The 208174-nt window shown below is 60.6% G+C and carries 199 protein-coding genes, 2 tRNA genes and 1 pseudogene; 84 read left to right on the forward strand and 118 right to left on the reverse strand.

The annotated features are described in order from the left end of the window. Window positions 1-321: 321 nt before the first annotated feature. Window positions 322-2262 (forward strand): M23 family metallopeptidase, encoded by a 1941-nt coding sequence (locus AC13QY_RS25920; RefSeq protein ID WP_269244464.1) that lies wholly within the window; start codon window positions 322-324, stop codon window positions 2260-2262. 106 nt (window positions 2263-2368) lie between these two features. Here the strand turns inward: AC13QY_RS25920 and clpB are convergent, their stop codons facing one another. From clpB to AC13QY_RS25955, 7 genes are all read right to left on the reverse strand, one after another. Next, window positions 2369-4969 carry an ATP-dependent chaperone ClpB gene (gene clpB, locus AC13QY_RS25925; protein WP_269244465.1) on the reverse strand — a complete coding sequence of 867 codons (2601 nt, stop codon included), beginning with the start codon at window positions 4967-4969 and terminating at the stop codon, window positions 2369-2371. Window positions 4970-5343: 374 nt separating this feature from the next. Then, window positions 5344-6039: a DUF4167 domain-containing protein gene (locus AC13QY_RS25930; protein ID WP_095435959.1), complete on the reverse strand. Its 696-nt coding sequence runs from the start codon at window positions 6037-6039 to the stop codon at window positions 5344-5346. Between the two features lie 346 nt (window positions 6040-6385). Continuing rightward, window positions 6386-7261: a peptide chain release factor N(5)-glutamine methyltransferase gene (gene prmC / locus AC13QY_RS25935; RefSeq protein ID WP_488494209.1), complete on the reverse strand. Its 876-nt coding sequence runs from the start codon at window positions 7259-7261 to the stop codon at window positions 6386-6388. Then, a complete protein-coding gene (gene prfA, locus AC13QY_RS25940) occupies window positions 7258-8337 on the reverse strand; it encodes a peptide chain release factor 1 (protein WP_069612964.1) in 1080 nt (359 codons plus the stop codon). The genes prmC and prfA overlap by 4 nt, the downstream gene beginning before the upstream one ends. Before the next feature lie 93 nt (window positions 8338-8430). Beyond that, entirely contained in the window at window positions 8431-10698 is a 2268-nt protein-coding gene (gene ptsP / locus AC13QY_RS25945) for a phosphoenolpyruvate--protein phosphotransferase (protein ID WP_269244467.1), read from the reverse strand. 100 nt (window positions 10699-10798) lie between these two features. Beyond that, window positions 10799-12073 (reverse strand): aspartate kinase, encoded by a 1275-nt coding sequence (locus AC13QY_RS25950; protein ID WP_069612962.1) that lies wholly within the window; start codon window positions 12071-12073, stop codon window positions 10799-10801. A 171-nt stretch (window positions 12074-12244) separates the two neighbouring features. Beyond that, the gene (locus tag AC13QY_RS25955) at window positions 12245-12871 is read right to left on the reverse strand and encodes a hypothetical protein (protein ID WP_113332336.1); all 627 of its coding nucleotides are present in this window, start codon (window positions 12869-12871) and stop codon (window positions 12245-12247) included. A gap of 263 nt (window positions 12872-13134) precedes the next feature. Between AC13QY_RS25955 and ubiG the strand changes: the two genes are divergently transcribed. Beyond that, window positions 13135-13881, forward strand: coding sequence for a bifunctional 2-polyprenyl-6-hydroxyphenol methylase/3-demethylubiquinol 3-O-methyltransferase UbiG (gene ubiG, locus AC13QY_RS25960; RefSeq protein ID WP_488494210.1), 747 nt, complete (start codon window positions 13135-13137; stop codon window positions 13879-13881). A gap of 249 nt (window positions 13882-14130) precedes the next feature. On the opposite strand, the gene AC13QY_RS25965 is transcribed toward ubiG, so the two are convergent. From AC13QY_RS25965 to AC13QY_RS25980, 4 genes are read right to left on the reverse strand one after another with little or no spacing between them, the layout of a single operon-like run. Further along, the gene (locus tag AC13QY_RS25965; protein ID WP_113332339.1) at window positions 14131-14559 is read right to left on the reverse strand and encodes a DUF1178 family protein; all 429 of its coding nucleotides are present in this window, start codon (window positions 14557-14559) and stop codon (window positions 14131-14133) included. Next, window positions 14556-15413, reverse strand: a complete 858-nt coding sequence (locus tag AC13QY_RS25970; RefSeq protein ID WP_488494211.1) for a carbon-nitrogen hydrolase family protein — start codon at window positions 15411-15413, stop codon at window positions 14556-14558. The genes AC13QY_RS25965 and AC13QY_RS25970 overlap by 4 nt, the downstream gene beginning before the upstream one ends. 24 nt (window positions 15414-15437) lie before the next feature. Continuing rightward, the gene (gene grxC, locus AC13QY_RS25975) at window positions 15438-15695 is read right to left on the reverse strand and encodes a glutaredoxin 3 (RefSeq protein ID WP_069612956.1); all 258 of its coding nucleotides are present in this window, start codon (window positions 15693-15695) and stop codon (window positions 15438-15440) included. A gap of 30 nt (window positions 15696-15725) precedes the next feature. Further along, on the reverse strand, window positions 15726-16502 hold the full coding sequence (locus tag AC13QY_RS25980) for a ComF family protein (RefSeq protein ID WP_488494212.1): 777 nt from the start codon (window positions 16500-16502) through the stop codon (window positions 15726-15728). Between the two features lie 119 nt (window positions 16503-16621). Between AC13QY_RS25980 and AC13QY_RS25985 the strand changes: the two genes are divergently transcribed. After that, a complete protein-coding gene (locus tag AC13QY_RS25985; RefSeq protein WP_113354197.1) occupies window positions 16622-17506 on the forward strand; it encodes a methyltransferase domain-containing protein in 885 nt (294 codons plus the stop codon). Window positions 17507-17515: 9 nt separating this feature from the next. Here the strand turns inward: AC13QY_RS25985 and AC13QY_RS25990 are convergent, their stop codons facing one another. Both AC13QY_RS25990 and AC13QY_RS25995 read right to left on the reverse strand, forming a co-directional pair. Further along, on the reverse strand, window positions 17516-17698 hold the full coding sequence (locus tag AC13QY_RS25990; RefSeq protein ID WP_069612954.1) for a Flp family type IVb pilin: 183 nt from the start codon (window positions 17696-17698) through the stop codon (window positions 17516-17518). Window positions 17699-17873: 175 nt separating this feature from the next. Then, window positions 17874-18191, reverse strand: coding sequence for a hypothetical protein (locus AC13QY_RS25995; RefSeq protein ID WP_069612953.1), 318 nt, complete (start codon window positions 18189-18191; stop codon window positions 17874-17876). 384 nt (window positions 18192-18575) lie between these two features. Between AC13QY_RS25995 and AC13QY_RS26000 the strand changes: the two genes are divergently transcribed. Continuing rightward, window positions 18576-18902 (forward strand): hypothetical protein, encoded by a 327-nt coding sequence (locus tag AC13QY_RS26000; protein WP_069612952.1) that lies wholly within the window; start codon window positions 18576-18578, stop codon window positions 18900-18902. Between the two features lie 58 nt (window positions 18903-18960). Here AC13QY_RS26000 and mutT read toward each other — a convergent pair whose 3' ends face one another. From mutT to AC13QY_RS26020, 4 genes are all read right to left on the reverse strand, one after another. Further along, on the reverse strand, window positions 18961-19374 hold the full coding sequence (gene mutT, locus AC13QY_RS26005) for an 8-oxo-dGTP diphosphatase MutT (protein ID WP_488494213.1): 414 nt from the start codon (window positions 19372-19374) through the stop codon (window positions 18961-18963). Further along, window positions 19371-20150: a GNAT family N-acetyltransferase gene (locus tag AC13QY_RS26010; RefSeq protein ID WP_488494214.1), complete on the reverse strand. Its 780-nt coding sequence runs from the start codon at window positions 20148-20150 to the stop codon at window positions 19371-19373. The genes mutT and AC13QY_RS26010 overlap by 4 nt, the downstream gene beginning before the upstream one ends. A gap of 10 nt (window positions 20151-20160) precedes the next feature. Further along, window positions 20161-21402: a bifunctional glutamate N-acetyltransferase/amino-acid acetyltransferase ArgJ gene (gene argJ / locus AC13QY_RS26015; protein WP_113354431.1), complete on the reverse strand. Its 1242-nt coding sequence runs from the start codon at window positions 21400-21402 to the stop codon at window positions 20161-20163. Window positions 21403-21576: 174 nt separating this feature from the next. Next, window positions 21577-22500, reverse strand: coding sequence for a peptidylprolyl isomerase (locus AC13QY_RS26020; protein ID WP_069612949.1), 924 nt, complete (start codon window positions 22498-22500; stop codon window positions 21577-21579). A 246-nt stretch (window positions 22501-22746) separates the two neighbouring features. Between AC13QY_RS26020 and secA the strand changes: the two genes are divergently transcribed. Further along, window positions 22747-25467, forward strand: coding sequence for a preprotein translocase subunit SecA (gene secA, locus AC13QY_RS26025; RefSeq protein WP_113332346.1), 2721 nt, complete (start codon window positions 22747-22749; stop codon window positions 25465-25467). 127 nt (window positions 25468-25594) lie between these two features. Here the strand turns inward: secA and AC13QY_RS26030 are convergent, their stop codons facing one another. Next, window positions 25595-26224, reverse strand: a complete 630-nt coding sequence (locus AC13QY_RS26030) for a glutathione S-transferase family protein (RefSeq protein WP_113332347.1) — start codon at window positions 26222-26224, stop codon at window positions 25595-25597. Between the two features lie 251 nt (window positions 26225-26475). On the opposite strand from AC13QY_RS26030, the gene AC13QY_RS26035 reads away from it, so the two are divergent. Both AC13QY_RS26035 and AC13QY_RS26040 read left to right on the forward strand, forming a co-directional pair. Next, window positions 26476-27891, forward strand: coding sequence for a lipopolysaccharide biosynthesis protein (locus tag AC13QY_RS26035; RefSeq protein WP_269244471.1), 1416 nt, complete (start codon window positions 26476-26478; stop codon window positions 27889-27891). Between the two features lie 2 nt (window positions 27892-27893). Further along, window positions 27894-29165, forward strand: coding sequence for a GNAT family N-acetyltransferase (locus tag AC13QY_RS26040; RefSeq protein WP_269244472.1), 1272 nt, complete (start codon window positions 27894-27896; stop codon window positions 29163-29165). On the opposite strand, the gene AC13QY_RS26045 is transcribed toward AC13QY_RS26040, so the two are convergent. After that, window positions 29152-30792 carry an AMP-binding protein gene (locus AC13QY_RS26045; protein WP_269244473.1) on the reverse strand — a complete coding sequence of 547 codons (1641 nt, stop codon included), beginning with the start codon at window positions 30790-30792 and terminating at the stop codon, window positions 29152-29154. The genes AC13QY_RS26040 and AC13QY_RS26045 overlap by 14 nt on opposite strands. 255 nt (window positions 30793-31047) lie before the next feature. Between AC13QY_RS26045 and AC13QY_RS26050 the strand changes: the two genes are divergently transcribed. Continuing rightward, on the forward strand, window positions 31048-32028 hold the full coding sequence (locus AC13QY_RS26050; protein WP_488494215.1) for an aldo/keto reductase: 981 nt from the start codon (window positions 31048-31050) through the stop codon (window positions 32026-32028). A 548-nt stretch (window positions 32029-32576) separates the two neighbouring features. Continuing rightward, the gene (locus AC13QY_RS26055) at window positions 32577-33371 is read left to right on the forward strand and encodes a class I SAM-dependent methyltransferase (RefSeq protein WP_488494216.1); all 795 of its coding nucleotides are present in this window, start codon (window positions 32577-32579) and stop codon (window positions 33369-33371) included. Between the two features lie 6 nt (window positions 33372-33377). Here the strand turns inward: AC13QY_RS26055 and AC13QY_RS26060 are convergent, their stop codons facing one another. Beyond that, the gene (locus AC13QY_RS26060) at window positions 33378-33965 is read right to left on the reverse strand and encodes a TetR/AcrR family transcriptional regulator (protein WP_488494217.1); all 588 of its coding nucleotides are present in this window, start codon (window positions 33963-33965) and stop codon (window positions 33378-33380) included. Between the two features lie 232 nt (window positions 33966-34197). Between AC13QY_RS26060 and AC13QY_RS26065 the strand changes: the two genes are divergently transcribed. From AC13QY_RS26065 to AC13QY_RS26090, 6 genes are all read left to right on the forward strand, one after another. Beyond that, window positions 34198-35496, forward strand: coding sequence for an MFS transporter (locus AC13QY_RS26065; protein ID WP_069612940.1), 1299 nt, complete (start codon window positions 34198-34200; stop codon window positions 35494-35496). A 143-nt stretch (window positions 35497-35639) separates the two neighbouring features. Beyond that, window positions 35640-35724, forward strand: a tRNA-Leu gene (locus tag AC13QY_RS26070). A gap of 245 nt (window positions 35725-35969) precedes the next feature. Beyond that, window positions 35970-37229, forward strand: a complete 1260-nt coding sequence (locus AC13QY_RS26075) for an AAA family ATPase (RefSeq protein WP_269244477.1) — start codon at window positions 35970-35972, stop codon at window positions 37227-37229. Continuing rightward, window positions 37226-37849 (forward strand): retron system putative HNH endonuclease, encoded by a 624-nt coding sequence (locus AC13QY_RS26080; protein WP_269244478.1) that lies wholly within the window; start codon window positions 37226-37228, stop codon window positions 37847-37849. The genes AC13QY_RS26075 and AC13QY_RS26080 overlap by 4 nt, the downstream gene beginning before the upstream one ends. A gap of 396 nt (window positions 37850-38245) precedes the next feature. Beyond that, window positions 38246-38839: a YqaA family protein gene (locus AC13QY_RS26085; RefSeq protein ID WP_145636271.1), complete on the forward strand. Its 594-nt coding sequence runs from the start codon at window positions 38246-38248 to the stop codon at window positions 38837-38839. A gap of 15 nt (window positions 38840-38854) precedes the next feature. Continuing rightward, window positions 38855-39367 (forward strand): disulfide bond formation protein B, encoded by a 513-nt coding sequence (locus AC13QY_RS26090; protein WP_269244479.1) that lies wholly within the window; start codon window positions 38855-38857, stop codon window positions 39365-39367. A 271-nt stretch (window positions 39368-39638) separates the two neighbouring features. Here the strand turns inward: AC13QY_RS26090 and AC13QY_RS26095 are convergent, their stop codons facing one another. After that, window positions 39639-40196 carry an HNH endonuclease gene (locus tag AC13QY_RS26095; protein WP_015341304.1) on the reverse strand — a complete coding sequence of 186 codons (558 nt, stop codon included), beginning with the start codon at window positions 40194-40196 and terminating at the stop codon, window positions 39639-39641. Window positions 40197-40306: 110 nt separating this feature from the next. Then, window positions 40307-40996: a DNA-3-methyladenine glycosylase family protein gene (locus AC13QY_RS26100; protein WP_269244480.1), complete on the reverse strand. Its 690-nt coding sequence runs from the start codon at window positions 40994-40996 to the stop codon at window positions 40307-40309. Here AC13QY_RS26100 and gluQRS point away from each other — a divergent pair. Further along, window positions 40995-41876 (forward strand): tRNA glutamyl-Q(34) synthetase GluQRS, encoded by an 882-nt coding sequence (gluQRS, locus tag AC13QY_RS26105; protein WP_269244481.1) that lies wholly within the window; start codon window positions 40995-40997, stop codon window positions 41874-41876. The genes AC13QY_RS26100 and gluQRS overlap by 2 nt on opposite strands. Here the strand turns inward: gluQRS and AC13QY_RS26110 are convergent. Then, window positions 41841-42779 (reverse strand): YihY/virulence factor BrkB family protein, encoded by a 939-nt coding sequence (locus tag AC13QY_RS26110; RefSeq protein WP_145636277.1) that lies wholly within the window; start codon window positions 42777-42779, stop codon window positions 41841-41843. The two genes, gluQRS and AC13QY_RS26110, sit on opposite strands and share 36 nt — an antisense overlap. Before the next feature lie 100 nt (window positions 42780-42879). Here AC13QY_RS26110 and AC13QY_RS26115 point away from each other — a divergent pair, with 100 nt between their 5' ends. From AC13QY_RS26115 to AC13QY_RS26140, 6 genes are all read left to right on the forward strand, one after another. Further along, a complete protein-coding gene (locus AC13QY_RS26115) occupies window positions 42880-43713 on the forward strand; it encodes an SDR family oxidoreductase (protein WP_269244482.1) in 834 nt (277 codons plus the stop codon). Between the two features lie 121 nt (window positions 43714-43834). Further along, the gene (locus AC13QY_RS26120; protein ID WP_113332360.1) at window positions 43835-44038 is read left to right on the forward strand and encodes a twin transmembrane helix small protein; all 204 of its coding nucleotides are present in this window, start codon (window positions 43835-43837) and stop codon (window positions 44036-44038) included. A 111-nt stretch (window positions 44039-44149) separates the two neighbouring features. Next, entirely contained in the window at window positions 44150-44728 is a 579-nt protein-coding gene (locus AC13QY_RS26125) for a cob(I)yrinic acid a,c-diamide adenosyltransferase (RefSeq protein WP_269244483.1), read from the forward strand. 197 nt (window positions 44729-44925) lie between these two features. Next, window positions 44926-45675, forward strand: a complete 750-nt coding sequence (locus AC13QY_RS26130) for an electron transfer flavoprotein subunit beta/FixA family protein (RefSeq protein WP_113332362.1) — start codon at window positions 44926-44928, stop codon at window positions 45673-45675. Between the two features lie 21 nt (window positions 45676-45696). Then, on the forward strand, window positions 45697-46626 hold the full coding sequence (locus AC13QY_RS26135; RefSeq protein WP_113421398.1) for an electron transfer flavoprotein subunit alpha/FixB family protein: 930 nt from the start codon (window positions 45697-45699) through the stop codon (window positions 46624-46626). 144 nt (window positions 46627-46770) lie between these two features. Continuing rightward, a complete protein-coding gene (locus tag AC13QY_RS26140; protein WP_269244484.1) occupies window positions 46771-47649 on the forward strand; it encodes a 3-hydroxybutyryl-CoA dehydrogenase in 879 nt (292 codons plus the stop codon). A gap of 156 nt (window positions 47650-47805) precedes the next feature. Here AC13QY_RS26140 and tlpA read toward each other — a convergent pair whose 3' ends face one another. After that, a complete protein-coding gene (gene tlpA / locus AC13QY_RS26145) occupies window positions 47806-48471 on the reverse strand; it encodes a thiol:disulfide interchange protein TlpA (RefSeq protein WP_488494218.1) in 666 nt (221 codons plus the stop codon). A 23-nt stretch (window positions 48472-48494) separates the two neighbouring features. On the opposite strand from tlpA, the gene argH reads away from it, so the two are divergent. From argH to AC13QY_RS26170, 5 genes are all read left to right on the forward strand, one after another. Beyond that, the gene (argH, locus tag AC13QY_RS26150; protein ID WP_269244486.1) at window positions 48495-49895 is read left to right on the forward strand and encodes an argininosuccinate lyase; all 1401 of its coding nucleotides are present in this window, start codon (window positions 48495-48497) and stop codon (window positions 49893-49895) included. A 99-nt stretch (window positions 49896-49994) separates the two neighbouring features. Then, on the forward strand, window positions 49995-50189 hold the full coding sequence (gene lptM, locus AC13QY_RS26155) for an LPS translocon maturation chaperone LptM (RefSeq protein WP_015341316.1): 195 nt from the start codon (window positions 49995-49997) through the stop codon (window positions 50187-50189). 13 nt (window positions 50190-50202) lie between these two features. Then, a complete protein-coding gene (gene lysA, locus AC13QY_RS26160) occupies window positions 50203-51474 on the forward strand; it encodes a diaminopimelate decarboxylase (protein WP_488494219.1) in 1272 nt (423 codons plus the stop codon). Window positions 51475-51823: 349 nt separating this feature from the next. Continuing rightward, window positions 51824-54571 carry a TIGR02302 family protein gene (locus AC13QY_RS26165; protein WP_488494220.1) on the forward strand — a complete coding sequence of 916 codons (2748 nt, stop codon included), beginning with the start codon at window positions 51824-51826 and terminating at the stop codon, window positions 54569-54571. A gap of 55 nt (window positions 54572-54626) precedes the next feature. Continuing rightward, window positions 54627-55052 (forward strand): cupin domain-containing protein, encoded by a 426-nt coding sequence (locus tag AC13QY_RS26170; protein ID WP_488494221.1) that lies wholly within the window; start codon window positions 54627-54629, stop codon window positions 55050-55052. 45 nt (window positions 55053-55097) lie between these two features. On the opposite strand, the gene AC13QY_RS26175 is transcribed toward AC13QY_RS26170, so the two are convergent. The 3 genes from AC13QY_RS26175 to AC13QY_RS26185 all read right to left on the reverse strand — a co-directional run bounded on the left by AC13QY_RS26175 (window position 55098) and on the right by AC13QY_RS26185 (window position 56977). Further along, window positions 55098-55457 (reverse strand): response regulator, encoded by a 360-nt coding sequence (locus tag AC13QY_RS26175; RefSeq protein ID WP_488494222.1) that lies wholly within the window; start codon window positions 55455-55457, stop codon window positions 55098-55100. A gap of 159 nt (window positions 55458-55616) precedes the next feature. Next, window positions 55617-56165 carry a hypoxanthine phosphoribosyltransferase gene (hpt, locus tag AC13QY_RS26180; RefSeq protein WP_095435999.1) on the reverse strand — a complete coding sequence of 183 codons (549 nt, stop codon included), beginning with the start codon at window positions 56163-56165 and terminating at the stop codon, window positions 55617-55619. Between the two features lie 146 nt (window positions 56166-56311). Next, a complete protein-coding gene (locus AC13QY_RS26185) occupies window positions 56312-56977 on the reverse strand; it encodes a hypothetical protein (protein WP_488494223.1) in 666 nt (221 codons plus the stop codon). A gap of 210 nt (window positions 56978-57187) precedes the next feature. Here AC13QY_RS26185 and ftsE point away from each other — a divergent pair, with 210 nt between their 5' ends. The 4 genes from ftsE to AC13QY_RS26205 all read left to right on the forward strand — a co-directional run bounded on the left by ftsE (window position 57188) and on the right by AC13QY_RS26205 (window position 60584). Next, complete coding sequence (gene ftsE / locus AC13QY_RS26190; protein ID WP_004107686.1) at window positions 57188-57847, forward strand: cell division ATP-binding protein FtsE; 660 nt, start codon at window positions 57188-57190, stop codon at window positions 57845-57847. Continuing rightward, on the forward strand, window positions 57840-58883 hold the full coding sequence (locus tag AC13QY_RS26195) for a cell division protein FtsX (protein ID WP_488494224.1): 1044 nt from the start codon (window positions 57840-57842) through the stop codon (window positions 58881-58883). Before ftsE ends, AC13QY_RS26195 begins: the two co-directional genes overlap by 8 nt. A 69-nt stretch (window positions 58884-58952) precedes the next feature. Further along, window positions 58953-59675 carry a YdcF family protein gene (locus AC13QY_RS26200; RefSeq protein ID WP_488494225.1) on the forward strand — a complete coding sequence of 241 codons (723 nt, stop codon included), beginning with the start codon at window positions 58953-58955 and terminating at the stop codon, window positions 59673-59675. Window positions 59676-59780: 105 nt separating this feature from the next. Beyond that, a complete protein-coding gene (locus AC13QY_RS26205) occupies window positions 59781-60584 on the forward strand; it encodes a lysophospholipid acyltransferase family protein (protein ID WP_488494226.1) in 804 nt (267 codons plus the stop codon). Window positions 60585-60611: 27 nt separating this feature from the next. Here AC13QY_RS26205 and AC13QY_RS26210 read toward each other — a convergent pair whose 3' ends face one another. Beyond that, window positions 60612-61184 (reverse strand): gamma-glutamylcyclotransferase, encoded by a 573-nt coding sequence (locus tag AC13QY_RS26210; protein WP_113354222.1) that lies wholly within the window; start codon window positions 61182-61184, stop codon window positions 60612-60614. An 11-nt stretch (window positions 61185-61195) separates the two neighbouring features. On the opposite strand from AC13QY_RS26210, the gene AC13QY_RS26215 reads away from it, so the two are divergent. Continuing rightward, window positions 61196-62209, forward strand: coding sequence for a DUF2125 domain-containing protein (locus AC13QY_RS26215; RefSeq protein ID WP_145636297.1), 1014 nt, complete (start codon window positions 61196-61198; stop codon window positions 62207-62209). 3 nt (window positions 62210-62212) lie between these two features. Here the strand turns inward: AC13QY_RS26215 and AC13QY_RS26220 are convergent. The 4 genes and pseudogenes from AC13QY_RS26220 to AC13QY_RS26235 form a co-directional block, all read right to left on the reverse strand. Further along, a pseudogene (locus AC13QY_RS26220) lies at window positions 62213-62640 on the reverse strand (GNAT family N-acetyltransferase). A 27-nt stretch (window positions 62641-62667) separates the two neighbouring features. Then, window positions 62668-63597 (reverse strand): prephenate/arogenate dehydrogenase family protein, encoded by a 930-nt coding sequence (locus AC13QY_RS26225; RefSeq protein WP_269244493.1) that lies wholly within the window; start codon window positions 63595-63597, stop codon window positions 62668-62670. Next, window positions 63594-64703: a histidinol-phosphate transaminase gene (gene hisC, locus AC13QY_RS26230; protein ID WP_269244494.1), complete on the reverse strand. Its 1110-nt coding sequence runs from the start codon at window positions 64701-64703 to the stop codon at window positions 63594-63596. Before hisC ends, AC13QY_RS26225 begins: the two co-directional genes overlap by 4 nt. Window positions 64704-64805: 102 nt before the next feature. Next, entirely contained in the window at window positions 64806-65585 is a 780-nt protein-coding gene (locus AC13QY_RS26235) for a class I SAM-dependent methyltransferase (protein ID WP_069612917.1), read from the reverse strand. Between the two features lie 53 nt (window positions 65586-65638). On the opposite strand from AC13QY_RS26235, the gene gloB reads away from it, so the two are divergent. The 3 genes from gloB (at window position 65639) to AC13QY_RS26250 (ending at window position 68126) form a co-directional block, all read left to right on the forward strand. Next, the gene (gene gloB / locus AC13QY_RS26240; protein WP_113421404.1) at window positions 65639-66409 is read left to right on the forward strand and encodes a hydroxyacylglutathione hydrolase; all 771 of its coding nucleotides are present in this window, start codon (window positions 65639-65641) and stop codon (window positions 66407-66409) included. Next, window positions 66409-66834, forward strand: coding sequence for a cupin domain-containing protein (locus tag AC13QY_RS26245; protein ID WP_113333931.1), 426 nt, complete (start codon window positions 66409-66411; stop codon window positions 66832-66834). Before gloB ends, AC13QY_RS26245 begins: the two co-directional genes overlap by 1 nt. A gap of 134 nt (window positions 66835-66968) precedes the next feature. Continuing rightward, window positions 66969-68126, forward strand: coding sequence for an esterase (locus AC13QY_RS26250; protein ID WP_269244495.1), 1158 nt, complete (start codon window positions 66969-66971; stop codon window positions 68124-68126). Window positions 68127-68147: 21 nt separating this feature from the next. On the opposite strand, the gene yddG is transcribed toward AC13QY_RS26250, so the two are convergent. Continuing rightward, window positions 68148-69047 (reverse strand): aromatic amino acid exporter YddG, encoded by a 900-nt coding sequence (gene yddG, locus AC13QY_RS26255; RefSeq protein WP_269244496.1) that lies wholly within the window; start codon window positions 69045-69047, stop codon window positions 68148-68150. Between the two features lie 136 nt (window positions 69048-69183). After that, a complete protein-coding gene (locus AC13QY_RS26260; RefSeq protein ID WP_112336429.1) occupies window positions 69184-69960 on the reverse strand; it encodes a DUF3108 domain-containing protein in 777 nt (258 codons plus the stop codon). Between the two features lie 237 nt (window positions 69961-70197). On the opposite strand from AC13QY_RS26260, the gene rpmB reads away from it, so the two are divergent. Both rpmB and AC13QY_RS26270 read left to right on the forward strand, forming a co-directional pair. Beyond that, entirely contained in the window at window positions 70198-70497 is a 300-nt protein-coding gene (rpmB, locus tag AC13QY_RS26265) for a 50S ribosomal protein L28 (protein ID WP_069612914.1), read from the forward strand. A gap of 117 nt (window positions 70498-70614) precedes the next feature. Beyond that, window positions 70615-71250, forward strand: a complete 636-nt coding sequence (locus AC13QY_RS26270) for a queuosine precursor transporter (protein WP_113333929.1) — start codon at window positions 70615-70617, stop codon at window positions 71248-71250. Between the two features lie 98 nt (window positions 71251-71348). Here AC13QY_RS26270 and AC13QY_RS26275 read toward each other — a convergent pair whose 3' ends face one another. The 4 genes from AC13QY_RS26275 to AC13QY_RS26290 all read right to left on the reverse strand — a co-directional run bounded on the left by AC13QY_RS26275 (window position 71349) and on the right by AC13QY_RS26290 (window position 76293). After that, window positions 71349-72344 carry an esterase-like activity of phytase family protein gene (locus AC13QY_RS26275; protein WP_269244678.1) on the reverse strand — a complete coding sequence of 332 codons (996 nt, stop codon included), beginning with the start codon at window positions 72342-72344 and terminating at the stop codon, window positions 71349-71351. A gap of 110 nt (window positions 72345-72454) precedes the next feature. Next, complete coding sequence (cobT, locus tag AC13QY_RS26280) at window positions 72455-74356, reverse strand: cobaltochelatase subunit CobT (RefSeq protein ID WP_269244498.1); 1902 nt, start codon at window positions 74354-74356, stop codon at window positions 72455-72457. A gap of 17 nt (window positions 74357-74373) precedes the next feature. Next, a complete protein-coding gene (gene cobS, locus AC13QY_RS26285) occupies window positions 74374-75363 on the reverse strand; it encodes a cobaltochelatase subunit CobS (protein ID WP_095436016.1) in 990 nt (329 codons plus the stop codon). Between the two features lie 309 nt (window positions 75364-75672). Continuing rightward, complete coding sequence (locus AC13QY_RS26290; protein ID WP_069612909.1) at window positions 75673-76293, reverse strand: J domain-containing protein; 621 nt, start codon at window positions 76291-76293, stop codon at window positions 75673-75675. A 108-nt stretch (window positions 76294-76401) separates the two neighbouring features. Between AC13QY_RS26290 and AC13QY_RS26295 the strand changes: the two genes are divergently transcribed. Next, window positions 76402-76689 carry a BolA family protein gene (locus tag AC13QY_RS26295; RefSeq protein ID WP_113333926.1) on the forward strand — a complete coding sequence of 96 codons (288 nt, stop codon included), beginning with the start codon at window positions 76402-76404 and terminating at the stop codon, window positions 76687-76689. 15 nt (window positions 76690-76704) lie between these two features. On the opposite strand, the gene AC13QY_RS26300 is transcribed toward AC13QY_RS26295, so the two are convergent. The 3 genes from AC13QY_RS26300 to AC13QY_RS26310 are packed head-to-tail and all read right to left on the reverse strand — an operon-like array spanning window position 76705 to window position 79735. Beyond that, a complete protein-coding gene (locus tag AC13QY_RS26300) occupies window positions 76705-78015 on the reverse strand; it encodes an HlyC/CorC family transporter (RefSeq protein WP_113333925.1) in 1311 nt (436 codons plus the stop codon). Next, window positions 78015-79145 carry a 3-dehydroquinate synthase gene (aroB, locus tag AC13QY_RS26305; protein ID WP_113333924.1) on the reverse strand — a complete coding sequence of 377 codons (1131 nt, stop codon included), beginning with the start codon at window positions 79143-79145 and terminating at the stop codon, window positions 78015-78017. The genes AC13QY_RS26300 and aroB overlap by 1 nt, the downstream gene beginning before the upstream one ends. Further along, window positions 79142-79735: a shikimate kinase gene (locus AC13QY_RS26310; protein WP_069612905.1), complete on the reverse strand. Its 594-nt coding sequence runs from the start codon at window positions 79733-79735 to the stop codon at window positions 79142-79144. The genes aroB and AC13QY_RS26310 overlap by 4 nt, the downstream gene beginning before the upstream one ends. A gap of 160 nt (window positions 79736-79895) precedes the next feature. On the opposite strand from AC13QY_RS26310, the gene AC13QY_RS26315 reads away from it, so the two are divergent. From AC13QY_RS26315 to AC13QY_RS26335, 5 genes are all read left to right on the forward strand, one after another. Next, window positions 79896-80063 (forward strand): hypothetical protein, encoded by a 168-nt coding sequence (locus tag AC13QY_RS26315; RefSeq protein ID WP_488494227.1) that lies wholly within the window; start codon window positions 79896-79898, stop codon window positions 80061-80063. Then, window positions 80060-81049, forward strand: coding sequence for a site-specific tyrosine recombinase XerD (gene xerD / locus AC13QY_RS26320; RefSeq protein ID WP_113333923.1), 990 nt, complete (start codon window positions 80060-80062; stop codon window positions 81047-81049). Before AC13QY_RS26315 ends, xerD begins: the two co-directional genes overlap by 4 nt. Window positions 81050-81112: 63 nt before the next feature. Continuing rightward, window positions 81113-82066 carry an acetyl-CoA carboxylase carboxyltransferase subunit alpha gene (locus tag AC13QY_RS26325; RefSeq protein WP_113333922.1) on the forward strand — a complete coding sequence of 318 codons (954 nt, stop codon included), beginning with the start codon at window positions 81113-81115 and terminating at the stop codon, window positions 82064-82066. Between the two features lie 230 nt (window positions 82067-82296). Further along, window positions 82297-83610, forward strand: coding sequence for a L,D-transpeptidase family protein (locus tag AC13QY_RS26330; protein ID WP_113354435.1), 1314 nt, complete (start codon window positions 82297-82299; stop codon window positions 83608-83610). Next, window positions 83603-83836 carry a sulfurtransferase TusA family protein gene (locus AC13QY_RS26335; protein WP_113354234.1) on the forward strand — a complete coding sequence of 78 codons (234 nt, stop codon included), beginning with the start codon at window positions 83603-83605 and terminating at the stop codon, window positions 83834-83836. Before AC13QY_RS26330 ends, AC13QY_RS26335 begins: the two co-directional genes overlap by 8 nt. A 190-nt stretch (window positions 83837-84026) precedes the next feature. On the opposite strand, the gene AC13QY_RS26340 is transcribed toward AC13QY_RS26335, so the two are convergent. After that, a complete protein-coding gene (locus AC13QY_RS26340) occupies window positions 84027-85229 on the reverse strand; it encodes a CobW family GTP-binding protein (protein ID WP_488494228.1) in 1203 nt (400 codons plus the stop codon). A 15-nt stretch (window positions 85230-85244) separates the two neighbouring features. Then, the gene (locus tag AC13QY_RS26345) at window positions 85245-86411 is read right to left on the reverse strand and encodes a D-alanyl-D-alanine carboxypeptidase family protein (protein ID WP_145322054.1); all 1167 of its coding nucleotides are present in this window, start codon (window positions 86409-86411) and stop codon (window positions 85245-85247) included. Window positions 86412-86606: 195 nt separating this feature from the next. Here AC13QY_RS26345 and AC13QY_RS26350 point away from each other — a divergent pair, with 195 nt between their 5' ends. Continuing rightward, on the forward strand, window positions 86607-87767 hold the full coding sequence (locus AC13QY_RS26350; RefSeq protein ID WP_488494229.1) for a M20 aminoacylase family protein: 1161 nt from the start codon (window positions 86607-86609) through the stop codon (window positions 87765-87767). Between the two features lie 122 nt (window positions 87768-87889). After that, window positions 87890-87966, forward strand: a tRNA-Arg gene (locus tag AC13QY_RS26355). Between the two features lie 146 nt (window positions 87967-88112). On the opposite strand, the gene AC13QY_RS26360 is transcribed toward AC13QY_RS26355, so the two are convergent. Beyond that, window positions 88113-88379, reverse strand: a complete 267-nt coding sequence (locus AC13QY_RS26360; protein WP_113333916.1) for a BON domain-containing protein — start codon at window positions 88377-88379, stop codon at window positions 88113-88115. A 198-nt stretch (window positions 88380-88577) separates the two neighbouring features. Between AC13QY_RS26360 and dxr the strand changes: the two genes are divergently transcribed. After that, window positions 88578-89771: a 1-deoxy-D-xylulose-5-phosphate reductoisomerase gene (gene dxr / locus AC13QY_RS26365; RefSeq protein ID WP_113333915.1), complete on the forward strand. Its 1194-nt coding sequence runs from the start codon at window positions 88578-88580 to the stop codon at window positions 89769-89771. A gap of 120 nt (window positions 89772-89891) precedes the next feature. Continuing rightward, on the forward strand, window positions 89892-90521 hold the full coding sequence (locus tag AC13QY_RS26370) for a LysE family translocator (protein WP_269244505.1): 630 nt from the start codon (window positions 89892-89894) through the stop codon (window positions 90519-90521). 88 nt (window positions 90522-90609) lie between these two features. On the opposite strand, the gene hemA is transcribed toward AC13QY_RS26370, so the two are convergent. The 4 genes from hemA to AC13QY_RS26390 form a co-directional block, all read right to left on the reverse strand. Further along, window positions 90610-91821, reverse strand: coding sequence for a 5-aminolevulinate synthase (gene hemA, locus AC13QY_RS26375; RefSeq protein WP_113333934.1), 1212 nt, complete (start codon window positions 91819-91821; stop codon window positions 90610-90612). Between the two features lie 219 nt (window positions 91822-92040). Further along, window positions 92041-92835: an FAD binding domain-containing protein gene (locus tag AC13QY_RS26380; RefSeq protein ID WP_269244506.1), complete on the reverse strand. Its 795-nt coding sequence runs from the start codon at window positions 92833-92835 to the stop codon at window positions 92041-92043. A gap of 20 nt (window positions 92836-92855) precedes the next feature. Then, entirely contained in the window at window positions 92856-95201 is a 2346-nt protein-coding gene (locus AC13QY_RS26385) for a xanthine dehydrogenase family protein molybdopterin-binding subunit (RefSeq protein WP_269244507.1), read from the reverse strand. An 81-nt stretch (window positions 95202-95282) separates the two neighbouring features. Next, complete coding sequence (locus tag AC13QY_RS26390; protein WP_488494230.1) at window positions 95283-95771, reverse strand: (2Fe-2S)-binding protein; 489 nt, start codon at window positions 95769-95771, stop codon at window positions 95283-95285. Window positions 95772-96069: 298 nt separating this feature from the next. Here AC13QY_RS26390 and AC13QY_RS26395 point away from each other — a divergent pair, with 298 nt between their 5' ends. The 5 genes from AC13QY_RS26395 to AC13QY_RS26415 all read left to right on the forward strand — a co-directional run bounded on the left by AC13QY_RS26395 (window position 96070) and on the right by AC13QY_RS26415 (window position 104962). After that, entirely contained in the window at window positions 96070-96357 is a 288-nt protein-coding gene (locus AC13QY_RS26395; RefSeq protein ID WP_113333910.1) for a YMGG-like glycine zipper-containing protein, read from the forward strand. 325 nt (window positions 96358-96682) lie between these two features. Beyond that, a complete protein-coding gene (locus AC13QY_RS26400) occupies window positions 96683-98608 on the forward strand; it encodes an autotransporter assembly complex protein TamA (RefSeq protein ID WP_269244508.1) in 1926 nt (641 codons plus the stop codon). A 65-nt stretch (window positions 98609-98673) separates the two neighbouring features. Continuing rightward, on the forward strand, window positions 98674-102858 hold the full coding sequence (locus AC13QY_RS26405; protein ID WP_269244509.1) for a translocation/assembly module TamB domain-containing protein: 4185 nt from the start codon (window positions 98674-98676) through the stop codon (window positions 102856-102858). A gap of 329 nt (window positions 102859-103187) precedes the next feature. Next, window positions 103188-104123, forward strand: a complete 936-nt coding sequence (rocF, locus tag AC13QY_RS26410; RefSeq protein WP_113354439.1) for an arginase — start codon at window positions 103188-103190, stop codon at window positions 104121-104123. 362 nt (window positions 104124-104485) lie between these two features. Next, the gene (locus tag AC13QY_RS26415) at window positions 104486-104962 is read left to right on the forward strand and encodes a chemotaxis protein CheW (RefSeq protein WP_095436032.1); all 477 of its coding nucleotides are present in this window, start codon (window positions 104486-104488) and stop codon (window positions 104960-104962) included. 87 nt (window positions 104963-105049) lie between these two features. Here AC13QY_RS26415 and AC13QY_RS26420 read toward each other — a convergent pair whose 3' ends face one another. From AC13QY_RS26420 to AC13QY_RS26460, 9 genes are all read right to left on the reverse strand, one after another. Beyond that, window positions 105050-106711, reverse strand: a complete 1662-nt coding sequence (locus tag AC13QY_RS26420; RefSeq protein ID WP_269244510.1) for an OFA family MFS transporter — start codon at window positions 106709-106711, stop codon at window positions 105050-105052. A 103-nt stretch (window positions 106712-106814) separates the two neighbouring features. Further along, window positions 106815-107081, reverse strand: coding sequence for a formate dehydrogenase subunit delta (locus AC13QY_RS26425; RefSeq protein ID WP_113333905.1), 267 nt, complete (start codon window positions 107079-107081; stop codon window positions 106815-106817). Continuing rightward, entirely contained in the window at window positions 107071-107898 is an 828-nt protein-coding gene (gene fdhD / locus AC13QY_RS26430) for a formate dehydrogenase accessory sulfurtransferase FdhD (RefSeq protein ID WP_269244511.1), read from the reverse strand. The genes AC13QY_RS26425 and fdhD overlap by 11 nt, the downstream gene beginning before the upstream one ends. A 229-nt stretch (window positions 107899-108127) precedes the next feature. Beyond that, on the reverse strand, window positions 108128-111007 hold the full coding sequence (gene fdhF, locus AC13QY_RS26435) for a formate dehydrogenase subunit alpha (protein WP_269244512.1): 2880 nt from the start codon (window positions 111005-111007) through the stop codon (window positions 108128-108130). Between the two features lie 5 nt (window positions 111008-111012). Next, entirely contained in the window at window positions 111013-112569 is a 1557-nt protein-coding gene (locus AC13QY_RS26440) for a formate dehydrogenase beta subunit (RefSeq protein ID WP_269244513.1), read from the reverse strand. After that, window positions 112566-113045, reverse strand: coding sequence for a formate dehydrogenase subunit gamma (locus tag AC13QY_RS26445; protein WP_269244514.1), 480 nt, complete (start codon window positions 113043-113045; stop codon window positions 112566-112568). Before AC13QY_RS26445 ends, AC13QY_RS26440 begins: the two co-directional genes overlap by 4 nt. Before the next feature lie 160 nt (window positions 113046-113205). Beyond that, window positions 113206-114102, reverse strand: coding sequence for a LysR family transcriptional regulator (locus AC13QY_RS26450; RefSeq protein WP_183809767.1), 897 nt, complete (start codon window positions 114100-114102; stop codon window positions 113206-113208). 70 nt (window positions 114103-114172) lie between these two features. After that, window positions 114173-114511: an ArsR/SmtB family transcription factor gene (locus tag AC13QY_RS26455; protein WP_113333660.1), complete on the reverse strand. Its 339-nt coding sequence runs from the start codon at window positions 114509-114511 to the stop codon at window positions 114173-114175. A 101-nt stretch (window positions 114512-114612) separates the two neighbouring features. Next, window positions 114613-115383, reverse strand: coding sequence for an SDR family NAD(P)-dependent oxidoreductase (locus AC13QY_RS26460; protein WP_269244515.1), 771 nt, complete (start codon window positions 115381-115383; stop codon window positions 114613-114615). Between the two features lie 97 nt (window positions 115384-115480). Here AC13QY_RS26460 and AC13QY_RS26465 point away from each other — a divergent pair, with 97 nt between their 5' ends. Together AC13QY_RS26465 and glpD are read left to right on the forward strand one after the other, a co-directional pair. After that, entirely contained in the window at window positions 115481-116254 is a 774-nt protein-coding gene (locus AC13QY_RS26465) for a DeoR/GlpR family DNA-binding transcription regulator (protein ID WP_269244516.1), read from the forward strand. A gap of 114 nt (window positions 116255-116368) precedes the next feature. Further along, on the forward strand, window positions 116369-117880 hold the full coding sequence (gene glpD, locus AC13QY_RS26470) for a glycerol-3-phosphate dehydrogenase (RefSeq protein WP_488494231.1): 1512 nt from the start codon (window positions 116369-116371) through the stop codon (window positions 117878-117880). Between the two features lie 9 nt (window positions 117881-117889). Here glpD and soxR read toward each other — a convergent pair whose 3' ends face one another. Next, on the reverse strand, window positions 117890-118354 hold the full coding sequence (soxR, locus tag AC13QY_RS26475) for a redox-sensitive transcriptional activator SoxR (protein ID WP_488494232.1): 465 nt from the start codon (window positions 118352-118354) through the stop codon (window positions 117890-117892). Between the two features lie 73 nt (window positions 118355-118427). On the opposite strand from soxR, the gene AC13QY_RS26480 reads away from it, so the two are divergent. Together AC13QY_RS26480 and AC13QY_RS26485 are read left to right on the forward strand one after the other, a co-directional pair. Beyond that, complete coding sequence (locus AC13QY_RS26480; protein WP_488494233.1) at window positions 118428-119003, forward strand: NADPH-dependent FMN reductase; 576 nt, start codon at window positions 118428-118430, stop codon at window positions 119001-119003. Between the two features lie 166 nt (window positions 119004-119169). Next, complete coding sequence (locus tag AC13QY_RS26485) at window positions 119170-120381, forward strand: acyltransferase family protein (RefSeq protein ID WP_488494234.1); 1212 nt, start codon at window positions 119170-119172, stop codon at window positions 120379-120381. A gap of 36 nt (window positions 120382-120417) precedes the next feature. On the opposite strand, the gene AC13QY_RS26490 is transcribed toward AC13QY_RS26485, so the two are convergent. Genes AC13QY_RS26490 through AC13QY_RS26500 form a run of 3 tightly spaced genes read right to left on the reverse strand, consistent with a single transcriptional unit; the run spans window position 120418 to window position 124207 of the window. Further along, window positions 120418-121539, reverse strand: a complete 1122-nt coding sequence (locus tag AC13QY_RS26490; protein ID WP_488494235.1) for a mandelate racemase/muconate lactonizing enzyme family protein — start codon at window positions 121537-121539, stop codon at window positions 120418-120420. Window positions 121540-121560: 21 nt separating this feature from the next. Continuing rightward, window positions 121561-123060 (reverse strand): aldehyde dehydrogenase, encoded by a 1500-nt coding sequence (locus tag AC13QY_RS26495; protein WP_488494236.1) that lies wholly within the window; start codon window positions 123058-123060, stop codon window positions 121561-121563. A gap of 1 nt (window position 123061) precedes the next feature. Beyond that, window positions 123062-124207: an iron-containing alcohol dehydrogenase gene (locus tag AC13QY_RS26500; protein ID WP_488494237.1), complete on the reverse strand. Its 1146-nt coding sequence runs from the start codon at window positions 124205-124207 to the stop codon at window positions 123062-123064. A gap of 116 nt (window positions 124208-124323) precedes the next feature. On the opposite strand from AC13QY_RS26500, the gene AC13QY_RS26505 reads away from it, so the two are divergent. Beyond that, the gene (locus AC13QY_RS26505) at window positions 124324-125223 is read left to right on the forward strand and encodes a LysR substrate-binding domain-containing protein (RefSeq protein WP_269244525.1); all 900 of its coding nucleotides are present in this window, start codon (window positions 124324-124326) and stop codon (window positions 125221-125223) included. Between the two features lie 337 nt (window positions 125224-125560). Here AC13QY_RS26505 and AC13QY_RS26510 read toward each other — a convergent pair whose 3' ends face one another. From AC13QY_RS26510 to AC13QY_RS26535, 6 genes are all read right to left on the reverse strand, one after another. Continuing rightward, window positions 125561-125968, reverse strand: coding sequence for a F0F1 ATP synthase subunit epsilon (locus AC13QY_RS26510; RefSeq protein WP_095436050.1), 408 nt, complete (start codon window positions 125966-125968; stop codon window positions 125561-125563). Window positions 125969-126045: 77 nt separating this feature from the next. Beyond that, the gene (atpD, locus tag AC13QY_RS26515; protein WP_269244526.1) at window positions 126046-127476 is read right to left on the reverse strand and encodes a F0F1 ATP synthase subunit beta; all 1431 of its coding nucleotides are present in this window, start codon (window positions 127474-127476) and stop codon (window positions 126046-126048) included. A gap of 24 nt (window positions 127477-127500) precedes the next feature. Next, window positions 127501-128385 carry a F0F1 ATP synthase subunit gamma gene (locus AC13QY_RS26520; protein WP_015341388.1) on the reverse strand — a complete coding sequence of 295 codons (885 nt, stop codon included), beginning with the start codon at window positions 128383-128385 and terminating at the stop codon, window positions 127501-127503. 29 nt (window positions 128386-128414) lie between these two features. Next, complete coding sequence (atpA, locus tag AC13QY_RS26525) at window positions 128415-129944, reverse strand: F0F1 ATP synthase subunit alpha (RefSeq protein ID WP_113333649.1); 1530 nt, start codon at window positions 129942-129944, stop codon at window positions 128415-128417. Beyond that, window positions 129944-130510 carry a F0F1 ATP synthase subunit delta gene (locus AC13QY_RS26530; protein WP_069613404.1) on the reverse strand — a complete coding sequence of 189 codons (567 nt, stop codon included), beginning with the start codon at window positions 130508-130510 and terminating at the stop codon, window positions 129944-129946. Before AC13QY_RS26530 ends, atpA begins: the two co-directional genes overlap by 1 nt. Window positions 130511-130772: 262 nt before the next feature. Continuing rightward, complete coding sequence (locus AC13QY_RS26535) at window positions 130773-131156, reverse strand: AGROH133_08824 family phage infection protein (RefSeq protein WP_145636119.1); 384 nt, start codon at window positions 131154-131156, stop codon at window positions 130773-130775. A 257-nt stretch (window positions 131157-131413) separates the two neighbouring features. Between AC13QY_RS26535 and AC13QY_RS26540 the strand changes: the two genes are divergently transcribed. Beyond that, the gene (locus AC13QY_RS26540; RefSeq protein WP_269244527.1) at window positions 131414-132469 is read left to right on the forward strand and encodes a nucleotidyltransferase family protein; all 1056 of its coding nucleotides are present in this window, start codon (window positions 131414-131416) and stop codon (window positions 132467-132469) included. Between the two features lie 2 nt (window positions 132470-132471). Here AC13QY_RS26540 and AC13QY_RS26545 read toward each other — a convergent pair whose 3' ends face one another. Genes AC13QY_RS26545 through AC13QY_RS26555 form a run of 3 tightly spaced genes read right to left on the reverse strand, consistent with a single transcriptional unit; the run spans window position 132472 to window position 136859 of the window. After that, entirely contained in the window at window positions 132472-134703 is a 2232-nt protein-coding gene (locus AC13QY_RS26545; protein ID WP_269244528.1) for a primosomal protein N', read from the reverse strand. A gap of 49 nt (window positions 134704-134752) precedes the next feature. Then, a complete protein-coding gene (locus AC13QY_RS26550; protein WP_269244529.1) occupies window positions 134753-135889 on the reverse strand; it encodes an AAA family ATPase in 1137 nt (378 codons plus the stop codon). 25 nt (window positions 135890-135914) lie between these two features. Further along, on the reverse strand, window positions 135915-136859 hold the full coding sequence (locus AC13QY_RS26555) for a GNAT family N-acetyltransferase (protein ID WP_269244530.1): 945 nt from the start codon (window positions 136857-136859) through the stop codon (window positions 135915-135917). A 247-nt stretch (window positions 136860-137106) separates the two neighbouring features. Here AC13QY_RS26555 and AC13QY_RS26560 point away from each other — a divergent pair, with 247 nt between their 5' ends. Continuing rightward, window positions 137107-138042, forward strand: coding sequence for a tyrosine recombinase XerC (locus tag AC13QY_RS26560; RefSeq protein WP_488494267.1), 936 nt, complete (start codon window positions 137107-137109; stop codon window positions 138040-138042). A 148-nt stretch (window positions 138043-138190) separates the two neighbouring features. Then, complete coding sequence (locus AC13QY_RS26565; RefSeq protein WP_269244531.1) at window positions 138191-139282, forward strand: TraB/GumN family protein; 1092 nt, start codon at window positions 138191-138193, stop codon at window positions 139280-139282. Here the strand turns inward: AC13QY_RS26565 and AC13QY_RS26570 are convergent. From AC13QY_RS26570 to sdhC, 20 genes are all read right to left on the reverse strand, one after another. Then, a complete protein-coding gene (locus AC13QY_RS26570; protein ID WP_186449532.1) occupies window positions 139266-139772 on the reverse strand; it encodes a DUF2867 domain-containing protein in 507 nt (168 codons plus the stop codon). The genes AC13QY_RS26565 and AC13QY_RS26570 overlap by 17 nt on opposite strands. 101 nt (window positions 139773-139873) lie before the next feature. Continuing rightward, on the reverse strand, window positions 139874-142735 hold the full coding sequence (locus AC13QY_RS26575; protein ID WP_488494238.1) for a M16 family metallopeptidase: 2862 nt from the start codon (window positions 142733-142735) through the stop codon (window positions 139874-139876). A 112-nt stretch (window positions 142736-142847) separates the two neighbouring features. Then, a complete protein-coding gene (lpdA, locus tag AC13QY_RS26580; protein ID WP_112723517.1) occupies window positions 142848-144254 on the reverse strand; it encodes a dihydrolipoyl dehydrogenase in 1407 nt (468 codons plus the stop codon). A 28-nt stretch (window positions 144255-144282) separates the two neighbouring features. Continuing rightward, window positions 144283-144921, reverse strand: coding sequence for a LysE family translocator (locus tag AC13QY_RS26585; protein ID WP_145636103.1), 639 nt, complete (start codon window positions 144919-144921; stop codon window positions 144283-144285). A 17-nt stretch (window positions 144922-144938) separates the two neighbouring features. Next, window positions 144939-145694, reverse strand: a complete 756-nt coding sequence (locus tag AC13QY_RS26590; protein WP_488494239.1) for an SDR family oxidoreductase — start codon at window positions 145692-145694, stop codon at window positions 144939-144941. Continuing rightward, window positions 145691-146212, reverse strand: a complete 522-nt coding sequence (locus tag AC13QY_RS26595) for a hypothetical protein (protein ID WP_488494240.1) — start codon at window positions 146210-146212, stop codon at window positions 145691-145693. Before AC13QY_RS26595 ends, AC13QY_RS26590 begins: the two co-directional genes overlap by 4 nt. A gap of 2 nt (window positions 146213-146214) precedes the next feature. After that, window positions 146215-146964: a DUF4241 domain-containing protein gene (locus tag AC13QY_RS26600; protein ID WP_488494241.1), complete on the reverse strand. Its 750-nt coding sequence runs from the start codon at window positions 146962-146964 to the stop codon at window positions 146215-146217. 15 nt (window positions 146965-146979) lie between these two features. After that, window positions 146980-148227: a 2-oxoglutarate dehydrogenase complex dihydrolipoyllysine-residue succinyltransferase gene (odhB, locus tag AC13QY_RS26605; RefSeq protein WP_488494242.1), complete on the reverse strand. Its 1248-nt coding sequence runs from the start codon at window positions 148225-148227 to the stop codon at window positions 146980-146982. Window positions 148228-148251: 24 nt separating this feature from the next. Next, window positions 148252-148578: a YciI family protein gene (locus AC13QY_RS26610; RefSeq protein ID WP_113330699.1), complete on the reverse strand. Its 327-nt coding sequence runs from the start codon at window positions 148576-148578 to the stop codon at window positions 148252-148254. An 11-nt stretch (window positions 148579-148589) separates the two neighbouring features. Then, the gene (locus tag AC13QY_RS26615; RefSeq protein WP_069613388.1) at window positions 148590-151574 is read right to left on the reverse strand and encodes a 2-oxoglutarate dehydrogenase E1 component; all 2985 of its coding nucleotides are present in this window, start codon (window positions 151572-151574) and stop codon (window positions 148590-148592) included. A 174-nt stretch (window positions 151575-151748) separates the two neighbouring features. Next, window positions 151749-152651: a succinate--CoA ligase subunit alpha gene (gene sucD, locus AC13QY_RS26620; protein WP_095432963.1), complete on the reverse strand. Its 903-nt coding sequence runs from the start codon at window positions 152649-152651 to the stop codon at window positions 151749-151751. Window positions 152652-152663: 12 nt separating this feature from the next. Next, window positions 152664-153155: a DUF1579 family protein gene (locus AC13QY_RS26625; protein ID WP_269244538.1), complete on the reverse strand. Its 492-nt coding sequence runs from the start codon at window positions 153153-153155 to the stop codon at window positions 152664-152666. Between the two features lie 5 nt (window positions 153156-153160). Continuing rightward, on the reverse strand, window positions 153161-154354 hold the full coding sequence (sucC, locus tag AC13QY_RS26630; protein WP_488494243.1) for an ADP-forming succinate--CoA ligase subunit beta: 1194 nt from the start codon (window positions 154352-154354) through the stop codon (window positions 153161-153163). Window positions 154355-154381: 27 nt separating this feature from the next. Continuing rightward, a complete protein-coding gene (gene mdh / locus AC13QY_RS26635) occupies window positions 154382-155344 on the reverse strand; it encodes a malate dehydrogenase (protein WP_488494244.1) in 963 nt (320 codons plus the stop codon). 180 nt (window positions 155345-155524) lie between these two features. Beyond that, window positions 155525-156688: a cell division protein ZapE gene (zapE, locus tag AC13QY_RS26640; protein ID WP_488494245.1), complete on the reverse strand. Its 1164-nt coding sequence runs from the start codon at window positions 156686-156688 to the stop codon at window positions 155525-155527. Between the two features lie 65 nt (window positions 156689-156753). After that, window positions 156754-157281 (reverse strand): protease inhibitor Inh/omp19 family protein, encoded by a 528-nt coding sequence (locus AC13QY_RS26645; RefSeq protein WP_069613433.1) that lies wholly within the window; start codon window positions 157279-157281, stop codon window positions 156754-156756. A gap of 359 nt (window positions 157282-157640) precedes the next feature. Then, on the reverse strand, window positions 157641-158420 hold the full coding sequence (locus AC13QY_RS26650; protein WP_075853671.1) for a succinate dehydrogenase iron-sulfur subunit: 780 nt from the start codon (window positions 158418-158420) through the stop codon (window positions 157641-157643). Between the two features lie 17 nt (window positions 158421-158437). Beyond that, a complete protein-coding gene (gene sdhA / locus AC13QY_RS26655) occupies window positions 158438-160294 on the reverse strand; it encodes a succinate dehydrogenase flavoprotein subunit (RefSeq protein ID WP_112341366.1) in 1857 nt (618 codons plus the stop codon). A gap of 7 nt (window positions 160295-160301) precedes the next feature. Continuing rightward, window positions 160302-160682 (reverse strand): succinate dehydrogenase, hydrophobic membrane anchor protein, encoded by a 381-nt coding sequence (gene sdhD, locus AC13QY_RS26660; protein WP_113330705.1) that lies wholly within the window; start codon window positions 160680-160682, stop codon window positions 160302-160304. Between the two features lie 65 nt (window positions 160683-160747). Beyond that, the gene (sdhC, locus tag AC13QY_RS26665) at window positions 160748-161146 is read right to left on the reverse strand and encodes a succinate dehydrogenase, cytochrome b556 subunit (protein WP_069613380.1); all 399 of its coding nucleotides are present in this window, start codon (window positions 161144-161146) and stop codon (window positions 160748-160750) included. 302 nt (window positions 161147-161448) lie between these two features. Between sdhC and AC13QY_RS26670 the strand changes: the two genes are divergently transcribed. Next, on the forward strand, window positions 161449-161844 hold the full coding sequence (locus AC13QY_RS26670) for a hypothetical protein (protein WP_488494246.1): 396 nt from the start codon (window positions 161449-161451) through the stop codon (window positions 161842-161844). 6 nt (window positions 161845-161850) lie between these two features. Here AC13QY_RS26670 and AC13QY_RS26675 read toward each other — a convergent pair whose 3' ends face one another. Genes AC13QY_RS26675 through tsaD form a run of 5 tightly spaced genes read right to left on the reverse strand, consistent with a single transcriptional unit; the run spans window position 161851 to window position 165385 of the window. Further along, complete coding sequence (locus AC13QY_RS26675; RefSeq protein ID WP_113330707.1) at window positions 161851-162501, reverse strand: class I SAM-dependent methyltransferase; 651 nt, start codon at window positions 162499-162501, stop codon at window positions 161851-161853. Window positions 162502-162531: 30 nt separating this feature from the next. After that, window positions 162532-162963 (reverse strand): EVE domain-containing protein, encoded by a 432-nt coding sequence (locus AC13QY_RS26680; protein WP_113330708.1) that lies wholly within the window; start codon window positions 162961-162963, stop codon window positions 162532-162534. Window positions 162964-162966: 3 nt separating this feature from the next. Next, a complete protein-coding gene (locus AC13QY_RS26685; RefSeq protein WP_488494247.1) occupies window positions 162967-163260 on the reverse strand; it encodes a YciI-like protein in 294 nt (97 codons plus the stop codon). 41 nt (window positions 163261-163301) lie between these two features. Further along, window positions 163302-164291, reverse strand: coding sequence for an NAD(P)H-dependent glycerol-3-phosphate dehydrogenase (locus AC13QY_RS26690; RefSeq protein ID WP_488494248.1), 990 nt, complete (start codon window positions 164289-164291; stop codon window positions 163302-163304). Further along, window positions 164288-165385 (reverse strand): tRNA (adenosine(37)-N6)-threonylcarbamoyltransferase complex transferase subunit TsaD, encoded by a 1098-nt coding sequence (tsaD, locus tag AC13QY_RS26695; protein WP_145636079.1) that lies wholly within the window; start codon window positions 165383-165385, stop codon window positions 164288-164290. Before tsaD ends, AC13QY_RS26690 begins: the two co-directional genes overlap by 4 nt. Before the next feature lie 84 nt (window positions 165386-165469). Between tsaD and hemC the strand changes: the two genes are divergently transcribed. The 6 genes from hemC (at window position 165470) to AC13QY_RS26725 (ending at window position 171435) form a co-directional block, all read left to right on the forward strand. Further along, complete coding sequence (hemC, locus tag AC13QY_RS26700; RefSeq protein WP_145636077.1) at window positions 165470-166399, forward strand: hydroxymethylbilane synthase; 930 nt, start codon at window positions 165470-165472, stop codon at window positions 166397-166399. Between the two features lie 6 nt (window positions 166400-166405). Continuing rightward, entirely contained in the window at window positions 166406-167134 is a 729-nt protein-coding gene (locus AC13QY_RS26705; protein WP_488494249.1) for a uroporphyrinogen-III synthase, read from the forward strand. Window positions 167135-167214: 80 nt separating this feature from the next. Then, window positions 167215-168495 (forward strand): COG4223 family protein, encoded by a 1281-nt coding sequence (locus AC13QY_RS26710; RefSeq protein WP_488494250.1) that lies wholly within the window; start codon window positions 167215-167217, stop codon window positions 168493-168495. Window positions 168496-168510: 15 nt separating this feature from the next. Beyond that, window positions 168511-170118 carry a heme biosynthesis HemY N-terminal domain-containing protein gene (locus AC13QY_RS26715; RefSeq protein ID WP_488494251.1) on the forward strand — a complete coding sequence of 536 codons (1608 nt, stop codon included), beginning with the start codon at window positions 168511-168513 and terminating at the stop codon, window positions 170116-170118. A gap of 113 nt (window positions 170119-170231) precedes the next feature. Then, window positions 170232-170717, forward strand: coding sequence for a tellurite resistance TerB family protein (locus AC13QY_RS26720; protein WP_488494252.1), 486 nt, complete (start codon window positions 170232-170234; stop codon window positions 170715-170717). Next, window positions 170710-171435 carry a glutamine amidotransferase gene (locus AC13QY_RS26725; protein WP_152094813.1) on the forward strand — a complete coding sequence of 242 codons (726 nt, stop codon included), beginning with the start codon at window positions 170710-170712 and terminating at the stop codon, window positions 171433-171435. Before AC13QY_RS26720 ends, AC13QY_RS26725 begins: the two co-directional genes overlap by 8 nt. On the opposite strand, the gene AC13QY_RS26730 is transcribed toward AC13QY_RS26725, so the two are convergent. After that, window positions 171432-172061: a poly-gamma-glutamate hydrolase family protein gene (locus AC13QY_RS26730; protein ID WP_488494253.1), complete on the reverse strand. Its 630-nt coding sequence runs from the start codon at window positions 172059-172061 to the stop codon at window positions 171432-171434. The two genes, AC13QY_RS26725 and AC13QY_RS26730, sit on opposite strands and share 4 nt — an antisense overlap. Window positions 172062-172071: 10 nt before the next feature. Continuing rightward, window positions 172072-173328, reverse strand: a complete 1257-nt coding sequence (locus AC13QY_RS26735; protein WP_488494254.1) for an MFS transporter — start codon at window positions 173326-173328, stop codon at window positions 172072-172074. A gap of 106 nt (window positions 173329-173434) precedes the next feature. Here AC13QY_RS26735 and AC13QY_RS26740 point away from each other — a divergent pair, with 106 nt between their 5' ends. Both AC13QY_RS26740 and AC13QY_RS26745 read left to right on the forward strand, forming a co-directional pair. Then, window positions 173435-173758, forward strand: a complete 324-nt coding sequence (locus AC13QY_RS26740) for a YggT family protein (protein WP_085999183.1) — start codon at window positions 173435-173437, stop codon at window positions 173756-173758. Next, window positions 173755-174069, forward strand: coding sequence for a DUF167 domain-containing protein (locus AC13QY_RS26745; protein ID WP_488494268.1), 315 nt, complete (start codon window positions 173755-173757; stop codon window positions 174067-174069). Before AC13QY_RS26740 ends, AC13QY_RS26745 begins: the two co-directional genes overlap by 4 nt. Here AC13QY_RS26745 and ppa read toward each other — a convergent pair whose 3' ends face one another. The 4 genes from ppa to AC13QY_RS26765 all read right to left on the reverse strand — a co-directional run bounded on the left by ppa (window position 174070) and on the right by AC13QY_RS26765 (window position 178209). Further along, window positions 174070-174606 carry an inorganic diphosphatase gene (gene ppa / locus AC13QY_RS26750; protein ID WP_269244548.1) on the reverse strand — a complete coding sequence of 179 codons (537 nt, stop codon included), beginning with the start codon at window positions 174604-174606 and terminating at the stop codon, window positions 174070-174072. 161 nt (window positions 174607-174767) lie between these two features. Beyond that, window positions 174768-175274 (reverse strand): GNAT family N-acetyltransferase, encoded by a 507-nt coding sequence (locus tag AC13QY_RS26755; protein ID WP_069613362.1) that lies wholly within the window; start codon window positions 175272-175274, stop codon window positions 174768-174770. Between the two features lie 200 nt (window positions 175275-175474). Next, a complete protein-coding gene (typA, locus tag AC13QY_RS26760; protein WP_113330720.1) occupies window positions 175475-177292 on the reverse strand; it encodes a translational GTPase TypA in 1818 nt (605 codons plus the stop codon). 233 nt (window positions 177293-177525) lie between these two features. Then, window positions 177526-178209, reverse strand: coding sequence for a glutathione S-transferase family protein (locus AC13QY_RS26765; protein ID WP_183809707.1), 684 nt, complete (start codon window positions 178207-178209; stop codon window positions 177526-177528). Window positions 178210-178299: 90 nt separating this feature from the next. On the opposite strand from AC13QY_RS26765, the gene AC13QY_RS26770 reads away from it, so the two are divergent. Both AC13QY_RS26770 and AC13QY_RS26775 read left to right on the forward strand, forming a co-directional pair. After that, window positions 178300-178764 carry a MarR family winged helix-turn-helix transcriptional regulator gene (locus AC13QY_RS26770; protein WP_183809888.1) on the forward strand — a complete coding sequence of 155 codons (465 nt, stop codon included), beginning with the start codon at window positions 178300-178302 and terminating at the stop codon, window positions 178762-178764. Window positions 178765-178888: 124 nt separating this feature from the next. Continuing rightward, on the forward strand, window positions 178889-179338 hold the full coding sequence (locus AC13QY_RS26775; RefSeq protein WP_269244549.1) for a hypothetical protein: 450 nt from the start codon (window positions 178889-178891) through the stop codon (window positions 179336-179338). Between the two features lie 42 nt (window positions 179339-179380). Here the strand turns inward: AC13QY_RS26775 and AC13QY_RS26780 are convergent, their stop codons facing one another. Further along, window positions 179381-181444 carry a M3 family metallopeptidase gene (locus tag AC13QY_RS26780; RefSeq protein ID WP_488494255.1) on the reverse strand — a complete coding sequence of 688 codons (2064 nt, stop codon included), beginning with the start codon at window positions 181442-181444 and terminating at the stop codon, window positions 179381-179383. A gap of 97 nt (window positions 181445-181541) precedes the next feature. Continuing rightward, complete coding sequence (locus AC13QY_RS26785; RefSeq protein WP_488494256.1) at window positions 181542-182183, reverse strand: LysE family translocator; 642 nt, start codon at window positions 182181-182183, stop codon at window positions 181542-181544. Window positions 182184-182343: 160 nt separating this feature from the next. Between AC13QY_RS26785 and AC13QY_RS26790 the strand changes: the two genes are divergently transcribed. Then, complete coding sequence (locus tag AC13QY_RS26790; protein WP_113330724.1) at window positions 182344-182826, forward strand: MarR family winged helix-turn-helix transcriptional regulator; 483 nt, start codon at window positions 182344-182346, stop codon at window positions 182824-182826. 73 nt (window positions 182827-182899) lie between these two features. Here AC13QY_RS26790 and AC13QY_RS26795 read toward each other — a convergent pair whose 3' ends face one another. Together AC13QY_RS26795 and AC13QY_RS26800 are read right to left on the reverse strand one after the other, a co-directional pair. Next, window positions 182900-184123: an argininosuccinate synthase gene (locus AC13QY_RS26795; RefSeq protein ID WP_488494257.1), complete on the reverse strand. Its 1224-nt coding sequence runs from the start codon at window positions 184121-184123 to the stop codon at window positions 182900-182902. Window positions 184124-184679: 556 nt separating this feature from the next. Then, entirely contained in the window at window positions 184680-185333 is a 654-nt protein-coding gene (locus tag AC13QY_RS26800) for a hypothetical protein (protein ID WP_488494258.1), read from the reverse strand. A gap of 180 nt (window positions 185334-185513) precedes the next feature. On the opposite strand from AC13QY_RS26800, the gene AC13QY_RS26805 reads away from it, so the two are divergent. Both AC13QY_RS26805 and AC13QY_RS26810 read left to right on the forward strand, forming a co-directional pair. Continuing rightward, window positions 185514-186368, forward strand: coding sequence for an SDR family NAD(P)-dependent oxidoreductase (locus AC13QY_RS26805; RefSeq protein ID WP_488494259.1), 855 nt, complete (start codon window positions 185514-185516; stop codon window positions 186366-186368). Between the two features lie 63 nt (window positions 186369-186431). Continuing rightward, window positions 186432-187073 carry a LysE family translocator gene (locus AC13QY_RS26810; protein ID WP_113330727.1) on the forward strand — a complete coding sequence of 214 codons (642 nt, stop codon included), beginning with the start codon at window positions 186432-186434 and terminating at the stop codon, window positions 187071-187073. On the opposite strand, the gene AC13QY_RS26815 is transcribed toward AC13QY_RS26810, so the two are convergent. From AC13QY_RS26815 to AC13QY_RS26835, 5 genes are all read right to left on the reverse strand, one after another. After that, window positions 187057-187485, reverse strand: coding sequence for a hypothetical protein (locus tag AC13QY_RS26815; protein ID WP_488494260.1), 429 nt, complete (start codon window positions 187483-187485; stop codon window positions 187057-187059). The two genes, AC13QY_RS26810 and AC13QY_RS26815, sit on opposite strands and share 17 nt — an antisense overlap. A 5-nt stretch (window positions 187486-187490) precedes the next feature. Beyond that, window positions 187491-188726, reverse strand: coding sequence for a dual-specificity RNA methyltransferase RlmN (gene rlmN, locus AC13QY_RS26820; protein ID WP_488494261.1), 1236 nt, complete (start codon window positions 188724-188726; stop codon window positions 187491-187493). Between the two features lie 286 nt (window positions 188727-189012). After that, window positions 189013-189561, reverse strand: a complete 549-nt coding sequence (locus AC13QY_RS26825) for an invasion associated locus B family protein (protein WP_095432995.1) — start codon at window positions 189559-189561, stop codon at window positions 189013-189015. Window positions 189562-189893: 332 nt separating this feature from the next. Next, a complete protein-coding gene (locus AC13QY_RS26830; RefSeq protein ID WP_488494262.1) occupies window positions 189894-190283 on the reverse strand; it encodes a YkvA family protein in 390 nt (129 codons plus the stop codon). Between the two features lie 66 nt (window positions 190284-190349). After that, window positions 190350-190655: a 4a-hydroxytetrahydrobiopterin dehydratase gene (locus tag AC13QY_RS26835; RefSeq protein WP_113330731.1), complete on the reverse strand. Its 306-nt coding sequence runs from the start codon at window positions 190653-190655 to the stop codon at window positions 190350-190352. 137 nt (window positions 190656-190792) lie between these two features. Between AC13QY_RS26835 and AC13QY_RS26840 the strand changes: the two genes are divergently transcribed. Continuing rightward, entirely contained in the window at window positions 190793-191275 is a 483-nt protein-coding gene (locus AC13QY_RS26840; RefSeq protein WP_488494263.1) for a low molecular weight protein-tyrosine-phosphatase, read from the forward strand. Here AC13QY_RS26840 and thpR read toward each other — a convergent pair. Beyond that, entirely contained in the window at window positions 191206-191802 is a 597-nt protein-coding gene (gene thpR, locus AC13QY_RS26845) for an RNA 2',3'-cyclic phosphodiesterase (protein ID WP_069613347.1), read from the reverse strand. The two genes, AC13QY_RS26840 and thpR, sit on opposite strands and share 70 nt — an antisense overlap. Before the next feature lie 68 nt (window positions 191803-191870). After that, window positions 191871-192521 carry an arylesterase gene (locus AC13QY_RS26850; protein WP_488494264.1) on the reverse strand — a complete coding sequence of 217 codons (651 nt, stop codon included), beginning with the start codon at window positions 192519-192521 and terminating at the stop codon, window positions 191871-191873. An 82-nt stretch (window positions 192522-192603) separates the two neighbouring features. Here AC13QY_RS26850 and AC13QY_RS26855 point away from each other — a divergent pair, with 82 nt between their 5' ends. The 4 genes from AC13QY_RS26855 to AC13QY_RS26870 all read left to right on the forward strand — a co-directional run bounded on the left by AC13QY_RS26855 (window position 192604) and on the right by AC13QY_RS26870 (window position 197469). Next, entirely contained in the window at window positions 192604-193314 is a 711-nt protein-coding gene (locus tag AC13QY_RS26855; protein ID WP_145636036.1) for an ABC transporter ATP-binding protein, read from the forward strand. After that, window positions 193311-195857 carry an ABC transporter permease gene (locus tag AC13QY_RS26860; RefSeq protein ID WP_488494265.1) on the forward strand — a complete coding sequence of 849 codons (2547 nt, stop codon included), beginning with the start codon at window positions 193311-193313 and terminating at the stop codon, window positions 195855-195857. Before AC13QY_RS26855 ends, AC13QY_RS26860 begins: the two co-directional genes overlap by 4 nt. 195 nt (window positions 195858-196052) lie before the next feature. Beyond that, the gene (locus tag AC13QY_RS26865; protein WP_113330736.1) at window positions 196053-196793 is read left to right on the forward strand and encodes a Bax inhibitor-1/YccA family protein; all 741 of its coding nucleotides are present in this window, start codon (window positions 196053-196055) and stop codon (window positions 196791-196793) included. A gap of 118 nt (window positions 196794-196911) precedes the next feature. Further along, a complete protein-coding gene (locus AC13QY_RS26870; protein ID WP_269244559.1) occupies window positions 196912-197469 on the forward strand; it encodes a GNAT family N-acetyltransferase in 558 nt (185 codons plus the stop codon). 256 nt (window positions 197470-197725) lie between these two features. Here the strand turns inward: AC13QY_RS26870 and AC13QY_RS26875 are convergent, their stop codons facing one another. From AC13QY_RS26875 to acnA, 3 genes are all read right to left on the reverse strand, one after another. Next, window positions 197726-198127: a DUF2794 domain-containing protein gene (locus AC13QY_RS26875; RefSeq protein ID WP_113354346.1), complete on the reverse strand. Its 402-nt coding sequence runs from the start codon at window positions 198125-198127 to the stop codon at window positions 197726-197728. Between the two features lie 332 nt (window positions 198128-198459). Then, entirely contained in the window at window positions 198460-199203 is a 744-nt protein-coding gene (locus tag AC13QY_RS26880; RefSeq protein WP_113330739.1) for a DUF1223 domain-containing protein, read from the reverse strand. 256 nt (window positions 199204-199459) lie between these two features. After that, window positions 199460-202150 (reverse strand): aconitate hydratase AcnA, encoded by a 2691-nt coding sequence (gene acnA, locus AC13QY_RS26885; RefSeq protein WP_269244560.1) that lies wholly within the window; start codon window positions 202148-202150, stop codon window positions 199460-199462. 261 nt (window positions 202151-202411) lie between these two features. On the opposite strand from acnA, the gene ccmA reads away from it, so the two are divergent. The 5 genes from ccmA to AC13QY_RS26910 all read left to right on the forward strand — a co-directional run bounded on the left by ccmA (window position 202412) and on the right by AC13QY_RS26910 (window position 205593). Continuing rightward, window positions 202412-203059 carry a heme ABC exporter ATP-binding protein CcmA gene (gene ccmA / locus AC13QY_RS26890; protein ID WP_269244680.1) on the forward strand — a complete coding sequence of 216 codons (648 nt, stop codon included), beginning with the start codon at window positions 202412-202414 and terminating at the stop codon, window positions 203057-203059. A 253-nt stretch (window positions 203060-203312) separates the two neighbouring features. After that, window positions 203313-203972, forward strand: coding sequence for a heme exporter protein CcmB (ccmB, locus tag AC13QY_RS26895; RefSeq protein ID WP_269244561.1), 660 nt, complete (start codon window positions 203313-203315; stop codon window positions 203970-203972). 79 nt (window positions 203973-204051) lie between these two features. Further along, window positions 204052-204810: a heme ABC transporter permease gene (locus AC13QY_RS26900; protein WP_113330743.1), complete on the forward strand. Its 759-nt coding sequence runs from the start codon at window positions 204052-204054 to the stop codon at window positions 204808-204810. 1 nt (window position 204811) lies between these two features. Next, window positions 204812-204985, forward strand: coding sequence for a heme exporter protein CcmD (gene ccmD / locus AC13QY_RS26905; RefSeq protein WP_113330744.1), 174 nt, complete (start codon window positions 204812-204814; stop codon window positions 204983-204985). Continuing rightward, window positions 204982-205593: a DsbE family thiol:disulfide interchange protein gene (locus AC13QY_RS26910; RefSeq protein WP_269244562.1), complete on the forward strand. Its 612-nt coding sequence runs from the start codon at window positions 204982-204984 to the stop codon at window positions 205591-205593. The genes ccmD and AC13QY_RS26910 overlap by 4 nt, the downstream gene beginning before the upstream one ends. A gap of 356 nt (window positions 205594-205949) precedes the next feature. Here the strand turns inward: AC13QY_RS26910 and AC13QY_RS26915 are convergent, their stop codons facing one another. From AC13QY_RS26915 to ftsY, 3 genes are all read right to left on the reverse strand, one after another. Continuing rightward, window positions 205950-206540 (reverse strand): DUF2585 domain-containing protein, encoded by a 591-nt coding sequence (locus tag AC13QY_RS26915; RefSeq protein WP_112723486.1) that lies wholly within the window; start codon window positions 206538-206540, stop codon window positions 205950-205952. After that, window positions 206537-207214, reverse strand: a complete 678-nt coding sequence (locus AC13QY_RS26920; RefSeq protein ID WP_269244563.1) for a septation protein A — start codon at window positions 207212-207214, stop codon at window positions 206537-206539. Before AC13QY_RS26920 ends, AC13QY_RS26915 begins: the two co-directional genes overlap by 4 nt. Window positions 207215-207264: 50 nt before the next feature. Then, on the reverse strand, window positions 207265-208174 hold a 910-nt coding region (gene ftsY, locus AC13QY_RS26925), incomplete at its 5' end, for a signal recognition particle-docking protein FtsY (protein ID WP_488494266.1).

The raw sequence follows: 208174 nt of genomic DNA on the forward strand, positions 1-208174 counted from the left end.
CTATTTTGAAAAAAATCAAAAAACAAATAACTAATTGATTCTTATGTGAGTTTTGTGAAGATGCCCTGTAGTCATCGAAAATAGCCTGCAAAAACACCCACAGATATCCTGGATGAAGCGTCGGGCCGCCTGCACGATGACGGAACAAGCCGCAAAACCGCTTTTCTGCGTCCCATCTTCATCAGCGACCCTGCCATTTTATGGGAAACAGCATATGGATCGCCGCAAAAAACGCCCGGTTGATTTGACACCCCTGTCATAAATATGCACATCTTCGCCCCCAGCCTGCGGCTCGCATGAAGGAAGCGGATCACGATCGGCATGATGACGGACAAGATGATGCTCCGATCGCTCGGCAACGAGCCGCCTATCCTGGCCGATGGCCGGCGGGCGCCGGATCGGCGCGAAGTGTCTCTCCGTTGGCTTTCCGGCACCTTCCTGACAGGCCTGACGTCGAGTATCCTGATGGGCGTGGCCTTGTTTGCCGCACTTGACGGCCGCCAGCAGCTGGCGATCCCCGCGGAAGCCTATGCCACATCGGACAATCATAATGCCACCGACGACCAGGTCACCCGCGGCGGCCGGCTGATTTCCACCGCGATCGCCTCGAAGCCGTCCGACCGCAATATTCTCGAAGTTTCGACCGTTGTGCGCGATGGCGACAAGGAGGTGGTGCGCCGCCAGCCCTTCGCCCATGTGAAGATCGCGCTCGCCACCAATCGCATCGCCAGCGAAAGCTATCCCCCCTTCGATCCGCTGGCGATCTTTTCCGCCGACGAAAACATACCGCAGCCCGCCAACAAGACCGGCGCCATCTACGGATCGGACGTCGAATCCGAAGTCAGCCTGAAGACGATTGCCTTTCCCACCAAGGATATTCCCTTCCAGCTCGCCGGCTCCATGTCACTCGATGAGGTCGAAGAAAATGTCCGTTCCAACGGTTCGGTGCTGGCGGACGGCAATACCCAGCTTTCGGCGCTCTATTATGTCGACCCGCGCCGTTTCGCCAATGACGATCCCGACGTCGATCTGACGGCGGGCCTTGCAGCCCGCATCGTTGAAGAGAACATGTCGGTCTCCGCTCCGGAAGCCGTGACCGCGCAGACGGAAGAATTTGCCGACGACATCATTCCCGTCCGCGAAAACATGTCGATTGCCGCGGCGCTGACCGGATCCGGTTATCTGAAGGCTGACGCGGACGATGTCGCAGCCAAGATCCAGCCGCTCTTCGGTTCGTCCGATGTCTCCGCCGGCGACGTGTTGCGTATCGGCATCCTTCAGAAGGGTGAGCAGGCGAAAATCATCCGCGCCAGCATCTATCGCGGCACGAAACATCTGCTCACCATCGCGCAGAACGACCGCGGCGAATTCGTCGCCGGCAGTGCACCGCCGATGCTCGATGCCATCGCCACGGCCTTCGATAACGACTTGCCAGCTGTTGCGGCCGGCCGCGACCTGCCGAGCGTCTACGACGGCATCTACCGCGCCGCCCTTTCCTACGGCATGACCAAGGAGATGGTGGCGCAGATCGTCAAGCTGCTTGCGAGCAATGTCGATTTCCAGGCGCAGCTGAAACCGACGGATTCGCTGGAAGCTTTCTTCTCGGTCACCGACGACAAGGGACAGGCGACGGCCGATTCCGAACTGCTCTACGTCAACGCCAGATTCGGCGACAACGTCACCCGCTTCTATCGCTTCGAGGATCCGACCGATCATTCGATCGACTACTTCGACGAGAATGGCAAGAGCATCCGGCAGTTCCTGCTGCGCAATCCCGTTCCCACCGGCGTCTTCAAATCCGGCTTCGGCATGCGCCGCCACCCGATCCTCGGCTTTGCGCGCATGCATACCGGTGTTGACTGGTCAGCCCCGCGCGGCACGCCGATCATCGCTGCCGGCAACGGCATCGTCGAAAAAGCCGGTTGGGATTCAGGTGGCTTCGGCAATCAGACACTGATCCGCCATGCCAATGGCTACGTCTCCTCCTACAATCACCAGAGCGCGATCGCCAAAGGCATCGTGCCGGGCGCAAAGGTGGTGCAGGGACAGGTGATCGGCTTTATCGGCTCGACGGGCCTGGCGACCGGCCCCCACCTGCACTACGAGCTGATCGTCAACGGCACGAAGGTCGATCCCTTACGCATCCGCCTTCCCGGCGGCAAATCGCTGGAAGGCGATGCGCTCGCCAAATTCCAGGAAGAGCGCAAGCGCATCGATACGCTGCTTACAGACGAGAAAACGAAGCAGATCGCCAGCAAGTAGCCTCGGCCACTCGGCCTATTTCATGCTGAGCTATCAACACTACGCTACGGCCGATAGCAAAATGGCGGCCCGAAGACCGCCATCTGCGTTGACTCGGTCGGCCAGCTTACGCTGCTTCGTTTACCGCCTGACGCGGACGGAACAACAGCCGGTCCGAACCGCTGGTGACCTTGACGAGCGAGCCATCCGGAATCTGCCCGGACAGGATCTGTTCGGCTAGCGGATCCTGGACATATTTCTGAATCACCCGCTTCAGCGGCCGCGCACCGTAGACCGGATCGTAGCCCTTGTTGGCCAGCCAATGGCGGGCATCGTCGTCGAGTTCGAGCGTGATTTTGCGTTCCGACAGCAGCTTCAGCAGACGTTCGAGCTGAATGTCTACGATCGCGCCCATCTCATCGCGCTTCAGGCGATGGAACAGGATGATCTCGTCGATACGGTTCAGGAATTCCGGCCGGAAATGCGACCGGACGACTTCCATTACCTGCTCGCGCACCAGATCGCTGTCATCGCCGTCCTTCAGCTGGGTGAGATATTCGGCACCCAGATTGGAGGTCATGATGATCATTGTGTTGCGGAAATCGACCGTGCGGCCCTGTCCGTCCGTCAAACGTCCGTCATCCAGAACCTGGAGCAGGATGTTGAAGACATCGGGGTGCGCCTTCTCGATCTCGTCGAACAGCACGACCTGATAGGGCCGGCGGCGGACGGCTTCGGTCAATGCGCCGCCTTCCTCATAGCCGACATAGCCGGGAGGGGCACCGATCAACCGCGCCACGGAGTGCTTCTCCATGTACTCGGACATGTCGATACGCACCATTGCCGTCTCGTCGTCGAAGAGGAAGCGAGCAAGCGCCTTCGTCAACTCCGTCTTGCCGACACCCGTCGGACCGAGGAAGATGAACGAGCCGATCGGCCGGTTCGGATCCTGCAGGCCGGCACGCGAGCGGCGAACGGCACGCGACACAGCCTGAACGGCGTCACCCTGGCCGACGACCCATTTTGCCAGCTCGTCTTCCATCCGCAGCAGCTTGTCGCGCTCGCCTTCCAGCATCTTGTCCACGGGAATCCCGGTCCAGCGGGAAACGACCTGGGCGATATTGTCGGCGGTAACGACCTCCTGCACCATGGAATCGCGGGCACTATCCTGCTCTTCCGCGGCGTGCAATTCCTTCTCAAGATTGGGGATCACGCCATAGGCAAGCTCGCCGGCGCGCTGGAATTCACCCTTGCGCTGGGCAATGGCGAGTTCGTTGCGGGCATCGTCGAGCTGCTTCTTGAGATCGGCGGCAAGACCGAGCTTCTGCTTTTCGGCCTGCCAGCGCGCGGTCAGCGCATCGGCTTCCTCTTCCAGCGACGCAAGATCGCCCTCCAGCCGCTTCAGCCGGTCGGCGGAAGACTGGTCGGTTTCCTTCTTCAGCGCCTCACGCTCGATCTTCAGCTGGATGATGCGGCGATCGAGTTCATCGAGCTCTTCCGGCTTGGAATCCACCTGCATACGCAGACGCGCCGCTGCCTCGTCCATCAGGTCGATGGCCTTGTCCGGCAGGAAGCGATCGGTGATGTAGCGGTTCGACAGGGTTGCAGCAGCCACCAGAGCGGCATCGGCGATGCGCACCTTGTGATGCTGCTCATATTTTTCCTTCAAGCCACGCAGGATCGAGATTGTGTCTTCGACCGTCGGTTCCTCAACCATGACAGGCTGGAAGCGACGGGCAAGCGCCAGATCCTTCTCGACATGCTTGCGGTATTCATCGAGCGTGGTCGCGCCGACGCAGTGAAGTTCGCCGCGCGCAAGGGCCGGTTTCAGCAGGTTGGATGCATCCATCGCGCCATCGGCCTTGCCGGCACCGACCAGGGTGTGCATTTCATCGATGAAGAGAATGATCTCGCCGTTTTCCGACTGCACTTCGTTGAGCACGGCCTTCAGCCGCTCTTCGAACTCGCCGCGGAATTTCGCACCGGCAATCAGCGCGCCCATGTCGAGCGCCATCAGCTTCTTGTCCTTCAGCGATTCCGGTACGTCGCCATTGACGATACGCAGCGCCAAGCCTTCGACGATCGCCGTCTTGCCGACGCCGGGCTCACCAATGAGCACAGGATTGTTCTTGGTGCGGCGAGACAGGACCTGGATGGTGCGACGAATTTCGTCGTCACGGCCGATCACCGGGTCGAGCTTGCCTTCGCGGGCCTCGGCGGTGAGATCGCGAGCATATTTCTTCAGCGAATCGAAGCCCTGCTCCGCATTGGCGGAGTCAGCCGTGCGGCCCTTGCGGATATCATTGATGACCTGATTGAGGGCGACGGGCGTGACGCCTGCATTTTTCAGGGTTGCCGAGGTCGACGCCGTGGGCTCGATCGCCAGCGCCTGCAAAAGACGCTCGACAGTGACGAAACTATCGCCCGCCTTCTTGGCCGCATCTTCTGCGGTCGTGAAAACCTTGGCGAGCGGCTGTGAGAGATAGACCTGGCCGTCACCGCCGGAAACCTTCGGCAGCTTTGCAAGTGCGGCATCATTGGCAATGCGGGCAGCCTTGGCGTCGCCACCGGCACGTTCAATCAACGAGGCGGCCATGCCCTGGTCGTCGTCCAGAAGCACCTTGAGAACGTGCTCGGGCGTGAACTGCTGATTACCCTGTGCAAGCGCATTGGTTTGGGCGGATTGCAGAAAACCGCGTACCCGCTCGGAGTATTTTTCAATATTCATATGAGACCTCCATGAATCGCTCTGCCCGGACCCGGCACAGACCGATGATTGAGATTGAGCCCCCTCTAGAGGCAGGCCCCGCCTTTCCGCCATTGAGATTTGCGGCAAGACAACTGGAGGAAATATGGGAGGATATCTGGAGAGTTTAAAGGGTATAAAACGCGAAAAAAGCGCGAGATTTGTCACCACAGCCCGCCGACTTATTGGCCGCCTCATCCAGCTCAACCCCGGCTTCGACCGTCGGTGGACATCGAATCTTTCCTCTCGCGACCTGATGACCATTCCGCCCATAGCAAAACGGCAACGGTGGTGCCCACAGCACTGCCGTTGCCGTTTCAATATTGTGACCACCTGCGCCAGAAGGCGCAGAAGTCTTATTCAGAGGTTGCGTCCGCCAAGGCCGGAGCTTCGCCCGAAGCGGCTTCGCCCTCACCGTCGCCACCGGCAGCGCTGCGGCGCGGCTGGCGGCGCGGGCGGTTACCGCCGGCACTGCGGCGGCGCGGCTGGCGCTCGGTGGCGGCCACGGCCGGAGTTTCCTCTTCGATCGCCACTTCGGCCGGAATCCCTTCGATCACCGGCTGCGGACCGGTGCCATTGATGACCTCGGGCTCGCTGGCCGGAGCGGCAGCAACCGCTGGAGCAGCCTGCTGCTGGCGACCGTGGGGCTGAGCCATCTGCGGCTGATCGTCGATCTCCTGCGCATCGATATCGTCGATATCGCGCTCGGCATTATCGCGGTCATTGTAATTGTGATGATCGTCGCGCTGGTAGCGCTCCTGCATCTGCGCCTGGGCGCTGGCAATGATCCGATTGTAGTGCTCGGCATGCTGCAGGTAGTTTTCCGCCATGACGCGGTCGCCGGAGCTTTGAGCATCGCGAGCCAAGGCCGCGTACTTCTCGGCGATGTGCTGTGCGGTTCCGCGGATTTTCACATCGGGACCGGAGCTGTCGTAAGTCCTGGTCAGCGGGTTCGAGCCCTTGCGGTTGAAATTGTTGTTGTTATTTCCGCCGCCGCCGTTGTTGTTATTACCACGCCCCCGACCGCGCTTGTTTTGCTGTCCTGGCCTCATAGATCCTTCACCTGAATTCTCTTCGTTGGGATAAAATTATACACGGCACCTGCCGCCGCGGGTCGGATACTTCCGAACCGGGGCCTGCGTGCCGCAAGCAAACTGCGCTTTAGCGCTCGTCTGCCGCTCGACTACGTCAGATTAACTGATCACGCATTGGGTTATCTTCAACCTTTGACACTCTTATCAGAGAGCGGATCCCCGAGGCTGTCCAAGATGAGCGAATCGTCTCGTTCATTCCCAGCCGCCCAACGCGTGAGCGCAACCTATATTGCTTCCTCAGGAAATCCAAGCTTTTTCTTTGCGATAACAACGGGGTTCCACAAATCCGCTGCAAAATGTCACGTTAATGTTGAAATTCAAACACAAGAACCCGGTCGTTCTGGCCGTAGTCCCGAACCGCCTCGACAAGGGAAAATCCTGCTCCTTCAAAAACCGAAGTCACCGTTTCACGCTGATCGTAGCCGATCTCCACACCAATCATACCGTTCTGATATAGAAATCGAGCCGCATCCTTTGCGATCGCCCTGTATGCATCCAGCCCATCAAGGCCCCCATCAAGGGCCGTGGGAGGATCGAAATCCTTTACTTCTGGAGCGAGAGTGGAAACGACACTAGACGCAATATAGGGCGGATTTGAGACAATCACGTGAAAACGTTCGTGGATGGCTTCAAACCAGCTCCCTTGCACAGTTCTGAACCGCGCCGCCAGGCCATTTCGCTCCGCGTTCCCGCGAGCGGTTTCCAGCGCTTCGCTGGAAATATCGGAACCAACGCCCATTGCTTTAGGGCATTCATGAAGCAGGGCCAGGCAAATGGCCCCGGTTCCCGTTCCGATGTCCAGTATATGGATATTGCCGATCTGGGATTCAAGACGCCTGACATGTGGCAGCATCGTATCGACGAGAATTTCGGTATCGGGCCGCGGTTCGAGCGTCGCAGCCGAAAGCCGCAGCGAGAGACCATAGAACTCCCGTTCGCCGAGAATGCGATAGACCGGCTCATGATTAAGCCGGCGAGCGATCGCCGCGCGTATCATCACCACATCATCCTCAGATACGGGCTCGGAACCGTGCGTCACGAGGCCGGTCGCAGAAAGATGCAGAAGGCCGCCGACAAGAATGCGTGCTTCCGTGGCGGGATCGTCGAGATCGGCCCCGGCAAATCGGGCGCGCGCCTCCTGCAGGAGCTCGGATGCGGTCGGCCCCTGCCCGCCACTCATGCCTGTTCGCCGAGCTGGGCGAGCTGGCTCGCCTGATAATCCGCCAGCAGCGCATCGACCACCTCGTCGATCTCGCCCACCATCATCCGGTCGAGCTTGTAGAGCGTCAGGTTGATGCGGTGATCGGTGACGCGCCCCTGCGGGAAATTATAGGTGCGGATGCGCTCGGACCGATCGCCGGAGCCGACCTGGCTCTTGCGGTCGGCGGAACGCTCGCTGTCGGCCCGCTGGCGCTCCATGTCGAACAGGCGAGACCGCAGGACCTGCATAGCTTTGGCGCGGTTCTGATGCTGCGACTTTTCCGAGCTCGTGACAACGATACCCGAGGGAAGATGGGTGATGCGCACGGCCGAGTCGGTCGTGTTGACGTGCTGACCACCGGCGCCGGAAGAGCGCATGGTGTCGATACGGATATCCTCAGGCCGGATCTCGATATCGATTTCTTCGGCTTCCGGCAGCACGGCGACGGTCGCCGCAGAAGTATGAATACGCCCGCTCGCCTCGGTTTCCGGCACACGCTGCACGCGGTGAACGCCGGATTCGAACTTCAATCGGGAAAACACGCCCTTGCCGCTGATGGTGGCGATGATTTCCTTGAAACCACCCGCTTCGCCCTCGCTCGCCGAAAGCACTTCCACCTTCCAGCCATTGCTGGCGGCAAAACGCTCATACATGCGGAATAGATCGCCAGCAAAGAGGGCCGCTTCGGAGCCGCCGGTGCCGGCGCGGATTTCCAGGATCGCGCTCTTCTCGTCGGCGGCATCCTTCGGCAGAAGCTCGATCTGGATCGCCTTTTCCAGCGTCTCGATCCGCTCCTTAACCTCGGGCAGCTCCATTTCGGCAAGATCGCGCATATCGCGATCGACGGATTTATCGGAGAGCATGGTTTCGAGATCGGCAGCCTCGGCAAGGGCGCGCTCGTAATCGCGGATTTTGGTCACGACCGGCTGCAGCTCGGAATATTCGGAAGCAAGCTTCACATAGACATCTGCGGCCGGGCCGGCGGACATGCGCGCCTCGATCTCGCCGAAACGGCGTTCCAATTCGCGCATCTTTTCAACAGGGAGCTTCGCCACCCTCTACTCCAATTCTTCTTATTATCTCTGCTTTGATGTTGTGATGCGCATGATCCCGCCTGCAAACCGCTTCGTGCTTTTCAGGATCGCGCGCTAAAGCGGAATATTGTGGCTCTCGGCAAAGCGCACAAGGATATCCCGCATGGAACTCGTCGGCTGCTTGTCATCGAGTGCGGCTTCCATGACTTCGGACAAGGCCTTGAGGTCAAGCCCGAGCAGCATTGCTTTGACCGGCCCGATCGAGGCCGGCGACATCGAAACCGAGCGGAAACCGATGCCGAGCAGGGCCATGGCCGAAATCGTCTTGCCCGCCAGTTCGCCGCAAAGCGTTACCGGCGTCTTGTTGCGTTCGCCAGCCCGCACAATATCGCGCAGGATACGCAGAAACGGCCGCTCGAGCGGATCGAAGCGATCCGAAACGCGGGCATTGCCGCGATCGACCGCCATCGAGAACTGGAACAGGTCGTTGGAGCCGACCGAGACGAAATCGACCTCCGCCATCAGCTCGTCCAGCTGCCACAGTAGCGCGGGCACCTCGAGCATTGCGCCGAACTGCAGCTTGCGCGGCAGGCCGTGCCCGAAGCGCGAGAGGTGCTGCACTTCCTTTTGCAGGAGTTCACGCACGGCTCGGATCTCGGAGACTTCCGTGACCATCGGCACCATCATCTTCAATTCGCTGTCGGCTGCCGCCCTGAGCATAGCCCTGAGCTGCGTGCGCAACAGGCCTGGACGATCGAGCGAGAGGCGGATGGCGCGCCAGCCGAGCGCGGGGTTTTCTTCCTCATGCGCCCGGAAATAAGGAACGACCTTGTCGCCGCCGATATCGAGCGTGCGGAAAGTGACAACGCGGCCACCCGCCTGCTTCATGACATTGCGATAGAAGACTTCTTGCTCATCCGCCTTCGGCATGGTCGAGGCGATCATGAACTGCAGTTCGGTGCGGAACAGGCCGATACCCTCGGCTCCGGATTCCGCAAGTTGCGGCAGGTCTACCAGCAGACCGGCATTCATCAGCAGCGAAATGCGCTGCCCGTCCTTGGTGACCGGCTCGACGGAGCGCAACGCACGGAACTGCTCCTGCCGACGGGCACGGAATCGGACCTTCTCTTCATAGGAGCGCTGATGATCAGCCATCGGCCGCAGGTGTACATGACCACCGTCGCCGTCGATGATGACCGGATCGCCGTTTTCGGCCAGCGCAACGACACCTACCGCCTGTCCGACGACCGGAATGCCCATGGCGCGTGCCACGATGACGACGTGGCTTGTGACAGCGCCCTCTTCCAGCACCAGGCCGCGAATATTGGCGCGGGGATAATCGAGCAGTTCAGCCGCGCCCATCGCACGCGCGAAAATGACCGCATCGTTCGGGAAGCCTTCGGCGCTGGTACGGCCTGAATGTCCGATGAGCTGCCGCAAAAGCCGGTTTGCCAGATCCTCGAAATCGTGCATGCGTTCGCGCAGATAGGGATCGGTCAGGCGCATCATGCGCGCCTTTGTGTCGCTCTGCACCTTTTCGACGGCGGCTTCAGCGGTCAGGCCGTTGCGGACGGCTTCCTCGAGCTTGCGCACCCAGCCCTGGTCGTGCGCGAACATGCGGTAGGTCTCAAGCACCTCGCGATGCTCGCCTTCCATGGACACGTCACGGCGCGACAGCATGTCGTCGATCGAAATACGCAGCGAACCGAGGGCTTCAGCGAGGCGGCCGATTTCCTTGTCGGCATCCTCGTTCAAGAGATTGGTGACGACGATGCGCGGCTCGTGCAGCACGACATAGCCGAGGCCGATGCCTTCATTGTAGCTGTCGCCATCGATCGTAACGGAGCGAGTGAGATCGAGTTCCAGGCCAGGCTTGGTGATCTTCTTCAGCTCGCCGGTTGCGATCATCTCAGCCAGCACCATGGCCGTCGTTTCGAGCGCCTCCAGCTCTTCCTCGCGATAATTGCGGCTCGCCTTGTTCTGGACGACGAGAACGCCGAGCGAACGGCCGGTGCGCAGGATCGGCACGCCGAGGAAGGAATGATAGATCTCTTCGCCGGTTTCCGGCAGGTAGCGGAAGGCCGGATGCGATTGTGCATCGGAAAGATTGAGCGGCTGGGCGGATGCAGCAATCGTGCCGACCAGGCCTTGCCCCATCTTCAATTGCGAAAGGTGGACGGCCTCTTTATTCAGACCCTCGGTGGCATAAAGTTCAAGGACGCCGTCGGCGCGCAGCACATAGACCGAGCAAACCTCGGCAACCATATTGCTGGCAATCTGGCGGACGATCCGGTCAAGGCGCTCCTGCGGCTCCAGCGGCTCCGCCATCAATTCGCGTAGCCGCTTGAGCAGAACGCGTGGACCGCCGGATAGGTCTCTCATTGCGCCACTAGCTCCCGAATCAAGATGTCATGCCCGTCTTGCCCACGTCAGGGCCGGCCGAAACTCACCTCCGTCACGGTCCGTCGTCAGCAGTCGTGACTCAACTCTTATCCAGACCGTAGCAGGAATGCAAAGTCCTGACTGCGAGTTCTGCATAAGGACCGTCGATCAGGATGGAAATCTTGATTTCTGACGTCGTAATGGCCTTGATGTTGATGCCTTTTTCGGCAAGTGCCCTGAAAGCGGTCGCAGCTACGCCTGCATGCGAGCGCATGCCGATGCCGATGACCGAAACCTTGACCAGACCTGATTCGCTCTGGACGACGTCGTAGCCGATCTTTTCCTTGTTTTCGCCAAGAACGCGCAGCGCCTTCTCGACGTCGCCCGAGGGGACCGTGAAGGTCATATCGGTCTTGGAGCCGTCTTCGGAAATGTTCTGGACGATCATGTCGACATTGATGTGGTTTTCGGCCAGCGGCCCGAAGATCGCGGCGGAAACACCCGGTCGGTCGGCAAGACGACGCAGCGAGATCTGAGCCTCATCCTTGGCATAGGCAATGCCGGTGACTACTTCCTGTTCCACGATTTCTTCCTCGTCACAAATCAGCGTTCCGGGCGGGTTAAGCAGATCGCCCATGCCCGGAGCATCGGGATCCTCGAAAGAAGAGCGCACGAAAGTGCGGACCTTGAATACCATGGCGAGCTCGACCGAGCGCACCTGCAGCACCTTTGCACCGAGAGACGCCATTTCGAGCATTTCCTCGAAGGCGATCTTCTTGAGGCGGCGCGCCTTCGGCTCGATGCGCGGGTCGGTCGTGTAGACGCCATCGACATCCGTGTAGATATCGCAGCGATCGGCCTTCACGGCGGCCGCGATCGCAACGGCCGACGTGTCGGAACCGCCGCGGCCGAGCGTCGCGACGCGATTGTCGGGACCGAGACCCTGGAACCCGGCGACGACGGCGACCTGCCCTTCCTTCATGCGGCGGATCATGTCTTCGCCGTCGATGTCGAGAATGCGGGCCGCACCATGCGCATTGTCGGTGCGGATGGGAATCTGCCAACCCTGCCACGAACGGGCGTTGATGCCCATGGCCTGCAGCGCAATCGCCAGCAGACCGGAGGTGACCTGCTCGCCCGAAGCCACGACGGCGTCATATTCGCGCGCATCATAGATCGAATGATTGGCGCCGGAGACTTTCGGCATGTTCTGGACCCAGCCGACCAGTTCGTTGGTCTTGCCGGACATGGCGGAAACGACGACTGCCACTTCGTGACCGGCATCGACCTCGCGTTTCACATGGCGTGCGACGTTCTTGATACGGTCCAGATCCGCGACGGAGGTCCCGCCGAATTTCATCACGATGCGTGCCATGTGCCTCTACCAGTACCCTGCGCCGGGCGGCCGAATGCGGAAAGCCCGACATGCAAAATCGCCCTTCCGGTTCGGTAGCCGGAAAAGCGTGATCTCAATGGGGCCGTCTCTTAGCGAGTTTGTCGGGCAGGCGCAATAGCATCGGACGCCAGAGGCGACGAAAAGTTTACTCTAAAAATCCACTTTTAAGGTCGACCAGAGCTTGTCGAGAATGCCCCCTTCCTTGGGGATATTTTCTTTGTTGAGGAAGGTGGCGACAAGCACGCCGCCTTCCGGCCGGCCGGTCGCGACAATCTCATATTCCATGACGTCGTCGTCGGTGGTCGTCTCTGCCTTCACGCCCTTCAGCACGGTACCGCTCGGCAATGTGCGCTGGGTCGCTCGCTTGCTGATCTTCGCGCCGCCATTGATGCTCTCCTGCACCATCTGCTGGAGTACGACATCGGTATAGCTGGAAGGGTTGAGCCCCTTATAGACCTGCACGATGATGCCCGTGCCGATCGGCGTCATCAGCGCATATTGCTGCACGCCGTCGCCGAGATCCGTCTTTGCAACCGTGAACTTGCCATCATGATCGAAGGAGAATTTGCCGCCGGTGAAGGTCACCGTCTCGCTGCGCTGCAGCTCCACCGGGACCTTGCGGCCATCCTTCATGGTGACTTCGAGCGTATCGCCGGGATTGATGCCGACGCTGACTCCGTCGATCGTCAGGCGAAACCCCTTGCCGTCCCCGGCGCATGCATGGCTGGCCGCAAACCAGCACATGGCGACGACCGTCGCGAGACGGAGTGGTCTCATGAGGAGCTCCTCTACAGGCCAGTCGATCGCAATCGATCCCGGTTCCGAAAGTCCATTTCACAACCCGGCGATTGATCGGCCATAAGATACCGCCATGTCAACCTCCGCACCGCAATTCGCATCGCGCAATCAAGATACCCCACAGCTGATCGAAGGCCGCAGGCCCTTGACATCGCGCATCGATCGTCCGACTTCACCCTTCAGGTAGAATTATTGCTTGCAGTCGTCCGAACCGCAGAACGACGCAAATGATGGAGTGAGCCATGAGCGAAACGGCAAAGAGCACGATCGACCAGAGCGAAGTGGACCGTTTTTCCGCCATGGCGGCTGAGTGGTGGAGCCCGACCGGCAAGTTCAAACCGCTTCACAAGTTCAATCCGGTCCGTCTGGCCTATATCCGCGACCGCGCCTGCGAGAATTTCGACCGCGATCCGAAGAGCAGCCGACCGCTTGAGGGCCTTCGCGTGCTCGACATCGGCTGTGGCGGCGGCCTGCTGTCGGAGCCGGTAGCGCGCATGGGCGCCACCGTCATCGGCGCCGATCCCTCGGAAAAGAACATCGGCATCGCCTCGACGCACGCGAAAGCCTCCGGCGTTCCCGTCGACTACCGAGCCGTCACCGCCGAGCAGCTGGCCGAAGCCGGCGAAACTTTCGATATCGTGCTGAACATGGAAGTGGTCGAGCATGTCGCCGACGTCGAATTCTTCCTGTCGACCTGCGCAAAAATGGTGCGTCCCGGCGGCTTGATGTTCGTTGCGACCATCAACCGCACCATGAAAGCAGCAGCCCTTGCCATCTTCGCCGCCGAAAACGTGCTTCGCTGGCTGCCCCGCGGCACCCACCAGTATGAAAAGTTGGTCCGCCCGAATGAAATCGAAAAGCCGCTTGCCGCAAGTGGTCTCGATATCATTGCCCGCACGGGCGTCTTCTATTCGCCGCTGCAGGACCGCTGGAACCTCTCGAAGGATATGGACGTCAACTACATGCTTCTGGCGAAGCGAGCCGCGTGAAATCGTCACGCCAGCAACACTGCGACCGCTGAAGCTCTGATACCCCCTCTGTCACTTCGTGACATCTCCCCCACAAGGGGGGAGATTATTGAGGGCGCCGCTCGTCTATCAAAAACGATAGGCCGTGATTCAGCAGGCTCGATGTTCGTTTGCAGTAAAGAGGGTGCTCCGAGTCACCGATCTCCCCCCTTGTGGGGGAGATGTCACGAAGTGACAGAGGGGGGTGCAGGTTCTCCACCCCCGCCGGCATCAGTTGATATCGTCTGGCAACACGGGAATGGCTGCGATCTCGATACCCTCCTCGACAAGGGCCTGCGCCTCATCAGGCGTCGCCTTGCCGATGATCCCACGCGCATCTGCTTCGCCGTAATGGATCTTGCGGGCCTCTTCCGGGAATTTGGCGCCGACATCCTCGGCATTGGCCTTGATGGCGTCGACCGCTTCCTTGAGCTTGGCCATCGCCTCCTTGCGGGCGGCATCCATGGCAAGCGTCTGCATCTCGTCCTTCTTGCGCGCGGTCGAAACCGAAGGCGCCATCAGCTGCTTGGAGATCGCAGCCGAATTACAGACCGGACAGGTGAGAAAACCGCTTGCGACCTGGCGGTCGAAATCGGCACTTTCGGAAAACCAGCCCTCGAACTCATGGGCATTGTCACAGGTAAGCGAATAACGGATCAAGCAGCGACGCCTCCAGCCGCCGGCGTCGCGATCTTCTCCAGCGAAAATTCGCGCGCATTCTTCAGGTTCGGTATCTTGTCATGGGCTGATTTGACGGCAGCGATATCGATCTCGGCGATGACCACGGCCTCGCCCGTGCCACCGGCGGATGCCAGCACCTTGCCCCAGGGATCGATGATCATCGAATGGCCGAAAGTCTCACGGCCGTCCTCATGCTTGCCGGCCTGCGCGGCGGCAATGACGAACATGCCGTTTTCGATGGCGCGGGCGCGCAGCAGAATTTCCCAATGCGCTTCACCGGTCTGCTTTGTGAAGGCGGCAGGTACCGTCATCACCTCGGCGCCAGCAACGGCCTGGGCGCGGAAGAGCTGCGGAAAGCGCACATCGTAGCAGATGGAAAAGCCGAGTTCGGCGAACGGCAGCGATGCGATGCGCGCCTCCGACCCCGGCCGATAGACGGCGCTTTCGCGCCAGCTCTCGCCATTGTCAAGATCGACGTCGAACATATGGATCTTGTCGTAGCGATTGATGAGCTTGCCGTCGGGACCGAAGAGGAAGCCACGATTGGCGATCTTGCCGTCATCGAGCGCAATGGCGGTCGAACCGATATGCAGGTATATGCCGAGCTCTTCTGCCAGTCCGGACGCCGTCTTGACGATGATATCGTTCGGCTCGTCACGCAGCACAGCGCGCAGGCCCGGACGATCCTTCTGCACCGCGCCGGTCATCTCCGGCGTTTGCACGTAGATCGCCCCCTGCGAGGCGGCATCTCGCACCAAACGGGCCATATCAGCCGCGTTCTTCACCGGATCGACGCCGGAACACATCTGGATGGCAGCAGCCTTGAAGCTCATCGGTTTCTTCCTCGTCAATATGGATCAGGCAGCCAGCATCGGATCGAGCTTGCCGGCCCGATCGAGTGCGTGGATGTCGTCGCAGCCGCCGACATGCTCACCATTGATGAAGATCTGCGGGAAGGTCGCGGCGCCGTTCGACTTCGCGATCATCTCCTGCCGCAGTTCGGGCGAATAGGTGGCGTTGTGCTCGACATAATCGACGCCTTTGGATTCGAGCAGGGATTTCGCACGGGCGCAATAGCCGCAGAATTCACGCGTATAGATAACGACGGATGCCATGATCCACTCCGGAAAAGCCTATATCGATTGTCATATAAGATGGCCGACGACCCTTGCAAAGGTCAAAACCGTGACATCGGCCGCACCTGCTTTCTTCAGTGCGCGCGTGGCCGCGGCAACCGTGGCGCCCGTGGTATAGACATCATCGACCAGAACGACGCGCCGCCCGAATATATCGGCCGCCCGATGCTCGGAGACGGCGAAAGCGCCGCGCACATTGTCCTGTCGCGCCTTGGCCCCGAGACCCACCTGCTGGCTCGTGCGTTTGACGCGCAGGAGTGTTGTGGTAAGCAGCGGTTTGCTCGAGAGACGGGCAATGTGGCGAGCAAGCTCGGCAGCCTGATTGTATTTGCGCGCAAACAGCCGTGCCCGATGCAACGGCACCGGAATGATCGCATCGCAATCCGCAATCGTGCCGTCGCTGGCACGCAGCATCCAGCCGGCCATCATCGGCGCGAGATCGGTGCGATCGCGATATTTCAGACTGAGAACGAGATCCCGGACGATGCCGTCGTGAACGGCGGCGGAGCGCAGGCGGTCGAAGACGGGCGGATCGGCAATCGCCTCTGCGCTGAGGATGCCGGCACCAAGATCATGGGAGAACGGACTGCCGAGCACCTCGCAATAGGGCCGCTCGATAAAGCGAATGCCTGACCAGCATGCCGCGCAAAGACCGCGATGCGCGCCGACGGAAACGCCACAACCCGGGCAGGCCGGCGGATAGACCAGATCGGCAAGAGCCATCCAGGGTCTTTTCAGCCCGGCGCCCAGCATAGACAAGGTGATTTCGCGTCCCATCATCCCCATATGATTGAGACTAGCAATTCCGGGAAAAGTGTATAGCGGTTTTCCGTCCGGAATTGCGCAAGAGAAAACGCGCGTGCCCGGCACGCGCCGCCGAATTGATGATAGTGCAGGAAACCACCATGGAAATCGTGTTCGACCAATCGCTGCTTGCAGCCCGCAAGCGCCGGGCCTTGAGACAAGGCGACCCGAAAGCGGCATTCCTGCTCGACATTGCCGCCGGCGAACTGGCGGAGCGGCTTGGCGTCACCGAACGCCATTTCGACGAAGCCGTCGAGCTGCATGGCACGACCGGCGTAGCTGCGCATCTGGCTCTGGCAACCGGCAAGATCAGCCATTTGAAAAGGATCGAAAGCGAAATGGGTTTTGCCGCTCCCGGCGAGACCCTTATCGAAGCGCCGCCGGAAGAACTGCCGCTGGAGCCGGAATCGGTCAATCTCGTGCTTTCGCCGCTTAGCCTGCATGTCACAAACGACACGCCCGGCGTCTTCATCCAGATCCGCCGCGCGCTGAAGGCGGATGGTCTTTTCCTGGCGGCGATCCCCGGCTCTGGAACCCTACAGGAATTGCGCGACGTGCTGCTCGCGACCGAAATCGAACTGACGGGGGGCGCAAGCCCGCGCGTCATCCCCTTTGCCGATGTCCGCGATGTCGGTGGCCTCCTGCAGCGTGCCGGCTTTACCTTGCCCGTCATCGACGCCGAAACCTATACGGTGCGCTACGACAATCTCTTTGCCCTGATGCGCGACCTGCGCGCCATGGGCATGACCAATCCGCTGGTCGACCGCAGCCGCAAACCGCTGACGCGTGCCTTCTTCCTGCGTGCGGCCGAGCTTTACGCCGAACGCTATTCCGATCCGGACGGGCGGATCAGGGCGACATTCTCCATCATCTACGTCTCAGGCTGGACGCCGCACGAAAGCCAGCAGAAGCCGCTGCGGCCTGGTTCGGCCAAGGCGCGGTTGGCCGATGCGCTCAAGGTCGAGGAACACAAGCTCAAGCAATAGGCGGTCGCGTCAGTTCTGGGACGCCGCCGAATTCTGTATCGTATTGGACAGGAGGTTGAATGTGCTTGAGAGGCTGCCTCCGAAGGCGCCGACACCGCTGATGATCGCAGCCGACATCAAGGCTGCGATGAGACCATATTCAATGACCGTGGCACCGGTCTTATCGGTGAAAATACGCCGAACGGAACGCATAAGCTCGAAGCTCCCAGCATTGGACAACTGATGAATCCGATGCTCGTCATGGCATCCGGCAGGCTATGCTCACGCGCCAGAGCGTTTGTGCTTCTTTAAGTCGCTAAAACGCTCTATCTTTTTGTTTCTACGCAATTCCGATGGGAAACCGCTACGCACTTTTCCTGGAATTGCTCTATTGGCAGCCGCTGTCGGCACCATAACCCTGGACGATACAAACCGAACCCGGCTCCTGCTGCAGAACACTACGGCGGATCGTATACCGCTTGCCGTTTTCCGTCTGCGGGATCGAACCCGTGGTAATATTGTCAATATCCGGCGCGCTTGCAAGCACGCGTGACTTGGATTTGTCTGATAGCATCGGGGTCAGAATAAGCGAAAGCGCGACCGCCGCCGTACCGAACAGCAAAGCGATATTCAACGCGCCCGTTCTGCGCGACGTGGAATAGGACTGCTCTTTTTCCTGAACAGCTTTCCAGAAATCGTCGTCCATTATGTCAAGCCTTCTCTAACGCACCCAACAACCGCTTGATTGAGAGAATTGAATGCCAGAAGGTCATAAACGATCCCTTAATATCCACATGCAAATTAATGAGACGTAAAATTCCGGGACAGTGCATGATTCGCATTATCAGGCTGATATTAAATGGCTAATTCTCGTTAACCATATTTGCGACGTATTACCTTGACGCATTTCAAACCGTCACTGCGTGAACCTAAAAAAGATCCGCCCCACGACGGGACATCAAATTCGATCCGGAGAGGCACGCACTGGACGAAAATTTCATCGATACATCAAATAATAGAGATTGACACTTGCGCGCCACGATATATCGCCAAGCTACATTTTGTTATCCTGGGTTGCGTGAATTTACACATGGCAGGTTTGCTCAAGGCGGTTGGCGGTTTGGTGATTGGTATTGCGATCCTGTTCGGGATTGCGACGTTGTTTAGTGGAAGTGCAGCGGGCGTAGCGGCGGGGCTGATAGGCGCCCTTTCCTACGCTTTTAACGGCGCCGTGATTTTTGCCCTTGGACTGATGCTCGAACATTTGGAGGCAATTCGCCGCGAATGTGACAGGCAATCTGACATGCTGACGGATTTGCTCCGCAAAATGCCGAAGACGGATGCGTCCCCTCGAGAGCCCGGCGTCTCCCAACTTGATCAGCTTGCAAAATCAAGTTTCAAATTCAGAGATATCTAGACACGGGGGGCGCGACACCGCCCGATACCGGCGCTGCCTCAGCCCTTGCCGTAAAAAGCTAAAGCAGATCCTGCAGGAACGGGATCAGCGGCTCATCGGCCGGCGGCATCGGATAGTCGCGCAGGGCCTGCGGCCGTACCCATTTGATCGCCTGCCCTTCCCGGCCATGCGGGAGTCCTTCGTAACGCCGGCAGATATAAAGCGGCATCAGCAGATGGAAGGTTTCGTAAGTATGGCTGGCGAAGGTCAGCGGCGCGAGACAGGCGATTTTCGTCTGGATGCCAAGCTCTTCCTGAAGCTCGCGCACCAAGGTCTCCTCCGGCGTCTCGCCAGACTCGACCTTGCCGCCGGGAAACTCCCAGAGGCCGGCGAGCGATTTTCCCTCGGGGCGCTGCGCCAGAAGGATACGGCCGTCAGCGTCGATGAGCGCGCAGGCGGCCACGAGAACGATCTTTCGGCCAGCCTCGTTCATGCAGCCTCCGGCGGTCGCCAATAGCAATAACGATAGGCTTCGCGGAAACCGAAACGAACGTAGAGCGCCAAAGCCGGAGCATTGTCGGCGCTGACCTGCAACCAGGCGGTCTTGGCGCTGCGCATCCGGGCCCAGCGAAGCGCCGAAGTCAGGATCTCGGCTCCGAGGCCCTTGCGCCGATGCTGCTGCGAGACGGCAACCGACATGACGCCGGCAAGATCGTTGTCCTGCACGCAAAGCGTTGTCGCCACCGGTCCGGCATCATCATTTTCGATGACAAAGAGGCCCGATGGCGGCTTGATGCCGCTCACCACCTCGGCCAATGCCGGCTTCAGAGCCGGATCAGCCTCATCAACGATGAGGCTCGCATCGACAAAGCGGCCGACATCGTGGCTCGGCAGATGATCCAGCATATCAGGCAATTCGAGATCGACGAGATTGGCGGTCATGACGATCGTCTCGTCGAAACACATCCAGCCGCGCTCCCGTAGGAGATCGATGAGCTTCGGCGAGGCGAGCGGCGTCTCGCGCACGACCATAGGCCTGCCATAGGCTTCGAACTTGCGCTGCGCTTTTGCCAGCCGGATCTCGAGATCGCGATGATCGGAGGGATCGAGCGGCACGACAGAATTCAGCCGCTTCGACGGATGACCCGCCGTCAGCCGGATTTGCCAGCTGCCATCATATTGCACCGACGAGGCGGGCCAGGCCCGGAAACCGACGGCTTCCAGCCTGCGCACCAAGGGCAGCTTGTTTATCGTGGACTGCGCATGCATCAGCTAGGTATCAGCTCCGGTAGTCGCCATTGATGGCAACATATTCCTTGGTAAGGTCGCAGGTCCAGACCGTTGCGCGGCCATTGCCGAGGCCAAGATCGACCTTCACGGGAATATCCTGCTGCTTCATGACATTAGAGGCGGCTTCTTCCGAATAGGAAGCGTCACGCTCACCGTTGACTGCGACGCGGACATCGCCGAACCAGATGGCGAGCTTGTCGCGATCCGCCATTTCGCCCGCCTTGCCGACAGCCATGACGACGCGGCCCCAATTGGCGTCTTCGCCGGCGGCGGCGGTCTTGACCAACGGCGAATTGGCGATCGAAAGCGCGATGCGCTTGGCAGCCGCGTCGTTTTCGGCGCCCGTCACCGTAATTTCGAGCATCTTGGTCGCGCCTTCGCCGTCGCGAACGACCTGGATGGCAAGATCCTTCAGCAGCTCGTTAAGTGCCGCCCGGAAACCGATAAGCTTCGGATCGTCGGCGCGATCGATATGCGCCTGACCATCAGCCGCGGCAGTGCCGGTGGCGAACAGCATCAAAGTATCGGAGGTCGAGGTATCGCTATCGACCGTCATCGAATTGAAGCTCGGGCCGACGCCTTCGGACAGCAGCGTCTGCAGCACGGCAGAAGAAATATCGGCATCGGTGACGACGAAAGAGAGCATCGTCGCCATATCGGGTGCGATCATGCCGGCGCCCTTGGCAATACCGTTGATCGTGACCTTGACGCCGCCGATCTCGGCGGTGCGGGTCGCGACCTTCGGATAGGTATCCGTGGTCATGATCGCCTTGGCGGCCTCGAACCAGAAATCGCTTGTCGCATCCTTCGCCATCGTATCGAGCACACCGGCGAACTTGCTGGCGTCAAGCGGCTCACCGATGACACCGGTGGAGGCGAGATAAACTTCGTTTTCACCGCAACCGACGGCAGCCGCCGCGGACTTGGCGGTCAGTTCCGTCGCCTGGCGTCCCTTGAGGCCGGTGAAGGCATTGGCATTGCCGGAATTGACGACGACGGCGCGCGCGCTGCCGTGCGCCAGGTTCTTCCGGCAGAAATCGACCGGAGCCGAAGGGCACTTCGAGCGGGTGAAGACGCCCGCTACGGCGGCCGGCTTGTCGAAGACCATCAGCAGGACGTCGGTCCGGTTCTTGTACTTGATGCCGGCGGAGGCCGTGGTCATGCGCACACCGCGAAGGGCGGGCATGGATACAAAGGTTTTGGGAGCGAGCGGAGAAACGGAACCGGACATGAGACCCACCTGGACGAGCATGATGCCGAAAAGTGTAGGCGGTTTTCGGATTACATCATGCTCTGCTTTTTAATTCTGGAGCGGATTCAGATTTTAGGTCGTATCGACCTAAAATCATCCGGCTCCAGTGAAGGGCCCGGAAAATCCGGGCCCTGATTGTTTGACTGCTGTCAATTACTGCTGCGGCTGAGCGTCGGGCGCTGCCGCACCGTCGGCAGGCGCAACTGCATCGTCGGCCGGTGCTGCATCCTGCTGCTTCTGCGCGTCGTCATAAGCCTTGCTGAGCGCCGGATCGTTGATGACGACCTTGGTATCCTGCTTGGCCTTGTTCAGGAGTTCAAGATACTTGTCGCGCATGACGAGCTGACGAACCTGGTCCTTGACCTGGTCGAACGGCGGAGGAGGAGCATTGCGCTTGTCTTCAACCTTGATGATGTGCCAGCCGAAATCGGTCTTAACCGGGGTCTTCGTGTAGGTTCCGACCGGAAGCGCGAAAGCCGCGTCCTCGAATTCCTTGACCATGCGGCCATGGCCGAAATAGCCGAGATCGCCGCCGTCAGCCTTGTTTGGATCCGTCGACTTTTCCTTGGCAAGTGCGGCGAAATCCTTGCCGGCATCGAGTTCCTTGATGATCGCCTTGGCTTCATCCTCGGTTTTCACGAGAATGTGGCGGGCATGAACCTCTTCCTGCTTCGGCAGGGCTGCGACTTCCTTGTCGTAACGAGCCTTGACTTCATCATCCTTGATGGCGTCGGCGACGTGAGCCTTGAAATAGGCATTGTGCAGCTCGCGGTCGCGCAGATAGGCCATGTGAGCCTGGAAGTCCGGCGTCTGATCGAGCTTCTCGGCAGCGGCCTTCTGCGACAAAAGCTTCACATCGACCGAAGCCGAGAGTGCTGCGACCTTCTTCTGGTCATCCGGAAGCTGGCCGAGCTGCGGATCGAGATTGGCGATTGCCAGATCGAGTTCGGATTGATGGATTTCGACATCGCCGACCTTGGCGACAACGGGGTCCTTGGCATCGGCCGCGAAGACCGGAGCCTGGAAGGTAACGATTGTTGCGAAAGCAACCGCAGCAAGCTTGTTATACTTCAACATAAAATAACCCTTCGGTGATCTCGACCGGCTCGACAGATGTGAATCCGGCGTGAAAAAGCCTTCAGCAGGAGAATGTGGCCTTTCTGTATCGGCCAAATCCCGTTGACATCAATCGACCCCCCTCTTATCTGTCACGCAACCTCGCGTCCAGAACAGTTTCCGGCCGTTTTGTGCTATACTCCCGTTTTTTTCGGGAATGGATCAAGCAGGAAACGGCAGGATGAAATCTCAGAAAGGACCAGTCACATGGTCAGCCTAGGTGGAATTGCCCGCAAGTTGTTCGGCTCGTCCAACGACCGTCGGGTTAAATCGTTCCAGCCGAAAGTAGCCGCAATCAACGCGCTCGAGCCGGAGATGCGTGCGCTGTCCGATGAAGCTCTGGCCGCCAAGACGGTTGAGTTCCGCCAGCAGCTCGCGGACGGCAAGACGCTGGACGATATCCTCGTGCCGGCCTTCGCGGTCGCTCGTGAAGCGTCGCGCCGTGTTCTTGGCATGCGACCCTTTGACGTGCAGCTCATCGGCGGCATGATCCTTCATTCCAATGCCATCGCTGAGATGAAGACCGGTGAAGGTAAAACTCTGGTTGCCACCCTCCCGGTCTATCTGAACGCGCTGGCCGGCAAGGGCGTCCATGTCGTTACCGTCAACGATTACCTGGCGCAGCGCGACAGCGGCACCATGGGCCGCCTGTACAGCTTCCTCGGCCTGACGACGGGCGTCATCGTCCACGGCCTGTCGGATGAACAGCGCCATGACGCCTATGCCTGCGACATCACCTACGCCACCAACAACGAGCTCGGCTTCGACTATCTGCGCGACAATATGAAATATGAGCGCGCTCAGATGGTTCAGCGCGGCCATAGCTTCGCGATCGTCGACGAAGTGGACTCGATCCTGGTCGACGAAGCGCGCACGCCGCTGATCATCTCCGGTCCGCTCGACGACCGCTCCGATCTCTATATCACCATCGACGCCTTCATTCCCCGCCTGGCGAAGGAAGACTATGAAATCGATGAAAAGCAGCGCTCGGCCAACTTCTCCGAAGAAGGCACCGAGAAGCTGGAAAACATGCTGCGCGAAGCCGGCCTCTTGAAGGGTGAATCGCTCTACGACGTCGAGAATGTCGCGATCGTCCACCACATCAACAACGCGCTCAAGGCGCACAAGCTGTTCCAGCGCGACAAGGACTATATCGTGCGCAACGGTGAAGTCGTCATCATCGACGAATTCACCGGCCGCATGATGCCAGGCCGCCGTTATTCGGACGGCCAGCATCAGGCGCTGGAAGCCAAGGAGCATGTGCAGATCCAGCCGGAAAACCAGACCCTGGCGCAGATCACCTTCCAGAACTACTTCCGCATGTACGAAAAGCTCGCCGGCATGACCGGTACGGCATCGACGGAAGCAGAGGAATTCGGCAACATCTACGGTCTCGACGTGATCGAAGTGCCGACCAACCTGCCGATCCAGCGTATCGACGAGGACGACGAGGTCTATCGCACGCACGCCGAGAAGTATAACGCCATCATCAATGAGATCCTCGACGCTCACAAGCGCGGCCAGCCGGTGCTGGTCGGCACGACGTCGATTGAGAAGTCCGAACTTCTCGCCGACCTTATGCGCAAGCGCGGCTTCTCCAATTTCCAGGTTCTGAACGCGCGCTACCACGAGCAGGAAGCCTACATCGTCGCCCAGGCCGGCGTTCCGGGCGCAGTGACGATCGCCACCAACATGGCCGGCCGCGGCACCGACATCCAGCTCGGCGGCAACCTCGAAATGCGAGTCGAGCGCGACCTGCACGAAATGGAACCCGGTCCGGAGCGCGACGCGGCCATTGCCCGCATTGCCGAAGAGATCAAGGAACTCAAGCAGAAATCGATCGCTGCCGGCGGCCTCTACGTCATCGCCTCCGAGCGCCATGAAAGCCGCCGTATCGACAACCAGCTGCGTGGCCGTTCCGGCCGCCAGGGCGACCCGGGCCGCTCGAAATTCTACCTGTCGCTCCAGGACGACCTGATGCGCATCTTCGGTTCCGACCGCATGGATGGCATGCTGCAGAAGCTCGGCCTCAAGGAAGGCGAAGCGATCGTCCACCCCTGGATCAACAAGGCGGTTGAACGCGCCCAGAAGAAGGTCGAGGCCCGCAACTTCGACATCCGCAAGAACGTTCTGAAGTACGACGACGTATTGAACGATCAGCGCAAGGTCATCTTCGACCAGCGTGTCGAGCTGATGGAATCCAAGGACCTCTCCGAATTCGTCGGCGACATGCGCCACGATGTCATCGAAGATCTCGTCGCCAGACATATTCCAGAGCGCGCCTATGCCGAACAGTGGGATGCCGACGGCCTGAAGACGGCTGTCGCCAACTTCTTCGATCTCGACCTGCCCATTCATGACTGGGTCAAGGAAGAAGGCATCGGCGAAGACGACATCCGTGCGCGCCTGACGGAAGCGGCTGAAAAGGCTGCGGCCGAAAAGGCTGAACGCTTCGGCCCTGAGATCATGACCTATGTCGAGCGCTCCATCGTGCTGCAGACGCTGGACAATCTGTGGCGCGAGCACATCGTCAACCTCGATCATCTGCGCTCGGTCATCGGCTTCCGCGGCTACGCCCAGCGCGATCCGCTGCAGGAATACAAGGCCGAAGCTTTCGAGCTGTTCCAAGCACTGTTGAACAATCTGCGCCAGGCCGTGACCGCGCAGCTTTCGCGCGTCGAACTGGTGCAGCAGCCGGCCGAGCCGGAGACGCCGCCGATGCAGGCCCGTCATATCGACGCGACAACGGGCGAAGACGAATTCTCACCATTCACGCTTGCAAGTGAGAGCGCTGTGGCACCGGAAAATCGCGATCCGCGCAACCCGGCAACCTGGGGCCGCGTCGGCCGCAACGAGGCCTGCCCCTGCGGCTCCGGCAAGAAGTACAAGCACTGCCACGGCGCCTTCGAAAGCAGCGAAGTGGTCTGAGCCTCGCAAACCGACAGCAATGAGCAAAAATGCCGCCTTCGGGCGGCATTTTTGTTTGCAACGATCAGGGACTACAACAATTCGCCGATAGGCGCCGCCGACAACCATTTCAGCACGCCCACCGCGTTCAGACAGCGGAATGCGGATCCTCATTGTAGAGATGCACCGGGTAGCCCGGTCCAATGACGTCAAGCACCCGATCGAACCAGGCCCTAAGCGCGGGGTAGTCGGCAAGATCCAAGCCGCAATCCGCCGCCCTATGGGCATAGGCGTAAACCGCGATATCCGCGATCGAGAACTCCTCACCAACAAGGAACGGCGTGTTCTTCAACCCGCGCTCGAGCGCTGCAAGCGTACGAAGGCTGCCCGCGCGCTTGGCCTCCGCCAAAACGGCATTGAGCTCGAGCCGTCCCGTGAGCGTCCAGAAGCGCAGCGTACCGATGACCGGTTCGACATGATACTGCTCGAAAAACAGCCATTGCATGACCTTGGCATGTCGATAGCGATCCGCCGGAAGAAACCGCGTGCCTTCAGCAACATAGGTGAGAATAGCGTTCGATTCCGCAATCGTTCGCCCATCCTCCAGTTCGAGAACGGGGATGCCTCCTGCCGGATTGAGATCGAAAAAGGCGTCCGTGCGCCCCTCCCCCTCGAAAATGGATACCAGGCGGGTCTGATAGGGAATATCGAGCAATCCGAACAGAACCCTGGCCTTCCAGCCATTCTGCGACGGCAAATAATCGTGAAGTGTGAGCATGAAATCCTCCTCCAATAGACCCTGGATTCTACATGCCGACCAAACCTCCGCCACCCGTTTCCTGCGACGGCTCTCCGAGTGGAGCGGGCATGAACTCCTCGCAGCCAACGGTTGCTTCTGCACTCACCCGACAGACAACCGACCGCATGCATGACCCCTGACATTTAACTATCGAAAGAACCGATTCTTAACTCTCCTCTGCCAAGACTAACGCGAGTTTGGGATCATACTTAAAGTATTGCGTATCGATCATGGCGGTCTTTCAAACAGCGGAAAGAATGTTGCCGTCCGCATTGCGGGCCGCGCTATCGCCGTATCTGCGCAAAGTCGCCGCTATGCTTACCGGCCGGGACGAAAAGGCAGTTTCACAGCGCATGGCGCTGATCGCCTTCACGATCCGCGTTGCAGGCGCCGCCCTCGCCTTTCTCTCGCAGATCATCCTGGCCCGCCTGATGGGGCGGTTCGAATACGGCATCTTCGTCTTCGTCTGGGTGCTGATGATCCTGTTCGGCAATCTCGCCTGCCTCGGCTTCCCGACCGCCATCATCCGCTTCCTGCCCCAATACGATGCCAACGGCAATCATGATGCCATTCGTGGCTTGAATGCCACGGCACGCCTGTTCGTGGTCGCCGTTTCGGGCAGTCTGGCACTGATCGGCGCGCTGCTGCTCTTCGCCTTCCGCGGCATGGTCGAACATTATTACGTCATGCCGGTTTTCCTCGGTCTGATTGCCGTGCCGATGATCGCGCTTGGAGACGTTCTGGACGGTACGGCCCGCGCCAAACACTGGCCAATCATGGCTCTCAGCCCGACCTTCCTCATTCGTCCGACGCTGATCCTGCTCTTCATGGTGACCGCCATCCTCGCCGGCGCGCCACGCGATGCCGTTACCGCCATGGCGGCGGCGCTTTCTGGCGCCTTCACCAGCGTCCTGCTGCAATATCTTGCGGTGACGCTCCGTCTGCGCCGCCATTATCCAAGCGGCCCGAAAACGACTGAATTCAGCGCTTGGACAGCCGTCGCCCTGCCGATTTTCCTGGTCGAAGGCGTGGGCTACCTGCTCACCAATTCGGACGTCATCGTCGTCGGCATTTTCCTCGATCCGGATGAAGTCGCCGTCTATTTCGCGGCGGCAAAAACGATGGCCCTGGTGCTCTTTGTCTCCTTCGCCGTCAGGGCAGCCATCGGGCCGCGTTTTGCCGCCATCCTGGCTGAGGGCGATCGCGGCAAGCTCGCAGCCTTCGCGACCGAAGCGACGCGCTGGTCCTTCTTTCCGGCGCTTGCCCTCGGCCTCGTGGTGCTGGCGGCAGGGCAACTCCTGCTTTCACTGTTCGGCGCGGCCTTCACCGAGGGCCAGATCGTGATGGCGATCCTGCTTGCCGGCATTCTCGCAAGAGCGCTCGTCGGCCCTGCTGAAGTGCTCCTGACCATGGCGGACAAGCAGATGCTCTGCGTCTATCTCTATGCTGTGGCGCTCATTGCCAACGTCGGCCTGAACGTTGCGCTCATCCCGCATCTCGGCATCGAAGGAGCGGCGATTGCCGGAGCGGTCGCCATGGCGATCGAAGCCCTGCTCCTGCACATCGCCGTGCGCCGTGCGCTCGGCATCACCCTATTCGCCCTTATCCGGCGTCCTGCAGCGCCATCGGCAACGAGGGCCCTCTGATCATGGCACGTCCACCCTATACCGAAACCACCGACAGCCAAGTGAACGCCCTGACGCATACGCTCGCAGCGCTGCATTTCGAAGCGCCGAAAGCCGAGGCTCGCGTCGAGGTCGGCCGCACCGGCCGCGAATTCTGCCTCTATCCCGGCAAGCTCGGCTACGAGCTGCAGGATGAGCTGGACTTCCTGTCCAACCGTGCCATGGAGCCGAACGTCTTCTTCTCCGGCCGCTTCCTCGCGCCCGCCATGCCCCGCCTTGAGGATCGGCAGGTGCGGCTGGCGCTGATGCGCGACAACAGCAGCACGCGCAGCCGCATCCGTCTGCTGATGCCCTTCACGGTCGACAAACCGGGCTTTGCAATAGGGCCGTCCATTATCCGGGTCTGGTCGAACTCGTTTGGCCCACTCGGCACACCCTTGCTCGACGCCGAGGATGCCGGCGAAACGCTCGACAACCTCCTCGAGGCGCTCTCCCGGCCGGAGCTGCATCTGCCGAGCACGCTCGTATTGCCGGATGTTCGTCTCAACGGTCATTTCGTCCAGATGGCCAAGGTCATCGCCATCGGCCGGAACCTGCCGATCGCCGTCGCCAACCCATTCCAGCGTCCGATGCTCCAGAGCAATGACGACGCGCTTACCTATCTCAAGCGGACGATTTCCAACGCGCACTTGCGGGAAATGCGCCGGCAGTGGCGGCTGCTGGAAAGCCTGGGCGAAGTCACCTACAGCGTCGCGCGCCAGCCCCGCGATATTCATGGGCGCATGGAAGAATTCCTGGCGCTGGAAGCAAGCGGCTGGAAGGGCAAGAAGCGCTCGGCGCTGGTCACCGATCGTCACCATGCCGCCTTCGCCCGCGAGGCGATTTCCAACCTCGCAGCCATCGACGCGGTGCGCATCCACACCATCGATCTCGACGGCAAGGCTATCGCCTCGATGATCGTACTCATTATGAGCGGTGAGGCCTATACCTGGAAAACTGCCTATGACGAGGCCTATGCCCGCTTTTCGCCGGGCAAGCTGCTGATGGGCGAGCTGACGGAATGGCATCTGGACGATGCCAACGTCGTTCGCTCCGATTCCTGCGCCGTGCCGGATCATCCAATCATGAGCCGCTTCTGGCACGAGCGTGAAGAGATGGGCACGCTCATCATCGGCCTGACGCCGAACGGCGACCGCGACGTCCGCCAGGTTACCACGCAGCTCCATATGTATCGCAGCACCCGCAACATGGCGAAGCTGCTGCGCGAAAAGATCCTGTCGCTTACGAAGCGCTGACCTCGGCGATCGCCCGCTCGCGCAGCAGGCGGCGGATCACCTTGCCCGAGGTCGTCAGCGGCAGAGCATCGACAAATTCGATCTCGCGCGGATATTCGTGCATGGAAAGCCGGGTCTTCACCCATTCGCGGATTTCGGCCGCCAGTTTGTCACTCGGCCCACGACCGGGCACGAGCACGACATAGGCCTTGACGATTTCCGTTCTGACCGCGTCCGGCTTTCCCACCGCCGCGGCAAGCTGCACGGCCGGATGGCCGCCGAGGCAATCCTCGATCTCGCTCGGGCCGATGCGATAGCCCGACGAGGTGATAACATCGTCGTCGCGGCCGACGAAGGAAATATAGCCATCTGCATCCTGCCGGCCGATATCGCCCGTCAGCAGCCAGTCATTGGCAAATTTTGCCTCCGTCGCCGCCTCGTTCTGCCAGTAGCCGAGGAACATCACCGGATCGGGCCGACTGATCGCGATCTGCCCCGTCTCGCCCACGGGAACCTCATGGCCATCAGCATCGACGATCGCGACACGATGGCCGGGGGCGGGCTTGCCCGTCGCCCCGCCGCGGCTGACGCCGAACGCCTCGCTGGAGGAGAGCACGAAATTGCATTCCGTCTGGCCGAAGAATTCGTTGACGCTGACACCAAGCGCGGACCGCGCCCATTCGAAGGTTTCACGGCCGAGCGCCTCGCCTGCAGACCCTATCGTGCGCAGCTTGAGATCATACTGCACCCGCGGATTGTCGACGGCCTTCAGCAAGCGCAGCGCCGTCGGCGGGATGAATGCATTGCGCACCTCCATCTCGGCCATGATGCGGAACGCCATGTGCGGATCGAATTTCTGCGCCGGGGAGGAAACGACGGGAACGCCGAGCATCAGGCTCGGCAGCAGCGCATTCAGGAGACCGCCGGCCCAGGCCCAGTCCGACGGCGTCCAGAGCCGATCGCCGGCTTTGGGAAAGCCCTCATGGGCGAATTGCATGCCCGGAATATGACCCGGCAGCACGCGATGCCCATGCAGCGCGCCCTTAGGCGGCCCGGTCGTGCCCGAGGTGAAGATCATCAAAGCCGGATCATCCGGGCCGGTCTCTGCCACGTCAAACAAAGGCGGATGGGCCGCCACCAGATCGGCAAAGCCGGCAACATCCTCTTCGGCGCCATCGATGCTAATCACCCGCGCCAGTTCCGGCAATCGGTCCCGGATCGGTCGCAGCCGTTCGAGGCCGAACCGGTTGGTGACGATGGCCGATGCCCCGGCTGCCCTCAGCCGGTATTCCAGCGCCTCGGCGCCGAACAGCAAGGCCAGCGGCAACGCGATCGCGCCCATCTTGTAGATCGCCACATGCGCGACGACTGTCTCAAAACTCTGGGGCAGCAGCAGCGCCACCCGATCTCCCGCCCGCACCCCGAGCGCGACAAGCGCATTGGCGAAAGAGGCGGAACGATCGCGCAACTCACCATAGGTCATGGAAAAGTGATTGCCGTTGGGATTGAAATGCTGAAGGCAGACGCGATCGGGCTCGTGCTCGGCCCAGGCATCGCAAACAGCATGTCCTATGTTGAATTTCGCCGGAATCTCCCAACGAAAGTCGCGATAGAGGGCTTCATAAGTATCACGCGGGGGCAATTTCATGCGCAGTTCCAGAAAATGGTGCGGTGCAGCTAACACCTGTCGCCTCTGGGGTTCAAGGAAACATTTGAAATCACCGTCTTCCCCCGGGCGCGAATCGCCTTATTTATTGAGGAATACTTCGAAGCTCTTCACGAATTCATGCGTCGACCGACGGCGACTTTGCCCGTCGATTTGCTTTTCGCGACGCACCCATCCCATCGCCCTTCTGACGATGGGCCTCCTTGTAGCGAATGATCGAATGGACGGAGAATAGCGATGGAATACGTAAAGCTCGGCAGGACCGGCCTTGAAGTCTCACGCATCTGCCTGGGTTGCATGACCTATGGCGATCCCAACAAGGGCACGCACGCTTGGTCATTGAAAGAAGAAGACAGCCGTCCGCTGCTGCGCCAGGCGATCGAAGCCGGCATCAACTTCCTCGATACGGCCAATACCTATTCCAACGGCTCGTCGGAGGAGATCGTCGGCCGCGCCATCAAGGATTTCGCCCGCCGCGACGATATCGTGCTCGCGACCAAGGTCTTCAATCGCATGCGCCCCGGCCCGAACGGCGCCGGACTATCACGCAAGGCGATCTTTGACGAGATCGACAACAGCCTTCGCCGCCTCGGCACCGACTATGTCGATCTCTACCAGATCCACCGCTGGGATTATACGACGCCGATCGAAGAAACGCTGGAAGCGCTGCATGATGTCGTCAAGGCCGGTAAGGCCCGCTATATCGGCGCTTCCTCCATGTATGCCTGGCAGTTCGCCAAGGCGACCTATATCTCCCGCCTCAACGGCTGGACGGAGTTCGTCAGCATGCAGGACCACCTGAACCTGCTCTACCGCGAGGAAGAGCGCGAGATGCTGCCCTTCTGCGAGGACCAAAAGATCGCCGTCATTCCTTGGAGCCCGCTCGCCCGCGGCCGCCTGACGCGCGACTGGGACGAGGCGACAGCCCGCACAGAGTCCGACGAATTCGGTAAAACGCTTTACACCCAGGCACTCGAAGCCGACCGTAAGATCGTCGATGCCGTCGGCGTGGTCGCCAAGGCACGCGGCATCCCGCGCGCGCAGGTCGCAACTGCCTGGATCCTTCAGAAAAGCGCCGTCACCGCCCCGATCATCGGCGCCTCCAAGCCCAGCCACATCACGGATGCCGTCGCCTCTCTGGAAGTCAAATTGACGTCGGAAGAAATCGAAACGCTGGAATCACCCTATGTCCCGCATGGGGTTGCTGGGTTCAAGTGAACCGGGATTTTGGAGCTGCCCAGGTTGGGCTGGTGATATTGCGGCTGGCTGCCTGGCCCCTCACCCCAGCCCTCTCCCCGCCTATGCGGGGAGAGGGGGTTATCGCATTCAATTGCTCTCGCCTGAGTCAATCGACAGAACCGAGACGGAGCCGCAGATTTGGGGCCGTCCTCTCTCCCCGCGCGCGCAGGGGTATCGCATATGGTGCGGATGAGCATCCTAAGCTCCTTCTCCCCTCGGGGAGAAGGTGGCCCGAAGGGTCGGATGAGGGGGCTATCGATTTGAATTCATGGATTTTCGTGCGTTTGGCAGGCACCCCCTCATCCGCCAGACGGCACCTTCTCCCCAAGGGGAGAAGGGGACGCGACAACAACTTCGGGTCATATGCGATTGCCCTCCTCGCGCGCGGGGAGAGGGTTAGGGTGAGGGGCATTCCCACCCTCTGAAGCCTATTGACGCCGCGGCAAATCGCGCAAAAGTGACTTCACGAACAGGTCATAGTTGGGGCTTAACAGATCGAGGTTCCTTCCCCCAGAGGATAATATCCAATGATCACAGTTCCCTTCGAAGCGCGGCGATTTCAATCGACCGCGGCCTATTACCTGCGCTATCGCATCCCCTATCCGGACAAGCTTGTTACCCGCGTCGCCGAGCGCAGCGGCCTCAAGCCCGGCGATCATGTGCTCGATCTCGGCTGCGGCCCCGGCCAGCTCGGCATCGCCTTCGCGCGGCTGCAGGGTACCGCCGTCACCGCCATGGATCCGGAACCGGAAATGCTCGCCGAAGCCGCGCTGGGTGCGAAGACAGCCGGCGTCGACATCAACATCCGGCAAGGCTCCTCCTACGATCTCGGCCCCGATATCGGCAGGCTGCATCTCTGCGTCATGGGTCGCTCCTTCCACTGGATGGACAGGCCGGCGACGCTTGAGGCCCTCGATAAGCTGATCGAGCCCGGCGGCGCCGTCGTCCTCTTCCACGATAAAGGCATTCTGGCGGAGCCGAACTGGCGCGGCATTCTCGAGCCGCTGATGGAAACCTATTCGCCCGAGCGCAGCGCGGAGCGGCAGATGCGCCGGAGCAAGGAATGGGCGCCGCATGAAGCCATGCTGCTCGCCTCACCTTTCCGCAATCTGGAACGGATCGGCATCGTCTCGGAATATACCAGGGATATCGAAGAGATCGTCGGCCGCATCTTCTCGATGTCGTCGACCTCGCCGCAGGCGCTCGGCGACAAGGCCGCCGATTTCGAAGCCGCACTTCGCGCGGAGCTGCTGGCGGCCGCACCCGATGGCAAATTCAGGGAGGTCGTCGAGGCGAACGGGCTGCTCGCCTTCCGCGACTAGGCAAGCTCAGCCGTTGCTTTCACCCGGCGGCGGCGAAAGCTCCTGCCGGGTCGCCGACAGGAATTCCTGCGACAATTCGGGATTGTCCATGGCGCGGGCCAGGATGACGGCGCCGACCATGGCCGAAAGGCTGGCAAATGCCCTGCGCCGGCGATCCTCCGCCGTTTCGCCGGGAACGATCTCTTCCAGCACCTCGACCAGCCCCATCAGGCCGCCGGTGAAGGTGGACTGCATCTCGGGACCATGGCGGCTGACCTCCTGCGTCAGCGCCGCGAAGACGCAGCCGGTCGCATGCTCCACCACGTTGCGATGCGAGAGATAATGGGCAAGCAGCGCCTCCAGCGGCTGCTCGGGCGAGCTTGCAGCAACCTGCTTCCAGCGCTCCAGGGAGCGCGCCACCAGCGCCTTGCTCGCCTCGCAGGCAAGCTCGTCCTTCGAATCGAAATGGCCGTAGAAGCCGCCATGCGTCAGCCCCGCCGCCTTCATGATCTCTGCGACGCCGATGCCGTCAAAACCCTTCTCGCGAAAGAGCTCGCCCGCCACGGCAAGGATCTTCTCGCGATTCTCGGCGAATTTCTCCCGGCTCACTCTCATCAAAAAACTCCATCAGAGCATCAAGAAAACTGTATTGACAATTTATATGATGGCCATCATCAATACGCAACAAATATGATAGCAATCATGTAAATACCTTTACACAAACGTTCAAGCCGGGAGAACGGCGGGACGCTATAAGCGGATGTGGTCCCCAGGCCGTCCGCGATCGAGCGCTCGCAAGCCTCCCGGTCCAGCCGCCAAGACACGCAACCTGATTGGAACGCACCTCATGGTTTCCACTGCCCTTGCCTCGACGCTCGCCCGGCGCAACATCCATTACGGATGGGTCGTCGTCGCCGCCACTTTCCTCACCATGCTGGTCACGGCCGGCGCCATGGGCGCGCCCGGCGTGCTCATCAAGCCGCTGGAAGACGAGTTCGGCTGGAGCACCTCCTCCATTTCGTCGGCGCTCGCCGTCCGCTTGGTGCTGTTCGGCCTGATGGGGCCTTTTGCTGCGGCCTTCATGAACCATTTCGGCGTGCGCAAGGTCATCGTCTTCGCGCTGGGCACGATCGGCGTCGGCTTCATCGGCTCGCTCTATATGACGCAGGTCTGGCAGCTGCTTTTGTGCTGGGGCATCATCATCGGCTTCGGCACCGGCCTCACCGCCATGGTGCTCGCCGCGACCGTCTCCACGCGCTGGTTTACCAAGCATCGCGGCCTCGTCATCGGCATGCTCTCGGCAAGCTCGGCCACGGGTCAGCTCGTCTTCCTGCCGCTGATGGCGGAGCTGACGACGCGCTACGGCTGGCGCACCACGGTTCTCTTCGTCTGCGGCATGATCGTCGTTGCCGCCCTCGTCGTGCTGCTTCTGATGCGCGACCGCCCCTCGGACGTCAACCTGCCGCTGGTCGGTGAGATCCACATCACGCCGCCGCCGGCCGCCACCAAGGATCTGAAGGCAGCCCTTGCCTCGCCGATCGCGATCCTGCGGGAGGTTTCTACGACTTCGACTTTCTGGATCCTCTTTGCCACCTTCTTCATCTGCGGCCTATCGACCAACGGCCTGATCCAGACGCATTTCGTCACCCTCTGCGGCGATTTCGGCATCGTGCCGGTCGCAGCCGCCAGCGTGCTCGCCGTCATGGGCATCTTCGATTTCTTCGGCACGATCGGCTCCGGCTGGCTCTCCGACCGTTTCGACAATCGCTGGCTGCTCTTCTGGTATTATGGCCTGCGCGGCCTGTCGCTGGTCTACCTGCCCTTCAGCGACTTCACCTTCTACGGCCTGTCGATCTTCGCCGTCTTCTATGGCCTCGACTGGATCGCCACCGTGCCGCCGACCGTCAAGATCGCCGCCGACCGCTTCGGCCGCGAAAAGGCCGGCCTCGTCTTCGGCTGGGTCTTCGCCGGCCATCAGCTGGGTGCGGCCACCGCCGCCTATGGCGCCGGCCTCACCCGCACGGAGCTCAACACCTACCTCCCCGCCTTCTTCGTCGCCGGCGCTTTCTGCCTGCTTGCCGCGATCCTCGCGATCACCCTGCAAAAGTCCGGCTCCACCAGCAAAGGCCCGGCCATGGCTCACTGAGCCTCAAACGGCAAAAAGCCCATGGCGTCCACCCACGCCATGGGCCAAGCCGCAACCCTGCGGAAACACTCGCAATATCTGCCGACCCGGCTTGCGCGCCCCGCCGCTCACATGCTAGACAGCCGCCTCGTCAGTACCCCGTTGCCCCATTGGCGGAATTGGTAGACGCGCTCGACTCAAAATCGAGTTTCGAAAGAAGTGCTGGTTCGACTCCGGCATGGGGCACCAAAAATCTCCAAGCAGCTCAATTAGTTGCTGTGATTCCAATGACTTGAGCTTCCATCCGCTACAGCGCGGGGCATAGAAGACGTGACCATTAACCCGACGTCTCGATGCTTCCCTAAAGCCATTGATGAATCCGCCTAAAAACTGCACAGTCTTCACTTCTCAACCCAAAGAGAGTCTTAGGATTAGACTTTCGAAAAGAATTCCGTTTAGGCTCGATTGACTGCGTGGCCAACTGGAGAACAATTGTGATCATTACCAATCTGAGGATCGAGGGCTATCGCGGTATCAACGACCTTCGATTGGAGTTCGATGATAAAATAACCGTTATCGTGGGTAGAAACGGTCTGGGAAAATCCTCTATACTTGATGCAACGGCGTTACTCTTGGATACTATCCAACGTGGATGGCCAAGCGCAGATTTGTCGTCTCATTGGCAACAACCGCGATTGCAAAAAAAGGACAAAAAGCTTGGCAGTAACGACGCGCTGGTCGAATTGGGCTTCTCATTCGAAACCACTAACAACTCTCACCAGCCAGCTCCCATAGGTCTAAGTACCCGATATAGCGAAACAATTAACAACAATATTTCCAGTACACTTTCGTCCCTTATGAATTTTATTCAAAAAGGCGGACTGATAAACGAACCTCGCCCACTAATGGTTTATTATAAGCAAGATCGAGGTTTTGACTCTAGCAACGGTGTTCCGTCGTCCAATTTGCAAGGCGTTGTACAAACCTCTTTACAAGGGGATTTGCGGGCCATTAGCCAACTACAAATGTGGTGGGATAAACGTGATGCCGAAGAAGCTCGTCACGTACGGGATCAAGACCCCAATTATCGCGACCCTCAATTGGAAGCAGTGAGGAACCTGATTAAAGAAATCGACGGCTTCATTGGCATAGCATACTCATCAGTAAAGGAGCCAGAAGGCCTTTATTTTGAGAAGACACCCAACACCTTTATTCACGTCAACATGCTTTCATCCGGGGAGCGCTCGTTCATCATCCTGTTGGCCGACCTCGCGCGTCGTCTTCAAATTGTGAACCCCGACGCGCCCCTTGGCGAAATTCCAGGCATCATACTGATCGACGAGATCGAACTTAACCTGCATCCCGCATGGCAAAGTAAGATCATTGCTACTCTCCGCCGAGTCTTTAGGCGTTGCCAATTTGTAATCACAACGCATTCTCCTCAAGTTATTTCGTCTGTCGAGAGTGAACACGTCCGAGTTTTGTCCATATCGGAAGATGGGCATCTTGCGGTGGACATTCCGCTACGTACGAAGGGCCAAACGAGCAACTACCTTTTGGAGGGAGTTTTTGGTTCTAACGAGCGCTTCCCTGAGATTGATGAATTAATCCAGGAGTTCAACAATGCAATCGACGCAAGCGATACCAAGTTAGCCGCGAATCTTCTCCAACAAATAACATCCGAGATTGAGGGCGATCCTCCTGAACTACTCGTCCTAAGGAAGAGGCTCTCAAAGCTCGGGGGAGAAAAATGAAGGGCAGTAGAAAACTCGAACCTCCTCTTGAACTGGTAAATTGGCTTGCTCAGGCTAATGAAGACTGGCAACCGGCCTATCCCTTCGATAGCCCCGCCGTAAGAGATGCCGTCCGGAATGCGCTATATCAGGACCAAAGAGGCGTTTGCGTCTATTGCGGCAGAAAGCTTAGCCTGTCACGACCGGGGAAAACCTACCATATTGAGCATTTTCGCCCACAGACAACTTATCCTACAAGAGCGGTTGCATACGAAAACCTTTTCCTGAGTTGCGGCCAAGAAGATGGCAATGGCGGGCGGGCACCAACCTGTGGGAGCGTAAAAGGCGATTGGTTCGACGAGCTCGCCAATATTTACCCCGCTTATTCGGAATGTACTGCCCGATTTCGCTTCACGCTAAACGGTGAAGCCGTCCCGGCTACAGATGGCGATATGGCAGCAACGGAGATGATTGAGCACCTTAAATTGAATCACCCCGAACTAAGGAAAGATAGAGAAGACGTTCTCCGATTGATGGATGAGGGAACTTTGTCTCCGCTTGACTACTGGAATGCCGACGACCAAATCGCAGAAAGCTATGCCCACGTCGCTTTCCAGCATCTAGGCCAAACTATCCCCTGATGCTTTACACTGAGGCGCTCACTGCTCGTCTCATTTTTCATGAGCGAGATTAATTGGCTTCGGGCGCGTTGAACAAAACCTAGCTGCTGGATGGTTCCGGCCGGCCCTTCGGCCGCCTCAATTGCACCTTCAATATCGGTCACACGATAGGACATGTGGTTCTCTGGGTCCTTGGCCTTGCCAGCTTCCTTATGTTTATCGTGTGATCCCGCGTCGTCCTTAACGAAACGCGAGTTGAATATTACTGAGAAGGTCTGGTGACGGCTTCGATGCCGCCATCTTAACCCCACACCATCACGAAAAATTTTGCCTTTCCGCCACTTCCGTCGGTCCTCGACCATTTACAGCCATAATCCTGCCCCCTAAAGGTTTGCAACGCAGCAAAAAGGGGGCCCTATGCTTCGTAGACTGTACGACTGGACCATGTCGCTCGCCGGCCGCAAATCGGCGGAAATCTGGTTGGCCGTGATCGCCTTCGTCGAGAGCTCCATCTTTCTCGTTCCGGCGGATGTGCTTTTCCTGCCGATGTCGCTGGCGAAGCCGGAGCGTGCCTGGCGCTATGCGCTGACGGCGACGGTTGCCTCCGTGCTTGGCGGCATTGCCGGCTGGGCGCTCGGCTATTACGCCTTCGAGACCATCGCCAAGCCGATCCTGGAATTCTACGGCAAGCTCGACGCCTTCAACCAGATGAGCGCCGGCATCACCTATGAATGGGTTCTCCTGCTGCTGGTCACATCGGGCCTGGCGCATCTGCCGCCGATCAAGGTGGTGACGATCCTCTCCGGCGTCGCCCATATCAATCTCGGCCTGTTCATCGTCTCGGCCATCGTCGCCCGCGGCGCCCGCTTCTTCCTCCTGGCCTTCCTGCTTCGCCGCTATGGTGAATCCATCCGCCACTTCATCGAAAAGCGCCTGGGCCAGATCACCATGGCCGTCGCCGCCGCTCTCATCGCCCTCTATGCCGTCTTCCATTTTGCTTTGGCGAGCTGACAAGGAGCCCTCAGCATGTCCATGACTTCGCCTTCCCCCCGCGCCGGCCTCGGCTATGGCCTATTGCTGACGATCGGCATGATCGTCGTCATCGGCTCGGCGCTCGGCTTCCAGTACATTGGCGGCTATATCCCCTGTGCGCTCTGCCTCGATCAGCGCCAGCCCTATTATTACGGCATCCCCGTCGCTATCATCGCCGTGCTGACGGCGGTTGCCGGTCTGCCCTCCTGGATCACCCGCGGGCTGCTGATCATCGCCGGCCTGATGATGGTGGTCGGCGGCGGTATCGGCGTCTATCACGCCGGCGTCGAATGGCACTTCTGGGAAGGCCCGACCACCTGCTCGACAACGGCCAGCAGTGTCACGCAGAATGCCGGCGACCTGCTCGGCCAGCTGAACACCATCAAGGGGCCGTCCTGCACGGAAGCAGCCCTTCGTGTCGCCGGCCTTTCGATGGCTGGCTGGAATGTGATCGCCAGCATGATCCTGGCTGCGATTGCTTTTGTGGGGGCAAAGAAGGCTGCGTGAATCATTGGGCGAGTAGCCGTGATCTCTCGCATGTCGCGGCTCTGATACCCCCCTCTGTCACTTCGTGACATCTCCCCCCACAAGGGGGGAGATTGGTGGGAGTGTGTCGCACCTGCAAAGCAAAGTAAGCTCAACGACAGCAGATACGATGTCGATTTAGGTCGGGAAGGTACCGCAAGTTACCGATCTCCCCCCTTGTGGGGGAGATGTCCCGAAAGGGACAGGGGGGGTGCCGCACTCACTTCAAACTCGGACCTAAAGAAGCACGTCCTTACGGCTGCAGTTCCGAATCCCAGTAGAGATAGTCGAGCCAGCTGTCGTGCAGATAGTTCGGCGGGAAGAGGCGGCCGTTATTGTGCAGGTCCTGCACGGTCGGCTGGTATGGCTTCTGCGCCGGGAACATGCCGGCCTGCTTCGGCAGTTTGCTGCCCTTGCGGAGATTGCACGGCGAACAGGCGGCCACGACGTTCTCCCAGGTCGTCTCGCCGCCGTGGGCGCGCGGAATGACGTGGTCGAAGGTCAGGTCGTCATGGGAGCCGCAATACTGGCATTCGAACTTGTCGCGCAGGAAGACGTTGAAGCGGGTGAAGGCGGGATTGCGGGACGGCTGCACATATGTCTTCAGGCATACGACGCTCGGCAGCCGCATCGAGAAGCTCGGTGAGGACACGCACTGATCGTATTCTGCGATGATGTTCACACGGTCAAGAAAAACCGCCTTGATCGCGTCCTGCCAGGACCAGAGCGACAAGGGATAGTAACTCAGCGGTCTGTAGTCAGCGTTCAGCACGAGCGCCGGCAAGGACTGCGGGGAGACTGCAATCGTCAAGGAACCCTCCTGATCGATTCGGCATCTGCACCTGTATATTAGGCCGGTTGTTACAGGATTGTGAAGTCCAATAAATTCAGTGCATAAAGGCGATTTCGAGACATAGCCGATTAAACGATCGGCAGCGCATCCCGGCGCGTTTTCACGGCATAATAAGCCCAGAAAAGCCGGGCCGCGACCGAGCGCCAGGGCGCCCAAACCGCGGCTTCCCGGGTGATTTCCTTGGCCAAGGGCCTGACTTCATGGCCGAAAGCCATGCCGACGGCCGCCTGAAGCGCCACGTCGCCGGCCGGAAACACATCTGCGTGACCGCCGCAAAACATCAGGTAGACCTCGGCCGTCCAGGGGCCGATCCCCTTGATGGCGGTCAGTTCGGCGAGCGCCTTGTCGGGTGATTCGGCGCTGAGCGCACGGAGATCGAGGCTGCCACCGGCAACAGCTTCGGCAACACGGTGAAGCGTCTCGTGCTTGATTCGCGACAGGCCGAAGGTCCGCCAGGCCTCCGGCTCCAGCCCGGCATATCCCCGAGCGGTCACCTGCCCCATCCCGGCGATCATTTTCCCCCAGATCGCATCGGCGCTGGCGCGGGAGACGACCTGCGACACGATGATATGGGCAAGCCCTTCGAAGCCCGGCTCGCGCAGGCGCAGCGGCAAGGCGCCGGCTTCCGCGGCAACCGGCCGCAGGCGCGGATCGAGCTCCAAAAGGGCTGCCAGTCCCTGTTCGATATCGCGCTCGTCGCGAATGATCTGCATGACGCCTCGTGGTCCCCGGTTCAAATTCGTGGCAGAAGAAAGCATGATCGAGATTCCCCGTCAAAAGCCGAAGTTCCGTTTTGCCCCGAGCCCGAACGGCCCGCTGCATCTTGGCCATGCGCTGTCGGCGATCCTCAATCACGACATGGCGGCAAAGGCAGGCGGCGATTTCCTGCTGCGCATCGAAGACATAGATCAGGCGCGCTGCACACCCGATTTCGAAAAAGGCATCTATACCGATCTCTCCTGGCTCGGCCTCAGCTGGCAGCAGCCGGTGCGCCGGCAGTCCGAGCATTTTCCGGCCTATCAGACAGCGTTGCAGACGCTTGTCGAGCGCGGCCTCGTCTACCCCGCCTTCCTGACGCGCGGCGAGGTCAAATCGCGCGTCGCCGCTTTCGAAGCGGATGGTAAATCCTGGCCACGCGATCCTGACGGCACGCCGCTCTATCCGCCCGATGACCGCGAGCGCAGCGATGCCGAGCGGCAGCGCCTGCTTGCTTCGGGCATGAAACACGCCTGGCGTCTCGATATGAAAAGAGCGCTGGCGGCAGCGGACGAACCATTGCATTGGCGGGAAAGCGGCGATGGCGAGACGGGCATTATTCCAGCCGATCCCGCCGCCTGGGGCGATGTCGTGCTGTCACGTTCCGATGCGCCCTCCAGCTATCATCTTTCTGTTGTCGTCGACGATGCCGTGCAGGGCATCACCCATGTCGTGCGCGGGCTCGATCTCTTCCACGCCACATCGATCCACCGCTTGCTGCAGACGCTGCTCGGTCTGCCGGAGCCGCTCTATCATCACCACCGCCTCGTCCTCGGAGAGGATGGCAAAAAACTCTCCAAGAGCATGGGTGATACCGGCATAGCCGAATGGCGCCGGCAGGGCCTTTCACCGGCGGAGCTTCGCCGCCGCATCGGCCTCTGATTCCGCCGCTACCTTTTCCGATGACACCTCCGCAGCAGGGCGGCTCGCCGCCTTGCCGAACAGCAGGCGGCGCACGCGGAACTTCATCAGCGCCGCATTGATTTCCGCCCCCATGATGAAGATCACCGCCAGCATATAGAGGAAGATCAGCACGATCATCACCGATGCCAGGCCGGCATAGGTGGCGGTGTAATTGGCGAAGGTGGAGAGATAATAGGCGAAGAGCACCGCGCCGATCGACCAGAACACCAGCGTCAGTATCACGCCGGGAATGACGTCGAACAACCGCCTGCGTCCGGCGGCCAGCCACAGATGCAGGATCAGCAGGCCGGCCAGGAGCAGAAAAATCGTGCCGTAGATCCGCCAGCTGAAGACGATGTCGAGGATATCGGCAAGCTTCGGCAGCCATTGCCTGGTGTAATTGAGGGCGAGCGGCACTGCGACGAGCAGGATACTGAGGATGGCGAAGATCAGCACCGCGATCAGCACGTAACCGAGGCTGGCAAGGCGATTGAAATACCAGGGCCGGGTTTCGGGCACGCGATAGGCGCGGTTCAGCGATATGCGCAGCGCCTCGACGCCGTTCGAGGCGAAATAGGCGGCCGCAAGCACGGAGATCGTCAAAAGGCCGCCGCGCGGAATGGTCAGCACCTGCACCACCTGATCTGCAAGCGGCTTGGCGATCGCCTCCGGCCAGGTGTCGAAGATCAGATGCACAGCCGTCGACGAGAATTGGCTGGCGCCGAGAAAGCTTGCGAGCGCCGTGCCGAAGATCAGGAAAGGGAAAACCGCGAGCAGCGTCGACAGCGCCACATGACTGGCCATGGCGAACCCGTCATCCTCGACGAAATGGAACACTGCGTCGTATATCACCTTGTAAGTCGTCCGCAGGGCTGTCGGCATCCCATCTCCGCTTGACGTCGGCGCTCACCTGCCGGTTGTCGATTGTATCGGGTTCCTGAATATGGGAAACGAGTCCCGGTTTGTACAGGAATCATCTTCCATGACGGAACAACGCACGATCCTTATCACTGGTTGCTCCTCCGGCATCGGCGCTTATTGCGCGCGAGCGTTGCGCGGCGATGGATGGCGCGTCTTTGCAACCGTGCGCAAGGAAGACGATCTCGCCTCGCTCGAAGCCGACGGCATCGAAGCGCTGCTCCTCGACTACACAAAGCCCGAGACCATTTCCGCCACCGTAGCGACAGTGCGCGAGCGCGCGGGCGACCGCATCGACGCCCTCTTCAACAATGGCGCCTACGGGCAGCCGGGCGCCGTGGAGGATCTGACGGCCGATGTGCTGCGCGAACAGTTCGAAACCAATTTCTTCGGCTGGCACGAGCTGACGCGCCAGATCCTGCCGCTGATGCGCAAACAGGGGCATGGCCGCATCGTCAACTGCTCGTCCATTCTCGGACTGGTTCCCTACCGTTTCCGCGGCGCCTACACGGCCTCAAAATTTGCACTCGAAGGGCTGACGATCACGCTCAGAATGGAGCTGCAGAATAGCGGCATCCATGTGAGCCTCATCGAGCCCGGCCCGATCGCGACGCGTTTTACGGCCAATGCGCTCGCCAAGATCAACGAGCATATCGACCTCGAAGGCTCGCCCCATGCGGTGGAATATCGCAGGCAGCTGAAACGGCTTGATGGATCAGGTCCGATCAATAAACATAAATTGGGTCCGGAAGCAGTCTATGATGTGCTAAAATCGGCTTTGAACGTGAGAAACCCGCGCCCGCATTATCTGGTAACGACACCCGCCAAGCAGGGCGCCTTCTTGAAAAGGCTATTGCCGGCTAACCTTTTCTATCGTCTGATGCGCCGGCTGGACTAGAGCAATCCCACGAAAGGCGCGAAGCGTGTTTTCCGCTTGTGATTGCTTGAAATGATGACCTTGAGTGACTTGAAGCTTCAACGGAGCGCTGAGCCACTCTGAAGACAAGGGTGGAGGAGCCATGTCTACCGTTACCTATGTTGCCGCCATCATTGTCATGGGACTTGTCGCGATCGTTCTCATTCGCGGCCTGCTGAACATGATGAAAGGCGACAACCCGAACCTTTCGAACCGGCTGATGCAGCTGCGCGTGCTGCTGCAGGCAATCGCTGTGATCCTGATCATGCTGACGCTCTGGCTGACGGGCGGCGGCCGCCCGGCCTAAAGCAATTTCAGGAAAAGTGCGAAGCGGTTTTCCGTCCGGAATTGCTTAAAATAAAGGGTTAGGGCATTTCGCGATTCAAAAAAGGCGAAAGGCTCTAACCACAGGAACCCGATGGTCAAGCTCAACAAGATCTACACGAAGACCGGCGACGACGGCACGACAGGCCTTGCTGCCGGCCCGAGGCGGCTGAAGCACGACCTGCGCGTCGAAAGCTACGGCACGGTCGATGAAGCCAACTCCGCCATCGGCGTTGCCCGGCTGCACACGTCGGACATGCCCGAGATCGACGCGATGCTGATGCGCATCCAGAACGATCTGTTCGATCTCGGCGCCGATCTTTCGACCCCCGAAACAGAGGAGCCGCCCGCCTATGAACCCTTGCGCATCATCGATCACCAGGTCGAGCGCCTCGAGCGGGATATCGACCGGCTGAACACCGATCTCGAGCCTTTGCGATCCTTCGTCCTGCCCGCCGGCAGCCCCGCTTCCGCCCATCTTCACCTTGCCCGCACGATAGCGCGTCGCGCCGAGCGCCTCATGGTGGCGCTGTCGCGGGAGCGAGGCGAACGGGTGAGCCCGGCGGCGCTGAAATATATCAACCGCCTTTCCGATTTTCTCTTCGTCGCGGCACGGCACGCCAATGATCGCGGCCAGGCCGATGTTCTCTGGGTTCCCGGCAAGAATCGATAGCGGCGCGAATTCGATCACCGAAGGCAGACATATTGACGTTGACGTAAACGTTATTTATGCCTTTCAAGCAATTCGTCTCTCGGCGGCCTGGAAGCGTTGTAATTGGGAAAAAAACGCGTATCCATGTCGCCATTCGACAAATGGAATGGCGCTAAACAGCGCATGTTCTCGGGCGGTCATGTTGAAGGAAGGATTCCATGAAGATTCTCGTCCCCGTTAAGCGGGTTGTTGACTACAACGTCAAGATTCGCGTGAAGCCGGATGGTTCTGGCGTTGAGCTTTCGAACGTGAAGATGTCGATGAACCCGTTCGACGAGATTTCGGTCGAAGAGGCGCTGCGTCTGAAGGAAGCCGGCAAGGCCGAGGAAGTGGTGGTCGTATCGATCGGACCTGCCAAGGCTGAGGAAACTCTGAGAACGGCGCTTGCCATGGGTGCGGATCGTGCCATCCTCGTCGAGACCGACGATGCCGTCGAGCCGCTCGCCGTCGCCAAGATCCTGAAGGGTGTCGCTGAAGCCGAACAGCCGGGCCTCATCATCGTCGGCAAGCAGGCGATCGATGACGACTCCAACCAGACCGGCCAGATGCTGGCGGCGCTCCTCGGCACGGCGCAGGCAACCTTCGCCTCGAAGATCGAGATCGGGGATGGCAAGGCTCAGGTGACGCGCGAAGTCGATGGCGGCCTGCAGACCATCGAGGTCAAGCTACCGGCCGTCGTCACCACCGACCTGCGCCTGAACGAGCCGCGCTACGCCTCGCTGCCGAACATCATGAAGGCCAAGAAGAAGCCGCTCGACAAGAAGAGCCCGGCCGATTTCGGCGTCTCGACCGAGCCGCGCCTGAAGGTGCTGAAGACCGAAGAGCCGTCGGGCCGCAAGGCGGGCGTCAAGGTTGGCTCGGTTGCCGAGCTGGTCGAAAAACTCAAGACCGAAGCCGGCGTGCTCTGAGGATAGGAAAGGATAAGACCCATGGCCATTCTTCTTCTGGCTGATCACGACAATGCCCACCTCTCCGACCAGACCGCCAAGGCGCTGACGGCTGCCACAAAGATCGGCGGCGACATTCACGTGCTGGTCGCCGGCGCAGGCGCCAAGGCTGCAGCGGAACAGGCGGCAAAGCTTGCCGGTGTCTCGAAGGTGCTGGTTGCCGAAGATGCAAGCCTTGCCAACAATCTGGCGGAACCGCTGGCGGCCCTGATCGTATCGCTTTCCGGCTCCTATGACGTGATCATCGGCGCGGCCACTTCGGTCGGCAAGAACGTGCTGCCGCGCGTTGCCGCCCTGCTCGATGTCGCCCAGGTCTCGGAAATCATCGAAGTGGTTTCCGCCGACACCTTCAAGCGGCCGATCTATGCCGGCAACGCCATCCAGACGGTGCAGTCGACCGACGCCAAGAAAGTCATCACCGTGCGCACGGCCTCGTTCGCCTCCGCCTCTGAAGGCGGCTCGGCCGCGATCGAGACGGTGTCTGCAGCTGCCAATCCCGGCCTTTCCACCTTCGTCGGCGATGCCTTGTCGACGTCTGATCGTCCGGAACTGACCTCTGCCAAGATCATCATCTCGGGTGGCCGTGCACTCGGCTCGGCGGAGAAGTTCAGGGAAGTCATCTTGCCGGTTGCCGACAAGCTCGGTGCCGCCGTCGGCGCCTCTCGCGCGGCCGTCGATGCCGGCTATGCGCCGAACGACTGGCAGGTCGGCCAGACGGGCAAGGTGGTGGCACCGCAGCTCTATATCGCCTGCGGCATTTCCGGCGCCATCCAGCATCTGGCCGGCATGAAGGATTCGAAGGTCATCGTCGCCATCAACAAGGATGAGGAAGCCCCGATCTTCCAGATCGCCGACTACGGCCTCGTCGCCGACCTCTTCGAAGCACTGCCGGAATTGCAAAAGGCGCTCTGATCGCGCCGATAGAGTTTCTCGCAGTTGCGAGAGACTGGAAAATCGTCTTTTATAGGTCTATCAATCTTTGCCGGGCTAGAAATGGCCCGGCAAATTTGAATTAAAAGCATAGCGCATCGCCAGGAGCGCGCCGGGGAGTTGGCAATGAGTTCGCTGAAGACGATCGGTATTATCGGCGCGGGCCAGATGGGCTGCGGCATTGCCCATGTGTCCGCCATGGCCGGCTACAAGGTCCATATCTACGATCTCTCGCAGGATCGCATCGAAAGCGGCCTTGCCACCATCAACGGCAATCTCGCCCGCCAGGTCGCATCCGGCAAAACAACCGACGAAGAGCGCAAGGCAGCGCTCTCCCGCATCACCGGCTCGGCCGATCTCAACGATCTCGCCCAGGTCGATCTCGCCATCGAGGCGGCGACGGAAGACGAAAGCGTCAAGCGCAAGATCTATGCGCAGGTATGTCCGGTGCTGAAACCCGAAGCGATGCTCGCAACGAATACCTCGTCGCTCTCGATCACCCGCCTTGCCTCCGCAACCGACCGTCCCGAACGCTTCATGGGCATCCACTTCATGAACCCGGTTCCGGTGATGAAGCTCGTGGAGCTGGTACGCGGCATCGCGACCGAAGAATCGACTTTCTCCGCTGCCAAGGACTATGTCTCCTCGCTGGAAAAGACGATCACCGTCGCCGAAGACTTCCCCGCCTTCATCGTCAACCGCATCCTGCTGCCGATGATCAACGAGGCGATCTACACGCTCTATGAAGGTGTGGGCACCGTCGATGCCATCGACACCGCCATGCGGCTCGGTGCGAACCACCCGATGGGGCCTCTGCAGCTTGCCGATTTCATCGGCCTCGACACCTGCCTCTCGATCATGCAGGTGCTGCATGACGGGCTCGCCGATTCCAAGTATCGTCCCTGCCCGCTGCTGGTGAAATATGTCGAAGCCGGCTGGCTCGGCCGCAAATCGGGCCGCGGCTTCTACGACTATCGCGGGGAAACGCCGGTTCCGACGCGGTAAGATACCCTCGCCCCATTGGGGAGAGGGTCGCGCGACAGCGCGGGGTGAGGGGGCGTTACCGGCAAACGGTACTGTTTACCCAGCAACGCGCTTGCTATGACACACCCCCTCATCCGCCCTGCCGGGCACCTTCTCCCCCAGGGGAGAAGGAGAAAATCAAATACCCGCCGCAGCCTTCACCAGGTTCTTGGCATCCTCGCTATCCCAAGCCGCCGGTCCGTTTATGGCCGACAGCAGGCAGCCCTTGTCGTCGATGAGAAGCGTCACCGGCAGCCCAAAAGCGAGGCCCTGTTTCTTCAATACATTGAACACGCCCATCGTATTGTCGCGATAGTAGCCGAGCTTGTCGATCGCATATTCCGTACGAAATGCCTTGGTCTTTTCGTCGTCGCCCGTATCGATATTGACGGCAACCACTTCGAACTTGTCGCTGCCGGCGCTCTTCTCGAGCGCGTTCAGTGCCGGCATTTCCTCGCGGCACGGCACGCACCAGGTCGCCCAGACATTGAGCAGCACAGTCTTGCCGGCGAAACTGCCGATCGACAGCGGCTGGCCGTCAGCCCCCTTGAAAGAAACACCCTGAAGCGAGATCGGCGCCGGCGGCACGCTCATGGCGGCGACCTGGCCCTTGGTAAAGGGCGTCAGGGCAGCGGCGCGATCCCTGGCGGTCCCGCATTGATCGGCCGAAGCCGTTTCACCAATGCCATTGCCATACCCCGCCTCCTTCACGTATACCGCTGCCGCACCGGCAATAACCCCGGCGACGGCAGCGAGCATAACGAGTTTCATGGACGGCAGACCGAACGGCTTCTTTGCTGTCATTTCATTCTCCAGGTGGGCATCTCATGACTGACGGCACGGACACCAAATCCTCCAACCAGATGTGGGGCGGGCGTTTCGCTTCCGGCCCCGCGGCAATCATGGAGGAGATAAATGCCTCGATCGATTTCGACAAGAAGCTGTTTGCCCAGGATATCCGCGGCTCAATCGCGCATGCGAGCATGCTCGCCAATCAAGGCATCATTTCAACCGAGGATAAAGACAAGATCGTTCACGGGTTGAACACGATCCTGTCAGAGATTGAAAGCGGCAATTTCGAGTTTTCGCGCCGCCTCGAAGACATCCATATGAACGTCGAGGCGCGGCTTGCGGCCTTGATCGGCCCGGCCGCCGGCCGCCTGCACACCGCCCGCTCGCGCAACGATCAGGTGGCGCTTGATTTCCGTCTGTGGGTGAAGGAAGAGCTGCAGAAGTGCGAGCAGGCGCTGACCGATCTGATCGCCGCCTTCCTCGATCGCGCCGAGGAACATGCCGAAACCGTCATGCCTGGTTTCACCCATCTGCAGACGGCCCAGCCCGTCACCTTCGGTCATCACTGCATGGCCTATGTCGAAATGTTCGGCCGCGACCGCTCGCGCGTGCGCCATGCCATCGAGCATATGGATGAATCGCCGATCGGCGCCGCTGCCCTTGCCGGCACCGGCTTCCCGATCGACCGCCACATGACGGCCAAGGCGCTCGGCTTCCGCGAGCCGACCCGCAACTCGATCGATACGGTCTCCGACCGCGATTTCGCCCTGGAATTCCTGTCGATCGCGGCCATCGCCGGCATGCACCTGTCGCGCCTTGCCGAAGAGATCGTCATCTGGTCGACGCCGCAATTCGGTTTCGTGCGCCTCTCCGATGCCTTCTCCACCGGCTCCTCCATCATGCCGCAGAAGAAGAACCCCGATGCCGCCGAACTCGTGCGTGCCAAAACCGGCCGCATCAACGGCTCGCTGGTGGCGCTGCTGACGATCATGAAGGGCCTGCCGCTCGCCTATTCCAAGGACATGCAGGAAGACAAGGAACAGGTCTTCGACGCGGCCGAAAGCCTGGAACTTGCCATTGCCGCCATGACCGGCATGATGCGCGACATGACGATCAACACTGCCCGCATGAAAGCCGCCGCTGGCTCCGGCTATTCCACCGCCACCGATCTCGCCGACTGGCTGGTGCGCGAAGCAGGCCTGCCTTTCCGCGATGCCCACCACGTGACGGGCCGCGCCGTGGCGCTTGCCGAAAGCAAATCCTGCGAGCTGGCTGAGCTCTCGCTTGCGGACCTGCAAGCGATCCATCCGGATATCACCGACAAGATCTTCGATGTCCTGACGGTCGAAGCCTCCGTTGCCAGCCGCAAGAGTTTTGGCGGCACGGCGCCCTCGGAAGTGCGTAAACAGATCGCCTTCTGGCGCGCTCGCAACTGAGAAAATCGCCGAAAGTCACAACCAACAATCAGGGTGCACAAGGCCTGGAAACTTCGCTAAGAAGAGTGACTTCCGCGTTTGCCGCCCAAGAGGATTTCGATGCAGATCAACATGCCGCACATCATCCGCCTGACCGTCGTGCTTTCGGTCGTCGGCCTTGCCGTTGTCGGATGCGGCCGCAAAGGCCCTCTCGATCCGCCGAGTGCTCATGCGACCAAAGGCGGCGACGTCTCCAAGCCGACGAAGGAGCCGGGTACGGAGGACAAGAAGTTCTTCCTCGATCCGCTTCTCTGATTGGGCAACGACCGTGAATCATTTTGAGTATCGCGACGGCATCCTCCACGCCGAGGATGTACCGGTTCCGGAGATCGCCAAGGCGGTCGGCACACCCTTCTACGTCTATTCGACGGCAACGCTGGAGCGCCACTATCGCGTCTTCGCGGAAGCCTTCGGCGATGTCGACGCCATGGTCTGCTACGCCATGAAGGCCAATTCCAACCAGGCGGTGCTGAAGACACTCGGCCGCCTCGGCGCTGGCGTCGATGTCGTCTCCGTCGGTGAGCTGCGCCGCGCGCTGGCCGCAGGCATTCCGGCGAGCCGTATCATGTTCTCAGGTGTCGGCAAGACAGCACAGGAAATGGACTTCGCGCTGGAAGCCGGCATCTACTGCTTCAATGTCGAATCCGAGCCGGAACTGGAAGTGCTGAACCAGCGCGCCGTCCGCGCCGGCAAGGTCGCTCCCGTTTCCTTCCGCATCAATCCGGACGTTGACGCCCGCACCCATGCGAAGATTTCGACGGGCAAGAAGGAAAATAAGTTCGGCATATCCTGGCAGCGCGCTCGCGCCGTCTATGGCCGCGCCGCCAGCCTGCCTGGGATCAAGGTCACTGGCATTGACATGCATATCGGCAGCCAGATCACCGAGCTGCAGCCATTCGACGACGCCTTCAAGCTGCTGCGCGATCTCGTGGAGACCCTGCGTGGTGACGGTCACGACATCCATCACGTCGACATCGGCGGCGGCCTCGGCATCCCCTATCGCGACGACAACAATCCTCCGCCCCTGCCGGATGCCTATGCCGAGATCGTCAAGAACCAGCTGCGCGGCCTCAACTGCCGGATCGTGACCGAGCCCGGTCGCCTGATCGTCGGCAATGCCGGCATTCTCGTGACCGAAGTCATCTATGTGAAGGATGGCGGCGACAAGAGCTTCGTCATCGTCGATGGCGCCATGAACGACCTCATCCGTCCGACGCTCTATGAAGCCTATCACGAGATCCGCCCCGTTGTGACGAGTGCTGCCGATATCAAGCGCATCAAGGCCGATGTCGTCGGCCCGGTCTGCGAGACGGGCGACTATCTGGCGCTCGACCGCGAGATGGCGCTGCCGAAGCCCGGTGATCTGCTGGCCGTCGGCTCAGCCGGTGCCTATGGCGCCGTGCAGGCCGGCACCTACAACAGCCGGCTTCTGGTTCCCGAAGTGCTGGTCAAGGGCAATGAATTCCACGTCATCCGCCCGCGCACAACCTACGAGGATTTGATCGGCCTGGATTCCATCCCGGCCTGGCTCGAAGGTTAATCGGCTTCATCGGCAATTTCGGGCAGGACCGCAAAAGCTGCTTTGCCCGATCACGTTTCGGCGAAGTGCGGTGAAAAAACAGCCTTTTGCGCCCGTTGCCCTCGTCTTCGCCACAAAGAATGTTATCTTTGATTGAATGGTGTCTCGCCGGGCGCCGCGTGCGCGAGCGTGTGGGACGCCGCGCCATCCCCAACGGGCCACTAGAGCGGATGATTTTGGATCGAATCGATCGAAACTCCGAATCCGCTCTAGAATCAGGGAAGTAGAGCATGACGCCGTCCGAAAACCGCTTACACTTTTCGGCATCATGCTCTGGCCATCAACGTCAGATCGGGAGAAGACCGGACCGATGACCAGCCCCAGCAACCCTAAGAAGGGCGCTTTCGCCACCCGTCCGGCGCTGGCGCGCATGGTTGCGGTCAAGCGTCTCTTTGCGCAGCTGGTGCTCGTCAGCGAGCAGCTTCTGCCACGGCTGCTGTTGCCGGCATCCATTCTGGCTCTTTTCCTGTCCGTCGCCTGGTTCGGCATTTTCCGCATTGCGCCGGATGTCCTGCGCTTTCTGCTGCTTGCCGTTTTCGCGGTCGGCTTCGCCATCTCCCTCTATCCGCTGCGCCGCCTGCGCTGGCCGAACACCGTCGAGGCGGACCGGCTGCTGGAGGAGCGCAACGGTCTCGCCCACCAGCCCGTTACCGTGCAGGAAGACGAGCCGGCGCTCGATACCCCCTTTGCGCGCGCGCTCTGGCGCGAGCACCAGACGCGTATGGCTGAACGCATCGCCGCTTTGGATGCGGGCCTGCCAAGGCCGGATATCACCCGCTACGACCGCTTCGCATTGCGCGCCGTCCCGGCCTTGCTGCTGGTAACAGCCTTCAGCTTTTCCATGTCCAATAGCGGCGGCTCGCTCGGTGATGCCTTCACGGCATCAAGCTCGACATCGAGCAACCCGGATGTCCGCGTCGATGCCTGGGTTACCCCGCCCTATTACACCGGCGAAGCCCCCGTCTATCTGACAGGCAATGTCGACAATGCCGGCAATAGCCTGAACGTGCCGCAATTCTCCGAACTCACTGTGCGTGTTTCGGGTGCTGCGACGGATGAGAAAGTGCTGTTCCAGACGACTGGCGCCGAAAAGGGCGTCGAAATCCCCGAGCAAGCCGCTGACGCTGACAAGCAAGGCCCCGCTGGCGCAAAGCCTGCAACGCCTCCTGCCGTACCACCGGCAGCGAACGGCACCGGCAATATTCCGGCCGCGGACGGAATGGTTGCCCGCACCCATGTTCTCAAGCTTGAAAAGGGCGGCGAGCTGACCGTCAACGGCAAGTCCTGGTCCTTCAATGTGGTCGTCGACAAGCCGCCGGAGATCACCTTCGACGGTATTCCGCACGCGACGGCGAGCGGCGCATTGGAACTCGGCTTCAAGGTCAAGGATGACTACGGCGTCGAGGAAGCCCATGCCGAGATCGTGCCGGTGGAATCCGATCCGGCTGCCAAACCCCTATACGGCTTGCCCGAATACAAGCTGGAACTTCCGCGTCGCGACCGCCGCAATGGCAAGGGTCTGGCGAGCCACGATCTGACGCAGGATCCGCTTGCCGGCAAGCGCGTCCGCATCACCCTCGTCGCCAAGGACGGCGCCAGCCAGACCGGCCGCAGCTCACCCTACGAGATGGTATTGCCGTCACGCAATTTCAGCCAGCCGCTTGCCGCAGCCGTTGCGGAAGAACGCCAGGTGTTTGCGCTTGACACGCGGAAGATGCCGGAGGCGATTGAGCTCAACAAATCGCTGACCATACGGCCCGAAGAGACAATCCCCGATCTCGGCAATTATCTCGCCATCAGGTCCGCGCTTACGCGCATGAAGCTCGCGAGCAATGAGGCCTCGCTGAAGGATACCGCCGATTATCTCTGGCAGATCGCGCTCGGCATGGAGGACGCGCAGCTGACCGATGCGGAAAAGGCCTTGCGCGACGCCCAGCAGAAGCTTTCCGACGCCCTGCAGCGCAACGCCCCCGACGCCGAGATCAAGAAGCTGACCGACGAGCTGCGCAAGGCGATGGACGCCTACATGAAGGAGCTGGCCGAGCGCATGCGCAACATGCCGGCCCAGCCGAACCAGCGCTCCGCCAATATCCTGCGCCAGCAGGACCTGCAGCGCATGATGGATCAGATCGAGAATCTCGCCCGCTCCGGCAATCGCCAGGCCGCACAGCAGATGCTTTCCGAACTGCAGCAGCTGATGAACAGCCTGCAGGCCGGCAAGCCCCAGCCGGGGCAGCAGCAGAACCAGGCCAACGACAAGATGCGCGAGCAGATGGACAAGCTCGGCCGCATCATGCGCGACCAGCAAAAGCTGATGGATCAGACCTTCAAGCTCGATCAGGCCATGCGCGACCGCATGCAGCGCGGCGATTCCAACGAGGACGGCGATGGCTTGATGGATCAGCCCATGCCCGGCCTCAACGACCCGATGCGTCCGGATATGGGCCAGCGCAATCAGGGCCAGCAGGATCAGCAGCAAGGCCAGAACCAGCAGGATCAGAAGGGCAAGGACCCCACTGATGGCATGACGGCCGATCAGCTGCGCGACGCGCTGAAGCAGCTGCGACAGCAGCAGGAGGATCTCGGCAAGCAGCTCGGCGAACTGCAGAAAGACCTCGGCTCGCTCGGCATGAAGCCGAACCAGAATTACGGCAAGGCGCAGCAGGAAATGAAGGGCGCGTCCGGTCAGCTTGCCGAGGGCAATGGCGAAGGCGCCGTGCAGGGTCAGGGGCGCGCGCTGGATGCCCTGCGCAAGGGGACGCGCGAAATGATGAACCAGCTCATGGCCCAGATGCAGCAGGGTCAAGGTCAGGGGCAAGGCCAAGGCCAGATGCCGGGGCAGATGGGCCAAGGCGGTCAAAACGGCCGCGACCCGCTCGGCCGGTCACGCAATGACGGTGGTTTCTCTGACAACCCCAACGACAACATGGTGCCAGACATCATCAACGCAGAGCGCGCCCGCCAAATCCTCGACGCCATTCGCGAGCGGCTGAGCAACAATCCATCGCTCAGCGAAGAACGGCGCTATCTGGAACGTTTGCTGAATCTGGGTCAGTAAGGCAGCCCGCCATCAAAGAAGTTGCCTGTCTTCATGCTTCGCAAAGGGGGATGATATGGAGACCAAGCTTGCCCATATTTCGGATCTGCCTGTCGCGACAGGTCTGCCCGACGTTGCCGACGCGGATGCGAGGCTGAGCGGCAAGCACGAGATTCGGCTGGCCAAAGCTGTGGGCATCACGCAATTTGGCGTGAACCTCGTCACCCTCGATCCCGGAGGAATGTCGTCATCGCGCCATTGGCATATGGCGGAGGACGAGTTTCTCTATATTCTGACGGGCACCCCGACGCTGGTCGACGAAAACGGTCACCATATTCTCGGGCCTGGCGATGTCGTGGGGTTCCCGGCGGGGCAACCGAATGCGCATCATCTGCTCAACCATTCCGCCGCCGCGGTGACGATGATCGTTGTCGGCTCAAGAAAGCCGGGAGAAGAAACTATCTACTATCCGGATGACGATTTCGGCCCTATCCGCAAATGATGATGACGTCGGCACAGGAAACGACTGCGCCGATAGTCGAGAGCTTCAGGCAGCCAAGGCCCGGGCAACAGCCTTGCGGATGTCTGGCAGCGCGAAGGGCTTGGCAACGACGTCGACGATCTTTTCCAAGAGGTCGTCGGCGCGCTCGCGCTGTTCCGCATAGCCGGTCATCAGCAGGATCTTCATGCCTGGGCAGGTCGAATGGGCCTGATGGGCAAGCTCGATGCCATCCATCACGGGCATGCGGATATCCGACAACAGGAGATCGTAGCCGCCCTCTTTCAGCTTTTCTAAGCCTTCCGCTCCGTCGGCCGCCTCTTCGGTCTCGTGACCGTCCAAGCGCAGCGCGCGGGCGACGAAGGTGCGAAGTGAATCTTCGTCTTCCGTGATCAGAATTTTTGCCATGGTCCGTGCTCCTGGTCCGTCATGTTCCGCGACCGAAATCACCAGAATTCCGTTTGCGATAGGTAAACGGCGGACAGGCGATCAAGCTCCGTGGTTAACGGATCGTCATCGCCGGAGCAGAATGGGACAGGCGGACAGGCCGCCTGCATTAACTTAAGATCAGGCCTCAGCGTCGCCTGTGACGACACCGACGAAGGGCAATTCGCGGAAGGCGTAGGCGACATCCATGCCGTAGCCGACAACGAAATAATCGGGGCATTCGAAGCCGACATAATCGGCTTCCAGCTCTTCCTGGCGCTTGACGCTCTTGTCGAGCAGGACGGCCAGCGTGACGTTGCGGGCGCCACGCTCGTAGAGCAGCTCCTTGGCGAAACGCAGCGTGCGGCCCGATTCCAGAATGTCGTCGATCAGCAGCACGTCGCGATCCCGAACGTCGCTGTCGATGTCCTTGACGATGCGCACGCCCTGCGATGTCGTGCCGGCGCCATAGCTCGAAAGCGTGATGAACTCGACCTCCGGGGCAAGCCCGGTCTCATGCAGCGCCCGCAGCAAATCGGCTGCGAAGATGAAGGAGCCCTTGAGGATGGCGATGACAAGGAGGTCCTTTGTCGGCCCGCTGGCAATTTCCTTGGCCAGGGCATGATTGCGCTCCGCGATCTGCTCGGCAGTGAAAAGCGGCTCGATATTCTTCCCGCGTACGACAGGCATTGATTGGCATGCTCCATGGCTGCGCGGCCCCTGGCCGCCGATCAAGCTCTACAGCGCCGCACGTCGTATACGACACGACGCGTCAAGGTCGCTGTAGCACTCTAAAGCAGTAGCCCGTAGCACACTCAGCGGCTTGGACACACCCCCTATGGCATGAAGGAAAGCCGGACATCCGGCGTTTTTCCACCAGGATGCTGTAATCTTGTGGAGAATCCGCGGCTTTCATGCGGTCCGAGGCGATCGACCGGCGTGTCAACGACGATGCTTCTGACCAGCTGACCACCGGCAAAAAGATCGGCGCGCACCTGCGGAACCGAAAGCGTGGCACCGCTGACATTCTCGATGATGCCGTTCAATCTCAAGACGGGTAGCCCGTTCTCATCCCTCGGCGTCAGTGTCACATGCGAGAACTGCAGCGGATCGGATGTCGCCTCGGCCGATGCGCCGGAGAGACCGAAAAAACCGCCCGAAAGGCCGAAGATCAAGATTGCAAGGCAGATGATGAGCGCCACGAAGCTGCGCCGCGATGCCTGCTGCAAGACTTCCTCAGTCACCCGCAGAACGGTGAGGATGCGCGAAAGTGTAGTCTTGCGCGCCACTGGCTGAGGTCTAGGTTGGTTACGCCCGCCATAGCGCATATTGACGCCCGATGCTGGCCGCCCGCGTGCGGCGGAAACGGTCACGAATTCGGCGTCGACAATATCGGGTTTCGGCATGACGTAATGCACCGGGCTCGACCCCGCTCCGCGTTCGGGCGGAATGAGGTCATAAATAAGCCCCGTCTGTTGTTGACGGTGGCGAAAAGCGCCCATGATGGCCTCCCGTTGCGGTGATCCACATGGTTTCGACGCCCATTGCCAATCTGGGCATTGAAACGAATCCTGCCCAGTCGTAAATTTTATTGGTTAATGCTTCGCAAAGATCGCCATGAATAGGGCGCCTTTCCAGAAAAATTTACCGGCTGTTAATGCCATTGGTTAACAAGTCGCCTGATTGAACCCTGCGGAAGACTGGACTGCCCGTTGATTCATTTTGAGAACGTCGGTTTGCGCTACGGCATGGGTCCGGAGATCCTCCGCGACCTGAGCTTTGACATACCGAGGAAATCGTTCCAGTTCCTGACCGGCCCTTCCGGCGCCGGCAAGACGACACTGCTGCGGCTGCTCTTCATGTCGCTGCAGCCGACGCGCGGGCTGATCCGCATGTTCGACCGGGAGATTTCCTCGATCCCGCGCAACGAGCTGCCGCTCTTGCGCCGCCGCGTCGGCATCGTCTTTCAGGATTTCCGGTTGCTCGAGCATCTGACGACCTATGAAAATGTCGCCCTGCCGCTGCGCGTGCGCGGCAAGGAGGAAAGCTCCTACCGCACCGACGTCCTGGAACTGCTGAAATGGGTAGGCCTCGGCGAGCGCATCAATGTGCTGCCGCCGGTTCTCTCCGGTGGGGAAAAGCAGCGCGCCGCGATCGCCCGTGCCCTCATCGACCGCCCGGAAATCCTGCTTGCCGACGAACCGACGGGCAATGTCGACCCGCCGATGGCACGCCGCCTGCTCAATCTCTTTCTGGAACTCAACCGTCTCGGCACCGCCGTCGTCATTGCCACGCACGATCTCGCTTTGATGGACCAAATCGAGGCGAGGCGCATGATTCTATCGGGGGGGCATCTCGATATCTATGACTGACCCCCGCCCCCGCAGGACAGCCCCGAACACCGGAGCTCCGCAAGCACAGCAGGCGCCTGCAGCACCCGCAGAACGCAAGCGCCCGGAAATGCGCGTGCGCCCGACGGGACCCATCGTGCCGTCCTCCAACATTCAGGGCAATGCGCTGATCGTCGTCATCGCCATCATGGCCTTTCTTGCCTGCCTGACGCTCGGCGCGGTCAGCATGGTGCGCTCGACGGCGGCAAGCTGGGAGAGCCAGATTTCCCGCGAGATCACGATCCAGATCAAGCCGGACGACAATCTCGACATGGAAAAGGCACTCGCGAGCGCCCGCGATATCGCATTGAGCTTCGTCGGCACCAAGTCCGGCCAGATCGTCGACGAGGCGGCGACTGCGCGCCTGCTCGAGCCGTGGCTCGGCGCCGGCCTCGATATCAAGGAACTGCCCGTCCCGCGCCTCGTCATCATCACGATCGACGAGACGCATCCGCCTGATTTCGAGGCGATGCGCAGCCTGCTCAAGGCACAGATCCCGCAGGCAACCCTGGACGACCATCGCACCTGGGTCGATCGGCTCGTGTCGATGGCGCACACCACCGTTCTCATCGGCACCGGTGTGCTGCTGCTCGTCTTCACCGCCATGGTACTGACGGTGGTCTTCGCCACGCGCGGCGCATTGTCGGGCAATCGCCATATCGTCGAAGTCCTGCATTTCGTCGGCGCCGAAAGCACCTTCGTCGCCAATGAATTCCAGAAGCATTTCCTGAAGATCAGCCTCAAAGGCTCGGGAGCCGGCAGCGCGCTCGCCGCCCTCTTCTTCGCGACAGCCGGCCTTCTGCAGAGCCATACGATCGCCACACCGCAGACCGATCAGGCAACGGCATTGTTCGGAACTTTTTCCGTCGGCGCGCTCGGCTATGTCGGCATTCTCGCGACCATGATCATCATCGCGCTGCTGACAACGCTGACGGCACGTTTCACCGTCATGCGCACGATTTACGAGATCGATCTGGTCCGTTCCGATCCTGGGCGGACGGATAGCGTACCGAATTGACGCTTCAGCGATGTTTTTTTACCGTTTGCCAGCCCGTTCATTGCCGCAATTGGCGTATAATAGCGAATCATGAGCATGGATCTGACGACTCGCAAGTCCGTGAGTTTGCAGTCGCTGCGGGCCCGACCCCGCGGTGATAGACCCGTGCGCCGCAGCCTGTTCCGCCGTCTCTTGCGCTGGGGCGGCTTCGCTTTCATCTTCCTCGTAGCCATCATTTTCGGCGGCTTCCTGCATTTCGCCGATTCGATCACCACCTTGAAGCCGCCGCTCGACCCCAAGGCCGATGCCATCGTCGTGCTGACGGGCGGCTATCAGCGGATCGATCAGGCGGTGGAGCTGCTGCGCACCGGTGCCGGCAACCGCCTGCTGATATCGGGCGCACATCCGACCACCACGCCAACGCAAATCCGCAAGCTGACCCAGAGTTCCGCCAGCCTGTTCAGCTGCTGCGTCGACATCGGCTATGACGCGCTCGATACGATCGGCAATGCCCGCGAAGCGGCAAAGTGGATTCACGCCAGGGGCTACAAGAGCGTTCTCGTTGTCACGAACAACTACCATATGCCCCGCAGCCTCGCAGAACTGAAATACGTCGATCCCTCGACCGATTTCATTCCCTATCCGGTCGTCAACTCCGATCTGAAGAGCAAGAACTGGTTCACGGACCCGAATGCGCTGCGCACGATGATCGCGGAATATGCCAAGGTGCTCCTTGCCGGCGCCCGCAACATCACTGGACTTGGACGCCCGACCGGCTTGCGTTCGCGTCAGCCGATCGAGGACGACGACTAAGGCCTGTCGCGCAAAACCGTGCATGCACCGACTTTTTATTGACGTCGTAATCGTGTAGGCAAACCTTCGAATGCCGGCGCAAGCCGGTGCGTTGGGAAAGCCTCAATGATTATCCTGCGTTCGATCCTTTTCAACACAGCCTTCTATGCCAATCTAATCATTCGCATGATCGTGTTGGCGCCGATTTACTTCCTCATGCCGCGCAAGGCGGCCTATGCAATTCCGAAGGCATGGGCGAAATCCAGCACCTGGCTGATGGAGAAGATCGTCGGCACCACCTTCGAGATCGAGGGCTTGGAAAATATCCTCAAAGGCAGCTTCATCTTCGCGCCCAAGCATCAATCCTTCTGGGATACATTTGCGCTGCTGCCCTATCTCGACGATCCGGTCTATATCCTGAAGCGCGAGCTGATGTGGATCCCATTGTTCGGCTGGTATGCCGGGAAACAGCGCATGATCCCGGTGGATCGCGGCGCCCGCGGCAAGGTCATGTTCGATGTCCTGAAGCGCACGCGCGAAGAGCTCGCCACGGGTCGCCAGCTCATCATCTACCCCGAGGGCACGCGACGGCCGCCGGGCGCCGAGCCGGTCTACAAATACGGCATCGCCCGCATGTATCGCGACCTAGGCATCCCCGTCGTCGCCGTTGCCATGCATCCGGGCCTTTTCTGGCCGCGCCGCACCTTCCGCAAATATCCCGGCCATATCAAGGTGCGCATCCTGCCGCCGATCGAGCCCGGCATGGACCCGGATGCCTTTTTCGCGCGCCTGATCGAGGAGACGGAAAGAGCAAGCGACGAGCTGCTGGTCGAAACGATCGCCAACAACCCGAACCTGCCGGTTCCGCCGACGGCGGCGCAACGTCTCGCGGAAATCGCCAAGGCAAAACCCGTTACCGCCGCAGTCTGAGCGAGCTCTCAACGCCAGGCGACAGGTTCAGGATGCCTTTCGCATCCGCTCCACTTCGCCGGCAACCTGTTCGAGCCAATGATCGCGGATGCCCATGTCGCGCAGATGCGTCAGCGTATTGAAGAGATAGGCGTCATTCGGGCCGGAACGCCCATTGGCAGCTTCCACCACGTGCGCGGCCTCGATTGCATCCAGCGAGCCGGCATATTGCCGGTGATTGCGATCGACGACATAGGCGACGGCGATCACGCGCCGCCCGTCGGCGAGCCGAATCGGCAAGTTCTTTTCCAGATAGACGTTGGTGACGAGTTCGCGCTCGCGCAGATAGGTTAGCACCTCATCCCAATCGGAGGCCGGAACCCGGAAGGCCATGCCCCGGCAGGAGCCGCCACGATCGAGCCCGAGGACGAGGCCGGGGTTTTCTTCCGTGCCGCGATGGACCCAGGAACGGACGCAGAGTGAGCGACGATAGCCAAAAATCAGGGCCTCGGCCCGCTCGTCATAACCAAAGCCCGGATTCCACATGAGGGATCCGTAGCCAAACACCCAAAATTCGTCCATATCCAACGCCAAATCACTGTGAAGCTTCAGTCCAACCATTGGAGAACAACATGGCAGCGTCAAGCCAGAGCGTAACGACCGGTCGAGGCAAGCGTCTGTGGCTCATCCTTTTTGGGCTTGTGGTGGTTCTAGCCGGTCTTTACACCGGCGGTTGGTACTATGCGACCAGTTTCGTCAGGACCAATGTCCTGAAGGCGCTCGGCCAGCAGAACAGCGCCGGCATTGCCGGCAAATGCGAGAACATGGCCTTCAACGGCTTCCCCTTCTCCATAGGCCTGACCTGCGACACGGTGACGGTCGACAACCCGACGCGCGGCGTCTCCACCAATTTCGACAGGCTCAGCGCCTCCGCACCGGTCTTCCAACCCAACCATGTGAGCTGGAGCCTGAAATCCCCCGCCGAGTTGCGCACGACGGAAGGCCTGACCGTATCGGCCGAATGGGCCGATCTGCAATCGAACCTTATCGCCAAGGGCCGCGGCGTCGCTCAGACTCAGACTGTCATCGAAGGGCTGAAGGCCGGCATCGTCTCCTCCGTCACCGGCCAGAGCCTTAATGTCACCGCTGCCCACACGGAGATGCACGCCAATCAGAATGGCAGCGATCTGGATTTCGCGATCGGCGTCGAAAATGCCAATGCCGTCATCAAAGACTTCCCGCAGACATTGCCCACCGCATCGACCAGCGCCAAGGTGACGCTGTCCGGCAAGGCCGGCCTGCTCGATGGCAGCGACCGGGAGGGGCTTCGCGGCTCGGCAGGCATGCTGCATCAGGCCGTCATCGATATCGGCGATGGCCGCATCATGACGCTTTCCGGACCTTTCAACTTTGACGATGAGGGTTTTCTGTCCGGGCAGTTCAAGCTGGAGATCAATCAGATCGGGCCCTGGGGCGATAGCCTGACCACGACGCTTCCCGCCGCCAAGAACATCATCAAGACGGCGACGAAGATGCTGAAGGCGCTGGCCAATGGCGCGGATAAGGTCTCCGTCGATCTCACCGCCGATCGAGGTCGCCTCTCACTCAGCGGCTTCATCCCGCTCGGAAAGATCCCGCCGATCTGAAGCCTATCCTCTGCGGGCGTCGGAGATATCCTTCACAAAGAATATCTCCGGGCTCGGCTGGACGATACGGAGGTCGATGCTGCCAGCTGGCTTGAAGCCGTTGCGGCGGTGCCAGGCCTGTGGCTCGGCTTGCGCCCATTCGCTCGATGTCATCAGATGCTTGGCGCCCTCGTCGATCATGGCGCTTTCCCAGGCGTGGAACAGAGCAGTTCCGAGACCCTCGCGCCGGTGTAGCGGCAGCACGCGGATCATATCCATATAGGTATCTTGCCCCAAAAGCGGCTGAAGCGCAGGAAGCCGAGGAGTTTGCCATCCCGCTCGGCCACAAAATATTCACCGAACGCAATGCAGCGCCCAATCCAGTCTTCACTGGCGTCATCATGCTCAAGGAGCCAGGACAAATCTTCGGAACGCGCGCGCCTGACGATCATAAGCGCCCCTCCGTCGTATAGGGATGCCTATTCCTTCACATCCAGCGCATGACGGCCGAAGTCAGGCACGTCGACATCCTGGCCGGCTTCGACGATCGAACGGCGAATGGCGCGGGTGCGGGTGAAAAGTTCGAAGATCTTGTCGCCGTCGCCCCAGCGGATGGCACGCTGCAGCGATGCCAGATCCTCGGAGAAGCGCGACAGCATCTCCAATATGGCATCCCGATTGTGCAGACAGACGTCGCGCCACATGGTCGGATCGGACGCGGCGAGGCGCGTGAAGTCACGGAAGCCGGAGGCGGAATATTTGATGACTTCCGATTCGGTCACCGTCTCCAGATCGTCGGCGGTCCCGACGATGTTATAGGCTATCAGATGCGGCAGATGCGAGACGATCGCCAGCACCTTGTCGTGATGCTCCGGATCCATCTCGTCGACGCGGGAGCCTAAGGTTTCCCAGAAGGTGCGCAGCGTCTTGATCGCCGCCTCGTCTGTGCCCGGAACTGGCGTGAAGATGCACCAGCGCCCCTTGAACAGCCCCGGGAAACCCGCATCTGGGCCGGACTTTTCCGTACCTGCGAGCGGATGGCCCGGAATGAAATGCACATTGGACGGCATATGCGGCTGCATCTGCGCAATAACCGACGCCTTGGTCGAACCGACATCGGTGACGATAGCGCCCGGCTTCAGATGCGCCGCGATTTCTTTGGCGACGCTCTCGGAGGCGCCTACAGGCACGGAAACGATGACGAGATCGGCGCCTTTCACTGCTTCGGCCGACGACGGCGTATAGCGGTCGCCGAGCTTCAGCTCCTCGGCACGCTTCAGCGTCTCGGCGCTGCGTGTCGAGATCACCACTTCCTTTGCGATACCGAGGCGCTTGATGTCGTGGGCGATGGAAGAGCCGATCAGGCCGATGCCGATCAGCGCAATGCGATCGAACTGGATGTTGCTCATGCCTTGCGTCCCATAAACTCGGTCAGAGCGTCGATGACGCCGAGATTGGCCTCTTCGGTACCGATGCTCAGGCGCAGCGAATTCGGGAAGCCGTAAGCGCGCACAGCGCGCAGGATATAGCCGCGGCTCGTCAGAAAGTCATCGGCCTCGGCCGCACGCTTGCCGTCGCTGTCGGGGAAATGGATCAGGACGAAATTCGCAACCGACGGCGTCACCCTGAGGCCGAGGGCCTCGAGCGCAGCCGTCATCTTCCCGATCCAGAGCGTGTTGTATGCCACAGCCTTTTCCGTAAAGGCCTGATCGCGAATGGCAGCCGCTCCGGCGGCAATGGCGGCGCTGTTCAGATTGAACGGAGCACGCACGCGGTTGATCGCATCGACGATATCGACAGGCCCGTACATCCAGCCGATACGAAGGGCCGCAAGGCCATAGACCTTGGAGAAGGTACGGGTCATGACGACATTCTGGTTCGCCGAAACGAGCTCGAGACCCGCCTCGTAGTCGTTGCGGCGAACATATTCGGCATAGGCCGCGTCGAGCACGAGAATGACATGCTTCGGCAAGCTCGCCTGCAGGCGACGGATCTCGCTTACCGGGACGTAAGTGCCGGTTGGATTGCCAGGATTGGCAATGAAGACCATCTTGGTCTTCTCGGTGACCGCCGCGAGGATCGCGTCGACATCGACGGTGCAATCCTTCTCCTTGACGGTGACCGGCGTCGCGCCGGCGGCCATGATCTGGATCTTGTAGACCAGGAAGCCGTGTTCGGTGATGATGCCTTCGTCACCGGTGCCGAGATAGGTGTGGCAGAGCAGCCCGAGCAGTTCGTCCGAGCCGGCGCCGCAGAGGATATTGGCCACATTCAGCCCATGCACATCGGCGATCGCCTGGCGCAATTCCTTCGCCTGTCCGTCCGGATAGCGCTCGAGATTGCCGGCAGCACTCCGGAAGGCTTCGATGGCCTTGGGGCTGGCGCCAAGCGGCGTCTCGTTCGAGGAGAGCTTGAACACGCGCGCAACGCCCGGCGCATGCTCCTTGCCCGGCACATAGGCGGCTATATCGAGGATGCCGGGACGCGGGACGGGCTTGCTCATTTCCATGCTCATGGGATCGACCTTGGGAAAGACCGGAAAATTCCGGTTTATGACACCCCGTCGCATTAAAGCGGATTGATAAATTTGTCGAGTGTCGGCGCTACGACGAAAGCGTCACGCGCCATCACGGGTCGTCGGTATGCCACGCGGCGCCAGCACCGGCACGAAGACACGGCGCGAGGCGCGAACGGCAACGGGCAGGCCCTGATAAAGCCGTTTCTGCGCCTCGACGATGATGACGCCGGAAAACGCCGGCCACAGGGTGCGGCCAACCCGCTCGAAGGCGCGGCGCAGCCGCAGCACGGTGCGCAGCTTCGAGGGCGGAAAAAACAGCGCCTCCGCGGTCGCGCCTGGCGTGAAATTGGTCTCGCGCAGCAGCGACGTCAGCTGGCCGCGCGAATAGGGCCGGCCGGAGCCGAATGGCGTGTGCTCCATGCGTGCCCATACGCCGGTACGGTTCGGCACGACAATAACAAGCCGACCACCGGGCGCCAGAACGCGCCAAAGCTCTTTCAGCGTCTCGCGCGGGCTTTCAGCGAACTCCAGAGAATGCACCATCAGCACGCGGTCGATCGAACTGTCGGGCAGCGGCAATTCCTCATCGAAGATCAATGCTGTCGCCGAGGCCGACCCCATAGGCCAGTTCACCGCGCCCTGCCCCGCCGGCATGAAGGCGAAAGTGCGTTCGGTATCGGCACGAAAACGATCGAGATAGGGCACGGCATAGCCAAGGCCGACGAGCCGCTCCTCCGGCATACGTGCCCAGATGGAAGAAAGCGCCATGGCAATCGACTGCTCCGCCAAGCGACCAAGCTCGGAATGATAAAACTGGCGGAGATCGACAATATCGGTATGCATCGAAACAAATGTTATCAGCCGAACGTTGGACTTCAAGGCCGAACGGCTTACATTCTCTACTCACGGAAAAGATGAGGACGATTTCGATCATGAAACCATTGGAATTAGAGATTTTTATCTGCCGTTCCGACAATTACGGCGTCTTGGTCCATGATCCCGAAACCGGATTGACGGCATCGATCGACGCTCCGGAAGCAGATGCGATCCTGAAGGCCGCTGATCGTCGTGGCTGGACCATCAGCCATATCCTGACCACGCATCACCATACCGATCACGTCGAGGGCAACCTGGCGCTGAAGGAGCAGTTCGGCTGCGAGATCATCGGCCCGATCAACGAGGCCGTCGCCATTCCGGGCCTCGATCGCGCCGTCGCTGATGGGGATACGTTCGAGTTCGCCGGCCATACGGTCAATGTCATCGAAACGCCCGGGCATACCGCCGGCCATGTCTGCTATCATTTTGCCGACGACAAGCTGCTCTTTGCTGCCGATACGCTGTTTGCGCTCGGCTGCGGCCGCCTGTTCGAACGGCCGGCAGCGGATATGTGGGCCTCGCTGCAGAAGCTCGCCGTGCTGCCGGACGAAACGGCCGTCTATTTCGGCCATGAATATACGCTCTCCAACGCCCGCTTCGCGCTGACCATCGATCCCGACAACGAGCGGCTGAAGGCGCGCGCCGCGGATATCGAAGCCTTGAGGGCGGAAGGCAAGTTCACCATTCCGACGACATTGGCGCTTGAGAAGGAAACGAACCCGTTCCTGCGCGCCGCGGATCCGGCAATCCGCCGCCATCTGCTGATGGAAAGCCGCAGCAACGAAGAAGTCTTCGCCGAGATCCGCAAGCGCAAGGACAATTTCTGATGCAGGCAAAAGAGATCATCGAAACGCTTTCCATGCAGCGGCATCCGGAAGGCGGCTGGTACGTGCAGACGTTTCGCGACGAGAACGGCGGCACGAGAGGCCACTCCACCGCCATCTACTATCTGCTGGAGGCGGGCGAGCGCTCGCACTGGCATCGGGTGCACGACGCCGCCGAGGTCTGGCACTACTATGCCGGCGCCCCCCTCGCTTTGCATCGCTCGGCCGACGGCAAGGCGAGTGAAAAACTCGTTCTCGGCATGGATCTGGCAAAGGGCGAGCGCCCGCAGGCAATCATTCCGGCCAACTGGTGGCAGTCGGCCGAAAGCCTCGGGCAATTCACGCTCGTCGGCTGTACGGTCGCACCCGGCTTCGAATTTTCGAGCTTCGAGATGGCGCCACCTGACTGGAAGCCGGCCTCAGACTGACCCTTTTCTACCTTTCATTGACATCACGCAGGATGCGGCCAGACAGCGCGCAGCGACGGTCTTGAAAAAGCGACGCGCTGTGTCAGCTTTACACGGGGAAAGTGAAAATTGATTCATCCGGAGGAGGTTTTTTCGTGCGTTTGTTGTTTCCTTTGCTCGTCGCAGCAGGCTGCGTCATGAGCGCCCCTGTCTTTGCCCTTGATGCTCCGGCCTCGCCGCCGGCCGACAAGTCACTGAAGAACTTCGTGACCGCGGTAGAGAAGGATGGGTCTATCACCTTCCGCCTCTATGCGCCGGCGGCAAAAGCGGTTTCCGTCACTTTGGGCTCGCGCGATCCCCTCGCCATGCAACGCAGCGACGATGGCACATGGAGCGCGAAGACGGAGGTGCTGAAGCCGAACCTCTACGAATATTACTTCAACGTCGACGGCTTCCGCAGCATCGACACCGGCACCAATGCGCCGAAGCCGCAACGGCAGGTCAATACCAGCCTGATCCTAGTGCCCGGCAGCATTCTTGATATCCGCAACGTGCCGCATGGCGACCTGCGGCTGGTGACCCTGCATTCCAAGGCGCTCGATTCGGAACGGCAGATGTATGTCTACACGCCGCCCGGCTACACCGATTCCTCCAAGCCGCTGCCGGTGCTCTACCTCTATCACGGCTTCGGCGATACCGTGGGGTCCTGGGTGCTCCAGGGCCGCGCGCCACAGATCCTCGACAATCTCCTTGCCGAAAAGAAGATCGAGCCGATGATCGTCGTCATTCCCGATACGGAAACCGACGTACCGAATGCGATCGCCGAAAACTTCCCGGCCGCCGATCGTCGCGCGAATTTCTATCCGGCCAATGCCGAGGCGGCCGATCGTGAGCTGACGGAAGACCTTATCCCCTACATGAAGAAGCATTATCGGGTGCGGAACGAGGCGAGCGGCCGCGCCGTTGCCGGCTTGTCGCAGGGCGGCTATCAGGCTCTCGTATCCGGCCTTTCACATCTGGATACCTTCGGCTGGGTCGCAACCTTCAGCGGCGTCAGCACGACGACCGTTCCGAACAAGGCGGTAGATGCCGTGCTGAGCGAACCGGAAAAGATCAACAAGGCGCTGCATAATTTCACAGTGACCGTCGGCAGCAAGGATCAGGTCGTCGGCAAGGACGTAGCCGGCTTGAAGGCGACGCTCGACGCCAAGAAGATCAAGCACGAATACCATGAATACCCCGACCTCCAGCATGAGATGGATGTCTGGCGGCCGTCGCTCGCGGCCTTCCTGGAAAAAGTCTTCAAGAAATAAACGGCAGCGAGGGCGGCGGAGCTATTCCGCCGCTTCCGCCTGCGTCCGCACGACATCATCCCGGCGCAGGATCATGCGATGGGCGGCCAGCACCGCACCTCCCGTCACGAGCAGGCAAGCAAGCGCAATGCCCCAGCTCGGCTCGGCAAAACCGAACAACGTCAGGATCAGCGTCGAGAGCAGCGGTGCGGCATAGCTTGCCGCGCCGAGGATCTGGATATCACCGTTCTTGACGCCGTAATCCCAGGCATAAAAAGCCGCGCCGACAGGAAAAAGACCCAATCCAAGCACGGCGATCCATTGGGGCACGCTCTCAGGCCAGATGGTCTCCTCCAGGCCAAGGTGGCAGAAAAAGGAGAGAATCGACGTGACCAGACAGAAGATGGTGACGACATCTGTGGAAACGGCCTCGAAGCGGCGCGTTATCAAGGAATAGCCCGACCAGGTGAAGGCACAGAGAAACGCCGCGCCATAGCCGACGGCATAGGCGCCTTCGAAATGAAAGCCGTTGCGGCCGACGATCAGAACCGTACCCGCCAGCCCCATCAGCGCGCCGACGATGTGATACCAACGCAGCCGCTCGCCGGGCAGCAACGCCGAACCGACGACGATCAGCAGCGGCCAGAGATAGGCAATCAGCCCTGCCTCCACGGCCGGCGCATGGCGCAATGCCGTGAAATAGAGGAAGTGATAGCCGAACAGGCCGGCAATGCCTGTTATCCAGACCTTGGCGGGATGGCGCAGGAGCTGCAAACGCTCCGGCCGCAGCAACAGCACCACAATGCCGGGAATGCTGCCGATGGCAAAGCAGATGGCGAGCAGCTGAAAGGGCGGCATCTTGCCGGAGGCGACAGTCAAAAGCGCCAGAAACGACCACATCAGAATGGCTGAAAAGCCTGTCAACGTCGCGCGAAATTTCATCCCTGCCCCCAGCTTATCGCCGCGGACGTCCCCAGCCCGCCAAAGCAATTCCACGAAAATACACAGCAATTTTCGTGGAATTGCGTAGAAACAATGGCGAGAATCGTCAAGCGTTTCCGTGAAAACAGCAGCCGGTCTAGCTGCCGTATTTTACGGCCGTAATCGTCACCGTTCCGTATTGCGTCGGGATGCGGACGTAGACCGGGGCATAGACATTCATCGTATCCGCCTTGGCGAACCAGATCTCCATATTGTCGCTCTTGGCGAGGTAGAGATAATCCTTGCGGGTGCTCTTGTAGCCGCTCTTCGGCGTGAAGCGCACCCCACAGGCAATGGTCTTGCCCTTGAAGCCATCGGTCGAGAAAGGATGCGATCCCTTTGGCGACAGCTTCAGATCCATGCGCATCTCGCCATCGAAGACGGCCAGCGTCTGGTTGCAGAGGTTGAGGCTGGGCGTGATCGGGAAGATCATGCCCGATATCGGATCGAGCACGGACTTCAAGTCGCTTTCCGTGATGGGGACCCAGGTGTCCGGACGCTTCGGCTCGGGCGTGATCGTATTCGACGTCACATTGCCGTTGGTATAGGCGACATCATAGGTGCGCTCTTTCTTCCCGCTCTTGTAGAAGAGCGTGTAGTGGGTCGCCTGCAGCTTGCTGTCGTTGACGACCCCAGTCACATCGGTCTTCGCATCGATCGAGGTAACGAGATCTGCAAGGCCTGCCGAGGTGATATCGCCGCGAATGGTGAACTGTTTGCCCGTGACCTCGGTCTTGAAATCCGCCCTGGCGATCGGCAGGCCGGCCAGCGAAACGCGATAGCGCGTTTCATGCCGCAGCACGTCGGCCAGTGCCATCGACGGCATTGACGCGACGATCGCTGAAATAAGAAGCCACTTCCGAATTTGAACCATGATCAGGGCCTTCAACGAGGATCAGGCAAGTTATATAGTTGCTTTGCTCGCCTGCTGCGAGCGTCAGACAACAGCAGCTTTTTGACGGAATTGCGGGAAAACACAAGGTTTGGCTTGACGCGGCCAGCCTCTCTGACTATAGAACCGCAACTTTCCAATTATGGCCTGTTGGATTGCGCGCCGGGTTTTGCCCGGTATGTCTATCCGATGGCCGAGAAAAACAAAAGTAGGTGTACCATGTCCCGCATGTGCGAATTGACCGGCAAGGCCGTCCTCGTGGGCAACAACGTTAGCCACGCCAACAACAAGACCAAGCGTCGGTTCCTGCCGAACCTCTGCCAGGTCACGCTGATTTCCGACGTTCTCGGCCAGCGCTATCGCCTGCGCGTTTCCGCTGCAGCGCTGCGTTCGGTCGAGCATCGCGGTGGTCTGGACGCTTTCCTCTTGAAGGCAAGCGAAAACGAACTCAGCATGCGCGCTCGCCTGCTGCGTCGCCAGATCGTCAAGAAGTCCGCTGAAGCTGCCGTTGCTGCCTAAGCAGCGCTAGCATTTCGCGATTTCATACCGGCTAAGAGGCTTGCACGGATCATATCCGGACAAGCCTTTTTCCATGTCCGGTTTCTTTCAACTGGTGGCATCTCCCAGGATAAAAAAATGCTGACGATACGTCATACCCTTATCTACGTTCTGCTGATGACGCTGGTCGTCGTCGCTTCCAACATCCTCGTGCAGTATCCGCTGCAGGTCAGCCTCGCCGGCATCAATCTCGCGGATATCCTCACCTGGGGTGCCTTCACCTATCCAGTCGCCTTCCTCATCACCGATCTGACCAACCGCCAGTTCGGCCCCAAGGCCGCGCGCAAGGTCGTCTTTGCCGGCTTCGTCGTCGGTGTCGCGCTGTCGTTCTACACGGCTCAGCCGCGCATCGCGATCGCCTCCGGTTCGGCCTATCTTGCCGGCCAGCTGCTCGACATCTCGGTCTTCAACCGCCTGCGCCGCATGGCCTGGTGGCGCGCGCCACTGTTCGGTTCGCTCATCGGCTCGATGCTGGACACTCTGATCTTTTTCTCCTTCGCCTTCGCGCCCTTCTTCGTCTTCTTCGGTCCGAACGATCCCTTCGCGATCGATTGGGCTCCGATCCTCGGCGCTTTCTCCACCTCGGCCCCGCGCTGGGTATCCTGGGCGATCGGCGATTTCTCAGTCAAGGTGACCGTCGGCCTCGTGATGCTGCTGCCCTATGGCGCGCTGATGAACATGCTGAAGCCGATGTCGCAGGCGCCGACCGCCTGACAGCCGAATAGTCCGCTGCGCGACGCAGTATGGCGAGCGGCACCATTTTTTGACAAAGAAGGATGGCAGCGGCCGAAAACCAGGCCGCTCGCCCGCTCTCAATTCTGGCTGACGATATTGTCATCATGCAGCTTGAACTCCAGCATCAGGCTGCGCTGCAGAATCGAATGATTGTCATCCGAGACCATGACAAGATGCAGGGAACCGTCGGCCGCGCGGAAGACATCAAGACCCTCCATATTGTCGATCTGATCTCCGGAGCCCGCCTCGAAGATCACCTTGCCGTCCACGACAGCGCCCGGCTTGATATCCGCACCGACGATGCGGCGGACACGCACGCCGAGGCCATGGATCAGCCCGAAGCGCCGCTCCAGCAGCAATAGGTCACCATCAGGCAGAAAGACGCCGTCGCTGACATTGAAGCCGCCATGGCGCCTCACGGTGAAGCGCCCCTGAAGCGGCCCGTCCAGAACGGCGGCGAACAGATTACCCTGATCATCCAGACTGTCTTCGGCGACGATAACAGCCCCACCGGCAAGCGGGCTCGACTGCGGCGCGATCATCAGTGCCTCGAGGCTGCGATTGGACCGCAGTTCCCATCTCGGGATAAGAACGGGCATGCTGCCATCGGGCGGCGAAATCTCAAAGCCTGGATCGGGATAGGCATCGACGCGGTGATATTGTTCGTAGCTGACGAGGACGTGATTGCCGCGCAGCGCCAAGCCTTCGGCATCCATGGCCCCATCGCCCGCATCCGTCTCGCCGAAGCGGTCGATCATAGGCGCAATCCGCGCATCGCTGATCCCCTTCAGCCGCCCCTCCTGGTCGCGTTCGATGGTGCCGGTGAACCAGTGGCCGGTATCCAGGACCGAAATGAAATGCCGCTGATCGTCACGAAAACGAATGGCCGAAACAGCGCCGAGAAGCGCATTGTCCGAGCTGAACTCAAGACCGCTGAGAAATTCCAGCGCGCCGAAGCGCGTTTGATCCGAGCCTCGTTTGAAGGTGGAAATGACCTGGGCCTGAATTGCCGCCTTGCCACGCTCGTCGGCGTCATTTCCGGAACCGCAGCCCGAAAGCAGACCCGCGACCATCGCAATGAAACACACGGATTTCGCGGCAACCGGCCAGCGTCGCGAACCGGCGATCTCGTCCGAAAAAGACGCCGGCCATAAGGCCGATGCCGATAAACGCCACAGCGGGCTCAGCTGGCGCGGCGCATGCGCGAGCGCGGCATGCTCGTCTGATCCTCGAAAAGCGAGGCAAGCTGCTCCGTCATGGCGCCGGCCAGTTCATCAGCATCGACGATGGTGACGGCGCGGCGATAGTAGCGCGTCACATCATGGCCAATACCGATGGCAAGCAATTCCACCGGCGAGCGCGTCTCGATCTGGTCGATGACGGCGCGCAAATGCCGCTCCAGATAATTGCCTGGATTGACCGACAGCGTGGAATCATCGACCGGCGCACCATCCGAGATCATCATCAGGATGCGGCGTTGTTCTCGGCGTCCGAGCAGGCGGTTATGCGCCCAGATCAGCGCTTCGCCGTCGATGTTTTCCTTGAGCAGGCCTTCGCGCATCATCAGACCGAGGTTACTGCGAGACCGTCGATAGGGCTCGTCCGCGGACTTGTAGATGATGTGGCGCAGGTCGTTCAACCGGCCCGGCGTTTGCGGCTTGCCGCTGGCCAGCCACTTTTCACGCGCTTGGCCGCCCTTCCACGCCTTGGTGGTAAAGCCGAGAATCTCGACCTTCACACCGCAGCGCTCCAGCGTGCGGGCCAGAATATCGGCACAGGAGGCGGCAACCGTGATCGGACGACCGCGCATCGAGCCGGAATTGTCGATCAGCAGCGTCACCACCGTGTCGCGGAACTGCGTATCGCGCTCCATCTTAAAGGACAGCGCCTGCATCGGATCGATGATCAGCCGCGGTAGGCGTGCCGGATCGAGATAGCCCTCTTCCAGATCGAAGTCCCAGGAGCGATTCTGCTGCGCCATCAGACGGCGCTGCAGGCGGTTGGCGAGCCGGCCCACGGCGCCCTGCAGATGGGCAAGCTGCTTGTCGAGGAAGGCACGCAGGCGCTCGAGTTCGGCCACGTCGCACAGCTCCTGCGCCGTCGTGGTCTCGTCGAACTCCTCCGTATAGACGTGGTAGTCGACCTTCTCGTTGAAGTCGGCGAAAGGCGTGTTCGGACGACGGGTTTCGCCCGGCGTTTCCGAATCTTCCTCGCCCTCTTCGCTCATATCGTCGTCGGAGATCTCGCCGCCGTCTTCGGTCGCACCGTCTTCCATCTGCTCGTCGGAAGCTTCGCTATCTTCGGCTGGGGCGGCGTCGGCGCCTTCGTCTTCCTTGACGTCGTCGTCGTTCTGATCCTCGCCGCTCGGCTTGTCTTCTTCGCTCTGCTGATCCTCGCTGTCGGGTTCCGACTGCTCGTCGCCATACTCCTCGGCCATTTCCATAGCCGTCAGCATGTTGCGGACGACACGGGCGAAGCTCTGCTGGTCGTTGATGGCAGACAGCAGATTGTCGAGTTGACCGCCGGTCTTTTCCTCGATGAAGGGGCGCCAGAGATCGAGCACCTTGCCGGCGCTTTCCGGCGGTTTCTGGCCGGTCAGCTTCTCGCGCACGATCATCGCCATGGCTTCACCGATCGGCGCATCCTCGCGCCGTTCGATGCCGGAGAAATTCGCCTTGGCGTATTTCTCCGTATTCATGGAGTTGAGGTTGGCGGCAACACCGCTCATGCGCAGCGAGCCGATCGATTCGACACGCGCCTGCTCCACAGCATCGAAGATCGAGCGGGCGTCCGCGCCTTGCGGCGCCATGACGGCATGCACGCGGGCATCGTGACAGGCAAGCCGCAGGGCCATCGAATCGCCAAGGCCGCGCGTCACCGCGAGCTCATGGGCTGTCGGCCGCTTCGAAAGCTCCGGCAAGCGGATGCGCTCGCCGGTCATACCCGGGCGTTCATTGGCAAAGGCCACCTCGACCTCGGCATCGCCGGCGATCGAGCGGACACAGCCGCTGATCGCCCGGCGCAACGGCTCCATGTCCACCGGGGCGCCCGGCTTCGCTTTGGAATTATCTCCGCGACCTGACATGATGTGTCGGCTTTTCCTTAGGCTTCGAGCACGATGTTGGCGGCACTTTCCTTCAGCTCGACGCCGAACGCGCGCTGATAGTGCTCGGCAACCAGCGGCCGTTCCAGCTCATCACACTTGTTGAGGAAGGTGACGCGGAAAGCAAAGGCGACATCGCCGAAGATTTCCGCATTTTCGGCCCAGGTGATGACGGTACGCGGGCTCATGACGGTCGACAGATCGCCATTCATGAAGGCAGCGCGCGTCAGGTCGGCAACGCGGACCATCTTGGAGACGGTGTCGCGGCCCTTGTCGTTGCGGAAGGACTTCACCTTCGCCAGTACGATATCGACTTCATTGTTGTGCGGCAGGTAGTTCAGCGTCGTCACGATCGACCAGCGGTCCATCTGCGCTTGGTTGATCTGCTGCGTACCGTGATAGAGGCCGGTCGTGTCGCCGAGACCGATGGTATTGGCGGTTGCGAACAGGCGGAAGGCCGGGTGAGGACGGATGACGCGGCTCTGGTCGAGCAGGGTCAGACGGCCCGAGGATTCCAGCACGCGCTGGATGACGAACATCACGTCCGGGCGGCCGGCGTCATATTCATCGAACACGAGCGCGACATTGTGCTGATAGGCCCAGGGCAGGATGCCGTCCTTGAATTCGGTGACCTGCAGGCCATCCTTGACGACGATCGCATCCTTGCCGACGAGATCGATACGGCTGACGTGGCTGTCGAGGTTGATACGCACGCACGGCCAGTTGAGGCGCGCGGCGACCTGCTCGATATGGGAGGACTTGCCGGTGCCGTGATAGCCCGAGATCATCACACGGCGGTTATGAGCGAAGCCGGCGAGAATGGCGAGCGTGGTCTCGCGGTCGAAGAGATAGTCCGTGTCGAGATCGGGCACGTAGGCACTGCCCTGGCTGTAAGCGGGCACGCGAATGTCGGAATCAATGCCGAAGACTTCGCGGACCGAAACTGTGGTATCGGGGATCTCGGAAATATCAAGGTCAATCTTGCTCATCATGTCTCCAGGGCGGGTGGCTCTCACCCTGCCATATCAAACTCAGCCGATTTATCCGAAACGCCGCAGCTTGTTGCCCGCATCCGTCCGGTCGGAACAGCGGCGATACTTCTCCGGGACTAAAGCAAAATCTCGGCGCGATAATATGATCGCTTGCGAGCATCCTTGAACAGAGTCCCCGGACAAGAAACGCCGCGCCCGGAAAGTTGACCGAGGTGCAGCCAGCCAAATGCGCACCCTGCCGCGGTTGCCCGCAGCTTCAGCCGATTTGGACCATACCTGATTGAAGGCGGAGAGCAAGGACGGGAATTAACAAAAACCGTTCTGCTTCAATAATTGATAGGCCTGAATCACTGCGCGGAAGCGCTCTTCCGAGCCGCGGTCGCCGCCATTGGCGTCGGGATGGTGCATTTTCACCAATTCCTTGTAGCGACGCTTGATTTCCGGAGCCGAGGCATTGGCGCCGAGACCCATGGTGTCGAAGGCTTTCGCCTCCAGCGTTTTCAGCTTGCGCTGCTGCGGAAAACGCGGGCCGCGACCTTGGCCCTCGCCTTCCCTAACGAAGCCGAAGGGGTCGCGAACGCGGGAATAGGCGCCCGAGCGGATATCGGAATGAAGCGGGCTATTCCTGGCAGCCTTGTTCACGCCGACGGTCCAGGTCGGACGGTGGCCGGTGATGGCTTCCTTCTGATAGCGCGCGATTTCCCCGTCCGAGAGGCCGGAGAAATAATTGTAGCCCTTATTGTATTCCTTGACGTGCTCGAAGCAGAACAAAAAGAACTGCCCTTCCGCATTGCGCCCCACCGGGGCGCGATGCGTACCGTGCTTGTCGCAGCCGTCCCACTGGCACGTCGGAGGACCCTGTTCGGGCTCCTGCGCGCGCTTGCGGCGGGTGCGGATGCGATCGAAATATTTTGAATCAAGTCTCATGGCGTCCTAATTATGGGGCCTTGGATACCCCACAACAAGAATTGACAAACAGGAATGTTATAGGCTTTGTGGGAGCCTTTTTTTCGCAAGCGAGGTCGACGCGGGAATATGGAAACGACACTGCAATCCCGCATTGAGCGGAAGCTCACCGATGCCTTCGCGCCCGAGCGCCTTGCCGTCATCAACGAGAGCCACCTGCATGCGGGTCATCAGCCCGACATGACCGGGACGGGCGAAACTCATATAAGAGTTCGCATCGTGTCCGCCAAGTTTTCCGGCATGCCGCGCCTCGCGCGCCACAGGGCGATCAACGAGTTATTGAAGCCGGAACTGGAGGCGGGGCTGCACGCGCTGGCGGTAGAGCCGGCAGCTCCGGGAGAGACGGTGCGCTGGTAGGGCGCTGGGGACGCCTTAAGCCGGCTTCGCCTCTTCCGACTCCGCGGGACGGATGCGCAGCTTGGTGATGCGGTTCTTTTCGCGCTTCATGACGATGAAACGCTTGCCGTAGAACGTGAAGGCCTGCCGCTCTTCAGGGATGGTCATCGATTCGTGGATGACGAGGCCGGCAATCGTCGTCGCCTCTTCGTCGGGCAAATCCCAGTCGAGCGCGCGGTTCAGATCGCGAATCGGCACGACTCCGTCAACAACGATCGAGCCGTCGGCCTCCTGCCGCACGCCCTGGATATCCAGATCGTGCTCATCGGCGATGTCGCCAACGATCTCTTCCAGAATATCCTCCAGCGTGACGATGCCCTGCACCTCGCCATATTCGTCGACGACGACGGCGAAATGCTGCTTGCGACGCAGGAAGGCGTTGAGCTGGTCCTCGAGATTGGTGCTGTCGGGCACGAACCAGGGCTTTTGCGCGATCTTGACGATATCGAGATTTTCCGGCTCGACATTACGTTCCGCGAGCGCCCGCAGCAAGTCCTTGGCATGCACGACGCCGATGATGTTGTCGATCGTGCCGCGCCAGAGCGGCATGCGCGTATAAGGGCTGTCGAGGATCGCACGCACGACCACTTCTGGCGGATCATCGGCATTGATGGCGCGCATTGCCGTACGGTGAACCATGATATCAGACAGTTCCAGCTCGCCGAGATCGAGAACGCCACCCAGACGGTCGCGGTCGGCCTTGACCACGGAACCCTCGCGGTGAAGCAGGTCCACGGCGCCGCGCAACTCCTCATGCGCCGACAGCATCGACACTTCCCGGGAGAGATTGACGCCGAAAATGCCCAGGATCTGGCGCACGATGGCATTGACGACGCTCGACACAGGCCCAACGACGATAACGAAGAGGCGTATCGCACTGGCGACATTCAGCGCGAAGCGGTCCGGCGTCGCAATGGCCCAGCTCTTCGGCAGAACCTCCGCGAAAATGACGAGAATGACGGTCATGGCGGCGGTAGCGATCGCCACGCCGGAATTGCCGAACAGACCCAGGAACACGCTGGTCGCAAGCGAGGACGACAGAATATTGGCGAGATTGTTGCCGATCAGCAGCGCGCCGATCAATCGGTCGCGACGCTCTATCAAGAGCCGCACGATGCCGGCCCGTCTGTCGCCGTTGGCTTCCAATGTATGGATACGGCTGCGCGAAGCCGCCGTCAGCGCTGTCTCCGAGCCGGCAAAGAAGGCAGAAAGCAGCACCAGGGCCACGATCGATATAATCTCGGGCCAATATTCCCACAAAACAGCCAGCGTGCCCTCGACGGTCATCAGGGATGTTTTTCCTTCAGGAAACTCAGGACTTCGGAAGACGGTACATCGTCCGCAACGAAGGACTGACCGATGCCACGCGTGAGGATGAAGGTGAGCTTGCCGCTCTTGACCTTCTTGTCCTGCGCGATCGCATCCATCAGCGCTTCGGCGGGCGGCAGCTCGCCCGGAATATCGCTCATCCGCGTTGGCAGGCCCACGGCCTTTAAATGCGCCTCGACACGCTTGGCATCATCCGGGCTTGCCAGATTGAGGCGCGCGGAAAATTCATGCGCCAGCACCATGCCGATCGCAACACCCTCGCCATGCACCAGCCGGCGGCTGTCATAGGCAGTGGCGGCTTCCAGCGCGTGGCCGAAGGTATGGCCGAGATTGAGCAGCGCGCGAGGGCCGTTTTCGCGTTCGTCGGCAACGACGACATCGGACTTTGCCTGACAGCTGGTGGCAATCGCCTCGATGCGAGCGGCACCACCCGAGAAGACATCCTTCCAATTGGCTTCCAGCCAGGCGAAGAAATCCGGCTTGTCGATCAAGCCATATTTGGCGACTTCGGCATAGCCGGCGCGAAATTCACGCTCGCTCAGCGTATTCAGCACATCGGTATCGGCAAGGACGAGATCAGGCTGATGGAAGACGCCGACGAGGTTCTTGCCATGATGGGTATTGATGCCGGTCTTGCCGCCAACGGACGAATCCACCTGCGACAGCAGCGATGTCGGCACCTGGACGAAACGAACGCCGCGGCGCACGATGCCGGCAGCAAAGCCGGAGAGATCACCGATGACGCCACCGCCAAGTGCGATCACCGCATCGTTGCGCTCCACACGCGCCGTCAGCACCGCATCGCAAACGGTAATCAGATGCTCGAAGCTTTTTGTCTTTTCGCCAGCGGGCAAAACGAGGCTGGAAGCCTGGATACCGGCCGCTTCAAGGCTCGCAACCAAAGCATCGAGGTAAAGCGGCGCGACATTTTCATCGGTGATGAGGGCGGCCTTGCGCCCCTTCAGCCGGGCTGCGATCTCCTGGCCCGCACGCGCGATCAGGCCGGGGCCAATCAGGATGTCATAGGCACGCTCGCCGAGAGGCACGCGCACGAGACGCTCAGCGGAGGCCGGTATGATCGCATTCATGGTATTCTGCTTTCTGCTTTCTTTCCCTCGGCAATCGCGGCAAGGACTTCCCTGACCATGATATCCTTGCTTACGTCGCGGGAAAGAACCGTGATATCGGCTTCCGCATAGATCGGATAGCGCGCATTCATCAGGTTCTCGAGGGTCTGTTTCGGATTCTCGGTCTTCAGCAACGGCCGTGTGTCGCGCTTGTTGACGCGGTCCCACAAGACGTCGAGGTCGGCCTTCAGCCAGACGGAAAGGCTGCCGCGCTTGACATGCAGGCGCGTGCTTTCGTTGATGAATGCGCCGCCGCCGGTCGAGACGACACGCGGGCCGCCCTTGAGCAGCCGCTTGATGACACGCGTTTCCAGCGCCCGGAACTCCTGCTCGCCATAGGCGGCAAACAGTTCGGCGATCGTCATGCGCGACACGCGCTCAATCTCGATATCCGTATCGACGAAGGGAAGGCCGAGCTGCTGCGCGACTGGCCGGCCGATCGAGGATTTTCCTGCTCCCATCAATCCCACGAAGACGAGATTGCGCTGACCGAGCGCAGCACGCGCCCTGTCTTTAAGGCTCTCGGCAAGGGTCAGGACTTGTTCACTCATCGGCCCATTCACAATTTCTTTGGAAACGGTATCGTCAAATGCACCGGTAGCGTCAAGACGCCGCTATCGTAAACATGTCTGCAATATCCTTCAGCTAACCCTTGAAGGACATAATTATTGCGCATCGCCGCGCCAATGAACGGCGAAGGAGAGTTTTCGAATGCCAACCCTATTTCGCTTCCTTGTCATCTGCGCGGTCATCGCCGGATCGATATATGGAGCAATGTGGGCTCTGGTGCTCTTCATCGATCCCCAGCCACGTGATGTGACGATCCGCATTGCCCCCGAACGCCTCAATCCTCCGACGACAGGCTCACTGAAACCATGAGCGCGCAAGCCGAAAATATACGAGCGGGCAAGAGAGATCTGGGGCGAGTGCATCTGGAAGCCTTTCTGGAAATGATGAGCGCCGAGCGGGGTGCTGCCATCAACACGCTGCAATCCTACGAGCGCGATCTCGACGATCTCCATTCATTCCTATCCGGGCAAGGAGTTCGTCTGACGGAAGCCAGCTCCAGCGACCTGGGAGCCTATCTTTCCAGCCTGTCGAGCCAGGGCTTCAAACCGTCCTCGCAGGCACGCCGGCTCTCTGCCATGCGGCAATTCTATAAGTTCCTCTATGCTGAAGGTCTGCGCACAGACGACCCGACGGGGATCCTCGATGCTCCCAAGAAGGGCCGCGCCCTTCCGAAGACGATGGGCGTCGACGACGTGACGAGGCTTCTGAGCCAGGCTGAGGAGGAGGCCGCGGCCGACGGACCGGACCGGCTGCAGCGGCTGCGCATGCTGGTGCTCCTGGAAATGCTCTATGCCACCGGCATGCGTGTGAGCGAGCTCATCTCTCTGCCGGCGAAGGTGCTGGATCAGGAAGGCCGCTTCCTGATGATCCGCGGCAAAGGCAACAAGGAGCGGCTGGTACCGCTGTCGCAGTCGGCCATTTCGGCGCTGAAAAGCTATGGGCGGCTGCAGGCCGAGATTGCGGCAAACGCTAAGAACCCTGCCCCCGAAAGTCCGTGGCTTTTCCCCGCCGCTTCCAGGCAGGGCTATCTGCCGCGTCAGGTTTTTGCGCGCGATCTCAAGGACCTTGCTATCCGGGCGGGCCTGACGCCTTCGATGATTTCACCGCATGTGATGCGCCATGCCTTCGCGAGCCATCTTCTCGCCAACGGCGCGGACCTGCGCGTCGTGCAGGAACTTCTCGGCCATTCGGACATTTCGACGACGCAAATCTACACACATGTGCTGGAAGAACGCCTTCATCAGCTGGTCCAAACGCATCACCCCCTTGCCAAACAGGCAAAAAAACAGGATTAGGACCGGCACACAGGCTGAAGCCGCCATCTCTCGTCACGGGCAAAAGGATCGGAAACGCACCTCATGCACAATTATCTGGACTTCGAAAAACCCATCTCGGATCTCGAAGGCAAGATTCACGAGCTCAAGAAACTGGCGAGCGAAGACGAAAGCATCGACACGTCCGAGGAAGTCGGGCGGCTTGAAATCCGCGTCCGCGAGGCGATGGCCGACATCTATTCCAAACTCAATGCCTGGCAGAAGACGCAGGTCGCCCGCCACCCGCAGCGCCCGCATTTCGTCGATTATGCCAGTGCACTGTTTACGGAATTCACACCGCTGGCCGGCGATCGCCAATTCTCCGAGGATGCCGCGATCCAGGCAGGTTTTGCCCGCTTCCGCGGCCAGCCGGTCGCCCTCATCGGCCAGGAAAAAGGCAACGATACCAAGAGCCGCCTGAAGCATAATTTCGGCAGCGCCCGGCCGGAAGGCTATCGCAAGGCGATCCGTATCCTCGAAATGGCCGACCGCTTCCAGTTGCCCGTCATCACGCTGGTCGACACCGCCGGTGCCTATCCGGGCGTTGGCGCCGAAGAACGCGGTCAGGCCGAAGCGATCGCCCGCTCGACCGAGATGTGTCTCGGCGTGAAGGTGCCGATCATCTCCATCGTTATCGGCGAAGGCGGTTCCGGCGGCGCCATCGCGATAGCCGTCGGCAACCGCGTCTATATGCTCGAACACTCGATCTACAGCGTGATTTCGCCCGAAGGTGCGGCCTCGATCCTCTGGCGCGATTCAACGCGCGCCAAGGAAGCAGCAACCAACATGAAGATAACGGCCGATGATCTGAAGAGCCTCGGCGTGATCGACGGCATCATCTCCGAGCCCGTCGGCGGCGCGCATCGCGATCCGAACGCGGTGATAAGCTCGGCCGGCGAAACGATTGCGACCGCGCTTGCAGAGCTTTCCAGCCGTTCGGGCGAACAATTGCGCAGCGACCGCCGCCAGAAATTCCTCAACATCGGTCGCAATCTCTAAGCGGCATTCGGAAAAAGTGATCGCTGAAAGCGGGAATGAGGCCAAACCTTGGCCACATTTCCGTTATCGAAGCTTTTATGGCAAAGAAAAGCTTGCCGACGCGCTGCGGGCACGTCATAGGCTGGTAAGGAATTTTCAAGTATAAGCCATCTATGATTCCGTTTCATGCTTCGAGGGGAGTGGCGAAACAGATCGAGCTGCCACTCTTCGCATTTATGGACCAGGTCAGAATGCGCATTCGTCACCTTGCCTATGTTTCCCTGATGGCGCTGGCACTCGCCGGCTGCAACGACGCGCTGGATACCGCGTCGATCGACCTGTCGAAGGTGAAGAACAAGGTCGAACAGCCGCTTCCAAGCCATATCCTCGCCGACATGGCCAAGAAGGGCATGGACCGCAATTCGCCGATCATGATCCGCATCTTCAAGGAAGAAGGCGTGATGGAGATCCTGAAGGCGAACCAGAACAACCGTTTCGAAGTTATCGCGGACTACAAGATCTGCGCCTGGTCCGGCCGTCTAGGCCCGAAGGTGAAGGAAGGCGACCGGCAGGCGCCGGAAGGCTTCTACATGCTGACGCCGGCCAACCTGAACCCGAATTCGAAATACTATCTCGCCATCAACACAGGCTTCCCGAACCGCTACGATGCAGCCAATGGCCGCACCGGCAACAATCTGATGATCCACGGCGCCTGCTCGTCGTCCGGCTGCTATTCGATGACCGACCAGCAGGTGCTGGAGATCTATGCCTTCGCGCGCGACGCCTTCAAGGGCGGCCAGAAGGCCGTTCAGCTCGAAGCCTTCCCCTTCCGCATGACGGCGGAAAACATGTGGAAGCATCGCCTCAGCCCCAATATCGAATTCTGGAAGATGCTGAAGGTTGGCTACGACAATTTCGAAGTCACCAAGCGCCCGCCCGAGGTCGAGGTCTGCGAGAAGAAATACGTCTTCAACCAGCAGGCCAGCGGCCCGTTCAACGCCAGCGGCAAATGCCCCGTCATGACCACGCCGCCTGCCCTGCAGATGGCGCTTGCGACCTATGACAAGCAGTATCAGGCCGACTATGCAGCTGCCTCGAAGAAGTTCGACGGCATGGCCTGGTACGACCCGACCGAAGCCGAGCGCAAGGCCGTCGTCGCCAAGCAGCGCAAGGGCCACGATATCGCCTATGCTCCCACAGGCACCGCCCTTGCCGCCGGCAAGATGATGAAGGTCGCCGATCTCGAATCGATGATGGCGAACCAGTCGGCCCAGCAGATCGCGCGCGGTGGCACGGCAGTAAGCCCGACGGGCAACCCGACGACGGCAAGCATTCGCGTGGCTACGGCAAGTCCTGCGACAGGTGCTCCGATGGCACCTGCGCAGCAGCCCGCGGCCGGCCCCGTCATTGCGGCCAATGTTCCGGCAAATGTGCCGATCCCGACGGCAAACCCCATGAACCCCAGCCTCAACGCGCTCGCCTACGCGCCAGCGCCTCCTGTCGAAACCGCGCAGACCGAGGCCAAGAAACCGCCTTTCTGGAAGTTCTGGGCCAAGAGTGAATAGTCCGGATACCGAGATCTACGATCTGCGCGGCCTGAAATGCCCCTATCCGGCGATCAAGACGGAGAAGCGTCTGCGCGGCATGGCAAGCGGCGCGACATTGACCGTGGAAACCACGGATCCGCTCGCCGTCATCGACATCCCGCATCTCTGCAACGAGAAGGGCCACACGCTTCTCGTGAACGAGAAGACGGATGGCGGCCATCGCTTCGTGATTCGCAAGGGGTGATCTCTAGCAGCTGGTGGCCATCCCAATGGTTCGAGGGTCGCTACGCTCCCGCCTCACCATGAGGATGGAGCGACTGTGGATTTCCCTTATCGCGCCACCCTCTCTTCGATCATGGCCGACAGTGCGGCCAAGACCAGCCTCACCCTGAGCCTGTCGAAGGGCGGGGCGGGTTGTTAGATCTCATCGAGATTTAAAACTTCATCCCCGGCACGGCGAGCGGATTGTCCCCCAGCGCCGCCCTATCAGGCGTATCGACGCGCGGCTTGCTGAGGAAGGCGTCAAATAGGCCCTTCACGAAATCTTCCGGCAAATCCTTCGTGATGATGACCATGCGCGTGCGGCGATCTTCGGGATCGGGCCATGCCGGCAGGCGCACCGGCGCATGAAAGATATTCTGCACGCCATGCAGCACGACAGGACGCTCCGGCCGGTCGGACACTGCAACGATCGCCTTCATGCGCAGGAGCTTCTCGCCATGCGCCGAACGCAGCAGATCGATGAACATTTCGAGCGCCATCGGATCGATAGGCTGGGTCTCGACGATCGAGAACGACCGGATCGAGCTGTCATGCCGCGTGACGTCATGGGCGTGCTGATGCCGGTGGCCGTGGTGGTGCCCATGATGGTGATGGTGGTGTCCATGATCGCCATGATGATGGTCATGGTTATGGTCGTGGTGATCGTGCTCATCATGGTGATGATGATCGTCGTCCGCTTCCAGCTCGTCCTGCAGCCAGCGGCCGACATCGGCGATCTTTGAAGCCGGGTCGTAGAGGCCGTTGACCAGAATGGCGGCGCGTCCCGCCTCGTCGCTATCGGCATTCAGGATCTGCGCGCGCGGATTGAGCGCCCTCAGCCTGCTCTCCAGCTGCGCTTCCGGCACGGCGCCGGCAATCCCCGTCTTGGACACGATCAGCCGGTCGGCGACCGCCACCTGCTTGCGCGCTTCTTCGTGATTGTCGAGCGTCTGCAGCCCGTTGACCGCATCGACGACGGTAATGACGCCATCGAGGTCGAAATTGTTGGCGATGATCGGATTGCCCATGATCGACTGCATGACGGGAGCAGGATCGGCAAGGCCGGTCGTTTCGATGACGACGCGCTTCAGCGGCCGGATGCGGCCGGTCTGCATCGCGTCCATCAGGTTCGCCAGCGTATCCACCAACTCGCCGCGCACCGTGCAGCACAGGCAGCCATCGGAAAGCTCGATGATGGAATCGCCGGAGCTTTCCACCAGCAGATGATCGATACCGACATCGCCGAACTCGTTGATGATGACGGCCGCATCGCGCATGGCCTCATCCTTGAGGATGCGGTTGAGCAGGGTCGATTTACCCGCACCGAGGAAGCCGGTCAGGATGGCAACCGGCACTCTTAGCTGCGAAACACTCATGATTCCTGTCCGATATTAGAAAGTGGGCCGCGGCATCGGAACCGGCACATTGGACGCGCTGCCGGAGATCGCGATCTTGTTGTCCCTGGTCGCCTTGTCGCCTCTGGCCGTGACATCGTCCTTGTCGCTCTTGGCGGCCGTCGCGATATCCTGGCCGCCGATCAGGCCGGCATAGACGAAATTGGGCTCGTGATCCATTTCGTGGATATAGGGCGATTGTACCTTGGTACGGCCGAAGGGATCGCGGGTCTCGCTGCGCGCCTGCGCGCCCTTTGTGCTGCAAATGTCAGCGGTGACATCGGCGACGTCGGCTGCAAGCGGCGCATCGGGCCTGAGGGTCGCCAGCGTGTCGCGGGTGGACAGCTGGTTCTGGAAGCCCTTTTCCAGGAGATTGGCAGAATCGTCAGCGCGCGCCGCCAGGCTGTCGGTGCCGAGAACGACCGAGATCAGCGTACGGCCGTTGCGGGTTGCCGAGGCGATCTGGTTGAAGCCGGCAGCGCAGATGAAGCCGGTCTTCATGCCGTCGGCGCCGTCGAAACGGCCGATGAGCATGTTGATGTTCGGCACCTGCTTAACGCCGTTGGTGAAGCCCTCGAGCGAGAAATAGCCGGCATATTGCGGGAACTCGCGGCGCAGCGCCACGCTGAGAATGGCAAGATCGCGCGCCGTCGTATACTGTCCCTTGCCGGGCAGACCGTTAGGATTGATGAAATGCGAGTCGCGCATGCCGAGGCGCGCGGCTTCCGCATTCATCCGCGCCACGAAGCCCTGCTGCGAACCGCCGACCGTCTCGGCCACAGCCATGGCAAGATCGTTTGCCGATTTGACCAGCATCATCTTCAAGGCGTTGTCGAGCGTCATCTTCTGGCCCGGCTTGAAGTACATCTTCGCCGGCGGCTGTGCGGCAGCAAGCTTCGACATGACGACGGGTGTATCGAGCCGGATCTGACCGGACTGGATGGCCCGGAAGGTCACATAGGTCGTCATCAGCTTCGTGAGCGAGGCCGGATACCAGCGGCGAAACGCCTCCTGCTGGTCGAGAACACGTCCGGTGCTGACATCGACGAGAATATGCGGATTGGCTCCGGCCGTTTGCGCGGTCGACAGGAAAAGCATGGATGCTGCTGCGGCCATAGGAACGAGCCGCAGGGCGGCATACAAACGATTCTGCTTCGTCGGCACGATCTATCCTTCAGAAGTCCGGAATTTTCTCGAAAGCTTCGTCTATTTAACCTATATGGCTAGGAGAAGGCAAAGGCGATTGACGACTTTATTTCCCGATGGCACGCCGCCAACGCCGCGATAAGCTAGCCGAGGCTGTGCCAAGGACCCGCAGGTTGAACCAGAATCGATATTGAGCAGCAGGAAAATCAGCATATGCCGATCTTGAACAGAGCCGCAGAACTCCAGGGCGAAGTGACCGAGTGGCGCCGCCATATCCATGCGCATCCCGAACTCCTCTATGCGGTCGAGAATACGGCCGCCTTCGTGGCCGAGAAACTGCGCGCCTTCGGCGTCGACGAGGTGGTGACCGGCATCGGCCGCACCGGCGTCGTCGGCCTGATCCGCGGCAAGGGCGAGGGCCGCACGATCGGCTTGCGCGCCGACATGGATGCCCTGCCCCTCACCGAAATCACCGGCAAGCCCTATGCCTCCCAGACTCCCGGCAAGATGCATGCCTGTGGCCATGACGGCCACACCGCCATGCTGCTGGGGGCTGCGAAATACCTCGCCGAGAACCGCAATTTCAACGGCAACATCGCCGTCATCTTCCAGCCGGCCGAAGAAGGCGGCGCCGGCGGCGACGCCATGGTCAAGGACGGCATGATGGAGCGCTTCCAGATCGCCGAGGTCTATGGCATGCACAATATGCCGGGGCTGCCGGTCGGCCACTTCGCCATCCGCAAGGGTGCGATCATGGCGGCGACGGATGAATTCACGGTCTCCATCAGAGGCGTCGGCGGCCACGCCGCCATGCCACACAGAACGATCGATCCGATCGCCATCGGCGCGCAGATCGTCTCCAATTTGCAGCTCATCGCCTCGCGCAGCGCCGATCCGCTGAAATCGGTTGTTGTCTCCGTCACGACATTCAACGCCGGCAATGCCCACAACGTCATCCCCAAGGATGCGAGCTTCACCGGCACAGTGCGCACGCTCGATCCCGAAATGCGCGACCTTGCTGAGCAGCGCTTCAAGCAGATCGTGACAGGCATTGCCGCAAGCCATGGTGCGGAAGCCGAGATCGAATTCCACCGCAACTATCCGGTCACCTTCAACCACGCCGACGAGACCGATTACGCGATTGCGGTGGCCGAGGAAATCGCCGGTGCAGGCAATGTCATCCCGAACATCGACCCGATGATGGGCGGCGAAGATTTCTCCTACATGCTGCTCGCCCGCCCCGGCGCCTTCATCTTCGTCGGCAACGGCGACAGCGCCGGCCTGCATAACCCGGCCTACGACTTCAACGACGAAGCCATCGCCCACGGCATCTCCTATTGGGTGCGCCTCGCCGAACAGCGCCTCAACGCCTGAGGCTTGCCTCGATACCTCCGCGTGGTCTTTGGGGCTGCGCGGAGCCTGCTCAACACAGATTGTCTCCACGACGCAAAAAGGCTTGGCTTCGGGCCTTTGCTTTTGTATGGATCATGCCGAGTGGTCTCGTAGCTCAGCAGGATAGAGCATCAGATTCCTAATCTGAGGGTCACGCGTTCGAATCGCGTCGAGATCACCATTACACTCAAGCACTCAGTATCGCTCTTAGTCCGCGTTTCGAGCTGGCGAAGGTTGCGGCGATCACGAGCTTTTTCATGCGTCTCCCCGAAATGCATGCAGGTTGATCCCCGCGGACGCACGATGAACGAGGACTGAAGCTCGTGCTCATCCCACCGCGATCCTGTTCCTCACCAGCCTGACGCCGGGAATGGATTCTGCGACCGCGGTTGCCCGCGCCACCTCCTGATAGGTTGCGACCGAACCGTGCAGGCGGATTTCCTGGCCTGCCGCAATCACGGTGACATCGGAAGCATCGATTCCGCCGGCAACGGCGAGCGCATTGGCAACCGCAGATTCCAGCGCCGAGCGCCTGGCCTGGTCGTTTTCCAGATAGAGCTCCATGCCGTGAAACGTTGCCGCCTTGAAAACCATTCATCGCCCTCCGCAGTCGAGTGGTCGGAAAACGCAGCAGTTTGCATTTGGTTCAATGGAGATTGAAAAAAATATGACTAATTCACACGGTCGCTTTTCGCGTGTATCGCCGGGGGAGCGGTTGCATGGCTCCGGACTTGCCGCTCCGCCCAATCCCCTGTAGAGCCTTGGGGAACAGCAGCAAATGCGGATACCTGAATGAACACCGGCAGCACGGCGCGTCGTCGCCTGACGATATTGGGTTCGACCGGCTCCATCGGCCAGAATACGCTCGACGTCATTGCCCAGCTGGGCGGGCGTGAGGCCTTCGATATCGCGGCCATCACCGGACATGACAATATCGGCCTGCTGGCCGCGCAGGCCAAGGCCTGCGGTGCCGCTTTTGCCGTGACGGCCAATGAGGAGCGCTATCAGGATTTGAAGGATGCGCTGGCTGGATCGGGCATTGCCGTCGGCGCGGGTAAGAATGCCTTGATCGAGGCGGCTTCGATGCCCTCGGACTGGGCGATGGCGGCGATCGTCGGCACAGCCGGCCTGGCGCCGACGCTGGCAGCCGCCCGCCGCGGCGCCGATATCGCGCTTGCCAACAAGGAATGTCTCGTCTCCGCCGGGGATCTCTTCGTGCGCGCCGTGGCCGAAGGCGGCGGCCGGCTGATCCCCGTCGATAGCGAGCACAGCGCGATTTTCCAGGCACTGGAGGACGATCAGCAGCACGCGGTGGAGCGCATCATCATCACCGCATCGGGCGGCCCCTTCCGCACCTGGACGCGGGAGCAGATGGCCAATGTCACGCCGGCAATCGCGCGTGCCCATCCCAACTGGTCGATGGGTTTAAAGATCTCGATCGGCAGCGCCTCCATGTTCAACAAGGCGCTGGAGATGATCGAGGCCAAGCACTTGTTCAATGTCCGCCCCGACCAGATCGAAGTGGTGGTGCATCCGCAATCCGTCATCCATTCCATGGTCGGCTATACGGATGGCTCGGTGCTGGCGCAGCTCGGCTGTCCCGACATGCGCACCGCCATCGGCTATGCGCTGACCTATCCCGCCCGCACCAGCCTCAATGTCGACCGGCTGGATTTCACCAAGCTCGCCCGGCTGGATTTCGAGGCGCCGGACGAAGTGCGCTTCCCGGCACTGCGCCTTGCCCGCACCGCACTGGAGCGCGGCGGCCTGCAGGGCGCAATCATGAATGCGGCAGAGGAGATCGCCTTCCACGCCTTCGTGGATGGCCGCATTGGCTTCCTCGAAATGGCCGATATCGCCGAAGCCGTCATGGAGGAGATGATTGCGATCGGCAGCGCCGACACCATGGATGCGGTCTTTGCCGCCGATGAGGAAGCACGCGGCCGCGCCGCCGCACTCGTCGACCAGCGGGAAAAGGCTGCGTAAGCATAATCTTACAATAGATCGCAACGTTCCGCATTCGCTACGCAACCACATATACGGCGGTTGCCATTCCCGGTGATGATGCTAGAGAGGAATTCCGGCTTCACTTTCAAGGGAATCACGATGCCGGACTTTTCCACGATCATTCTTTTTGCCGCCGCCGCGCTGGTGCTCACCGCCACGCCCGGTCCCGACATGCTTCTCATCGCCTCGCGCAGCGTCAGCCAGGGTCGCTCCGCCGGCTTTCTCACCTATGCCGGCATTGCGCTTGGAACCTATTGCCACGCCATGGCGGCAGCCCTCGGACTGTCACGGCTCTTTCTCACCGTGCCGGTCGCTTATGAGATCGTGCGTTGGGCAGGCTGCGCCTACCTGCTCTATCTGGCCGTCAAGACGCTCCGCTCCCAGGGTTCTGCGTTCACACCGTCGGCCGGGCTCAAGCGCCTTTCGGGTAAGCGCATCTTCGTCGAGGGCCTGGCAACCAATATTCTTAACCCGAAATTGGCCCTGTTCGTGCTTGCGCTCTTCCCGCAATTCGTCGATCCCAGCGGCTCGATGATCCTGCAGATGGCCTTGCTCGCCACCATTCTCAACGGGATCGGCTTCCTGGTGAACGGCTCCGTCATCCTGCTTGGCAGCCACATCCGCGGCCGGTTCTCGGCGATCAAGCGCCTTCCGAAGCTGCCGCAATATCTGCTGGCGACGGTATTTGCCGGCCTCGCCTGCCGCCTGGCTTTGGGAAGCCGCGGCTAACGACGGCACAAACAATCATTGCAGAAATCGGCATCGCACCGATATTCCGCAATGAAGCGCATTTTGATTTTGAGGCGGAAGCCGTCTCTTACGCAACGGCCCGGGCAAGCGCACAGCGAGACCAAAGCGCGTGCAGCGCACCGACCAACTGTTCGATATCGCCATCGGAATGCAGCGGCGTCGGCGTGATGCGCAAACGCTCGGTCTTCTTCGGCACAGTCGGATAGTTGATCGGCTGCACATAGACGCCGGCATCGAGCAGCAGATCGGAAATCCACTTGCACTTGGCCGCATCGCCGACCATGACCGGAACCACATGGCTCGGGTTCGGCATGTGCGGAATGCCGGCCGCATCGAGCTGGGCGCGCAGCTTACGCACGCGATCCTGATGGCGCATGCGTTCGAACTGGCTGACCTTGAGGTGTTGGATCGAGGCGACGGCACCCGCAGCCAGAGCCGGCGGCAGCGACGTCGTGAAAATGAAGCCCGACGCAAACGAGCGGATGAAATCACAGAGCGCGGTCGAAGCGGCGATATAGCCGCCCATGACGCCGAATGCCTTGCCGAGTGTGCCTTCGATGACGGTCAGACGATCCATCAATCCCTCGCGCTCGGCAATACCGCCGCCGCGCGGGCCATACATGCCAACGGCATGCACTTCGTCGAGATAGGTCATCGCGCCATACTTGTCGGCGAGGTCGCAGATTTCCTTGATGGGGGCGATATCGCCATCCATGGAATAAACGGATTCGAAAGCGATCAGCTTCGGCGCCTTGGGATCGGCAGCCTTCAGCTTGGCTTCGAGGTCATGCAAATCGTTATGCTTCCAGATGACCTTGTCACACTTCGCATAGCGAATGCCCTCGATCATCGACGCGTGGTTCAGCGCATCCGAGAAGATGATGAGGCCGGGAATGCGCGCGCCGAGCGTGCCGAGCGTCGCCCAGTTGGAGATGTAGCCCGAGGTGAAGATCAGGGCGGATTCCTTGCCGTGGAGATCGGCGAGTTCCTGCTCGAGCAGAACATGGTAGTGGTTGGTGCCAGAAATATTCCGGGTGCCTCCCGCACCCGCGCCACAGTGATCGATCGCCTGCTTCATCGCCTCGATCACTTTCGGATGCTGGCCCATGCCGAGATAGTCGTTGGAGCACCAGACAGTCACTTCCTGCGGGCCATTCGGGGTATGTCTGATAGCGCGGGGAAAATTGCCACGGCGGCGTTCGAGATCTGCGAAAACCCGATAACGGCCCTCATTGTGCAGGCCTTCCAGCTCGCCTTTAAAAAATGCTTCGAAATCCATCATATGCTCCAGTACCGTGCGACCGTTTTCGAGAATGCCGGTTCACACGTCAACCCCTCCGCATTGCTTTCGCGCCCACTGCGGCAAATGGCCCCTAATTTTGAACAATTCCAGACAAGAATAACCATTCACGTCAAATTGACAATCGAAACCATGCTGGAAACACTCTCTCCGGAGCGGAGGGTAAACCCTGCCGCTCCGGGCTTGTTCACGGCGAATCTAGGCGGCAGCCACAGCGCGCTTGGCCATAACCTTGATCAGATTGGCGCGATATTCGGCCGTGGCGTGCAGGTCGGACAGCAGCGCGGATGGGTCCACCGTCACGCCGGTAACCGCGTCCGGCAGAAAGTTCGCCGCAAGCGCCTGCTCCAGTTCGGTATGGCGGAACACGCCGTCCGCACCGGCACCGGTAATGGCAACGCGCACGCCCCCCGCCCCCTTGGCGACGAAGACACCCGTCATCGCATAGCGTGAAGCCGGATTGGGGAATTTTGCGTAAGCTGCCCTTTCCGGTGCGTCGAAGGCGATGGAGGTGATGAGCTCCGCCCCTTCCAGTGCCGTTTCGAACAGACCCCGGAAGAAGTCGTCAGCCGCGATCTGGCGCCGGTCGGTGACGATGGTGGCATTCAGCGCCAGCATTGCCGAGGGATAATCCGCCGACGGGTCATTATTGGCGATGGAGCCGCCGATCGTGCCCATGTGCCGGACATGCGGATCGCCGATCATGCCGGCAAGGTCGCAAAGCGCCGGACAGACCGCACGGATCGCTGCCGAAGAGGCAACCTCCGCATGGGTGGTCGCCGCGCCGATCGTGACCCTGCGGCCATCGACGCGGATTCCCTTGATCGAAGGGATATGCCTGAGATCGACGAGATCGCTCGGCGATGCCAGACGCTGCTTCATGGTGGCGATCAGTGTCATGCCGCCGGAAACATATTTGCCTTCGTCGGCATCAGACAGAAGCTTCACGGCTTCGTCGACCGAGGAGGCGCGATGGTAATTCGTTGCGTACATTGTCCTATCCTCCTCTCGTTTCAGGCCGTGGCCCGTGCCGCTTCCCACACCTTGAGCGGGGTTGCCGGCATGGTCAGCCTGTTGTTGCCGATCGCATCGGTGATGGCGTTCATCAGCGCCGGCGGCGAGCCGATCGCACCCGCCTCGCCGCATCCCTTGATCCCCAGGGGATTGTTCGGGCATGGCGTATTCTGATGCGAAAGCTGGAAGGACGGCAGATCATCGGCGCGCGGCATGGTGTAGTCCATGAAGCTGGCCGTCAGAAGCTGGCCGCTCTCGTCGTAATGTACGCCTTCCAGCAGCGCCTGACCGATACCTTGCGCGATGCCGCCATGCACCTGTCCCTCGACGATCATCGGATTGATGATGTTGCCGAAATCGTCGGCCGCGACGAACTGCACGATCTCGGTCTTGCCCGTTTCCGGATCCACTTCGACCTCGCAGATGTAGCAGCCGGCCGGGAAGGTGAAGTTCGCCGGATCGTAGAAGGCAGTTTCCTTCAGGCCTGGCTCCATACCGGCAGGCAGATTGTGGGCGGTATAGGAGGCGAGCGCCACCTGGAACCATGGCAGCGCCTTGTCGGTGCCTGCCACTTTCACTTCGCCGTTCTCGATGACGATATCGCTCTCATCGGCCTCCATCAGATGTGCGGCGATCTTTTTTGCCTTCGCCTCCACTTTGTCGAGCGCCTTGACGACGGCGGACATGCCGACGGCGCCGGAGCGGGAACCATAAGTGCCCATGCCCATCTGCACCTTGTCGGTATCGCCGTGGACGATGGATACGCTGTCGATCGGCACGCCGAGGCGATCGGCGACCAATTGCGCGAAGGTCGTTTCATGCCCCTGTCCGTGGCTGTGCGAACCGGTAAGCACTTCGATGGTTCCGACCGCGTTCACCCGCACTTCGGCCGATTCCCAGAGGCCGACGCCGGCCCCGAGCGATCCCACGGCCTGCGAGGGCGCGATGCCGCAGGCTTCGATGTAGCAGCTCATGCCGATGCCGCGCTTCATACCGCGGGCGGCGGCTGCTGCCTTGCGGGAAGGGAAACCTGCCCAATCCGCCTGCTGCATGGCGGCGTTGAGTGAAGCCTCGTAGTCGCCGGCATCGTAGTTCATGATGACGGGCGTCTGATGGGGGAAGGAACGGATGAAGTTGATCCTTCTTAGCTCCGCCGGCGAAACGCCGAGTTCGCGCGCAGCCGTTTCCACCGTGCGCTCCAGCAGATAGGTCGCCTCCGGCCGCCCTGCTCCGCGATAGGCGTCGACGGGCACGGTATTGGTATAGACCGTGCGGACATTGGCATGGATTGCCGGGATATCATATTGGCCCGACAGCAGCGTCGCATAGAGATAGGTCGGCACCGCCGAGGAGAAGAGCGACATATAGGCGCCGAGATTGGCGATCGTGTCGACCTTCAGAGCCGTCATGCGGTTCTGTGCATCGAAGGCCATCTTGACCTTGGAGACATGATCGCGACCATGTGCATCGGTGAGGAAGGCTTCCGTGCGATCCGCCGTCCATTTCACAGGCACGCCGGTCTTCTTCGATGCCCAGAGGCAGACGATTTCCTCCGGGTAGATATAGATCTTCGAGCCGAAACCGCCGCCGACATCGGGCGCGATGACGCGCAGCTTGTTTTCCGGCGCGACATTATAGAAGGCGCTCATGACGAGCCGGGCCACATGCGGGTTCTGGCTGGTCGTATAGCAGGTATAATGGTCTTCGGCCGCATCATAGATGCCGAGCGTAGCGCGCGGCTCCATGGCATTCGGCGAAAGCCTGTTGTTATGAATCTCGACTTCGGTGACATGCGCGGCCTCGGCAATCGCCTTGTCGGTCGCCGCTGCATCGCCCAGTTCCCAGTCGAAGATTAAATTATCGGGCGCTTCCGGATGGATCTGTGGCGCGCCGGCTTTCAGCGCATCCACCGCCTCAACAACGGCAGGCAGCTCCTCATAGTCGACTGCCACGGCTTCCGCCGCATCGCGCGCCTCGCCAAGACTATCGGCCACGACGATGGCGACGGCATCGCCGACATAGCGGACGGTATCGACCGCCAGCGGCCGCCACGCGCCCATCTTCATCGGCGATCCATCCTTAGAATGGATCATCCAGCCACAGATCAGATTGCCGATGCCATCATCAAGCAGCTGTTTGCCGTCGAGCACGCCGGTCACGCCCGGCATGGAAAGAGCCGCCGACGCGTCGATGCCCTTGATCTTCGCATGTGCATGCGGGCTGCGAACGAAATAGGCATATTTCATTCCCGGCGTCACCATGTCGTCGGTGTAGCGCCCCTTGCCCGTCAGAAATCGCTTGTCTTCCTTGCGCGCCACGCGCGCGCCAATGCCTTCAACGCCCATCACATCCTCCATTGGGGTTCCGGGCCTGGCAATCCGCCAAGATCACAGCCCGGGCGTTTAGCCAGACGGTCTCGGTGGAATTTATTCGGCCGCTTGGCTTGCGGCGTTCATCGCGGCATTGGCTGAAAGCACCGCCTTGACGATGTTGTGATAGCCGGTGCATCGACAGATATTGCCTTCGAGTTCGCTGCGAACGGTCTTTTCGTCCAGCTTGCCGCCATGACGGTTGATCATGTCGGCCGATGTCATCACCATGCCCGGCGTGCAGAAGCCGCATTGCAGGCCATGATGCTCCTTGAAGGCGGCCTGAACCGGATGCAGCTCGCCATTGGCGGCGAGACCCTCGATGGTTGTGATCTTGGAGCCGGAAGCCTGAACGGCCAGGATGGAACAGCTCTTCACCGACTTGCCGTCCATGTGCACGACGCAGGCGCCGCATTGGCTGGTGTCGCAGCCGACATGGGTTCCGGTCAGGCCGAGTTTTTCCCTGATGAAATGGACAAGCAGCGTGCGATTCTCGCACTCACCGCTGACCGAACGGCCGTTCACCGTCAAAGTCACTTTTGCCATATTTTCCTCCTCGCCTCTCCTCCAGAGGCAAGGAGCATCATTTGACTTTTTCGCAATCCAATCAACCTCTACTTTAGAGAGGAGGTGGATTTTCTGCCTCCCGGCAAGCTGTTTTCTTCTCCAGATGGCAAGCCGCCTTTTTTCAGCAATAAAAAAACTGCTATCCACCAATAGACAATCATATTTTGCACGATATTTTCTATCGTTGCAGGACTGTAAAGACAGCCCATCGTGGTGGAGCTGAAGAATTGGGACGACGTTGGCCGGGGTTCGGCTTAACTAACGTTGGAGAGAGTAAATGAAGAAAGTTCTTATGCTCGCATTGGTCGGCTTGTCTATCGCAAGCTGCACGCCGACAGAACAGGGCGCAGGCATCGGCGCGGCATCCGGCGCGATCATCGGCGGCGCGGTCACCGGCAACGTCCGCGGCGCGGCAGTCGGCGCAGCGATCGGTGGCGTTTCCGGCGCCGTCATCGGCAGCGTCCAGGAACAACCCGGCCAGTGCTACTACCGCGACCGCTACGGCCGTCGCTACATCGACGATTGCCCGCGCGGTGGCTATCGCGGTGGTTACGGCGGCTATTGATCGATTGATCGATCTTTCATCGAATTTCGAAGGTCCCGGGCCGCAAGTCCGGGACTTTTTGATTCGGGCCGCAAATGCCTTTGGCAACGCGGCGAAACCTGGTTATCGCATGGTTTTGACAACCCAAGGACGCTGTTTTTCGGGCCGCCTGAATATATGAGAATTCCAGCAAGAACCTCAGCGTTTCGCGCGCTAACGGGCATATTTTCCCTGTTTTTGACTCCAAAACGGTACACCTGAGAGACTTTTGCCTCTATGGTGGCCGCGCGTTAACCCCCGGGAAACGTCAAACTGAGTAAGTTCTCATGTAACCGTAAAGCGGCGTATGCATAAAAGAACTGAACCGAGAAAGAGTATTGCGTATCGGCAGGCAGGAACCGTGGCAGCGGTTGCGGCAATGCTGGCGCTCGGTCCGGTGTGCGCCCAAAATGCCTTTGCATTCAAACTTTTCGGCATCAAGCTCTGGGGTGAAGACGAAACGGCGGATCAGGTTTCCGATCCCGTCCGCTACACGGTGGATTTCAAGTCCGATAATCTCGACAAGGACCTCAAGGAAGCATTGAGCGATAGCTCGATGCTGATCTCCGACGAAAAGAAGCCGGTATCCGGCGACCTTGGCGTCGTCGTGAAGGCGCGCGACGATCGCGACCGGCTGATAGCAGCGCTTTACGAAAAGGCCCGTTACGGCGGCGTGGTCACCATTGCCGTCAACGGCACGCCTCTCGACGCCTTACCGCCGACGCCGACCTTCAGCCGCGCCAAGCCCGTTGCCGTCACCATCAGCGTCGATCCCGGCCCGGTCTTCAAACTCGGCAAGATCAACCTGCTTGGCGACGCCGCGAGGCTGGACCCGGCCAATTATGGCCTCGTGCGGGGCGGCGATGCCGGCTCATTGACCATTCTGAAGGCAGGCGACAAGATGGTCGTCGACTTCAAGAACGAAGGCCACCCACTCGCCAAACTGGACGAGCGCCAGGTCATTGCCGATCATTCGACCAATACCGTGGATGTCTCGCTGAAGGTCGAAAGCGGCCCCGTCGCTCCCTTCGGCAATGTCGGCGTTACCGGCCAGAAGTCGGTCGATCCAGACTTCATTAAGCGCTATGCCCGCATCAACGAAGGCAAGCCCTACTCGCCCGACGAGCTGAAGAAGGCCTCGGACCGCCTGAGAAAGCTCGGCGTCTTTTCAAGCGTTACCATTCGCGAGGCCGACAAGCTGGCGCCGGATGGCAGCATCCCGACGACCATCGAGGTGTCGGAAGGCAAGCAGCGCTTCTTCGGTGTCGGCGCACAATATTCCACCATCGACGGTTTCGGCCTGCAGGGCTATTGGGGACACCGCAACCTGACGGGACGCGCGGATTCGCTGCGCATTGAGGGCTCGGTTTCCCGCATCGGCGAGACCACGGATGTCGGCCAGCTCGACTATACCGCCGGCATCACCTATGTGCGGCCGGCAACCTTCTATCCCTCGGCAACTTTTACCGCCGGCCTCAAGATGCAGAGCCTGCATCCGGACGCCTACGACGCCAACACGGTCACGGCGAGCGGCGGCCTCGCCTATGAAATCAACGATCAGGATACGGTATCTGCCGGCGGCGAGGTGTCCTATGAATCCGATACCACCGATGCTTTCGGAAAACATAATTACCTGACGGTCGCGATCCCGCTCGAATACATCAGGGACACGCGCGACAACAAGCTGGATCCGACCGAAGGTTATCGTGCCTCCATCAGCGCCAAACCGAGCTATGAAGCAATGGGCGGCACGGTTTTCAGCTCCTTCGAAGGTTCGATCACCGGTTACAAGGGCATAGGCGCCAACAACAACGTGGTCTTCGCCGGCAAGCTCGCCGCAGGCTCGTTGCTGGGCGCAAACAGCATCGAGGACATTCCCGCGACCCGGCGTTTCTATGCCGGTGGCGGCGGCTCGGTGCGCGGTTACAGCTATCAGGAAATCTCGCCCTATAACTCCCACGGCGACGAAACTGGCGGACGCTCCTACGTGACAGCCTCCTTCGAAGCGCGGGTGAAGATCACAGACACGATCGGCGTCGTGCCTTTCGTCGATATGGGTAGCGTCACAGACAGCGTCTTGCCCGACGCGTCCGATCTGCGCATTGGCGCTGGCGTCGGCTTGCGCTACGCTACGCCCTTCGGTCCGATCAGGCTCGATGTCGCTGTGCCGTTGAAGAAATATGACAATGGCACATCTTATGGCATCTATGCCGGCATCGGTCAGGCCTTCTGATAAAGCGCAGAGTTGTCGCGGGCCTTTCAGCACACGGTTACGAAATTGAGGTTACTGTCGCTTTCATGAGCATATTGATTCGAATCCTCGGGAAATTGGTGCGCTGGATCGCCTATGCGGTCGTGGCAATCCTTTTGCTCGTGATCGTGGCTGTGCTCGTCGTCGGCCTCGTACCCTCCGCAACCGGTTATGCCGTCGATCAGGTGGCAAAGCTCGCATCTACGCCGGATCGTACCATCGCCATCGCCGCGCCCTCAGGACTGCTGAACGGCAATCTGAGGGTCGGTTCGATCACTGTGTCCGACACGAAAGGCCCCTATGCCAAGGTGCAGAACCTTGCCATCGACTGGTCTCCACTGTCCTTGCTGACCGGCACCTTCCATGCCGATCGCGTCGCAGCCGATGTGGTCGATTTCGAACGGCTGCCGGTTTCGACGGTCGCATCCGCACCGGCAACGCAGCCGGCAAGCTCCAGCGGTTTCTCCCTGCCCATCGCCATCGATATCGGCGCCATCGCCCTGCCTGATCTTCGCATCGGACAGGCCGTTGCCGGGCAGGACTTCGTTCTCGCCGCCGACGGCAGCGTCAAGGCAAACAACAGCAGTATGGGTCTGACACTCAATGCCTTCAGGCACGATGTGCCGGATGCCAAGCTTTCCGCCGATATCGCCTTTGCTCCGGCCGACAATCAGCTGAAACTGAAGACACAGATCTCCGAGCCGCGCGACGGCATGCTGGCCGGGCTGCTGCACCTGCCGGGCGGCCCTGCCGTCAATATCGATCTTTCCGGCGATGGCCCTCTCTCCAACTGGGCCGGCAAGCTGCAGGCGTCACTCGACGGCAAGCCGACAGTCGCCATCAGCGGTCACCACAGCCTCTCCAACGACGGCCTGCGCCACATCGATGTCAAAGGCGGCGGCGATGTCGATTCCCTCCTGCCGCCGACCATGCGCGCGCTCTTTGCCGGCCAGACCACCATCGATCTCTCCGCAACCTTCGACGGCAAGGGCAAGATCGATATCCAGACTGGCAATCTCGCCACCGGCAGCGCCGTGCTTGCCGCATCAGGCACACTCGATCCCGCCGGCAACAATAGCCTCAATGCCAATCTCATCGGCACCTCCGGCCCCGTCGATTTCCGCTGGCCTATGGAAAACGGCGAGGTCCGCGCCCTGATTTCGCGGGTTGACATCGCGCTGACGGGTGCGGCCCAATCGGTGAAGATCGACGCAAAAGCTGCTCTCGACAGCGCCAGCACGCCGCAGGGCAATATCGGACAGATCAATCTCAGTGCCCGCAGCGATGCCTTCAATCTCACCGGCATGTCCGGCCCGCTGCAGCTTCGCCTGGTTGTCGGCCAGACGGCCTTCGTGAGCCCCGACCTCAATCGCCTCATCCGCGCGCCGATTGCGCTGACTGCGCCGCTGCAGCTCTCGCCCGATACGATCGGCTTCAACAATACGACATTGGAAAGCGCCAGCATCGGCGGCACCGTCAACGGCAAATATACGCTGTCGTCGAAGGCGCTGACGGGCAATTTCAAGCTTTTCGCCCTGCCCGGCGTTCTGCCGGATGGTGTCTCGGACAAGTTCGAAGGCACGATCTCCCTGGAAGGCCAGGTCGCCGGCACGGTGCCGACCAAGATGACGCTCTCCAATCTTGCGGTGAAATCCAATGTCGCCGAAATCAATGGCAATGTCGCGCTCAACGACCAATCGCTAACCACAGATCTATCCGGCAAGGTACTCGACCTTTCCAAGCTCGTCCCGAACGCGCAAGGACAGGCCGATATCGGTCTCAAGGCCAAGGGACCGCTCTCTGCACTCGGCATCGACGCGACCGTCAGGGCCGTCAATGTCAAGCTGGCGGGACGGCTGCTCGATACGCTTGACGTCGGCGTGACCGGCACCGCCGATCCCAAGGCACCGCAGGCAAATATCCGGGCAAATGGGGCAATCGACGGCAAGCCGATCCGCATCACCGCCGACGCCGTTTCCAAGGATGGCCGCACCAGTATCCCATCGCTGGCAGCCGAAATCGGCATCAACAAACTGCAAGGCAAACTGGATCTGTCGCCGAGCTTCGAGCCGACAGGCGCGCTGACCTTTGACCTGCCGGATCTCAGCCTTCTGGCCGCGCTTGCCGGCCAGCAGGCCGAGGGTGACCTCAAGGGCTCGCTCGACATCGCCAGCACCGGCGGCAAGATCGGCCTGAAAGTCAATGCAAACGGCAGCGGCATCCGCCGCGACGATCTCGTCATTAGCAAGCCGGCCGTGGCACTTGCCGTCGATGATCTCAAGGCCCTCTCTGCAAATGGCACCATCCGCGCCGATACGATCGCCTCCGGCGCCAACCGCATCGCCGATCTTAACCTGACCTTCACCCAGCAGGGCAGCCGCACGGATTTTGATCTGAAGTCGACCTATGATAGCGCGCCGCTGACGACACACGGCAGCGTCGAAACGGCTGGTGGCCAGACGACGGTGAGCCTCGACTCGTTTGCAGGCGCGCCGCGCACGATACCGGTGAAGCTCGCATCGCCGACGAAGATCGTCATCAAGGACGGCATCGCCTCTCTGAACGGCCTGACCCTTCAGACCGGTGGCGGTTCAGTGACCGTTGATGGCACCGCCGGGCAGGTCCTGAACATCAATGCGAAGATAGCCAACCTGCCCGCGAGCCTGGCCAATGTCTTTGCGCCGACGCTTGCGGCAGAAGGCGTCATCTCGGGCACGATCGCGGTCACCGGCAAGGCCGCCTCACCGGCCGTTGTCTTCCAGACCAACTGGTCGGGAGCAGCAACAAGCCAGACGAAATCCGCCGGCCTCGCCGCGCTCGGCATCAAGGCGGACGGCAAGTTCGCCGATAATGTCGTCACCATCAACACCAACCTGACCGGCCAGAGCGGCCTGGCGCTGAATGGCAGCGGCACCGTCGCTATTGCCGGCAACAAGGCGATGGCGCTGAGGTTTGCCGGTAGTCTGCCGTTCGACGCCTTGGCAGGCCAGCTGGCCGCCCAGGGCCTGGTCATGACGGGTACGGCGAAAATCGACATGCAGATCGGCGGCACGACGGCAGCACCCGCCATTACAGGCTCGATCACCACCGACGGCGCCAAGCTGGTCGATGTACGGCGAAATCTGACCCTCAACGGCCTCGCCGTCACGGTTACGCTCGATGGCCGGCAGGCCGTCATCTCGCGGCTGAGCGGCAACCTCACGAGCGGCGGCAGCGTTTCCGGCAGCGGCACGGTCGGCATTACCCCGGATAGCGGCTTCCCTGCCGATATCCAGATGAAGTTCAACAATGCGACCTATGTCGACGGGACCCTGGTCACCGCGACGGTCAACGGCACGCTCGGCATCAAAGGACCGCTCATGACCGCGCCGATGCTGACGGGCAATCTTAGGATCAACAAGGCATCGATCACCGTGCCGCAGAAGCTGCCGGCCTCGCTGTCTGAGATCAACATCAAGCACAAGAATGCGCCGGCTGCGGTCAACGCCCAGTTCAAGGATCAGAAACCGGAGGCGCCGCGCAGCAAATCGACCACGCTCGGCATCGATCTGCAACTCGAGGCACCCTCGCAGATTTTCGTGCGTGGCCGCGGCATCGATGCCGAACTCGGCGGCAACATCACGGTGCGCGGCACGGCAGCAGAACCAATCGTGTCCGGTGGATTCACCATGCGGCGCGGGCGTCTGACCATCTTGAGCCGTCGGCTTGACTTCACCGATACCAGCAAGATCACCTTCGGCGGCGATCTGACGCCGGCGCTCAACATGGAAGCGACGTCGACGGCAGGCTCCACCACGATAACGGTCGATGTCACCGGGTTGGCGACCGACCCGCAGATCGGCTTCTCCTCATCGCCGGCTCTGCCGCAGGACGAGGTGCTGGCACAGCTGATCTTCGGCCAATCCATGTCGAAACTATCGGCCATGCAGATCGCCCAGCTCGCCGACGCCGCCAGCCAGTTGGCCGGCGGACGCTCCACCTCGCTCTTCGAAGGCCTGCGCAGCCATCTTGGCGTCGACGATCTCGACATCTCGACGGATGCGAACGGCCAGGCACAGGTTGGCGCCGGCAAGTATATCAACAAGCGCACCTATATCGAACTGCAGCAGGGCGCTTCAAACAACACCAAGGCCATCATCAATTTTAACGTCGGTCGCGGCGTGAAGCTGCGCGGTGCGGCGGGATCCGACGGCGCCGGGGAAGCCGGCGTCGTCTACGAGCATGAATATTGAGGAACACTTCTCCCGCGGAAGCAGACCATTATCGAGTGAGAGGAAACGGAGATGTGTGCGTTGTTGCGCAGCGCGAGCTCACATGAAGATTGAGCCGTCGGATTGTCATTCTGCGCAATCAGACTGATCAATCTGTCGAAAGTCGGATGATTCTGGACAATTTTCTATCTTTTTGCTGTCATCCAGACAATTGATAATGCAAGGCAACCTGATTCAGGCCGATCAGCTCTTCACTGGCCGCGAACTGGTCTATCTCATTGTTTTCATGCCGTCCCGGCAAAGCCGCTGCTGGCTTTTCCGGAATCGCTCTAACTCTCGGAGCAATGCCGATGAATACGCAATCCACTCCCGTTACCCTGATCGGCGTTCCCCTGGAGGAAGGCTCCGGCCGCCGCGGCGCCGGCATGGGTCCGACGGCGCTCCGCATCGCAGGCATCGAAACCACCCTGACCGAACTTGGCCATCGCGTCACGGATAGCGGCGACCTGCATCCTGTTCCGGCAGCGGATCTTCCGGACCATCCCCACGCTCACAATCTGAAGATTGTCGGCGCCTTCACGCGTGCGCTGGAAGCGAAGGTCTATGATGTCGCATCGTCTGGCGGCTTCCCGCTGATCCTCGGCGGCGACCACAGTCTCTCCATGGGCAGCGTCTCCGGCATGGCCCGCCATGCGGCGGAGGTCGGCCGCCCGCTCTTCGTGCTCTGGCTCGACGCCCACTCCGATTTCAATTCGCCCGCCACCTCCCCCTCGGGCAATATTCACGGCATGCCCGTTGCATTCTTCTGCGGCGAAGCCGAGATCGAGGGTGTTCTGCCGGCCGGGCGGCCGCTGGTCGACCCGACGAAGGTCTTCCAGGTCGGCATCCGCTCCGTCGACCCGCGCGAGCGCGAGGAAATCCGCGAACACGGCGTCAACGTCTTCGACATGCGTTCCCTCGACGAGCAGGGTGTCGCCGCCATCATGCGCAAGGTGCTTGATACCGTCAGCGAAGCCAACGGCCTGCTGCATGTCAGCTTCGATGTCGATTTCCTCGATCCGGATATCGCGCCGGGCGTCGGAACCACCGTGCCGGGCGGCGCGACCTATCGCGAAGCGCATCTCATCATGGAGATGCTCTCCGACAGCAATCTCGTCTCGTCGCTCGATCTGGTCGAGCTCAACCCGTTCCTCGATGATCGCGGCAAGAGCGCCCGCGTGCTGGTGGAAATGGCCGCAAGCCTCTTTGGCCGGCGCATCTTCGATCGACCGACCCGGGCCGCCTGAGGCGCTGTCCGGCCGGCAAAGGAATCCGGTGATGGATTGCCGGCGGGCGAGCATTCCTATCTGGGGCCACCCTCGTCCTTCGACAGGCTCAGAATGAGGGTGGAGTAAGCCCTTCCTCGATATAGCTACGCTCTCAGCAGAGCGAGACGATCAGCCTTCATGGTGAGGTGGCGCGTGAGCGCCCTCGAACCACGGGGGCGGGTGGCTGCTCCCCCTTTACAACCTCCATACTTCCAGCATCTTGCTTTGCCAGCCAATACTGTCGAAACCGCTTGTATAGGTTTAGGTTTAAGCAATCTTCTTGCCCTATCGTGCCAATAACGCGCCGCATCGGCGTCACGGGTTCAATGGGAAGAACGTTCATGGCCACGATCAATTCCACCAGCTTCAGCGGCGATACTCTGGAGATCATTGCCTTCCGGCTGCATGATCAGGAATTCTGCGTCAAGACCACCACGATCCGCGAAATACGCGGCTGGGCACCCTCGACGCCGATCCCGCACGCGCCGGCCGATGTCATCGGCGTCATGAACCTGCGCGGTTCGGTCATCCCGATCATCGACCTTGCCTACAAGCTCGGCATGCAGAGCACGGTCGCCAACGAACGCAGCGCCATTGTCGTCGCCGAAGTGCATAACATGGTCATCGGCATGCTGGTCGACCGCGTCTCCGACATCCTGACGATCGCCTCCAGCCAGGTGCAACCGGTGCCGGAAGTGACCGCCTCCTTCGATCGCGCCTATTGCGAAGGCATCATCGCCACGGAGAATGGCATGATCTGCTTCCTGAACCTCGCCAAGATGTTCAAGGAAAACGAAACAGATGAACTTGCCGCATAACTTCGCCGCATAGTCCTTTTTAAAAAACCGCCGCTCTCTCGCGGCGGTTTTCTCGCAATTCGGCTTTGTCGTCTTCAAAATGCTTGGTTAGCCGAACAATGCGTAGGTGCTCTTGATCGTCACCCATACACCCCAGAGGAGCGGAATGCCGACGAGTGCCCAGGCGATCAGTGCCTTGCCGTCGAAACCACCCGTGCCGATGCCGAAGGAGCCGGTGGGGCCTGCATTGGCGGCAGCGGTCTTTGCCTGCAGCGCCGCCACCTCCTCGTCCGACATGAACCATTTGTCCGAGAGCGGCTTGACCAGCGAATTGGCGATCAAGCCCAGAGCCAGCATGCCCGCAAGAATATACATGGTGAAGGTGTAGAGCTGCGCACCTTCGACGCCTGCTGCCTTCTGTGCCTCGCGGATATAGTTGACGACGACAGGCCCGATGATCCCGGCCGTCGCCCATGCCGTCAGCAGCCGGCCATGGATCGCACCTACGAACTGCGTGCCGAAGATATCGGCAAGATAGGCGGGAACGGTAGCGAAGCCGCCGCCATACATCGACAGGATGATGCAAAGCGCACCGACGAACAGCACTTTGCTATGGATACCGGCCGCCCAGGGAGCCAGGACATAGAGCGCAATGCCGATGACGAAGAAGCAATAATAGGTGTTCTTGCGGCCGATCTTGTCGGAGAGCGACGCCCAGAAGAAGCGCCCACCGATGTTGAAGAGCGACAGCAGACCGGCAAAGCCGGCGGCTATGGCAGCGACGGTGGCGATCTGATCCTTGCTGAGATCGGCGAATTTCACATCCGGCAGGCCGATGAGGGCTCCGCCGAAAATCTCCTGCAGCATGGGCGAGGCCATGCCGATGACGCCGATGCCGGCCGAGACGTTGAGGCACAATACTGCCCAGATCAGCCAGAACTGCGGGGTTTTGTGGGCATCGCGGAGATGCACATGCTTTGTGGTAATCATCGAGCTCTTGGCCGCGGGTGCCGTCCAGCCCTCAGGACGCCAGCCGGCCGGCGGCAGGCGATAGCCGAAGGCGCCTCCCATCATGAAGACGAAATAGATGGCCGCCATGACGATGAAAGTCTGCCAGACGCCCACCGATCCATCCGTGCGAAAGTGGTTCATCAGCAGGCTCGCAAGCGGCGCCCCGATCATCGCGCCGCCGCCGAAACCCATGATCGCCATGCCCGTCGCCATGCCGCGCCGATCCGGAAACCATTTGATCAGCGTTGACACGGGTGAAATATAGCCGAGACCAAGCCCGATACCGCCGATGACGCCGGCGCCGATCCACATGATCCAGAGCTGATGGAAGATGACGCCAATCGCGGCAATCAGGATACCGCCGCACCAGCAGCAGGCAGCGACTACGCCGGCCTTGCGCGGCCCGGCCCGTTCCAGCCAGCCGCCCCAGATGGCAGCGGAGGAGCCGAGCAGCACGAAGAACAGCGTATAGATCCAACCGAGATCGCTGACGCGCCAGTCGCAGCTCGTCGTGAACAGGGCGGTCAGAAGATTGAGGCTGGCGCATTCTGCAGGAGCTGGAGCCGGAGTACCGAGCGCCTTGGAGAGCGGCAGCCAGAACACGCTGAAGCCATAGGCCATGCCGATGCAGAGATGGATCGCCAATGCCGCCGGCGGCACCAGCCACCGGTTGAAGCCCGGCTTGGCAATGATGCGCTCACGATCGAGCAGACCCGCCGTTGCCGTCCCTCGGGAAATATTCGTATCCGCAGCCGTCATGAACAACTCCTCCTTGCTTCAAAGACCGGCACCCTTCCTCAAAGGAATCGCATTCGACGATAGAGCCTCCACTCTCCATCCCAATGCGCCATCTGTGCTAGTATTAAGCCGACTTAATTTCCTCGGCCGGCGCCGGCCTGTGGATCAGCGAGGCCGCCTCCAGGACCAAAGGGTTCAGCCCACTGTCGCCATGATCGATGATCGCGAACAGCTGTCTCCGCATGCGCGGCTCCCAGAATTTGTTGATATGCGTAGCCACACCCTGCACCGCCTCACCCGCCGGCTGTGTCTTGAAGAAGGTGGCGATCTGGTTCGCCATATAGATGAGCTTGGTCTCGGTCTTGCCATGCGGCGTTTCGTCAGGCGACATCGGCGATGCTCCCCGTGATGATGCGATGCGGGTGGGTGAAAATCTCGAAATCGTCGCCGCGCACCAGCGCCACCAGCGTCATGCCGGCCTCCTCGGCCGTACGGATCGCAAGCGCCGTCGGCGCGGAAATCGCTACAAGGACGGAACTGCCTAATATCGCTGCCTTCTGCACCATCTCGACGGAAAGGCGACTGGTGACGGCGACCACGCCATCCGCGCCCTTATGACCGGACCGAATGACCGCGCCGCATAGCTTGTCGAGCGCATTGTGCCGGCCGACATCCTCGCGCACGGCAAGCAGACCCTCGGACGGAATATAGAAGCCCGCGCCATGCACGGCATGCGTCTCGCGATGCAGCGGCTGGGCATCATTGAGGAGAGCGATGGCGCGAACGATATCCCTCTGCGTCAGCTTCAAAGCAACTTTCGAGACATCCGGCACCTTGCGAACTGCCTGTTCGATCGATTCGATGCCGCAAAGGCCGCAGCCGACGGGGCCCGCCATATGGCGGCGGCGCAGCCGCAGGGCATCCGCGGCATCATCGACGAGCGTGATCTGCACGTCGATCCCCTGCTCGTCCTCAATCGGCTCGATCGCAGCAATCTCACTCATATCGGTGATGATGCCCTCGGTGAGGCTGAAGCCGACAGCGAAATCCTCGATATCGGCGGGCGTACCCATCATGACCGCGTGCGAGGTGCCGCCATAGGAAAAAGCGATCGGTACTTCCTCGGGGACAATTCGGGAGCCGGACCGCACCAACCCGTTGCGGCGGGCGGTCTCGGGGACGAGGGTGGTGGGCGTGAATTTGGTCATTGTGGGGTGGGGCGGAAAGTACCCCCCTCTGTCGCTATCGCGACATCTCCCCCACAAGGGGGGAGATCGTTGGGAGTTTGACGCTCTTTATCCGTTAAACAATAAGCTGCAACCTCTACAGATACAGCATAAGCTTGTGCCGAGAGCATCCCGCGAGCTACCAATCTCCCCCCTTGTGGGGGAGATGTCACGAAGTGACAGAGGGGGGTATTCCGCCGCATCCTCAAACTCACTCCGCAGCCTCCATCTTCCCAACGATGCGTCGGGACTGCCGGGCCTGTTCATCATACTCGACCTGCCACTGCGATGGACCATTCGAGGGCGAGACCTGCACGGCCGTCACCTTGTATTCCGGGCAGTTCGTCGCCCAGTCGGAATAATCCGTGGTAATGACGTTCGCCTGCGTGTCCGGATGATGGAACGTCGTATAGACGACACCGGGCGCGACGCGGTCGGTAATCAACGCCCTGAGCGTCGTGTCGCCGGATCGGCTGCTGAGCCGCACCCAATCGCCCTCGCGGATGCCGCGCTGCTCGGCGTCGTGCGGATGGATCTCCAGGCGGTCCTCCGCGTGCCAGACGACATTCTCCGTGCGCCGCGTCTGGGCACCGACATTGTACTGGCTGAGGATACGCCCGGTCGTCAGTAGCAGCGGGAAGCGCGGGCCGGTGCGCTCGTCGGTCGGGACATATTCCGTGCGGATGAACTTGCCCTTGCCGCGCACGAAGCCATCGACATGCATGATCGGCGAGCCGAGCGGCGTCTTCTCGTTGCAGGGCCACTGCACCGAGCCCATCTTTTCCAGATAGTCGTAGGAGACGAGCGCGAAGCTCGGCGTCGTCGCGGCGATCTCGTCCATGATTTCGGACGGATGCGTATAGTTCCAGCCGAGACCCATGGCCTGCGCCATCTTCTGTGTCACTTCCCAATCGGCATAGCCGTTGCGCGGGGTCATGACCTTGCGCACGCGGTTGATGCGGCGCTCGGCATTGGTGAAGGTGCCGTCCTTTTCCAGGAAGGTCGAACCGGGCAGGAAGACGTGGGCGTAGTTGGCGGTCTCGTTCAGGAAGAGGTCGTGGACGACGACGCATTCCATCGCAGCAAGGCCGGCCGCAACATGCTTGGTGTCCGGATCGGACTGGAGAATGTCCTCACCCTGGATGTAGATGCCCTTGAACGTGCCTTCGACGGCGGCATCCAGCATGTTTGGAATGCGGAGGCCCGGCTCGTTGTTGAGCTTCACACCCCAGAGCTTTTCGAAGATATCGCGGGTCGCATCGTCGGAGATATGACGATAGCCCGGCAGCTCGTGCGGGAAGGAGCCCATGTCGCAGGAGCCCTGCACGTTGTTCTGTCCGCGCAGCGGGTTCACGCCGACGCCCGGACGGCCGATATTGCCCGTCACCATGGCGAGATTGGCGATCGCCATGACGGTGGTCGAGCCCTGGCTGTGCTCGGTAACACCGAGACCGTAATAGATCGCGCCGTTGCCGCCCTTGGCAAACAGACGAGCGGCGCCGCGTACGAGTTCCGGAGAAACGCCGGTGTATTTTTCCGTTTCCTCCGGGCTGTGCTGCGGCTCGGAAACGAAGGCTGCCCAGTCCTCGAATTCGGACCAGTCGCAGCGCTCACGGATGAATTTCTCGTCGAACAGGCCTTCGGTGACGATCACATGTGCCAGTGCCGTCAGAATGGCGACATTAGTGCCTGGCTTCAGCGGCAGATGATAGCTGGCTTCGACATGCGGCGTGCGCACCAGATCGATGCGGCGCGGATCGATGACGATGAGCTTGGCGCCCTGGCGCAGCCGCTTCTTCAGGCGCGAACCGAAGACCGGATGGCCATCCGTCGGGTTGGCGCCGATGACGATGACGACATCGGAATGCTCGACGCTGTCAAAATTCTGCGTGCCGGCGGAGGTGCCGAAAGCCTGGCCGAGGCCGTAACCTGTGGGAGAATGGCAGACGCGGGCGCAGGTATCGACATTGTTGTTGCCGAAGCCTGCGCGCACCAGCTTCTGCACCAGATAGGTTTCCTCATTGGTGCAGCGCGAGGAGGTAATGCCGCCGATGGAATCGCGGCCATACTGATATTGCAGCCGCTTGAACTCGGTGGCGATATGGGCAAACGCCTCGTCCCAGGTCACTTCACGCCAGGGATCGGTCACCTTCTCGCGGATCATCGGATTGAGGATGCGGTCCTTGTGGGTCGAATAGCCATAGGCGAAGCGGCCCTTGACACAGGAATGGCCGCGATTGGCCTGGCCGTCTTTCCACGGCACCATGCGCACCAGCTCCTCGCCGCGCATCTCCGCCTTGAAGGAACAGCCGACGCCGCAATAGGCGCAGGTGGTGACGACCGAATGCTCCGGCTGGCCGATCGAGATGACCGATTTTTCGGTCAGTGTCGCGGTCGGGCAGGCCTGCACACAGGCGCCGCAGGAAACGCATTCCGAATCGATGAAACTCTCATGCATGCCGGGCGAGACGCGCGAGCCGAAGCCGCGGCCCTCGATGGTGAGTGCGAAGGTGCCCTGCACTTCCTCGCAGGCGCGCACGCAGCGCGAGCAGACGATGCACTTCGAAGGATCATAAGTGAAATAGGGGTTCGACTCGTCCTTCGGCATCCATTTCAGATTGATGTCGCCGTTGTTGCGCGCCTTGACGTGGTTGTCGCCCTCATAGCCGTAGCGCACATCGCGCAGGCCGACGGCGCCGGCCATATCCTGCAATTCGCAATCGCCGTTGGCGGCGCAAGTCAGACAGTCGAGCGGGTGGTCGGAGATATAGAGCTCCATCACGCCGCGGCGGATGTCCTTCAGCCGGCCGGTCTGCGTGTGAACGACGAGGCCGGGTGCCACAGGCGTCGTGCACGAGGCCGGCGTGCCGTTGCGGCCTTCGATCTCGACGAGACAGAGGCGGCAGGAGCCGAAGGCATCGACCATATCGGTGGCGCAGAGCTTCGGCACCTGAATGCCTGCTTCCATCGAGGCGCGCATGATCGACGTACCCTCGGGCACCGTGATCTGGCGACCGTCGATGGTGAGCGTCACCATGGTTTCGGATGTGGAGGCCGGCGTGCCGTAATCGATTTCTGGAACGAGGGACATGGGTCTTACTCCGCCGCTTCAATCAAGGGAGCCGGAGAAAAATCCTCCGGAAAATGGGTCATCGCGCTCATGACGGGATAGGGCGTGAAGCCGCCGAGCGCGCAGAGCGAACCGAACTTCATGGTGTTGCAGAGATCGGCAAGCAGCACCCGGTTTTTCTCCGGCTCGATCCCTCGCGCGATCTTGTCGGCCGTCTCGACGCCGCGCGTCGAGCCGATGCGGCAGGGCGTGCACTTGCCGCAGCTTTCGACCGCGCAGAATTCCATGGCGAACCGCGCCTGCTTCAGCATGTCGGCGGTATCGTCGAAGACGACGATGCCGGCGTGGCCGATGAGACCGTCCTTGGCCGCGAACGCTTCATAGTCGAACGGCGTGCCGAACAGCGCGCGCGGGAAATAGGCGCCCAGCGGCCCACCCACCTGCACGGCCTTGACCGGTCGCCCCGTCGCCGTGCCGCCGCCGATCCGGTCGACGATGTCGCCGAGCGAAAGACCGAAGGCCGTTTCATAGAGGCCACCATGTTTGACGTTGCCGGCGATCTGCAGCGGGATCGTGCCGCGCGACCGGCCCATGCCGAAATCGCGATAGAAGGCAGCACCCTTGTCCATGATGACGGGGACCGAGGCGAGCGAGATCACGTTATTGATGACGGTGGGACAGTTGAACAGGCCCTTATGCGCCGGCAGCGGCGGTTTGGCACGCACGATGCCGCGCTTGCCCTCGAGGCTGTTCAAGAGCGCCGTTTCCTCGCCGCAGACATAGGCGCCGGCGCCGGTGCGGATTTCCATGTCGAAGGTTTTGCCTGAGCCGAGCACGGATGCGCCGAGAATACCGGCCTTGCGCGCGATTTCGACAGCTTCCGTCATCGCGGCGATCGCATGCGGATATTCCGAACGCGTATAGACGAAGCCCTTGGTCGCGCCCGTCGCGAGGCCTGCAATCGCCATGCCCTCGATCAGCACGAAGGGGTCGCCTTCCATGATCATCCGGTCGGCGAAGGTACCGCTATCGCCCTCGTCCGCGTTGCAGACGATATATTTGCGTGTCCCCGGCGCATCGAGCACCGTCTTCCACTTGATGCCGGTCGGGAAACCCGCGCCACCGCGGCCGCGAAGGCCGGAATCGGTCACTTCCTTGACGATATCGCCAGCAGCCATGCCGATGGCGCGGCGCAGACCTTTCAGGCCGCCGTGCGCTTCGTAATCCTGCAGCGAAAGCGGGTCGGTGATGCCGCAGCGGGCAAAAGTCAGGCGGGTCTGTTCCTTGAGGAATGGGAGGCTTTCGACCTCCCCAAGACAGAGCGGATGCTCGCCGCCTTCGGCGAGCCCGGCATCGAATAGTGCGGGAACATCCTTGGCCTTCACCGGTCCATAGCCGATGCGCTTGCCGTCGATCTCGACTTCGACCAGAGGTTCGAGCCAGAACATGCCGCGCGAGCCGTTGCGTACGATGCGCGCATCGAGCCCGCGTTTGGCAATCTCCTGCGTGACGGCTTGCGCCACCTTTTCCGCACCCAGCGAAAGGGCGGCGGCATCGCGAGGGACATAGATGGTGAGTGTCATCGGCGCGCCTCCTTTACGAGGTCTTCGGCGCTTTCGTCGTCGAGCCGGCCATGCAGCTCGCCGTCGAGCATCGCAGCCGGAGCGCAGGTGCAAAGCCCAAGACAATAGACCGGCTCCAGCGTGACACTGCCATCGAGCGTGGTCTGATGGAAATCGATACCCAGGAGACGCTTGATACGCTCCGCCAGCGCATCGCCGCCCATCGACTGACAGGCTTCGGCGCGACAGAGCTTCAGAACATGGCGGCCGGCCGGATGATCGCGATAGTCATGATAGAAGGTCATGACGCCGTGCACTTCGGCGCGGGAAAGGTTCAGTGCCTTGGCGATCAGCGGCAACGCGTCCTGCGGCACATAACCGAATTCTTCCTGGATCCCATGCAGGATCGGCAAAAGCGGCCCCTCCATCGATTTCATGCTATCGATGATGGTGCCGGCCCGGGTTGCGATATCGCCCGCAGCCTGATTCAAACTCATTAGCAGCCTCCCGCGCATAGCTCCGAAGATCGAAGGCGAATCTTCGGAAAAGGCCTATGCGGCATTTCCTCCTGGCGCGCGATCGACACGCCATGCCGTTAAGGTCGCAGGGAGACGGCTAGGGATCAATAAGGCAGTCTCGTTGCTCGATAGAAAATTTCTATCGATTCTCGTCCTCTTCCGCGAGCAATCTTGCCTCGTGCAACAAGGCAGAGACGAGGGGCGTGAAGGGTTCACGATGTGTGGCGACCAGGCCGACAAGATGCTCGGCGTCAGGCTCCGTGATTGGGATCTTATGAATATCCGCCGGAAAACCGAAGGAATCAGCGATATTCTTCGGCATGATGCTCGCCCAGCGCCCGGTCTGCACATGCGAAAACAGCACGATCATCGAATTGGATTCCAGCGTCGGTTTGGCCGTTGCGCCTGCCTCGGCAAGATGCCGATTGATAATGCGGCGATTCTGCATGTCGGCAGTCAATAGACAAAGCCGAAGATCGCCGACTTCCTTCCAGGTGACGGTCTTGCGCTCGGAAAACGGGCTGCCCGCCGCGGTAATCAGGTGATAGCGCTCAGCATAGAGCGGCACGCTGGTGACACGGCCGAGCGGCTCGTTTTCCAGATAGGTAATGCCGGCATCGATCTCGAGATTTTCCAGCAGGCTCAGAACCTGCAGCGAATTGCGCGATAAAATGGAGAAGGTGACGTCAGGGTGTCTTTCCTGGAAAGGCGTGGTGATTTTCTGCACCATGGCGAGCGCTGTCGGAATGGCGGCGATCCGGATATGGCCGGCAAGACCCTTGCGCGCCGCGCGCATCTCCTCGCGCATAGTGCGGCTATCGCCGACGATGCGGCGCGCCCATTCCAGCACGCGCTGCCCCTCAGGCGTCAGACCCTGAAAGCGTGAACCGCGGCTGACGAGCATTACGCCGAGCTGATCTTCCAATTGCCGGATTGCCGCCGATAAGGTCGGCTGCGTCACACCGCATTCCTCGGCAGCACGTCCGAAATGCTTCTGATTCGCCAATGCTATGAAGAATTCCAGCTTGTCGATCATCCCGCTCTCCCGCGACGAAAGAGTTAGACCGACAGCATGGCGAGCGCAACATACAAAGCGGCCTCAGGGATCAGCGATCGGTCTGACAGAACGCCTTCTGCAGCGACTCAACGACGGCACAGATTTCCGACCGCGCGACGGCATAATGAATGAGTCGCCCTTCGCGGCGCGTATCGACCAGCTTGTCCAGGCGAAGACGCGCCAAATGCTGCGACACGACGGCCTGCGGAAGATCAAGAAGAGCCTCGAGCTCCATCACCGTTTTCTCGTGCTTGGCAAGCGTGAAGAGAATTGCCAGGCGCGTCTCGTGCGATAGTGCTTTCAGCAGGGCGCTCGCCTTTCGCGCCCTGTCAGTCATTTCCTCAACATCACGTTCCGCTGCACCGCCCTGCGGTAGAGACGACGACATATGACAGCCTCTAGTAAGAAATCCCCAGAGGTATGCTTATAATATTATCAAATCAGAAGCTGATTCAAAAAGACACGGAAAACCAAAAAAGGTCCGTTTTATCAGCAGATAAGCTGTCCGCCGTTGATCTCAATTACCTGCCCGGTGACGTAGCCGGAAAGCAGGGGCGCTGCGAGAAAGAGATAGGCGGGCGCGCAATCTTCGGGCGTTCCCAGGCGCTGAAGTGGGATCGATTTGCGCGTCTGCTCCAGCTTCTCTCTCGAGGAATAGCGCTCATGAAAATCGGTTGATATCGTGCCGGGAGAGACGCAATTGACCCGGATGCCATCCGGTGCCAGTTCGCGCGCCAGTGCTTTCGAGTAGGTTGCGACAAAGGCTTTCGAGGCGGAATAGATCGCCGATCCCGGGCTGCCGCCGGTCAGCGCCGAAATCGAAACCGTATTGACGATCGCCGCCTGCCCGGCTGCCCGCAGCAGCGGCAACAGTCCTCTCGTCACCTCCATCACGGAAGTCTGATTGAGATGAACGATCTGCTCGTATTGTTCGTCCGTAAGCTCGCCGGCTGGGAATCGCCCGACCATGGTGCCGGCATTGTTGACAAGCACGTCGATGCGGTCGAAACGCTCGCCGGCAGCGCTAACGAAATCGCGCGTACCATTGCGGGCGGCGAAATCGCCGGCAATGAGAAAGGCGCGGCGCTCGGCTTCCGCTTCCATCAGAAAATCAGGCAAATCGCGACTGCCATCGCGGCCAACATGAACAAGGACATGGGCGCCGCAATCGAGAAACTGGCGCGCGACCTCCAGCCCGATGCCACGACCGGCGCCGGTGACCACGACGTTGCGATTTTCGAATAGCTTCGGATGAAACACGATGACCTCCCCAACCGCACTATTCGCGCGCCGGTAATTGCGGAATTTTCACTTTATCATATGATGACGAAAAAACGAAAGAAAGGGAGCGAAAACCATGTTCCTATCCGGACGTCAGACCGAGATCCTCGAAATCGCCAAGGCAGAAGGGCGAGTACTGGTGGAAGAGCTGGCGCTGCGCTTCTCGGTCACGCCGCAAACCATTCGCAAGGACCTGAACGACCTCTGCGACGGCCGCGTGCTATCGCGCGTGCATGGCGGCGCGATCTTCCCCGGCGGAACCGAGAACGTAAAATATGAGGCAAGACGTTCCATCGCCGCACCCGAAAAACAGGCGATCGGCCGCGCCGCAGCAAGCCTGATCCCCAACAACAGCTCGCTTTTCATTAATATCGGCACGACGACGGAAGCTGTCGGCGAGGCACTCCTTGGCCATCACGAACTGATGGTTATTACCAATAATATCAACGTTGCCAATAAGTTGCGTATTTTCCCCTCTATCGAAGTCGTCATTTCCGGCGGTGTCGTGCGCGGCTCGGATGGCGGCATCGTCGGCGAGGCGGCCGTCGATTTCATCAAGCAGTTCAAGGTGGATTACGCTGTCATCGGTGCCTCGGCGATCGATCCCGACGGCGCGCTTCTGGATTTCGATTTTCGCGAAGTGAAAGTCGCGCAGGCCATCATCGCCAATGCGCGGCACGTCATTCTCGTCGCCGACAGCACCAAGTTCGAACGAACCGCTCCGGTTCGCATCGGCCATCTATCGCAGGTTCATACCTTCGTAACGGACGAATGCAGCATCGAATCCGTGCGCTCCATCGCCGCGGAACATGACGTGCATCTTGTTGAAACCTCTCGCAGACCAGCTTGATCGGCGCGCTTTCCGTCAAGAAACGTTCGTTTGACATTCGTATCTGTTTCGCTTTAGATGGATTAGTTTCGATTTTCCATCTTCAGGGGATGGCTGACCTTTGCGGAGGGGCGGGTGAGCGAGCAGGTCTACGATATTTTCGTTATCGGCGGCGGCATCAATGGCTGCGGCATTGCCCGCGATGCCGTTGGGCGCGGCTATAAGGTCGCGCTCGCCGAGATGAACGACTTCGCCTCCGGCACGTCGTCGGGCGCCACGAAGCTCATCCATGGCGGGTTGCGCTATCTCGAACATTACGAATTCCGTCTCGTGCGCGAATCGCTGATGGAGCGCGAAGTGCTCTGGGCGATGGCGCCGCACATCATCTGGCCGATGCGCTTCGTCCTGCCCTATCACAAGGGGGGCATCCGCCCGGCCTGGCTGATCCGCCTCGGCCTTTTCCTCTACGATCACCTCGGCGGACGAAAGCTGCTGCCACCGACCGCGACGCTGGACATGAAGAAGGATCCGGCGGGCAAGCCGCTGAAGGCGCTTTTCACCAAGGCGTTCGAATATTCCGACGGCTGGGTCGACGATGCCCGCATGGTGGTGTTGAACGCACGCGATGCGGCGGACCGCGGCGCAACGATCATGCCACGGACGAAAGTGATCTCCGCCCGCCGCGAAGATGCGGTTTGGGCGATCGAAACGGAGAATACGATCAGCGGCGAGAAGCGCCAGTTTCGTTCGCGCATGCTGGTCAATGCGGCGGGTCCTTGGGTCGATCAGGTGCTCGCCGGTGCCTTCGGCAAGAACCAGGTGCACAATGTCCGTCTCGTCCAGGGCAGCCATATCGTCGTGCGCAAGAAGTTCGATGATCCCCGCGCCTACTTCTTCCAGAACCCGGACAACCGCATCATCTTCGCCATCCCTTACGAGCAGGACTTCACGCTGATCGGCACCACAGATCGCGACTACAAGGACGATCCGAAGGATGTGAAGATCACAGCAGAGGAGACGACCTATCTCTGCAATGCCGCCAGCGAATATTTCAAGGAGCCGGTAAAGCCCGAGGATATCGTCTGGACTTACTCGGCCGTGCGCCCGCTCTATGACGATGGCGCATCGAAGGCGCAGGAAGCCACGCGCGATTACGTGCTGAAGGTCGAAGGCGAAGAAGGCCAGGCACCGCTGCTCAATGTCTTCGGCGGCAAGCTCACCACTTATCGCCGCCTCGGCGAACATGCGCTGGAGAAGATCGGCGAGGCCATCGGCCTGAAGGGTACGCCCTGGACTGCCGGCAGTTCGCTGCCCGGCGGCGACTTTCCGGTTCGCGGCTATGAGGTCGAAGTCACCAAGCTGAAGTCCCGCTATCCCTTCATTGCCGATCCGCATGCGCGCCGCCTTGTCCGTCGCTATGGCACGCGCGCCGCCATGATCCTTGGCAACGCAAAGACGGTCGCCGATCTCGGCCGCTGTTTCGGAAGCGATCTCTACGAGGCGGAAGTGCGCTACCTGATGGAACAGGAATGGGCGTATAACGCCGCAGACATCCTGTGGCGGCGCTCCAAGAAGGGTCTTTATCTTTCGAAGGAAGAAGCCGCAGCTCTCGACAGCTATATGGCAGAGAGCCACGTCCACGCCTGAATCGCCAATTCACTCTCCGGGATCGAGCAGCCGCGGGCCTGCGCCTTCTTCGGAAAGCACATCCCACGGATTGCGCAAGGGACAGCTACCGAGCGAAAGGCAGCCGCAACCGATGCAGCTGTCCAGCTGATCGCGAAGTCCCTGCAGACGCTTGATGCGAGCGTCGAGATCGTCCTTCCAACGCTCCGAAAGCGCCTTCCAGTCGGACGCGGTCGGCGTGCGCCCCTGCGGCAGCGATTGAAGAGCCGCCTGAACCTCGGCAAGCGGAATACCGACGCGTTGGGCCGCCTTGATGATGGAGACTCGCCGCAGCACTTCGCGCGGATAGCGCCGTTGGTTGCCGCGGCTGCGATGGCTCTCGATCAAGCCTTTCGCCTCATAGAAATGCAGCGCCGATACGGCCACGCCGCTGCGCGCCGCCACCTCGCCAACCGTCAGCAGCTTCGGAAATTGAGCCGGATCGATTTTTCCCATTTTCGCTATTGACCTCAACTTTACTTGAGGTTTTATAACCCTGGCTCCGAACCGCGTAAAGCAGGAGCAAGACATGACAGAAAGAACCCGGCTGGCGATCATCTACGGCAGCACGCGTCCGGGCCGGCTGTGCGACCGGGTGGTCAACTGGGTTGCCCGCGAATTGGCACACTATCCACTCATCGACATCGACCTGATCGATCCTCTCGAATTCGATCTGCCTTTCGCGCACAATCGCGAGCATCCCGGCGTCGCCGCCCTATCGGAGCGGCTTTCGGACGCTGATGCCTTCGTCGTGGTCACGCCGGAATACAATCACAGCTTCACGGCCTCGCTGAAATTCGTCCTCGATCTCATCTACGAGCCCTGGCACGGCAAGCCCGTCGCCTTCGTTTCCTATGGCGGCATCTCCGGCGGCCTGCGCGCGGTCGAACAGTTGCGGCTCGTCTTTGCCGAACTCCATACCGTCACCGTGCGCGATACGGTCAGCTTCGCCAATCCGTGGGGCAGATTTGCCGAGGATGGCACATTGGAAAACCCGCTCGATGCCAGAAAATCGCTCGTTCTCATGATTGCGCGGCTGACTTGGTGGAGCAACGCCCTGAAACCGGCGCGCGCCACGCGCCCCTATCGCTCCGCTGCCGCCTGATCCTTATCCCAGTAATCCGATCTCTCGTTTCTGGCAGGTGCGGGAGATCGGTCCGACGCCCGGCCCCGGCACCACGGGTCTGGGCGTCCTGCCTTCAAGGATCACGCTTGCCGAAACCGCCGCAATGACCTAACCCAATAGAAGGAGATCTCGGGCGGATACGCGAATGGAGAACGCCAAGCGGCTGGGAGGAGCGGATTTCGTGCGCGCTGTCGCATGTCTGATGGTGCTTGTTCACCATCTCGTGCTCCGAATGAATTTCTACAAGATCCCCCCGAATCTGGACACGACCTTCATAATCGCGCGCTTCGGCAATCACGGCGTCTCGGTCTTCTTCGTCCTCAGCGGTTTCCTTCTTGCACGTCCCTTCTGGCTGGCACTGGATAGAGCTCAACCCCTACCTTCGCTGAAGATCTATGCCATGCGCCGCGCCGCACGCATCCTGCCGGGTTTCTGGTTTGCCCTGACGTTCGGCTTCGTGATCAGCTTCACCATCTACGGCTTTCCGCTCGATGCAGAACTGGTCGGCCGCTATATCGCCGGTTTCTTCCTGATGAGCCAATGGCACTGGCGCACCTTTTTCCCGGTGCAAGGCGATGGGCCGCTATGGTCGATCCCCTTTGAGACGACCTGCTATGTTCTCATGCCGATCGGCTTCCTGCTGTTGTTTCATCCGAAACTGAGAACGCGTTCCATTCTTGTCAGCCGTGCGCTCTGGATCGGCATTATCGCAATATCTCTGGTCGGCCATTGGCTCGTGGTCACCTATCTTCCAACCGACAATGTCGGGCAAGGATGGCAATATGGCTTCCAGGGCGGCGCCAAGGAATGGATGCCGCGCTACAACCCGATCGGCTTTTTTGCGATATTCGCGATCGGCGCGCTCGCCGCCGGCATTCAGACACTCCTCCCAGCCCGACGTTCGGCGATCTATGACATCATCGGCGCTCTCGCGATCGTCTTGGGCGCGTGGCAGCTGCCGCAGTCGATCGGCGGTGCAGCGGAGGGCTATGCCTGGCTCGGCATTCCCTATCAATTCCCGCTGCTTCCCCTGGCGGTCGCGATTGCGCTTTGCACGCTTCCCCAATCGCTGCTGCTGGCAAAGCTGCTCGACAATCCCGTGAGCCGTTATGTCGCCACCGTCTCCTTCGGCGTCTACATCTGGCAGGATATCGTGTTGACCTTGATGCCGCAGCTCTTTCCCTCATCCTTCGGCGCAGGCTCGGACGATGTGCTGGGCGGCTGGATCGTCTCAAGCCTGATCGCAATCGCCATCATCTTCGCCATCGGCACGCTGAGCTATGTCCTGCTCGAACGCCCCGTCATTCAGTGGGCACGGACACGGGAGAACACGGTGACCCACCCCGTGGCCGCATGACGGACGCTAAGGAAAACGGCATAAACCGAATAGGCCCTAGATACGCGTCGCCTTCAGCCGCTCCTCATCGAGAACGATGCCGAGGCCTGGTGCGACGCCGAGATCCAGCCAGCCGGCCTCGTGCTTGAGCGGCGAGGCCATTGGATAGTCGCGGCGGGCTTCGCTCCATTCCGGATTATCATAGGGATATTCGAGCCAGGCTGCATCGCCGACACCGGCGGTCAGATGCGCATTGGCGAGAACGCCGATACCATTCGTCCAGGAATGCGGCGTGAACTGCACGCCCGCCTCGCGCGCCTGATAGACCAGCCGCCGGCAGCCGGTGATACCACCAACGAGCGCGACATCGGGCTGCACGACATCGAAGGCACGCTCCTCGATGATATCGCGGAACTCGTAGAGCTCGCGCGTCATCTCGCCACCGGCGATCCGAACCGACGTCGCCTCCTTCAGTTCCTTCATACCCTTGCGGTCGGAGCGGTGAAGCGGCTCTTCCATCCAGTAAACACCAAGCCGCTCCAGCTCCTTCGCTACAGCAAGCGCATCCTTGAAGGTCCATGGCAGAGTCGTATCCCAGGGCATGCGCCAACCCTGATTGCAGTCGACCATCAGCTCCAGCCGGTCGCCGACGCGGGCGCGAATCGCTTCCAGCGCCTTGACGTCCTCGCGCCAGCCGCCGCGACCGCCCGAGGACGAGGAGAAGCGCACCTTCATGGCCGGGAAGCCCTCGTCGATATAACGCTCGGCCTGATCGGCCATGGCAGAGGGCTCGCGCAGCACACCGGATGAAGCGTAGAGCCGCACGCGGCTGGCGCGGCCACCGAGCATCCGCCAGACCGGCTCGCCGGTGATCTTGCCGGAGAGGTCCCATAGCGCCAGATCCATTGGCCAGCAGCGGCCATAATGGAAATTGATGTGCGATAGGACTTCATAATGCCGTTCGACATGCCGGGGATCCTGCCCGATGAACAGATCCTCATGCCCCTCGAAACCCTTCATCAGGTCGCCGGAGCCGATGCCTTCGCGACCCTCATCATCCCTGACGCGCACAATGGTCGCATCGAAATGCCGGCGCGGACGGCCATCCCAGCTCGCCTTGAACGCCGGATCGAGCGGCAGGCGGTGATGGGTGATCTCGATGGAAACGATCTTGCTCATGGTCATGCCTCCCCGCAAACCTCAACCGAACTGCTGCCAGATCGTCTTGTAATCGCAATATTTGTCGATCGCATGCACCGAACGGTCCCGGCCGAAACCGGACTGCTTGAAGCCGCCGAACGGCGTCGCGAAATTCGACATGTCATAGGTGTTGATCCACACCGTACCCGCATGGATCTCTTCGGAAAAGCGGTGGGCACGATCCATGTCCTTGGTGAAGACGGCGCCGGCAAGCCCATAGATCGTGTCATTGGCGATCTTCAGCGCCTCCTCCTCTGTATCGAAGGGGATGGCGGCGAGCACGGGGCCGAAGATTTCCTGCCGCGCCAGGCTCATGTCGTTGGTCATGTCGACGAAGACGCCCGGCGAGACATAATAACCGCCGGTCTCGCTCAGGACACGCTCGGCGCCGAAGGCACGCCGCGCCCCCTCCTTCTCGCCGGCCGCGATCATCGCCAGCACCTTGTTCATATGCTCTTCCTCGATCAGCGCACCAATCTGTGCCGAAGGATCGAGCGGATGCTTGAGCGAGATGTCCGAGCGGGTGACAGCCTCGATCTTCGCGATCAACTTGTCCTGCACCGAGCGCTGCACGATCAGACGGGTCGAGGCATGGCAGGTCTCGCCGGAATTATAGAAGCAGCCCCAGGCAGCGGCGACGGCAGCCGCATCGAGATCGGCATCTTCGAAGACGACCAGCGGTGACTTGCCGCCAAGCTCCAGCGCCACGCGTTTGACGTTCGATTGCGCCGCATAACCCATAATCAGCTTGCCGACTTCGGTGGAGCCGGTAAAGGCGATCATGTCGACATCCATGTGCAGCGCCAGTGGCTTGCCGGTCTCTTCGCCATAGCCCGTGACCACATTGAAGACGCCAGCCGGCAGGCCGGCTTCGATCGCGAGTTCGGCAAGGCGGATCGCCGAAAGCGAGGATTGCTCGGCTGGCTTCAGCACGACGGAATTGCCGGCAGCGATCGCCGGCCCCAGCTTCCAGGCATCAATGATCATCGGATAGTTCCAGGGCGTGATCGCCCCGATGACGCCGAGCGGCACCTTGCGCACCAAAGCCCGCGCATTCGGGCCGGTTGGCGCAATCTCGTCATACATCTTGTCGATCATTTCGCCGTAGAACTGGATGCCGTCGGCGCAGAGCCGCACATCGACACCAAGCGACGCCATGACCGGCTTGCCGACATCGATCGTCTCGAGCATGGCGAGTTCATCGCCATGGGCGCGGATGAGCTCCGCCCATTTCAGCATGATCTTCTTCTTTTCGAGCGGCTCCTTTTTGCGCCAGACGCCGCTTTCGAAGGCAGCGCGGGCTGAGGCAACGGCAGCATCGACGTCAGCGGCATTGCCGCGCGCCAGCTCGGCACCGGGCTTACCATCCATCGGCCGGATGCGGGTGAAAGTTTCGCCTGAAGCGGCGGCACGATGTGAGCCATTGATGAAATGACGACCTTCTGGCTTGAGGTCGGACAGAACGCTCTCCCAATAGTCGCGCGTGTAATTCTTGGTCATCTCAAATTCCTTTCGGCAGCGCCATGACGGCGGCGGCAAAGCGGTCGATATCGGCATCCGTCACGTCACGGATCGTCGAGCGCCGCATGGGCTGGTTTTCGGTTGCGCGCATCTCGCGGGCGAGATCGGTTTCGTCAAACGGCTTGAACGCAGCCGGCAGCGCGCGCACAATGCCGCAGCGGTCCATCCAGTCCGAGACGAAAGCGGGCAGATCGGCGGCGCTCTCGAGGCCGCAAGCCTTGGCTGCGGCGTTCAGATCTGCGGTATCGGCTTCGACGAGCCATGGCAGCGTCACTTCGAAGCCGAGCGCCGTCGCAAGCCCGTGATGGACAGGGCCGAGGCCCGCCAGCGCATGGCTGATATTGTGGGCGATCGCCGTGCCGCAATTGTCGATGGCAATGCCGGCAAAGCAAGAACCGAGTAGCACATCGCCGCGCGCGGCCATATCGTCGGGCTGCTTGACGGCCGTCTCCAGCGCACCGGCCAGCAGCCGCAGCGCCTGATGCGCGTAGAATTGCGCGCCGAGATGCGTGTTGCAGTTCGTGGCTGCTTCAAAAGCATGGATAAAGGCATCGAGGCCGCACCATGCCGTGAGGCTGGCGGGCAGGGTCTTTGTCAGTGCCGGATCGAGGATGACGAGATCGGCCTTCGTCTCCGGACCCCAGATCCAGAGCTTCTTGCCCTCCGGCCCGGCAAAGATATTCGTCGCCGATGTTTCCGAACCTGTCCCCGCAGTGGTCGGGATCATGATCTTCTTCAGCGGATTTTTCGGCAGCGGATTGGCGGCCAGCGCGTAGTGCATGGGATCCTCGCCGGAGGCGATGCAGCAGGCAACGATCTTGCCGATATCGAGCGCCGAGCCGCCGCCGATGCCGATCACCATGTCGGCGCCCTGCCCTGCAGCGATCGCCGCATGCAGATGCGCAAGCTTCGGCTCACCAGCAAAATCTGAAAAGACCTGCGTTCTCACGCCCGCTTCGGCAAGCTCGGCGCTGACCTTGGCAGCAAGGCCCGACTGCGCCAAGAAGGCATCGATCACCAGGAGAATGGTGCTGACGCCATCGAAGGATTTGACCGCAGCGGGAAGGCCGGAGAGCGCACCCTCGCCGAAATGAATGTCTGGGATGGCGGAAATGGAAAAGGACACGCAGGATCACCTTGGAGAAGCGGCTGATTTGATGTCATAATCCTGCATCACAATCTCAGATCTTCAAATCCAGGCAATTATCGGGAATATTGATGATATGAAGTTATGGAGAGCCGATGCTAGAAAAAATCCCGCTTGAGGCCTTCCGCGTGTTCGATGCGGCCGCACGCGCCATGAACTTCTCCCGCGCCGGCCGCGAGCTCAACATCACCCAAGCCGCCGTCAGCCGCCGCATCAAGGGTCTAGAAGATCATCTCGGCGCGACGCTCTTTACTCGGCGCGGCCGAAATCTGGCGCTGACACCGGACGGCGAGCGGCTATTCCAGCGCGTCCGCGCCACGCTGGAATATCTGGAAGAAAGCCTGGAGCCCTTTCGCACAGGAACTGGCGAAATCATCTCGATCGCGGCTAGCGGCTCGATCTCCCATCTCTGGCTCGGGCAGCGGCTGCGGGATTTCGGCAAGGAGAGCCCCGGCATCTCAGTCCGCCTGCTGACGACGGATGTGCACTCCGAACTCGCCTCGGAGAACAACGATCTCATCATCATCTATTCCACCGGCGAACACCCGCGCTGGAGCCTGACGCCGCTCTTGAAGGAAGTGCTGGTGCCGGTCGCCTCACCGGATTACCTGGCGGCCCGCGGTCTCGACCCGCAGGCACTGACGGCGGTCGACATTGCCGGGCTCGATCTCATCGACTACGAACGCGCCAATGCCCATTGGATCAGTTTCCGTCAATGGTTCGGCCGCGTCGGTGACCCCTTGAAGGGCAAGCTGCCGCGACCGCGCCTGTCCTTCTCGACCTACATCATGGCGGTGGAAGCAGCACTCAGGGGCGAAGGTATCGCGCTCGGCAGCCTCGGCCTCATCGAGGAATATCTACAAGCAGGCACCCTCGTCACCGTCGGCAACGACCGTGTCGAGAGCGGCTTTGGGTATTATCTCGGCGCACCGCGCTTCCGTTCGTTGTCTCCCGAGGCGGCGCAGCTGCACCGGTTCCTGCTGGAAGGGCAGTAGGTCTGATGCGGCTTCGGGGGAATCGCCTCAATGCCTTCGCGTCGAGAGATGACAGATGCGGTCGCTCACCATCCGTTCTCTTGGTTCGAGGCTGCAGCCCCATTCGACAAGCTCATGGGGGCTTTCGCACCTCACCATGAGGACTGATCTTGCGTGGCTCTCCACGGGGCTCTGGCGTGGCTCACTGCGTGCTTGCTCCACCTCATGGTGAGGTGCAGCGCCGTTAAGCGGAGCGAAAACGGTGTTGCCTCGAACCACGAGGTGGCCTCTGGGCCTTCCAACAAAAAAGCGGCCCACAGGGACCGCTTTCATCTCACTCATCGATGTTCGGACCACATCAATCCTGCGGGATCGAGCCGCGCAGATGCGAGAGTTCCATGATGAAGTGCTCCAGGCGCGACTTGTGCTCATGATGCTCGGCATCTTCAAGCTCGGCCTTGGCGGCATTGATGCGGCGGTCCAGCTCGTCGCGGCTCATGTCTTCGACCGGAACGGCGGATTCGGCGAGCAGCGTGCAGCCGGTCGGCAGAATGTCGGCGAAGCCGCCGAAAACCACGTAGTCCTGCTTCTTGCCCGAAGCCGAATGCACCTTGACGACACCAGGCTTGATCGTGGTCATGGTCGGCGCATGGTTCGCCATGACGGTCATCTCGCCTTCGCTGGCGGGGATGACGACATCGATGACCTGTTCCGACAGCAGCAGACGCTCCGGAGAAACCAGTTCGAAATTGAAATTGTCAGCCATGGCCCGTCACTTCTCGATTGTCTTATTCGCAAGGCAAGGGCGCGCGGACAATGCCGCGCGCCGATGGATTGGCCTGATTAGGCGGCCAGCTTCTTGGCCTTTTCGATCGCTTCGTCGATCGAGCCGACCATGTAGAAGGCAGCTTCCGGCAGGTGGTCGTATTCGCCATTGACCAGGCCCTTGAAGCCCTTGATCGTGTCTTCGAGAGCGACGAGCTTGCCCGGCGAACCGGTGAAGACTTCGGCGACGAAGAACGGCTGCGACAGGAAGCGCTCGATCTTGCGGGCGCGGGCAACAGCCAGCTTGTCGTCTTCGGACAGCTCGTCCATGCCCAGGATGGCGATGATGTCCTGCAGGGCCTTGTAGCGCTGCAGCGTCGACTGAACCTTACGGGCAACCTCGTAGTGCTCTTCGCCGACGACCATCGGGTCGAGCATGCGCGAGGTGGAGTCGAGCGGGTCGACGGCCGGGTAGATGCCCTTTTCAGCGATCGAGCGCGACAGAACGGTCGTTGCGTCCAGGTGGGCGAACGAGGTTGCCGGTGCCGGGTCGGTCAAGTCGTCGGCCGGAACGTAAATGGCCTGAACCGAGGTGATCGAGCCCGTCGTCGTCGTCGTGATGCGTTCCTGCATCTGGCCCATGTCGGTTGCGAGCGTCGGCTGATAGCCCACGGCCGAAGGAATACGGCCGAGCAGAGCCGACACTTCCGAACCTGCCTGGGTGAAGCGGAAGATGTTGTCGACGAAGAACAGAACGTCCTGACCTTCATCGCGGAAGTTTTCAGCAACAGTCAGACCGGTCAGAGCGACGCGAGCGCGGGCGCCCGGCGGTTCGTTCATCTGGCCGTAAACGAGCGCGGCCTTGGAGCCTTCGCCGCCACCGTGCTTGTTGACGCCCGATTCGATCATTTCGTGGTAAAGGTCGTTGCCTTCGCGGGTACGCTCACCCACGCCTGCAAACACCGAGTAACCACCGTGCGCCTTGGCGACGTTGTTGATCAGTTCCATGATGAGAACGGTCTTGCCAACGCCGGCGCCGCCGAACAGGCCGATCTTGCCGCCCTTTGCATAAGGGGCGAGCAGGTCGACGACCTTGATGCCGGTGACGAGGATCTGCGCTTCCGTGGACTGCTCAACGTAGGACGGAGCATCCTGGTGGATGGCGCGCTTCTTGGAGGTGTTCAGCGGACCTGCTTCGTCGACCGGCTCGCCGATGACGTTCATGATACGGCCCAGCGTCTCGTGTCCGACCGGAACCGAAATTGGTGCGCCCGTGTCCTTGACCGGCTGACCGCGAACCAGACCTTCGGTCGAGTCCATGGCAATGGTGCGGACGGAATTTTCGCCGAGGTGCTGTGCGACTTCGAGAACCAGACGATTGCCGTTATTGTCGGTTTCAAGCGCGTTCAGGATCGCCGGGAGCTCGCCGTCGAAAGCAACGTCCACAACGGCGCCGATAACCTGAGTAACCTTACCGACAGAACCTGCGGGGGTAGCTGCGTCAGCCATATTCTTACCCTCTTTTCCCTAACCTCAGAGCGCTTCCGCGCCCGAAATGATTTCAATCAATTCCTTGGTGATCTGTGCCTGGCGCTGACGGTTATAGTTCAGCGTCAGCTTGTTGATCATCTCACCAGCGTTGCGCGTCGCATTGTCCATCGCGCTCATCTTGGCGCCCATCTCGCCGGCGACGTTTTCGAGCAACGCGCGGAAGATCTGGACGGAGATGTTGCGCGGGATCAGGTCCGCGAGGATCGAAGCCGCATCCGGCTCGTATTCGTAGACGGCGCCCTTGTGGGCTGCATCTTCTTCGACGACGGCGGGAGCCGAAGCCGGAATGAGCTGCTGTGCCGTCGGGATCTGGCTGATCACCGACTTGAATTCGGAATAGAACAGCGTGCAGACATCGAATTCGCCGGCTTCGAACATCTCGATGATGCGCTTGCCGATGGCGTCGGCATTGTCGAAACCGATGCGCTTGACGTCGCGCAATTCCTTGCGCTCGACGATCAGCGATGCGTATTCGCGGCGAAGGACGTCATAACCCTTCTTGCCGACGGTGAAGATCTTTACCGTCTTGCCTTCCGCCAGAAGCTTGCGGGCATGGTCACGGGCAAAACGCGAAATCTGCGAATTGAAACCGCCGCACAGACCGCGCTCGGCCGTGCAGACGACGAGCAGATGCACATCGCTCTTGCCGGTTCCGGTCATCAGCAGCGGCGCGCCGTCAGCATCGCTGACGGCAGCCGAGATGTTGGCCAGAACAGCGGCCATGCGCTGCGAATAAGGCCGGGCGGCCTCGGCCGCCTCCTGCGCACGCCGAAGCTTCGCCGCGGCGACCATTTTCATCGCCTTGGTGATCTTCTGCGTCGCCTTGACGGAGGCGATCCGGTTTTTCAGATCCTTGAGTGAAGGCATCCTTGGTCCGTCCTAGAGCTTGGGCCCGATTACGCGAAAGACTTGGCGAAGCTGTCGAGAGCAGCAGTGAGCTTACCCTTCGTCGCGTCGCTGATGGCCTTTTCGTTACGGATGGTATCGAGGATGTCCTTGCCTTCCGAGCGGAGGTACGACAGCAGGCCCTGTTCGAACTTGCCGACCTGAGCAACAGGCAGCTTATCGAGATAGCCGTTGACGCCGGCGAAGATCACCGCAACCTGCTCTTCCGTCTTCAGCGGCGAGAACTGCGGCTGCTTCAGGAGTTCGGTCAGGCGAGCACCGCGGTTCAGCAGGCGCTGCGTTGCGGCATCGAGGTCGGAACCGAACTGGGCGAAGGCGGCCATTTCGCGATACTGGGCGAGTTCACCCTTGATCGAGCCTGCAACCTGCTTCATCGCCTTGATCTGAGCCGACGAACCGACGCGCGAAACCGAGAGACCGACGTTAACGGCCGGACGGATGCCCTGATAGAACAGGTCGGTTTCGAGGAAGATCTGGCCGTCGGTGATCGAGATCACGTTGGTCGGAATGAAGGCCGAAACGTCGTTGCCCTGCGTTTCGATGACCGGCAGAGCGGTAAGCGAACCAGCGCCCTTCTCGTCGTTCATCTTTGCTGCGCGCTCGAGGAGGCGCGAGTGCAGATAGAAAACGTCGCCCGGATAAGCTTCGCGGCCCGGCGGGCGGCGCAGCAGCAGCGACATCTGACGGTAAGCAACGGCCTGCTTGGAGAGGTCGTCATAGCCGATCAGGGCATGCTGGGCATTGTCACGGAAGTATTCACCCATGGCGCAGCCGGCAAACGGAGCCAGGAACTGCATCGGAGCCGGATCGGAAGCGGTCGCCGCAACGATGATCGAGTACTTCAGGGCGCCGCGCTCTTCGAGCACCTTGACGAACTGGGCGACGGTGGAGCGCTTCTGGCCGACGGCGACGTAAACGCAGAAGAGCTTTTCGCTGTCCGGACCGTTATCCTGGATGGACTTCTGGTTCAGGATCGTGTCGAGGATGATCGCAGTCTTGCCGGTCTGGCGGTCGCCGATAACAAGCTCGCGCTGGCCGCGGCCAACCGGGATCAGAGCGTCGATGGCCTTGAGGCCGGTCGACATGGGCTCATGAACCGACTTGCGCGGAATGATACCCGGAGCCTTGACGTCGACGCGCGAACGGCGGGTCGCATTGATCGGGCCTTTGCCGTCGATCGGGTTGCCGAGCGCGTCGACAACGCGGCCGAGAAGTTCCGGACCGACCGGAACGTCAACGATCGCGCCGGTGCGCTTGACGGTGTCGCCTTCCTTGATGTCACGGTCGGAGCCGAAGATAACGACACCGACGTTGTCGGCTTCGAGGTTCAGCGCCATGCCGCGGATGCCGCCGGGGAATTCGACCATTTCGCCGGCCTGAACATTGTCCAGACCGTAGACGCGGGCGATACCGTCACCGACGGAGAGAACCTGGCCGACTTCGGAGACTTCAGCTTCCTTGCCGAAGTTTTTGATCTGATCTTTCAGAATTGCGGAAATTTCCGCGGCGCGGATATCCATCAGCCGACCTCTTTCAATGCAAGCTTAAGGGTGGAGAGTTTGGTGCGAAGGGACGTATCGATCTGACGCGAACCGACCTTGACGATCAGACCACCAAGGATCGACGGATCGACGGTGACGGCAATCGTCACGTCCTTGCCGGTGACGCCCTTCAGCGCCGCCTTCAATTCATCTTCCTGCGCAGGAGTGAGCGCATGGGCCGAGGTAACCTCGGCGGAAATCTCGCCGCGATGCTGGGCGGCGATGATGCGGAAAGCCTTGATCATGCCCGGCAGCGCAAAAAGGCGCCGGTTGCTGGCCACAAGCTTCAGAAAATTGGTGACATAGGCGCCAAAGCCGGCCTTCTTTGCCAGCGCTTCGATCGCGCCGACCTGCTCTTCAGCCGAAAAAACCGGGCTGAGGACGAAGCGCTTCAGATCATCGCTTTCGTCGAGCATGGCTTGGAACCGATCGAGATCGGCTGCCACTGCCGGCACGGCACCCTCTTCAAGAGCCAATTCGAACAGCGACGAGGCATATCGTTCTGCAACGCCAGAAACATGCTGGGATGTGTCTGCCACGGGCACAAAATTCCCTGATTTCAACCCAAGAACCAAACTTCCGGGTGACGGAAGCGATATGCCCTTGAATTCGTTTTGATTTCCCCCAGAAATCAGCAGGAGCGCGCTCCTGCCTCATCCGAAATTCGGGGTTCGTCTAACATAGGATATTGAGACTCGCAACACGCGTATTCGACGAATACGCCATTCGGGCGAATTTATGATGGCAAAATTTAAAAAGCATGGGGATAGCACAGGCAAAAATGGCCGCGCCGGAGCCGTTTTCGGCTCAAATATAGCCAAGACCATAGAGAAAAGGTAGCGCCGCAAGAATCGCCTGCACAACCAGAAGGAGAAGGCTCAAAAATACACTGCCCCGATCGGACATGAGCGACAGGATGCGACCGAACGCCGCGACACCGAAGGAGGCGCCGAGCGCGAGATAGATCATCGGCTGCGCCAGGAGGATCGCCACCAGCCCGAAACCGACCATGAAGCCACCGGCCGAGCGCGCTTCCGCATAGGCCTCCGACCGGCCCTCCTTCACCTGCAGCTTGAGGAAGCGGTAGGTGTAGCCTGGTGCGAACATCAGGAAAAGGCCGATCAGTGCCGTGACGGCAGCCGAACAATAGGCAAGCCGCTCGCCGAATTCTGTCGGAAAATAAAGCTCCATCGGTTTTCCTCAAGTCAGTCAAATCAAATCAATCACAAGGAGAAATCGACATATGACATGAAGCGCGGCGAGAGGGAATACGGCACGAAATGCGCGGGATGAACATGTATAAATATCGCAATTATATGAAAATATTTACATTATCCCTATTTTAGATTATTTTTTGCTGAAAAGGGATAATCCGGCATCGTTGCCAATTTCTTTGCTGGAAATGAGCTTATCCCTTTTCAAGAGAAAAATTTTCTGAAAGGGATAAATTGTTTCATTTCAGTGAATTAAAGAGCGATCAAATAAGGCAGACCATCGATACGGAGCAGGTATTCGAAACCTGGCTCGCCGTAAATGCCGAGCTGTCTCATCGATTTGCAGGCGCCATGGCATGGAAAACGGTTTCCGGACGCGACTACCTTTATCGCAAGGCAAAGACTGCATGGAAATCACTTGGCCCGCGCTCTTTCGACACTGAGCAAACTTACCACCAATTTCATGAGGGCAGAAACGAACGTCGACAGCGCCTGGCCGCATTATCAACCAAGCTCGACGAAATGGCGGCCATCAATCGGGCTATGCGACTTGGCAGAATGCCATTAACAACCGCGCGTATTCTGCGGGCGCTCAATAGGGCCAATCTTATCGGTAGCGCTCTGGATATTGTCGGCACCAATGCGCTTTTTCTCTATGAGAGACTTGGCGGCATCAGGATCGACAGTGGCCTTCTCGCAACCGGCGACATCGATCTGCTTTTCGATGTGCGCGCCAGCCTCAATCTTTTGCGAAGGAATATCGGCGCAGAAGGCTTGATGGGTATCTTACGCACTGCCGACAAATCGTTTCATTCACTTGGTAAGCGGAGTTTCCGCGCCGCAAATAAGGATGGATATCTTGTCGACTTGATCGGCCCCATGCCATCGCATCCCATCAGCAATTCAAGGCCCGCCAGTATTGGTCAGAATGAGGATGATCTGGCCGCCGTCGAGATAGAGGGCCTGCAATGGTTAGTTAATAGCCCTAAGGTGGCAGCTATTGTCCTTGATGAACGCGGCTACCCCGTACAATATACCTGCCCCGATCCTAGAAGTTTTGCCTTGCACAAGCTTTGGCTTTCACGCCGGGAAGATCGCGACCCCTTGAAGAAACTCCGCGATGAAGCGCAGGCTCATGCGGTCGCAAACATGATAGGCCGTTATCTGCCGCACCTTCGATTTGACGACCCCGTACTCGGCGCTATCCCGAAGGGCCTGCGAAAGCTGTCCCATGAGTTGGAACACACAGCGTCGAAGTCGCCAGACGATAAAATCGAACCGAATTGGTAACTTCATAAGAAGCTTTGCGGATCAATATCGAGCTGCACTTGCACGGAGCCGCGCTCTTTCGGTGATTGCGCCAGCATCGCGCGCAGAAAGCCCTGCATGTCGGAATTGCGCCTGCCATGCACCAGCAGCCGGAAGCGATGGCGGCCGCGTACCAGCGCGATCGGCGCTTCGGCAGGACCCAACACCGAAATGCCCGAAACCTGCGGCGCCGCATTGCGCATGCCGCGCGCATGGGTCTCGGCATCCTGCCTGCTGTCGGCCGAAACGATGATCGAGGCAAGCCGGCCGAAGGGTGGCAAGATGGCCCTCTCCCGCTCCGAAATCTCGCGCTCGTAAAAGGCGGTGGCATCGCCGGATACGATCGCCTGCATGACGGGATGCTGCGGCTGGTAGGTCTGCAGCAGACCATGGCTCTTGAGACCGGTTCGCCCGGCGCGTCCCGTCACCTGCGACAGGAGCTGGAACGTCCGCTCGGCAGCGCGCGGATCGCCATTCGCCAGGCCGAGATCGGCATCGACGATGCCGACCAGCGTCATCAGCGGAAAATTGTGCCCCTTGGCGACGAGCTGCGTGCCGATGACGATATCGGCCTCGCCCTTGGCGATGGCGTCGAGCTCCAGCCGCAGTCGCTTGACGCCGCCCATGATGTCGGAAGAGAGCACGATCGTCCGCGCCTCGGGGAAATGCCGCTCCACCTCTTCGGCAATGCGCTCGACGCCCGGGCCGCAGGCAACGAGATGGTCGAGCGTGCCGCATTCGGGGCAGGCCTCCGGCGTGCGCTCGGCATAGCCGCATTGATGGCACTGGATCTGATTGCGGAAGCGATGCTCCACCAGCCAGCTCGAACATTGCGGACACTGGAAGCGATGGCCGCAGACGCGGCAGAGCGTCAACGGCGCATAGCCGCGCCTGTTCAGGAACAACAGCGCCTGCTCGCCCTTGGCAATCGTCTTGCCGATCGCGCGGATCATCACGGGCGAAAGAAAACCGCCGCGTTCCGGCGCATGCCGGCGCATGTCGATCAGATGCAGGTCGGGAAGAGCCGCATCGCCAAAGCGCGTCGGCAGGTGGATCGTCGTGTAGCGCCCGCTCTGGCCATTGACCTGGCTCTCGACCGAAGGCGTCGCCGACACCAGCACGACCGGGAAATCGCCGATGCGGCCGCGCACCACAGCCATATCCCGTGCATTATAATAGACGCGATCCTCCTGCTTGTAGGCAGGATCATGCTCTTCATCGACGACGATCAGCCCGAGATCCTCGAAAGGCAGGAACAGCGCTGAACGCGCCCCGGCCACGACCCTGACTTCGCCGGTAACGGCCTGTCGCCAGACCTTCTCGCGCATGCGCGGCGCAAGATCGGAATGCCATTCTGCCGGCTTGGCGCCGAAGCGATCCTGAAAGCGCTCCAGAAAACTTGCCGTCAACGCGATTTCCGGCAGCAAGATCAGCACCTGCTTGCCGCGCCTCAGCGTTTCGGCGATGGCCTCGAAATAGACCTCCGTCTTGCCGGAACCGGTGACGCCGTCGATCAGGGAAACCGCGAACTCGCCCTTGCGCACATCGGCCAGGATCTCATCGGCAGCATCCTTCTGCGGCCCCTGCAGCCGCGATGCGGTGAATTCCGGATCGGGCTTGGCGACGACGGGTGGCGGCGGCAGGAAGATGGTCTCGAAAATGCCCTGCGCAATCAGCCCGTCGACGACGCTGGTGGAGACACCGGCCGCATGCGCCAAGCCGAGCCGCGTCCACGAAAGCCCATCGGCGGCAATCTCCATCACCTTGGCGCGCGCCGGCGTCATCCGTTCCGGCTGCCCGCCGATGAATCGCAGTCCCTCGACCATCGGTTCGGGATCGAAGGCGGCCGGCGCTCTCAGCGCCATGCGCGCCACCAACCCCGGCGGCGACAGCGTATAGGCGGCAACCCAATCGATGAAATCGCGCATATGCTTGCCGAGCGGCGGGCAATCGAACACATGGCTGATCGGCCGAAGCTTTTTCGGATCGACACCACCATCATCCTCGCCATCCCAGACCACGCCGATCACCTGCCGCGGCCCGAGAGGCACCTGCACGACAGAACCAGGCTCGACCGCCATGCCCTCGGGCACCGCATAGGAATAGGCCCGCGGCGCCGGCATCGGCACGAGAACGGGCACAGTACGGCTCATCACAGGCTTTGCAGGCGCCGCCTCGAAAAGCGCACCGAACAGATCGGAAGAATCTTTGCTCATTGCGCCAGACCATGCCCCGGACGGACGCAAAAGAAAACCCGGATTGCCGCTACTCATCTTCATCATCGATCTCGCCAGTCAGCCGCATGCCGTCGATCCAGGTGGAGCCGTCCTCGCGGATCACCCGGCGCGGCTTCGCGCCGCAGCGCTCGCGAACAGCCTCGGCCAGACGTTCTGAATGGGTGACGATCCAGATCTGGCTCGTCTTTGCGGCCTCAGCGATCATATCGGCAAGCGGCAGCAGCATGTCCGGATGCAGGCTCGCCTCCGGCTCGTTGAGCGCGATCAGCGGCGGTAGGCGGTAGGACATCAAGGCGGCGGCAAGGCCGAGAAAACGGATCTGGCCATCGGAAAGCTCGCGCGGCTGGAAGATGCGGTTGGGAAATTCGGGCAGCATCAGGCCGAAATCCGCCGTTTCCTGTGGCTCCGGCACGACGAGCCTGGCGCCGCCAAGCGCTGCGGCAAGAACCCGGTCCAGCTCCACGGTGTCTTCGCGCGTATGGACGAGGGTTGCGAAAACGGCGGCGATATTGGCGCCATCCTCATCCAGCATGGCAGACGTCACAGCAAGGCAAGGCGCACGCAGCGGCGAGCCGCGATCGGTGCGGAAGCCATGGTAGAATCGCCAGGCGTCGACGGCGCGCCGGAACGTGCCGATCTCCGGAAAATGACCGGCATCGCCCAGGAGTGCGACCGCGGTTTCGGAGGTCAGGGCGTTCTCGGGATACGCCTGCATGCGGCCGCTCTCGCCGCGCACGGAAATGCCGGGGCCATCGCGCTTCATCATCGTCACCGGCCGCCGCCCCGTCTCGACGGAAAGCTCCTCGGCCTTGACTTGCGGCTCCAGTGGAAATCCGGCGGATGCCACGGGCGGCCGCATGCCCGCTTCGATCCAGTAGCGGAAGGTTGCCGCCCGCTCCATGTCGAGCAGCTCGACGTCGAAGCGAATGCGGGCGGACTCATGCGAACGCCGCTTGCCCGACCACATGGCCGAGAACATGCCGCCTTCGCTTGATATCTCATGCGCCAGCCTCCCGCGAACCGCCGCCTGAACGAGCTGCAGGGAGCGATAGAGATTGGACTTACCCACCCCATTTTCGCCGATGAACAGATTGACATCGGAAAGATCCATGCGGATCGAGCGCAGGGAGCGATAATTGCGGGCAAACATGGAGCGAAGCTGCATGCGGAGGGTTTAGCCGATTCCGATATTAAAGAGAATGCGAAACCAGAGGCTCGTCCTGGTTCGGAGGAACAAGCGGCGAGAAGGTTGCATTTCCATCCGCCGCAAGATCGACGACCGTATGCCTCTCCAGCGCCTTCGTCACCTCGTTGACATCGCCGTCCAGATGTTCGACGGGAATGAGATTACCCACGAGGAAATCGAACCGGTCGCCGCGCTTGTTGAGCAGCTCGTGGAACACGGTCATGTCGCGCAGCTCGGTCGACCATTTGGCGAACCAGTAGAACAGGCCGGAATTGCGCGCCGTCAGATTCACCGGCAGGATCGGCAGATTGTATTTACGTGCCAAGCCCACGGCCGAGGTCTTCCACGGGCGTTCATTCAGCCTGCCGTTCGCCCAGTAGGCGATGCGGCCGGACGGGAAGAGCACGGTCACCTTGCCCTCCGCCACGGCGCGGTTGGTCAGCTGCAGCGTCTCGCGCGTCTTTGGCTTGCTCTTATATTCCTCGCGCCACTCCACAGGGATGATCATCTCGGCAAAGCGCGGGTTGACGCGTACCGCATCGCGGTTGGCAAAGATCATCATATCGGGCCGGCGCGACTTCAGAAGATCGAAGACAGCAACGCCATCGGCGATGCCTGTGGGATGATTGCTGACGAGAATGAAACCGCCCTTAGTCGGAATACGATCGGCATGGGTGACGCCGATATCGAGCCGCAGCAGATCGCTCATATATTCGAAGCATTGAAAGCCGGAGAGCTTGGCGACATCGTCGGCGAACTCGATCGCCTTGTTGTAGCGCAGCAGCGTGTAGAGAAACGGGCGCATGAGCGGCCAGAGCGGATTGCGAACGATCTTCTGACCGCGCTCGGCGATGAGAGTATCGACAATATGTCCGGGCTGGCCCTGAGACACCAAAGCGATCGCTTCTGCAAGTTGTCCCAGTGCAGTTATCGAGCCGCGGCGCGCCATGAAGTGTCCTGAATGGTTGGGAGATATTCTATCGCAATCGAATATGATCGAAGCATGACAAGCGCCTCGCATATGGAAGGCGAACCATCCGAGATCCGGAATCGACCCATATGCAGTTTCATTGAAGTCCAGCTACTCCCCGCAGCACGAAGGGAAAACGCGCCGGAAGCAGCGGGAAAATTAGCGATTCCATAACCTTCCTTCCTTCAAAGTGGCAGATGCGATCTGAATTTCAAGGGGTTTTCCACTGAACGAATTGCTTGTTATCGCCGACTCCAGGTTGATGGCGGAACGCAACCGCTGGCTTGACGCGCTTGGCCAGGAACGGCGGCTCGCCGCCCACACGCTGAATGCCTATGAACGCGACACGCGGCAATTCCTCACCTTCCTCACCGGCCATCTCGGCGGTCCGGCGACGATCGAGGATATTCACGCGCTCCGTCCCGCCGACTTTCGTGCCTTTCTGGCCGCCCGCCGCAAGGATGGTGCCGGTGCGCGTTCGCTCGGGCGCAATCTCGCGGGCCTTCGTTCGCTGCTGCGTTATCTGGAAAAGAAGGGCCTGGTGAACGCCGCGGGTGCCGCTGCGGTCCGCTCGCCGAAACAGCCGAAATCACTGCCGAAGCCCCTTTCCGACAAGCAGGCGATTACCGTCGTCAGTGACGAGGCGCAGCTGCACGAAGAGCCATGGATCGCTGCGCGCGATGCCGCCGTGCTGACCCTGCTCTACGGCTGCGGTCTGCGCATTTCCGAAGCGCTGGATCTGAGACCGCAGGACTTTCCATCAGGAGCGACATCGCTGCGCATCACCGGCAAGGGCAACAAGACGCGATTGGTGCCGTTGCTGCCGATCGTCACGCAAGCGATCGATCAGTATCGCAAGCTCTGCCCCTATCATCTCGAAGCCGATGACGCCCTTTTTCGCGGCGCGCGCGGCGGCAAGCTGCAGCCGGGCATCATCCAGCACGGCATGCAGAAACTGCGCGGCGCCTTCGGGCTGCCGGATACGGCAACACCGCACGCGCTCCGTCATTCCTTTGCCACCCATCTCCTGGCTGGCGGCGGTGACCTCAGAACCATCCAGGAACTGCTCGGCCACGCCAGCCTCTCGACGACGCAGGTCTATACCGGCGTCGATTCCTCGCGCCTGCTCGAAGTCTACGACCGCGCCCATCCCCGCGCGTAAGGCCGTTCGTGCGCATAAGAAAAGATTAACCTCTCGCGTTAAGGGAATTTCCGTCTCGTTCGCGTAAAGCAGAACCATGTCCCGGCATGCCCTCCGAAAGCCGCTTTCCGGCGTTAGCGGTCATGCTCTCTGCGAACGGAAGATTCTGATGATTTCTGCCCTCGGGTCCAAGACGATGCGGTCGATGAAGCCGACGCTTGGCGATATGCTGCTCTGGCTTGCAACCGCCTTTCCGCTGATGCTTGCGGTGCTGTTGGTCGCGACCATGCTGACGCTGCAGCCGGCTCATGCAGAAGGTGCTGTGTCCGACAGTTGCGGCGGCAAGGATTTGATGGCCGAACTTCAGAAGAACGATCCGGCAAAATACGCCTCCATCATCGCCGCCGGCGACAAGGTGGAGAATGGCAAGGGCATCTTCTGGAAGATCGAAAAGCCCGGCCTGAAGCCGTCCTGGCTGCTGGGCTCCATGCACGTTTCGGATTCGCGCGTGCTCACCTTGCCGAAGGGTGCTGCCGACGCCGTTGCATCAGCCGATACGATCGTTGTCGAATCGGATGAAATTCTCGACGACAAGAAGGCCGCCGCTGCCCTCTTCGCCAATCCTTCACTCACCATGCTCACCGACGGCTCGACCATCAGCCAGCATCTGTCGCCCGAAGACAATGCTCGGCTGGAAGCGGGTCTGAAAGAGCGCGGCATTGCGCTCGCCGCCGTTTCGCGCATGCAGCCCTGGCTGATCTCGAGCTCCTTCGAGATGACGGGCTGCGAGGTTCGCCGCAAGACGGCCGGTGCGAAATTCCTCGACCAGAAGCTGGCGGGCGATGCCGCGGCCGAGGGCAAGAAGGTCGTTGGCCTCGAAACGCTGGCAGAGCAGGCCAAAGCCATGAGCGATCTGCCGATCGCGCTTCATCTGAAATCGCTGATGCAGACGCTCGAACTGGGCGACAAGATCAACGACGTCAATGAAACGATGACAGGCCTCTATCTCGCCGGCAATATCGGCGCGATGATCCCGATGCTGAAAGTGATCGAACCGGACCAGAAGATTACCGATGCCGATACCGCCGCCTTCGAACAGCGCATCATCCTCGATCGAAACAAGGTCATGGCCGAGCGCGCCGCGCCGGTTCTCGAAAAGGGCAATGCCTTCATCGCCGTTGGTGCGCTTCACCTCGTCGGCGATCAGGGCCTCGTGGCGCTGCTACGCAAGCAGGGCTTTACTGTCACGGCGGTAAACTGACCGCTCGCAACCGCTTGCCGAGATCGGCAAGCATCGTCGCGACGATCAGGCGGTGGAATGGCGTGATGATGGCGAGATAGATCCGACCCAGCAATATGTTCCGCCGGACGAGCGTCGTGGCATCAACCAGCCGGCGCCCCTGATCGTCATCACGCACGTCGATAACGACCCGAAAATCGAGATGCCGATCATCGAAGCCGAGCACGACCTGATTGTCGGACTTGCTGACGACGGGAAAGAAGCCGATCTTTTCCAGCTCCTGTGCCCGAAGGTCGCTGCTGGATTTCAAGCCGAACAAACTGGTTATCGCATCGCGCACTCGTATCAGCAGCCGCGCCCAAATCGGAAAGCGGCTCAGCATCGATCGGGCGGCGGCGATGGCCGTCAGATCCGAGTTCGGGATACTCAGCTCGTAGCAGTCAGCCCAATCGGCATCCGGCAGCGCCGGATGCGGCATTAGGGGCTTCACCATCAAAGGCCTTGCAGACATGATTTCATCCGCCTTTATTCGACGGCTGCAGACTACCACACATTGCAATGCTACCCGACCAACAAAAGCCGGCTGCGGCAATTTGGCCGGCAGATAATAGCCTAACGCACGGCCGATCCATCCGCCGGCAATATCTTCAACCGCCAGGAAGCATCAGGCTTCAGATAGGTCGTTGCGATGGTGCGGACATCCTCGGCGGTCACGGCTTCGTAGCCGCTGATGCTCCTGCGAATACGGTCGAGACGCCGAGGGTCTCTCTGAGCATCGCGAAGATTCTGGACCCAATAGCCGTTGGTCTGCTGCGAGCGCTTCACCGCTTCGATGATCGGAACCTTGGCCCGCGTCAGCTCATCGGGCGAAACATCTCCCTGACCGAGATCGGCGGCGATCTTATCCACCAGCTCAAAGAAGTGATCCACCTTGGCGGGCGTGGTTTCGACATAGAGATAGGCAAAACCATAGCCGGGGATCGACCTCGACAGATCGACCTCGCCCTGAGGGCTGTAGGTGGCGCCCTCGGCGATACGGAACTGGTCGATTAGGCGATTCTGCAGGATCGCGCCGGCGACATTGGCAGCGGCAGCACGCGGCAGATCCGAAAGGAAATCGCCGATCGGCATGGCGACGGCTGCACCGGCGCTGTCGCTGCGCCCATCGTGAAGGCGCACGACCGGATCGGTCGTCGGTGCCGGAAAGTGCACGCCGGAACCGTCACTGTGTTTCCCTTCGTCGCCGCGAACCGGCAAGGCGCCGAAGGTCTGCGCCGTCAAGCGAATGGCGTCATCGACCTCGACATCGCCGGCGATGATGACTTCGATCGGCCCCTTCGAAAGAGCGGGCTGCAGGAGGCCCTCGAAATCTTCCGGCTTCGCATCCATCAACTGCGTCCGGTCCGGAAATGCCCAGCGCGGATCGCCAGAATGCAGGAGGCCGGAAAGGTCGCGGCCGACCACGCTGCCTGGCGTCGCCTGAAGCTGGGGAAGCATGTTCAGATAGGCTTGCTGGACCCGTTTGAAAACATCCGGACGATAGGCCGCATCGGAGACGTAAGCAGTCAGCAGCTGCAATTGCGTTTGCAGATCGCGCGGCTGCGTCGTACCTTCGAATTTGAAAGCGGCATCCTGAATGGCGAAATCAATGCTCACGACCTTCGCGGCAAAAGCCTTCTGCATGTCGTCGTAGCTGATGGCTTTCAGGCCGGATAGCGGCAGAGCCGGCGCCGCCCAAATCGGCAGCGGGCGATCGTTCAGCAGGTCCAGCCGGCCACGGCCGACTTCTGCGCGCACCAAAATCTCGTCAGCGCGATATTTCGTCGGCTTAACGGTCAGGCGGACGCCATTGGCGAAACGCACCATCGTAACGCCGAGATCATCGACCGTACGGCGTTCGACGATATCGCCGGGCTTGCCGAAATCGGTGTAGGGCCATGCGACCGAAGCCGTCTGTTCCGGCGCCTTTACCGCCACGGCGCGCGATTCGGCATAGGCTTTCTCCACAGCGGCATCGCCGCCCTCGAGCATTTGCGGGATTTGCAGCACCAGCTGCGGACCATTGCCGGTAAAGACGCGCTGAAGAACCTGGTTGACCTCTTCCGCCCGCAGGTCTTTCATCGCAGCATCAAACAGCGCCAGATCTTCCGCAGGCGAGGTGAAAACCATGTTTTCGCCGACGCTCCAGTTGAGCGAACCGGCAATATCCGGGCTCGTGCGCGTCGCGGCACCGCTCGCGGCTGCCTGGAGGGTGGAGCGATATTCGGCGATTTCCCTGTCGATCTCGCTCTGGTCGGCACCGAACTGCGCTAGGCGGCGCTGCTCCTGATCGATAGCGGCCAGGGCAGCCTGCCACTTCGCGGGATCGCTATCGGCAGCAATCATCGCCACATGGGCCGATTTCAGCAGATCCTGCGCACCGGCCTGCGCGCTGACGAAGGGCGGATTGGGCTGCTGTGCCAAAACTGACAGGCGCCGGTTGAGAACGGCGAGGCCGATATCCTCCACCAGCTGCGAGCGGCGCTTGGCAGTCCTATCCGGCGAAGCGTCGTAGGCACGCGTCCAGGCAAGCTGCACGCGGGTCGCTCCACCCGGCACGATGACCGTGCCGACGCGCTCTCCACGGCTTTGTAGAGTGCCGAGATCAGGGTCTGCGGGTGCAGCTGCGGCGGGGACCCAATTGCCGAATCGGTTGCGGATATCGGCTTCGATGGCGGCCGCATCGATATCGCCGACGACAATCAGGGTGGCGCGATCGGGGCGATAATAGCTGCGGTAGAAATCCCGCAGCAGATCGACCGGAGCGTTGCTGATAATATCGGTCTTGCCGATCGGCGGGCGCTGCGGCACACGCTGCCCTGGCAGCAGCTGCGCAAGCAAACCGGTCCCGCCGCGATATTGCGGCGTGTCGCGCAGCTTCTCTTCCGAAAGGATAACGCCGCGCTCGCGGTCGAAGGCACCGGCGTCGAGCGTTAGTTCGCTCGCCGTCTCGCGCATCAGCATCAGGCCGGTCGAAACCGTCTCCGGATTGGCTTCCGGCAGATCCAGCGCATAAACAGTTTCGCCATAGCTCGTCGACGCATTGGTATCCGCGCCGAAGGCCAGACCGAGACGCTGGAGGGTACGCACCATCTCGCCTTCCGGCACATGGGTCGAGCCCTTGAAGGCCATATGCTCGAGGAAATGCGCCAGACCCTGCTGGTCGTCGCGCTCCTGCAACGAGCCAGCGCCGATGCGGAAGCGGATCGCCACCTGACCGGCGGGTGTCGCATTGTGCATGACGGCATAGCGCATGCCGTTCGGCAAAGTCCCAAAGCGAATTCCCTGCTCCACCGGCAGATCGCTTGCCGCCTGAGGCCAGCTGGCGACAGGCGTTTCCGCATAGGCGGGAGCCGCAACGGTAACGAGGAGTGCGAGCGCTGTCGCAACGAAAAGTTTCAGGGGCAGGCGGCCGGCTGGGTTTTGACGTGACATGCTTGCTTTGTTGGTGAGAACGATTGGATGATGCGATGCACGGGAGCCCGTACATCGCATCATCAGGCAAGCATTGCAATCCCGGCGCTTGTCACGCCGGGACGGTCCGATCTTACATATGGATCGGCTTGAAGAAGGTCGCGAGCGCGGCTTCCTTGACAGCTTCCGACATTGTGGGATGCGCGTGGCAGGTGCGGCCGAGATCCTCCGACGAACCGCCGAATTCCATCAGCACGGCGATCTCGTGGATCATCTCGCCGGCGCCGAAGCCGACGATATGGCCGCCGAGAACGCGATCGGTTTCCTTATCGGCGAGAATCTTGACGAAGCCGTCCGTCGCCAGCATGGCGCGGGCGCGGCCGTTGGCGGAGAACGGGAACTTGCCGACCTTGTAGGCGATGCCAGCAGCCTTCAGCTCTTCCTCGGTCTTGCCGACGGAGGCGACTTCCGGCTGCGTGTAGACGACGCTCGGGATGACGTCGTAGTTCACATGGCCGGCCTGGCCAGCGAGGATTTCCGCAAGCGCCACGCCTTCGTCTTCCGCCTTGTGGGCGAGCATCGGACCCTTTACGACGTCGCCGATAGCATAGATGCCGGCGACATTGGTCTTGAAGTGACCGTCGATCTCGACGCGGCCGCGATTGTCGAGGGCCACGCCGGCTTCTTCGAGGCCGAGGCCGGCCGTGTAGGGCTTGCGGCCGGTGGCAACGAGAACCACATCCGCATCAAGCACGACCTTGTCGCCGCCCTTGACCGGCTCGAAGGTGACCTTGGCGCCGTTGCCGGTTTTTTCAACGCCGACGACCTTGGCGCCGAGATGGAACTCAAGACCCTGCTTGGCAAGCATGCGCTGGAACTGCTTGGAGACTTCACCGTCCATGCCGCCGAGGATGGTGTCGAGATATTCGACGACGGTAACCTTGGCGCCGAGGCGCGACCAGACCGAGCCGAGCTCGAGGCCGATGACGCCGCCGCCGACCACGATCATCTTGCCCGGCACCTTGTCGAGCGCGATGCCGCCGGTCGAGGAGATGATGACCTTCTCGTCGATCTCAAGCGGAACGCCAGGAATGCCGGCAACGTCGGAGCCGGTGGCGATGACGATGTTCTTGCCTTCGATCTCGGTCACCTTGCCGTCTTCGGCCGTGACGGAAACCTTGCCGGCCGAAACGATCTTGCCGGTGCCCTGGAAGGCATCGATCTTGTTCTTCTTGAAGAGGAAGGCGACGCCGTCGACGTTCGACTTAACCGTTGCATCCTTGTGCGCCAGCATCTTTTCAAGATTGAGCTTCGGAGCGGCAACTTCGACGCCGAGGGCATCCATGCCATGGCCGGCATGATGGAACACTTCGGAAGCGTGCAGCAGCGCCTTGGACGGAATGCAGCCGACATTGAGGCAGGTGCCGCCATAGGTCGCGCGCTTTTCGACGACCGCGACCTTCAGGCCGAGCTGCGCTGCCTTGACTGCGCAGACATAGCCGCCGGGGCCGGTTCCGATAATGATCACATCGTAGGACATGTTTTAATTTCCTTGTTTTGTATCTTTGTTAGTCAGTCGCCCGTGCCAAGGCGAGGCGGATGCCGAAGCCCACAAGCGCCGCTCCGGTGATGCGGTTGAACCATTTACCCGATGCTATGAAACGATCGCGCACCGGCTTGACGGTGAAGAAGGTGGAAACGCCGGCAAACCAGGCGACAAGCGCTGCCGCCATGCCGATGCCGTAGCTGAACTGGATGAGCGCCGGCGTATCGTGATGGACGAGCGTCGAAAACAGCGACAGGAAGAACAGCACCGGCTTCGGGTTCAACGCATTGGTGATGAAGCCCGTGGCTAGGCAGCGCCAGACGGAAACCGGCTTGCAATCTTCCTCGGTGATCTCGACATCCTTCACCTGAAAGCCGGATTGGCGGAAGGACTTGAAGCCGAGATAGACGAGATAGGCCACGCCTGCCCATTTGATCAGGCTGAACAGCATTAGCGACTGCGACACGATCAGGCCCAGGCCAAGAATTGTGTAGCTGATGTGAAAGAGCAGCGAGAAGCCCATACCAAGGCCCGTCATCATGGCGGCGCGGCGGCCATGCACGATGCTCTGGCGCAGGATCACGGCAAAATCGGCGCCCGGAATGACGATGAAGATCGAGAACACCGCCATCAGGCCGAGGAATTCGAGAATATATGGCATCTATCGACCCTTTCCGATCAGCGACCGCCGCTCACGTCGAGCACGGCACCGGTTATATAGGATGCATGCGGGCTCAGCAGGTAGAGGATGGCATCCGCGACCTCATCGGCCGTTCCCGAGCGCTTCATCGGCAATTGTGGTGCGATATCGCGCGCCCGATCCGGCAGTCCGGCCGCCGCATGGATATCGGTGTCGATGATGCCGGGCCGCACCGCATTCACCCGAATGCCTTCCGCCGCCACTTCGCGTGCAAGCCCGACAGTGAACGTATCGATCGCGCCCTTGGAAGCGGCATAGTCGACATATTGCCCGCCACCGCCAAGCGTCGCCGCCATGGAGGAGACGTTGACGATCACTCCGCCCTTGCCGCCATGCCGGGTCGACATGCGGCGCACGGCTTCGGCCGCCGCCAGCATCGAACCGGTGACATTGATGCGAAACATGCGGTCGATCCGCTCCGGCGTCATTTCATCCAGACGCTGGACGACATCGACGATGCCGGCATTGTTGACGAGCCCGTCGATGCGGCCGAAATGCGCGTCGACCTTGGCGAAGATGGCTTTGATATCCTTGGGCTTGCCGACATCGCCGGCAACTGCGATCGCCTGGCCGCCGGCGTCAACGATCGTCCCCACCACAGCCTCGGCCGCATCCTTGTTGGACGCATAATTGACCGCAACGGCCCAGCCATGCTGAGCGGCTGCCAGACAAACCGCGGCACCGATGCCGCGGCTGCCGCCGGTCACGAGAAGAACAGGCGTGTCGTCGGTCATTGATTGCATCCTTTCAGACTAAGGACATCCCACGGCGCGATAGTTGCCTTCCCCTTGCCCCAGAGGGACGACTTCTGGATCGAGGGACCGAGCGCCGGCAGGAACAGCCGATCCGCCGCGCTCTCGCCTTCTCCCGGCAATGCGCGGATATGGCCTTTCAGATCCGAGGCATAGACCATGCCCTGCCACACGGTGCAGGCCCTGAGGTCGGCTCCCGTTATATCCCCTTCAGGACATTCGAACATGATCCGCCCATCGGCGCGCAGATGGTCGTCTGTGCGCATCACGATCCCATCGGCCACGATATTGGTGTTGCGCACTGCGAGCTTGAATCTGTTGCTGACGGATGATTCCGAGCCCATGGGCTCGAAGCGCAGCTCATAGGCATTGTCCATATCGACATAGACAGCCTTTTCCTGCACGCATTCTTCCGCATAGGCAGGCACGGGATTGACCGCGCAGGCCACCATTATCCAAGGCATCGAGGCCAGTCGGATCATCGCGGTTGCGATCGGCATCGTCATTGTCCTCCCGGCTCGCGCCGGCCGTCGGCATTTTCCATGACGCCGAAATCGGTGAACAGAACCAGCGGCCTGCCGGCGGCATCCAGCCCCCAAAACACCGGATAGAAGCCATCACCCCAGCCGCTCGAGAAGATGGCGACGTTGCCGCGCTTGTCCGATATCGGCCGATGTAAGACGTAGTCGTCGTTATTCGGCTGCAGCTCGGAGGCCAGAACGTCATCATAGTAGTTGATATCCGACGATGACTTCCCTGCCTGGACCTGCTTTTCGCGCTCCTGGATCAGCGCGAAGGTGTCGGCATCCATGCAGCAGCCAAGACCGGCATCGACCGGATAACCGAAGAACTCATCATTCTTCAGCGAGTTGATATCCTGGCCGGGGACCACGGCCAATTCCCAGCGCACCGGCTTGCCCTCGGCAAAACGCATGCTGGCCGCAGCGATGCGGCCGAAGGCTTGATACAAGGTAACGGGATAATCGCCGGGAGAAACAGTGCGGGTAAATGCCGCTCGGTCAGGCCCGACGAGCGGGTCGCTGGCGACGATGCGCCCGGAGGTCAGTTCCACCTTGCCGATGCGCAGTATGTTGATCGAGCGGGCGGCAAGATCGGCGTCGCCAAGCGACGCCAGATCGAGATTGCTGCTGAGCTTGGAAATGTCGAACTCCGCCGCGCCGGCGGAGGATGGCACCCATGCGGCGACGGCGCATAACAATCCGCGCAGCGTCCGCATGGGCCATGTCGACATGATCCAACGCTCCCCTTAGAGATCGAGAACGAGACGTTCCGGATCTTCCAAGCTTTCCTTGACGCGTACGAGGAAGGTAACCGCTTCCTTGCCGTCGACGATGCGGTGATCGTAGGAGAGCGCCAGATACATCATCGGACGGATGACGACCTGGCCGCCGATGGCGACCGGACGCTCCTGGATCTTGTGCATGCCGAGAATGCCCGACTGCGGCGCATTGAGGATCGGCGATGACATCAGCGAACCATAGACGCCGCCATTGGTAATGGTGAAGGTGCCGCCCTGCATGTCGGCCATCGCCAGCGTACCATCGCGAGCGGCCTTCGCCAGACGGCCAAGCTCCTTCTCGACTTCCGCGATCGACATCTGATCTGCATCGCGGATGACGGGAACGACAAGACCCTTGTCGGTGCCGACGGCCATGCCGACGTGGCAGTAGTTCTTGTAGATGATGTCGGTGCCGTCGATCTCGGCGTTGACAGCAGGCAGTTCCTTCAGCGCATGGGTGACGGCCTTGGTGAAGAAGCCCATGAAGCCGAGCTTCACGCCATGCTTCTTCTCGAAGATGTCCTTGTACTTGTTGCGCAGGTCCATGACGGCCTTCATGTCCACCTCGTTGTAGGTGGTAAGCATGGCAGCGGTATTCTGCGCATCCTTGAGGCGCTTGGCGATCGTCTGACGCAGGCGCGTCATCTTCACGCGCTCTTCGCGGTTGACGTCCTCGACAGCGGTCGGCGCGCGGGCAGCAACCGGTGCTGCCGGTGCGGCGGTCGGAGCCGATGCAGCCTTGGCAACGGCAGCGATCACATCGCCCTTCAAGACCTGGCCGCGCTTGCCGCTGCCTTCGACCTGATCGGCGGAGAGGTTGTTTTCAGCAAGCAGCTTGCCGGCAGCCGGAGCCGGCGGCATGGAGGAAGCCGGAGCGGAAACGGCGGGAGCGGCAACCGGTGCAGCGGCGGCGGGTGCCGGAGCAGCAGCAGCGGCAGCGGGTGCGGCAGCCTGTGCCGGAGCGGCAGCAGCGCCGTTGCCGGCGGAAATCTGGCCGAGCAGCGCACCGAGACCCACAGTTTCGCCGGCCTGGGCAACGATTTCGGAAAGTGTGCCGGCAGCAGGCGCCGGAACTTCGATCGTCACCTTGTCGGTTTCAAGTTCGAGAAGCGGCTCATCGGCCTTGATGGCATCGCCGACCTTCTTGAACCAGGTACCGACGGTCGCTTCGCTGACGGATTCGCCGAGGGTAGGAACGCGGATTTCAGTGGCCATTGTTCAAATCCTGATTTTTCGTCTTTATGAGTTGGATGGAATTCCGGCGACAGAGGACCGGAGAATGAGTGAGGGCATCGGCGAGATTTCGATACGGAAACCGAGCCCGGCGAGTAGGACGGGATCGGCATCGCCAAGTGACTTGGCCGCATCGGCATTCTCGACGTCGACGACAGCCACGCCGAAAGCACCATCGGCCGCGAAGACCGGGCCGACGACAATTGCCGTCCCGGCATTCGCATGTTCTCGCCAATAGGCGGCGTGTTGCTGCATGGCGGCCATCTCCTCCTCCGTGGCGTCATGCGGGAAGCTGGGGCGCGGCGGCACAAGTTTCAGATGAAAATAGGCCATCGCGCAACCCCTCAACCGCCAAGCGCGTCCTCAAGGAACGCCGCAAGCTGCGACAGATGCTTGGACATCAGGCCCGTCGCCGGCGAGGCGGCGGCCGGACGGCCGGTGTAGCGAACGCGCTGGTACTTCGCATCGATATGGGCAAGCACCCATTCCAGATACGGATCGATGAAGGACCATGCGCCCATGTTCTTCGGCTCTTCCTGGCACCAGACCATTTCCGCATTGCGGAAGCGGCTGAGCTCGTTGATGAGCGCCTTGGCCGGGAACGGATAGAGCTGTTCGATGCGCAGCAGGTAGATATCGTCGATGCCGCGCTTCTCACGCTCTTCCAGCAGATCGTAATAGACCTTGCCCGAGCAGATGACGACGCGACGGATCTTGTTGTCCTTCTGCAGCTTGATCGGGCTGTCCTTGATCAGCTCCGCATCATCCCAGAGCAGGCGATGGAAGGAGCTTTCGCCGGCCATCTCCGCAAGGGTCGATACGGCGCGCTTGTGGCGCAGCAGCGACTTCGGCGTCATCAGGATCAGCGGCTTGCGGAAGTCGCGCTTCAGCTGACGGCGCAGAATGTGGAAGTAGTTCGCCGGCGTCGTGACGTTGGCGACCTGCATGTTGTCTTCGGCGCAGAGCTGCAGATAGCGTTCCAGGCGAGCCGAGGAGTGTTCCGGACCCTGGCCTTCATAGCCATGCGGCAGCAGGCAGACCAGACCCGACATACGCAGCCACTTGCGTTCACCCGACGAGATGAACTGGTCGAACACGACCTGCGCACCATTGGCGAAGTCGCCGAACTGGGCTTCCCAGAGGGTCAGCGCGTTCGGACGGGCAAGCGAGTAGCCGTATTCGAAGCCGAGAACCGCCTCTTCCGAGAGCATCGAGTTGATGACTTCGTAACGGGCCTGGGTCGGCGAGAGATTGGCGAGCGGAATGTAGCGCTCTTCGGTCTCCTGATCGTAGAGAACCGAGTGGCGCTGCGAGAAGGTGCCGCGTTCGCAGTCCTGACCGGACAGGCGGATCTTGTGGCCTTCGACGACGAGAGAACCGAAGGCCAGAGCCTCCGCCATCGCCCAATCGATGCCCTCGCCGGTCTGCACCATGTTGGCGCGGTTTTCCATGAAGCGCTGGATGGTGCGGTGCGCATGGAAGCCGGCCGGGATTTCCGACAGCTTGCGGCCGATTTCCTTCAGCGACTTCATCGGCACGGCGGTCTTGCCGCGGCGCTGCTCGTCGGCATTGTCGGCCGTGTGCAGGCCGGACCACTCACCGTCAAGCCAGTCGGCCTTGTTCGGCTTGTAGGACTGGCCGGCCTCGAACTCCTGCTCGAGATGCGCGCGCCAATCGGCCTTCATCTTCTCGACTTCACCTTCGGTCAGCACGCCTTCGCTGATCAGCCGCTGCGAATAGATCTGCAGTACCGTCTTGTGGGCGCGGATGACCTTGTACATGTTCGGCTGCGTGAAGGATGGCTCATCGCCTTCATTGTGGCCGTAACGGCGGTAGCAGAAGAGGTCGACCACGACCGGCTTGTGGAACTTCATGCGGAATTCGGTCGCGATCTTCGCGGCATAAACAACCGCTTCCGGATCGTCGCCGTTGACGTGGAAGATCGGTGCCTCGATCATCTTGGCGACGTCGGACGGATAGGGCGACGAGCGCGAGAAGGCCGGATTGGTGGTGAAACCGATCTGGTTGTTGATGATGACGTGCATCGTGCCGGCAACGCGGTGGCCGCGCAGACCGGAGAGGCCGAGGATTTCGGCAACGACGCCCTGGCCGGCAAAAGCCGCGTCACCATGGATGAGCAGCGGCACGACCTTGGCGCGTTCGGACAGCGGTATGATATCGCCGTCCCATTGGGTGGCGCCCATATCCTGCTTGGCGCGGGCCTTGCCCATGACGACCGGGTTGACGATTTCGAGGTGCGACGGGTTTGCCGTCAGCGACACGTGCACCTTGGCGCCGTCGAAATCACGGTCCGAGGAGGCCCCGAGATGGTACTTCACGTCACCCGAGCCTTCGACTTCGTCCGGCGCGTAGGAGCCGCCCTTGAACTCGTGGAAGATGGCGCGATGCGGCTTGCCCATGACCTGGGAGAGCACGTTCAAACGGCCGCGATGGGCCATGCCGAACACGGCTTCGCGAAGACCGAGCTGGCTGCCGCTCTTGAGGATCTGTTCGAGCGCCGGGATCAGCGACTCACCGCCGTCGAGGCCGAAGCGCTTGGTACCCTTGAACTTGACGTCGAGGAACTGCTCATAGCCCTCGGCTTCGATAATCTTCTGAAGGATGGCCTTCTTGCGCTCGGGATTGAAGGCGATGCCCTTGTCCGGACCTTCGATGCGCTCCTGAATCCAGGCCTTTTCCTCCGGATTGGAGATGTGCATGAATTCGACGCCGAGGGTGGAGCAGTAGGTGCGCTCAAGGATCTCGATCATCTCGCGAATGGTCGCGAATTCGAGGCCGAGCACGTTGTCGATGAAGATCTTACGGTCGAGGTCGGCCTCGGTGAAGCCGTAAGCTTCCGGCGACAGTTCCTTGTAGTCTTCGACCGGAGCCGCAATGCCGAGCGGATCGAGCTTGGCATGCAGATGACCGCGCATGCGATAGGCGCGGATCATCATGATGGCGCGGACGGAATCGCGCGTCGCCTGCAGGACGTCGGTCGCGCTCGCCGGCGCTCCGGCGGTTTCGGCCTTGGCCTTCAGCTTGGTTTCGATGACCTTTTCGACAACGCCCCAGTCGCCATCGAGCGCGGAGACGAGATCGCCCTTTGCCGGGATCGGCCAGTTCTTGCGCTGCCAGGAGGCGCCCTTGGCCGCCTTCTTCACATCGTCGGGACTATCCTCGAGCGCCTTGAAGAACGACCGCCACTCGTCGGAGACCGATGAAGGATCGTCCTCGTAGCGCGCGTAGAGCTGCTCGATATAGGCAGCATTGGCGCCATCCAGGAACGAGGTGATCTGAAATTGCTCGTTGGCTTCTTGCCTTGCCATGGTGAATCTGCGGGCGCTCTCGCCCGTCTCCCAACTTGTTTGCATTGCCGGTTTTCGGGTTCCCGGCGACCGTATTTCATCTAAGGCCATCAGGCCGTCGGTATGCACTTGCGATTATCTAAACCGGACGGGACAAGGCGACTGCCGCCCCATCCGGCCTTGCTTTAGGTAGGCTCAGCCCTTCAGGACTTCCACCAGCGTCTTGCCGAGACGCGCCGGCGACGGCGACACGCGGATGCCTGCCGACTCCATCGCTGCAATCTTGTCCTCCGCGCCGCCCTTGCCGCCGGAGATGACGGCGCCGGCATGGCCCATCGTACGGCCGGGAGGTGCCGTGCGGCCGGCGATGAAGCCGACCATCGGCTTCTTGCGGCCCTTCTTGGCTTCGTCCTTGAGGAACTGTGCGGCGTCTTCTTCAGCCGAACCGCCGATTTCGCCGATCATGATGATCGACTTGGTTTCGTCGTCGGCGAGGAACATCTCGAGGACGTCGATGAATTCGGTACCCTTGACCGGATCGCCGCCGATGCCGACGGCCGTCGTCTGGCCGAGGCCTTCATTGGTGGTCTGGAACACAGCTTCGTAGGTCAGAGTGCCGGAACGCGAGAGAACGCCGACGGAGCCCTTCTTGAAGATGGAGCCTGGCATGATGCCGATCTTGCATTCGTTCGGGGTGAGAACGCCTGGGCAGTTCGGCCCGATCAGGCGCGACTTCGACTTGATCAGACGGTCCTTGACCTTGACCATGTCGGCGACCGGGATGCCTTCCGTGATGCAGACGATGAGCGGGATCTCGGCGTCGATCGCTTCGAGGATCGCGGCTGCGGCGCCTGCCGGCGGCACGTAGATGACCGAGGCGTTAGCGCCGGTCGCATCCTTGCCTTCGGCGACGGACTTGAAGATCGGCAGCTTTTCGCCGTCCTTGCCGGTCCAGGTTTCACCGCCCTTGGAAGGGTGGATGCCGCCGACCATCTTCGTGCCGTGATAGGCGAGCGCCTGTTCAGTGTGGAAAGTGCCGGTCTTGCCGGTCAGGCCCTGAACCAGAACCTTGGTGTCTTTGTTGATGAGAATAGACATGCGAGGCCTTTGTTACGAGAGGTTGGAAGACGCGGAGGCAACGCGACGGTACAAGCCGCTGACGACCTCCTGCCATGTATCGCTGCCGGCGGGCGAGAACGTGACGCCCATGCGGTAGCAGTCTTCATTTTCGAACTGGAAGAGAGTGCGCTGCTGACCGCGCGGCGAAACTCGGGTCAGGACAAGCTTGTCGTCGATCCATTCGCCGGAAGCCGGCGCGGCGGGCACAAAGCCCACCGTATCGAACTGATAGAGCTTATAGGCCTGATCCGCTCCGTCGAAGCCGAGAATATTCCGGGCTTCGAACGAGGTTTCGCCATCGCGCGTCTGCACGTAGCGCTGTTCGACGAAAAATCCGCCGAACAGACACTCGGCCGTGAGCCGCGCGGTTGCCGTGCCTTCCTTCGTCCAGACCGAGGCCGCGACATGCTCTTCCCCTTCCCAGGTGCCGGCAAAGGCACCGAGGCGAAGATGAGCAGCCGTTGGAGCGAGGGAAGCAGCCATCCCGATCAGCCCTTGACTGCCTTCACGATCTTCTGGGCGGCATCGTCCAGGTCATCTGCGGAGATGACGTTGAGACCGGATTCGTTGATGATCTTCTTGCCGAGCTCGACATTGGTGCCTTCGAGGCGAACGACGAGCGGAACCTTCAGACCGACTTCCTTGACGGCTGCGAGCACGCCTTCGGCAATGACGTCGCACTTCATGATGCCGCCGAAGATGTTGACCAGAATGCCCTGGACAGCCGGATCGGCGGTGATGATCTTGAAGGCGGCCGTGACCTTTTCCTTGGAAGCGCCGCCGCCGACATCGAGGAAGTTCGCCGGCTCAGCACCGTAGAGCTTGATGATGTCCATGGTCGCCATGGCGAGACCGGCGCCGTTGACCATGCAGCCGATGTTGCCGTCGAGCGCGACATAGGCGAGATCGTATTCGTGGGCCTGGATTTCCTTCTCGTCTTCTTCGGTCGTATCGCGCAGCGCGCGGATGTCTTCATGACGGAAGAGCGCGTTGCCGTCGAAGGAAACCTTGGCGTCGAGAACGCGAAGGCGGCCGTTGGTCATGACGATCAGCGGGTTGACTTCGAGGAGCGCCATGTCCTTCTCGACGAAGGCCTTGTAGAGGATCGGGAAGAGCTTGGCGGCATCTTCGCGGGCAGCGCCCTCAAGCTTCAGCGCGTCAGAAAGGGCAGCCGTGTTGGCAGTCGTCACACCCGTCGACGGGTCGATGGCGACGGTGATGATCTTTTCCGGCGTGTCATGCGCAACGGTCTCGATGTCCATGCCGCCTTCGGTCGAAACGACGAAAGCAACCTGACCGACGGAACGGTCGACGAGGATCGAGAGATAGAGTTCGCGGTCGATATCGGCGCCGTCTTCGATGTAGAGGCGGTTGACCTGCTTGCCGGCCGGGCCGGTCTGCTTGGTCACCAGCGTATTGCCGAGCATGTCCTTGGCGTTGGCGACAACGTCGTCAACGGACTTGGCGAGGCGAACGCCGCCCTTGGCGTCCGGACCGAGTTCCTTGAACTTGCCCTTGCCGCGGCCGCCAGCGTGAATCTGGCTCTTGACGACGTAAAGCGGGCCCGGAAGCTGCTTGGCAGCGGCGGCGGCTTCATCGGCGGAGAAGATGGCAACGCCGTCCGCGACGGGTGCGCCATAGCTCTTCAGCAGCGCCTTAGCCTGGTATTCATGAATGTTCATGGGTCTATCCCTGTTGGAAGGCGGAAATTACTTCAGCGACGGCGCGATCGTGGCGCAGGCTTCGCAAAGACCCGCAACGGCTGCGACCGACTTGTCGAAGGCATCCTTTTCAGCCTTGTTCAGGTCGATTTCGATGACGCGCTCGATGCCGCCGGCACCGATGACGGTGGGAACGCCGACATACATGTCCTTAACGCCATACTGGCCGTCGAGGTGAGCGGCGCAAGGCAGGACGCGCTTCTTGTCCTTGAGATAGGACTCGGCCATCGCGATGGCGGAAGCGGCCGGGGCGTAGTAAGCGGAACCGGTCTTGAGCAGGCCGACGATCTCGGCGCCGCCGTCACGGGTGCGCTGGATGATTTCTTCGAGGCGCTCGGCAGTCAGCCAGCCCATGTTGACGAGATCCGTCAGCGGGATGCCGGCAACGGTGGAGTAGCGGGCGAGCGGAACCATCGAGTCGCCGTGGCCGCCGAGAACGAAAGCCGTGACGTCTTCGACCGATACGTTGAATTCCTTGGCGAGGAAGAGGCGGAAGCGCGAGCTATCGAGCACGCCAGCCATGCCCACGACCTTGTTGGTCGGCAGGCCTGAGAATTTCTGCAGCGCCCAGACCATGGCGTCGAGCGGATTGGTGATGCAGATCACGAAAGCATTCGGGGCATACTTCTTGATGCCGGCGCCGACCTGTTCCATGACCTTGAGGTTGATGCCGAGAAGATCGTCGCGGCTCATGCCCGGCTTGCGGGGAACGCCTGCCGTGACGATGCAGACGTCAGCGCCTTCGATCGCGGAATAGTCGCTGGCGCCCGTGAGATTGGCGTCGAAGCCTTCAACCGGAGAAGACTGGGCAATGTCGAGACCCTTGCCCTGAGGAATGCCGTCCGCGATGTCGAACAGGACGATGTCGCCCAGTTCCTTCAGGCCGGCGAGATGCGCCAGCGTGCCACCAATCATGCCAGAACCAATAAGTGCGATCTTGTTGCGCGCCATTTCGGTGTATCCTTTGCGATCAAAATCCGTGGCGGGACACCGTGACAGGCATCCACAATAGCCGCCAATCGCATAGACCCAAAGGCCGAAATTGGCAATTGATTATTTTGAGATCAGGAATTTCAATCGGTTAGATCGAAAAATTCTTACGTAAACGTAAGACACTCTGTCACCGAATTGTTACTCGGCGGCACGCCTGGCCGGAGTCTGAGCCAGATATTCGGCGCTCCGCATCTCGAAAAGCCGCGATGCCGTGCGGTCGAATTCGAAGCCTTCTGTCCCCCGCCGCTCCTCGAGCAGATCTTCCGGCATGGCAGCCGCGGAGATGTAGAGACGGATATTATGATCGTAGAGCGTGTCGATCAGAATGATAAAACGCTTCGTCTGGTTGCGCTTGTCCGGCCCGAGCTTCGGCACGCGATCGAGGAAGATCGTATCGAACCGTTCGGCGATGGCGAGGAAATCGGCAGGCCCGAGCGGAGCGTCGCAGAGATCGGCGAAGGAAAAGCGCGCCATGCGGTCGACGGCCAGAGGCACATGGATGGAGCGCCCCTTCATCGGGATCTCCATCGGCTGCGCCTTGCGCCCATGCAACGCCTGCATCCAGGAGGCGTCCATCGCCATGTCGGTGCGCTGGTCCAGCGGCGTCAGATAGACGGGCTGACTGTTCAGCTTCTCCATGCGATAGTCGGTCGGCGAGTCCAGCGTCACCACATCGACATGCTTCTTGAGGAGATCGATGAAGGGCAGAAAGAGGCCGCGATTGAGCCCGTCGCGATAGAGATTATCGGGTTCGACATTCGAGGTGGCGATCAGCACGCAGCCGAGCGAGAACAGTTCGGAAAACAGCCGCGACAGGATCATCGCGTCGGCAATGTCGGTCACAGTGAATTCGTCGAAGCAAAGCAGTTCGGCTTCGGCATAGAGATCGGCGGCGACAGGTGGTATGGGATCGGCCTGCTTGGTCTCGCCATTCTTGAATTTCAGCCGCTGCGCCGCGATGCGATTGTGCACATCGGTCATGAACTCGAAGAAATGCGCCCGGCGTTTCTTCTGGCAGGGCGCCATCGAGAAGAACATGTCCATCAACATGGTCTTGCCGCGCCCGACGCTGCCGTGAATATAGAGGCCCTTGATCGTCTCGACCGACTTCTTGCGGGCAGCAAACATCCAGCCGAGCGCGCTGGATTTTGCGGCGGGCCGCTTGCGCTTGAGATCGGCAAGCACCCGGTCCAGCATTTTCGCCACATCCATCTGTGCCGAATCCACCTGAAGGGATCCGGACGCCGTCAGCGCCTTCAGCTGTTCGCAGACGCTGATCGAATAATCTGGCATGGGCTGCATGGGGAAATATCCGCCTGTGCAAAATAAGGGCGCACCCGAAGGATGCTGCCCCTTTTAAAATAAGCTTATCGGCTAAGGCTGAGCGGCTGGCCGGAGGCGGTCGAACCGTCAAAACGCGAATCGGCCGTCTTGTAGACCGTACCGATCGTCGAGCCGTCACGATTCTTCAGGAGAACCTGCTTGCCGGAGACTTCCCACGAGCCCATCGAGGTCAGTTCGCCCGCGCAACCGCGCGTACCGCCGCGTGAGCCGCTGCCAAGGTTGGTCAATGTCAGGAACATATCGCAGCTCGATCCGCCATTGCTCACCTTCCAGCTGCCGACCATCGATTCCTTCGTGACATCCATGGCCGAAGCCGCCATCGCCTGCTGCTGCGCCGGATTGGCTGCATTCGGTGCGCTCGCCGGCGCCGCCGGGAATTGCGAGCCGTTACCGGCGCCGGGAGGCGGAAGCTGGCTGGACTGGACGGAAGGAACAGGCTGAGCCTGCAGTGGTGCCGGAGACGAATAACTGTCGTTATTGTATGCCGTGCGCTGGCAACCGGCAAGCGACAGGCCAATCGCCGCAGCCGTCACTGCATATCTAAACTGCATCATCACACTCCTAAATGATTGTCCACCGCTGACATCGACAAAGTGATATTTAATGATGTCCGAATTATCGTATTTCACTTTGGTTAATCAAGTCGATACCGCCACAAATTGCCGAAGGCCATAGCTGGACAAGAATCGGGTGGTTTCAAGGCTAACCTGCTGAACCCCACTCAAAGACGCCCCGAACGGCAAATTTCGGCATCCTCTGTGATTCACAGCGCAATCGAATACCCATCCGGAGCCGGGTGATATCTGATGTCACCTGGACGATCATTCCGCCGCTTCGGCAAACCTGTCGAAGCGATATTCCCCATTTTCGATCAAAACCGCAGGCATTCTGATGGGAATGAAACGGCGGGTCAGACCCGCCGCTCGACCATCATCTTCTTGATTTCGGCGATCGCCTTGGCCGGATTCAGACCCTTCGGGCAGGTCTGGGCGCAGTTCATGATCGTGTGGCAGCGATAGAGGCGGAAGGGATCCTCGAGGTTGTCGAGGCGCTCGCCCTTGGCTTCGTCTCTGGAATCGATCAGCCAGCGATAGGCCTGCAGCAGAACGGCAGGGCCGAGATAACGGTCGCCGTTCCACCAGTAGCTCGGACAGGAGGTAGAGCAGCAGGCGCACAGGATGCATTCGTAGAGGCCGTCGAGCTTCAGGCGGTCTTCATGGCTCTGCTTCCATTCCTTGGCCGGCGGCGGCGAGACCGTCTTCAGCCAGGGCTCGATCGAGCGATGCTGGGCATAGAAGTTCGTCAGGTCAGGCACGAGATCCTTGACGACGGGCATGTGCGGCAGCGGATAGATCTTCACGGTGCCCTTGATCTCATCCAGACCCTTGGTGCAGGCCAGCGTGTTGGTGCCGTCGATGTTCATCGCGCAGGAGCCGCAAATGCCTTCGCGACAGGAGCGGCGCAGCGTCAGCGTCGGATCGATCTTGTTCTTGATGTAAAGCAGACCGTCGAGCACCATCGGGCCGCAATCGTCGACATCGATGTAATAGGTATCGATGCTCGGGTTCTGACCGTCATCCGGGCTCCAGCGATAGACGCGGAATTCGCGCGTGTTCTTGGCGCCGACCGGCTTCGGCCAGACCTTGCCTTCGCGCATCTGAGAGTTCTTGGGGAGAGCGAGTTCAACCATGGTCAGTTCCTCTCAGATCAATACACGCGTGCCTTCGGCTCGATCTTGTGCGGATCGATGCCTTCGGCGATCAGGTCGGTGTGAACCGGACGATAGTCGAGCTTCACGTCGCCTGCCTCGTTGACCCAGGCAAGCGTATGCTTGCGCCAGTTCTCGTCGTCGCGGCCGGCAAACTTGCCCTCGGTATAGTCCTCGCGGGCATGCGAGCCGCGGCTTTCCTTGCGAGCCTCGGCGCCGTAGATCGTCGTGATGGCGTTGGCCATCAGATTGTGCAGTTCCAGCGTTTCGACGAGGTCGGAATTCCAGATCAGCGAGCGGTCGGTGACCTTGATATCGGGCAATTCCTTCCAGATCTCCGACAGGCGGCGGCAGCCGGATTCCAGCGATTCCTGGGTGCGGAACACGGCGGCATCTTCCTGCATGGCGCGCTGCATCTTCTCGCGCAGTGCCGCCGTCGGCGTCGAGCCGCTGGCATGGCGCAGGCGGTCGAAGCGCTCCATGATCTTGTCGCAGGCGGCAACATTCACAGGCGGAACTGGGCTGTTGCGGTCGATGACCTGGCCGGCGCGGATGGCGGCGGCACGGCCGAAGACCACGAGGTCGATCAGCGAGTTGGAGCCGAGGCGATTGGCGCCGTGCACCGATGCGCAGCCGGCTTCGCCGACGGCCATCAGGCCCGGCAGCACGCGCTCGGGATTGCTGCTGTCGGCATTCAGCACTTCGCCCCAATAGTTCGTGGGAATGCCGCCCATATTGTAGTGAACGGTCGGCAGGACCGGGATCGGATCGCGGGTCACATCGACGCCAGCGAAGATGCGCGCGCTCTCGGAGATGCCCGGCAGGCGCTCGTGCAGCACGGCCGGATCGAGATGGTCGAGATGCAGGAAGATGTGATCCTTGTTCTTGCCGACGCCGCGGCCCTCGCGGATCTCAAGCGTCATGCAGCGCGAAACGACGTCACGCGAGGCAAGGTCCTTCGCCGACGGCGCATAGCGTTCCATGAAGCGCTCGCCCTCGGAATTGACGAGATAACCGCCTTCGCCGCGTGCGCCTTCGGTGATCAGGCAGCCCGAACCGTAGATACCGGTCGGATGGAACTGAACGAATTCCATATCCTGCAGCGGCAGGCCGGCGCGGGCCACCATGCCGCCACCGTCGCCGGTGCAGGTATGGGCGGAGGTCGCCGAGAAATAGGCGCGGCCATAGCCGCCGGTCGCCAGCACCACCATCTTGGCGGCGAAGCGATGGATCGTGCCGTCATCGAGGCACCAGGCGACGACGCCGGTGCAACGACTGCCGTCATCGGACATGATGAGGTCGAGTGCAAAATACTCGATGAAGAATTCCGCATTGTTGCGCAGCGACTGGCCGTAGAGCGTGTGCAGGATGGCGTGACCCGTACGGTCGGCAGCGGCACAGGTGCGCTGCACCGGCGGTCCCTCGCCGAAATTCTGCATGTGGCCGCCGAACGGGCGCTGATAGATCTTGCCTTCTTCGTTTCGCGAGAAGGGCACGCCGTAATGCTCGAGTTCGTAAACGGCCTTCGGCGCTTCCATGACCATGTACTGCATCGCGTCGACGTCGCCGAGCCAGTCGGAGCCCTTGACGGTGTCGTATAGATGCCACTGCCAGCTGTCCGGCGTCATGTTCTGCAGCGAGGCGGCAATGCCGCCCTGGGCTGCGACGGTGTGCGAACGGGTGGGGAAGACCTTGGTGATGCAGGCGGTGCGGAAGCCCTGTTCGGCCATGCCGAGCGTGGCGCGCAGACCCGCGCCACCGGCGCCGACGACGATCACGTCATAGGAGTGATCGATATACTTGTAGGCTTTCCCGTTCTGGGCAGGCCCATTCTGAGCGGATGAGTTCGGTGCCATGATGCAATTATCCTACGAACGCGATCTTCAGAATGGCGAAAAGACAGAGCCCCGCCACGACGATCGCGAAGAACGTGTTGAGCATGAGAAGGACGATCTTGGCGAATTCGCCATGAACATAGTCCTCGATGATGACCTGCATGCCGATCTTCATATGAATGAGGGCGGAGATCACCATCAGGGCGAAGATGACGGCGACGATCGGATTCGAGATCGCATGCACGACTTCAGCGTAGGGCGCGCCGGCATAGATCATCAGGAAGATGACGAAGAAGAGGAAAAGTGGAACATTGGCAACGGCGGTCAGGCGCTGGCGCCAGAAATGATCGGTACCTTCCTTGGCGGAACCGAGACCGCGGACTTTGCCCAGAGGAGTGCGCATATCCATGAGAAATATCCTTTAAAGCATGATCCCGAAATGTGCCCAGGCGCTTCCGGGAGCGATCATGCCAATCAACCCAGCCGGATGACGATGCCGATGATCCAGACCAGCGCGGTCAGACAGATCGAGCCGATGAGCGTGAACTTGGCCATCTTCGTCGAGACGGCGGGATCGAAACCATGCCCGAGATCCCAGATGAAATGACGAAAGCCACCCAGCATATGGTGCAGCAGCGCCCAGGTGTAGCCGAGCAGGATGATGCGGCCGATGATCGTACCCATGATCCAATTGACCAGATCGAAATAGCCCTGACCCGTCGCCGCGGCGATCAGCCACCAGGCGACCAGCAGCGTGCCGAAGTAGAGCGCGCCGCCGGTAATGCGGTGGACGATCGACATGACCATGGTGGGGATGGGTTTGTAGATTTGCAGATGCGGCGACAGAGGCCGGTTTTGTGTGACGTTCGCCATCAGAACCTCGCGGCGTTACGATACGCTTAGAACCCGGATATCCGGGGCAACGCGCGCGCGGGGATGCGCAGTGTGCGTTGCATCATTGCGACCATTAATCACACAGACGGCCATCGACAAGCACAATTGATGCCTGCATCGAATTTAATCGATTCGGATCGCTCTGCACTTTAGCGAGCATGCAGAGAAGAGCCTCCCATTCCGACCCATTTACCATTTCGGCAAGCCTGACATGGACTTCGCTGCGGTCTTCGGGCAATCTGCCGTTAAGATTTCATTAACGAACCGAAGCGGATCGAATCATGGCCCCGCATCTTTTCAAGGCAGCAGCGCTCGTTTTAGCGGCAGCCGCTCTTTGCTCGACGCCGACTTCGGCCGGCGACTATCGCCACTGGCACCATCACAACCGCTCCGGCATCGTGCGCCTCAACCAGATATCCCAACCGCAGGGTTCAGGGCAGCAACCCGCCCGGATCGTGATCATGGAACGACGCGATGCGGCAAGCGCCGGCAGCTATGCCGGTTCGGCCGATGTCTATCGGGCTGATGGCGGCACCTATGTTATCGGCTATGGCGGCTACAATCCCTATGCCCGGTCCGCTGCGGCGCAGCTGCGACCGAAGGCGAAGGTCATCGATGTCCGCTATGCCGGCAATCCATGCTCATACGAAGCGGGCGTCTGCGTCATCCGGCATTGATGATTCTCAATCGGCGAGAAACCGCCAGACCGTCGTTTTCTTGACTTCGCTGTCCTCAAGCGCCCGCGTCACCGGTACTTGGTAGGTCGCCTGCTCTTGCAGACGATCCTTGGGAAGATAGGCCCTGCCGGGATCGCCGACCAGAACCGTCTTCCCGTCGCCGGCCAAACGTCTTAACCAAGGAACGAGGCTCACGGCAAAATCGCGATCATAGAAGACATCGCCGGCGAGAATGACGCCCTCATCCACGGCCTGCCCGATCATATTGTCGCCGGAAAAATCCAGGGCCACACCGTTTTCAGCAGCATTGAGCCGGATCGCTGTGCCCGCCCACGGATCGATATCGACGGCCAGCACATGGGCCGCACCCGCTCGCTTGGCAGCAATCGCGACAAGTCCGGAGCCGCTGGCAAAATCCAGCACCGTTTTGCCGGCAACGATCTCCGGATGATCGAGTATATAGCGCGCCAAGCCCTGGCCGCCCGCCCAGGCAAAGGCCCAGAAGGGCGGCGGCAGGCCGATCTCTTCCAGCTCCTCTTCCGTCTTCAGCCACAACTCATGAGCCTCGCTTGCCAGATGCAGCCGGATTTCCGGCACATGCGGCGGCGCCATCAGGCTGGTATTGGCGTGGATGAAGCTTTCCGGATCGGTTTTCAATGAATCTCCCAACTGCCCAACAAGGAGGAATCAGGCCGGCGGGTTGTCCAGCCCGCCCATGCGGCAGACTTCCAGCCATTCATCATCCATCACCGGTTGCACCGAAAGCCGCATGGAGGTGACGAGCGCCATCTGCGCAAGCTTCGGATTGGCCTTGATGTCTTTGAGAGTCACGGGATTCGGCATGTCGCGGACGGCGCGGATGTCGACGCATTCCCAGCGCGGATCATCCTTTGCGGTCGAATCCGGATGCGCCAGCGCGCAGACCTCGACGATGCCGACGACCTCCAGCCCGTCATTGGAGTGATAAAAGAAACCCTTGTCACCGATCTGCATGGCCCGCATGTTGTTGCGGGCAAGATAGTTGCGCACGCCGGTCCATTCCGTTCCCTTGTCGCCGGCATCCTTCTGCTGCTGCCAGGACCAGGAGGACGGCTCGGATTTATAAAGCCAATGCGCCATCTCTCATGCCTCCGGCTTGTTGAAGACCCAGTTGAACGGCTTGATCTCGACGCTCTCGAACAGGCCGGCCTTCGTATAGGGATCCGCATCGGCAATCGCGACCGCCGCTTCGATGCTTTCCGCCTCGACGATCACGAGGCTGCCATTCGGCTTGCCTTCCGCGTCGAGGAACGGACCCGCCATCTTCAGCGTGCCCCCGGCATTAAGCTTATTCAGATGTTCCAAATGCGCCGGGCGCGTCTCCATGCGGACATTCAGGTGACCGGGCTTGTCCTTGCAGACAAAGGCAAACAGCATTGCTTGGCTCCTTCAGATATTCAGAAAATATTCCCCAGAAACTATTCCGTGGTGATCGGCCGTGTCATCAATTGCCCGATGGCTGCGCCTATGTCGAGTTTGCCGTCGATGATGGCGGACACCGCGTCGGTGATCGGCATGTCAACGCCGAGTTCGTGGGCAAGCCGCGCGGCAATGGATGCGGCATAGGCGCCTTCGACCAGCGTGCCGTGCGCCGGATCGACGGTGTCTCCCTGACCGAGCGCGATACCGAATCTGAGATTGCGGGATTGATGGCTGGTCGCCGTCAGCACGAGGTCGCCAAGGCCAGATAGGCCGCGGACGGTTTCCGCCTTGCCGCCCTTGGCCGCGACGAAGCGCGACATCTCGGCAAGGCCGCGGCTGATCAGCGCCGCACGGGCGGAATCGCCGATACCCCGGCCTTCGACGATACCGCAGGCAATCGCGAGGACATTCTTCAGCGCCCCCCCGAGCTGCACGCCGATACGGTCGTCCGAGGCGTAAAGACGGAAGGTCGGACCGGAAATCGCCTGTGCAAGCCGTTCCGCCACCGCCATGTCTGTAGCGGCGATCGCCATGGCAGTCGGCAGGCCTTTGGCGATGTCGGAGGCAAAGCCCGGCCCGGAGAGAACGGCGATGACATGCTCCGGCAGTTCGCGCTCCAGCATGTCGGTCAACAGATCGCCGGAAACCTTGTCGATACCCTTGGCGCAGGTGACGACGACGGCATCCTTGGCAAGATAAGGCCCATAATGTTTGGCAGCATCGGCCTGCGCCTGCGAAGGCATGGCAAAGAGGACGATGTCCGCATCGGAAACGGCATCCGCCTCGGCCGAGAACTTCAAAGAATCCGGAAGCGCAATCCCCGGCAGGACGGCATCATGTATGCGATCGGCTGCAAGATCCGCCATCAGGCCGGCTTTTCGCCCGACGAGGGTGACGTCGCTGCGGCCGGTCAATGCGATGACGGCAGCAAGCGCTGTGCCGAAAGCGCCGGCGCCGATGACTGCGATCCGCTCGTTGCCGCTCATGCCTTTGCTCCCCGTTTGCCGTGCCCGAGCAGAGTTTCCGCCTTCTGATCCAGTGGCCAGCGCGAGCGCGGCTGCACATCGAGATCATCAGGCGCCGCACCCGTCGCCATCCGCTCCAATCCAGCCCAGGCGATCATGACGGCATTGTCCGTACACAACCTCAATGGCGGCGCGATGAAACGGAAGCCATTGGCATCGCAAAGCTCCTGCAGCGTGCGGCGCAGCTCGAGATTGGCGGCGACACCGCCGGCCACGACAAGCGACGGCTGTTCCGCCGTCTTCGGAAACTCCGCCTTGAAGCGCTGCAGGCCGCGGCCGATCCGGTCCTTCAGCGTGCGCGAGATCGCCTTCTGGAAGGAGGCGCAGATATCGGCGATATCCTGCTCTGTGACAGGCGCGATCGCCGTCGCCGCCTGCCGCACCGCCGTCTTCAGGCCGGAAAAGGAAAAATCGAGGCGCGTCTCGCCGACCAGCGGCCGCGGAAGATCGAAACGGTCCGGATTGCCATTCTTGGCGGCTGCCTCTACGGCCGGGCCACCGGGATAGGGCAGTCCCAGAAGCTTCGCCGTTTTGTCGAAGGCTTCGCCGAGCGCATCGTCGATGGTCGTGCCCCAGCGCTCGTATTGGCCGACACCGCGCACCAGGATCAGCTGGGTATGGCCGCCGGAAACGAGCAGCATCAGGTATGGAAACGCAAGTCCGTCCGTCAGCCGCGCGGTCAGGGCATGGCCTTCCAGATGGTTGATGGCGTATAATGGTTTGCCTGTCGCACGTGAGATCGCCTTGCCGGTCATCAGGCCGACGAGCAGACCGCCGATGAGGCCTGGCCCGGAGGTGGCGGCAATGGCATCGACGTCTAAGAGCGACACATTGGCGCGTTTCAATGCTTCGTCGATCAGCGTATCGAGCGCCTCGACATGCGCACGCGCGGCAATTTCCGGCACGACGCCGCCATAGGCGCTATGCTCGTCCAATTGGCTGAGGACGACATCGGAACAGACATTGGGCGTGCCGTCATCCCGACGCTCGACAATGGCCGCGGCGGTTTCGTCGCAGCTTGTTTCGATGCCGAGAATACGAAGAACGGATGCCATGGAGAAAGTTCGTTGCCTACAGGTCGATTGCGATAAAGCGGAAATATGGTTACGGGAACTGTCGGTAACAACGGATCAAAGCGGATGCAAACAAAACCTTTCCGGATCGGCACGCGGGGCAGCCCGCTGGCGCTCGCCCAAGCGCGAGAAGCGCGCGACCGCCTGATGGCGGCCCATGGCCTTCCGGAGGAGATGTTCGAAATCGTCGTTCTCACCACCAAGGGCGACCGCATCACCGACCGGTCGCTGGCGGCAATCGGCGGCAAAGGCCTGTTCACCGAGGAACTGGAAGAAAAGCTGACGTCGGGCGAACTCGACTTCGCCGTGCACTCGGCCAAGGATATGGCGACGAAACTGCCCCAAGGCTTGGCGCTCACCGCCTATCTGCCGCGCGAAGATATCCGCGATTCTGTCATCGGCCGCACCGCGCCGAAACTAATCGAGCTACCGCACGGCGCCACCGTCGGCTCTGCGTCGCTGCGCCGCCAGGCACTGATCCGCCGTCTGCGCCCTGATATCAATGTCATCACCTTCCGCGGCTCCGTCCAGACGCGCCTGCGCAAGCTGGAAGAGGGGCAGGCCGACGCGACCTTGCTGGCGCTTGCCGGCCTGAAGCGGCTCGGCATGGTCGAGGTCATCACCGATATTCTCGACCCGGACGAATTCCCTCCAGCGCCCGCGCAAGGCGCGATCACAATCGAAAGCCGCATCGACGACGCGCGGATGAATGATCTGCTCGCCGCCGTCAATGACGCGCCGACCTTCGATGCCGTATCCTGCGAACGCGCCTTCCTGGCCGCACTCGACGGCTCCTGCCGCACGCCGATAGCCGGCTACGCAATTTGCGAAGGCGATCATCTGCGCTTCTTCGGCATGATCCTCACCCCGGATGGCAAGCAGGTACACACGACCACGATCGAGGGCCACCGCCGCGATGCCGAGGCGCTCGGAATCAATGCCGGCCAGGCGATCCGCGCCGAAGCCGGCAGCACCTTCTTCGAAGACTGGACCTGACAAAGGATGCGCGTCGTCGTCACCCGCCCTCAGCATTCGGGTGAGCGCACCATGCGGCGGCTGGCGCAGATGGGACATGAACCCCTGCTGCTGCCGCTGGCCAAACCTGTCCACGATGCCGAGGAGGCGAGACGAGCGCTCCTTGCCACGCAGGGCGCCGTCGCCGTTACCAGCGCCGAGGCGATCCGGGCGCTTTCGTTGTTGGATTCCGATCTTGCGCCTCATCTTGGTCGTCGCCTCTTTGCCGTGGGAAAGGCGACAGCCAAAGAAGCGGCTGATCTCGGATTCAGCAATATCGCCATATCCGAAGGCGGCGGCACAGAGCTTGCCGCCATGATCTCCGGCCATCCTTCAGGCCTGAACGACGGCCCCCTTCTCTATCTTGCGGGCTCTCCGCGAGCGGCTGGCTTCGAGGCAGGACTGGCTGAGCGATACCTGCCTTTCCTGACCATCGAATGCTACCGGATGCAGAATATCGTCCCAGACGACAACATTCTTCGCCGGCTTTTCGCCGACACCCGTGCGGACGCCGTACTGCTCTATTCCCAGGAGACGGCGAAACGCTTTTTCAGCCTGCCATTCGTTCGGCACAACCCCGGCATCCTTGCTGAAACACGATTTCTCTGCCTGAGCGAAACCATCGCCAGCGCAGTTCCGGAGCCGATGCGATCCCATGTCGATATTGCCGACATGCCGAATGAAGACCGGCTTATGGCGCTTCTGATCCACGCCTAAGGTCGCAATTTTGATGTAAGGCCTTTCCATAATCGCCTTGTCTGTCTAACTTCGTTGCAGCGCATGATAAAGAGGACCTCATGGTATCGCGAAAAACGCCTAACCATTCGAAGCCCAACGACGAACCGGTCACGATTGATCTGGAAGCCGAAAAAACTGCGCAGGACGCGGCTCCCGAAGATTTGACTGAGCGCAGCCATGGCGAGCTTGGCGGCTCCTCGGCTGATGAAGTGGAAATGCCGCTGGAAGCGGAGAAGGAGCCATTTCGCGAAGAAGCTCAGGAGTCGATCTTCGGCGCCACACCGCAAGAGCCGCAAACGGCCGCTGCGCAGCAGGCCGATCCTCCACCGTCCCATGCCGACCATCCGCCTCATACCGAGCGTCCGCCGTCGCGCGAGGGTTCGACATCAGGCCTTATCGCGGCCGGCATCACCGGCGGCCTGATCGCCCTCATTTGCGCCGGCGCCTTGCAATATGCGGGCTTCCTGCCTGGCGGCCGCACAGGCAAGGACAGCTCAACCGAGATCGCCGCACTGAATGCGGAGATCGACGGTCTCAAGCAGAGCATCGCCAATCTCGCCGCCGCACCAGCCGCAAAGCCGGACGAAGCACTGACGGCCCGCGTTGCCGCACTCGAGGCGAGCGCTGCCAGCGGCGCTTCGGCAAATGGCTCGGCTGGCATCCCAAATCCCGCCTCCGACCAGAAGATCGCTTCGCTCACCAGCGAGGTGGAGCAGCTGAAATCGGATCTCAGCAAGGCAACGCAGAGCCAGGCAACCTCAGATGCCGAAGTCAGCAAGCGTCTTGACGACGCTGAAAAGAAGTTGAGCGGACCCAGCCAGGAAAGCGCGGTTGCCCGCGCCATCGCAGCTGCGGCGTTGAAGGCGGCAATCGACCGCGGCGGCCCCTTCCAGCCTGAGCTCGACACCTTTGCCAATGTTGCGCCGGACGATCCAGCCGTTGCCGATCTCAAGAATTTCGCCCAGACCGGTGTGCCCTCCCGCGCCGACCTGATCCGCCAGGTTTCCGATGTCGCGACCGCAATCGTCGCCACCGCGCAGACCGACGATCCGAACCAGAGCTGGAGCAGCCGGCTGATGTCGGGAGCGAAATCGCTGGTGCAGGTCCGCCCCGTCGGCAATGTGCCCGGCGACAGCATCGATGCCATCGCCGCGCGTTTCGAGGACAAGGTCAGGAACGGCGATCTGCCGGGCGCGGTGACCGAGTGGAACAGCCTGCCCGATGCCGGAAAATCCGCATCGGCCGCCTTCAAGCAATCCCTGGAAGCCCGCATCCGCGTTGAGGACCTGGTAAGCGATGCCCTGTCGAAGGCGATCGCCAATACCGGGAAACAGAACTAAGGACGGAGTGTAGCAATGATCAGACTGCTTATCTTCGCCATTCTCGTTCTGGCTCTCGGCTATGGCTTTTCGTGGCTCGCGGATCGCCCCGGCGATCTCTCGCTGGTTTGGGAAGGGCAGCTTTACCAGACGAAACTGATCGTGGCCGCCGCGATCCTGATTGCGATCGTGGCCGCCGTCATGATCGTCTGGTGGCTCGTGCGGTTGATCTGGACTTCGCCCTATTCCGTTACTCGCTATTTCCGCGCCCGCAAGCGCGATCGCGGCTATCAAGCGTTGTCGACGGGCCTGATCGCCGCCGGTGCCGGCAATTCGCTGCTCGCCCGCAAGATGGCGGCGCGCAGCCGTGGCCTCATCCGCGCCGATCAGGAGCCGCTCATCAACCTGCTTGAAGCCCAGGCTGCCCTGATCGAAGGCAAGCATGACGAGGCCCGTCAGAAGTTCGAACAGATGGCCAATGATCCGGAAACGCGCGAGCTTGGCCTGCGCGGCCTCTATCTCGAAGCCAAGCGCCTCGGCGCGCATGAAGCGGCGCGGCAATATGCCGAAAAGGCCGCCGATCAGGCGCCCTACCTGCCATGGGCGGCGCAGGCGACGTTGGAATATCGCAGCCAGGCCGGCCGCTGGGATGATGCCATCAAGCTGCTGGACCAGCAGAAAGTCGCTCATGTCGTCGACAAGGCCACGGCCAACCGTCAACGCGCCGTGCTGCTGACGGCCCGCGCCAACGACAAGCTGGAGAGCGATCCGACAGGCGCGCGCGACGATGCTTTGGCGGCGTTGAAGCTTGTGGACGATTTCGTGCCCGCAGCGCTGATCGCGGCCAAGGCCTTGTTCCATGAAGACAAGGTGCGCAAGGCTGCCTCCATCCTCGAGCAGGTCTGGAAGGCGCAGCCGCATCCCGAAGTCGGCAGGGCATATGTGCGAGCTCGCAGTGGCGATTCCGTTCTTGACCGTTTGAAGCGCGCCGAGCGGCTGGAGGCGATCCGCCCGAACAATGTCGAAGCTCTGCTGTTGACCGCAAAGGCGGCGATGGATGCCGGCGATTTTGCCAAGGCTCGTGCCAAGGCAGAAGCAGCCGCAAGGATCGATGCGCGCGAAGGCGCTTTCCTGCTTCGTGCCGACATCGAAGAGGCCGAAACCGGTGATCAGGGCCGCATCCGCCACTGGATGGCGCAGGCGCTGCGCGCGCCACGCGATCCGGCCTGGGTTGCCGATGGCTTCGTCTCGGAAAAATGGCTGCCGCTGTCGCCGATCACGGGCCGTCTCGATGCCTTCGAATGGAAGGCGCCTTTCGGCCAGATCGATGGGCCGGTGGAAGAAGGCTCCACGGTGTCGGTCGATGCGGCGTTGAAATCGCTGCCGCCGGTGCGCGAGGCCGCCACCGCAACCACGGCGGCAAAGCCAAGTTCACCGAAAGTTGCATCGCCGGCCGCCGATACCTATGTCATGGAATTGGAACCTGCCGTGGTGAAACCCGCTTCAAGCCCCTCCGAGGCCGCGCCAAAGCCGGTGCAGCAAGGTGAGGAACCCCGGCCCTTCTTCGGTGGTGCGCCTGATGATCCGGGCGTGAAGGATCATAAGCTTGAACCGGAACCCAAGACGCGGCTCAAGCTGTTTTAGAGCAATTCCGGCAAAACTGCGCGGCGGTTTTACGTCCGGAATTGCGGGAAGATAAAAAGATAGAGCATGGTGCCCCAAGAACCCTGCTCGGCCCGTTTTGAGAATGGAGACGCATGTTCGAACGCTTTCAGGAATTCCTTCATAACCTGACCCAAGACCACCCCAGATCCGGCTTCGCACCCGACGACCCGCGTGTCGCGGTGGCGGCCCTGTGCATCCAGGTCATGGAGGCAGACGGCAAGATCGAGAACAGCGAAAAGAAACGGCTGCGCAAGCTCCTGAAGGACCAATATGGTCTCGATGGGCGCCAGCTCGACCGGCTGATCGCTGCCGGCGAGGAAGCGGAAAGCGAGGCGGTCGATTATTATCGTTTTACCTCGGATCTGAAGCGTCATCTCGACAGCACCCAGCGGCTCGAACTGCTCGGCATCCTCTGGGACATCGTCTATGCCGACGGCGAGCGCAGCGAGATGGAAGATCATGCAATCTGGCGGATCGCCGACCTCATGGGCATTTCCGATCGCGAGCGCATCATGAAGCGCCAGGAAGCAGCCGCACGCGCACCCGGCCCGAGGGTGGAGACAGGCAATGATGATTGAAGCGCCGAAGAGCGCCGGCCGCCCTATATTGATCGTCCTGCATCAGGAGCGCTCCAGCCCCGGCCGCGTCGGCCAGATGCTGCTGGAGAAAGGCTACGATCTCGATATCCGCCATCCGGTCCTCGGCGATCCCCTGCCCTCGACGCTCGAAGCACATGCCGGCGCCGTCATCTTTGGCGGCCCGATGAGCGCCAACGACCCGGATGACTTCATCAGGGCTGAGACCGACTGGCTGAAAGTACCGCTCAAGGAAAACCGCCCCTATCTCGGCATCTGCCTCGGGGCACAGCTGCTCGCCCGCCATCTCGGCGCCAAGGTGAAGCCGCGCGACGACGGCAAGACCGAAATCGGCTGGTATGCGCTACAGCCGACGGAAAAAGGCCGGTTGCTGATGCGTTGGCCGCAAATGGTCTATCATTTCCATCGCGAAGGCTTCGAGCTGCCGCACGGCGCCGATCTGCTCGCGACAGCGGAGACCTATCCCAACCAGGCCTATCGCTATGGCGCCAATGCCTGGGGTCTGCAGTTTCATGCCGAGCTCACACGCGCCATGATGCAGCGCTGGGTCGTGCATGGCGAGCACCGCTTCTGCATGCCGAACGCCCAGCAGGGCCGCGAGCATCTCGAAGGCCGCATGATCTTCGACGCCGCGCTGAAGGCCTGGCTATCGGAATTCCTCGATCTCGTCTTCGAGGGCAAGCAGGCAATGGTGGCCTAAAGGCCCTCGCCTGACGAAAGCACGCGATCGAGTTCATCGATCGCGCTACGGATCGCAGACGCATATCGCTCCATCTTTTGTGCATCTTTCATGAGAATATCCCTGACGCCTCTCGGAATTTCGAGCTGGACGCCGGCCTGCCGCTTGCCGCGATTGCAGATATTGCCGGTGGAAGCTCCGGCAAGCGCCTCCCCTTTCACTCTCGCCGCCGCCGCAAAACCATTGAGCCGCAACGCTTCGACGATCCGGTCGCGAAGCGATGTGTCGAGACCGCCGATCCAGCTCGTCAGCGGATCATCCCGATCCGTTCGCCCATGAACGGCGACGACGATCGACGAACTGGACACCAGGCCGTTTGCTATCGGTTCATCGAATTTTTCGGCGGTGATGTGCAGCTCATGATGAAGCCTCGCCGCATCGAGCCCTTCGAAACGATAAAGTGAGTACCTCTCATCGGCGATCGCCAGAGCGATTTCGGATGTGGCGGGCTCAATGAAACCGCCATGGGGAGCGATGACGGCGACATGCGATGATCGATCCTCGAGATGGATACGATAGCCGAAGCCCTCGATTTCATGCTCGCGAAGCGCCGAAAACGAATTGTATCGATCCGGCTTCCTTGTCATCGCGCAATCCTCAAGCCGGCTGCGGCTCGCCGTCACGATCAGGCGCGTTCAGGCTGTCGATGCGGCGCAGCTGCGGGAAACCTGTGGCCCAAAGGATGGCGACGGTCAGCGTGCCAAGTCCTCCGATGACGACGGCGGGAATTGCGCCGAAATAATGCGCCATGGTGCCGGCGCGGAATTCGCCAAGCTCGTTCGACGCGCCGACGAAGACCATGTTGACGGCATTGACGCGGCCGCGGACGTGATCCGGCGTCCAAAGCGTGATCAGGGTCTCGCGCACATAGACGGAAATCAGGTCGGAAGCGCCCATGACGGCGAGAGCCGCTATCGACAGCCACGGCGTATGCGAGATGCCGAAGATCAGCGTACCTACGCCGAACATGGCAACGCCGGCAAACATGCAGATGCCGGCGCGGTTTCGGATAGGATAAGTCGCCAGAAACAGGCCCATGGCGATCGCGCCGAAGCTTGGCGCAGCGCGCAGCATGCCGAGGCCCCAGGGCCCAAGCGTCAGGATATCGCGCGCATAGATGGGCATCAGCGCGACGGCGCCGCCGAGCAACACCGCGAAAAGATCGAGCGATACCGCACCGAGCACCACTTTTTCCGACCAGATGAAACGGAAGCCGGCGAGCATCTCGTTGAGGCTACGCCGCTCATGTGCGGTGCGCTGCTGCGGCTTGGGGATCAGGAAGGTCAGCACCGAACCGGCCGCGAAGAAAAACACGGCCACGGAATAGGCGACATTGGCCCCGATGCCGTAAAGCAGGCCACCGGCCACGGGACCAAGGATGGCGGCCGCGTCCCATGACATCGAGTTCCAGGTGATGGCGTTCGTCAGGTCTTCGGGCGGGATCAGGTTGGGCGCCAGCGATTGCATGGCCGGCGTCATGAAAGCGCGCTCGATGCCGAAGACCGTGAGGATCAGAAATACCGGCAGCGGCGCGAAGGTGCCCGATATGGTCAGAAACAGCAGCGTAGCGGTGCAGAGGGTGCCGACGAAAATGCAGATCGCAGAAATCAGACGCCTGTTGTAACGGTCCGCAGCCGTGCCCGTCACCAGGATCAGCAGCAGCGACGGCAGGAACTGCACGAGGCCGATGAGACCGAGATAGATCGGCTGGCCGGTGTGCTCGTACATCTGCCAACCGACCGAAACGCTGACGACCTGCGTGGCAAAACCTGTCAAAAACCGCGCGAAGAAGAAATAGGTATAGGCAATGTGCCTGAAGGCGGCAAACCGGTCTCCGCTGGCAGCGAACGACATGGGACGAGACTTTCCGATGGGGCCGCTGGCGCAAAGGCCGGCCTTTTAGACATGATTCAACATGCTTCGGAGCATGGGACTTGCCCGTTTAGTCGCCAATGTCTACATGTCTGTCAACCGCGAATTGGAGACGGACATGCTCGCCTTATTTCAAACCATTGATCTGGCTTTGAATCTTTATACTTGGATATTGATCGCCAGCGCCATCTTTTCATGGCTATATGCTTTCAACGTCATCAATTCGAGCAATCAATTCGTCAGCTCCGTCGGCAACTTCCTTTATGCGGTCACGGAACCTGCCCTGCGGCCGATCCGTCGCATCCTGCCGGACCTCGGCGGCATCGACATCTCGCCGGTCATCCTGCTCTTGATCATCTTCTTCATCCGCTCGCTGATGTGGAATTCGATCGTCCCCATGTTCCTGCGGTGAACAAAGCCTGGCAGGCCTTTCCGAATCACGTCAGGCTTTCCGTACGGCTCACGCCCAATGGCGGGCGTGACGCGATCGATGGGCTCGAAACCGTAAGCGACGGCGAATGCTATCTGAAGGCGCGCGTTTCAGTGGTGCCGGAAAAGGGCAAGGCCAACAAGGCGCTGATTGCTCTGCTTTCAAAAAGCCTCGGCCTTCCCAAATCCACGCTTAGCATCGTCAGCGGCGACACGGCGCGCAAAAAAATCCTCCGGATCGAGGGCGAGCCGGAGGATTTGATGAAGAAATTAAACGCTATAACGAAGGCCTGATCAGGCCTTTTCCTTCTTGGCGCGGGCGATAGCTTCGATGATCAGTTCGCCGGCTTCCTTGGAGCCGCCCCAGCCAAAGATCTTCACCCACTTGCCGGGCTCGAGATCCTTGTAGTGCTCGAAGAAGTGCTCGATCTGCTTCAGCGTGATCTCCGGCAGGTCGGTATATTCCTTGACCTTTTCGTAGCGCAGCGTCAGCTTCGGCGAGGGAACGGCAATGATCTTCTCGTCCTTGCCGGAATTGTCTTCCATCTTCAGCACGCCGATCGGGCGAACATTGATGACGCAGCCCGGCACCAGCGGACGGGTGCTGGCGATCAGAACGTCGATCGGGTCGCCGTCTTCGGAGAGCGTGTGCGGGACAAAGCCGTAATTGCCCGGATAGGTCATCGGCGTGTAGAGGAAACGGTCGACGACCAGCGTGCCGGCGTCCTTGTCCATTTCGTACTTGATCGGATGGCCGCCGACCGGCACTTCAACGATGACGTTGACGTCTTCGGGCGGGTTCTTGCCAATGGAAATCGCGTCGATACGCATGCTTGTCCCCTAAATAAGGATGGTTGCCGCCAGCCAAATAATCGGTTTCATGCCGCAACGCAACAACACATCGGGAAAGAGGTCGATTTACTGCATGATTCCTTAAATGGAATCGATTAGGCAAAAAACATGCGGCAGATTAAGGAGCGCCACAGCGCCGCTCAGGGCCAGACGAAGCCGATCTTGCGCAGCTGCCTGTGATCGAAGGTTTCGATGCCCTCACAGAAATCCGCACCGCCCTGCCCGCGATAGAAGCGGTAGGCATTCTCGTTTTCCTCGAGGCACCAGACGACCAGCCCCTTGCAGCCAAGCGACTTCAACAGCCTGCGCGCCTCGCCGAACAGCATGCGCCCGAGGCCGAGGCCCTGATATTGCGGGCGCAGATAGAGTTCGTAGATCTCGCCTTCCTGGGGCAGTGCGCGGGCGCGATTGAGGCCGAGCGTGGCATAGCCTGCGATCTCACCGGCGACATCCAGAACCAGCAGCGTCGCGGGGCCACTTGTCGCCTTGCGCCACCAGGCTTCGCCACGACGCTCGATCATCTGGCCAAGGGCGCGATGCGGAATGATGCCGGCATAGGTGTACTGCCACGACTGGCGGTGCACCTCTGAAATGGCTCGGGCATCATGGGGTTCTGCCCGCCGAACATCAATCGACAACGTCTTCATAACGTCTACTCTGGTCTTACCGATGCGAATTAACCATCCTCATTCATAAAGATGGCAGACTTGCCCACAGGCTTTATCCGTGGATCGTCAACAAAAATTAACGGTTTTTTAACCTTTAGGACAAGGGCTCAAAAACCGAACATACAAATAAAAACCCCGGCATGAAGGCCGGGGTCGAATGCATTGCTCGGTTAGGATGATCAGGCCAGACGGGCCTTCTCGTAACGCTTGCGCTCGTTCGGATCGAGATACATCTTGCGGAGGCGGATCGACTTCGGCGTCACTTCCACCAGCTCGTCGTCCTGGATCCAGGAAAGCGCGCGGTCGAGCGTCATGCGGATCGGCGGCGTCAGCTTCACGGCTTCGTCCTTGCCGGCGGCGCGGATGTTGGTGAGCTTCTTGCCCTTCAGCACGTTGACTTCAAGGTCGTTGTCGCGCGAGTGGATGCCGATGATCATACCGGCATAGACCTTCTCGCCGGCGTCGATGATCATCGGGCCGCGGTCTTCCAGGTTGAACAGGGCGTAGGCCACGGCTTCGCCGGCTTCATTGGCGAGCAGCACGCCGTTCACGCGGCCGCCGATCTCACCCTTGTAGGGCTGGTAGTCATGGAACAGGCGGTTCATGACGGCCGTGCCGCGCGTGTCGGTCAGGAGTTCCGACTGATAGCCGATGAGGCCGCGGGTCGGCGCCAGGAAGACGAGACGGACGCGATTGCCGCCAGAAGGACGCAGCTCGGACATTTCAGCCTTACGCTCGGACATCTTCTGCACGACGATACCGGAATGCTCTTCATCGACGTCGATGACGACTTCTTCGATCGGCTCGAGCAGCTGGCCGTTCTCATCCTTGTGCATGACGACGCGTGGACGCGAGACGGCAAGCTCGAAGCCTTCGCGGCGCATGGTTTCGATCAGAACTGCGAGCTGCAATTCGCCGCGGCCCGAAACGTAGAACGAATCCTTGCCTTCGGCTTCCTCGATCTTCAGCGCGACGTTGCCTTCGGCTTCCTTGAAGAGGCGGTCGCGGATGACGCGCGAGGTGACCTTATCGCCTTCGGTGCCCGCATAGGGGCTATCGTTGACGATGAAGGACATGGTGACGGTCGGCGGGTCGATCGGCTGAGCGATCAGCGGCTCGCTGACCTGCGGGTCGCAGAAGGTATCGGCGACCGTGCCCTTGGAAAGGCCGGCGATAGCGACGATGTCGCCTGCCTGCGCTTCTTCGATTGGCTGACGCTCGATGCCGCGGAAGGCGAGGATCTTCGAGATACGGCCGGTTTCGATGAGGTTGCCGTCGGCACCCAGAACCTTGACAGCCTGGTTCGGCTTGATCGAGCCTGAATGAATGCGGCCGGTGATGATGCGGCCAAGGAAGGGGTTGGCTTCCAGGATCGTGCCGATCATGCGGAACGGGCCTTCACCGACGGTCGGCTCCGGAACATGCTTGACGACGAGGTCGAGTAGCGGCGCAAGGCCCTCTTCCTTCGGGCCATCAGGCGAATAGTTCATCCAGCCGTTACGGCCAGAACCGTAGAGGATCGGGAAATCGAGCTGTTCGTCGGTGGCGTCGAGATTGGCGAAGAGATCGAAGACTTCGTTGATGACTTCGTCTGCGCGGGCATCCGGGCGGTCGATCTTGTTGATCGCAACGATCGGACGCAGGCCGACCTTGAGCGCCTTGCCGACGACGAACTTCGTCTGCGGCATGGGGCCTTCGGCAGCATCGACGAGAACGATCGCGCCATCCACCATCGAGAGAATGCGCTCGACTTCACCGCCGAAATCGGCGTGGCCGGGGGTGTCGACGATGTTGATGCGCGTGTCCTTCCAGACAACCGACGTCGCCTTGGCAAGAATGGTGATGCCGCGCTCCTTTTCCAGATCGTTCGAGTCCATAACGCGTTCGGCAACGCGCTGGTTCTCGCGGAACGAGCCGGATTGCTTCAGGAGCTCGTCGACGAGGGTGGTTTTCCCATGGTCAACGTGCGCGATGATCGCGATGTTGCGAAGTGCCATATGTCTTAATCTCTGAGGCTGGGGCGCAGTGTTTCAGTAACACGCCAATTGCATTTGGCGCGCTCATACCCTTTTTTTCGCGAATGCGAAAGGGGGGAGGCAAGAAAGGGGCTGAATGCCGGCTTTTCGTGCCTCGCACTTCAGTCTTAGACGCTCAGACAGGCGCACTCTCTTCTACCACGTCGCCAGTTCAGATGCGCGCAATCGCCTCGATCGGGATTTGCGCAATCCCGTCAGGCGGCATGTTTCAGTAAGAACGCATCATGATTGAGCAGGAAAGCCTTCAGGCGCTCGGGATAGTCGTGCGTCACCGCACCTCGCACGCTTTGCCGCGACGCCAGCTCTGTGCGCCATGCCTTGACACGCGGTAGGCCGTCAAAAACGCCGGTCGATGTGATGGTATCGAACACATCGAAGTAACGGAAGATCGGCGCAAAAACTGCATCGACGAGGCTGAATGCCTGTCCGGCAAAAAAGGGACCGTTTCCCAATTCCGCCTCGACACGAGCAAATTTATCGATCAGCGCCTTACGCTTGGCCTCATAGGTTCCTTCGTCCCTGGCGGTCTCGAATCCCCACAAATCTGAAAGAATGGAAGAGCCGAATTCCATCCAGCCGCGATGGCGGGCACGCGCCAGCGGATCTGCCGGGTGAAGCCGAGCGCCGGGTTGGGTTTCCTCGAGATATTCGCAGATCACCGCGCTTTCGAACAAAACCGTTTCCACTCCGTCCTCCTGCCGCACGATCAGCAACGGAACTTTGCCGAGCGGGGAAATAGCCAGAAACCAGTCGGGCTTTGCCGACAGGTCGACATAGCGGATCTCAAATGGCACGGCCTTTTCAGCAAGTGTGATGGCTGCTCGCTGGACGTAGGGGCAAAGGTAATGGCTGACAAGGACCAGTTTTGGGTCGGACATAATCAAATCTCCTGGGTCGCGTTCGAGATAGATGTAATTGCATCTATATCCAGACTTGCCAGCGTGGTCAACATAGATGTAATTGCATCCATGTCCGATTGTTCAGATGCCACCCCTTCAAAACCCTCCGCCGCGGTCACGCGAGCGTGGGTTCGCCTCATGCGCACGCAACACATCGTCCTTGCGGCGATCGAGCAGGATTTGAAGGTAGCCGGCCTGCCGTCCCTCGGCTGGTACGACGTGCTATGGGAGCTGACGCAAGCCACGGAAGGAAAGTTGCGGCCCTATGAGATCGAGGAGCGCACGCTTCTCGCCCAGCATAATCTCTCCCGCCTTCTCGACCGGATGGAAAAGGCCGGTCTTGTTCATCGCGAAATATTTTCCGAGGACGGCCGGGGCCGCTGGGTCGTTATTACCGAAGCAGGAAGCGCCATGCGCAGCCGCATGTGGGCAGTCTATGCCTCAGCACTTCAACGCCATGTGGGCGATAAGCTGGATGATGCGCAAGCCGGACAATTGGCTGAGCTGTTGGCTTTGCTTTCGGATAAATCCTGACCAACAGGCAAAACCGATCCAGACGAAACGCGGTCACATAAATCGGGGGTAAGCTGGCCTTCGGGCTACTGATATGCCAATTTCACTCCGCCCGAAAAACAACTGCCAGCTCGCCGAGGCACACATGTTTAAGATCCTGTATCAGGGCGATCTTTTTGCCGATTACTTCCAGATATATCTGCGCGACGAAGCCCATCCCGACCTACCGGATAATTACACGGATGAGTCGCTGGCGCGTCGCCTTACCGTCGCACCCTACGCAATCATCCTCCATACAGCGCGCAATATGACCGTGCCAGTCAGCGTCGAATGGCACGATCAACGCCCTGCTGCTGAGCTGGACGCTGAAAAGCATGTAGCCGAAGCCGAGTTCGACTGCCCCTCAGGCCAGCTCGTATTGGCCGGATTGACTGATTACGAACCAGACGCTCCTCGCCTTCCAGTAAAGGCGGGACCGCTCGGCGTGCGCGTTAGCATATTCGGCCTCGATACCCTTAGCGAAGACGGTCTCGACGGGGATGATTGCTATCTTGTGCGGCTTTGGCCCAAGGCTAATAACCGACGGCGGGGCTAGCTGGAGCATCCGGCATCCGAGAATTCGTGTCCGGCCGTTAAATCAGGCCGCCAGCCCCTTCTTCTTCAGCATCGCATCCGGACTCGGCAGCTTACCGCGGAAAGCCTTATAGGCATCTTCCGGATCGATCGAGCCGCCGACGGAATAGATGTTGGCCTTCAATTTTTCCGCCATATCCGGATTGAAGGCATCGCCGGTTTCCTCGAAGGCGGCGAAGGCATCAGCGTCGAGCACTTCCGACCACATGTAGGAATAGTAGCCGGCCGAATAGCCGTCGCCGGAAAACACATGCTGAAAGTGCGGCGTCGCATGGCGCATGACGATGGATTTCGGCATGCCGATCTCCGCAAGCACCCGCGCTTGTACCGCCATCGGATCCTCAATTGCGCCGCGCGTATGGAATGCCATGTCGACCAATGCCGAAGAGGTGAATTCGACCGTATTGAAGCCGGCATTGAAGGTGCGGGCCGCCAGAACCTTGTCGAGCAGTGCCTGCGGGATCGGCGCGCCGGTCTCGTAGTGGACGGCATATTCCTTGAGGATTGCTGGCACAGTCAGCCAGTGTTCGTAGAGCTGCGATGGCAGTTCGACGAAGTCGCGGGAAACACCTGTGCCCGAAACCGAGGGATAGGTGACGTTGGACAGCATGCCGTGCAGCGCATGGCCGAATTCGTGGAACAGCGTGCGGGCATCGTCGAGCGACAGCAGCGCCGGTCGGCCTTCCGCCGGCTTGGCGAAGTTGCAGACATTATAGATGATCGGCAGCTCGCCGACATGGCCGTTCTTCAGCGGCAGCTTGTGCTGCGACTGGAAGGAGCTCATCCAGGCGCCGGAGCGCTTCGAGCTGCGGGCGAAGTAATCGCCGAGAAAGAGGGCGACGAGCTTGTCGGAGCTGTCGCGGATTTCGAAGACGCGCACATCGGGATGGTAGGCAGGAACGCCCTTCTGCTCGACAGCTTTGATGCCGAACAAGCGGCCGGCGACATCGAAGCAAGCGGCAATAATCTTTTCGAGCTGCAGATAGGGCTTCAGCTCGGTTTCAGAGAAATCGAACTTCCGGGTCCGGATCTTCTCGGCATAGTGCCGCCAATCCCAGGGCATGACCTCATGGTTGCGGCCTTCCTCGGCGATCAGCGCCGCAATATCCCTTTCTTCCTCTGCTGCGCGCGTGGCCGCCTTCGCCCACACGGTCATCAGGAGATCGTTCACCGCATCAGGCGTCTTCGCCATGGTATTATCAAGCTTGAGTTCGGCGAAATTGGCATAGCCGAGCAGCTTCGCTTTCTCTGCTCTCAGTGCCAGAGTCTCGCGAATGATCTCACGATTGTCGGTCTTGCCGCCATTGGCGCCACGCGCCACCCAGGCACTGAAGGCCTGCTCGCGCAGATCGCGGCGCTCGGAAGACGTCAGGAACGGCTCGATGATCGAGCGCGACAGGGTGACGGCATACTTGCCCTCCTCGCCGCGTTCGCGCGCAGCCGCTGCCATTGCCTCGCGCAAATAGTCGGGAAGACCGGCAAGATCGGCCTCTTCCGACAAAAGCAGCGCCCAGCTCTTTTCATCCGCCAGGACGTTCTGTCCGAATTGCGCGCCGAGGCCGGCAAGCTTCTCGTTGATGGCGGACAGGCGCTCCTGCTCAGGCTTCGGCAGCTTGGCACCGGCCTTGACGAAGCCCTTCCAGTGCCGCTCCAGAACGCGGGTTTCTTCCAGCGTCAGCCCAAGCGCGTCGCGACCCTCCCAAAGCGCATCGAGACGGGCAAAGAGTGCCGCGTTCGTGCCGATCTTCGAATAATGCCGCGCCATCTTCGGCGCGATCTCGCGCTCCAGCGCCTGGATGGTCTCGTTCGTATGCGCACCCGCCTTGTTCCAGAAGAGCGCCGAGATGCGCGACAGCTCGTCGCCGGCGGTCTCCAACGCCGTTACCGTGTTGGCGAAGGTCGGCGCCTCGCTATTGCCGGCAATCGCGTCGATCTCGGCCTCATGCGATATAAGTGCCGCATCGAAGGCGGGAGCAAAATCCGTATCCTTTACCGCATCGAAACGCGGCAGCCCCTTATGTCCGGTCCATTCGGTGAGCGCGGGATTGACGGCAGTAAGGGAAGACATGCGGGGCATCCTTTCGACAGACATCTGACCGAAGCACGATATAAGGCTAGCCCCGCCGAATTGGTATGGCGAGGGGCGAACAAATTGATGAGCGGGATCAGGCCTTGCGCCAGCCGAGCAGGCCGGGCGTGGCATGCCAGAGCGCCTGCACTGCAAAACCCATGAAAAGCACGCCGGAGCAGCGCACGATCAGCCGCTCATGCGCACGATAGAAACGCCGCACGGCACCCGCGCCGATGATGCTGATAAGAATGAGGTCGGCCGTTATGAAGCCGGCGAAGGAAACGATGAGTAGCAGCGGCAGCGCGCTGAAGGTCAATGCGCCGGCGGAGCCCGCGACAAGGGCCGTGAATGTCGCCAGCGCAACGGGATATCCCTTCGGATTGGTGACGCCGAAGATCAGGCCGCGACGGAACGGGCGGTCGACATTGACGAGCGCCTTGCCGTCACCTTTCGGCTTGGCGGTCACGGCACTCCAGCCGATCCAGGCGAGATAGAAGCCGCACAGCAAACCGAGCAGGTCGAAGACGAAGGTGCCGATGGTCTTGGCGCCGACGATGGCGACCAAGGCCAGCGTCGACCAGACGAGATCGCCGAGCAGATGGCCGCTGACGAAGAATGCACCCGCCTTGCGGCCCTGGCCGGCACCTATGCCGAGGAGTGCCAGAAAGGCAGGACCGGGAATAAGCACATAGAAAAGCGCGGCGAGGAAGGCGCCGACAACGAGCGATTGCGTCATGATGAGTGATCCCGCTGGTGATCGCGCGAGAGTAGCAATCTGTGGAAGCCGGTCAAGCAGCTGGCCGTTTTAAGTTCCAGGAAGCCGTTGTGTTCGTGGGATGAAATCAATAAGAACGTAGTGGGGCCCAAAAACAAAGAGCGTAGGTAGGGAAGCGCTTATGAACAGCAGGATTAATACGGATTCGCTCGCCTTTCTTGTGAGCGATTGCGCCCGACTGATCAGGGCGGCCTTCGAGCGACGCATTCTTGTCGCCGGGCTCGGGCTGACGGCGGGTGAAGCACGGACGCTGATGCAGGTCGCCGCCATCAATGGCAGCCGCCAACTCGACATCGCCTCCCGGATGGGGCTGGAGCCGATGACGGTCAGCGCCTTTCTGGACAAGCTGCAGGCACGCGGCTTGATCGAACGACAGCCGGACCCGCTCGATCGCCGCGCCAAGCGGATCGTGCTTTCGGAATCTGCCGACGCGAAGCTTCGGCAGATCGACCGTGAAGTCTGCGAAGTCGAGCGCAATGCGACGCAGGGCTTCGGCGAGGATCTTCAAGTGCAACTGCATGATGCGCTCTGCGCTTTCCGCAGCAATCTTCAGAAGGCCGAAGCACCTGCAGAAGTCGAACGGGAATTGAGGCCGGTGGATTAATTCCAGGCCGCCATCCTGGAAAAAGGAAGCCCGCCTCCGGCGATCGGAAGCGGGCCATTTCTCATTTCATACCTTACTTCGACAGGTTGCGCTTGGCGAGCGTGCGCAGGCGCAGCGCGTTCAACTTGATGAAGCCGGCCGCATCCTTTTGGTCGTAGGCGCCCTGGTCGTCTTCGAAAGTGACCAGCTTGTCGGAATAAAGCGATTTCGGGCTTTCGCGGCCGATGACCATGACATTGCCCTTGTAGAGCTTCAGCGTCACTTCGCCTTCGACATGTTCCTGGCTCTTGTCGATGAGGGCCTGCAGCATCTCACGCTCCGGCGAGAACCAGAAGCCGTAATAGATCAGCTCGGCATAGCGCGGCATCAGCTCGTCCTTGAGGTGTGCGGCACCGCGATCGAGCGTGATGGATTCGATGGCGCGGTGCGCCGAAAGCAGGATCGTGCCGCCGGGGGTCTCGTAGACGCCACGGGACTTCATGCCAACAAAGCGGTTCTCGACGAGATCGAGACGGCCGATGCCGTTGTCGCGGCCATATTCGTTCAGCTTTGCAAGCAGCGTCGCCGGGGTCAGGCGCTCGCCATTGATCGAAACGGCATCACCCTTTTCGAAGCCGATCTTGATGACCGTGGCCTTGTCGGGAGCTGCTTCCGGCGAGATCGTGCGCATGTGCACATATTCCGGCGCTTCCTGAGCCGGGTTTTCCAGAACCTTGCCTTCGGAAGAGGAGTGCAGAAGGTTGGCGTCGACGGAGAAAGGCGCTTCGCCCTTCTTGTCCTTGGCAACCGGAATCTGGTGCTTCTCGGCGAATTCGAGGAGGTCGGTACGGCTCTTGAACGACCAGTCGCGCCATGGCGCAATGATCTTGATATCCGGGTTCAGCGCATAGGCCGAAAGCTCGAAGCGAACCTGGTCATTGCCCTTGCCGGTCGCGCCGTGCGCGATGGCATCGGCGCCGGTCTTCCTGGCGATCTCGATCAGGTGCTTGGAGATCAGCGGACGGGCAATCGAGGTGCCGAGCAGGTAGACGCCTTCATAGACGGCATTGGCGCGGAACATCGGGAAGACGAAATCGCGCACGAATTCTTCGCGCACATCCTCGATATAGATTTCCTTGATGCCGAGCATTTCGGCCTTCTTGCGCGCCGGCTCCAGCTCTTCGCCCTGGCCGAGATCGGCGGTGAAGGTGACGACTTCGGCGCCGAGCTCCGTCTGCAGCCACTTCAGGATAATCGAGGTGTCGAGACCGCCGGAATAGGCGAGAACGACTTTCTTCACGTCTTTATGTGATGCCATGATGAGTTCCGTTTCGAGGCGGGCCAGGGGAAAGGCCCGCAAAGCTGTATCGCGGAACTTTTAGCGAGATTATCGTGCGGCGCAAGGGGAAGCGCGGCGGCGGGCATTGCCAATCGGCATGCGAGGACGACGGTTTCAGGATGTATGCTCTATTTCGTCTGGCATCGGCGTGAGCCCCGTTCTTATCGTCTCAGCCTGCCACCACATCGCGTCCTTCGGCATTCTCGCGCGGCGAAGAGGCTCCATTTCCGTAAAAATAAACCTTCTCCGATAAGCACTAGGGCTTTCCACCAAATAGACCGATTTCATTCTTTCCGAACCGAGAAACCACGGGCGCTTGAGAAAACGTAGGGGATTTTCCGTCCATTCCGGAGCTCGACCCAATTGCCATCTCCGGCAAAGATGCTCGGCGATGGCGCCCATGAGGGCATCGAACCTTTCGTCACCCGTCAACGGGACTTCGTCCTCAACACGCGCGCGTCGATCAGTAGCGGTACGATCACTATAGAAATCATCGAGAAAGCTTGCGAGATGAAAGCGAAACGCACTACCCGTCTCAAGGTGCGAGCGGACCGCCTCTGCCAGCGTTCCATGTCGGCTGCTCTCGGCTTGTGGCACTGTAATCATCCACCAGGCTCTGAATCTTGAGCTTCATTCGTGTCGAAACCACCGGTGTAACAATACCGGGAATATTAGGGTAACACTGCCTCATAAGATCGACAATCTTATCGAACGTGTCGATGCCGGTGATGGCCATCAGCGACAGCGCGTCGGAACTGTCGGTCAGTTTCCTCCCATCATCGTCGGCGCGATTGGCGAGGATCTTCATCGCAAGCAGATATTCCGGCGTCGGAGTAAAAATGCGCAGGCCGATAGCTGAGCTGTCTCGTGGGTAATCTCTAAACTGCAACAGGTTTGGCGCCGGATTGCCGCGCGGCGGCGCGAATTGTTTTGCGGCTTGGTTCAACCAGTCTGACGGAAGTTGCCTCCGCCGTGTGACAGCTTCGACGACGTCTCGCGCTTTGTCCTGGTGATTGAGATAAACGGCATCGACGTCTTCCGATGATTGTCGGATATCCGACGCCAGCACTAGGTAGGAGCCGCCATAGATAGCCATGTCGAGAATGATGCCTCGCTCTGCTGCCAGATTGCCGATGGCGTCGAACGCATCCTCTATCGTTGCCCTATCGAGCTGCTTATCACCGGCCATACCTGTCTCCATATCGACGTCAGTATAGATGCCGCCAATAGGCAATGAAAGCGTCGGTGCGCATGTCATTGCGCGTTGCAAGCAGGGGCTATGTGATGAATTGGCGATTTCGATTTGACACATCAAATTGAGGGATCATATCTGCCAGTATTCAAAAGACGCTCAGGGAGGGCGCCGCTTGTGACCGATATTCAAGACATTTTCAAGAAATCCAATGTTGCCGTCATCACCGGAGGTGCGTCCGGCATCGGTTTCGCCGCCGCGAAATATTTCGCTTCGCTCGGCATGAGCGTCGTCATTGCCGATCTCGGCGGCGAGAGGCTGGCTGAGGCAGCCACCGAACTCAGGGCAATTGCAGACGAAGAGCATGTGCTGGCCGTCGAGACCGATGTCGCCAGCAAAGACGCGCTGGAAGCGCTGGAGCGCGCTGTCCAGCAGCGCTTCGGCCACGTACATGTGCTGATGAACAATGCCGGCATTGGCCCGGAAACCTCGATCTTCAGCGCCCAGGCCGGCTGGGATGCGATCCTCGGCGTCAACCTGCTTGGCGTCATCAACGGCACGCGCGTCTTCGGGCCGGGCATGATCGCCCATGGCGAACCGGGCATCATCATCAACACCGGCTCGAAGCAGGGCATCACCACCCCTCCCGGCAACCCCGCCTACAATGTCTCGAAGGCGGGCGTGAAGGTCTTTACCGAAGCGCTGCAGCACGAACTGCGTAATACTGAAGGCGCCAAGATTTCAGCCCATCTCCTTATTCCCGGCTTCGTCTTCACAGGCCTGACCAAAGGCGATCGCAGGGAAAAACCGGCAGGCGCCTGGACGCCGGAACAGACTGTCGAGTTCATGATGGAAAGCCTAAAACGCGGCGATTTCTATATTCTCTGCCCCGATAATGACGTCGCCCGGCCGGTCGATGAGCGCCGCATGCTTTGGGCCGCCGGCGATATCGTCGAGAACCGGCCGCCGCTGTCGCGCTGGCATCCGGACTACGCCGATCAATTCAAGGCCTTCCTCGAAAAGAAGGATTGATTTGCAATCCGCCGGAAGCCGGGTAAGAACAGACGGAACCCTACCCGGCTTTCGGAGCCCCCCGTGGATTTCATACCCAGCCTGCCGACCCTTCTCGCCTTTTCCGCAGCAAGCCTCCTGCTTGCCATGACGCCCGGTCCCGACATGACGCTATCGATCAGCCGCGCGCTGGCCCAGGGAAAGAAGGCAGCGCTCTTCGTCGTGCTCGGCACCACGCTCGGCGTTGTCGTCCATACCTGCCTCGTGGCCTTCGGCATCTCCGCGCTGATCACGGCTTCGCCCGTTGCCTTCACTGTGCTGAAGACTGGAGGCGCTGCCTATCTGCTGTGGCTGGCAATCCAGGCGATCCGTTTCGGTTCCAGCCTATCGGTCAAGAAGGTCGATACCATCGGCGGAACACCGCTTGCAAACATCTCCAACGGCTTTTGGGTCAACCTGCTGAACCCGAAGGTCATCATCTTCTTCATGACCTTTCTGCCGCAGTTCGTTACATCAGGCGATCCTGCCGTCACGCACAAGCTGCTCTTCCTCGGCTTCTTCTTCATCGTCATCGGCATGCCGGTGAATATGCTCGTCGTTCTTGCCGCGGACGGCCTGTCGTCCTGGCTGCAACGGAATCGCGGCGTAATGCGCGGCCTGGACTACACCTTCGCCAGCGTCTTCTCGATTTTCGCGGTGAAAATCTTCTTCACTCAGGCTCGTTGAAACCGGACCACTGCCCCGCAAACCGGCCGGCAATCCACCAGTAAACGGTGGCGCTGGCCATGCCCAGGAATGCGAAGCAGACCGCAACGGTGATCAGATTGAGGGTCTGCGGCCTTTCCATGCCGCCCGAAATCAGGACGGACGCGACTGCCGATAGGGTCGCGCCGAAAATTGCATAGCCATACCATTGACGCATGCCGCGCCATTCGAGAATGGGGATAACCACCAGAGACGGCAGGATGCTGACGACCATCGCAACCTTGGTGAGCGCAATGGTCAGAACGAAAAGCTCGGGCGCCGCGGTCTCCGGCACCGTCCAGACGGCAGCGCAGGCGAGCACGAAGCCCATGAGAGCGCAAGCGGCGAGATAGCCCCACAAGAGGCGTATCGGCTTGCACAGTCCAAGGAGCATCGATCTCAGTCCTCGCCGTGATTGGCGATCATCATGGCTTCGAAGGCCAATCGCTCCGTCTTGCGCATACGCTCGGATTCCGACTTCAGCTGACCGCAGGCGGCGAGAATATCGCGGCCCCGCGGCGTGCGGATCGGTGAGGCATAGCCGGCCGAATTGATGAAATCGGCAAATTTCTCAATCTGCTCCCAGTCCGAACACTGGTAGTTGGTGCCGGGCCAGGGATTGAACGGGATCAGGTTGATCTTGGCCGGAATGCCCTTCAGCAGCTGGATCAGACCCTTCGCGTCTTCGACGCTGTCGTTGACGCCCTTCAGCATCACATATTCGAAGGTGATGCGCCGTGCATTCGACAGGCCCGGATAGGCGCGGCAAGCGTCCATCAGTTCCTTCAGCGGATACTTCTTGTTGATCGGCACCAGCATGTCGCGCAGATCGTCGCGCACCGCATGCAGCGAGATCGCCAGCATGACGCCGATCTCTTCGCCGGTGCGATAGATTTCCGGCACGACGCCTGATGTGGAGAGCGTGATACGGCGCTTGGAGAGCGACAGGCCATCGCCGTCGGAGGCGATCAGCAGTGCCGTCTTGACGCTGTCGAAATTGTAGAGCGGCTCGCCCATGCCCATCATGACGATATTGCTGACCTTGCGACCTTCGGCGGGCATGATCGTCCCTTGCGGCGCTTCGCGGTCCGGGAAATCGCCGAGCCGGTCGCGCGCCAGGAGCAGCTGCGACAGGATCTCTTCCGCCGTCAGATTGCGCACCAGGCGCTGCGTACCGGTATGACAGAAGGAACAGGTGAGCGAACAGCCGACCTGGCTGGAAATGCAGAGCGTGCCGCGGCCCTCTTCCGGAATATAGACGGTTTCCACCTCGACCGGCCGGCCAGCGCCGCGCGGCGGGAAGCGCAGCAGCCATTTCCGGGTGCCGTCATTGGAAACCTGCTCCTCGACGATCTCGGGACGCGCGATGGTGAAATGCGCCTTCAGCATTTCGCGCATGTCCTTCGACACATTGGCCATGGCATCGAAATCGGAGACGCCGCGCACATAGATCCAGTTCCAGAGCTGGCTGACACGCATCTTGATCTGCTTGTCGGCAACGCCCTTTTCCTTGAGCGCCGCGCCCATCTCTTCGCGTGTCATGCCGATCAGCGACGGCTTCGGCGAAAGCTCGACGGGCTGCGATACCGGCATCGGCTTGAGCCTGGAGGGGGTTATGACATCGGTGGCGGACATAGGATCGTTCCAACGGTTCACATCGGCGATGCCGCAAAAGCTGACGCAAGCTGCGGATGCGGGCAAGGCACGGAAATCTGAAGATTCATACGGTGGCGGGGCAAGCTATCTGCCGCACACCTATCGTTGGCGCGGCCTTTAGCATTAATTTCCGCCCGCGTCATCCCTTTCCCTCAAAAGCAAGGGTTGGCCTTCAAAAACAAAGGCCGGTCGACTTGACCGGCCTTGCTCATTGCGGTCGCGGCAGCAGGAAGATCACATTTGCGTGATCCTTGGGCCCTCGATCTTATTTGCAGTTTTCGATCTGCTTCAGCGCAGCCGTCACACCCTTCAATGAATAGGTGTAGGAAGTGGCAGTACCCTTCTTCGAGGTCGCCGAAACCTTCAACGAGTGGCCGGATTTCAGCGCGGCGACCAGTGCCGGCTCCTGCGCGGCGTTCTCCACCCACGCGGCCTTGTCCTTGGTGAACATCACGAAGGTCTTGTTGTCGATGGTGACGTTGACCTTTGAGTTGTCCTTGAGGGGATAGCCCATCATCGCCTGCGGTTCATAAGAGATGTTCTGGCCCGGACGCTGCGACACGATGAAGAAATTGTCGCCATGGTCGATGCCCGTCGGCGGCGCCTTGGCCGTCGGCACGGAAAGAACGTAACATACCTTACCGCCGGCGGACTGGTAGGAATAGGCACCCCAGGCGTCGAACTGCTGAATGCGCGTCGGAGCCGCCGGCGCTGCTGGCGCCGCTGCCTGCGTCTGCTTCTTGGTCTGCGCGGACGCTATGCCGGTTCCGGCCAGAACGAGCGAGAGGGCGATTGCGAAGCTTTTTACAAACATGGTTTCCTGCCGATTTCTTGCGGTCCAGAGCTCATGGCGATTCGTTTGACGCACGCCTGTGCTCGTGAGCTGCCTTATTTTGACTTTATTCAGGTTACCAAACCGTCAACGGAGCGCTGCCGCCACCGGCTCCGTGCCATTTCAATCCAGTTATCGCGCAAAGCTTGAAACGCATCAGAAGGAATTGGAAAACCCGGATGATGAAGTACCACCCTGCAGCTTCGATTTAAGACAGAAAGATTCGGGCAAGAATTTGACCTCGCTAAAATCAGGGAGGTCTCATAAATCTCTGGAAACCCGAGAGGATTCAGATCGGCTCCGCAAAACAAGCATCAGGCGGTCTTCATAGGCTCGGGCTCGTTCTCCAGCGCGCGATCGGCGGCGTCGTAATGTTCCTGGCGGATATGGCCCCTGATCATGCTGAAGGCGAGCGTCAGCACTGCGACATCATCAGAAAAGCCGATGACGGCAAAGAAATCGGGAATAATATCGACGGGCATGACGAAATAGCCGAGCGCCGCCAGCAATATGCCGCGAACACGCGTCGGTGTCTGCGGGTCGAGTGCGCAATAGAAGGCGGCCACGACGTCGCGGGAAAAGGGAATATGGCGAGCCGCCTTCCGCAAGGTCGGCCAGAATTTTCTGCGCACCGATTTCTCCTGCTCTTTTTGGGTCTCTTCGTCACCAGGCATCAGGATTTCCCCGTACTTGATGTCATCCATTCCATTCACCTCAATCGAGGCCCGTCGGCCGGGCCGTGTAAACATATGGTGATCGCCTGCCGTGATTCAATCGATCCGGCGCGCGGCCGCCTTCTCCATCGCCTTCGCCAGCTTGACGTCATGATCGGTCAGGCCGCCGGCATCGTGTGTCGTCAGCTTCACCTCGACGCGGGAATAGACGTTGAACCATTCCGGATGGTGGTTGAATTTTTCCGCGGCAAGGGCGGCTTCCGTCATGAAGCCGAAGGCCTCGACGAAGTTGCGGAACTTGAAGGTCTTCGAAATCGAAAGGCCGTCATCCGCAAGCGCCCAACCTCCAAGCTCCGCAAGATTTTCATCGATTGCCGCGCGGTCCAGCTTGTCGTATTTCATGGCAAGTCACTCCTCTCTAAAGCAATTCCAGGAAAACTGCGTAGCGGTTTTTCCGTCCGGAATTGCGTAAAAGCAAAAGGATAGAGCGTTTTCGCATTTGGAAGAAAAGCGGAAAGCTCTGGCGGTTGAACGATAGCATGGATCGTCACAGGATACTTTTCGTCTGCGCCGGCAATATCTGCCGGTCGCCCCTCGCCGAAGGCATATTCAAGCATCTGGCAAGCAAGGCCGGCCGTGGCGGTGAATTCGACATCGATTCGGCCGGCACCGGCGGCTGGCATCAGGGAGAGCGCCCCGATCGCCGCTCGATCGCGGTTGCAGCTGGCCACGGAATCGATATCACAGACCAGCGCGCGCGGCGCATAGCGTCAGCCGATTTCGGCAAGTTCGATCTGATCCTGGCAATGGATCAAGACAATTTGAAGAACTTGCGTAAGGCGGCACCCGCCGAATCCCTTGGCAAGCTGCATCTCTTCAATGCCCTGGCGCTCGGAAGCAACAAGGACATCCCCGATCCCTACTATGGCGACCGCGAGGATTTCGAAGCCGTCTATACCATGCTTTTGGCAGGCTGCAGCGCGCTGTTACCCAAAGCCGGGAAAGTGCTGCGGGGCTCGTGAAGCGGGAATATCTCTTCAGTGAGATAGGGACCGCCGCCGACCGATTCGCGCGACGACAGAAGCACGAAGCGCCCGACCGTGAACGGTGCGGTGTAGAAATTGCCGCGGCCGGAGAGATAATGCACCACGTCGTCGACCCGCGAGGACTTCAGCCTGGCGAGCGTCACATGCGGCGTGAACTTGCGGGGGTCCGGCTGCAGGCCGATGCGCTGGCAGATGCGCTCGATCTCGCCTTGCAGCGCGAACATATCCGGTGTCTGCGAGACCCCGGCCCAAACCGAATGCGGTTTCTTGGAGCCGAAGGAACCGATGCCCTCCAGCCGAAGCTGGAATTCAGGCCGATCTATCCGGTCCAGACGGTCGACGATCTCATCCGCGGTGCGGCCATCGACATCGCCGATGAAGCGCAGAGTGATATGATAATTTTCAACGTCGATCCACCTGGCTCCCGGGAGACCACCGCGCAACAATGACAGGCTCATGGCCGCATTGCGCGGAATTTCGAGGGCGGTAAAAAGTCTCGGCATGACGAGCACTCCCCGAATCTCTTGCAGGTATAGGTAGGGAATCACGCATTTGCAGTCGGTGCAAGCATCTATTTCGCACCTGCGTCAATCGTCCCTACAAAACTGATAACAGCCGGCAACATTTGCTCGACCATCACATCGACCCCCTTGGAGTTCGGATGCATCCCGTCCGAAAGCTGCAGATCCGCATGCGTGGCGACGCCGTCGAGGAAGAAACGATAGAGCGCAAGCTGGTATTTGTCGGCCAGACGCTTGTAGATCGGGTTGAATTTAGTGGCGTAATCCGGCCCCATGTTCGGGGGCGCCAGCATGCCGACGAGAAAGATCGGGATATTTCTGCCCTTCAACCGCTCGATCATCGTCTCGAGATTCTTTTCCGTCTGCTCCGGCGGAATGCCGCGCAGCGCATCGTTGGCGCCGAGTTCCAGGATCACGCCATCCGTGCCGTCCGGCACCGACCAGTCGATACGCGAAAGGCCGCCGGAGGTCGTATCTCCCGAAACACCGGCATCGGCAACCGCCACATCCAAACCCTTGGCCTTCAGCGCCGCCTCAAGCTTGGCGGGAAAGCCGTCGCCCGGCGGCAGCTGATAGCCCGCCATAAGGCTATCGCCGAAGCCGACCAGCTGAATGGTGCGTGCATCGGCGGCATGAACTACGCCAAACAAAAGACCGAAAGTGATGACAGCGAAGTGAAGCGCAGCAACTTTAAAACCCATGATCCATTTCCTAAATTCGCTGCTCGGGCCAAGTCGCGCCCGCCATTGTCTCTGATGTTCTCTGATATATAGGGCGTTCGCATTGGCAAAAACCATCATCGAGCTGAAGAAGGCGGATTTGACGCTCGGCAATGCCGCCGCCTCCGTCCACGTGCTGAAGGGCATCGATCTCACCGTCATGGAGGGTGAGGCCGTCGGCATCGTCGGCCCCTCCGGCTCCGGCAAGTCCACGCTGCTGATGGTGCTGGCCGGCCTCGAAAAGCTCGACAGCGGCGAACTTCTGATCCGCGACACACCGCTGCATAGCCTCAGCGAAGATCGCATCGCCGATTTCCGCGGACGCAATATCGGCATCGTCTTTCAGTCTTTCCATCTCATCGCCAACATGACGGCGCTCGAAAACGTCGCGGTGCCGCTGGAGCTTGCCAACGTCCGCGATGCGTTCGATATCGCCCGTCGCGAACTGGAAGCCGTCGGCTTGGGCGAGAGGCTCAATCACTATCCCGGCCAACTTTCCGGCGGCGAGCAGCAGCGCGTCGCTATTGCCCGCGCGCTGGCGCCTTCGCCCGCCGTCCTCATCGCTGACGAACCGACAGGCAATCTCGACACCGATACCGGCCGGCAGATCGCCGATCTGCTCTTTGCCCAGCAGGCCGAACGCGGCACGACCATGTTGCTCGTCACCCATGATCCCGCCCTTGCCGCCCGTTGCTCGCGCCAGATCCGCGTCCGTTCCGGCGAGATCGAGAACGACAGCATGCGCACGCGCGCCAACCAGGCGGCGATGGCATGAGCGCGGCGGGACTGCGCCTGCCGCTTGCCTTCCGCCTTGCCATGCGCGAATTGCGCGGCGGCCTTGGCGGCTTCTACATCTTCCTCGCCTGCATCGCTCTCGGCACCGGTGCAATCGCCGCCGTCAATTCCGTTTCCCGCTCGATCACCGACGCGATCGCGACGCAGGGCCAGTCACTGCTGGCGGGCGACGCCCGTTTCGAACTGCGCAACCGCGAGGCAACTCCGGAGGAATTCGCCTATCTCCAAAGCTTAGGGAAAGTTTCCCGTTCCACCGGCTTGCGCTCCATGTCGCGCCTGCCCGATGGCTCGGACCAGGCACTCGTCGAAGTCAAGGCGGTTGACGATGCCTATCCGCTCTACGGCAGATTCGAGGCGGAACCGGACCAGCCGCTCGCAACGCTGCTTGCAGCCAAGGATGGCACCTATGGCGCTGTTGTCGCTCCCCTGCTGCTCGAACGCCTGAACCTCAAGATCGGCGACGCTCTGCTGCTTGGAAACACCAAGCTGCGCATTACCGGCACCGTTGAAAGCGAGCCAGATGCGGTATCTGAAGGCTTCGGCTTCGCGCCGCGCCTGCTCACGAGCCGCAATGCCCTGATTGCTTCCGGCCTGATCACGACAGGCAGCTTGGTCGAACAGGCATACCGAATCCGCATGGACAATCCCGCGGCCAGCATCCGCAATCTCACCGAGCGCGCCAATGCCGCCTTCCCTCAGGCCGGCTGGTCGATCCGCAGCAGCGATCGCGCAGCACCCCAGCTTGCCGACAACGTCACCCGCTTCTCGCAGTTCCTGACGCTCGTCGGCCTCGCAGCGCTCATCGTCGGCGGCGTCGGCGTTGCCAATGCCGTGCGCGCCTTCCTCGATTCCAAGCGCACGACCATCGCCACCTTCAAGTGCCTGGGCGCTCCGGCCTTCGTCGTTGTGCTGATCTACCTCATCCAGATTGCCGTGATTGCACTCGCCGGCATAGCAATTGGCCTCGTCCTCGGCGCTATCGCGCCGATAATCGCTTCGCAATTCATGGCGGAATTCCTGCCGATTTCGACCGCACCGAGGCTTTACCCCGGCGCATTGACGCTGGCTGCCCTTTTCGGCCTGCTGACGACGCTGGCCTTCGCCATTCCGCCGCTCGGCCATGCTCGCGAGGTGCCGGCAACGGCGCTGTTTCGCGAGCAGGGTTTCGAGGCGCGTCGCCTGCCCGGCTGGCCCTATCTGCTGGCTGCCGGGGTCCTAATGGCAGCACTTGCGGCCTTGGCGATCGTCACCGCCTATGATCGCTTCATCGCTATCGTCTTCGTCGTCTCGATCGCTGGCGCTTTCGTGGTGCTGCGGCTGGTGGCGGCCCTGCTCTCCTGGCTTGCCCGCCGCAGCCCGCGCGTGCGCTCGCCCGCGCTGCGCCTCGCGATCGGCAACATTCATCGGCCGGGCGCGCTCACCTCTTCCGTCGTGCTGTCGCTCGGCCTTGGGCTGGCGCTGCTCGTCACCCTGACGCTGATCGACGGCAATATGCGCCGCGAGCTGATGGGCCGCATGAGCGAACAGGCGCCGAACTTCTTCTTCGTCGATATTCAGGGGCCGGAACTGGAAGGCTTCCGCAAGATCGTCCTCGACATCGACCCCAAGGGCAAGCTTGTCGAGGCGCCGATGCTCCGCGGCCGGATCGTCGCCTTCAACGGCGAGGATGTCACCAAAATGAAAGTGCCGGCCGCAGGCCAATGGGTGCTGCGCGGTGACCGCGGCATCACCTATGCCGATACAGTGCCGGAAAACGCCTCGGTCACGGAAGGCAAATGGTGGGACAAGGATTATAGCGGCGAACCGCTGGTCTCCTTTTCCGAAGAGGAAGGCAAGGCGCTCGGCCTGAAGCTCGGCGACAAGGTCACCGTCAACGTGCTTGGCCGCAACGTCACCGCCAGGATCGCCAGCTTCCGCAAGGTTCAATGGCAATCGCTGTCGATCAATTTCGTGATGATCTTCTCGCCCAACACCTTCAGGGGCGCTCCGCACGCCTGGCTCGCGACCCTGACCGACACTTCCGCCACCTCGGAACAGGAAGCGGCGATCCTGAGGAAAGTCACCAATAGCTATCCGACCATCACAAGCGTCCGCGTCAAGGATGCGCTCGATGTCGTCAACACGCTCGTGGGACAGCTGGCGACGGCCATTCGTTCCGCCGCATCTGTCGCACTCATCGCCTCGGTGCTGGTGCTGGCCGGTGCACTCGCGGCCGGCAACCGCGCCCGCACGCATGACGCCGTCATCCTCAAGACGCTCGGCGCGACGCGGGCAACATTGATCCGTGCCTTCAGCTACGAATATCTAATCCTGGGCGCCGCAACCGCCATCTTCGCGCTGATCGCCGGCTCCGCATCCGCCTGGTACATCGTCAGCCGTATCATGCGGCTCCCTTCTGCCTTCCTGCCCGATGTCGCTTTCTCCACGCTGGTTATCGCGCTGATTTTGACGGTCGGTATAGGCTTGATCGGTACTTGGCGGATTCTCGGGCAGAAAGCAGCGCCTGTTCTGCGCGAGCTCTGATTCGTTACGGAGACGAACCGGAAACGGGCAAAACAGCTCGATATTACATTGATTTAACATGCGCCGGATCGCTTGACCCTTGTGTATGAGGCCCGAAAGCCTCATATTCTGTGCAGGCATGCTGAGCTCCGCAGCGGCGCCTGGGCCTTGAAAGACCCGACACCGTAATCAAATCGGAGCTTGAAAGAGGAAAACATGGCTGACTTTCGCAATTACCAAAACCGGGCGCAGAGCGGTGCGCAATCCGGTGCGATGATAGACGAGGGCCTTCGAGCCTACATGCTCAAGGTCTATAACCTGATGGCGCTGGGTCTGGCGATCACGGGTGTTGCCGCCTATCTCTCCTTCTCGCTCGCTTTCGCAAACGGACAGATCACGGCCTTCGGCCAGGCGATCTATCTGAGCCCGCTGAAGTGGGTGGTCATTCTCGCCCCGCTGGCGATGGTCTTCTTCCTGAGCTTCAGGATCAACCGCATGAGCGTGGCCGCCGCGACGACGACCTTCTGGGTCTACGCCGCGCTGGTGGGCCTGTCGCTGTCGTCGATCTTCATCATCTACACCGGCCAGAGCGTCGTGCAGACCTTCTTCGTGACCGCCGCCTCCTTCGGTGCGCTGTCGCTCTACGGCTACACGGCCAAGCGTGACCTGTCGGCGATGGGTTCGTTCCTGATGATGGGTCTCTTCGGCCTGATCATTGCGACGCTCGTCAACATCTTCCTGGCTTCGTCCGCGCTGCAGTTCGCCATCTCCGTGATCGGCGTCCTGATCTTCGCAGGCCTCACCGCCTACGATACGCAGCGGATCAAGGAAATGTACTACGAAGCCGACGACGTGACCGTGGCCGGCCGCAAGGCGATCATGGGCGCCCTGTCGCTCTACCTCGACTTCATCAACCTGTTCATGTTCCTGCTGCAGTTCCTCGGTAACCGCCGTTAATTGCAGCATGAAATGAGACACGAAAAGGCGGCTTCGGCCGCCTTTTTTATTTGCCTGGGCACAAGCGCTGCGATTTTATGGCAACCGTCGCAAATTCGCAGATCAGGCAATAGAAACAATGTCCGTCAGCCTCCGCAGTGCAACCCTAGACGACCTTCCCCACATCACCGCCATCTACAGAGATTCCGTTCTGAACGGCACGGCAAGCTATGAAATCACGCCGCCGAACCAGGAGGAAATGGCGGCCAGGTTCGAGGCAATTCGTGACAAGGGCTATCCCTATCTGGTCGCCGAAGACGATATCGGTGCGTTTCTCGGCTATGCCTATGCCTCCGCTTTCCGCACGCGGCCGGCCTATCGCTGGATGGTGGAGGATTCGATCTATCTGGCGCCCGAGGCGCGCGGGCGCGGCATCGGCAGACTGCTGCTCCATGCCCTGGTGGAAAACTGCCAGACGCTCGGCTTCCGCCAGATGATCGCCGTCATCGGCGGCGCCCACCCCGCCTCCATCGCCGTACATCGCGCGGCAGGCTTTGCCGAAGTGGGGCTGCTCAAGGGTACCGGCTACAAGCACGGCCGCTGGCTGGATACCATGCTAATGCAGAAGGCGTTGGGCGAGGGCGCGGAGAGCGATCCGGATCCATCGGTCTATCCTGGGACATTGTTTGGGGGGTAGTGTCGAGCTGCCTTTATGCCGAACCTCTGCTACCCCCCTCTGTCACTTCGTGACATCTCCCCCACAAGGTGGGAGATTGGCAACTTGTGGCACGCGTGCGCCTAAAGTGAAGATGGGGGTTGCAGAAACTGCAGGTTATTGGTTTGGAAAGATGTGCCGCAAACTCCCAACAATCTCCCCCCTTGTGGGGGAGATGTCACGAAGTGACAGAGGGGGGTGCCGCACTCGCCACAAGCACACAGCCAATGACGAGAAATTACTTCTCCACCAGCTTCAGCTGCTTGTCGAAAACCTTCAGCACTTGGTTCAGGTCATGACCGCGTTTCAGGATCATGCCGTTGGTATTGACGACTGAGAAGGCGCCCTGCTTGGCTGAAAGCTTCGGATTCTTTTCGATGCGGAAGAGCGGCATTTCGCCGGAGCGTTTGAAGACGGAGAAAACCGCCTTGTCCTTCAAATGGTCGATGGCGTAGTCGCGCCACTCGCCCTCACCGACCATGCGGCCATAGATCCAGAGAATTGCATCCAGCTCCCGGCGATGAAAGGTCACCGGCAGCGGGTCCTTGCTCTGTTTGTATTCTCTGAGATCAACGACGACGGATGAATTGGTATCGACGGAACGGCTTTCACCGTGTCTCAAATCCGGCTGATCAGTCATCAATCCCCCAAGGGCTATCTCATGACAGGAGAATGACAGTTTGCCTCAGCCGCATCAAATTGCAAGACGGCTGGCGACTCACAATTTCTTTCCCGGCTGTGAAAGCACCTCGTCAACGCCGCATTTCAGACAAAACGACGCCCAATTTACAGGAAGTATAGGCAGCCGTTTGGCGCCGCCGCGTCAAACGGCCCGGCCGGGGCGCATCGATTAAACCCCAGCCCCGAATGCGTCCTCGCCGGGCACCTCCCCTTTTTGGCGCCAGCCAAAATAGGGACCCCTTTTGGAATCAGTTCAAAATGGAAGACCTCCGGCAAAGCTGGAAAAATCGTTCAGCCGTCCGAGCCTACCGTCAGAACAGTCGCCCCGAGAATGGCAGCCGGATCGCCTGAAGATGTCGACGACTGCAGCAGAATCGCAAGGCCTCGCCGGCCAGCCTTATCCAGCACGGTGGACGGCAGCACGAGGCTCATGGCCTTGCCGTCCCACATGCCGACTGTTTCGACATCGGATACCGCGTGCATATAGGCAATCTGCTGGCCGTTGTTTTCGCCGCCTTTCGGCGCCACCATCTGCTCCTTGTCGAAATAGACGGCAACGACATTCGCCTTGCCCTGCCCAGCGCCGATCTTGATCTCGAGCTCGTCACCCTTCATGGCAGCACTGACCGGAACCGTCAACCCCTCGCCAAGGCGCTGAAAATCATCAAGTTTGACGTTAATGGCATCGAGATCGGCACCGTTCATGTGATCTCTGCCATTGACGATCGCTTGCGGCGTATAGACGCCGCTGCGCCCCATCGTACGGGCATAGGCATATTGGCGCGCCGTATTGTCCTTGGATGCCATCGTGTCGTTCCAGCCGAGATAGTTCCAATAATCGACGTGATAGGCGAGCGCCACGACATTGCCCTGGCGGATCAGCTTACGGAAGGCAGCATCGGCGGGAGGACAGGAAGCGCAACCCTGCGAGGTGAAGAGTTCGACGACGCCCTTGATCTTCGGAGCCTCCTGCGCATGCAGCGAACTTGCGAGCCCAATGCCTGCCAGAAGTGGAGCCAAAAATCGAAGGCGCATTCTATCTTACCTCTGCATCCAATCTCGAGCGCCGTCTGCCTACACGGGCTCTGCAAAACTCGCGCTTCTTGGGGCGACCAGGCCACATCAAGCCCGAAAAATCTGAAACAAGAGATAATAGTTTAACGCGATGACGCAAAATCACGATGGGGTGAGGCCGGAGTGAGCAGAAGTCTCGCAGTACACATCACCGTGAAAAACAAGAGGCCGCCGGAAGAGTTTTCCGGCGGCCTCCCATAACAGCGTTTAATACCTATCAGGCGGCGAGATCGCGCAGAACGGTCTGCAGGATGCCGCCATTGTTGACGTAGATGACCTCGTCCAGCGTATCGATGCGGCAGAGGATCGGAACATCCTTCACCGACCCGTCGCCATAGGTGATCTTGGCGATCTTGCGCTCGCGCGGCTTGATGTTCTCCAGGCCTTCGATCGTCACGAGTTCGTCGCCCTTCAGGCCGAGGCTTGCCCAGGTGGTGCCTTCCTCGAAGACGAAGGGGATGACACCCATTCCCACAAGATTCGAGCGGTGGATGCGCTCGAAGGACTGGGCGATGACGGCGCGCACGCCGAGCAGGTTCGTGCCCTTGGCAGCCCAGTCGCGCGAGGAGCCGTTGCCGTATTCGACGCCTGCGAAGATGACGAGCGGAACGCCCTCGGCCTTGTACTGCATGGCCGCATCGTAGATCGACGTCTCTTCCTTGGACGGATAATGGATGGTGTAGCCACCTTCCTTGCCGTTCGGGCCGAGCATGTGGTTGCGGATGCGGATGTTGGCAAACGTGCCGCGCATCATGACTTCATGGTTGCCGCGGCGCGTGCCGTACTGGTTGAAGTCGGCAATGCCGACGCCATGGTCGATAAGGTAGGAGCCGGCCGGCGAGGCAGCCTTGATCGAGCCGGCCGGAGAAATATGGTCGGTGGTGATCTTGTCGCCGAAGAGGCCAAGAACGCGCGCGCCCTTGATGTCGGAAACGCCGGCGCCCTTCTTGCCCATGCCCACGAAGTAGGGCGGGTTCTGCACATAGGTCGAGTTGTCGTCCCACGCATAGGTCTGGCCCGGAGGAACCTGCACGGCCTGCCAGTTGGCGTCGCCCTTGAAGACGTCGGCATACTTGGTTTCATAAAGCTCGCGGGTGACGTACTTTTGGATGAACTCCTGAACCTCGTGCGAGGTCGGCCAGATGTCCTTCAGATAGACCGGCTTGCCGTTCTGGTCTTCGCCGATCGGCTCCTTCGTCAGGTCGAGCTGCACCGAGCCGGCGAGCGCGTAGGCGACGACGAGCGGCGGCGAAGCGAGATAGTTCGCCTGGACGTCGGGCGAGATGCGGCCTTCGAAGTTGCGGTTACCGGAGAGGACGCCGGCAACGATCAGGCCCTTGTCGTTGATCGTCTTCGAGATCGGCGCCGGCAGCGGGCCGGAATTGCCGATGCAGGTGGTGCAGCCGAAGCCGACCAGGTTGAAGCCGAGCTTGTCGAGATCGGCCTGCAGGCCGGACTTGGCAAGATATTCGCCGACGACCTGAGATCCCGGCGCCAGCGAGGTCTTGACCCACGGCTTGCTCTTCAGGCCCTTGGCAACGGCGTTGCGGGCCAGAAGGCCGGCAGCGATCAGCACCGACGGGTTGGAGGTGTTGGTGCAGGAGGTGATGGCGGCAATGGCGACGTCGCCATGGCCGATATCGAAATCCGTGCCTTCGACCGCATAGCGGTTGGAAAGCTGGCCGGGCTTCTTGTATTCGGTTTCCAGCGAGGTCGCGAAGCCGGAAGCGATGTTTTCCAGCGCGATGCGGCCTTCGGGACGCTTCGGACCGGCCATCGACGGCACGACGTCGCCGAGGTCGAGTTCCAGCGTGTCGGTGAAGACGAGGTCGGAACCGTCATTGTCGCGCCACATGCCCTGAGCCTTGGAATAGGCTTCGACGAGCGCGATGCGGTCCTTGGTGCGGCCGGACATGTTGAGATAGTGCAGCGTTTCCTTGTCGACCGGGAAGAAGCCGCAGGTCGCACCATATTCCGGACCCATGTTGCCGATGGTGGCGCGGTCGGCGAGCGGCATGTTGTCGAGGCCGGGGCCGAAGAATTCGACGAATTTGGAAACGACGCCCTTCTTACGCAGCATCTGCACGACGGTCAGAACGAGATCGGTCGCGGTAACGCCTTCCTTGAGCTTGCCGGTGAGCTTGAAGCCGATGACTTCAGGCAGCAGCATGGAGACCGGCTGACCGAGCATGGCGGCTTCAGCCTCGATGCCGCCGACACCCCAGCCGAGAACGCCAAGGCCGTTGATCATCGTCGTGTGCGAATCGGTGCCGACGCAGGTGTCGGGATAGGCGATGGTTTCGCCGTCTTCTTCCTTCGTCCAGACAGTCTGGCCGAGGTATTCGAGGTTCACCTGGTGACAGATGCCGGTGCCGGGAGGAACGACGCGGAAGTTCTTGAATGCCTGCTGGCCCCACTTCAGGAAGCGGTAGCGCTCGCCATTGCGCTGGTATTCCAGCTCGACGTTCTTGGCGAAAGCCTGCGGTGTGCCGAATTCGTCGACGATGACCGAGTGGTCGATGACGAGGTCGACGGGAACGAGCGGGTTGATCTTTTCCGGATCGCCACCGAGCGAAACCATCGCGTCGCGCATGGCAGCAAGGTCGACAACGGCCGGAACGCCGGTGAAGTCCTGCATCAGCACGCGCGCCGGGCGATAGGCGATTTCGTTCTCGACGGTGCCCTTGTTGGTCAGCCATTCGGCGACGGCAAGGATATGTTCCTTGGTGACCGACTGCCCGTCTTCAAAACGCAGCAGGTTTTCCAGAAGCACCTTCATGGAATAAGGCAGCTTGGAAACGCCGGGAAGACCATTGGCTTCAGCCTTGGGAAGGCTGAAATACACATAGTCTTTCCCGCCCACGGTCAGCGTGGAACGACAATTAAAACTGTCAAGAGATTTAGACACGAGATACCCCGTTTCTGATAGCCAACACAGTCGTGCGAACGCCTATGCACTTTATGCACATCAGGATGCGGGTACGGCCATTTCCGCTGTCCGCACGTAAGGGAAAACCTTAAGTTCGGCGCAAGGATGGAATTCACGCCGACCGCTGGCGTGGTTGCAGGTCTTATAGATAATTTCGTAAAGAGTTGCCAGAGTGACAAAGCGCAAATTTGGACAATTTTTTGCGCGCTGCAGCAACGAAAACGGGGAAAGCCGGAGCGAATGCATCTAAGCGCTGAAAATCTGGCGGCGAGGCGGGGCGAAGACCTGATTTTCTCGAACGTTTCCTTTGACTTGGATGGTGGCGACGCCCTCATCCTGACCGGCCGCAACGGCTCGGGAAAATCGACGCTTCTGCGCGTTGTGGCGGGCCTTCTCAGACAGGAGAAAGGCAGCGTCACATTCACCGGAAATGGCGGCGAACCGGGACGCCCCGCGGGCGAGGCCAGCCACTATCTTGGTCACCGCAACGCGATGAAATCCGAGCTGACGGTCGCCGAAAATCTGACCTTCTGGAAAACCTTTTTCGGCGACATGGCTGATGGCTTTAGCCTCGATGTCGATGAGGCCGCCGACGCCGTCGGGCTCGCCAGCATCACACATCTGCCCTTCGGCTACCTTTCGGCCGGCCAGCAGCGGCGAATCGCTTTTGCCAAACTTCTGGTCGCCTACCGCCCGATCTGGATCCTCGACGAACCGACGGCAGCTCTCGACAGCTCGGCCGATCAGCTCTTCGCCGGTCTCATCACCGCCCATCAGAAGACCGGCGGCATCGTTCTTGCTGCAACGCACCAGCCACTGGGTCTGGAGAATGTGCAGGAAATGCGGATGACGGGGTTTGCCGGGGTGAGTGAGGGGGTGTGGGGATGAAATCGATAGCACCGAACTTGCCGAGCCTTCATTACCCCCCTCTGTCACTTCGTGACATCTCCCCCACAAGGGGGGAGATTGGCGGGAGTTTGCTGCGTCTGCTCATAAAGCCAACGAGCTCAGCTTCTCCATCTGCGGATTCGATCTCAGAAGAGGGCATGCACGCGCCACAAGTTACCAATCTCCCCCCTTGTGGGGGAGATGTCGCGAGAGCGACAGAGGGGGGTATCTTTCAGCACGGCAGGATTTCCCCATGACCGCCCTCTTCCTCCGCGACCTCAGACTTTCGGTGCGCGCTGGCGGCGGGGCGTTGATCGGCATCCTCTTCTTCCTCACCGTCGTCGCCGTCATCCCTTTCGGCGTCGGGCCTGACCTCAAGCTCCTCTCGCGCATCGGCCCGGCCATCGTCTGGATCGGCGCGCTGCTGGCGAGCCTCCTCGGCCTTGATCGGCTGTTCCAGGCCGAGCGTGACGACGGCTCGCTCGATCTGCTCGTCATGCAGGAAACGCCGCTGGTACTGACGGTCTTCATCAAATGCACAGCGCATTGGGTGGCGACAGGCCTGCCGCTCGTCATTGCCTCGCCGCTGCTCGGCCTCTTTATGAATATGAACGAGACGGCAATCGGGGCGACGGCGCTGACGCTGCTCGTCGGCTCGACGGCGATCACCTTCATCGGCGCGGTCGGTGCTGCGGTCGCCGTGGCCTTGCCGCGCGGCGGGCTACTGGTCTCCATTCTGGTGTTGCCGCTCACCATTCCGGTGCTAATCTTCGGCGTCAGCGCCACCTATGCCGCCGTCGAAGGGCCGCAGCCGTTCCTGCCGCCCTTCCTGATCCTGATCGCGCTCACCTTGTTCTTCGCCGTCCTCGGCCCGGCCGCTGCTGCTCTTGCCCTGCGGAACACGACTGATTGATCGCAATAAGATACTGTTTCGTCCATCCGGGACAATGCGGTCGATTGCCGGAAATGCCATATCGGGTTAAACAAGCCGCATGAGCGATATCACTGCGATCAGCCGATTTTCCGACCTTGCCAATCCCACGCGGTTCCTGGCTTTCTCGGCGCGTCTCATTCCCTGGCTAGCGGCCATCTCGGCCGTGCTCTTCGCGATCGGCCTCTATCTGTCCTTTACGACCGAAGGCGATTATCAGCAGGGCGATACGGTCCGCATCATGTATATTCACGTTCCGGCCGCCTGGCTGTCGATGATGTGCTATACGATCATGAGCATGTCGGCGATCGGCACGCTGGTCTGGCGCCATCCGCTCGCCGATGTCGCCGGCAAGACGGCGGCACCGCTCGGCGCCGCCTTCACGCTGATCGCGCTGGTCACCGGTTCGCTCTGGGGCAAGCCGATGTGGGGCACCTATTGGGTCTGGGATGCACGCCTGACCTCGGTCTTCATCCTCTTCCTGATGTATCTCGGCCTGATCGCGCTGAACCGCGCCATGGACGATCCATCAAAAGCTGCCCGCGTCGCCTCGATCCTGACACTGGTCGGCTTCATCAATATTCCGATCATCAAATTCTCCGTGGACTGGTGGAACACGCTGCATCAGTCGGAAAGCATCATGCGCATGGATGGCCCGGCCATCGCCGCGGAATTCCTCTGGCCGCTCTTCACCATGGCGCTCGCCTTCACGCTGCTGTTCTTCACGCTGCACCTGATGGCGATCCGCAACGAGATCTGGCGGCGCCGCATCGCCACCCAGCGCCGTATAGCCGCGCGCCTGGCGAGCCGGGAGGATTAGAATGTCCCATCCCTTTTACGTCTTTGGCTCCTATGGCTTTGCCGCCTTCATGATCCTCGCCATCATTGCGTGGATATGGATCGATGGACGCCTACGACGTCGCGAGCTCGCCGCATTGGAGGCCTCCGGCATCCGCCGCCGCTCGCAACGCGCGGCCGAAAGCGAGACGAAATGACCACGGATGCCGATAACAAGGATCAGCCGAAATCGAGCGGCACCGCGCGCTATCTGCTGGCGCTGATCCCGCTGATCGTCTTTGCCTGCATCGCCTTCGCCGTCGGCAAGGTCATGTACGATCAGGAAGTGCACGGCACTGATATATCGGCCATTCCCTCGGCCCTGATCGGCACCAAGGCGCCGAAGCTCGCGCTCCCACCTCTCGAAGGCTCCAACCTACCGGCGCTCACCGACGACGCCATCAAGGGCAAGCTGACGCTCGTCAACGTCTTCGCCTCATGGTGCGTCCCCTGCCGCGACGAGCATCCGGTGCTGAAGGAGCTCGCCAAGGGCGGTCAGCTCAACATCGTGGCGATCAATTATAAGGATACGAGCGAGAACGCCCTTCGCTTCCTCGGCGAACTCGGCAACCCTTATAACGCCATCGGCATCGACCCGAACGGCTCCGCCGCCATCGACTGGGGCGTCTACGGCATCCCGGAATCCTATCTCGTCTCGCCCGACGGCACGATCCTCTACAAGCAGGTCGGTCCGTTTACGCCGACAAGTTTGAAGGAAGGGCTCTATCCGGCGATAGCGAAGGCGCAGGGGAAACCGGCGTCTTAAACGTCTAGCGGCTTCACCGCCCGCCCTCGTGGTTCGCCCCCTTCGACAAGCTCAGGGTGCTTCCGCACCTCACCATGAGGGCTAATCTCCCTGGTTATCCAGAGATCACCCAGATCACAGGGCGGCTAGAGCGTTTCCGCTTTTCTTCGAATCGCGAAAAACGCTCTATCTTCTTGTTTTGAAGCGCATTCCGGACGGAAAACCGCTTCGCACTTTTCCTGGAAATGCTCCAGGCTGGCGGCCAATCGCCGCGAGAACCACTCCACCTCATGGTGAGGTGCCCTATCGCCGAAGCATAGCGCAAGCAATAGGGCCTCGAACCACGAGGTGGCCACAGGACCAGCTTTAAAACTCTCTTAAATCCCGCCCTGCCAGGTCTTCACCGCCTCAACCGGCCAGACCAGCATCAGTACGTTGAGCGTCAGATTATCGCGGATCAAATATCCGGTGAGCAGCTCAAAGAAGATGGCGATGGCGACCGTCACCAGCACCGGTGCGCGCCAGGCAAACAGGAAGCCGACGACCATGAACACGGCATCCATCGAGGAATTGAGGATGCTGTCGCCGACATAGTCGAGCGAGATCGTTGCGGCGCGGTAGCGGTTGATGATGATCGGGGAATTTTCCAGGATTTCCCAGCCGGATTCGATCAGCATGGCAACGAAGAGCCGCATCGACAGCGGCTTGCCGCGCATGATCAGATGCGTGAGACCGAAGAAGAGGAAACCGTGGATGATGTGCGACGGCGTATACCAGTCGGCGATGTGCTGCGAATTGCCGCTGGATTTCACCACCGGCTCGAAAAGCTTCACGTAGCCGCAGGTGCAGATCGGCACACGGCCCATCATGTATTCGGTGACGATCTGCACGAGCAAAACGACAGCGCAGGCGATGAACCAGAAGCTCTGTTGCCGATAGCGGCTTTGGGCGTCGATGGCTTGGCTCATTTACCGTTTTCCACCGGCGGCTCGACCGTGTGCTTCATGATCAGCGGCATCTGTGACAGCGTGAAGAGGATGGTGATCGGCATCGTCCCCCAGACCTTGAAGTTCACCCAGAGATTATCCGCCGCCTTGGTGTCCGGAAGATAAAGCCAGTTCGAGCCGCGCCAGACGACTTCGTTGAGCACGGCGAGAACGAAGAAGAATATACCCCAGCGCAGCGTCAACTTGCGCCAGCCCTCGGCATCGAGCTGGAAGGCGGCATTGAAGACATAGCCGAGCAGCGACTTACCGAAAGCAAGTCCGCCGAGCAGCACAATGCCGAACAGCGCATTGACGATGGTCGGCTTCATCTTGATGAAGGTTTCGTTCTGAAGATAGATGCCGAGCGCGCCGAAAATCAGCACCACGATGCCGGAGACGAAGGGCATCAGCGGCAGATGGCCGAGCATGACCTTCGAAACGATGAGCGAGATCACCGTCGCTGCCATGAACAGGCCGGTGGCGACGAAGAGCGGGCCGCCGAGCGCCGCCAGCTGCGGAAAATGCTGCGCCAGCCACTCGCCGCGCAGATTGCCGAAGAAGAACACCAGCAAAGGCCCGAGCTCCAGCACCAGCTTCAGCATCGGATGATGCCTGTCGGCAGCACTTGGGGTGAGATCGCTGTCGCTGGTGGTCATTGCGGCACTTTCCCTGTCATCAAACTTATCATCGAATTTGTTCTTGTCATTCATTGGCTGTTTACAGCCCCCGTACCGGCGATGGCATGAGCAAAATCCTCGGCTTCGAACGGCTCGAGATCGTCTACACCTTCGCCGACGCCGATGAAATAGACCGGCAACTTGTGCTTGGCCGAGATGGCGACAAGGATGCCGCCGCGCGCCGTGCCGTCGAGCTTGGTCATGATTAGCCCGTTCACACCGGCAACATTGCGGAAGATTTCCACCTGGTTCAAGGCGTTCTGGCCGGTCGTCGCATCCAGCGTCTGCAAAACCGTATGCGGTGCATCCGGATCGAGCTTGCCGAGGACGCGCACGATCTTTTCGAGCTCGGCCATCAGCTCCGCCTTGTTCTGCAGGCGGCCGGCGGTATCGATGATCAGCACGTCGCTCTTGTTGGCCTTAGCCTGCTGGAAGGCATCGAAGGCGAGGCCGGCAGCGTCTGCGCCGAGCTTGGTGCCGATGAAGTCCGATTTCGTGCGCTCAGCCCAGATCTTCAATTGCTCGATCGCAGCGGCGCGGAAGGTATCGCCGGCGGCCAGCGTGACCTTCAGTCCCGCGCCGGAGAGCTTCGCCGCCAATTTGCCGATCGTCGTCGTCTTGCCGGTGCCGTTGACGCCGACGACGAGGATCACATGTGGCTTGTGGCTGAGATCGAGCTGCAACGGCTTGGCAACCGGCTTCAGCACCTTGGCGATTTCCTGCGCCATGATGCGACCGACATCTTCGCCCGTCACATCCTTGCCGTAGCGTTCGGAGGCCAGCGTATCCGTGACACGCATCGCCGTTTCGACGCCGAGATCGGCCTGGATCAACAGATCCTCCAGATCCTGCAGCGTCTGATCGTCGAGCTTGCGCTTGGTAAAGAGAGCCGCGATCTGGCCGGTCAGCTGCGACGAGGTGCGCGCAAGCCCGGCGCGC

This window comes from Martinezella sp. CNPSo 3795, from assembly GCF_057784475.1.

What these genes read in the sequence shown, in the direction of transcription:
- AC13QY_RS26275 (WP_269244678.1), bottom strand. Translation starts at nt 72,344, where the DNA reads ATGGTCGCGGGTCTGCTTTCGGGCTGCGGTTCCGGAAATGACGCCGAC.
- AC13QY_RS25990 (WP_069612954.1), bottom strand. Translation starts at nt 17,698, where the DNA reads ATGCGTTCCGTTCGGCGTATTTTCACCGATAAGACCGGTGCCACGGTC.
- AC13QY_RS26040 (WP_269244472.1), top strand. Translation starts at nt 27,894, where the DNA reads ATGGCACGTCCACCCTATACCGAAACCACCGACAGCCAAGTGAACGCC.
- ptsP (WP_269244467.1), bottom strand. Translation starts at nt 10,698, where the DNA reads ATGAGAGACCTATCCGGCGGTCCACGCGTTCTGCTCAAGCGGCTACGC.
- AC13QY_RS26060 (WP_488494217.1), bottom strand. Translation starts at nt 33,965, where the DNA reads ATGAGAGTGAGCCGGGAGAAATTCGCCGAGAATCGCGAGAAGATCCTT.
- AC13QY_RS26865 (WP_113330736.1), top strand. Translation starts at nt 196,053, where the DNA reads ATGGCTGACTTTCGCAATTACCAAAACCGGGCGCAGAGCGGTGCGCAA.
- AC13QY_RS25920 (WP_269244464.1), top strand. Translation starts at nt 322, where the DNA reads ATGATGACGGACAAGATGATGCTCCGATCGCTCGGCAACGAGCCGCCT.
- xerD (WP_113333923.1), top strand. Translation starts at nt 80,060, where the DNA reads ATGAGCGCGCAAGCCGAAAATATACGAGCGGGCAAGAGAGATCTGGGG.
- AC13QY_RS25950 (WP_069612962.1), bottom strand. Translation starts at nt 12,073, where the DNA reads ATGGCACGCATCGTGATGAAATTCGGCGGGACCTCCGTCGCGGATCTG.
- AC13QY_RS26690 (WP_488494248.1), bottom strand. Translation starts at nt 164,291, where the DNA reads ATGAGCGGCAACGAGCGGATCGCAGTCATCGGCGCCGGCGCTTTCGGC.
- AC13QY_RS26110 (WP_145636277.1), bottom strand. Translation starts at nt 42,779, where the DNA reads ATGCCGACAGCCCTGCGGACGACTTACAAGGTGATATACGACGCAGTG.
- soxR (WP_488494232.1), bottom strand. Translation starts at nt 118,354, where the DNA reads ATGGGAAAAATCGATCCGGCTCAATTTCCGAAGCTGCTGACGGTTGGC.
- mutT (WP_488494213.1), bottom strand. Translation starts at nt 19,374, where the DNA reads ATGAACGAGGCTGGCCGAAAGATCGTTCTCGTGGCCGCCTGCGCGCTC.
- AC13QY_RS26310 (WP_069612905.1), bottom strand. Translation starts at nt 79,735, where the DNA reads ATGAGTGAACAAGTCCTGACCCTTGCCGAGAGCCTTAAAGACAGGGCG.
- lptM (WP_015341316.1), top strand. Translation starts at nt 49,995, where the DNA reads ATGCAGATCAACATGCCGCACATCATCCGCCTGACCGTCGTGCTTTCG.
- AC13QY_RS26740 (WP_085999183.1), top strand. Translation starts at nt 173,435, where the DNA reads ATGTCTGTCAACCGCGAATTGGAGACGGACATGCTCGCCTTATTTCAA.
- sdhA (WP_112341366.1), bottom strand. Translation starts at nt 160,294, where the DNA reads ATGGCACCGAACTCATCCGCTCAGAATGGGCCTGCCCAGAACGGGAAA.
- AC13QY_RS26185 (WP_488494223.1), bottom strand. Translation starts at nt 56,977, where the DNA reads ATGGGCGCTTTTCGCCACCGTCAACAACAGACGGGGCTTATTTATGAC.
- AC13QY_RS26340 (WP_488494228.1), bottom strand. Translation starts at nt 85,229, where the DNA reads ATGAGTGTTTCGCAGCTAAGAGTGCCGGTTGCCATCCTGACCGGCTTC.
- AC13QY_RS26625 (WP_269244538.1), bottom strand. Translation starts at nt 153,155, where the DNA reads ATGGCTGCTTCCCTCGCTCCAACGGCTGCTCATCTTCGCCTCGGTGCC.
- AC13QY_RS26795 (WP_488494257.1), bottom strand. Translation starts at nt 184,123, where the DNA reads ATGGCATCACATAAAGACGTGAAGAAAGTCGTTCTCGCCTATTCCGGC.
- AC13QY_RS25970 (WP_488494211.1), bottom strand. Translation starts at nt 15,413, where the DNA reads ATGAGCTTCAAGGCTGCTGCCATCCAGATGTGTTCCGGCGTCGATCCG.
- AC13QY_RS26825 (WP_095432995.1), bottom strand. Translation starts at nt 189,561, where the DNA reads ATGTTTGTAAAAAGCTTCGCAATCGCCCTCTCGCTCGTTCTGGCCGGA.
- AC13QY_RS26100 (WP_269244480.1), bottom strand. Translation starts at nt 40,996, where the DNA reads ATGCTTTCTTCTGCCACGAATTTGAACCGGGGACCACGAGGCGTCATG.
- AC13QY_RS26780 (WP_488494255.1), bottom strand. Translation starts at nt 181,444, where the DNA reads ATGTCTTCCCTTACTGCCGTCAATCCCGCGCTCACCGAATGGACCGGA.
- sdhD (WP_113330705.1), bottom strand. Translation starts at nt 160,682, where the DNA reads ATGGATATGCGCACTCCTCTGGGCAAAGTCCGCGGTCTCGGTTCCGCC.
- AC13QY_RS26880 (WP_113330739.1), bottom strand. Translation starts at nt 199,203, where the DNA reads ATGCGCCTTCGATTTTTGGCTCCACTTCTGGCAGGCATTGGGCTCGCA.
- hemC (WP_145636077.1), top strand. Translation starts at nt 165,470, where the DNA reads ATGCAAACAAAACCTTTCCGGATCGGCACGCGGGGCAGCCCGCTGGCG.
- AC13QY_RS26325 (WP_113333922.1), top strand. Translation starts at nt 81,113, where the DNA reads ATGCACAATTATCTGGACTTCGAAAAACCCATCTCGGATCTCGAAGGC.
- AC13QY_RS26520 (WP_015341388.1), bottom strand. Translation starts at nt 128,385, where the DNA reads ATGCCTTCACTCAAGGATCTGAAAAACCGGATCGCCTCCGTCAAGGCG.
- AC13QY_RS26350 (WP_488494229.1), top strand. Translation starts at nt 86,607, where the DNA reads ATGCCGATCTTGAACAGAGCCGCAGAACTCCAGGGCGAAGTGACCGAG.
- AC13QY_RS26785 (WP_488494256.1), bottom strand. Translation starts at nt 182,183, where the DNA reads ATGACGCAATCGCTCGTTGTCGGCGCCTTCCTCGCCGCGCTTTTCTAT.
- AC13QY_RS26555 (WP_269244530.1), bottom strand. Translation starts at nt 136,859, where the DNA reads ATGGCGCGCCGCGGCTCGATAACTGCACTGGGACAACTTGCAGAAGCG.
- AC13QY_RS26270 (WP_113333929.1), top strand. Translation starts at nt 70,615, where the DNA reads ATGCTGACGATACGTCATACCCTTATCTACGTTCTGCTGATGACGCTG.
- AC13QY_RS26415 (WP_095436032.1), top strand. Translation starts at nt 104,486, where the DNA reads ATGGCCACGATCAATTCCACCAGCTTCAGCGGCGATACTCTGGAGATC.
- AC13QY_RS26400 (WP_269244508.1), top strand. Translation starts at nt 96,683, where the DNA reads ATGCATAAAAGAACTGAACCGAGAAAGAGTATTGCGTATCGGCAGGCA.
- cobS (WP_095436016.1), bottom strand. Translation starts at nt 75,363, where the DNA reads ATGAGCAAGATTGACCTTGATATTTCCGAGATCCCCGATACCACAGTT.
- AC13QY_RS26790 (WP_113330724.1), top strand. Translation starts at nt 182,344, where the DNA reads ATGAACAGCAGGATTAATACGGATTCGCTCGCCTTTCTTGTGAGCGAT.
- AC13QY_RS26920 (WP_269244563.1), bottom strand. Translation starts at nt 207,214, where the DNA reads ATGACCACCAGCGACAGCGATCTCACCCCAAGTGCTGCCGACAGGCAT.
- AC13QY_RS26395 (WP_113333910.1), top strand. Translation starts at nt 96,070, where the DNA reads ATGAAGAAAGTTCTTATGCTCGCATTGGTCGGCTTGTCTATCGCAAGC.
- AC13QY_RS26610 (WP_113330699.1), bottom strand. Translation starts at nt 148,578, where the DNA reads ATGGCCTATTTTCATCTGAAACTTGTGCCGCCGCGCCCCAGCTTCCCG.
- AC13QY_RS26800 (WP_488494258.1), bottom strand. Translation starts at nt 185,333, where the DNA reads ATGGCCGGTGATAAGCAGCTCGATAGGGCAACGATAGAGGATGCGTTC.
- AC13QY_RS26765 (WP_183809707.1), bottom strand. Translation starts at nt 178,209, where the DNA reads ATGTCCGACCCAAAACTGGTCCTTGTCAGCCATTACCTTTGCCCCTAC.
- AC13QY_RS26600 (WP_488494241.1), bottom strand. Translation starts at nt 146,964, where the DNA reads ATGTCGACATGGCCCATGCGGACGCTGCGCGGATTGTTATGCGCCGTC.
- hpt (WP_095435999.1), bottom strand. Translation starts at nt 56,165, where the DNA reads ATGCCTGTCGTACGCGGGAAGAATATCGAGCCGCTTTTCACTGCCGAG.
- AC13QY_RS26730 (WP_488494253.1), bottom strand. Translation starts at nt 172,061, where the DNA reads ATGACAAGGAAGCCGGATCGATACAATTCGTTTTCGGCGCTTCGCGAG.
- AC13QY_RS26445 (WP_269244514.1), bottom strand. Translation starts at nt 113,045, where the DNA reads ATGAGTTTGAATCAGGCTGCGGGCGATATCGCAACCCGGGCCGGCACC.
- AC13QY_RS26055 (WP_488494216.1), top strand. Translation starts at nt 32,577, where the DNA reads ATGATCACAGTTCCCTTCGAAGCGCGGCGATTTCAATCGACCGCGGCC.
- AC13QY_RS26850 (WP_488494264.1), bottom strand. Translation starts at nt 192,521, where the DNA reads ATGGGTTTTAAAGTTGCTGCGCTTCACTTCGCTGTCATCACTTTCGGT.
- AC13QY_RS26165 (WP_488494220.1), top strand. Translation starts at nt 51,824, where the DNA reads ATGACCAGCCCCAGCAACCCTAAGAAGGGCGCTTTCGCCACCCGTCCG.
- AC13QY_RS26170 (WP_488494221.1), top strand. Translation starts at nt 54,627, where the DNA reads ATGGAGACCAAGCTTGCCCATATTTCGGATCTGCCTGTCGCGACAGGT.
- ccmD (WP_113330744.1), top strand. Translation starts at nt 204,812, where the DNA reads ATGTCCCATCCCTTTTACGTCTTTGGCTCCTATGGCTTTGCCGCCTTC.
- AC13QY_RS26545 (WP_269244528.1), bottom strand. Translation starts at nt 134,703, where the DNA reads ATGAGCAAAGATTCTTCCGATCTGTTCGGTGCGCTTTTCGAGGCGGCG.
- secA (WP_113332346.1), top strand. Translation starts at nt 22,747, where the DNA reads ATGGTCAGCCTAGGTGGAATTGCCCGCAAGTTGTTCGGCTCGTCCAAC.
- AC13QY_RS26385 (WP_269244507.1), bottom strand. Translation starts at nt 95,201, where the DNA reads ATGGGCGTTGAAGGCATTGGCGCGCGCGTGGCGCGCAAGGAAGACAAG.
- rlmN (WP_488494261.1), bottom strand. Translation starts at nt 188,726, where the DNA reads ATGTCCGCCACCGATGTCATAACCCCCTCCAGGCTCAAGCCGATGCCG.
- AC13QY_RS26735 (WP_488494254.1), bottom strand. Translation starts at nt 173,328, where the DNA reads ATGTCGTTCGCTGCCAGCGGAGACCGGTTTGCCGCCTTCAGGCACATT.
- AC13QY_RS26835 (WP_113330731.1), bottom strand. Translation starts at nt 190,655, where the DNA reads ATGAAATACGACAAGCTGGACCGCGCGGCAATCGATGAAAATCTTGCG.
- AC13QY_RS26550 (WP_269244529.1), bottom strand. Translation starts at nt 135,889, where the DNA reads ATGCAGCTTCGCTCCATGTTTGCCCGCAATTATCGCTCCCTGCGCTCG.
- hemA (WP_113333934.1), bottom strand. Translation starts at nt 91,821, where the DNA reads ATGGATTTCGAAGCATTTTTTAAAGGCGAGCTGGAAGGCCTGCACAAT.
- AC13QY_RS26390 (WP_488494230.1), bottom strand. Translation starts at nt 95,771, where the DNA reads ATGGCAAAAGTGACTTTGACGGTGAACGGCCGTTCGGTCAGCGGTGAG.
- AC13QY_RS26755 (WP_069613362.1), bottom strand. Translation starts at nt 175,274, where the DNA reads ATGAAGACGTTGTCGATTGATGTTCGGCGGGCAGAACCCCATGATGCC.
- AC13QY_RS26775 (WP_269244549.1), top strand. Translation starts at nt 178,889, where the DNA reads ATGTTTAAGATCCTGTATCAGGGCGATCTTTTTGCCGATTACTTCCAG.
- AC13QY_RS26090 (WP_269244479.1), top strand. Translation starts at nt 38,855, where the DNA reads ATGTCCATGACTTCGCCTTCCCCCCGCGCCGGCCTCGGCTATGGCCTA.
- atpD (WP_269244526.1), bottom strand. Translation starts at nt 127,476, where the DNA reads ATGGCTGACGCAGCTACCCCCGCAGGTTCTGTCGGTAAGGTTACTCAG.
- AC13QY_RS26575 (WP_488494238.1), bottom strand. Translation starts at nt 142,735, where the DNA reads ATGTCACGTCAAAACCCAGCCGGCCGCCTGCCCCTGAAACTTTTCGTT.
- AC13QY_RS26010 (WP_488494214.1), bottom strand. Translation starts at nt 20,150, where the DNA reads ATGCATGCGCAGTCCACGATAAACAAGCTGCCCTTGGTGCGCAGGCTG.
- AC13QY_RS26840 (WP_488494263.1), top strand. Translation starts at nt 190,793, where the DNA reads ATGGATCGTCACAGGATACTTTTCGTCTGCGCCGGCAATATCTGCCGG.
- tsaD (WP_145636079.1), bottom strand. Translation starts at nt 165,385, where the DNA reads ATGGCATCCGTTCTTCGTATTCTCGGCATCGAAACAAGCTGCGACGAA.
- argH (WP_269244486.1), top strand. Translation starts at nt 48,495, where the DNA reads ATGACTGACGGCACGGACACCAAATCCTCCAACCAGATGTGGGGCGGG.
- AC13QY_RS26465 (WP_269244516.1), top strand. Translation starts at nt 115,481, where the DNA reads ATGTTCCTATCCGGACGTCAGACCGAGATCCTCGAAATCGCCAAGGCA.
- AC13QY_RS26595 (WP_488494240.1), bottom strand. Translation starts at nt 146,212, where the DNA reads ATGCCGATCGCAACCGCGATGATCCGACTGGCCTCGATGCCTTGGATA.
- AC13QY_RS26670 (WP_488494246.1), top strand. Translation starts at nt 161,449, where the DNA reads ATGGCCCCGCATCTTTTCAAGGCAGCAGCGCTCGTTTTAGCGGCAGCC.
- AC13QY_RS26455 (WP_113333660.1), bottom strand. Translation starts at nt 114,511, where the DNA reads ATGTCGTCGTCTCTACCGCAGGGCGGTGCAGCGGAACGTGATGTTGAG.
- rocF (WP_113354439.1), top strand. Translation starts at nt 103,188, where the DNA reads ATGAATACGCAATCCACTCCCGTTACCCTGATCGGCGTTCCCCTGGAG.
- AC13QY_RS26490 (WP_488494235.1), bottom strand. Translation starts at nt 121,539, where the DNA reads ATGAGCAAGATCGTTTCCATCGAGATCACCCATCACCGCCTGCCGCTC.
- AC13QY_RS26260 (WP_112336429.1), bottom strand. Translation starts at nt 69,960, where the DNA reads ATGGTTCAAATTCGGAAGTGGCTTCTTATTTCAGCGATCGTCGCGTCA.
- AC13QY_RS26200 (WP_488494225.1), top strand. Translation starts at nt 58,953, where the DNA reads ATGAGCATGGATCTGACGACTCGCAAGTCCGTGAGTTTGCAGTCGCTG.
- lpdA (WP_112723517.1), bottom strand. Translation starts at nt 144,254, where the DNA reads ATGTCCTACGATGTGATCATTATCGGAACCGGCCCCGGCGGCTATGTC.
- AC13QY_RS26125 (WP_269244483.1), top strand. Translation starts at nt 44,150, where the DNA reads ATGGTCAAGCTCAACAAGATCTACACGAAGACCGGCGACGACGGCACG.
- AC13QY_RS26565 (WP_269244531.1), top strand. Translation starts at nt 138,191, where the DNA reads ATGATTTCTGCCCTCGGGTCCAAGACGATGCGGTCGATGAAGCCGACG.
- AC13QY_RS26130 (WP_113332362.1), top strand. Translation starts at nt 44,926, where the DNA reads ATGAAGATTCTCGTCCCCGTTAAGCGGGTTGTTGACTACAACGTCAAG.
- AC13QY_RS26485 (WP_488494234.1), top strand. Translation starts at nt 119,170, where the DNA reads ATGGAGAACGCCAAGCGGCTGGGAGGAGCGGATTTCGTGCGCGCTGTC.
- AC13QY_RS26065 (WP_069612940.1), top strand. Translation starts at nt 34,198, where the DNA reads ATGGTTTCCACTGCCCTTGCCTCGACGCTCGCCCGGCGCAACATCCAT.
- fdhD (WP_269244511.1), bottom strand. Translation starts at nt 107,898, where the DNA reads ATGACCAAATTCACGCCCACCACCCTCGTCCCCGAGACCGCCCGCCGC.
- AC13QY_RS26175 (WP_488494222.1), bottom strand. Translation starts at nt 55,457, where the DNA reads ATGGCAAAAATTCTGATCACGGAAGACGAAGATTCACTTCGCACCTTC.
- AC13QY_RS26020 (WP_069612949.1), bottom strand. Translation starts at nt 22,500, where the DNA reads ATGTTGAAGTATAACAAGCTTGCTGCGGTTGCTTTCGCAACAATCGTT.
- AC13QY_RS26495 (WP_488494236.1), bottom strand. Translation starts at nt 123,060, where the DNA reads ATGACCAAGAATTACACGCGCGACTATTGGGAGAGCGTTCTGTCCGAC.
- tlpA (WP_488494218.1), bottom strand. Translation starts at nt 48,471, where the DNA reads ATGACAGCAAAGAAGCCGTTCGGTCTGCCGTCCATGAAACTCGTTATG.
- AC13QY_RS25995 (WP_069612953.1), bottom strand. Translation starts at nt 18,191, where the DNA reads ATGGACGACGATTTCTGGAAAGCTGTTCAGGAAAAAGAGCAGTCCTAT.
- ccmA (WP_269244680.1), top strand. Translation starts at nt 202,412, where the DNA reads ATGCATCTAAGCGCTGAAAATCTGGCGGCGAGGCGGGGCGAAGACCTG.
- AC13QY_RS26725 (WP_152094813.1), top strand. Translation starts at nt 170,710, where the DNA reads ATGATTGAAGCGCCGAAGAGCGCCGGCCGCCCTATATTGATCGTCCTG.
- fdhF (WP_269244512.1), bottom strand. Translation starts at nt 111,007, where the DNA reads ATGTCCCTCGTTCCAGAAATCGATTACGGCACGCCGGCCTCCACATCC.
- odhB (WP_488494242.1), bottom strand. Translation starts at nt 148,227, where the DNA reads ATGGCCACTGAAATCCGCGTTCCTACCCTCGGCGAATCCGTCAGCGAA.
- AC13QY_RS26680 (WP_113330708.1), bottom strand. Translation starts at nt 162,963, where the DNA reads ATGGCGCATTGGCTTTATAAATCCGAGCCGTCCTCCTGGTCCTGGCAG.
- cobT (WP_269244498.1), bottom strand. Translation starts at nt 74,356, where the DNA reads ATGTCAGGTCGCGGAGATAATTCCAAAGCGAAGCCGGGCGCCCCGGTG.
- mdh (WP_488494244.1), bottom strand. Translation starts at nt 155,344, where the DNA reads ATGGCGCGCAACAAGATCGCACTTATTGGTTCTGGCATGATTGGTGGC.
- gloB (WP_113421404.1), top strand. Translation starts at nt 65,639, where the DNA reads ATGAAACCATTGGAATTAGAGATTTTTATCTGCCGTTCCGACAATTAC.
- AC13QY_RS26705 (WP_488494249.1), top strand. Translation starts at nt 166,406, where the DNA reads ATGCGCGTCGTCGTCACCCGCCCTCAGCATTCGGGTGAGCGCACCATG.
- AC13QY_RS26080 (WP_269244478.1), top strand. Translation starts at nt 37,226, where the DNA reads ATGAAGGGCAGTAGAAAACTCGAACCTCCTCTTGAACTGGTAAATTGG.
- AC13QY_RS26570 (WP_186449532.1), bottom strand. Translation starts at nt 139,772, where the DNA reads ATGTCTGCAAGGCCTTTGATGGTGAAGCCCCTAATGCCGCATCCGGCG.
- gluQRS (WP_269244481.1), top strand. Translation starts at nt 40,995, where the DNA reads ATGATCGAGATTCCCCGTCAAAAGCCGAAGTTCCGTTTTGCCCCGAGC.
- atpA (WP_113333649.1), bottom strand. Translation starts at nt 129,944, where the DNA reads ATGGATATCCGCGCCGCGGAAATTTCCGCAATTCTGAAAGATCAGATC.
- AC13QY_RS26135 (WP_113421398.1), top strand. Translation starts at nt 45,697, where the DNA reads ATGGCCATTCTTCTTCTGGCTGATCACGACAATGCCCACCTCTCCGAC.
- AC13QY_RS26290 (WP_069612909.1), bottom strand. Translation starts at nt 76,293, where the DNA reads ATGAGACTTGATTCAAAATATTTCGATCGCATCCGCACCCGCCGCAAG.
- AC13QY_RS26050 (WP_488494215.1), top strand. Translation starts at nt 31,048, where the DNA reads ATGGAATACGTAAAGCTCGGCAGGACCGGCCTTGAAGTCTCACGCATC.
- AC13QY_RS26615 (WP_069613388.1), bottom strand. Translation starts at nt 151,574, where the DNA reads ATGGCAAGGCAAGAAGCCAACGAGCAATTTCAGATCACCTCGTTCCTG.
- AC13QY_RS26860 (WP_488494265.1), top strand. Translation starts at nt 193,311, where the DNA reads ATGAGCGCGGCGGGACTGCGCCTGCCGCTTGCCTTCCGCCTTGCCATG.
- AC13QY_RS26210 (WP_113354222.1), bottom strand. Translation starts at nt 61,184, where the DNA reads ATGGTTGGACTGAAGCTTCACAGTGATTTGGCGTTGGATATGGACGAA.
- ubiG (WP_488494210.1), top strand. Translation starts at nt 13,135, where the DNA reads ATGAGCGAAACGGCAAAGAGCACGATCGACCAGAGCGAAGTGGACCGT.
- AC13QY_RS26870 (WP_269244559.1), top strand. Translation starts at nt 196,912, where the DNA reads ATGTCCGTCAGCCTCCGCAGTGCAACCCTAGACGACCTTCCCCACATC.
- AC13QY_RS26085 (WP_145636271.1), top strand. Translation starts at nt 38,246, where the DNA reads ATGCTTCGTAGACTGTACGACTGGACCATGTCGCTCGCCGGCCGCAAA.
- AC13QY_RS26585 (WP_145636103.1), bottom strand. Translation starts at nt 144,921, where the DNA reads ATGCCATATATTCTCGAATTCCTCGGCCTGATGGCGGTGTTCTCGATC.
- AC13QY_RS26045 (WP_269244473.1), bottom strand. Translation starts at nt 30,792, where the DNA reads ATGAAATTGCCCCCGCGTGATACTTATGAAGCCCTCTATCGCGACTTT.
- AC13QY_RS25980 (WP_488494212.1), bottom strand. Translation starts at nt 16,502, where the DNA reads ATGGGGATGATGGGACGCGAAATCACCTTGTCTATGCTGGGCGCCGGG.
- AC13QY_RS26140 (WP_269244484.1), top strand. Translation starts at nt 46,771, where the DNA reads ATGAGTTCGCTGAAGACGATCGGTATTATCGGCGCGGGCCAGATGGGC.
- AC13QY_RS26425 (WP_113333905.1), bottom strand. Translation starts at nt 107,081, where the DNA reads ATGTCGCCTGACGAAACGCCGCATGGCAAGACCGAGACCAAGCTCATC.
- typA (WP_113330720.1), bottom strand. Translation starts at nt 177,292, where the DNA reads ATGGCACTTCGCAACATCGCGATCATCGCGCACGTTGACCATGGGAAA.
- AC13QY_RS26830 (WP_488494262.1), bottom strand. Translation starts at nt 190,283, where the DNA reads ATGGATGACATCAAGTACGGGGAAATCCTGATGCCTGGTGACGAAGAG.
- hisC (WP_269244494.1), bottom strand. Translation starts at nt 64,703, where the DNA reads ATGAGCATGGAAATGAGCAAGCCCGTCCCGCGTCCCGGCATCCTCGAT.
- AC13QY_RS26225 (WP_269244493.1), bottom strand. Translation starts at nt 63,597, where the DNA reads ATGAGCAACATCCAGTTCGATCGCATTGCGCTGATCGGCATCGGCCTG.
- AC13QY_RS26205 (WP_488494226.1), top strand. Translation starts at nt 59,781, where the DNA reads ATGATTATCCTGCGTTCGATCCTTTTCAACACAGCCTTCTATGCCAAT.
- sucD (WP_095432963.1), bottom strand. Translation starts at nt 152,651, where the DNA reads ATGTCTATTCTCATCAACAAAGACACCAAGGTTCTGGTTCAGGGCCTG.
- prmC (WP_488494209.1), bottom strand. Translation starts at nt 7,261, where the DNA reads ATGAGTGGCGGGCAGGGGCCGACCGCATCCGAGCTCCTGCAGGAGGCG.
- AC13QY_RS26360 (WP_113333916.1), bottom strand. Translation starts at nt 88,379, where the DNA reads ATGGTTTTCAAGGCGGCAACGTTTCACGGCATGGAGCTCTATCTGGAA.
- AC13QY_RS26900 (WP_113330743.1), top strand. Translation starts at nt 204,052, where the DNA reads ATGAGCGATATCACTGCGATCAGCCGATTTTCCGACCTTGCCAATCCC.
- thpR (WP_069613347.1), bottom strand. Translation starts at nt 191,802, where the DNA reads ATGCCGAGACTTTTTACCGCCCTCGAAATTCCGCGCAATGCGGCCATG.
- AC13QY_RS25930 (WP_095435959.1), bottom strand. Translation starts at nt 6,039, where the DNA reads ATGAGGCCAGGACAGCAAAACAAGCGCGGTCGGGGGCGTGGTAATAAC.
- AC13QY_RS26330 (WP_113354435.1), top strand. Translation starts at nt 82,297, where the DNA reads ATGCGCATTCGTCACCTTGCCTATGTTTCCCTGATGGCGCTGGCACTC.
- AC13QY_RS26030 (WP_113332347.1), bottom strand. Translation starts at nt 26,224, where the DNA reads ATGCTCACACTTCACGATTATTTGCCGTCGCAGAATGGCTGGAAGGCC.
- AC13QY_RS26315 (WP_488494227.1), top strand. Translation starts at nt 79,896, where the DNA reads ATGCCAACCCTATTTCGCTTCCTTGTCATCTGCGCGGTCATCGCCGGA.
- sdhC (WP_069613380.1), bottom strand. Translation starts at nt 161,146, where the DNA reads ATGGCGAACGTCACACAAAACCGGCCTCTGTCGCCGCATCTGCAAATC.
- AC13QY_RS26450 (WP_183809767.1), bottom strand. Translation starts at nt 114,102, where the DNA reads ATGATCGACAAGCTGGAATTCTTCATAGCATTGGCGAATCAGAAGCAT.
- AC13QY_RS25985 (WP_113354197.1), top strand. Translation starts at nt 16,622, where the DNA reads ATGGAAATCGTGTTCGACCAATCGCTGCTTGCAGCCCGCAAGCGCCGG.
- AC13QY_RS26590 (WP_488494239.1), bottom strand. Translation starts at nt 145,694, where the DNA reads ATGACCGACGACACGCCTGTTCTTCTCGTGACCGGCGGCAGCCGCGGC.
- AC13QY_RS26195 (WP_488494224.1), top strand. Translation starts at nt 57,840, where the DNA reads ATGACTGACCCCCGCCCCCGCAGGACAGCCCCGAACACCGGAGCTCCG.
- AC13QY_RS26405 (WP_269244509.1), top strand. Translation starts at nt 98,674, where the DNA reads ATGAGCATATTGATTCGAATCCTCGGGAAATTGGTGCGCTGGATCGCC.
- AC13QY_RS26875 (WP_113354346.1), bottom strand. Translation starts at nt 198,127, where the DNA reads ATGACTGATCAGCCGGATTTGAGACACGGTGAAAGCCGTTCCGTCGAT.
- dxr (WP_113333915.1), top strand. Translation starts at nt 88,578, where the DNA reads ATGAACACCGGCAGCACGGCGCGTCGTCGCCTGACGATATTGGGTTCG.
- AC13QY_RS26380 (WP_269244506.1), bottom strand. Translation starts at nt 92,835, where the DNA reads ATGTACGCAACGAATTACCATCGCGCCTCCTCGGTCGACGAAGCCGTG.
- AC13QY_RS26645 (WP_069613433.1), bottom strand. Translation starts at nt 157,281, where the DNA reads ATGCAGTTTAGATATGCAGTGACGGCTGCGGCGATTGGCCTGTCGCTT.
- AC13QY_RS26420 (WP_269244510.1), bottom strand. Translation starts at nt 106,711, where the DNA reads ATGACGGCTGCGGATACGAATATTTCCCGAGGGACGGCAACGGCGGGT.
- AC13QY_RS26115 (WP_269244482.1), top strand. Translation starts at nt 42,880, where the DNA reads ATGACGGAACAACGCACGATCCTTATCACTGGTTGCTCCTCCGGCATC.
- AC13QY_RS26440 (WP_269244513.1), bottom strand. Translation starts at nt 112,569, where the DNA reads ATGACACTCACCATCTATGTCCCTCGCGATGCCGCCGCCCTTTCGCTG.
- AC13QY_RS26215 (WP_145636297.1), top strand. Translation starts at nt 61,196, where the DNA reads ATGGCAGCGTCAAGCCAGAGCGTAACGACCGGTCGAGGCAAGCGTCTG.
- ppa (WP_269244548.1), bottom strand. Translation starts at nt 174,606, where the DNA reads ATGCGTATCGACGCGATTTCCATTGGCAAGAACCCGCCCGAAGACGTC.
- AC13QY_RS26710 (WP_488494250.1), top strand. Translation starts at nt 167,215, where the DNA reads ATGGTATCGCGAAAAACGCCTAACCATTCGAAGCCCAACGACGAACCG.
- AC13QY_RS26535 (WP_145636119.1), bottom strand. Translation starts at nt 131,156, where the DNA reads ATGGAGCTTTATTTTCCGACAGAATTCGGCGAGCGGCTTGCCTATTGT.
- AC13QY_RS26295 (WP_113333926.1), top strand. Translation starts at nt 76,402, where the DNA reads ATGGAAACGACACTGCAATCCCGCATTGAGCGGAAGCTCACCGATGCC.
- AC13QY_RS26685 (WP_488494247.1), bottom strand. Translation starts at nt 163,260, where the DNA reads ATGCTGTTTGCCTTTGTCTGCAAGGACAAGCCCGGTCACCTGAATGTC.
- AC13QY_RS26815 (WP_488494260.1), bottom strand. Translation starts at nt 187,485, where the DNA reads ATGCTCCTTGGACTGTGCAAGCCGATACGCCTCTTGTGGGGCTATCTC.
- AC13QY_RS26650 (WP_075853671.1), bottom strand. Translation starts at nt 158,420, where the DNA reads ATGGTTGAACTCGCTCTCCCCAAGAACTCTCAGATGCGCGAAGGCAAG.
- AC13QY_RS26000 (WP_069612952.1), top strand. Translation starts at nt 18,576, where the DNA reads ATGGCAGGTTTGCTCAAGGCGGTTGGCGGTTTGGTGATTGGTATTGCG.
- AC13QY_RS26480 (WP_488494233.1), top strand. Translation starts at nt 118,428, where the DNA reads ATGACAGAAAGAACCCGGCTGGCGATCATCTACGGCAGCACGCGTCCG.
- zapE (WP_488494245.1), bottom strand. Translation starts at nt 156,688, where the DNA reads ATGCAGCCCATGCCAGATTATTCGATCAGCGTCTGCGAACAGCTGAAG.
- AC13QY_RS26910 (WP_269244562.1), top strand. Translation starts at nt 204,982, where the DNA reads ATGACCACGGATGCCGATAACAAGGATCAGCCGAAATCGAGCGGCACC.
- AC13QY_RS26770 (WP_183809888.1), top strand. Translation starts at nt 178,300, where the DNA reads ATGTCCGATTGTTCAGATGCCACCCCTTCAAAACCCTCCGCCGCGGTC.
- ccmB (WP_269244561.1), top strand. Translation starts at nt 203,313, where the DNA reads ATGACCGCCCTCTTCCTCCGCGACCTCAGACTTTCGGTGCGCGCTGGC.
- clpB (WP_269244465.1), bottom strand. Translation starts at nt 4,969, where the DNA reads ATGAATATTGAAAAATACTCCGAGCGGGTACGCGGTTTTCTGCAATCC.
- rpmB (WP_069612914.1), top strand. Translation starts at nt 70,198, where the DNA reads ATGTCCCGCATGTGCGAATTGACCGGCAAGGCCGTCCTCGTGGGCAAC.
- sucC (WP_488494243.1), bottom strand. Translation starts at nt 154,354, where the DNA reads ATGAACATTCATGAATACCAGGCTAAGGCGCTGCTGAAGAGCTATGGC.
- AC13QY_RS26035 (WP_269244471.1), top strand. Translation starts at nt 26,476, where the DNA reads ATGGCGGTCTTTCAAACAGCGGAAAGAATGTTGCCGTCCGCATTGCGG.
- AC13QY_RS26715 (WP_488494251.1), top strand. Translation starts at nt 168,511, where the DNA reads ATGATCAGACTGCTTATCTTCGCCATTCTCGTTCTGGCTCTCGGCTAT.
- AC13QY_RS26510 (WP_095436050.1), bottom strand. Translation starts at nt 125,968, where the DNA reads ATGGCTGACAATTTCAATTTCGAACTGGTTTCTCCGGAGCGTCTGCTG.
- AC13QY_RS26300 (WP_113333925.1), bottom strand. Translation starts at nt 78,015, where the DNA reads ATGACCGTCGAGGGCACGCTGGCTGTTTTGTGGGAATATTGGCCCGAG.
- AC13QY_RS26505 (WP_269244525.1), top strand. Translation starts at nt 124,324, where the DNA reads ATGCTAGAAAAAATCCCGCTTGAGGCCTTCCGCGTGTTCGATGCGGCC.
- AC13QY_RS26915 (WP_112723486.1), bottom strand. Translation starts at nt 206,540, where the DNA reads ATGAGCCAAGCCATCGACGCCCAAAGCCGCTATCGGCAACAGAGCTTC.
- AC13QY_RS26120 (WP_113332360.1), top strand. Translation starts at nt 43,835, where the DNA reads ATGTCTACCGTTACCTATGTTGCCGCCATCATTGTCATGGGACTTGTC.
- argJ (WP_113354431.1), bottom strand. Translation starts at nt 21,402, where the DNA reads ATGTCCGGTTCCGTTTCTCCGCTCGCTCCCAAAACCTTTGTATCCATG.
- AC13QY_RS26245 (WP_113333931.1), top strand. Translation starts at nt 66,409, where the DNA reads ATGCAGGCAAAAGAGATCATCGAAACGCTTTCCATGCAGCGGCATCCG.
- AC13QY_RS25955 (WP_113332336.1), bottom strand. Translation starts at nt 12,871, where the DNA reads ATGAGACCACTCCGTCTCGCGACGGTCGTCGCCATGTGCTGGTTTGCG.
- aroB (WP_113333924.1), bottom strand. Translation starts at nt 79,145, where the DNA reads ATGAATGCGATCATACCGGCCTCCGCTGAGCGTCTCGTGCGCGTGCCT.
- AC13QY_RS26370 (WP_269244505.1), top strand. Translation starts at nt 89,892, where the DNA reads ATGCCGGACTTTTCCACGATCATTCTTTTTGCCGCCGCCGCGCTGGTG.
- yddG (WP_269244496.1), bottom strand. Translation starts at nt 69,047, where the DNA reads ATGAAATTTCGCGCGACGTTGACAGGCTTTTCAGCCATTCTGATGTGG.
- AC13QY_RS26720 (WP_488494252.1), top strand. Translation starts at nt 170,232, where the DNA reads ATGTTCGAACGCTTTCAGGAATTCCTTCATAACCTGACCCAAGACCAC.
- grxC (WP_069612956.1), bottom strand. Translation starts at nt 15,695, where the DNA reads ATGGCATCCGTCGTTATCTATACGCGTGAATTCTGCGGCTATTGCGCC.